Annotated in this window: 187 protein-coding genes, 23 tRNA genes, 3 rRNA genes, 18 pseudogenes, 2 CRISPR repeat arrays and 2 riboswitches (1 of these 235 running past the window's edge); of the genes and pseudogenes, 75 read left to right on the forward strand and 156 right to left on the reverse strand. The window is 42.8% G+C overall.

The window, feature by feature from the left end; genetic code table 11:
* Positions 1 to 104 precede the first annotated feature (104 nt).
* Positions 105 to 1,283 (reverse strand): RNA-guided endonuclease InsQ/TnpB family protein, encoded by a 1,179-nt coding sequence (locus FNL97_RS14775; RefSeq protein WP_062678920.1) that lies wholly within the window; start codon positions 1,281 to 1,283, stop codon positions 105 to 107.
* A gap of 117 nt (positions 1,284 to 1,400) precedes the next feature.
* Positions 1,401 to 1,667, reverse strand: a pseudogene (locus FNL97_RS14780) (cation:dicarboxylate symporter family transporter); the annotation flags it as partial.
* Here FNL97_RS14780 and FNL97_RS14785 point away from each other — a divergent pair.
* Positions 1,656 to 2,060: pseudogene (locus tag FNL97_RS14785) on the forward strand (sensor histidine kinase); the annotation flags it as partial. The pseudogenes FNL97_RS14780 and FNL97_RS14785 sit on opposite strands and share 12 nt — an antisense overlap.
* A gap of 377 nt (positions 2,061 to 2,437) precedes the next feature.
* Positions 2,438 to 3,226: a DUF8580 domain-containing lipoprotein gene (locus tag FNL97_RS14790; RefSeq protein WP_143416059.1), complete on the forward strand. Its 789-nt coding sequence runs from the start codon at positions 2,438 to 2,440 to the stop codon at positions 3,224 to 3,226.
* A 297-nt stretch (positions 3,227 to 3,523) separates the two neighbouring features.
* Here the strand turns inward: FNL97_RS14790 and yhbH are convergent, their stop codons facing one another.
* Positions 3,524 to 4,681 (reverse strand): sporulation protein YhbH, encoded by a 1,158-nt coding sequence (gene yhbH, locus FNL97_RS14795; protein WP_012749229.1) that lies wholly within the window; start codon positions 4,679 to 4,681, stop codon positions 3,524 to 3,526.
* 169 nt (positions 4,682 to 4,850) lie between these two features.
* Here yhbH and FNL97_RS14800 point away from each other — a divergent pair, with 169 nt between their 5' ends.
* A complete protein-coding gene (locus tag FNL97_RS14800) occupies positions 4,851 to 6,287 on the forward strand; it encodes a DDE-type integrase/transposase/recombinase (RefSeq protein WP_143415142.1) in 1,437 nt (478 codons plus the stop codon).
* Positions 6,288 to 6,811: 524 nt separating this feature from the next.
* Here the strand turns inward: FNL97_RS14800 and FNL97_RS14805 are convergent.
* From FNL97_RS14805 to queG, 4 genes are all read right to left on the reverse strand, one after another.
* Positions 6,812 to 8,707 (reverse strand): PrkA family serine protein kinase, encoded by a 1,896-nt coding sequence (locus tag FNL97_RS14805; protein ID WP_062756314.1) that lies wholly within the window; start codon positions 8,705 to 8,707, stop codon positions 6,812 to 6,814.
* Positions 8,708 to 9,028: 321 nt separating this feature from the next.
* A complete protein-coding gene (trmL, locus tag FNL97_RS14810; RefSeq protein WP_012749226.1) occupies positions 9,029 to 9,502 on the reverse strand; it encodes a tRNA (uridine(34)/cytosine(34)/5-carboxymethylaminomethyluridine(34)-2'-O)-methyltransferase TrmL in 474 nt (157 codons plus the stop codon).
* Positions 9,503 to 9,525: 23 nt separating this feature from the next.
* Positions 9,526 to 10,389, reverse strand: coding sequence for an amidase domain-containing protein (locus FNL97_RS14815; protein WP_143416060.1), 864 nt, complete (start codon positions 10,387 to 10,389; stop codon positions 9,526 to 9,528).
* 31 nt (positions 10,390 to 10,420) lie between these two features.
* On the reverse strand, positions 10,421 to 11,590 hold the full coding sequence (queG, locus tag FNL97_RS14820; protein ID WP_012749224.1) for a tRNA epoxyqueuosine(34) reductase QueG: 1,170 nt from the start codon (positions 11,588 to 11,590) through the stop codon (positions 10,421 to 10,423).
* Between the two features lie 70 nt (positions 11,591 to 11,660).
* Between queG and FNL97_RS14825 the strand changes: the two genes are divergently transcribed.
* Positions 11,661 to 12,323: a B3/B4 domain-containing protein gene (locus FNL97_RS14825; protein ID WP_143416061.1), complete on the forward strand. Its 663-nt coding sequence runs from the start codon at positions 11,661 to 11,663 to the stop codon at positions 12,321 to 12,323.
* A gap of 91 nt (positions 12,324 to 12,414) precedes the next feature.
* Here FNL97_RS14825 and FNL97_RS14830 read toward each other — a convergent pair.
* The 28 genes from FNL97_RS14830 to FNL97_RS14960 all read right to left on the reverse strand — a co-directional run bounded on the left by FNL97_RS14830 (position 12,415) and on the right by FNL97_RS14960 (position 23,134).
* A tRNA-Gly gene (locus FNL97_RS14830) sits at positions 12,415 to 12,488 on the reverse strand.
* Positions 12,489 to 12,882: 394 nt separating this feature from the next.
* Positions 12,883 to 12,954: transfer RNA gene (locus FNL97_RS14835), tRNA-Glu, on the reverse strand.
* An 8-nt stretch (positions 12,955 to 12,962) separates the two neighbouring features.
* Positions 12,963 to 13,055, reverse strand: a tRNA-Ser gene (locus FNL97_RS14840).
* Positions 13,056 to 13,058: 3 nt separating this feature from the next.
* A tRNA-Asn gene (locus FNL97_RS14845) sits at positions 13,059 to 13,133 on the reverse strand.
* Between the two features lie 199 nt (positions 13,134 to 13,332).
* Positions 13,333 to 13,409, reverse strand: a tRNA-Ile gene (locus FNL97_RS14850).
* 4 nt (positions 13,410 to 13,413) lie between these two features.
* Positions 13,414 to 13,484, reverse strand: a tRNA-Gly gene (locus tag FNL97_RS14855).
* A 6-nt stretch (positions 13,485 to 13,490) separates the two neighbouring features.
* Positions 13,491 to 13,566, reverse strand: a tRNA-His gene (locus FNL97_RS14860).
* Positions 13,567 to 13,576: 10 nt separating this feature from the next.
* Positions 13,577 to 13,649 (reverse strand) — tRNA-Thr (locus tag FNL97_RS14865).
* 163 nt (positions 13,650 to 13,812) lie between these two features.
* Positions 13,813 to 13,888, reverse strand: a tRNA-Phe gene (locus FNL97_RS14870).
* A 140-nt stretch (positions 13,889 to 14,028) separates the two neighbouring features.
* Positions 14,029 to 14,104, reverse strand: a tRNA-Asp gene (locus FNL97_RS14875).
* Positions 14,105 to 14,109: 5 nt separating this feature from the next.
* Positions 14,110 to 14,186 (reverse strand) — tRNA-Met (locus tag FNL97_RS14880).
* A gap of 188 nt (positions 14,187 to 14,374) precedes the next feature.
* A tRNA-Ser gene (locus FNL97_RS14885) sits at positions 14,375 to 14,467 on the reverse strand.
* 16 nt (positions 14,468 to 14,483) lie between these two features.
* Positions 14,484 to 14,560, reverse strand: a tRNA-Ile gene (locus tag FNL97_RS14890).
* Between the two features lie 7 nt (positions 14,561 to 14,567).
* Positions 14,568 to 14,641 (reverse strand) — tRNA-Met (locus tag FNL97_RS14895).
* A gap of 17 nt (positions 14,642 to 14,658) precedes the next feature.
* A tRNA-Ala gene (locus FNL97_RS14900) sits at positions 14,659 to 14,734 on the reverse strand.
* A 12-nt stretch (positions 14,735 to 14,746) separates the two neighbouring features.
* A tRNA-Pro gene (locus tag FNL97_RS14905) sits at positions 14,747 to 14,820 on the reverse strand.
* 27 nt (positions 14,821 to 14,847) lie between these two features.
* Positions 14,848 to 14,921: transfer RNA gene (locus tag FNL97_RS14910), tRNA-Arg, on the reverse strand.
* Positions 14,922 to 14,924: 3 nt separating this feature from the next.
* Positions 14,925 to 15,010, reverse strand: a tRNA-Leu gene (locus FNL97_RS14915).
* Positions 15,011 to 15,018: 8 nt separating this feature from the next.
* Positions 15,019 to 15,093 (reverse strand) — tRNA-Gly (locus FNL97_RS14920).
* A gap of 12 nt (positions 15,094 to 15,105) precedes the next feature.
* Positions 15,106 to 15,187 (reverse strand) — tRNA-Leu (locus FNL97_RS14925).
* Positions 15,188 to 15,192: 5 nt separating this feature from the next.
* Positions 15,193 to 15,265, reverse strand: a tRNA-Lys gene (locus FNL97_RS14930).
* 295 nt (positions 15,266 to 15,560) lie between these two features.
* A tRNA-Thr gene (locus FNL97_RS14935) sits at positions 15,561 to 15,633 on the reverse strand.
* A gap of 161 nt (positions 15,634 to 15,794) precedes the next feature.
* Positions 15,795 to 15,870, reverse strand: a tRNA-Val gene (locus FNL97_RS14940).
* Between the two features lie 9 nt (positions 15,871 to 15,879).
* Positions 15,880 to 15,996, reverse strand: a 5S ribosomal RNA gene (gene rrf / locus FNL97_RS14945).
* Between the two features lie 57 nt (positions 15,997 to 16,053).
* Positions 16,054 to 16,194 (reverse strand): hypothetical protein, encoded by a 141-nt coding sequence (locus FNL97_RS18080; RefSeq protein WP_172713583.1) that lies wholly within the window; start codon positions 16,192 to 16,194, stop codon positions 16,054 to 16,056.
* Positions 16,195 to 16,244: 50 nt separating this feature from the next.
* Positions 16,245 to 19,179 (reverse strand): 23S ribosomal RNA (locus FNL97_RS14950).
* Positions 19,180 to 19,816: 637 nt separating this feature from the next.
* Positions 19,817 to 21,373: ribosomal RNA gene (locus FNL97_RS14955) — 16S ribosomal RNA — on the reverse strand.
* The 16S, 23S and 5S rRNA genes sit together here with 23 tRNA genes alongside, the layout of an rRNA operon.
* Before the next feature lie 882 nt (positions 21,374 to 22,255).
* Positions 22,256 to 23,134: a nucleotidyltransferase-like protein gene (locus FNL97_RS14960; RefSeq protein ID WP_012749222.1), complete on the reverse strand. Its 879-nt coding sequence runs from the start codon at positions 23,132 to 23,134 to the stop codon at positions 22,256 to 22,258.
* Positions 23,135 to 23,279: 145 nt separating this feature from the next.
* Here FNL97_RS14960 and FNL97_RS14965 point away from each other — a divergent pair, with 145 nt between their 5' ends.
* The gene (locus FNL97_RS14965) at positions 23,280 to 23,636 is read left to right on the forward strand and encodes a YgzB family protein (RefSeq protein WP_012749220.1); all 357 of its coding nucleotides are present in this window, start codon (positions 23,280 to 23,282) and stop codon (positions 23,634 to 23,636) included.
* 27 nt (positions 23,637 to 23,663) lie between these two features.
* Here the strand turns inward: FNL97_RS14965 and perR are convergent, their stop codons facing one another.
* The 3 genes from perR to FNL97_RS14980 form a co-directional block, all read right to left on the reverse strand.
* Entirely contained in the window at positions 23,664 to 24,116 is a 453-nt protein-coding gene (gene perR / locus FNL97_RS14970) for a peroxide-responsive transcriptional repressor PerR (RefSeq protein ID WP_012749219.1), read from the reverse strand.
* Positions 24,117 to 24,358: 242 nt separating this feature from the next.
* Positions 24,359 to 24,829, reverse strand: coding sequence for a thioredoxin-dependent thiol peroxidase (gene bcp / locus FNL97_RS14975; RefSeq protein WP_012749218.1), 471 nt, complete (start codon positions 24,827 to 24,829; stop codon positions 24,359 to 24,361).
* A gap of 66 nt (positions 24,830 to 24,895) precedes the next feature.
* On the reverse strand, positions 24,896 to 25,300 hold the full coding sequence (locus FNL97_RS14980; RefSeq protein ID WP_143416062.1) for a potassium channel family protein: 405 nt from the start codon (positions 25,298 to 25,300) through the stop codon (positions 24,896 to 24,898).
* A 116-nt stretch (positions 25,301 to 25,416) separates the two neighbouring features.
* On the opposite strand from FNL97_RS14980, the gene FNL97_RS14985 reads away from it, so the two are divergent.
* The 4 genes from FNL97_RS14985 (at position 25,417) to FNL97_RS15000 (ending at position 29,901) form a co-directional block, all read left to right on the forward strand.
* Positions 25,417 to 26,115: a response regulator transcription factor gene (locus FNL97_RS14985; RefSeq protein WP_143416063.1), complete on the forward strand. Its 699-nt coding sequence runs from the start codon at positions 25,417 to 25,419 to the stop codon at positions 26,113 to 26,115.
* Positions 26,115 to 27,137, forward strand: coding sequence for a sensor histidine kinase (locus FNL97_RS14990; protein WP_012749215.1), 1,023 nt, complete (start codon positions 26,115 to 26,117; stop codon positions 27,135 to 27,137). The genes FNL97_RS14985 and FNL97_RS14990 overlap by 1 nt, the downstream gene beginning before the upstream one ends.
* 93 nt (positions 27,138 to 27,230) lie before the next feature.
* Positions 27,231 to 28,010 (forward strand): ABC transporter ATP-binding protein, encoded by a 780-nt coding sequence (locus FNL97_RS14995; RefSeq protein WP_012749214.1) that lies wholly within the window; start codon positions 27,231 to 27,233, stop codon positions 28,008 to 28,010.
* Positions 27,982 to 29,901 carry an FtsX-like permease family protein gene (locus FNL97_RS15000; RefSeq protein ID WP_143416064.1) on the forward strand — a complete coding sequence of 640 codons (1,920 nt, stop codon included), beginning with the start codon at positions 27,982 to 27,984 and terminating at the stop codon, positions 29,899 to 29,901. The genes FNL97_RS14995 and FNL97_RS15000 overlap by 29 nt, the downstream gene beginning before the upstream one ends.
* A 93-nt stretch (positions 29,902 to 29,994) precedes the next feature.
* Here FNL97_RS15000 and FNL97_RS15005 read toward each other — a convergent pair whose 3' ends face one another.
* From FNL97_RS15005 to FNL97_RS15025, 5 genes are all read right to left on the reverse strand, one after another.
* A complete protein-coding gene (locus FNL97_RS15005) occupies positions 29,995 to 31,620 on the reverse strand; it encodes an L-lactate permease (RefSeq protein WP_062678451.1) in 1,626 nt (541 codons plus the stop codon).
* Between the two features lie 37 nt (positions 31,621 to 31,657).
* Positions 31,658 to 32,617 (reverse strand): L-lactate dehydrogenase, encoded by a 960-nt coding sequence (locus FNL97_RS15010; protein WP_062678452.1) that lies wholly within the window; start codon positions 32,615 to 32,617, stop codon positions 31,658 to 31,660.
* Positions 32,618 to 32,916: 299 nt separating this feature from the next.
* Complete coding sequence (locus tag FNL97_RS15015; protein WP_062678453.1) at positions 32,917 to 33,702, reverse strand: ABC transporter permease; 786 nt, start codon at positions 33,700 to 33,702, stop codon at positions 32,917 to 32,919.
* A 3-nt stretch (positions 33,703 to 33,705) separates the two neighbouring features.
* A complete protein-coding gene (locus FNL97_RS15020; RefSeq protein WP_143416065.1) occupies positions 33,706 to 34,497 on the reverse strand; it encodes an ABC transporter permease in 792 nt (263 codons plus the stop codon).
* Positions 34,490 to 35,494: an ABC transporter ATP-binding protein gene (locus FNL97_RS15025; protein ID WP_062678455.1), complete on the reverse strand. Its 1,005-nt coding sequence runs from the start codon at positions 35,492 to 35,494 to the stop codon at positions 34,490 to 34,492. The genes FNL97_RS15020 and FNL97_RS15025 overlap by 8 nt, the downstream gene beginning before the upstream one ends.
* Positions 35,495 to 35,606: 112 nt before the next feature.
* Between FNL97_RS15025 and FNL97_RS15030 the strand changes: the two genes are divergently transcribed.
* Positions 35,607 to 36,902 (forward strand): glutamate-1-semialdehyde 2,1-aminomutase, encoded by a 1,296-nt coding sequence (locus tag FNL97_RS15030; protein WP_143416066.1) that lies wholly within the window; start codon positions 35,607 to 35,609, stop codon positions 36,900 to 36,902.
* A 252-nt stretch (positions 36,903 to 37,154) separates the two neighbouring features.
* Positions 37,155 to 41,624 carry a glutamate synthase-related protein gene (locus FNL97_RS15035; RefSeq protein WP_143416351.1) on the forward strand — a complete coding sequence of 1,490 codons (4,470 nt, stop codon included), beginning with the start codon at positions 37,155 to 37,157 and terminating at the stop codon, positions 41,622 to 41,624.
* Positions 41,625 to 41,697: 73 nt separating this feature from the next.
* Here FNL97_RS15035 and ltrA read toward each other — a convergent pair.
* A pseudogene (gene ltrA / locus FNL97_RS15040) lies at positions 41,698 to 42,738 on the reverse strand (group II intron reverse transcriptase/maturase); the annotation flags it as partial.
* A gap of 307 nt (positions 42,739 to 43,045) precedes the next feature.
* On the opposite strand from ltrA, the gene FNL97_RS15045 reads away from it, so the two are divergent.
* On the forward strand, positions 43,046 to 44,107 hold the full coding sequence (locus tag FNL97_RS15045) for an FUSC family protein (RefSeq protein ID WP_012749205.1): 1,062 nt from the start codon (positions 43,046 to 43,048) through the stop codon (positions 44,105 to 44,107).
* A gap of 37 nt (positions 44,108 to 44,144) precedes the next feature.
* Here the strand turns inward: FNL97_RS15045 and nikC are convergent, their stop codons facing one another.
* The 10 genes from nikC to fabL form a co-directional block, all read right to left on the reverse strand.
* Entirely contained in the window at positions 44,145 to 45,044 is a 900-nt protein-coding gene (nikC, locus tag FNL97_RS15050; RefSeq protein ID WP_012749204.1) for a nickel transporter permease, read from the reverse strand.
* Between the two features lie 19 nt (positions 45,045 to 45,063).
* Positions 45,064 to 46,068: an ABC transporter permease gene (locus tag FNL97_RS15055; RefSeq protein ID WP_062678468.1), complete on the reverse strand. Its 1,005-nt coding sequence runs from the start codon at positions 46,066 to 46,068 to the stop codon at positions 45,064 to 45,066.
* Between the two features lie 67 nt (positions 46,069 to 46,135).
* Positions 46,136 to 47,743: an ABC transporter substrate-binding protein gene (locus tag FNL97_RS15060; RefSeq protein ID WP_373467256.1), complete on the reverse strand. Its 1,608-nt coding sequence runs from the start codon at positions 47,741 to 47,743 to the stop codon at positions 46,136 to 46,138.
* 49 nt (positions 47,744 to 47,792) lie between these two features.
* On the reverse strand, positions 47,793 to 48,758 hold the full coding sequence (locus FNL97_RS15065) for an ABC transporter ATP-binding protein (RefSeq protein WP_143416067.1): 966 nt from the start codon (positions 48,756 to 48,758) through the stop codon (positions 47,793 to 47,795).
* Complete coding sequence (locus tag FNL97_RS15070) at positions 48,724 to 49,749, reverse strand: ABC transporter ATP-binding protein (RefSeq protein WP_143416068.1); 1,026 nt, start codon at positions 49,747 to 49,749, stop codon at positions 48,724 to 48,726. The genes FNL97_RS15065 and FNL97_RS15070 overlap by 35 nt, the downstream gene beginning before the upstream one ends.
* A 318-nt stretch (positions 49,750 to 50,067) precedes the next feature.
* On the reverse strand, positions 50,068 to 51,822 hold the full coding sequence (locus FNL97_RS15075) for an ABC transporter ATP-binding protein (protein ID WP_143416069.1): 1,755 nt from the start codon (positions 51,820 to 51,822) through the stop codon (positions 50,068 to 50,070).
* 73 nt (positions 51,823 to 51,895) lie between these two features.
* Positions 51,896 to 52,429 carry a nucleoside tri-diphosphate phosphatase gene (ntdP, locus tag FNL97_RS15080; protein WP_062678470.1) on the reverse strand — a complete coding sequence of 178 codons (534 nt, stop codon included), beginning with the start codon at positions 52,427 to 52,429 and terminating at the stop codon, positions 51,896 to 51,898.
* 81 nt (positions 52,430 to 52,510) lie between these two features.
* On the reverse strand, positions 52,511 to 52,783 hold the full coding sequence (locus tag FNL97_RS15085; protein ID WP_062678460.1) for a YgaB family protein: 273 nt from the start codon (positions 52,781 to 52,783) through the stop codon (positions 52,511 to 52,513).
* A gap of 384 nt (positions 52,784 to 53,167) precedes the next feature.
* Positions 53,168 to 53,353 (reverse strand): gamma-type small acid-soluble spore protein, encoded by a 186-nt coding sequence (locus tag FNL97_RS15090; RefSeq protein WP_012749194.1) that lies wholly within the window; start codon positions 53,351 to 53,353, stop codon positions 53,168 to 53,170.
* Between the two features lie 58 nt (positions 53,354 to 53,411).
* Positions 53,412 to 54,161, reverse strand: coding sequence for an enoyl-[acyl-carrier-protein] reductase FabL (fabL, locus tag FNL97_RS15095; RefSeq protein ID WP_062678461.1), 750 nt, complete (start codon positions 54,159 to 54,161; stop codon positions 53,412 to 53,414).
* A 68-nt stretch (positions 54,162 to 54,229) separates the two neighbouring features.
* Here fabL and yfhS point away from each other — a divergent pair, with 68 nt between their 5' ends.
* Positions 54,230 to 54,454 carry a mother cell protein YfhS gene (gene yfhS, locus FNL97_RS15100; RefSeq protein WP_012749192.1) on the forward strand — a complete coding sequence of 75 codons (225 nt, stop codon included), beginning with the start codon at positions 54,230 to 54,232 and terminating at the stop codon, positions 54,452 to 54,454.
* A gap of 10 nt (positions 54,455 to 54,464) precedes the next feature.
* Here yfhS and mutY read toward each other — a convergent pair whose 3' ends face one another.
* From mutY to FNL97_RS15120, 4 genes are all read right to left on the reverse strand, one after another.
* Positions 54,465 to 55,565 carry an A/G-specific adenine glycosylase gene (gene mutY / locus FNL97_RS15105; RefSeq protein WP_143416070.1) on the reverse strand — a complete coding sequence of 367 codons (1,101 nt, stop codon included), beginning with the start codon at positions 55,563 to 55,565 and terminating at the stop codon, positions 54,465 to 54,467.
* Positions 55,566 to 55,709: 144 nt separating this feature from the next.
* Positions 55,710 to 56,984: an L-lactate MFS transporter gene (locus FNL97_RS15110; protein ID WP_143416071.1), complete on the reverse strand. Its 1,275-nt coding sequence runs from the start codon at positions 56,982 to 56,984 to the stop codon at positions 55,710 to 55,712.
* Between the two features lie 16 nt (positions 56,985 to 57,000).
* Entirely contained in the window at positions 57,001 to 57,789 is a 789-nt protein-coding gene (fdhD, locus tag FNL97_RS15115) for a formate dehydrogenase accessory sulfurtransferase FdhD (RefSeq protein ID WP_012749189.1), read from the reverse strand.
* A gap of 279 nt (positions 57,790 to 58,068) precedes the next feature.
* On the reverse strand, positions 58,069 to 58,416 hold the full coding sequence (locus FNL97_RS15120; RefSeq protein WP_012749188.1) for a Na-translocating system protein MpsC family protein: 348 nt from the start codon (positions 58,414 to 58,416) through the stop codon (positions 58,069 to 58,071).
* Between the two features lie 274 nt (positions 58,417 to 58,690).
* On the opposite strand from FNL97_RS15120, the gene fdhF reads away from it, so the two are divergent.
* The 3 genes from fdhF to FNL97_RS15135 all read left to right on the forward strand — a co-directional run bounded on the left by fdhF (position 58,691) and on the right by FNL97_RS15135 (position 63,310).
* Positions 58,691 to 61,654, forward strand: coding sequence for a formate dehydrogenase subunit alpha (gene fdhF / locus FNL97_RS15125; RefSeq protein ID WP_062678464.1), 2,964 nt, complete (start codon positions 58,691 to 58,693; stop codon positions 61,652 to 61,654).
* Positions 61,647 to 62,138 (forward strand): helical membrane plugin domain-containing protein, encoded by a 492-nt coding sequence (locus FNL97_RS15130; protein WP_012749186.1) that lies wholly within the window; start codon positions 61,647 to 61,649, stop codon positions 62,136 to 62,138. Before fdhF ends, FNL97_RS15130 begins: the two co-directional genes overlap by 8 nt.
* Positions 62,139 to 62,329: 191 nt before the next feature.
* Positions 62,330 to 63,310 carry a metal-dependent hydrolase gene (locus tag FNL97_RS15135; protein WP_143416072.1) on the forward strand — a complete coding sequence of 327 codons (981 nt, stop codon included), beginning with the start codon at positions 62,330 to 62,332 and terminating at the stop codon, positions 63,308 to 63,310.
* A 37-nt stretch (positions 63,311 to 63,347) separates the two neighbouring features.
* Here FNL97_RS15135 and FNL97_RS15140 read toward each other — a convergent pair whose 3' ends face one another.
* Positions 63,348 to 63,617 (reverse strand): YfhJ family protein, encoded by a 270-nt coding sequence (locus FNL97_RS15140; RefSeq protein WP_041269804.1) that lies wholly within the window; start codon positions 63,615 to 63,617, stop codon positions 63,348 to 63,350.
* A 117-nt stretch (positions 63,618 to 63,734) separates the two neighbouring features.
* Between FNL97_RS15140 and FNL97_RS15145 the strand changes: the two genes are divergently transcribed.
* Positions 63,735 to 63,896, forward strand: coding sequence for a small, acid-soluble spore protein K (locus FNL97_RS15145; RefSeq protein ID WP_012749183.1), 162 nt, complete (start codon positions 63,735 to 63,737; stop codon positions 63,894 to 63,896).
* Between the two features lie 32 nt (positions 63,897 to 63,928).
* Positions 63,929 to 64,090 carry a YpzG family protein gene (locus FNL97_RS15150; protein WP_012749182.1) on the forward strand — a complete coding sequence of 54 codons (162 nt, stop codon included), beginning with the start codon at positions 63,929 to 63,931 and terminating at the stop codon, positions 64,088 to 64,090.
* A gap of 45 nt (positions 64,091 to 64,135) precedes the next feature.
* Here FNL97_RS15150 and FNL97_RS15155 read toward each other — a convergent pair whose 3' ends face one another.
* Positions 64,136 to 64,465: a YfhH family protein gene (locus FNL97_RS15155; RefSeq protein WP_012749181.1), complete on the reverse strand. Its 330-nt coding sequence runs from the start codon at positions 64,463 to 64,465 to the stop codon at positions 64,136 to 64,138.
* A complete protein-coding gene (gene recX / locus FNL97_RS15160; RefSeq protein WP_143416073.1) occupies positions 64,462 to 65,277 on the reverse strand; it encodes a recombination regulator RecX in 816 nt (271 codons plus the stop codon). Before recX ends, FNL97_RS15155 begins: the two co-directional genes overlap by 4 nt.
* Before the next feature lie 98 nt (positions 65,278 to 65,375).
* Between recX and FNL97_RS15165 the strand changes: the two genes are divergently transcribed.
* The 6 genes and pseudogenes from FNL97_RS15165 to FNL97_RS15190 all read left to right on the forward strand — a co-directional run bounded on the left by FNL97_RS15165 (position 65,376) and on the right by FNL97_RS15190 (position 68,736).
* Positions 65,376 to 66,089, forward strand: coding sequence for a TIGR01777 family oxidoreductase (locus FNL97_RS15165; RefSeq protein WP_286173399.1), 714 nt, complete (start codon positions 65,376 to 65,378; stop codon positions 66,087 to 66,089).
* 11 nt (positions 66,090 to 66,100) lie between these two features.
* A pseudogene (locus tag FNL97_RS18775) lies at positions 66,101 to 67,185 on the forward strand (RNA-guided endonuclease InsQ/TnpB family protein).
* 41 nt (positions 67,186 to 67,226) lie between these two features.
* Positions 67,227 to 67,397 (forward strand): annotated as a pseudogene (locus FNL97_RS15175) (DUF1731 domain-containing protein); the annotation flags it as partial.
* A gap of 281 nt (positions 67,398 to 67,678) precedes the next feature.
* Positions 67,679 to 68,230 (forward strand): GNAT family N-acetyltransferase, encoded by a 552-nt coding sequence (locus FNL97_RS15180; protein ID WP_012749178.1) that lies wholly within the window; start codon positions 67,679 to 67,681, stop codon positions 68,228 to 68,230.
* A 100-nt stretch (positions 68,231 to 68,330) separates the two neighbouring features.
* Positions 68,331 to 68,459 carry a YfhE family protein gene (locus FNL97_RS15185; protein WP_012749177.1) on the forward strand — a complete coding sequence of 43 codons (129 nt, stop codon included), beginning with the start codon at positions 68,331 to 68,333 and terminating at the stop codon, positions 68,457 to 68,459.
* Positions 68,460 to 68,547: 88 nt separating this feature from the next.
* Positions 68,548 to 68,736, forward strand: coding sequence for a YfhD family protein (locus FNL97_RS15190; protein WP_041269575.1), 189 nt, complete (start codon positions 68,548 to 68,550; stop codon positions 68,734 to 68,736).
* Positions 68,737 to 68,765: 29 nt separating this feature from the next.
* On the opposite strand, the gene FNL97_RS15195 is transcribed toward FNL97_RS15190, so the two are convergent.
* Positions 68,766 to 69,593, reverse strand: coding sequence for a glycosyltransferase family 8 protein (locus tag FNL97_RS15195; RefSeq protein ID WP_012749175.1), 828 nt, complete (start codon positions 69,591 to 69,593; stop codon positions 68,766 to 68,768).
* Between the two features lie 486 nt (positions 69,594 to 70,079).
* Here FNL97_RS15195 and FNL97_RS15200 point away from each other — a divergent pair.
* A pseudogene (locus tag FNL97_RS15200) lies at positions 70,080 to 70,487 on the forward strand (UPF0236 family transposase-like protein); the annotation flags it as partial.
* Positions 70,488 to 70,882: 395 nt separating this feature from the next.
* Here FNL97_RS15200 and ahpF read toward each other — a convergent pair.
* The 5 genes and pseudogenes from ahpF to FNL97_RS15225 form a co-directional block, all read right to left on the reverse strand.
* Positions 70,883 to 72,412 (reverse strand): alkyl hydroperoxide reductase subunit F, encoded by a 1,530-nt coding sequence (gene ahpF / locus FNL97_RS15205; protein WP_143416074.1) that lies wholly within the window; start codon positions 72,410 to 72,412, stop codon positions 70,883 to 70,885.
* A 12-nt stretch (positions 72,413 to 72,424) separates the two neighbouring features.
* Positions 72,425 to 72,988, reverse strand: a complete 564-nt coding sequence (gene ahpC / locus FNL97_RS15210; RefSeq protein WP_062677541.1) for an alkyl hydroperoxide reductase subunit C — start codon at positions 72,986 to 72,988, stop codon at positions 72,425 to 72,427.
* A gap of 207 nt (positions 72,989 to 73,195) precedes the next feature.
* Positions 73,196 to 73,746, reverse strand: a pseudogene (locus FNL97_RS15215) (glycosyltransferase family 8 protein); the annotation flags it as partial.
* Positions 73,747 to 73,993: 247 nt separating this feature from the next.
* Positions 73,994 to 74,251, reverse strand: a complete 258-nt coding sequence (locus tag FNL97_RS15220; protein WP_012749172.1) for a hypothetical protein — start codon at positions 74,249 to 74,251, stop codon at positions 73,994 to 73,996.
* A 100-nt stretch (positions 74,252 to 74,351) separates the two neighbouring features.
* A complete protein-coding gene (locus FNL97_RS15225) occupies positions 74,352 to 75,788 on the reverse strand; it encodes an NADP-dependent isocitrate dehydrogenase (protein ID WP_143416075.1) in 1,437 nt (478 codons plus the stop codon).
* 526 nt (positions 75,789 to 76,314) lie between these two features.
* Between FNL97_RS15225 and FNL97_RS15230 the strand changes: the two genes are divergently transcribed.
* The 3 genes from FNL97_RS15230 to FNL97_RS15240 all read left to right on the forward strand — a co-directional run bounded on the left by FNL97_RS15230 (position 76,315) and on the right by FNL97_RS15240 (position 81,010).
* Positions 76,315 to 78,342 carry a penicillin-binding transpeptidase domain-containing protein gene (locus FNL97_RS15230; protein ID WP_143416076.1) on the forward strand — a complete coding sequence of 676 codons (2,028 nt, stop codon included), beginning with the start codon at positions 76,315 to 76,317 and terminating at the stop codon, positions 78,340 to 78,342.
* Between the two features lie 299 nt (positions 78,343 to 78,641).
* Positions 78,642 to 79,805, forward strand: coding sequence for a CaiB/BaiF CoA transferase family protein (locus FNL97_RS15235; RefSeq protein ID WP_062677539.1), 1,164 nt, complete (start codon positions 78,642 to 78,644; stop codon positions 79,803 to 79,805).
* Positions 79,805 to 81,010 (forward strand): acyl-CoA dehydrogenase family protein, encoded by a 1,206-nt coding sequence (locus FNL97_RS15240; protein ID WP_205729501.1) that lies wholly within the window; start codon positions 79,805 to 79,807, stop codon positions 81,008 to 81,010. Before FNL97_RS15235 ends, FNL97_RS15240 begins: the two co-directional genes overlap by 1 nt.
* A 32-nt stretch (positions 81,011 to 81,042) precedes the next feature.
* On the opposite strand, the gene FNL97_RS15245 is transcribed toward FNL97_RS15240, so the two are convergent.
* Positions 81,043 to 81,360 carry a DUF3870 domain-containing protein gene (locus FNL97_RS15245; RefSeq protein ID WP_012749167.1) on the reverse strand — a complete coding sequence of 106 codons (318 nt, stop codon included), beginning with the start codon at positions 81,358 to 81,360 and terminating at the stop codon, positions 81,043 to 81,045.
* Between the two features lie 314 nt (positions 81,361 to 81,674).
* Between FNL97_RS15245 and FNL97_RS15250 the strand changes: the two genes are divergently transcribed.
* Both FNL97_RS15250 and scpC read left to right on the forward strand, forming a co-directional pair.
* A complete protein-coding gene (locus FNL97_RS15250) occupies positions 81,675 to 82,322 on the forward strand; it encodes a LytTR family DNA-binding domain-containing protein (RefSeq protein ID WP_012749166.1) in 648 nt (215 codons plus the stop codon).
* Between the two features lie 306 nt (positions 82,323 to 82,628).
* Positions 82,629 to 84,152, forward strand: a complete 1,524-nt coding sequence (gene scpC, locus FNL97_RS15255) for a succinyl-CoA:acetate CoA-transferase ScpC (RefSeq protein WP_143416078.1) — start codon at positions 82,629 to 82,631, stop codon at positions 84,150 to 84,152.
* Positions 84,153 to 84,217: 65 nt separating this feature from the next.
* On the opposite strand, the gene FNL97_RS15260 is transcribed toward scpC, so the two are convergent.
* Positions 84,218 to 84,406 (reverse strand): hypothetical protein, encoded by a 189-nt coding sequence (locus FNL97_RS15260; protein WP_062677535.1) that lies wholly within the window; start codon positions 84,404 to 84,406, stop codon positions 84,218 to 84,220.
* 176 nt (positions 84,407 to 84,582) lie between these two features.
* Entirely contained in the window at positions 84,583 to 85,059 is a 477-nt protein-coding gene (locus tag FNL97_RS18565; protein WP_240345831.1) for an RNA polymerase sigma factor, read from the reverse strand.
* Between FNL97_RS18565 and FNL97_RS15275 the strand changes: the two are divergent.
* The 4 genes and pseudogenes from FNL97_RS15275 to FNL97_RS15290 form a co-directional block, all read left to right on the forward strand.
* A pseudogene (locus tag FNL97_RS15275) lies at positions 84,987 to 85,367 on the forward strand (cation:dicarboxylate symporter family transporter); the annotation flags it as partial. The gene FNL97_RS18565 and the pseudogene FNL97_RS15275 sit on opposite strands and share 73 nt — an antisense overlap.
* A gap of 512 nt (positions 85,368 to 85,879) precedes the next feature.
* Positions 85,880 to 86,413, forward strand: a complete 534-nt coding sequence (locus FNL97_RS15280) for a rhomboid family intramembrane serine protease (RefSeq protein ID WP_133066513.1) — start codon at positions 85,880 to 85,882, stop codon at positions 86,411 to 86,413.
* 240 nt (positions 86,414 to 86,653) lie between these two features.
* Positions 86,654 to 87,994, forward strand: coding sequence for a TrkH family potassium uptake protein (locus FNL97_RS15285; RefSeq protein WP_062677533.1), 1,341 nt, complete (start codon positions 86,654 to 86,656; stop codon positions 87,992 to 87,994).
* Between the two features lie 31 nt (positions 87,995 to 88,025).
* Positions 88,026 to 88,679 (forward strand): potassium channel family protein, encoded by a 654-nt coding sequence (locus FNL97_RS15290; RefSeq protein ID WP_143416079.1) that lies wholly within the window; start codon positions 88,026 to 88,028, stop codon positions 88,677 to 88,679.
* Positions 88,680 to 89,036: 357 nt separating this feature from the next.
* Here the strand turns inward: FNL97_RS15290 and FNL97_RS18570 are convergent.
* From FNL97_RS18570 to FNL97_RS15315, 5 genes and pseudogenes are all read right to left on the reverse strand, one after another.
* A pseudogene (locus tag FNL97_RS18570) lies at positions 89,037 to 89,189 on the reverse strand (GNAT family N-acetyltransferase); the annotation flags it as partial.
* A gap of 15 nt (positions 89,190 to 89,204) precedes the next feature.
* A complete protein-coding gene (gene rlmD, locus FNL97_RS15300) occupies positions 89,205 to 90,587 on the reverse strand; it encodes a 23S rRNA (uracil(1939)-C(5))-methyltransferase RlmD (protein WP_012749161.1) in 1,383 nt (460 codons plus the stop codon).
* 13 nt (positions 90,588 to 90,600) lie between these two features.
* Positions 90,601 to 91,467, reverse strand: coding sequence for a DNA-3-methyladenine glycosylase family protein (locus FNL97_RS15305; RefSeq protein WP_062677531.1), 867 nt, complete (start codon positions 91,465 to 91,467; stop codon positions 90,601 to 90,603).
* A gap of 67 nt (positions 91,468 to 91,534) precedes the next feature.
* Positions 91,535 to 92,338 (reverse strand): delta-lactam-biosynthetic de-N-acetylase, encoded by an 804-nt coding sequence (gene pdaA / locus FNL97_RS15310; protein WP_012749159.1) that lies wholly within the window; start codon positions 92,336 to 92,338, stop codon positions 91,535 to 91,537.
* A 117-nt stretch (positions 92,339 to 92,455) separates the two neighbouring features.
* Positions 92,456 to 94,003: a fumarate hydratase gene (locus tag FNL97_RS15315; protein WP_041269570.1), complete on the reverse strand. Its 1,548-nt coding sequence runs from the start codon at positions 94,001 to 94,003 to the stop codon at positions 92,456 to 92,458.
* A 344-nt stretch (positions 94,004 to 94,347) separates the two neighbouring features.
* Between FNL97_RS15315 and yfkAB the strand changes: the two genes are divergently transcribed.
* Positions 94,348 to 95,472 (forward strand): radical SAM/CxCxxxxC motif protein YfkAB, encoded by a 1,125-nt coding sequence (gene yfkAB, locus FNL97_RS15320; RefSeq protein ID WP_062754851.1) that lies wholly within the window; start codon positions 94,348 to 94,350, stop codon positions 95,470 to 95,472.
* Between the two features lie 26 nt (positions 95,473 to 95,498).
* Here yfkAB and FNL97_RS15325 read toward each other — a convergent pair whose 3' ends face one another.
* A complete protein-coding gene (locus FNL97_RS15325) occupies positions 95,499 to 96,287 on the reverse strand; it encodes a YfkD famly protein (protein ID WP_062677529.1) in 789 nt (262 codons plus the stop codon).
* Between the two features lie 143 nt (positions 96,288 to 96,430).
* Positions 96,431 to 97,483 (reverse strand): calcium/proton exchanger, encoded by a 1,053-nt coding sequence (gene cax / locus FNL97_RS15330; protein WP_062677528.1) that lies wholly within the window; start codon positions 97,481 to 97,483, stop codon positions 96,431 to 96,433.
* 265 nt (positions 97,484 to 97,748) lie between these two features.
* On the opposite strand from cax, the gene FNL97_RS15335 reads away from it, so the two are divergent.
* Positions 97,749 to 98,894: an MFS transporter gene (locus FNL97_RS15335; protein ID WP_143416080.1), complete on the forward strand. Its 1,146-nt coding sequence runs from the start codon at positions 97,749 to 97,751 to the stop codon at positions 98,892 to 98,894.
* 122 nt (positions 98,895 to 99,016) lie between these two features.
* Entirely contained in the window at positions 99,017 to 99,163 is a 147-nt protein-coding gene (locus tag FNL97_RS15340) for a BH0509 family protein (protein ID WP_012749153.1), read from the forward strand.
* Between the two features lie 816 nt (positions 99,164 to 99,979).
* On the opposite strand, the gene FNL97_RS15345 is transcribed toward FNL97_RS15340, so the two are convergent.
* From FNL97_RS15345 to FNL97_RS15355, 3 genes are read right to left on the reverse strand one after another with little or no spacing between them, the layout of a single operon-like run.
* Entirely contained in the window at positions 99,980 to 100,813 is an 834-nt protein-coding gene (locus tag FNL97_RS15345; protein ID WP_062678584.1) for a YihY/virulence factor BrkB family protein, read from the reverse strand.
* Positions 100,814 to 100,830: 17 nt separating this feature from the next.
* Entirely contained in the window at positions 100,831 to 101,100 is a 270-nt protein-coding gene (locus tag FNL97_RS15350) for a YtxH domain-containing protein (RefSeq protein ID WP_201030670.1), read from the reverse strand.
* Positions 101,101 to 101,116: 16 nt separating this feature from the next.
* A complete protein-coding gene (locus FNL97_RS15355) occupies positions 101,117 to 101,587 on the reverse strand; it encodes a low molecular weight protein-tyrosine-phosphatase (protein WP_062754859.1) in 471 nt (156 codons plus the stop codon).
* A gap of 104 nt (positions 101,588 to 101,691) precedes the next feature.
* Here FNL97_RS15355 and FNL97_RS15360 point away from each other — a divergent pair, with 104 nt between their 5' ends.
* The 11 genes from FNL97_RS15360 (at position 101,692) to FNL97_RS15410 (ending at position 111,713) form a co-directional block, all read left to right on the forward strand.
* Positions 101,692 to 101,916 carry a DUF1128 domain-containing protein gene (locus FNL97_RS15360; RefSeq protein ID WP_012749148.1) on the forward strand — a complete coding sequence of 75 codons (225 nt, stop codon included), beginning with the start codon at positions 101,692 to 101,694 and terminating at the stop codon, positions 101,914 to 101,916.
* A 198-nt stretch (positions 101,917 to 102,114) separates the two neighbouring features.
* A complete protein-coding gene (locus FNL97_RS15365) occupies positions 102,115 to 103,860 on the forward strand; it encodes a PAS domain-containing sensor histidine kinase (RefSeq protein WP_143416081.1) in 1,746 nt (581 codons plus the stop codon).
* Positions 103,861 to 104,012: 152 nt separating this feature from the next.
* Positions 104,013 to 104,123, forward strand: a riboswitch (SAM riboswitch).
* Between the two features lie 147 nt (positions 104,124 to 104,270).
* Positions 104,271 to 104,975: a phosphoadenylyl-sulfate reductase gene (locus FNL97_RS15370; RefSeq protein ID WP_143416082.1), complete on the forward strand. Its 705-nt coding sequence runs from the start codon at positions 104,271 to 104,273 to the stop codon at positions 104,973 to 104,975.
* Between the two features lie 14 nt (positions 104,976 to 104,989).
* Entirely contained in the window at positions 104,990 to 106,063 is a 1,074-nt protein-coding gene (cysP, locus tag FNL97_RS15375; protein ID WP_143416352.1) for a sulfate permease, read from the forward strand.
* Positions 106,064 to 106,116: 53 nt separating this feature from the next.
* A complete protein-coding gene (gene sat, locus FNL97_RS15380; protein WP_143416083.1) occupies positions 106,117 to 107,277 on the forward strand; it encodes a sulfate adenylyltransferase in 1,161 nt (386 codons plus the stop codon).
* A 13-nt stretch (positions 107,278 to 107,290) separates the two neighbouring features.
* Positions 107,291 to 107,896, forward strand: a complete 606-nt coding sequence (gene cysC / locus FNL97_RS15385) for an adenylyl-sulfate kinase (protein WP_143416084.1) — start codon at positions 107,291 to 107,293, stop codon at positions 107,894 to 107,896.
* Positions 107,897 to 109,522 (forward strand): nitrite/sulfite reductase, encoded by a 1,626-nt coding sequence (locus tag FNL97_RS15390; RefSeq protein WP_143416085.1) that lies wholly within the window; start codon positions 107,897 to 107,899, stop codon positions 109,520 to 109,522.
* Between the two features lie 12 nt (positions 109,523 to 109,534).
* Positions 109,535 to 109,753 carry a DUF3906 family protein gene (locus tag FNL97_RS15395; RefSeq protein WP_143416086.1) on the forward strand — a complete coding sequence of 73 codons (219 nt, stop codon included), beginning with the start codon at positions 109,535 to 109,537 and terminating at the stop codon, positions 109,751 to 109,753.
* A 32-nt stretch (positions 109,754 to 109,785) separates the two neighbouring features.
* A complete protein-coding gene (gene cobA, locus FNL97_RS15400; protein ID WP_143416087.1) occupies positions 109,786 to 110,565 on the forward strand; it encodes a uroporphyrinogen-III C-methyltransferase in 780 nt (259 codons plus the stop codon).
* Between the two features lie 11 nt (positions 110,566 to 110,576).
* Positions 110,577 to 111,323: a sirohydrochlorin chelatase gene (locus tag FNL97_RS15405; RefSeq protein WP_143416088.1), complete on the forward strand. Its 747-nt coding sequence runs from the start codon at positions 110,577 to 110,579 to the stop codon at positions 111,321 to 111,323.
* A 117-nt stretch (positions 111,324 to 111,440) separates the two neighbouring features.
* Positions 111,441 to 111,713, forward strand: coding sequence for an acylphosphatase (locus FNL97_RS15410; RefSeq protein WP_143416089.1), 273 nt, complete (start codon positions 111,441 to 111,443; stop codon positions 111,711 to 111,713).
* Positions 111,714 to 111,772: 59 nt separating this feature from the next.
* Here the strand turns inward: FNL97_RS15410 and FNL97_RS15415 are convergent, their stop codons facing one another.
* Positions 111,773 to 112,543, reverse strand: a complete 771-nt coding sequence (locus FNL97_RS15415; protein WP_143416090.1) for an arginase family protein — start codon at positions 112,541 to 112,543, stop codon at positions 111,773 to 111,775.
* A 162-nt stretch (positions 112,544 to 112,705) separates the two neighbouring features.
* On the opposite strand from FNL97_RS15415, the gene FNL97_RS15420 reads away from it, so the two are divergent.
* Positions 112,706 to 113,050 (forward strand): YojF family protein, encoded by a 345-nt coding sequence (locus FNL97_RS15420; RefSeq protein ID WP_143416091.1) that lies wholly within the window; start codon positions 112,706 to 112,708, stop codon positions 113,048 to 113,050.
* Positions 113,051 to 113,068: 18 nt separating this feature from the next.
* Positions 113,069 to 113,722, forward strand: coding sequence for a bacillithiol biosynthesis deacetylase BshB2 (bshB2, locus tag FNL97_RS15425; RefSeq protein ID WP_143416092.1), 654 nt, complete (start codon positions 113,069 to 113,071; stop codon positions 113,720 to 113,722).
* Positions 113,723 to 113,810: 88 nt separating this feature from the next.
* Here bshB2 and FNL97_RS15430 read toward each other — a convergent pair whose 3' ends face one another.
* From FNL97_RS15430 to FNL97_RS15460, 7 genes are all read right to left on the reverse strand, one after another.
* Positions 113,811 to 114,458, reverse strand: a complete 648-nt coding sequence (locus FNL97_RS15430; protein WP_143416093.1) for an ABC-2 transporter permease — start codon at positions 114,456 to 114,458, stop codon at positions 113,811 to 113,813.
* 2 nt (positions 114,459 to 114,460) lie between these two features.
* The gene (locus tag FNL97_RS15435; protein WP_143416094.1) at positions 114,461 to 115,318 is read right to left on the reverse strand and encodes an ABC transporter ATP-binding protein; all 858 of its coding nucleotides are present in this window, start codon (positions 115,316 to 115,318) and stop codon (positions 114,461 to 114,463) included.
* Between the two features lies 1 nt (position 115,319).
* Positions 115,320 to 115,694, reverse strand: a complete 375-nt coding sequence (locus tag FNL97_RS15440) for a GntR family transcriptional regulator (protein WP_143416095.1) — start codon at positions 115,692 to 115,694, stop codon at positions 115,320 to 115,322.
* 85 nt (positions 115,695 to 115,779) lie between these two features.
* Positions 115,780 to 116,394 carry an NAD(P)-binding protein gene (locus tag FNL97_RS15445; RefSeq protein ID WP_143416096.1) on the reverse strand — a complete coding sequence of 205 codons (615 nt, stop codon included), beginning with the start codon at positions 116,392 to 116,394 and terminating at the stop codon, positions 115,780 to 115,782.
* Between the two features lie 63 nt (positions 116,395 to 116,457).
* On the reverse strand, positions 116,458 to 117,048 hold the full coding sequence (locus FNL97_RS15450) for a hypothetical protein (protein ID WP_143416097.1): 591 nt from the start codon (positions 117,046 to 117,048) through the stop codon (positions 116,458 to 116,460).
* A gap of 185 nt (positions 117,049 to 117,233) precedes the next feature.
* On the reverse strand, positions 117,234 to 117,605 hold the full coding sequence (locus FNL97_RS15455; RefSeq protein WP_143416353.1) for a DnaJ family domain-containing protein: 372 nt from the start codon (positions 117,603 to 117,605) through the stop codon (positions 117,234 to 117,236).
* Between the two features lie 11 nt (positions 117,606 to 117,616).
* Positions 117,617 to 120,076 (reverse strand): putative bifunctional diguanylate cyclase/phosphodiesterase, encoded by a 2,460-nt coding sequence (locus FNL97_RS15460; RefSeq protein WP_143416098.1) that lies wholly within the window; start codon positions 120,074 to 120,076, stop codon positions 117,617 to 117,619.
* Positions 120,077 to 120,436: 360 nt separating this feature from the next.
* Here FNL97_RS15460 and FNL97_RS15465 point away from each other — a divergent pair, with 360 nt between their 5' ends.
* Together FNL97_RS15465 and mreBH are read left to right on the forward strand one after the other, a co-directional pair.
* Positions 120,437 to 120,889, forward strand: coding sequence for a C40 family peptidase (locus tag FNL97_RS15465; protein ID WP_143416099.1), 453 nt, complete (start codon positions 120,437 to 120,439; stop codon positions 120,887 to 120,889).
* Between the two features lie 439 nt (positions 120,890 to 121,328).
* Positions 121,329 to 122,336, forward strand: a complete 1,008-nt coding sequence (gene mreBH / locus FNL97_RS15470; RefSeq protein ID WP_143416100.1) for a rod-share determining protein MreBH — start codon at positions 121,329 to 121,331, stop codon at positions 122,334 to 122,336.
* A 93-nt stretch (positions 122,337 to 122,429) separates the two neighbouring features.
* On the opposite strand, the gene FNL97_RS15475 is transcribed toward mreBH, so the two are convergent.
* From FNL97_RS15475 to FNL97_RS15485, 3 genes are all read right to left on the reverse strand, one after another.
* Positions 122,430 to 123,794 (reverse strand): (Fe-S)-binding protein, encoded by a 1,365-nt coding sequence (locus FNL97_RS15475; protein ID WP_143416101.1) that lies wholly within the window; start codon positions 123,792 to 123,794, stop codon positions 122,430 to 122,432.
* A complete protein-coding gene (gene glcD / locus FNL97_RS15480; protein WP_143416102.1) occupies positions 123,791 to 125,203 on the reverse strand; it encodes a glycolate oxidase subunit GlcD in 1,413 nt (470 codons plus the stop codon). The genes FNL97_RS15475 and glcD overlap by 4 nt, the downstream gene beginning before the upstream one ends.
* Before the next feature lie 136 nt (positions 125,204 to 125,339).
* A complete protein-coding gene (locus FNL97_RS15485; RefSeq protein ID WP_143416103.1) occupies positions 125,340 to 127,016 on the reverse strand; it encodes an L-lactate permease in 1,677 nt (558 codons plus the stop codon).
* A 373-nt stretch (positions 127,017 to 127,389) separates the two neighbouring features.
* Here FNL97_RS15485 and FNL97_RS15490 point away from each other — a divergent pair, with 373 nt between their 5' ends.
* The 4 genes from FNL97_RS15490 to FNL97_RS15505 all read left to right on the forward strand — a co-directional run bounded on the left by FNL97_RS15490 (position 127,390) and on the right by FNL97_RS15505 (position 131,166).
* Positions 127,390 to 128,106, forward strand: coding sequence for a FadR/GntR family transcriptional regulator (locus tag FNL97_RS15490; RefSeq protein ID WP_143416104.1), 717 nt, complete (start codon positions 127,390 to 127,392; stop codon positions 128,104 to 128,106).
* 177 nt (positions 128,107 to 128,283) lie between these two features.
* Positions 128,284 to 129,000: a lactate utilization iron-sulfur protein LutA gene (gene lutA / locus FNL97_RS15495; RefSeq protein ID WP_143416105.1), complete on the forward strand. Its 717-nt coding sequence runs from the start codon at positions 128,284 to 128,286 to the stop codon at positions 128,998 to 129,000.
* A gap of 16 nt (positions 129,001 to 129,016) precedes the next feature.
* Positions 129,017 to 130,444: a LutB/LldF family L-lactate oxidation iron-sulfur protein gene (locus FNL97_RS15500; protein ID WP_143416106.1), complete on the forward strand. Its 1,428-nt coding sequence runs from the start codon at positions 129,017 to 129,019 to the stop codon at positions 130,442 to 130,444.
* On the forward strand, positions 130,444 to 131,166 hold the full coding sequence (locus FNL97_RS15505; RefSeq protein WP_143416354.1) for a LutC/YkgG family protein: 723 nt from the start codon (positions 130,444 to 130,446) through the stop codon (positions 131,164 to 131,166). The genes FNL97_RS15500 and FNL97_RS15505 overlap by 1 nt, the downstream gene beginning before the upstream one ends.
* Positions 131,167 to 131,303: 137 nt before the next feature.
* On the opposite strand, the gene FNL97_RS15510 is transcribed toward FNL97_RS15505, so the two are convergent.
* Both FNL97_RS15510 and FNL97_RS15515 read right to left on the reverse strand, forming a co-directional pair.
* Positions 131,304 to 132,236, reverse strand: coding sequence for a D-2-hydroxyacid dehydrogenase (locus tag FNL97_RS15510; protein WP_143416107.1), 933 nt, complete (start codon positions 132,234 to 132,236; stop codon positions 131,304 to 131,306).
* A 72-nt stretch (positions 132,237 to 132,308) separates the two neighbouring features.
* Complete coding sequence (locus tag FNL97_RS15515; RefSeq protein ID WP_143416108.1) at positions 132,309 to 132,995, reverse strand: TerC family protein; 687 nt, start codon at positions 132,993 to 132,995, stop codon at positions 132,309 to 132,311.
* A gap of 274 nt (positions 132,996 to 133,269) precedes the next feature.
* On the opposite strand from FNL97_RS15515, the gene FNL97_RS15520 reads away from it, so the two are divergent.
* The 3 genes and pseudogenes from FNL97_RS15520 to FNL97_RS15530 all read left to right on the forward strand — a co-directional run.
* On the forward strand, positions 133,270 to 134,115 hold the full coding sequence (locus tag FNL97_RS15520; RefSeq protein WP_143416109.1) for an SPFH domain-containing protein: 846 nt from the start codon (positions 133,270 to 133,272) through the stop codon (positions 134,113 to 134,115).
* A gap of 15 nt (positions 134,116 to 134,130) precedes the next feature.
* On the forward strand, positions 134,131 to 134,322 hold the full coding sequence (locus FNL97_RS15525) for a type II toxin-antitoxin system antitoxin (protein ID WP_143416110.1): 192 nt from the start codon (positions 134,131 to 134,133) through the stop codon (positions 134,320 to 134,322).
* Positions 134,323 to 134,366: 44 nt separating this feature from the next.
* Positions 134,367 to 134,903: pseudogene (locus FNL97_RS15530) on the forward strand (molybdopterin cofactor-binding domain-containing protein); the annotation flags it as partial.
* Between the two features lie 188 nt (positions 134,904 to 135,091).
* On the opposite strand, the gene FNL97_RS15535 reads toward FNL97_RS15530, so the two are convergent.
* From FNL97_RS15535 to FNL97_RS15560, 6 genes are all read right to left on the reverse strand, one after another.
* The gene (locus tag FNL97_RS15535) at positions 135,092 to 136,246 is read right to left on the reverse strand and encodes a saccharopine dehydrogenase family protein (protein WP_143416111.1); all 1,155 of its coding nucleotides are present in this window, start codon (positions 136,244 to 136,246) and stop codon (positions 135,092 to 135,094) included.
* 85 nt (positions 136,247 to 136,331) lie between these two features.
* Positions 136,332 to 137,813: an aldehyde dehydrogenase family protein gene (locus FNL97_RS15540; protein ID WP_143416112.1), complete on the reverse strand. Its 1,482-nt coding sequence runs from the start codon at positions 137,811 to 137,813 to the stop codon at positions 136,332 to 136,334.
* Between the two features lie 80 nt (positions 137,814 to 137,893).
* On the reverse strand, positions 137,894 to 139,552 hold the full coding sequence (locus FNL97_RS15545; RefSeq protein WP_143416113.1) for a thiamine pyrophosphate-binding protein: 1,659 nt from the start codon (positions 139,550 to 139,552) through the stop codon (positions 137,894 to 137,896).
* 5 nt (positions 139,553 to 139,557) lie between these two features.
* Entirely contained in the window at positions 139,558 to 140,727 is a 1,170-nt protein-coding gene (locus FNL97_RS15550) for an aminotransferase class I/II-fold pyridoxal phosphate-dependent enzyme (RefSeq protein ID WP_143416114.1), read from the reverse strand.
* A 295-nt stretch (positions 140,728 to 141,022) separates the two neighbouring features.
* Complete coding sequence (locus FNL97_RS15555) at positions 141,023 to 142,480, reverse strand: NAD-dependent succinate-semialdehyde dehydrogenase (protein ID WP_143416355.1); 1,458 nt, start codon at positions 142,478 to 142,480, stop codon at positions 141,023 to 141,025.
* An 87-nt stretch (positions 142,481 to 142,567) separates the two neighbouring features.
* A complete protein-coding gene (locus FNL97_RS15560) occupies positions 142,568 to 143,899 on the reverse strand; it encodes an aminotransferase family protein (RefSeq protein ID WP_143416115.1) in 1,332 nt (443 codons plus the stop codon).
* A gap of 805 nt (positions 143,900 to 144,704) precedes the next feature.
* On the opposite strand from FNL97_RS15560, the gene FNL97_RS15570 reads away from it, so the two are divergent.
* Both FNL97_RS15570 and FNL97_RS15575 read left to right on the forward strand, forming a co-directional pair.
* Complete coding sequence (locus FNL97_RS15570; RefSeq protein WP_012749114.1) at positions 144,705 to 146,735, forward strand: hydantoinase/oxoprolinase family protein; 2,031 nt, start codon at positions 144,705 to 144,707, stop codon at positions 146,733 to 146,735.
* A 109-nt stretch (positions 146,736 to 146,844) separates the two neighbouring features.
* Positions 146,845 to 148,724, forward strand: a pseudogene (locus tag FNL97_RS15575) (hydantoinase B/oxoprolinase family protein).
* A gap of 234 nt (positions 148,725 to 148,958) precedes the next feature.
* Here FNL97_RS15575 and FNL97_RS15580 read toward each other — a convergent pair.
* From FNL97_RS15580 to FNL97_RS15635, 11 genes and pseudogenes are all read right to left on the reverse strand, one after another.
* Positions 148,959 to 150,179, reverse strand: a complete 1,221-nt coding sequence (locus FNL97_RS15580; RefSeq protein WP_015865166.1) for an IS110 family RNA-guided transposase — start codon at positions 150,177 to 150,179, stop codon at positions 148,959 to 148,961.
* A gap of 394 nt (positions 150,180 to 150,573) precedes the next feature.
* On the reverse strand, positions 150,574 to 152,295 hold the full coding sequence (thiC, locus tag FNL97_RS15590) for a phosphomethylpyrimidine synthase ThiC (protein ID WP_143416117.1): 1,722 nt from the start codon (positions 152,293 to 152,295) through the stop codon (positions 150,574 to 150,576).
* Positions 152,296 to 152,660: 365 nt separating this feature from the next.
* A riboswitch (TPP riboswitch) is annotated at positions 152,661 to 152,775 on the reverse strand.
* A gap of 63 nt (positions 152,776 to 152,838) precedes the next feature.
* Positions 152,839 to 153,303 (reverse strand): annotated as a pseudogene (locus tag FNL97_RS15595) (methyl-accepting chemotaxis protein); the annotation flags it as partial.
* 116 nt (positions 153,304 to 153,419) lie between these two features.
* The gene (locus tag FNL97_RS15600) at positions 153,420 to 153,845 is read right to left on the reverse strand and encodes a DUF2935 domain-containing protein (RefSeq protein ID WP_062679323.1); all 426 of its coding nucleotides are present in this window, start codon (positions 153,843 to 153,845) and stop codon (positions 153,420 to 153,422) included.
* Between the two features lie 134 nt (positions 153,846 to 153,979).
* Positions 153,980 to 154,387, reverse strand: coding sequence for an RDD family protein (locus FNL97_RS15605; RefSeq protein ID WP_143416118.1), 408 nt, complete (start codon positions 154,385 to 154,387; stop codon positions 153,980 to 153,982).
* A 174-nt stretch (positions 154,388 to 154,561) separates the two neighbouring features.
* Positions 154,562 to 156,091, reverse strand: a complete 1,530-nt coding sequence (locus FNL97_RS15610; RefSeq protein ID WP_062679322.1) for a SpoIIE family protein phosphatase — start codon at positions 156,089 to 156,091, stop codon at positions 154,562 to 154,564.
* Entirely contained in the window at positions 156,088 to 156,426 is a 339-nt protein-coding gene (locus FNL97_RS15615; RefSeq protein ID WP_012749106.1) for an STAS domain-containing protein, read from the reverse strand. Before FNL97_RS15615 ends, FNL97_RS15610 begins: the two co-directional genes overlap by 4 nt.
* Positions 156,427 to 156,447: 21 nt before the next feature.
* Positions 156,448 to 156,849 (reverse strand): ATP-binding protein, encoded by a 402-nt coding sequence (locus tag FNL97_RS15620; RefSeq protein ID WP_062679321.1) that lies wholly within the window; start codon positions 156,847 to 156,849, stop codon positions 156,448 to 156,450.
* A gap of 281 nt (positions 156,850 to 157,130) precedes the next feature.
* Complete coding sequence (locus FNL97_RS15625; RefSeq protein ID WP_143416119.1) at positions 157,131 to 158,801, reverse strand: response regulator transcription factor; 1,671 nt, start codon at positions 158,799 to 158,801, stop codon at positions 157,131 to 157,133.
* A gap of 351 nt (positions 158,802 to 159,152) precedes the next feature.
* A complete protein-coding gene (locus FNL97_RS15630) occupies positions 159,153 to 159,536 on the reverse strand; it encodes a DUF3147 family protein (protein ID WP_062679319.1) in 384 nt (127 codons plus the stop codon).
* Between the two features lie 14 nt (positions 159,537 to 159,550).
* Positions 159,551 to 159,913, reverse strand: a complete 363-nt coding sequence (locus tag FNL97_RS15635) for a DUF3147 family protein (protein WP_205729475.1) — start codon at positions 159,911 to 159,913, stop codon at positions 159,551 to 159,553.
* Positions 159,914 to 160,858: 945 nt separating this feature from the next.
* On the opposite strand from FNL97_RS15635, the gene FNL97_RS15645 reads away from it, so the two are divergent.
* The gene (locus FNL97_RS15645) at positions 160,859 to 161,941 is read left to right on the forward strand and encodes an RNA-guided endonuclease InsQ/TnpB family protein (protein ID WP_015863580.1); all 1,083 of its coding nucleotides are present in this window, start codon (positions 160,859 to 160,861) and stop codon (positions 161,939 to 161,941) included.
* Positions 161,942 to 162,104: 163 nt separating this feature from the next.
* Here the strand turns inward: FNL97_RS15645 and FNL97_RS15650 are convergent, their stop codons facing one another.
* Genes FNL97_RS15650 through FNL97_RS15665 form a run of 4 tightly spaced genes read right to left on the reverse strand, consistent with a single transcriptional unit; the run spans position 162,105 to position 166,854 of the window.
* Entirely contained in the window at positions 162,105 to 163,529 is a 1,425-nt protein-coding gene (locus FNL97_RS15650) for a phosphomannomutase/phosphoglucomutase (protein ID WP_143416120.1), read from the reverse strand.
* Entirely contained in the window at positions 163,480 to 164,616 is a 1,137-nt protein-coding gene (locus tag FNL97_RS15655; protein WP_143416121.1) for a glycoside hydrolase family protein, read from the reverse strand. Before FNL97_RS15655 ends, FNL97_RS15650 begins: the two co-directional genes overlap by 50 nt.
* A complete protein-coding gene (locus FNL97_RS15660; protein ID WP_143416122.1) occupies positions 164,597 to 165,814 on the reverse strand; it encodes a glycosyltransferase family 4 protein in 1,218 nt (405 codons plus the stop codon). The genes FNL97_RS15655 and FNL97_RS15660 overlap by 20 nt, the downstream gene beginning before the upstream one ends.
* Entirely contained in the window at positions 165,811 to 166,854 is a 1,044-nt protein-coding gene (locus tag FNL97_RS15665) for a nucleotidyltransferase family protein (RefSeq protein ID WP_143416123.1), read from the reverse strand. The genes FNL97_RS15660 and FNL97_RS15665 overlap by 4 nt, the downstream gene beginning before the upstream one ends.
* Positions 166,855 to 167,234: 380 nt before the next feature.
* On the opposite strand from FNL97_RS15665, the gene FNL97_RS15670 reads away from it, so the two are divergent.
* Positions 167,235 to 168,518 (forward strand): Gfo/Idh/MocA family protein, encoded by a 1,284-nt coding sequence (locus FNL97_RS15670; RefSeq protein WP_143416124.1) that lies wholly within the window; start codon positions 167,235 to 167,237, stop codon positions 168,516 to 168,518.
* Between the two features lie 433 nt (positions 168,519 to 168,951).
* Positions 168,952 to 172,113: a DUF3427 domain-containing protein gene (locus tag FNL97_RS15675; protein WP_143416125.1), complete on the forward strand. Its 3,162-nt coding sequence runs from the start codon at positions 168,952 to 168,954 to the stop codon at positions 172,111 to 172,113.
* 33 nt (positions 172,114 to 172,146) lie between these two features.
* On the opposite strand, the gene mutT is transcribed toward FNL97_RS15675, so the two are convergent.
* Positions 172,147 to 172,557: an 8-oxo-dGTP diphosphatase MutT gene (gene mutT, locus FNL97_RS15680; RefSeq protein ID WP_062679315.1), complete on the reverse strand. Its 411-nt coding sequence runs from the start codon at positions 172,555 to 172,557 to the stop codon at positions 172,147 to 172,149.
* A gap of 240 nt (positions 172,558 to 172,797) precedes the next feature.
* Here mutT and FNL97_RS15685 point away from each other — a divergent pair, with 240 nt between their 5' ends.
* Both FNL97_RS15685 and FNL97_RS15690 read left to right on the forward strand, forming a co-directional pair.
* On the forward strand, positions 172,798 to 173,850 hold the full coding sequence (locus FNL97_RS15685) for a 2,3-butanediol dehydrogenase (protein ID WP_012749095.1): 1,053 nt from the start codon (positions 172,798 to 172,800) through the stop codon (positions 173,848 to 173,850).
* Between the two features lie 229 nt (positions 173,851 to 174,079).
* Positions 174,080 to 174,175: a YjcZ family sporulation protein gene (locus FNL97_RS15690; protein ID WP_073967986.1), complete on the forward strand. Its 96-nt coding sequence runs from the start codon at positions 174,080 to 174,082 to the stop codon at positions 174,173 to 174,175.
* Positions 174,176 to 174,345: 170 nt separating this feature from the next.
* On the opposite strand, the gene FNL97_RS15695 is transcribed toward FNL97_RS15690, so the two are convergent.
* The 6 genes from FNL97_RS15695 to FNL97_RS15720 form a co-directional block, all read right to left on the reverse strand.
* Positions 174,346 to 175,926, reverse strand: a complete 1,581-nt coding sequence (locus FNL97_RS15695; protein WP_143416126.1) for a SagB family peptide dehydrogenase — start codon at positions 175,924 to 175,926, stop codon at positions 174,346 to 174,348.
* Between the two features lie 11 nt (positions 175,927 to 175,937).
* Complete coding sequence (locus tag FNL97_RS15700) at positions 175,938 to 177,881, reverse strand: TOMM precursor leader peptide-binding protein (RefSeq protein ID WP_143416127.1); 1,944 nt, start codon at positions 177,879 to 177,881, stop codon at positions 175,938 to 175,940.
* Entirely contained in the window at positions 177,881 to 179,833 is a 1,953-nt protein-coding gene (locus FNL97_RS15705; RefSeq protein ID WP_143416128.1) for a putative thiazole-containing bacteriocin maturation protein, read from the reverse strand. Before FNL97_RS15705 ends, FNL97_RS15700 begins: the two co-directional genes overlap by 1 nt.
* A gap of 125 nt (positions 179,834 to 179,958) precedes the next feature.
* Entirely contained in the window at positions 179,959 to 180,243 is a 285-nt protein-coding gene (locus FNL97_RS15710; RefSeq protein WP_081189853.1) for a heterocycloanthracin/sonorensin family bacteriocin, read from the reverse strand.
* Positions 180,244 to 181,076: 833 nt separating this feature from the next.
* Positions 181,077 to 181,286, reverse strand: a complete 210-nt coding sequence (locus FNL97_RS15715) for a hypothetical protein (protein ID WP_097354107.1) — start codon at positions 181,284 to 181,286, stop codon at positions 181,077 to 181,079.
* A 44-nt stretch (positions 181,287 to 181,330) separates the two neighbouring features.
* Positions 181,331 to 183,373, reverse strand: a complete 2,043-nt coding sequence (locus tag FNL97_RS15720; RefSeq protein ID WP_244319639.1) for a hypothetical protein — start codon at positions 183,371 to 183,373, stop codon at positions 181,331 to 181,333.
* A 423-nt stretch (positions 183,374 to 183,796) separates the two neighbouring features.
* Between FNL97_RS15720 and FNL97_RS15725 the strand changes: the two genes are divergently transcribed.
* Positions 183,797 to 185,182 carry an L-cystine transporter gene (locus tag FNL97_RS15725; RefSeq protein ID WP_143416129.1) on the forward strand — a complete coding sequence of 462 codons (1,386 nt, stop codon included), beginning with the start codon at positions 183,797 to 183,799 and terminating at the stop codon, positions 185,180 to 185,182.
* A 262-nt stretch (positions 185,183 to 185,444) separates the two neighbouring features.
* Here the strand turns inward: FNL97_RS15725 and FNL97_RS18575 are convergent, their stop codons facing one another.
* The 6 genes from FNL97_RS18575 to FNL97_RS15750 all read right to left on the reverse strand — a co-directional run bounded on the left by FNL97_RS18575 (position 185,445) and on the right by FNL97_RS15750 (position 194,863).
* Positions 185,445 to 185,753, reverse strand: coding sequence for a hypothetical protein (locus tag FNL97_RS18575; RefSeq protein ID WP_286173576.1), 309 nt, complete (start codon positions 185,751 to 185,753; stop codon positions 185,445 to 185,447).
* On the reverse strand, positions 185,672 to 185,998 hold the full coding sequence (locus FNL97_RS18580) for a CBO0543 family protein (RefSeq protein ID WP_353652912.1): 327 nt from the start codon (positions 185,996 to 185,998) through the stop codon (positions 185,672 to 185,674). The genes FNL97_RS18575 and FNL97_RS18580 overlap by 82 nt, the downstream gene beginning before the upstream one ends.
* Positions 185,999 to 187,017: 1,019 nt before the next feature.
* On the reverse strand, positions 187,018 to 188,673 hold the full coding sequence (locus tag FNL97_RS15735; protein WP_143416130.1) for a hypothetical protein: 1,656 nt from the start codon (positions 188,671 to 188,673) through the stop codon (positions 187,018 to 187,020).
* 151 nt (positions 188,674 to 188,824) lie between these two features.
* Positions 188,825 to 192,166, reverse strand: coding sequence for a DEAD/DEAH box helicase family protein (locus tag FNL97_RS15740; protein ID WP_143416131.1), 3,342 nt, complete (start codon positions 192,164 to 192,166; stop codon positions 188,825 to 188,827).
* 43 nt (positions 192,167 to 192,209) lie between these two features.
* Positions 192,210 to 193,394, reverse strand: coding sequence for a restriction endonuclease subunit S (locus tag FNL97_RS15745; RefSeq protein ID WP_143416132.1), 1,185 nt, complete (start codon positions 193,392 to 193,394; stop codon positions 192,210 to 192,212).
* Between the two features lie 11 nt (positions 193,395 to 193,405).
* Entirely contained in the window at positions 193,406 to 194,863 is a 1,458-nt protein-coding gene (locus FNL97_RS15750; protein ID WP_143416133.1) for a type I restriction-modification system subunit M, read from the reverse strand.
* Between the two features lie 400 nt (positions 194,864 to 195,263).
* On the opposite strand from FNL97_RS15750, the gene FNL97_RS18085 reads away from it, so the two are divergent.
* Entirely contained in the window at positions 195,264 to 195,407 is a 144-nt protein-coding gene (locus FNL97_RS18085) for a hypothetical protein (protein WP_171699403.1), read from the forward strand.
* 25 nt (positions 195,408 to 195,432) lie between these two features.
* Here the strand turns inward: FNL97_RS18085 and rlmD (FNL97_RS15755) are convergent, their stop codons facing one another.
* The 13 genes and pseudogenes from rlmD (FNL97_RS15755) to FNL97_RS15815 all read right to left on the reverse strand — a co-directional run bounded on the left by rlmD (FNL97_RS15755) (position 195,433) and on the right by FNL97_RS15815 (position 207,074).
* The gene (rlmD, locus tag FNL97_RS15755; RefSeq protein WP_143416134.1) at positions 195,433 to 196,812 is read right to left on the reverse strand and encodes a 23S rRNA (uracil(1939)-C(5))-methyltransferase RlmD; all 1,380 of its coding nucleotides are present in this window, start codon (positions 196,810 to 196,812) and stop codon (positions 195,433 to 195,435) included.
* 212 nt (positions 196,813 to 197,024) lie between these two features.
* Positions 197,025 to 197,936, reverse strand: a pseudogene (locus tag FNL97_RS15760) (diacylglycerol kinase).
* Between the two features lie 202 nt (positions 197,937 to 198,138).
* Positions 198,139 to 199,050, reverse strand: coding sequence for a hypothetical protein (locus FNL97_RS15765; protein ID WP_143416135.1), 912 nt, complete (start codon positions 199,048 to 199,050; stop codon positions 198,139 to 198,141).
* Positions 199,047 to 200,120 (reverse strand): hypothetical protein, encoded by a 1,074-nt coding sequence (locus FNL97_RS15770; protein ID WP_143416136.1) that lies wholly within the window; start codon positions 200,118 to 200,120, stop codon positions 199,047 to 199,049. Before FNL97_RS15770 ends, FNL97_RS15765 begins: the two co-directional genes overlap by 4 nt.
* On the reverse strand, positions 200,117 to 200,569 hold the full coding sequence (locus tag FNL97_RS15775) for an anti-sigma factor (RefSeq protein ID WP_062679307.1): 453 nt from the start codon (positions 200,567 to 200,569) through the stop codon (positions 200,117 to 200,119). The genes FNL97_RS15770 and FNL97_RS15775 overlap by 4 nt, the downstream gene beginning before the upstream one ends.
* Positions 200,566 to 201,129, reverse strand: a complete 564-nt coding sequence (locus FNL97_RS15780) for a sigma-70 family RNA polymerase sigma factor (protein WP_062679306.1) — start codon at positions 201,127 to 201,129, stop codon at positions 200,566 to 200,568. The genes FNL97_RS15775 and FNL97_RS15780 overlap by 4 nt, the downstream gene beginning before the upstream one ends.
* Before the next feature lie 438 nt (positions 201,130 to 201,567).
* A pseudogene (locus FNL97_RS15785) lies at positions 201,568 to 201,789 on the reverse strand (S1C family serine protease); the annotation flags it as partial.
* Positions 201,788 to 201,946 (reverse strand): annotated as a pseudogene (locus FNL97_RS15790) (TRAM domain-containing protein); the annotation flags it as partial. The pseudogenes FNL97_RS15790 and FNL97_RS15785, both read right to left, overlap by 2 nt.
* Positions 201,947 to 202,010: 64 nt before the next feature.
* Complete coding sequence (locus FNL97_RS15795) at positions 202,011 to 202,937, reverse strand: diacylglycerol kinase (protein WP_143416137.1); 927 nt, start codon at positions 202,935 to 202,937, stop codon at positions 202,011 to 202,013.
* 121 nt (positions 202,938 to 203,058) lie between these two features.
* Positions 203,059 to 204,582: a flotillin lipid rafts scaffold protein FloT gene (gene floT, locus FNL97_RS15800; protein WP_143416138.1), complete on the reverse strand. Its 1,524-nt coding sequence runs from the start codon at positions 204,580 to 204,582 to the stop codon at positions 203,059 to 203,061.
* Positions 204,582 to 205,139, reverse strand: a complete 558-nt coding sequence (locus FNL97_RS15805) for an NfeD family membrane protein (protein ID WP_143416139.1) — start codon at positions 205,137 to 205,139, stop codon at positions 204,582 to 204,584. The genes floT and FNL97_RS15805 overlap by 1 nt, the downstream gene beginning before the upstream one ends.
* 226 nt (positions 205,140 to 205,365) lie before the next feature.
* The gene (locus tag FNL97_RS15810; RefSeq protein WP_205729503.1) at positions 205,366 to 206,589 is read right to left on the reverse strand and encodes a S1C family serine protease; all 1,224 of its coding nucleotides are present in this window, start codon (positions 206,587 to 206,589) and stop codon (positions 205,366 to 205,368) included.
* A 41-nt stretch (positions 206,590 to 206,630) separates the two neighbouring features.
* Positions 206,631 to 207,074, reverse strand: a complete 444-nt coding sequence (locus tag FNL97_RS15815; protein WP_143416140.1) for a PepSY domain-containing protein — start codon at positions 207,072 to 207,074, stop codon at positions 206,631 to 206,633.
* A 151-nt stretch (positions 207,075 to 207,225) separates the two neighbouring features.
* On the opposite strand from FNL97_RS15815, the gene FNL97_RS15820 reads away from it, so the two are divergent.
* The 4 genes and pseudogenes from FNL97_RS15820 to FNL97_RS15830 form a co-directional block, all read left to right on the forward strand.
* Positions 207,226 to 207,888 (forward strand): response regulator transcription factor, encoded by a 663-nt coding sequence (locus tag FNL97_RS15820; RefSeq protein WP_143416141.1) that lies wholly within the window; start codon positions 207,226 to 207,228, stop codon positions 207,886 to 207,888.
* On the forward strand, positions 207,878 to 209,254 hold the full coding sequence (locus FNL97_RS15825) for a sensor histidine kinase (RefSeq protein WP_143416142.1): 1,377 nt from the start codon (positions 207,878 to 207,880) through the stop codon (positions 209,252 to 209,254). The genes FNL97_RS15820 and FNL97_RS15825 overlap by 11 nt, the downstream gene beginning before the upstream one ends.
* A gap of 204 nt (positions 209,255 to 209,458) precedes the next feature.
* Positions 209,459 to 209,611 carry a hypothetical protein gene (locus tag FNL97_RS18585; protein ID WP_286173406.1) on the forward strand — a complete coding sequence of 51 codons (153 nt, stop codon included), beginning with the start codon at positions 209,459 to 209,461 and terminating at the stop codon, positions 209,609 to 209,611.
* Between the two features lie 15 nt (positions 209,612 to 209,626).
* Positions 209,627 to 210,241: pseudogene (locus FNL97_RS15830) on the forward strand (MFS transporter); the annotation flags it as partial.
* Positions 210,242 to 210,333: 92 nt separating this feature from the next.
* Here the strand turns inward: FNL97_RS15830 and FNL97_RS15835 are convergent.
* The 7 genes and pseudogenes from FNL97_RS15835 to FNL97_RS15865 all read right to left on the reverse strand — a co-directional run bounded on the left by FNL97_RS15835 (position 210,334) and on the right by FNL97_RS15865 (position 216,146).
* Positions 210,334 to 210,717: a hypothetical protein gene (locus FNL97_RS15835; RefSeq protein WP_205729476.1), complete on the reverse strand. Its 384-nt coding sequence runs from the start codon at positions 210,715 to 210,717 to the stop codon at positions 210,334 to 210,336.
* Positions 210,718 to 210,805: 88 nt separating this feature from the next.
* Complete coding sequence (locus FNL97_RS15840; protein WP_143416143.1) at positions 210,806 to 212,053, reverse strand: RNA-guided endonuclease InsQ/TnpB family protein; 1,248 nt, start codon at positions 212,051 to 212,053, stop codon at positions 210,806 to 210,808.
* Positions 212,054 to 212,186: 133 nt separating this feature from the next.
* Positions 212,187 to 212,384 (reverse strand): annotated as a pseudogene (locus FNL97_RS15845) (site-2 protease family protein); the annotation flags it as partial.
* A gap of 20 nt (positions 212,385 to 212,404) precedes the next feature.
* Complete coding sequence (locus FNL97_RS15850; RefSeq protein ID WP_143416145.1) at positions 212,405 to 213,478, reverse strand: ABC transporter substrate-binding protein; 1,074 nt, start codon at positions 213,476 to 213,478, stop codon at positions 212,405 to 212,407.
* Positions 213,475 to 214,281 (reverse strand): ABC transporter permease, encoded by an 807-nt coding sequence (locus FNL97_RS15855; protein WP_143416146.1) that lies wholly within the window; start codon positions 214,279 to 214,281, stop codon positions 213,475 to 213,477. Before FNL97_RS15855 ends, FNL97_RS15850 begins: the two co-directional genes overlap by 4 nt.
* A 10-nt stretch (positions 214,282 to 214,291) precedes the next feature.
* The gene (locus tag FNL97_RS15860; RefSeq protein WP_012749068.1) at positions 214,292 to 215,083 is read right to left on the reverse strand and encodes an ABC transporter permease; all 792 of its coding nucleotides are present in this window, start codon (positions 215,081 to 215,083) and stop codon (positions 214,292 to 214,294) included.
* Positions 215,073 to 216,146, reverse strand: a complete 1,074-nt coding sequence (locus FNL97_RS15865; RefSeq protein ID WP_143416147.1) for an ABC transporter ATP-binding protein — start codon at positions 216,144 to 216,146, stop codon at positions 215,073 to 215,075. The genes FNL97_RS15860 and FNL97_RS15865 overlap by 11 nt, the downstream gene beginning before the upstream one ends.
* A 678-nt stretch (positions 216,147 to 216,824) precedes the next feature.
* A CRISPR array of direct repeats spans positions 216,825 to 218,053; the repeat unit is 30 nt; unit sequence GTTTCAATTCCTCATAGGTAAGATAAAAAC.
* 31 nt (positions 218,054 to 218,084) lie between these two features.
* Between FNL97_RS15865 and FNL97_RS15870 the strand changes: the two genes are divergently transcribed.
* Complete coding sequence (locus FNL97_RS15870; RefSeq protein WP_062678683.1) at positions 218,085 to 218,360, forward strand: hypothetical protein; 276 nt, start codon at positions 218,085 to 218,087, stop codon at positions 218,358 to 218,360.
* A 171-nt stretch (positions 218,361 to 218,531) separates the two neighbouring features.
* On the opposite strand, the pseudogene FNL97_RS15875 reads toward FNL97_RS15870, so the two are convergent.
* Positions 218,532 to 219,277, reverse strand: a pseudogene (locus tag FNL97_RS15875) (transposase); the annotation flags it as partial.
* 147 nt (positions 219,278 to 219,424) lie between these two features.
* Here FNL97_RS15875 and FNL97_RS15880 point away from each other — a divergent pair.
* Positions 219,425 to 219,883 carry a YqxI family protein gene (locus FNL97_RS15880; protein ID WP_172713584.1) on the forward strand — a complete coding sequence of 153 codons (459 nt, stop codon included), beginning with the start codon at positions 219,425 to 219,427 and terminating at the stop codon, positions 219,881 to 219,883.
* Between the two features lie 91 nt (positions 219,884 to 219,974).
* Positions 219,975 to 220,181: a hypothetical protein gene (locus FNL97_RS15885; protein ID WP_055358920.1), complete on the forward strand. Its 207-nt coding sequence runs from the start codon at positions 219,975 to 219,977 to the stop codon at positions 220,179 to 220,181.
* Positions 220,182 to 220,306: 125 nt separating this feature from the next.
* Positions 220,307 to 222,055: a CRISPR direct-repeat array (repeat unit 30 nt; unit sequence GTTTCAATTCCTCATAGGTAAGATAAAAAC).
* Positions 222,056 to 222,237: 182 nt separating this feature from the next.
* Here the strand turns inward: FNL97_RS15885 and cas6 are convergent.
* From cas6 to FNL97_RS15925, 8 genes are all read right to left on the reverse strand, one after another.
* The gene (cas6, locus tag FNL97_RS15890; protein WP_143416149.1) at positions 222,238 to 222,984 is read right to left on the reverse strand and encodes a CRISPR-associated endoribonuclease Cas6; all 747 of its coding nucleotides are present in this window, start codon (positions 222,982 to 222,984) and stop codon (positions 222,238 to 222,240) included.
* Positions 222,985 to 223,228: 244 nt separating this feature from the next.
* Positions 223,229 to 223,492 (reverse strand): CRISPR-associated endonuclease Cas2, encoded by a 264-nt coding sequence (cas2, locus tag FNL97_RS15895; RefSeq protein WP_062677354.1) that lies wholly within the window; start codon positions 223,490 to 223,492, stop codon positions 223,229 to 223,231.
* An 8-nt stretch (positions 223,493 to 223,500) separates the two neighbouring features.
* Complete coding sequence (cas1b, locus tag FNL97_RS15900) at positions 223,501 to 224,508, reverse strand: type I-B CRISPR-associated endonuclease Cas1b (protein ID WP_143416150.1); 1,008 nt, start codon at positions 224,506 to 224,508, stop codon at positions 223,501 to 223,503.
* On the reverse strand, positions 224,508 to 225,020 hold the full coding sequence (gene cas4 / locus FNL97_RS15905; protein ID WP_235603535.1) for a CRISPR-associated protein Cas4: 513 nt from the start codon (positions 225,018 to 225,020) through the stop codon (positions 224,508 to 224,510). The genes cas1b and cas4 overlap by 1 nt, the downstream gene beginning before the upstream one ends.
* Complete coding sequence (gene cas3, locus FNL97_RS15910; RefSeq protein ID WP_143416151.1) at positions 225,008 to 227,491, reverse strand: CRISPR-associated helicase Cas3'; 2,484 nt, start codon at positions 227,489 to 227,491, stop codon at positions 225,008 to 225,010. The genes cas4 and cas3 overlap by 13 nt, the downstream gene beginning before the upstream one ends.
* A gap of 44 nt (positions 227,492 to 227,535) precedes the next feature.
* The gene (gene cas5b / locus FNL97_RS15915; protein ID WP_143416152.1) at positions 227,536 to 228,270 is read right to left on the reverse strand and encodes a type I-B CRISPR-associated protein Cas5b; all 735 of its coding nucleotides are present in this window, start codon (positions 228,268 to 228,270) and stop codon (positions 227,536 to 227,538) included.
* A gap of 14 nt (positions 228,271 to 228,284) precedes the next feature.
* Positions 228,285 to 229,220, reverse strand: a complete 936-nt coding sequence (cas7b, locus tag FNL97_RS15920) for a type I-B CRISPR-associated protein Cas7/Csh2 (RefSeq protein ID WP_143416153.1) — start codon at positions 229,218 to 229,220, stop codon at positions 228,285 to 228,287.
* A gap of 162 nt (positions 229,221 to 229,382) precedes the next feature.
* Positions 229,383 to 230,686, reverse strand: partial view of a TIGR02556 family CRISPR-associated protein gene (locus FNL97_RS15925; RefSeq protein ID WP_143416154.1) — the 3' portion only. The gene runs 667 nt beyond the window's last position; 1,304 of the gene's 1,971 nt are visible here — the last part of the coding sequence; its start codon lies beyond the right edge, outside the window; the stop codon is at positions 229,383 to 229,385.

A 230,686-nucleotide genomic window follows, 5' to 3' on the forward strand; every position in this document is an offset into this window, starting at 1 on the left:
GCCTATCTGCAGGCAACGCCTGGCACCCGTCCCGTTGGGAACCACAGGCAACATGAGTATCCATGATACTCAAGGGCGGGAACTCGCCATCTACGACTTCTTGCTTATGCAATCCGTCGATACGTAAACGGTTTGACCGTAAATTCCAATGGTCGGATTTCACCATAATACACTTTAGTAAATAAATTCATCGCTCCGTGGATGTCACGGTGTTGACGATAACCACAAGAGCAACTATAATTTCTAGAAGAAGATTTGTTCTTCTTCCCGCAAACAGGGCATGTTTGCGAGGTATAACTTTCGTCTTTTTTCTCCAATTGGATGCCTTCGGCATTCAACTTATATTCCAAATAATCATATAACTTTCCAAAAGACCAATTGGATAACTTCTGATTGGTCTTTTTGTTTCGTTTCTTTTTCGTGTTCCGTTGTACTCCTTCGACATCCCCAATAACCACTTCTTTCACTTGGTTTTCCAAACACCAACGAACAAATTGTCTCGTGGTTTTGTGCAGTGCATCCTTTAGTTGTGCCTCTGATTTCGAAAGCACATATTGCTTGGCACGATTATACTTTTTCCATTGCTTCGAACCTTTTTTACAACGAGACATCAACTTTTGCAGCTCTTTTAATTTTTTGTTTCTCAACCGATGGATGCTTCTTATTTTTCTTCCCGTGATAATGAGGCTTTCCCCATTTTCACAAACGGCTGCGATGGTGTGAATTTCCCCTGGGTCAATAGCGACACGGTTTTGATTTTTATTCTCTTTTGGTTCTTTTCCATCTTCATACGATAAACAAAGCCACAAACCACGGTCATAGACCAACTCGATTTCTTTTACTTGTCCGTTTGGAATTTGTTCTTTATCGATTTGGACTACGAGCGGTTGTTGCCTTTTCCGTTTCCAAATTCCTAGCGACAGTTCCAACGTTCCCTCTTCATGCAAAACAAACCCATCTTTTGCCCATTTCGTGTTGAAATGTTTTTTCTTTTTGTATGGATATTTGATTTTTTCGCCTTTTTTCCGTGCTTCTCTCACTCCGTCTCTAGCAAAAATATACTTATGCACAACTGCTTGGATGCTTTGGCTGTGGATAGGAAAACGACCTTTTGTTGCTTTTTGCAGTTCCGTTTTGGTTATCCATTTTCCTGTTTCCAAATGATGTTCTTTCGCCAAACGAAGGCATTCGTTCCAAACTTCTGCGGAGATGCGATTGCATTCAAAAAGTTTGTCCATCACTTCTTTTTTCGCTCGAAAACGGGTTTTCAGCGTTCGATACATATTCTCACCCCCTATGTTTATTGTATTCTATCGAAAATCAAAAAAGAAGGGAGAAACAAAAAAGAAGCCATTCATCCCCCACCTGTAGAGGTGGGGGACTTCTGGCTAATTTATGTTAAAAATATTAAACCCGTAAAACTTCGCGATAAGTCCGAGTACGACAATAATAAATAGCGCCATCGTAATATACACAGAAGCCATTAATTTTCCAAGCGAAAGCAATGAACCGATTCCAAATGTGCCAATCGTATACGCCATCGCGCCGAACGCTGCAATTGGCGATACTTTCATGATCATATTAACAACACCGAAGAAAATGTCCGCCAAACGCTCAAATAAGGTAATAACCGGTTTGGCTTTTTCTCCTAATCCCGCCGCGGCAAGGAATTAGGCATTCGCGTCATCATCGACCGCCATAGCCGTCTGCATGCTTTTCCACCTGCACTAGACCATCATGATTTTGTCATTATTCTTGGAAACTTGATTGAAAACGCGTTTGATTCCTTTCAAGGCATTACGGACCGGGAAAAAGAAATATATGTAAGCATTGAACAAAATGAGGAAATTTGTTCTCTCTCGGTGGAAGATAACGGCCAAGGTATTGATGAAAAACATCTCGACCGTATTTTCGAGGAAGGATTTTCAACCAAAAGCGAAAACGGGCGCGGCATCGGTTTATATTTAGTGAAACATATTGTCGAAAAAGGGAAAGGGCATATTGATGTGCAGTCAGAAAAAGGAAAAGGAACGATATTTACAATTACCTTTGACATGTAAGGAGGAAGAATCGATGATAAGCGGAATATTGTTGATTTTGTTTCTATGTGCGATGGAATGGCTTGGAGCCCATATAGTTTTAGAAGCCAATCCCCAAGCAAAGCGAGAATATTATAATAATAACGATCCATTCAAAACATTATTCATGTGACGGTGGAACTTCGCGAAAAACGATGGCGGACCGATGAAATAAAAACAGGAATGATGGAGGCTTTTGCAATATGCTTATGCAACGGTTGCAAAAAATGATTGCATGCCAAAAACGTACGTACGCTACTAATTATAATTATTGTAACAAAAATACTTCCATCGTAACATTCCTCCTTCATGTTTCGACTGATATAATAAGTGATAGATAAATTAAGGAGGAATGATGGATGCAATTCACTTGGAAACCGTTTATAACTGCCATCATGGCGATCGCGCTTGTTTCAGGTTGTGGAACGAAAGAAACAAATGAAGTAAAACAACCGAATCCTTCTAATAAGGACACAACCCAAACGGAAACGACGCAATCGGACAACACAGGGAAATCAGAGACATCACAATCTTCTTCTAAAAACGAAAACAGCGCCTCTGAAAATGGCGGTGCCACTAATGAAGAAAACAAACAACAAACTAATGCAGAAGAAAACAAACAACAAGAAGAAGCGCGCCCTTCCGAAATGCAATTATCTTATATGGTCGATGGAAAAGAAGTGAAAGAAACTGCTTCTTTAAAAACAAGCGACAACCAAGGTTTTTCCTTATATGTACTAAAAGGATGGGAGCTTGAAGCTGAAGAGCCGCATTCCGACTTGTTGCTGCGAGATAACAGCTTTGTCAGAATCCGCCTTCTTCATGAAGAAGGGAATAAAATAGATTATGCGAAACTAGCGGAAGAACACGCACAAGCAGTGTCTTCCGATGCCGCTCGCCAGGACAGCGCAAATCTGCCAGAATCATTGAAAGGAGCCGCTTGGTATACCGCACAATCGGAAAATATGACGGTTCATGTCATCGCTACAAGCAGCCCTGTTCCTATGCTTGTAATGATTCAAACGCCAAAAGATAAGGAAGAACTTGCTCCTGCTTTAGCAATGATAGAAACAATACGAAAAACAGATTCAGCCAAGCAAGACAAAGAAGCGGCGAACCCAAATGAATCTGTCAGCTCGTCACAATAAGTCTCTCCCACCTATATTTAGAGGTGGGAGTTTCTTGCCATCTCCAGCGAAGAAGCTTCTGCGTAGAAGAAACTTTTACAAACAAACATACGTTCTTATTATTTGTCAAAAAAACTCCTAATTCAACTCCCTGCTTCCCTACATTTAGAGGAGGGAGACTTCTTTGGAAAAAGGTTAAAATACTTTCTTCATCATTCACCCATATCAAAAAGAAATTGGTCCTGTTTCTGCATGCAAACGGGGCCTTTTCTTATATCAGCAAACGAAAGGAAAAAACCCCCTATTCGAAACAGAGGGTTATACGAACGCCTTATTTTCTTCTTTCCGGAAAAATGTTTTCATCGCATGGAATACATCTGATTTTTGTTTGAGGATATAATAACGGAATTTTTCATCTTTGATGTTTTTGTAAGCAGACATTAGCGTCGAGTGGCGGTTATACTGATTTACTTCTCCATATCCAAACATGTTGGACACTTTCATTAGTTCTTGAACAAGTTTGACACAACGGGCGTTATCTGATGTCAAGTTATCTCCATCCGAAAAGTGGAACGGATAAATATTATAACGCGATGGCGAGTATTTCGTTTCAATGAGCTCCAACGCTTTTCGATAGGCGGAAGAACAGATCGTGCCTCCGCTTTCTCCTTTTGTGAAAAATTCATCTTCGGTAACCACTTTTGCTTCTGTATGATGGGCGATAAATGCGATTTCCACCGTTTCATATTTTGTACGTAAAAAGCGGGTCATCCAAAAGAAGAAACTGCGTGCCATATATTTTTCCCACAATCCCATTGAGCCGCTTGTATCCATCATCGCAAGAACAACTGCTTTCGAATCTGGCTTTACCACTTCATTCCATGTTCTATATCTTAAATCTTCACGATAAATCGGATAAAAACTTGGATTGCCATTCATCGCATTTCTCTTAAATGCCGCGAGCATCGTTCTTTTTTTATCGATATTCCCCGTTAAACCAGTACGGCGAATATCATTAAATTCAATATGTTCTACAACGTTTTGGTCCGCTTCTTTTCTTTGTAAATTCGGCAGCTCCAATTGGCTGAATAACGCTTCTTCCAATTCCATTAGCGAAACTTCCGCTTCATAATAATCTTGCCCGGGCAAGTCGCCGGCTCCTTGCCCTGTTCCAGGCCCTTGTCCCTCCCCTGATCCATCTCTTGCAACAACATCGCCAACTTGACTGTCTCCGTTCCCTTGACCAACATGTTTGTTTTTCTCATAATTATAACGAATTTTATATTCATCCAAAGAACGGATCGGAATTTTAATGACGTCACGTCCGTTTGACATAATGATGCTTTCTTCTGTAATTAAATCTGGCAAATTGTTTTTAATTGCTTCTTTTACTTTTTCTTCATGTCGTTTTTGATCGTCATGTCCTTTCCGATGGAGGGACCAGTCTTCTTTCGATATAACAAAGTTTCCTTTCATTTTTTCCCCTCCTCATTTAAAATGGGTATTGTCAAAAGTTTATCCTCCACACTCACTGTTTTTCATTGAGTTTCAACGGTTAGAATAAAAAAAGCTTGCCACCCCCGTTGTTTTAGGCCATCATTGAGGTAACCCCACACCCAACACCCAAAACAAAGGAGTGACAAGCTTGTTACCTCAATTATTAGCCTATTTGCTCGAAATAATCAAGTCCCAACATCAAATCATTGTCTATTTAATTGGTGCCTTATTAGGAAAATCCTTAAGCCGCAAAGACATGGACGAACCGGTTCGAAAACCGTACCGAAAACTTCAAGTCGATGACCTTCCCATCATCGATGTCCCAGAAACACTTGACTACCGGCAGCTTTTAGCCGACTACGAAGCCCGGCACGGCCGTCCGTTGCCGCCGATCCAACGCCGGGACAACGCTAAACACCGTGTTCCGGATTCGTTGACGTGTCCCCGTTGCCAGGCGCCGTCATCCTACCTGTACGCCAACAACGGCGGAAAAGGGCAGTACCAATGCAAAGTGTGCCAATGCCGGTTCAACCATCGAAATCGGTTCAAAAAGCAAGCGGTCTTTCGTTGCCCGCACTGCTTCCAAACGCTTGAGAAAATCAAAGAACGCAAGGACTACTACATCTACAAGTGCAAGAACAACGACTGCCCGTTTTACCAAAAGAACCTTCGCCGGATGAGCCAAAAGGAACGCCAACAATTCCAGCAGAACCCTCAAGCCTTCAAGGTGCGGTATCTGTTCCGTGAGTTTTTGTTTGACTTTCAACCATTGGCCCCATCGTCGCCGAAAAAGCCAAAGGTCGATTTGTCCCGTCTGGCGGTGTCGTCGCACACCCTCGGACTCGTGTTGACGTACTACGTTAACTATGGGATGTCCTCCAGACAGACAGCCGGAATCATGAAGGATGTGCATGGCGTGTCGATCTCCCATCAGACGGTGCTCAACTATGCCAATAGCGTCGCGCTCATGATTCAGCCATTTGTCGACCAGTTCCCGTACGAGCTGTCCGGCTCGTTCTGTGGGGACGAGACGTATATTCGCGTGAAAGGACGCTGGCATTACCTGTTTTTTATGTTTGATGCCGTGAAAAAAGTGGTGTTGTCGTATCGCGTCTCGCCCCACCGGGATGCGTTGTCGGCCATCCGGGCCATCGATGACGTCCTGCGAAAGCTGCCGTCCATCCCGGACGATTTGTCGTTCGTCGTCGACGGCAATCCCATTTACCTGCTGGCGCAGCACTTTTTTGCCCAGCACGGGATTCCGTTTGACGTCCGCCAAGTGATCGGACTGACCAATGAGGATCCGGTGTCCGAAGAGTTCCGCGCGCTCAAACAAATCATCGAGCGATTCAACCGGACGTTTAAAGGCAACTATCGGCCGACTCACGGATTTGGCGCGGAAGAAGGCTCGGTCTCCTTTGTCACGCTGTTTGTGGCGTATTTCAACTTCCTGCGCCCGCACGGTGCACTCGAAGGCCGGGTTCCTGTCGTCATCCCGGAGCTCGCCGACCTGCCCCATATGCCGGCCCGGTGGACGAAGCTGATCGCCATGGCTCAAGATTTCCTCCAACAAGAGGCAGCCTAACTTTTTTGTCCGCCGGAGCCCATGGATCAGAAGAACAGCCGGATTCGGCGAAGCGAACCCTTGACCAACCGAACCTCGTCAAAGGTAAAATTCGGTAAGGGCAAGGGCGGCTTTCCTATGCCCTCTTTTTTGTCCCCGTCGCCCTTGACGTCCCTTTCACACCTTTGGCGGGTGTTGGTCAAGGGCGAATCCGGCTCCAAGGATGCCTTACGATGCTCCATGGGATGGCGGATGTGGAGTTTTCATAAAACTTTTGACGCTACCTTTAAAATGTTTTCACACTTTTTTATCTTGAAGCATATATTTATGTTGGCGTCATAACAAACATAATGAATAAATGACGGTTTGTTTACTCTATCCTATGCAAAAAAACGAAATAATTGACAAATTATTACGAAAATGAACATGTAAATTTTTGTTGGACAAGCCTAAAAAAGTACAAAACAAAGAATATAAGCTTTTTCTTTTTTGATACATCATCAGACTGCTATTTGAGTAAAAAAGCATGCCTAACATTAGGCATGCTAACGATTTAATAAGCTGCCGACATAGCGAAGCAATTCGTTTGCTGACGTAGAATTATAGCCATATTCATCGATCAAGCGTGCCACTACTTCATTAATTTTCTTTAATTGCTGCTCATCCGGCGTTTTCGATGAAGTGGTGATTTTTACAATGTCTTTCAAGTCAGCGAATAGTTTCTTCTGAATCGCCTCCCGCAACCGCTCATGTGAGTTGTAATCAAACCTCTGTCCTTTTCGGGCATAGGCGGAAATACGAATTAAAATTTCTTCACGAAATGCCTTTTTCGCGTTTTCCGAAATGCCGATTTGCTCTTCGATCGAGCGCATGAGTTTTTCGTCTGGATTCATTTCCTCTCCTGTCAACGGATCGCGCAGCTTCGTTTTATTGCAGTATGCTTCTACATTGTCTAAATAATTGTCCATCAACGTTTTCGCCGACTCCTCATAGGAGTAGACAAACGCCTTTTGTACTTCTTGCTTGGCGATTTCATCGTATTCTTTCCGGACAAGCGAAATAAAGTTTAAATACCGCTCTTTATCTTCTTTGGAAATAGACGGATGCTGATCAAGCCCCTCTTTTAAGGATCGCAATACATCTAGCGCGTTAATCGATGGAACTTCTTTGCGAATAATGCACGAAGAAATTCGGTTAATGACGTAACGAGGATCGATGCCGCTCATTCCTTCATCCGGATGTTCTTTTTTCAATTCCTCTACATCTACTTCATTAAATCCTTCGACCATTTCGCCATCGTAGAGTCGCATTTTTTTAATTAAATCGACATCCGGCCGTTTCGATTCTTTCAATCTCGTTAAAATCGTAAACATTGCGGCAATTCGAAGCGTATGCGGAGCAATATGAACATCAGCTACATCACTTTCCCGAATCATTTTTTCATAAATACGCTCCTCTTCCGACACACGCAAATTGTATGGAATTGGCATGACGATAATCCGCGAGTGGAGCGCTTCATTCTTTTTGTTCGCGATAAATGAACGATATTCCGTTTCGTTCGTATGGGCGATAATTAGCTCATCAGCGCTAATGAGCGCGAATCGCCCCGCTTTGAAATTTCCTTCTTGCGTTAAAGAAAGCAAATGCCATAGAAACTTTTCATCACATTTTAACATTTCCTGGAATTCCATAATTCCTCGGTTCGCCTTGTTTAACTCACCATCAAATCGATAGGCGCGTGGATCTGATTCTGAACCATATTCAGCGATGGTTGAAAAGTCGATACTTCCCGTGAGATCAGCAATATCCTGAGATTTCGGATCAGACGGACTGAACGTTCCAATGCCGACCCGTTTATTTTCCGAGAAGAAAATTCTCTCTACCATTACATCTTCAATACGCCCGCCATATTCTTTTTCCAATCTCATCATGTTCAGCGGCGAAAGTTCTCCTTCAATGCGGATGCCATACTCTTTATAAAAATCATCGCGCAAATGAGGTGGGATTAAATGAAGCGGATCTTCATGCATCGGGCATCCTTTAATCGCATACACTGCGCCGCGTTCTGTCTTCGAATACTCCTCTAACCCCCGTTTTAGCAATGTAACAAGTGTTGATTTTCCGCCACCGACAGGACCCATCAACAACAAAATACGTTTGCGCACATCAAGCCGCTTTGCCGCTGGATGAAAATATTCTTCTACTAGACGTTCTAGCGCCTCCTCTAATCCAAATAGCTGATGGCTGAAAAACTTATATCGTTTTCTTCCATTTACTACTTCGACTCCAGCATCTTTAATCATATTATAAACGCGTGAATGAGCGGACTGAGCAACCCATGGCTTTTCTTTTAAAATCTCTAAATACTCTGCAAACGTACCTTCCCATTTTAACCGTTCCTCTTCTTCCCGATATTGTTCGATTTTCTTTAAAATATCCATAAAGGACCTCCTTATCCTTGATGTCTTAACAACAAGATTATTACAATGTATGCAAGGATGTCCCGAATCATTCATCGCAAAAAAAATTTTGTCTGACTGCCACGGCCCATACTTGCCATTCACAACGCTTGTCATATTCGCTATAATGAAGGAGATGAAGCAACCATTTCGTGAAGGAGGAATCGCGATGCGTACATTGCTTGTATTAGGCGTGATCATCGCTTTTTTAACCGCGATCTTTACAGCTGGCTACGAAGATAAACCAGGTGTAAAAAATTAATGCATAAAAAACGACCTCCTTTTCAGAAGGTCGTTTTTTATTTAAAATAAACCGTTAAATTTTTGCTGACGCAACGCTTCATAGACTAAAATAGCTGCAGTATTGGATAAATTTAAGGAACGGACTTTATCGTTCATCGGAATGCGCAGACAGCGATCCATATTTGCTTCAAGCAAATCTTTTGGCAATCCCGTCGTTTCACGTCCAAACACAAAAAAATGATCTTTTTCCATATCACTAAAGTCGAAAGAATCATAGTATTTTTTTCCAAATTTAGTGATAAAGTAAAATTCTCCGTTTGGATACCGCTCAAATAACTCTTCCAATGAATCATAATAAGAAATATTTACATATGGCCAATAGTCAAGACCGGCGCGTTTTAACATTTTATCATCGGTCGAAAAACCGAGCGGACGAATCAAATGAAGCGCTGTATCTGTTGCTGCACACGTACGTGCAATATTCCCCGTATTTGCTGGAATTTCCGGTTGATATAGTACTACATGTAGTGGCATATCGATCACCTCAAACTATATTGTTATTTTCGATCAATGATATGAAAAAACTTATAGCGAATATTAGGTGTATACGCCGTGGAATCTTCATATGACCAATAGCGCATGCGGCTATTTGTTGTATGAGCGTTCACTAACGGCATTCCGTTCGCATCCTTCGCTACAACAATCGTTGAGTGATTAAAACGACCGTCCCCTTCAAAGTCGTAACAAATCACATCTCCAGCCATCAATTGTTCTGGCGATGATACTTCAACCGCTTGTAATCCAACACGCGCTCCGCTCAAGTACCAACGGAAAGAATGTGCCACCGCCCAACTATAGCTCCAATTGTTGTTTTTGCACCACCATCCCTTTGCGCGATTCGGATACCCTGTCATCGGGGCTCCACCTGCGTATAAACATTGGGAGACAAAGTTCGTGCAATCTACTTCAAACCGTGGAAAAGCTGGATTGTAGCTGTTCCACCACGTTTCAGCATAACGCACCGCCTTTGCTCGATCATATTTATATGAAATTCTTTCATCCACTAACATCTCACGTTCTAAACGAGGCGGGACCATTTCCTCGCTCACAATTATTTTTTCATCTTTCACTAACTCTCCACGTTCAAAATACGCTCTTCTTTCCTCCACTTGTTCCTCAACGTACATCTTGCTGCCATGCTTTATTAAAAATTGATAATGAGCTAAATAAGCAAGCTTCCCCCCAGTTTCCATTACATGCTTGCTTACAATTTGGCTATTAATGGAACAGCGGACAATTTCTGCGCCGCGTTTCTCGAATAGCCGCTGCTTCCTTTCCACTGCTTCTTCTACATTGCGTTCGTCTTTAGACACAAAAAGTTGAGCTCTTTTTTCTAATAAATATTGCAGCTGTTTTTTCACATCGCTCACCGCTTTCTTTTTTGCTATTAACTTATGTGACAGGTGAGCGATTTTTTCCCTTTTCCTCATTTGACCGCAATAATTGTAGTCCCTTTTCGATTTCCGCAAGAACTTCCGGGTCTTTTTCCGTTTTGCTTGCTTCCTCTAAATCGGAAATAACGCGTGTATCACCAATTTTTCCAAGCGCCCACGCCGCTGTTCCGCGAATAACCGGACGGCTATCTTCTTTTAATAGTTTTAGTAAATCCGGAATGGCTGTTTGATCTTTATAATGCGCTAAAGCCAAAATGGCATTTCGCTGAATCGGCTTTTTCCCTCGCCAAGACCCAGCAATCGAACCGAATTTTTCCTTAAATTCTCGATTGCTTATATGCAAAAGCGGAATTAATTTTGGTTTTACCACTTCAGGGTCCGGCTCCATCTCTGGATGGAGATGAAAGTCTTTTCCTTTATTTTCAGGGCAAACCATTTGGCACGTATCACATCCATATAATCGATTTCCAATTTTATCACGAAATTCATCAGCTAAAAAACCTTTCGTTTGTGTCAGAAATGAAAGGCATCGCTGTGCATTCAATTGTCCTCCCTGCACGAGCGCTCCCGTCGGGCAAGCATCGATACACTTCGTACACGTTCCACAGCGGCTTTCAATCGGTTCATCAGGGGGAAACGGAATATTGGTAATCATCTCTCCTAAATAAACATAAGAACCAAACTCTGGAGTAATAATAGAACAATTTTTTCCGCTCCAACCAATTCCAGCCCGTTCCGCAACAGCACGGTCAGCCAGTTCTCCTGTGTCTACCATCGATTTTACTCTAGCCTGAGGAACTCTCTCTAAAATAAATGCTTCTAATTTTTCAAGACGTTCCCGCAAAATGTAATGATAATCCTTTCCCCATGATGCCCTGCAAAAAATTCCTCGTCTTTCTGTTTTTGTACCACGCGGAGCATTTTTCATTTTGGACGGATATGCTAAGGCAATCGCAATAATAGACTTTGCTTCTGGCAAAAGCAGGGAAGGATTGGTTCTCTTTTCAATATCCGGCTCTTCGAATCCGGATTGATATCCTAACTCTTGTTGGCGACGAAGCCGCTCTTTTAACTCGACAAACGGATCAGCACTAGCAAATCCAATTTTATCAATACCAATCGTTTTGCTATATTCAATAATCTCTTGTTTTAGAGCCGCCACATCCATCGTTATCCCTCCTTTCGCTAAAATTCGGAATCTATGTTACAATAAAGAAAAAGTTTCGAGGTGAAAGCAGATGGACGTAGTTGTCGCGGAAACAATAAAACAAATGATACCTGAATTTAAAGTAGGGATTATACTTTATAATCATATCGTTGTTGATGATTCTCCGCAAATGTTAAAAGGAAGACTCCAATTATTTCAAGAATCCATTTACTTTGATTTGCAGGAAACAGCGATTGCAGATATTCCTGAACTGGCGGAATGGCGCAGGGCATTTAAAACGATCGGAACAGACCCGAGCAGATATCGTCCTTCGTCGGAAAGCTTATATCGACGTATTCAAAAGAAAAACTTTATCCCAACTATCCACTCCGCAGCCGATGTGAACAATTTCTTTTCACTTTATTATAAAATTCCAATTGGCATTTATGATTTAGATAAATTGGAAGGACCGATTACCATTGATATTGGAACAGACCAAGACGAGTATATCGCTATCAACGGGCGCACTGTCAACTTTTCTCGCAAAATCGTATCAAGGGATATTCATGGGCCATTTGGCAGTCCGATTGTCGATTCCCAACGAACAGCTGTTACAAAAGAAACGAAAAACGCCGTCCAAATTATTTATTTATTGCCATCTATGAAAGAAGAACAATGTGAAAAACTGTTGCAGTCCATGCAAAACATGTTCATACAAATTCATGGCGGAGATGCAACCCTTCAACTTGTATAAAATAATCACATAAAAATAAAAATAAAAAACGCAATGCCTCGTTCTTTGAAGAAACGAAACACTGCGTTGTCCCCATAACCATTATTTGCGATGGAGCGGGTGATGGGAATCGAACCCACGACATCAGCTTGGAAGGCTGAGGTTTTACCACTAAACTACACCCGCATATTATTTTTTGTTCTTTAAATCTGTATACAACGCGCAGTTGTCATGCCTCTTCCTCTGCTAGCAAACTCAAAGATGATGGATGCATCGAGGCAACCCGCAATCAACTCTTCTTTTCGTTGTCCCTTCCTCTTCTAGCCGATTCAAGGTGTTTAATGCGTTGGGACAACTCGAAGCAAATTCGATGATGCATTGCTCGTGACTGAGGTTTTACCACTAAACTACACCCGCGTATACATTCTCCGAATACAAAACCGCATTGATCATGAACAACATTAAGTTAACGGTATTGATTATAACAGAGGATGTATTAGATTGCAACTATAAAACGAAAAAATTCGACAAATTTCGTTTTATGGAAAAAACAAAAGCACCAGCGTAACTGGTGCTTTTATGACCCGTACGGGATTCGAACCCGTGTTACCGCCGTGAAAGGGCGGTGTCTTAACCACTTGACCAACGGGCCACATTGAATGGCGGAGAAGGCGGGATTTGAACCCGCGCGCCGCAAAATTGCGACCTAACGGTTTAGCAAACCGTCCCCTTCAGCCACTTGGGTACTTCTCCGTATGGCTCCGCAAGTAGGATTCGAACCTACGACCTACCGGTTAACAGCCGGTTGCTCTACCGCTGAGCTATTGCGGAATAAAGAAACATGTAGCTATTTTTTTACAGAACATGCATTCAAAATTTCACTCTGCCTCTTCCTCTACTAGCGAACTCAAAGGTGTTGGATGTGTCGAGGCAACTCGTAGCAAATTCATAGAAGTATCGCTCGTCGCTGAGCCATTGCAGAACAAGCATGCTCCAAAGCAGATAAAATTCTTAAGTCTATTAATTATAATGGTGGGCCTAAGTGGACTTGAACCACCGACCTCACGCTTATCAGGCGTGCGCTCTAACCAGCTGAGCTATAGGCCCAAGAAGCGGGTGATGGGAATCGAACCCACGACATCAGCTTGGAAGGCTGAGGTTTTACCACTAAACTACACCCGCATAACATGGGGCGACTAGTGGGAATCGAACCCACGCATGCCAGAGCCACAATCTGGTGCGTTAACCACTTCGCCATAGTCGCCACAATCTGATGCCGGCTGCAGGACTTGAACCCGCAACCTACTGATTACAAGTCAGTTGCTCTACCAATTGAGCTAAGCCGGCATATGAAATTTGTCTAAATTATTTTCATTGCCTCTTCCTCTACTAGCGAACTCAAAGATGATGGATGCGTCGAGGCAACTCGGAGCGAGTTCATGGAAGCTTAGGCTCGTTGCTCCCCAATTGAGCTAAGCCGGCACATCAGACAGAAAAACTTAAGAGTGAGTGGTGGCTCGGGACGGAATCGAACCGCCGACACAAGGATTTTCAGTCCTTTGCTCTACCGACTGAGCTACCGAGCCATTTTATTATCTTAATATTCTGTGTTGTCTTGTCCTTTCCTCTTCTAGATTATTCAGCAATGTTAGATGCGTCAGGACAACTCGCAGCATATTCATGGAAGTATCATTCATCGTTACCGATCTATATACTTAGTTCATTGTGGCGGTCCCGACGGGACTCGAACCCGCGATCTCCTGCGTGACAGGCAGGCATGTTAACCACTACACTACGGGACCAATATTGGTTGCGGGGGCAGGATTTGAACCTGCGACCTTCGGGTTATGAGCCCGACGAGCTACCGGACTGCTCCACCCCGCGATGATAGAAAGTAATGATTGAATTACGAATAAATAATTTAGAAAGGTTTAATTCAAATCTTTGCCTCTTCCTCTGCCCGCGAATTCAAAGATGTCAAATGCGTCGAGGCAACTCGTAGCTTATTCGATGGAGCTTAAGCTCGTTGCTCCACCCCGCGGCGATATACTATAGTAACGAGTAACGATGTATGGCGGAGGAGGAGGGATTCGAACCCCCGCGCGCCTTGCGGCGCCTCTCGGTTTTCAAGACCGACCCCTTCAGCCAGACTTGGGTACTCCTCCATCATATTAAAGAACATGGTGGACCTTGTAGGATTCGAACCTACGACCGGACGGTTATGAGCCGTCTGCTCTAACCAGCTGAGCTAAAGGTCCATTTCAATGGCGGCGGAGGGGATCGAACCCCCGACCTCACGGGTATGAACCGTACGCTCTAGCCAGCTGAGCTACGCCGCCAAATTCTTTATTATTACTGGTGGAGCCTATCGGGATCGAACCGATGACCTCCTGCGTGCAAAGCAGGCGCTCTCCCAGCTGAGCTAAGGCCCCATATTTTCTAAATCGGGAAGACAGGATTCGAACCTGCGACCCCATGGTCCCAAACCATGTGCTCTACCAAGCTGAGCTACTTCCCGCTTCCTACATATTCATTAAAAGATTAACGCGCTCGAGAGGATTCGAACCCCTAACCTTCTGATCCGTAGTCAGATGCTCTATCCAATTGAGCTACGAGCGCATATGCCGAGGGCCGGACTCGAACCGGCACGGTAGTTACCTACCCCAGGATTTTAAGTCCTGTGCGTCTGCCAATTCCGCCACCCCGGCGGCATTAATGGAGCGGAAGACGGGGTTCGAACCCGCGACCCCCACCTTGGCAAGGTGGTGTTCTACCACTGAACTACTTCCGCACGCTTATAAGATGCGGGTGGAGGGACTTGAACCCCCACGCCGTAAGGCGCCAGATCCTAAGTCTGGTGCGTCTGCCAATTCCGCCACACCCGCAAAAGTGAGCCATGGAGGATTCGAACCTCCGACCCTCTGATTAAAAGTCAGATGCTCTACCTACTGAGCTAATGGCTCATGTAGTTAAAGGGAGACACTCGTTGTTTTTTCGATGCCTCTTCCTCTGCCAGCGAACCCAACGATGTTAGATGCGTCGAGGCAACTCGTAGCGGATTCATAGGAGCTTAGGCTAGTTGCTCTACCTACTGAGCTAATGGCTCGTGTGGTAAATAAAGACACTCGTTGTTTCTCGTTGCCTCTTCCTCTACTAGTGAATTCAAAGAAGCAGGATTCGTCGAGGCAACTCGTAGCGGATTCATAGGAGCTTAGGCTTGTTGCTCCCCTACTGAGCTAATGGCTCATACTATTACAGTGCCGGCTGCAGGACTTGAACCCGCAACCTACTGATTACAAGTCAGTTGCTCTACCAATTGAGCTAAGCCGGCATAAGAAAGAAGTATTGACATATACGTTTAATTTTTTGTGTCCCTTCCTCTTCTCGCTTATTCAGCGAAGTGATATGCGTCGGGACAACTCGCAGTGAATTCACGGAAGCTTAGGCTCGTCTCTACCAATTGAGCTAAGCCGGCATAAATATGTATTATCATGGTGGAGGATGACGGGATCGAACCGCCGACCCCTTGCTTGTAAGGCAAGTGCTCTCCCAGCTGAGCTAATCCTCCGTATGAATTGCCTAGCGACGACCTACTCTTGCAGGGGCGCTGGCCCCAACTACCATCGGCGCTGGAGAGCTTAACTTCCGTGTTCGGGATGGGAACGGGTGTTTCCTCTCCGCTATTGTCACTAGGCAAGTAATGGACAAGTTTTATTATATATAAATAGATAGTCTTGTCAAGATGGGGAATTCATTCCTTCAAAACTAGATAACCGTCTGTTTGGAAGAAAGCCGTTTTGCGCAGGCGGCTTCCGCTTTTCGCTTTGTCTAGCTCCGGACGCCATCGGCTCGCGACGCTTCGGTCCCGTTGCGGCGGCAACAGCCTCCTCACGGGCCCTCCAGCGCGTGTCGCCGATAGGCGGGCGTCCTCTGCTTTTCGCTTTGGTTAAGTCCTCGATCGATTAGTATCCGTCAGCTCCACGTGTCGCCACGCTTCCACCTCGGACCTATCGACCTCGTCATCTTCGAGGGATCTTACTCGCTTGACGCGATGGGAAATCTCATCTTGAGGGGGGCTTCACGCTTAGATGCTTTCAGCGCTTATCCCTTCCGCACATAGCTACCCAGCGGTGCCCCTGGCGGGACAACTGGTACACCAGCGGTGCGTCCATCCCGGTCCTCTCGTACTAAGGACAGCTCCTCTCAAATTTCCTGCGCCCGCGACGGATAGGGACCGAACTGTCTCACGACGTTCTGAACCCAGCTCGCGTACCGCTTTAATGGGCGAACAGCCCAACCCTTGGGACCGACTACAGCCCCAGGATGCGATGAGCCGACATCGAGGTGCCAAACCTCCCCGTCGATGTGGACTCTTGGGGGAGATCAGCCTGTTATCCCCGGGGTAGCTTTTATCCGTTGAGCGATGGCCCTTCCATACGGAACCACCGGATCACTAAGCCCGACTTTCGTCCCTGCTCGACCTGTCCGTCTCGCAGTCAAGCTCCCTTGTGCCTTTGCACTCTACGAATGATTTCCAACCATTCTGAGGGAACCTTTGGGCGCCTCCGTTACCTTTTGGGAGGCGACCGCCCCAGTCAAACTGCCCACCTGACACTGTCTCCCACCCCGGTAAGGGGTGCGGGTTAGAATTTCAATACCGCCAGGGTGGTATCCCACCGGCGCCTCCACCGAAGCTGGCGCTCCGGCTTCTCAGGCTCCCACCTATCCTGTACAAGCGATACCAAAATTCCATATCAGGCTGCAGTAAAGCTCCACGGGGTCTTTCCGTCCTGTCGCGGGTAACCTGCATCTTCACAGGTAGTATGATTTCACCGGGTCTCTCGTTGAGACAGTGCCCAAGTCGTTACACCTTTCGTGCGGGTCGGAACTTACCCGACAAGGAATTTCGCTACCTTAGGACCGTTATAGTTACGGCCGCCGTTTACTGGGGCTTCGGTTCGCACCTTCAGCCTTGCGGCTTAAGCGCTCCCCTTAACCTTCCAGCACCGGGCAGGTGTCAGCCCCTATACTTCGCCTTTCGGCTTCGCAGAGACCTGTGTTTTTGATAAACAGTCGCTTGGGCCTTTTCACTGCGGCTCTCTCGGGCTCATCACCCAAGAGAGCACCCCTTCTCCCGAAGTTACGGGGTCATTTTGCCGAGTTCCTTAACGAGAGTTCTCCCGCGCACCTTAGGATTCTCTCCTCGCCTACCTGTGTCGGTTTGCGGTACGGGCACCTCTCACCTCGCTAGAGGCTTTTCTTGGCAGTGTAGGATCGGGGACTTCGGGACCGATGGTCCCTTCGCCATCACGGCTCAGCCTTTGCGCCAGACGGATTTGCCTATCTGGCAGCCTAACCGCTTGGACAGGCTATTCCAGCAGCCTGCTCGCCCTACCTTCCTGCGTCCCCCCATTGCTCAAACGGTGAGGAGGTGGTACAGGAATCTCAACCTGTTGCCCATCACCTACGCCTTTCGGCCTCGGCTTAGGTCCCGACTAACCCTGAGCGGACGAACCTTCCTCAGGAAACCTTAGGCTTTCGGTGCAGAGGATTCTCACCTCTGTTTTCGCTACTCACACCGGCATTCTCACTTCTAAGCGCTCCACGAGTCCTTCCGGTCCCGCTTCGGCGCGCTTAGAACGCTCCCCTACCGATGACCAATGGTCATCCCACAGCTTCGGTGGCACGTTTAGCCCCGGTACATTTTCGGCGCAGAGTCACTCGACCAGTGAGCTATTACGCACTCTTTAAATGATGGCTGCTTCTAAGCCAACATCCTGGTTGTCTGGGCAACTCCACATCCTTTTCCACTTAACGTGCACTTTGGGACCTTAGCTGGTGGTCTGGGCTGTTTCCCTCTCGACCACGGATCTTATCACTCGTAGTCTGACTCCCAAGGATAAGTCGTTGGCATTCGGAGTTTGACTGAGTTCGGTAACCCGATGAGGGCCCCTAGCTCAATCAGTGCTCTACCTCCAAGACTCTTCCCTTGAGGCTAGCCCTAAAGCTATTTCGGGGAGAACCAGCTATCTCCAGGTTCGATTGGCATTTCACCCCTACCCACACCTCATCCCCGCACTTTTCAACGTACGTGGGTTCGGGCCTCCAGTAGGTGTTACCCTACCTTCACCCTGGACATGGGTAGATCACCTGGTTTCGGGTCTACGACGACGTACTTAACGCCCTATTCAGACTCGCTTTCGCTGCGGCTCCGTCTCTTCGACTTAACCTCGCACGTCATCGTAACTCGCCGGTTCATTCTACAAAAGGCACGCCATCACCCATGAACGGGCTCTGACTACTTGTAGGCACACGGTTTCAGGTTCTCTTTCACTCCCCTTCCGGGGTGCTTTTCACCTTTCCCTCACGGTACTGGTTCACTATCGGTCACTAGGGAGTATTTAGCCTTGGGAGATGGTCCTCCCTGCTTCCGACGGGATTCCCCGTGTCCCGCCGTACTCAGGATCCACTCGGGAGGGAACGAAGTTTCGACTACAGGGCTGTCACCTTCTCTGGCGGGCCTTTCCAGACCGCTTCGTCTACCCCGTTCCTTTGTAACTCCCATGTGAGTGGTCCTACAACCCCAAGAGGCAAGCCTCTTGGTTTGGGCTGTTCCCGTTTCGCTCGCCGCTACTCAGGGAATCGCGGTTGCTTTCTTCTCCTCCGGGTACTTAGATGTTTCAGTTCCCCGGGTGTGCCCTCCATACCCTATGGATTCAGGTATGGATACTGCCCCATTACGGGCAGTGGGTTTCCCCATTCGGACATCTCCGGATCAACGCTTGCTTACAGCTCCCCGAAGCGTTTCGGCGTTTGCCCCGTCCTTCATCGGCTCCTAGTGCCAAGGCATCCACCGTGCGCCCTTTCTAACTTAACCATGCGAAAACAGCTTCACGCTTGCCGCCTTCGCTTCTCGGCTTCTTCCACTGTCTAGCTTCGGCGCCTAGCTCTCTTGTGCCAAATAACCTTCCTCCCTCGAAGTGCAAGCACTTCTGCAGGTGAAGAACATTTAGCTTCGAGAGCTAATCGCGGCGCCTCCGCTTTTCTTCTCGGTTATCTAGTTTTCAAGGAACGAAGCTACTACTTTGAGTTCGCTTCTCTGCAGCTTTGTGCCGAGGAACCTAACTCCCTCGAACCTGCTTGTAGACGCAGGCACAAGACTGCTTCTGACACAAAGCCTCTGTTTTGAAAGAACATTAAACATGTTCCCTCAAAACTGAACAAGGCTACTGCCTTGAATCTGCTTCTCTGCTGCCTTGTGTCGAGGAATCCTGCTTCCTCGAATTCACTAGCAGACGCAGACACAAAACGTTTGAAGGAATGGGTAATGTTCCTTCAAAACTGAACAAGGCTACTGCCTTGAATCAACTTCTCTGCTGCCTTGCGTCGAGGAATCTAGCTTCTCTGAATCCACTCGTAGACGCAGACGCAAAGCACTTGAAGGAGTAGAATGCTCCCTCAAAACTGAACAAACCCGAAGCGCCCACCTTATTTCACACACATACAGTCCTTAGAAAGGAGGTGATCCAGCCGCACCTTCCGGTACGGCTACCTTGTTACGACTTCACCCCAATCACTTGCCCCACCTTCGGCGGCTGGCTCCCTTACGGGTTACCTCACCGACTTCGGGTGTTGCAAGCTCTCGTGGTGTGACGGGCGGTGTGTACAAGGCCCGGGAACGTATTCACCGCGGCATGCTGATCCGCGATTACTAGCGATTCCGGCTTCATGCAGGCGAGTTGCAGCCTGCAATCCGAACTGAGAGCGGCTTTTTGGGATTCGCTCCCCCTCGCGGGTTCGCAGCCCTTTGTACCGCCCATTGTAGCACGTGTGTAGCCCAGGTCATAAGGGGCATGATGATTTGACGTCATCCCCACCTTCCTCCGGTTTGTCACCGGCAGTCCCCCTAGAGTGCCCAACTGAATGCTGGCAACTAGGGGCGAGGGTTGCGCTCGTTGCGGGACTTAACCCAACATCTCACGACACGAGCTGACGACAACCATGCACCACCTGTCACCCTGTCCCCCCGAAGGGGGAACGCCCTGTCTCCAGGGTTGTCAGGGGATGTCAAGACCTGGTAAGGTTCTTCGCGTTGCTTCGAATTAAACCACATGCTCCACCGCTTGTGCGGGCCCCCGTCAATTCCTTTGAGTTTCAGCCTTGCGGCCGTACTCCCCAGGCGGAGTGCTTAACGCGTTAGCTACAGCACTAAAGGGTTTAACCCCTCTAACACTTAGCACTCATCGTTTACGGCGTGGACTACCAGGGTATCTAATCCTGTTTGCTCCCCACGCTTTCGCGCCTCAGCGTCAGTTACAGACCAGAGAGCCGCCTTCGCCACTGGTGTTCCTCCACATCTCTACGCATTTCACCGCTACACGTGGAATTCCGCTCTCCTCTTCTGCACTCAAGTCCCCCAGTTTCCAATGACCCTCCACGGTTGAGCCGTGGGCTTTCACATCAGACTTAAGGGACCGCCTGCGCGCGCTTTACGCCCAATAATTCCGGACAACGCTCGCCCCCTACGTATTACCGCGGCTGCTGGCACGTAGTTAGCCGGGGCTTTCTCGTTAGGTACCGTCACCGTACCGCCCTATTCGAACGGTACTTCTTCTTCCCTAACAACAGAGCTTTACGATCCGAAGACCTTCTTCGCTCACGCGGCGTCGCTCCGTCAGACTTTCGTCCATTGCGGAAGATTCCCTACTGCTGCCTCCCGTAGGAGTCTGGGCCGTGTCTCAGTCCCAGTGTGGCCGGTCACCCTCTCAGGCCGGCTACGCATCGTCGCCTTGGTGAGCCGTTACCTCACCAACTAGCTAATGCGCCGCGGGCCCATCCGTAAGTGGTAGCAAAAGCCACCTTTCAACCGAAGACCATGCGGTCTTCGGTGTTATCCGGTATTAGCCCCGGTTTCCCGGAGTTATCCCGGTCTTACGGGCAGGTTACCCACGTGTTACTCACCCGTCCGCCGCTAACCGAACAGAAGCAAGCTTCCGTTCGGTCCGCTCGACTTGCATGTATTAGGCACGCCGCCAGCGTTCGTCCTGAGCCAGGATCAAACTCTCCAAAAAGAAAGTTGATTGGCTTATTTAATTCGGCACTGACACCGAAGGTGTCAAGCCGCCTTCGCTTTTCGTATTGTCCAGCTTCAGCGCCTAGCTCTCTTGTGCCAAATAACCTTCCCCCTCGAAGTGCAAGCACTTCAGCGGGTGAAGAACATTTGGCTTCGAGAGCTGATCGCGGCGCTTCAGCTTTTCTTATTGTCTAGCTCCGGCTCACAACGCCTTGCGGAAAATAACCTTCCTTCGTCGACATGCAAGCATGTCTCGTCGGAAGAACATTTTCCTTTCGGCGTTAGGCGCTCGCCTTCGCTTTTCGTTGTGGACGCTTCGTTTTGTTCAGTTTTCAAAGAACATTTGTTTTCTTAAAGCGACTTTTTTATATTAACACTTTCATTTTTTATTGTCAAGTGTTTTTTTGCTAACATCATTTCGCAACTTTCTTGGTTGCGACAACGTTTCATAATATATCATCACTTTTTTAACAAGTCAATAACATTTTTGTATTTTTTTTAGGAAATAAACTCCATGAAGACCTCTCCCACCTTCACTCCATGAAGAGATGGGAGTTTTTATCGCCTCCATCGACAAAGCTTCTGCATAGAAGAAGGCAATCTCCTTCCACCTACATTGGAAGCCTTCTCGATAGATTCTGTAAGCAACGTCGACACCACACCGATGGGGCGGTCGAACCGTTCTACTACTTCTTGCTTACACAAGTAGATATTTTTAGGAATTAAAAAACTCCCGATCCCTCACCTTCCTTTACTTCAAGAGGAAAGGAGAATTCTCGGGAAAATGTTACAAACAGAATTGCTATATTCTAAAAAATAAAAGCGCAGCTCGAACAAACAGACAAAATAAAATCGCAGGTGCGATAAAACAAAAATTCTACTACTGTTCTTTATTTTGCAATGAATAGTAACGATGATATATATGGCGACTTTTTGTTGGCACTTCTTCTACAAACAAGACCTTTTTCTCTACTAAATATTCCAGCATGATGATAAGATCTACGGAATACGATGAAAGCTCTGGATGCTGCATAATTTCCGCAATGCTCCATGCTCCCTCTTTTTCCCTTAAAACTTTAAACAAATGGGCAGCTCCTGATGGGATTCGCGAATGGATTAAAAATTCACTTGCCAAAAATAAAAGCTCCAGCCGTTTCTGCAACGGCTCCTCACTGCTGACAAGTTCTTCATACAACTTATAAATTTGCGCATCCATTTGTTTTATTTGGTTCCATACAGTGACTTCGGGATAAAATCCTTGTTCGATGACAGCTAATCGCGCTAGATGATGCAATGCATGAATAACATGATTATACGCATCCAACAGTTGATCTGCCTCAAAAAATGCCTTTCCGTCCATATATCTGCGAATTAATTTGGCAAATTCTATTCCCATTTTTAATTGCCGCATCTCTTCCGGGAATTCTTTCATACGATTTCGGAGCTGATATATATAATCATTACGGTCAAATAAAATTTTCCCATAGAATATCCAATCAATAATCTTTCGATGGGAACCAAGAAGAAGCCATTCATTTAATTTTGTTTCATCGACCACATATAACGCCGCTTTTTCTTCTCCTGATACATAATGTTTCACAAATATAGGCGGGGCCATATTAGTAGTAACTACCAATAAAACGATATGAAAGGTGTCTGTCACAGCAGAATTGTTCGCTTTCTTTTCAATCATCAAAATCCCTAATGTATTACGATGACTGGCCCATTCTTGGTAGATGGGACGAATTAAATCCTCCATTATCGTTTCCTCCATCTCCTTCATGATGTCATGGTTATTCGACAAAAAAACAAAAAATCCTCTTTGTCGTTTCTAAACTTCCCGAAGATAGCGACACATTTTTCACCACTTTATGATATAGTGTTATGTATAGGAGGGACAATAAATGGGTATCAAATATTCGAGCAAAATCAACAAAATTCGCACATTTGCCTTGAGCTTAATTTTTGTCGGCTTTATTGTTATGTATATAGGGATATTTTTCCGTACATCTCCTTTTGTTATGACACTGTTTATGATTTTAGGCCTTCTTTTCATCATCGCAAGCACCGTTGTTTATTTTTGGATTGGAACATTATCAACAAGAGCAGTGAAAGTCGTATGTCCATCTTGTGGCAAAATAACAAAAATGCTTGGCAAGGTAGATTTATGTATGTTTTGCAATGAGCCGTTGACATTAGATCCAGAGTTAGAAGGAAAAGAGTTTGACGAAAAATATAACCGAAAAAAGAGAAAAAGCTGATAGCATTCCCACCCCGCTATCAGCTTTTTAATGTTGTTGGCGTGTCTTTTCTTGACAGTCAGGACATGTTCCGTAAATTTCCATACGGTGATGATCTACTTTAAACCCTGTTATATGAGCAGCAAGCTCTTCTACCTCATCTAATGCTGGATAGTGAAAATCGACAATCTTGCCACATTGTTCGCAAATAACGTGGTAATGATTGGATGTAACAAAATCAAAGCGGCTTGATGCATCACCATATGTTAACTCTTTCACTAATCCGACCTCTTTAAAAACGCGCAAATTGTTATAGACGGTTGCTACGCTCATGTTTGGAAATTTTCCTTCCAGCGCTTTATATATTTCATCTGCTGTCGGATGTGACATCGAATTAATTAAATATTCCAATATCGCATGACGTTGCGGAGTGATGCGTATTCCCGTCTGCTTTAACGTATCAAGCGCTTCTTTTAACTGCTGATTATCAGACACCGTCATGCACCTCGCTTCCTTTATAAAAATTATTATTTTATAATTTTTATAATTAGTCTACAAGTATTTTATGCTATTTGTCAATATTCGTATCATTAATATATGAACTTACCACATTTTTTAGCAAAAAAAATGTGCGGAAGGTTGTTCCGCACCAATATCGCTCTTTCATTCATTTGAGGAGGTTACTATCCATCGTACGTATTATCGGCTTTTTCGCATGGACTTTTACCTAGATATAAGGAAAATTACGTTAAATTTTCTAAAATATATTCTAACGCTTCTTCTACATGTCCTTTTACTTTAACTCCTCTCCATTCCTTTACCAATCTTCCGTCCCGATCAATCACAAACGTCGAGCGCTCGATCCCCATATATTCTTTCCCAAAATTTTTCTTTAACTTCCAAACACCATACATTTCTGCTACTTTATGTTCTTCATCGGAGAGCAATAAAAAAGGCAATTGATATTTCTCAATAAATTTTTTATGGCGCTCTACAGAATCCGTACTTACTCCTAAAATAACTGTATTTGTCTCTGTAAACTTTTCATAATGATCGCGAAAATCACACGCTTCTGTCGTACATCCTGGCGTCATATCTTTCGGATAAAAATATAATACGACATGTTTCCCGCGAAAATCAGAAAGGGAAACTATTTCCCCATTGCTTGCCGGCAATGTGAAATCCGGTGCTAGTTGCCCGATTTGCAAAGACATCGTTTTCCCTCCACTGTCTTATTCTTTCGTTTTTAGGGTAGCGAAAGATACAATAAATTGCAACGATTACCGCTCATCCCAGTCAAGCATTGTTCGAGCAACAAGTACAGCAGGCATAATATAACCCAATAAAGCTTCAATGATGGCAATCCATCTTCCAATCCCCTTTGGTGTAACATCTCCATATCCAACTGACAATAACGTCATCCCGCTTAAATAAAGGCTATCTTGAAGTATAGAAAAACATTCATTAGCCGTTCTATTCGCAGACGGGGTAAACACGTGATGCCCATTCATCTGAAGCACCATATATATAAGCCCAAAACCTAACATCATCGTGATGTACCATTGAATAAGAACAAATAAATTTTCTAAGGAAATACGACGGGTCGTTTTTATACTTGTCGTCCAAATAGACGCAATGCTTGCAAGCAACACCGTCGCTACAATTCCAATGAACGCATACTCCATCGCTCTCACCTCGTACTTGTCCATAACCATATATATGAAAACAGAAAGTCGATTATTCATATATAAGTGGATTCGATATAATAAAACCTAGAAAGAGAATGAAAGGGAGAAAACAAATGCATACGATTTTGATTGTCGAAGATGATGTTAAAATCGCCTTCATGCTTAAGGAGCATATTGAAAAATATGAATATCGCGCACATATTGCAGAACAGTTTGACGATATTAAAAAGGAGTTTATAAAGTATCATCCTCATCTTGTATTGCTCGACATTAATCTTCCTCGATTTGACGGTTTTTATTGGTGCCGGCAAATCCGCACGATTTCCCTTTGCCCCATTATTTTCATCTCTGCGCGCAGTCATGAAATGAACCAAATTATGGCGATCGAAAATGGTGGGGATGATTATATTACAAAGCCGTTTAATTTAGATCTAGTCATGGCAAAAATCAAAAGTTTACTGCGGCGAACATACGGTCCCTATGCCGCTCTTGCGCAGCCCCATGTATATGAAGTATCAGGGTTGTACCTGTTATATGATCGACATATGGTTCAATGGAAAGAGAAAACGATCGAGCTTACAAAAAAGGAGTTTACTTTATTAGAACGATTGGCGAAAAAATCTGGAAAAATTGTATCTCGCGAAGAACTACTCGAGTCATTGTGGGATGATACGGAATTTGTCGACGATAATACACTATCCGTCAATATTACACGCGTTCGCAAAAAACTGCAGCAAATTGGAATCGAACAGGCAATTGAAACGGTTCGCGGTGTCGGTTATAAATTGGTCGAGACATGGAGGGATTCATAATGAAATTGTTTTTGCGCGAGCATATCCCGCTGACCGTCTTTCATCTTCTTCATGCTGTACTTTTGTTATCGATTGTGTATTTATATATGCTCGAACAATCTTTCCATCCATCTTTTGGCATGTTTGTTTATCTTTTTGTTATCAGCCTTGTGTGCATCGTGATGTTTTTAACATGGCGTTATTGGCGTCAATCCCATGCATATCGTTTTTTATCGTCCAACTTGCGGCAGTTAGACATGAGCACTCACCCTTTTAGCGGGTCTCCGTTACTGCATGCTTTTCAAAAACTCCTCCACTCGCAGTATCGTTATTACACAAAAGAACTGCAAGCATTGCATAAAGAAATGGACGATGCATCATTATTTATGAACCAATGGGTACATCAGATGAAAACACCGGTTTCTGTCATGGATTTACTTTTGCAAAACTTTGACATTCAAGACCAATTCGACCGAGAATTTGTGAATAGCATGCGCGAAGAACTCGAACGACTGCAACATGGATTGGAGCTGGCCCTGTATTCAGAACGAATAAAACGTTTTTCTCATGATTTTCATGTAAAGCGGCTGCCGCTAAAAACAATGGTCAACCATGTCATTCAACATTACAAACGCTCTTTTATTCGCAATCGCATTCACCCCATCGTGGAAATTCCCGAAACGATTTTCGTAGAAACGGATCAAAAATGGTTTCAGTTCGCTCTTAGCCAAATCGTCATCAATGCCATCAAATATTCAAAAAACGTCAGCAACCAAATCGTGCTTTCTGCTGTTCAACGTGAAAACGAAGTGTTTTTGTCCGTTCAAGATTTTGGAGTCGGCATTCCAAAACAAGATATCGGACGCGTATTTGAACCTTTTTTCACTGGTATGAATGGGCGTAGGTTTCGCGAATCCACTGGAATGGGGTTATACCTTGTCAAACAAATTGTTGACCATCTTGGCCACGGAATTACCATTTCTGCTGAAGAAGGAAAAGGAACAACCGTCACGATCACTTTTTACAATGTGACAAAAATGTAAGAAAACAAGCAGACATTGTAAGAAAAATCGATATGTTCACATGTTCTCCCTCCGTATAATCGACAGTAGAAGAACATAAGGGAGGATTTTTTTATGACGATCCTGCAAGCAAACTCGATTACGAAAATATATCGTTCTAGCCAATCGGCCGCACACCGGGCGTTAGATAATTTCAGTTTATCGATTGAAAAAGGGGAATTTGTCGGAGTCATGGGGCCATCCGGAAGCGGAAAAACAACCTTGCTTAATATTTTGGCAACCATCGACCAGCCGACTACGGGAGAAGTGTTGGTAGAGGGGAAAAATCTATCGCAGCTTTCGAAAAAAGAGCTTGCTTTGTTTCGCAGACGAAAACTCGGCTTTGTATTCCAAGACTTCAACTTGCTAGACACGTTAACCATCGGAGAAAATATCATTCTTCCACTCACATTGGACAAAATTCCCGTTAAAGAAATGGAACAACGATTGCAAACAGTGGCTTCCACTTTAGGTATTGAAGGGATTCTCGATAAGCGGACATATGAGGTCTCAGGCGGACAGCAGCAGCGCGCTGCAATTGCACGGGCGATTATTCATGAACCGCTGCTCATTTTTGCCGATGAGCCGACCGGGAATCTGGACTCGAAATCTTCAAAAGATGTGATGGAAACATTAACAGCATTGCATCAGGAAAAGAACGTTTCCATCATGATGGTTACGCATGATCCTTTTGCAGCGAGCTATTGTGAGCGCATTATTTTCATCAAAGACGGCAAATGGTTCACAGAGATACGCAGAGGACATAACCGTCAGGCGTTTTTTCAAGATATTCTGGACATGCTGTCACTATTAGGAGGGAACGTCAATGACATTTCGACAATTCGCCCTTCATAATGTGAGACGTAACTTTAGCCGATATGCCGCCTACTTTTTGAGCAGCACTTTCGCCGTCACTGTCTTTTTTATGTACGCTGCATTTATTTTTCATCCTGATGTAGTGAATGGAACGATTCGTCCCTCAGTAAGAAGAGGAATCTTTGCCGCTGAGGTCATCGTCTTTCTTTTTTCTGTATTTTTCATTTTTTATTCGACAAGCTCGTTTTTAAAATTGCGTAAAAAAGATTTTGGCTTGCTGACGTTGCTCGGTATTACGCGCGGCCAGCTGAATAAATTAATCATAATCGAAAACTCAATTATCGCCCTTCTTTCGATTGCAACAGGAATGGTGTTTGGCGCCTTATTGACAAAAATCTTTTTCATGATGTTTTCTATTATGTTAGACTTGCCATCGCCGCTATCTTACTATATTGCTTGGAAAGCGGTCGCTTCTACCGCGATCTTGTTTCTAGTGACATTTGAGGCGATTACGATTATGACGCTCATCACGATCCGTTCTTCACAAATTATTGAGTTGTTAACAGCAGCGAAAAAGCCAAAAAAACCGCCTGTCTACTCGCTCTGGCTTTCGCTGCTTGCGGTTATCTGTCTGGCGATTGGATACTATTTAGCCTATACCTCCAACATCATGCAAGCGGGAAAACGCGTCCTGCCAATTTTACTGCTTGTCATTATTGGAACGTACTTTCTATATACGCAAGCGAGCATCGGGCTTTTGCGATACTATAAAAAGCAAAAGCACTCCTATTATCGCGGCACAAACTTAATTACCACCGCGGAACTGACATATAAACTGAAAGATAACGCAAGAATTTTAAGCATGGTGACTATTCTAACGGCGGTGACCTTTACTTCTACCGGGGTGCTTGCCAACCTTTATTTTGGCAAAAAAGCAGAAGCAGAAGCACGGTTCCCGCATGCGATTGCCCTTATATCAAAAAAAGAACCGAAAGCCTTTGAAAACAAATTGCAAATACTGAAAAATACTTTACGTGATGAGCATATTCCTTTCAAAAGTCATAAGGCCGCTTTCATCCGGGCATATAATCCTAAGAAATCTGAGGATTATGCAATGCAAAACCTTGTTCTTATGCGTGTAACAGATTACAATCGATTCGCGGATTTGGCTGGTCAGCCGCACATATCGCTGCCAGCAAATACAGCTGCCTATATGCAACCTACCCCTGACCAAGGGTACGAACCTATTAAAGGAAAACAAATTGCGATTGCCATAAAAAATAGTAATGAGACGATGGTGGTTCCATTGGCTAAATCGATTCCCCAGCCAGTCATCAATCCTTCAGGGGTTATCGGATATATGCTAGTTGTTCCTGATCATTTATATGATAAATTTCATCGTCTCGCGGCAGAAGAAACGATTCAATATTATGCTGGTATATCATATAAAAATTGGGAAGTAAAAACATCAGTAATCAAAAAACTGAACCGCTTGATTCAAAAAGATGATGTCGATTTCATCAATCGTTTAGAATTATTTAACCAAATGAAACAAGTTTTCTCCTTAATGCTCTTTATTGGTTTTTTCGTCAGTGTCCTCTTCTTTTTAGCTGCTGACAGCATTTTATATTTTAAGCTTTATAACGATTTGGAACAGGACAGCAAGCAATACGAAGCGCTATCCAAACTCGGTTTGACATGGAAAGAAATGAAGCAAATTGCGGCAAAGCAAGTAGCGATTCTCTTTTTCATTCCGTTTGTCGTTGCCACCGTCCATGCCGGCTTTGCCTTTAAAATGCTGCAAAACATGGTGTCCGGTTCTGTCGTGAAAACAAGCTCGCTTGTCATTATCATCTTTTTCGTTGTTCAACTTTGTTACTATTTCTTGATTCGTTCGCTTTACACGAAAAAGGTGGGGCAAGTAATGTAATTAAATGCGGCCTTTTTCCGGTACATAAATCGGAGAAAAAGGCCGCAGAATATATCCGCCTATACACAGTGCTTAACTTAATAACAAACTATACTAAATTCCAATGATCGAAAGAACATATGTCCATACTCCCACAAACAACAGCAGGATCAAGCTATAATAAATCGTCATTTTAAACAAGTTAGATTCTTTGCCTGTCTCTCGCACTGCAGCAGTTGCAATGGCGATGGATTGCGGAGAGATGAGTTTTCCCATCACTCCCCCGCTAGTATTGGCAGCAAGCAATAACGAAGAGCTTGTCCCTATTTGAGCCCCTGTAACCACTTGTAAATGGCCAAATAAAGCATTGTTGCTTACGACAGATCCTGTAATAAACACACCGAGCCATCCTAATAACGGGGAAACGAACGGAAATACATCCCCTGTCTTCGCTAATGCCAAACCAATCGTAGAGGATAAACCCGCATAGTTGGCTAAGTTGGCAAACCCCATGATAAAACAAATAGTCAATACAGGAATCGAAAGTTCTTTACATGTTTCTTTTAAACTTTGTATTCCCTCAGCGAACGTAATATTTTTGCTGAACATCACTGCCAACAGCACCGCTAATAAAATCGCTGTACCTGTTGCGGATACAAGATCCAGCTTAAATATAGCATCTAATGCCGTCTGTGCCGGTGCCACCGGAGGAGTTTTTACGACTTCTCCATGCAAAAATGGCACTTTAAACAAAAGCGTAGTTTTATGAAGCGCTCCACCTTCAGCAAACAGTGCTTTAAAACCCGGCAGACTCCAGATAATAACGATTAACGTTAAAATATAAAAAGGAGACCACGCACTGATGATTTCTTTCAAGCTGTATTTAGATTTTTCTACAGCTTCTTCATCCTGATTTACTCGATATATATGTGACGGCTGCCATTTTCTTAAGAAAATAGTTAATGCCCCCATACTGACAAGCGCCGCTAAAATGTTGGCCAATTCCGGACCGAGCACAATGATTGTCAATGTCTGTACAATGGTATAACTTCCGCTTACGACTAAAAGAGCAGGCAATGTTTCTTTAACGCCTTTCCATTTATCTAAAATAAACACTAATAAGAACGGAATGAGAAACGTGATAAATGGCAAAATCCAAGCAAGTGTACGAGATAACTCAATCGGAGTTAAATCTCCCATTTGTGCTCCGACAATAACCGGAATCCCAATCGCTCCAAACGCGCCAGATGCAGCATTGGCAATTAAACAAAGAGCGGCGGCTTTTAATGGATGAAATCCTAATTCCGAAAGTAAAGCAGCCGAAATGGCAATCGGAACGCCGAATCCCGCAGCACCTTCTAAAAATGCGTTAAAACTAAAACCGATGAGCAAGAGTTGAAGCCGCTGATCCTCAGAAATGTTTGCGATACTCCCACGGATAATATCAAACTTCCCTGTTTTAACAGCAATTTTATATAGCCAGACAGCCATGATCACAATATAGCCAATAGGCCATAAACCGTTCGCGATTCCATAGATGGAAGCAGCAATCGCCTTTGAAATCGGCATATGAAAAAACAAAACAGCTGTCACTAATCCAAAACAAAGAGTGAGAAAAGCGGCTTTTATTCCCTTCATTTTAAACACGGTTAAACATGATAAAAATAAAACAATTGGAAGCGCCGCAATGAGTGCAGAAAGATACGTATTATCGAAAGGATTGTAATGTTGTATCCACATGTTGCTCACCTTGTTATTATTCTAAGTCAGTATTTTATTACTTTACATCATCAAAATAACGTGAAAGAATGTCTTTTAATACAGTTACGCTATGATGAAATTGCTGTTGTTCTGTTTCATTTAACTTCAATTCCATTACCTCGCGAATACCGTTTCGGTTGATAATAGCAGGTACACCAATATAAACGTTTTGCTCATTATATTGACCATCTAGATAAGCAGAAACGGTTAAAATAGCATTTTCATTGTGCAAAATAGCACGTGTAATGCGGACGAGTCCCATCGCAATGCCGTAATAAGTTGCGCCTTTTTTCTCAATAACTTGATATGCCGCATCACGAACATTGACGAAGATATTTTCTAAATCCTCTTTTCTATAGCGATCGTTTTGCGACAATATTTGTTCGATTGGAACACTTCCAATTTCCGCATGGCTCCAAACAGGCAATTCTGTATCCCCATGCTCTCCGATAATATACGCGTGTACATTAGTCGGAGCTACTTGAAAGTATTCGCTTAGCAAAAAGCGGAATCTTGCCGTATCCAGAATCGTTCCCGAGCCAATCACTCGTTCTTTCGGCAACCCGCTAAATTTCCAAGTGGCATACGTTAAAATATCTACTGGATTCGTCGCGACAAGAAAGATTCCATCAAAACCTGATTTCATGACAGAATCGACAATCGTTTTAAAGATATTCATGTTTTTGTCAACGAGATCGAGTCTTGTTTCCCCTGGCTTTTGGTTAGCACCTGCACAAATTACCACCAAATCGGCATCTTGACAATCTTGATAATCTCCATGCCATATATTCATTGGCTTCGGCGCAAATACTTTTCCGTGATTTAAGTCCATCACGTCGCCCTCCGCCTTCTCTTTATTCACATCAATCAACACTAATTCATCCGCGATTCCTTGATTCATAAGGGCAAATGCATAGCTGGCCCCAACGAATCCTGTTCCTATAAGTGCCACTCGATTCATGCATTGTCTTTTCATAGTTGTCTGTCATCCTTTCCTAAAATTAGTTTGTGAAATTATTCACAAATATATTGTGCATTATTTCACAAACTTTATCAAGTATCAACTATAAGAGAAATTTGTCTTTTTTGTTAACATTTTGGCCGCACAACAGTATTTTTGTATCACTACATTCAGTTCCAGCAAGCAACCCAATAAACGAAAAAAAATGGTCTGTCATTATATTCACCATAATACATACTACATATACTCATTTTCATAAAAAATAAGAGGGCAATCCCTTTAAGGAATTTTTACCTTTCGGATTCTCCCTCTTTTTAATTCCCTGCACCTCGATATCGTTTTACCCCTGCGTTCCACAAAAACACGGAAATCGCAAAAAAGATGATGCCCATGACTGGAGTAAAAAACGCATATCCGTACCATTCTTTTTTGCCGAGAAAATAGGACGCCGGATACACGCCGACGAACGCAAACGGCAAAATCCACGTTAAAATATAGCGGATGACGCGATGATAAATATCAATTGGATAGCGCCCGTAGTTGCTGATGTTGTACATCATCGGCATGATGGATGTACGAGCATCTGCCCAAAAACTAATAGTCGCTAATGATACAAATACTCCCGCGTAAATAAGCGCTCCACCTAGTACAAGCAAAATAAACACAAAAACATCATACCAATGCAGCGAAAGATGCAAGCGTGCACCCGCATACGCCATAATGATTATGCCTGTTACTCCACCAAGAAGCGACTCTAACTCCATACGCTCAAGAATAATTTGAAACAAGCTGTGCACTGGGCGTGTCAATACACGGTCCATTTCTCCGCGCACAATATAACGCTCATTAAAATCCCATAAGTTAAAAAATGCCCCGAACACCGCATATGGCACTAAAAAAAAGCCGTAAATAAATAAAATTTCATCACGCGTCCAGCCGTGCAGCAGCGGCGTATGCCCAAATACAACGAGAAGAAACACAAGATTGACCGCCTGCGACATCAAATCAGAGATAAACTCGACAAGCAAATCAGCGCGATATTGCAGCTTTGTTTTCATATATTGCGCCATATATTGAAAAAAGATCGATACGTAAAACACCACTCACCCTCCTTGAATGACAAGCTGTTTTTTCGCCGCTCGCCACAACAGCTGAATCGGGATGAGCAACAGCACACACCATACAAGCTGAAACAAAAGGCCATCGATGATTGCTTGACCTTGAAAGCTTTCTGTCACAATCATGCTTGGAATATAGCTAATTCCTTGAAATGGAAAATATTTCATTACCTCTTGCGCCCAATCCGGATAAAAGCTGATTGGCAGAATAAGCCCGGAAAACAAGTCGATCACAAATCGCTTTGCGCGCAATAATCCTTCATTGTTAAGGGTAAAAAATGTGATGATGCCTGCAAGCAAATTCAACTCCGAATTAATAATAAAACTAAAGACAATCGACAATGTGAAAAACATCCATGTATGAACATCCGTTGGAAAACGGAGAGGCAAAAATAAAGCAACAAAAAAAATTCCTGGAAGCGAAAGAAACAACAAACGAAAGATTCCTTCCCCTAATCCTTGCATCGTTTTCATTCCGAGATAACTGTAAGGACGAATAAGCTCTGTCGCCACTCTTCCTTCTTTAATCTCCATGGCGATTTCACGGTCGATATTATTAAAATAAAACGCCCGCGCCATCCACGAAATGGCGACATACGTTGTCATTTGCTCCATCGACATGCCTTGCATCGTCGGTTTGCCGCCATAAATCGCCGACCAAAGAAAATAATACGCCGCGATGTTAATAGCATAAATGAGAATACCTGTGTAATAATTCGTCCGGTAAGCAAGCATCATTAAAAAGCGGATGCGAATCATTTCGATATATTTATCCATGCACAACACCTTCTTCATAGATGTTGCGGATAATTTCTTCCGTAGAAATTTCATTAATATTCATATCTTGAATCGAATAGCGGGAAACAACGCGGCTAATGACTTCAGGCAGAAGCGATGGCGCTATATTTGCTGTCCAGACGTTTGCTTGCTCCCCTTTTTTCCATGTTACTTGTAAATCGTCTGTCAGTTCCTTTAAAGCATCTAACGTAATTTCGCTTGCGAATGTAAATTGAATTTGTTTCCCTTCTCCCCAATTCTCTTTTAGCTTTTGCAGTGAGCCATCGTAAATGATTTTTCCTTCATCCAACATAATGACGCGTTCGCACAACGCTTCGATATCGGAAATATCATGGGTCGTCAATAAAATGGTTGTGTTGTATTTCTCATTAATTTCTTTTAAAAACTGACGGATTTTCAGTTTTACAAGCACATCCAAGCCAATCGTCGGTTCATCTAAAAATAAAAGCGGCGGGTTATGAATAAGCGCAGCGGCCAGCTCACAGCGCATCCGCTGTCCAAGCGACAGCTTGCGAACCGGCTTGTCCAACAGAGGACCGATATCGAGCGTTTCAATGACATGTTCCATATGTTCTTTGTAGTCTTGATCCGATACACGGTACACTTTTTTCAACAGTCGAAACGACTCTTGGACGGCGATATCCCACCAAAGCTGCGAGCGCTGCCCGAACACAACGCCGATGGTTCGAACGAACGCTTCCCTCTCTTTATGCGGATTCATGCCGTTGACAATCACTTTTCCGGATGTCGGCGTCAAAATTCCCGTCAGCATTTTAATCGTTGTCGATTTCCCTGCCCCATTTTCGCCGATATAGCCAACCATTTCTCCTTGCTTTACGGTGAACGAAATATCATTGACAGCGCGGATGATTTTATAATTTCGGGTAAATAAATCGCGAAACGCTCCGACTAAGCCAGAGCGGCTTGAATACGATTTAAATTCTTTTCTTAAGTTTTCTACTTCAATGACGTTCATGTTACACTCCCTCCACATAGGCAATAGTTTATCTGAAGTCACATCCCGAAACAAATGGTATGCTTTATGTTAAAATAAAAATCGGCAATGAAATAATAGGAGGATTTGAACGATGCAATTTACGAAATCAGAACAGCTTTATCAAGAAGCATTGCAGCATATCGTCGGCGGCGTCAACAGCCCGTCCCGCTCATATAAAGCGGTCGGCGGCGGAGCGCCGGTCGTCATGGAACGCGCGCAAGGCGCTTATTTTTGGGACGTTGACGGCAATAAATATATCGACTATTTGGCGGCATACGGACCAATTATAGCTGGCCATGCCCATCCACACATTACAAAAGCGATTCAGCGCGCCGCAGAAACTGGCGTCCTTTACGGCACACCCACGCCGCATGAAATTACCTTTGCAAAAATGTTAAAAGAAGCGATTCCGTCTTTAGAAAAAGTGCGTTTTGTCAATTCAGGAACGGAAGCGGTCATGACCACGATTCGCGTGGCGCGCGCTTATACGGGCCGTGATAAAATTGTCAAATTTGCCGGCTGTTATCACGGACATTCCGATCTTGTCCTTGTCGCTGCCGGCTCCGGTCCATCAACGTTAGGAACTCCAGATTCCGCAGGTGTGCCAAAAAGCATCGCCCAAGAAGTAATCACTGTGCCGTACAACGATATCGACTCGTTTAAACAAGCGATGGACGTATGGGGAGACCAAGTTGCCGCTGTGCTTGTGGAACCAATCGTCGGAAACTTCGGGATCGTTACACCAAAACCAGGCTTTTTAGAGGCAATCAATGAAATTGCCCATCAAGCGGGAGCCCTCGTCATTTACGATGAAGTGATTACCGCATTCCGCTTTATGTACGGCGGGGCGCAAAATTTATTAGGGATCGAACCGGATTTAACCGCGCTTGGAAAAATTATTGGCGGCGGTCTGCCAATCGGTGCATATGGTGGCCGCCAAGACATTATGGAACAAGTCGCGCCGCTCGGTCCGGCATACCAAGCAGGAACGATGGCAGGAAACCCAGCGTCGATTCTTGCCGGTATCGCCTGTCTTGAAGTGCTCAAGCAAGACGGCGTGTACGAATATCTTGACAAGCTCGGCGCGATGCTGGAAGAAGGCATACTTCTTCACGCAAACAAATACGGCATTCCTATAACAATCAATCGTTTGAAAGGTGCATTCACCGTCTACTTCACAACAGAAAAAGTCGAAAACTATGAACAAGCCCAACGAAGCGATGGAGAAATGTTTGCGAAGTTCTTTAAGCTTATGTTAAAGCAAGGCATCAACCTCGCTCCTTCCAAATATGAAGCATGGTTTGTTACGCTTGCTCATACCGAAGAAGACGTGGAATATACGCTCAAAGCGGTGGAAAATGCATTTAAACAATTAAAAAATGAATAATTATGCAATAATCCCAGGAGGAATCCCCTCCTGGGATTATTGTTAAGTTGTTGAAAACGTTTGCAAAAAACATAAAATATGATGAATATAATTATCCAAGAAAATGAATAAATAATTGATTTGGATATGCAATCATGATATTATAGGTTATAAATTCTGAAAATTAAGATCAAAATTGCCGCTTATGTTTATTCAACACGGGAGGTGAATGGCGAAAAGCAGGAACGTTCCCGCTTTGGCGCCGCTTACGTTATGAGACAACGTTGGAACCCTAACCATTTTAAAAACTTTCATCAAGTAGAACATGATGCTTGCGGCATTGTCGCCGCTATCGAAAAACGATGTATTCCAACCCGAGAAAACATTATGACATGTATTGACGCGCTTGTCAAAATGAATCACCGCGCCGGATTTATTAATGGCGAGGGAGACGGCGTCGGCATTCATATGGATATTCCAAGAAAACTTTGGATGGAAAAACTCGCAAACGTTGGTCAAAATCCAGAAATAGCAAACGACGAAAGTTTTACCGTCGGCCATCTTTTCATCGATCGGTCTGCTGATGTAGACCATATAAAAACGAAGATCAAACAGTTATTCAAAAAAACAGGTTTTTCATTGATTTTTGAATCTGACCGTGTGACCTCCTCCAGTGCGTTAGGCCCAATCGCGCTTCGGCAAGAACCGGTATTTTGGCAAGTCGCCTTATTGCCAAGCGACAATGCGCAGCTTACAAAACGATTGTTTGATCTAATGATTGAAATCGAGAAAGATGAAAATGTTCATGTTGCCTCTTTAAGCAATTTTCACGTTGTGTATAAAGTGATGGGAGCCGGAGATATTTTGCCAAAATACTATCATGACTTAGCCCATCCGTTTATCGCATCGACCATGACATTAGGACATAACCGCTACTCGACCAATACGCTGTCTAACTTTTTCCGCGTTCAGCCGTTTAGCGTATTAGCTCATAACGGCGAAATTAACACAATTGCAAAGCTGCGTGACGAAGCAGTGATGATTGGTGTCCCATTGACAAATGACGGCAGTGACTCCCAAGATTTAAACCGGACGATGGAAACGCTTATCTGCCGTTATGATTATAGCTTATTTGAAGCGATGGATATATTGTTCCCGCCTATTGTGAATGAAATTAAAGCGTATCCAGAGCACCTCCAAGACTTGTATACGTACATCCGCGAATCATGGGGGCATTTCGCCCAAGGGCCGGCAGCAATTATCTCCCGCTACGGGGACGAAGCGGTCTTCAGCGTCGACGCGCTCGGATTACGCCCACTTTGGAAATTAGAAACGGAAAAACGATTTGTTTTTGCGTCAGAACCAGGAATCATTCCGGCAAGCGAATATACGGGAGAACCAAAGCCGCTCGCACCAGGGGAAAAAATCGGCTTAACATGGTTCGGCGGCGTCATTCAAGTGTTGGAATACGAACAGTTTCAGGAAGAAGTATATGCCCGTTTTTCGAAACGGTTTGACATTACTAACCTCCGAAAACGTCTCGATGTTCCGAAACTGGAAAATCACGTATTTACTTTTGCCCCGACAAAAGTGCATAACGGTCAATATGCCGCGTTCGGCTGGGACAGAGAACATATTCAACTTTTAGAACAAATGGCGGAAAAAGGTGCGGAGCCGATTCGCTCGTTAGGTCATGACGCGCCGCTTGCGGCTATTAATCCGAATCGGAAAAATCTCGCAGATTTCATTAAAGAAAGCGTCGCCGTCGTCACCAATCCAGCCATTGACCGCGACCGTGAAATGGAACATTTTTCAACAAGAACTATCATTGGAAAACGGCCATCTCTCGTAGATAAAACAGAAACGTCATATGTTATCGAGCTAAGCTCGCCGATTCTCATCGAAGGAAAAATCGGAAACGACTGCGCGACAGAATTACATCATCCTTCGTACGACCAAATTGTTCATTCGTTCCGAGAAAAACAATTAGCGTACGTCCTGTCGGCGACGTTTACGGCGGAAGAAAACATTCCGCAGGCGCTAGAGCGTCTTTCTAACGAAGCATGTGAAGCGGTTCGTTCCGGCAAGACCTTGCTCGTCATTGATGATGCAGAAGCACATCAAAACGGAAACTTATGGATTGACCCGCTGCTCATCACATCGGCCATCGATCAATCGTTAACAAAACAAGACTTGCGCCGCGATTGTTCCATTTTGCTTCGTTCCGGCGCGATTCGCTCCCTTCATGATTTTGTCGTCGCCTATGGATTAGGAGCAAACGCGATCAGCCCTTATCTCATGTTTGCGACGGTTGCGTCGGAAGAGTCGACTGCACCTGTTGCCAACCTATTTAAAGCGCTCAATAAAGGATTAGAAAAAGTGATTTCAACGATTGGCATTCACGAATTGCGCGGATACAGCCGCCTCTTCTCATCGATTGGTCTGCATGATGAAATCGCCGATGTATTAAACATTGTCAACTTCTTTGGCTCTGACTCGTTGAAATACGATTTCGAAGCACTGAAACAAGACGCAATCTCCCGTGCCGAAGACTACGCCAACGAAAACGCCAAGCCGGGAAAAACGTTCCACCTCTTCCCTCGCATTTGGAAGGCGATTGGAGAGGTCGCCCAAACAGGATCATATGATAACTATCGAGAAAAAATGAACGAGCTCGAAACCGAAACACCGACAACGATTCGCCATTTGTTAGATATAAAGAAAACGGAAAAACAAGTTCCTGTCGAAAAAGTCGATATTAGTATCGGCGAACATAGCCTGCCGTTCGTCATTGCTTCGATGTCGTTCGGTTCGCAAAACGAAGTGGCGTTCCGCGCTTATGCGGAAGCGGCAGACCGCTTGAACATGGTCAGCTTAAACGGCGAAGGCGGCGAAATTAAAGATATGCTCGGCAAATACCCGCGTACTCGCGGCCAGCAGATTGCATCAGGCCGTTTCGGAGTGAACGCGGAACTGTTAAACTCTTCGAATCTATTGGAAATTAAAATCGGCCAAGGAGCAAAACCAGGTGAAGGAGGCCACTTGCCGGGGTCAAAAGTAACGGCAAAAATCGCCGAAGCGCGTAACGCAACCATCGGTTCGGACTTAATTTCTCCATCGAATAACCATGATATTTATTCGATTGAAGACTTGGCACAAATGATCGCTGAATTAAAAACGGCAAACGACAAAGCAAAAGTCGCCGTCAAAGTGCCGGTCGTGCCAAACATCGGGACGATTGCGGTCGGCATCGCCAAAGCGGGAGCGGACATTATTACACTAAGCGGTTTCGATGGCGGAACCGGAGCGGCGCGCATCCATGCGCTGCAACATGTCGGCCTTCCGGTGGAAATCGGGGTAAAGGCCGCTCATAACGCCCTTCTTGAAGCCGGTTTGCGAAACAAAGTCGAAATTTGGGCGGACGGCGGCATTAAAAGCGCACTTGACGTTCTCAAAGTGATGTTGCTGGGGGCCAACCGCATCGGCTTTGGTACGCTATCGATGATTGCGATCGGCTGTACGACGTGCCGCGGCTGTCATTTAGATACGTGCCATGTCGGAATCGCCACTCAAATCGAATCGGTTGCGCAAGCAAAAGAACACGGATTGCGCCGTTTTGTTCCGCGGCAATTCGAGACGGCAGTGCAAGGATTAGTCAACTTATTCACCGCGTTTGGAAACGAATTAAAAGCATTAACAGCTTCTCTTGGATTTACTCGCCTGCAAGATATCGTCGGCCGCTCTGACTTATTAGAGCAAACAAGAGGACTAGAGCAAATGAATCTATCAAACTTGCTTGAAGTGCTTGAAGTGGAGCAAATGGCGCAAAAAGAAGCAGCTGCAAGCGCAGAGGAACCATCATTGCTCGTTGCTGCTGGGGCGGAATATCTCGATTACCATGTGGAAGATTTGCATCGTTCCCGTGAATTTACGACCGTCACATCTGAACAGCGCGTTCTCGGCAGCCGTGTTTCTTGCCACCGCGTGCGCGGTCGTCTCGACGGATCGTACAAAAAATTGCCAGATGTCACATTGCGCTACAAAAACGGCTCGATTCCTGGAAACGGGCTCGGCGCTTACAACACTCACGGCATCCATATCCATGTCGACGGCGGCGGACAGGACGGCGTTGGAAAAACCGCGTTTGGCGGCAGCATTTTCATTTTGAAAGCAAAGGGAAAAGACGGAAAATTTTATAACGGCTCCGTTGGCAAAGGCTTCGGATACGGGGCGCAAAAAGGTTTGCTCATCGCGCAAGGAAACGCGGACGCACGCGCTGGCATTCGTCTGTCTGGTGCGGATATGATCATCGGCGGCCAAGTGACAACACCGATTCCGGAAAAAGAACATGGAAATATCGGCACACGTGCGAACATTAAAGGATTTGCCTTCGAATATATGACAAATGGACGCGGCATTGTTCTTGGCGACCCAGGTCCATGGATTTGCGCCGGAATGACAGGTGGAGTCGTCTACTTGCGCCACCAACCGGAAATGGGGTTAACGAAGGCGGCATTGGAACGCCGCATCGCAAAAGGAGCGCAAGTACGCCTCGAGCCACTGAACGAACGTGGAAAATCGGATGTACAAGAATTGTTATCGAAATACATTGAACTATTAAAAGAACACGGTCAGCACGAAGAAGTGCAATCATTACAGCCGCTTCTTGAAAAACCGGAAAACCATTTCTTCCAGGTGATTCCGACAAAAGAACAAGCCGATCCTTCCGTTTCAACAGAATGATCGAGTAGGAGAGGGTGATTAACCCTCGTCCTCTCACACCACCGTACGTACCGTTCGGTATACGGCGGTTCCATTAAGTCTGACGCAGAGATTCATATCGTTGATAAAGACTCTTCAGCCCTTGGCTCTCCCAATAGGAGTTGCCAAGGGCTTTATGCAAGATGGGACTAGCGGCCACTCTCCAATATTTCTTCCGAGTGTTTCCCCATTCATATGCTTTCTGCTTGGGCACTCCTAAACTTTGCAGTTTTCGGACTCTGGTTCTCGGAAGTTTCCACTCTTTCCATTGGCACATGCGCAGCCTTCGTTGAATCCATCCATCTAGTTCTTTGAACACACTTGGAGTCTCTGCTAACGAGAAGTATCCACACCATCCCAGAATGTACTGGTTGAGCTGTTCGATTCGCTCGAGCATGGGAATCGGTTTCGATCGACTCGTCATGGTGCGCATCCTTTGCTTCATGCGCCGAATACTTTCCTTTGCGATCCGGATTTTTGGCTCCTTATTTGGGGTGAAGCTAAAACCGAGGAATTTTCTCCTCCACGGTCGATCCACTGCCGATTTGGTTTCGTTGACTTTCAGCCGGAGTTTCTTTTCAATGAATGCCGTGATCGATTTCATCACCCGTTCCCCGGCCTTCTTCGTCCTTACGTAGATATTGCAGTCATCCGCATACCGTACAAATTTGTGCCCTCGTTTTTCCAATTCTTTGTCCAGCTCATCCAAGAGAATGTTGGACAAAAGTGGACTGAGCGGCCCTCCTTGTGGAGTCCCCTCTTGTGTTTCCATGACCACCCCGTTGATCATGACCCCTGCCTGTAAATACTTCCGTATCAACTTTAGGAGGATTTTGTCTGGAATTCGTTTCGCTAATATCCCCATCAGTTTGTCATGGTTGACTCGATCAAAGAACTTTTCCAAGTCGATATCTACCACCCATGTATATCCTTCCTGAATATACTGCTTCGCCTTTTTCACCGCGTCGTGTCCTCTTCGACCGGGACGAAACCCGTAGCTGTGTTCCGAAAAGGATGGGTCAAAGATCGGCGTGAGCACTTGGGCGATGGCCTGTTGGATGAACCGGTCTGTCACGGTCGGGATTCCTAGTAACTTTTTGAACAGGAATTTTGTTATTAACCGCCTCATATAATCACCTAGACCGAAAATCGTCATATCTATTTTTTTACCACCTGTGTTTATACATGCTAAACTGTATATGTAGCCTTTTATCTTTTCATTTGTTTTTTCGCACCTCTATTTGCACAGAGGAGATTTTAAACACCCAGTTAGCAAGCATCATACGTTTCCCTTCGTCATTTAAAAAACATTTCATGTATATTTTCCACTTGATATCATATATAAAAGCGTGTATAGTACTAAATTGTTTATAAGAACTAAGGAGGAAAGGTTTGAACATACAATGAAGCTCGGTGCCCGCATTTTCAAAACAGGAATCGCCGTTACATTAGCGCTTTTTCTAGCATCCCTATTACACTTTCCCTCTCCTGTATTTGCGGGAATTTCCGCAGTTTTTGCAATGCAGCCGACGATTTACCGTTCCTATTTATCATTGATTGAACAAGTCCAAGCCAATATCATTGGCGCTGCATTTGCCATTATTGCTGTTCTTTTGTTCGGACGTGACCCGTTCATTATCGGCCTTACGCTCATGATCGTTATCGCTCTTTGCTTAAAAATGCGCCTCGAGTCAACGATATCGGTAGCATTAGTTACCGTTATCGCGATTATGGAATATACTGACAGAGAGTTTATCAAATTTGCCGTTATCCGGTTTTCCACCATTATGCTCGGGGTATTCGCTGCCTTTATCGTCAACTTAATTTTTCTTCCTCCAAAATATGAAAAAAGGCTATATGCACAAATTAATGAAAACACGGAAAATATTTTAAAATGGATTCGCATCCATATAAGGCATGCGTCCGAGCACCATATTTTAAAAGAAGACATTGAAAAAATGAAAGAAGATATGACAAAACTCGAGCATCTTTACTTAATGTATAAAGAAGAGCGCACGTACTCGCGAAAAAATCGTTTTCAAAAATCACGAAAACTTGTGCTATATCGGCAAATGATCGTAGTCGCAAACAGAGCGCTCGATACATTAAAAATTCTTCATCGTTTTGAAAACGAGTTGTACCACATGCCGCTTGAGTTGCAGCAAGCCATCCGCTCACAACTAGACAGTCTGCTTCATTACCATGAACAAATATTGCTAAAGTTTATTGGTAAAACAAAATGTCATCCTCGTACAGAAACAGCGATGGAAACCCATCAAGAAAGAACACGTTTAATCGAAGCATTTTACGCACATCACCAGCAAAAAAACGAATATTACCTCTTTTCATTAATAGGAGCGATTATCGATTATAGCGAACAATTAGAACATCTTGATAAATTGATTGACAGCTTCCAACATTATCATCATGATGCTGCCTTAGTAAAAAATTTAGCTAGTCACTAAAAAGGCTATCTCCGCTAAAAGAGATAGCCTTCTTTTATTAGTTTTTCATGCGCGGATCCAACGCATCGCGCAATCCGTCGCCCATCAAGTTAAAACCAAGCACGGTTAACATAATCGCAAGCCCTGGAAAAATCATCGTCCATGGTGCTTGTGTCAAAAAGTCTTTCGAATCCGCTAACATTTTCCCCCATTCTGGATTCGGAGGCTGTGCCCCCAATCCGAGAAATCCGAGGGCGGCCGCTTCGATGATGGCCGTTGCAATCGCCAGTGTGCCTTGCACGATAATCGGTGCCATACTGTTTGGCAAAATATGATGGAACAAAATGCGCATATCGCTCATCCCAATTGCTTTTGCCGCCATCACGTATTCTTCTTGTTTAATGCTTAATACACGCGAGCGAATCAATCGTCCGAAGTTCGGGATATTAATCACCGCAATTGCAATCAGCGCATTTTGCAAGGAAGGTCCAAGCACCGCGACAATCCCAATGGCAAGCAAAATACTTGGAAACGCAAGCATAATATCAAACAAGCGCGAAATAATTCCATCAATCCAGCGCCCGTAATATCCTGCAATAATGCCAAGCATCGAGCCGACAATAACGGAGCCGAGCACGGAGAAAAATCCGACCCATAGCGAGATTCTTGCCCCGTAAATGACACGTGAGAAAATATCTCTGCCAAAATCGTCTGTTCCAAATAAATGTTTGGATGAAGGCGGCTGCAGCCGCTCTGCTAAATTTTGTTCTTTAAAGTCATAAGGCGCAAGCAGTGGAGCAAAAATCGCCAGCAAGATAAAAAAGACAACAATTCCCAATCCGACAAGGGCCATTTTATTTTTCCGAAATCTGCGCCATCCTTCTTTCCACAGGGAAGCAGATTCTTCCTTTTCTTCCACAGCGTGAATCGGCGTTTGATTACGGGCTAGTTCCGCCATATCCGCTTTCCCCCTTTAATTAGTTATATTTAATGCGCGGATCAATCGCTGCATATAGAAGGTCTACAATTAAATTAATGAAAATAAAAATCGTTGCGATTACTAAAATCCCAGATTGAATAACCGGATAGTCACGGTATCCAATCGCATCGTAAATGTAGCGGCCGATGCCTGGCCAGCTGAAAATCGTTTCCGTTAAAATCGCGCCACCTAGCAATAAGCCTGTCTGTAAACCTATTACCGTCAATACAGGAATAATGGCATTTTTTAACGAATGCTTGTACACGACCCAAAACATGCTTAATCCTTTTGCTCTTGCCGTACGAATATAATCGGATTTCATCACTTCGAGCATGCTTGAACGCGTAATCCGGGCAATGATCGCCATCGGAATCGTCGCTAGCGCTACGCTTGGCAAAATTAAGTGCTGCACGACTTGCATAAATTGCTCAGTATTCCCTGCTAGGAGCGTATCAATTAAATATAAATGGGTAATCGGTTCAATTGGATTTCGTACTTCTTCGCGTCCCGATGTCGGCAGCCAATCTAATTGAATCGCAAACACCCATTGTTCCATCAGCCCAAGCCAGAAAATCGGCATGGAGACACCAATTAAAGCTAATACCATCGCGATGTAGTCAAACCACGAATTTTGAAACCAAGCACTAATGATTCCTGCATTCACCCCGATCACAACGGCGATGATCATTGCCGCTAATGAAAGTTCTAAGGTCGCCGCTAAATATGGCCAAATTTCTTCTGATATGGCCGCTCCTGTTCGAATGGATTCTCCTAAATCTCCTCTCAGCAATCCGCCTAAATATTTGATGTACTGAACATACCACGGCTGATCTAATCCGAGCTCATGGGTTAATGCGGCAACCGCTTCTTTCGTTGCCTTTTGCCCTAAAATGACTTGAGCAGGGTTGCCCGGAATCGCGCGAATCATGAAAAAAACGACAAGAGACATCCCTAATAATACAGGAATGACCATTAATATTCTTCTTACTGTATAAGAAAGCACTTCTGTCACTCCTTTCACCGATCATGAAAAAAGAGGGAAGGATGCACTCCTCCCCCTCCACACGTTGTTATTCGAATTCAACTTTTGTAAATTTATCCGAACCGGTCGGATGCGGGTTATAGCCTTTAATGTTTGCTTTCCCAGCAAGCAGTGGCGTCGAGTGGACGAGCGGAATCCATGGTGCATCCTCTTTGATAATTTCTTGCGCTTTTTTGTAAAGGTCATTCCGTTTATTTTCATCGCTGATCGTTTGCGCTTCGACTAGAATTTTATGAAGCTCGTCATTTGAGTAATACGTATAGTTGTTGCTGCCGATGCTGTCCTTGTCGAGCAGCGCGTACAAGAAGTTGTCCGCGTCACCGTTATCTCCTGTCCAACCAAGCAAGAACGCATCTGCTTCCCCTTTTGCTGCTTTTTCTAAATACGTTGCCCATTCATACGTAACAATTTTCGCTTTTACACCAATTTTCGCGAAATTTTCTTGAAGTGCTTCCGCTATTTTTTTGCCATCCGGCATATATGGACGAGGCACTGGCATTGCCCATAATTCCATTTCAAAACCGTTCGGATAGCCTGCTTTTGCAAGTAATTCTTTCGCCTTGTTCAAATCAAACGGATAATCTTGAATTTCATCGTTATATCCAGGAATGCTCGGCGGCATCGGGTTTTTCGCCGGTTCCGCCTGGCCGGCATAAAATGCGTCAATGATCGCTTTTTTGTCCACCGCATAGTTCAATGCTTGACGGACTAATTTGTTTTTCAACGGTCCTCTCGTCGTCGTCAATCCGACGTAACCAACATTCATCGATGGACGTTTAAAAACTTGCAAATCTTTATTTCCTTCAATTTGTTTCAAATCGTTCGGATTCAAATCTTCCATTAAATCAATTTCGCCTTTTAATAGCGCATTTAGGCGAGCAGAGTTATCCGGAATCGAAACAAAGATTAATTGATTAAGCTTTGGATAGCCTTTTTCCCAATAATCTTTATTTTTTTCAAGGACAATGCGCTCGTTTCGTTTCCATTCTTTAAAGACGAATGGACCAGTTCCAACCGGATTTTCGCCAAATTTGTCTCCAGATTTTTTAATCGCTGCCGGGCTGGCAATCGCAAACGGCGGCATTGCAATGTTTTTCAAAAACGGAGCCTGCGGACGTTTCAACACAAATTGAACCGTGTAATCGTCCACTGCTTTTACTTCTTTGATGACATGGCTTTCATCGTTTTTATAGCCGCCAAACATCGAGCCGTAATACGGGAATTTTTCGGCGTTGCCGTTCGCCCAACGCTCGAAGTTAAATACGACTGCTTCCGCGTTGAAATCCGTTCCATCATGGAACTTCACGCCTTTGCGGAGCTCAAATGTGTACGTCAATCCATCATCGGAAATCGTCCATTTTGTTGCTAACGCCGGTTTTACCGTTGTATCGCCATCGTTATAATCTAGCAGTGTATCGAAAATGTTTTTCGTCACTTTTAACGATTCGCCATCGGTGACCGTAGCTGGATCGAGCGAGACGGAATCACCGCCGCGTCCATATACGAGCGTGTCTTGAGATGATGATTTGCCTTTTTCACCGCTGCTTGTCTTTTCTGATTTTCCACAGCCAACTAGTGCCATGGACAATACAAGCATCAATGCAAGCAATGTTATCCATATTTTTTTCCTCACCATAAGTTCCCCCTTTAGATTTCATTTTTATCATTTCGTTGCTTGCCAATGACTAATAAAGATGGCAAGCAACGTAATGGCCTTTTTCTACTTCTTTCATCTCCGGCCGCTTTTGCTTGCAAATATCCATGCAAGCGCTGCAGCGCGTATGAAATGCACACCCTTGCGGCGGATTTGCGGGATTTGGCAAATCGCCTGATAACAGCTGGCTTTCCTTTTTATATTCGGGATCTGGAATCGGAACAGCGGAAAGCAGCGCTTTCGTATACGGATGTTTTGGCGATTCATATAACTGATCGCTATCAGCCAATTCGACTAGACGACCTAAATACATTACGCCGACGCGGTCGCTAATATGACGGACAACCCCTAAATCATGGGCAATAAAAATATAGGTAAGCCCAAATTCTTTTTGTAAGTCTTCTAGCAAATTCAACACTTGCGCTTGAATCGACACGTCAAGCGCCGATACTGGCTCATCGGCGATAATGAGCTTCGGGTTGGTCATTAACGTCCTTGCAATACCGATACGTTGCCGCTGTCCGCCGCTAAATTGATGAGGATACCGCTTCGCGTGATAACGCCCAAGCCCAACGACTTCGAGCATCTCTTGCACGCGCTTTTTTCTTTCCTCTTTCGATCCTATTCCATGGACCACGAGCGGCTCTTCCAATATTTTTTCAACCGTATGGCGCGGATTCAACGATGCAAAAGGATCTTGGAAAATCATTTGCATATCGCGCCGCATTTTCCGTAATTCCGATTTAGATAGCTTTGTCACTTCTTTTCCTTCGAATACAATCGAACCTTCTGTCGGCTCAATTAAGCGAAGAAGCATCCGGCCGGTCGTTGATTTGCCGCAGCCGCTTTCCCCGACGATGCCGAGCGTTTCTCCTTTGTAAACGGTAAATGTGACATCATCGACCGCTTTCACTTCACCGATTTTTTTTCCAAATACTCCTCCTGTAATCGGAAAATATTTTTTAAGACCTTTCACTTGCAACAGCGGTTCGCTCACGATTTCGTTCCTCCTCTCCGAGCGGCAAAAAACAGCGAACACGATGCCCTCGTTCTCCCGCTTCATATAATTCTGGATCTTCGTGGAAACAGCGGTCAAACGCATATTCGCACCTTGCGGCAAAACGGCATCCTTGCCGAACCGATCCTGGTTTTGGCACATTTCCCGGAATGGAATATAATCGTTCCTTTTTTGTCCGAATATCCGGCACCGATTGAATGAGACCGATCGTGTAAGGATGTTTTGGGTTTTTAAAAATCGTCCGTACATCGCCTTCTTCCACAATTTTTCCTGAATACATGACGATCACGCGTTCACATACCTCAGCGACTACCCCTAAATCGTGCGTAATCATCATAATCGATGTGCGAAAGTTTTTATTCAGTTCCTTCATTAACGCTAAAATTTGCGCCTGAATCGTCACATCGAGCGCCGTTGTTGGCTCATCAGCAATTAATAATGATGGATTGCATACCATCGCCATCGCAATCATCACACGCTGACGCATCCCGCCAGAGAGCTGATGCGGATATTCATCGACAATCTGTTCTGCTCGCGGCAAGCCAACCAGCTTTAACATCTCGACGGCTCTTGCTTTCGCTTCTTTCTTACTCATTTTCGTATGTATGCGAATCGCCTCAATTAGCTGGTCTCCAATCGTAAATAGCGGATTTAATGAGGTCATCGGTTCTTGGAAAATCATCGCGATTTCATTGCCGCGAATTTGCTTCATCCGCTTTTCCGTTGCATGAACGAGATTTTCACCTTTGAAGATAATATCGCCATCAACGATGCGCCCGACCCCTTTCGGCAATAAGCCCATAATCGACAGCGAGGTGACGCTTTTTCCACATCCTGATTCTCCGACGACTCCTAAAATTTCCCCTTCGTTTATGTAAAAATCAACGCCATCAACGGCGGGAATTTCTCCTTCATCCGTAAAAAAAGATGTTTTCAATCCTTTTACTTCCAGCACTCGTGCATCTGCCATTATTTCACCTCTCTTCTAACGGAATTGATAGAATATTTTATTTTTTAATTTTAATCAAAATTATGCCACGAAAATTTCGATAAGACAATATAATATTTACAAAAAATTAAAATTATCTAAATAGAAAAAATAATAGTAATAAAAAACAGTCTTACAGCGTGTAAAAATTCTCTTCCTCCTAATTCTAAAATAATAATATTTTTCCTACTAATAAACAAAGAAAAGGAGGGAGAGGTTCATATTATCTAAATAAAAAACGGCCTTAACAACTTTGCAAGACCGTTTCTAACTCTTATTTTTCGATAATATAAACATTTTTCACTCCGTGTAATTCAATTGTTGAATCGTAAATAAGTGATAATATTGTCCTTTTCTGGCCATTAATTCATCATGTGTGCCGCTTTCAACAATCTTTCCATCTTCGATAAGAAAAATCCGGTCCGCGTGGGTAATCGTTGACAGGCGATGGGCAACGATAAACGTAGTCCGATTCTTCGCGAGCCGTTCCATTGCCTCTTGAATGTAATGCTCGCTTTCTAGATCAAGCGCTGATGTTGCTTCGTCAAAAATAAGAAGCGGAGGATTTTTCAAAAAGACACGGGCGATGGCGATTCGCTGTTTTTGCCCGCCGGATAATTTAATGCCGCGTTCTCCGACCTTCGTATCATATCCCTCCGGCAAATTCATAATAAAATCGTGAGCATTGGCTGCCTTTGCGGCGGCAATCACTTCTTCGTCTGTCGCACCTGGTTTTCCGAGCAAAATATTTTCTTTCACCGAATCGCTAAATAAAAAACTATCTTGGAACACCATCCCGATTTGATCGCGAAGACTGCGGACGCGTATGTCGCGAATATCTATGCCGTCTAATAAGATGCGTCCTTTTGTGACGTCATAAAACCGTGGAATAAGGCTTACTAATGTAGATTTTCCTCCCCCGCTCATGCCGACAAGAGCGATCGTTTCACCCGCTTTTACGGAAAACGAAATATCTCGAAGTACAGGCGGCTCGTTTTTACTATAAGCAAAAGTTACGTTTTCAAATACGATGTCCCCTTTTACTTCCTTGCAGTCCATCGCATTTGGCGCATCCACAATATCATATGTCTCATCCAAAAACTCAAACATTCGATCCATCGAGGCGAACGACTGCGTTAATGTCGTTGACGAGTTCACAAGGCGGCGCAACGGGCTATAAAGCCGATCAATATAACCGACGAAAGCAACCAATGTTCCGACGGTAATATGACCAAGCAATACTTGATAGCCGGCATAGCCAATCACAATGATGGGGGCAATATCTGTCACTGTATTCACAACAGAGAACGATTTTGCATTCCAGCTCGTATGCATAAGCGCCTTTGTTAAAAAATTGTTGTTTTGTTCGGAAAAACGTTTCTGTTCCTCTTCTTCGATCGCAAGACTTTTAATCACCGGCATTCCTTGTACTCGTTCGTGCAAGTATGCTTGCAGTTCCGCCAGCGCTTGGGAACGCATTCTCGTCCGTTGCCGCAAACGCCCGAAAAAGTATTTTACGGAAAATGCATAAAGCGGCAGCGTACTGATGGAAACGAGCGTTAATTTAATATCCATCTTCATCATAATGATAAGTGCAATAATAATCGTGGTCATATCTAGCCAAAGATTCATCAGACCTGTAATAATAAAATCTTTCGTTTGCTCGACATCGTTAATCACACGCGAAATAATTTCCCCTGTGCGATGGTTAGAGTAATACGTAAAGCTTAATTTTTGCATATGTGTAAATAATCGATTGCGAATGTCATAGAGCACTTTGCTTGCCGTCCACTGCGCAAAATATTGCCGATAATATTCGACAATCGGGCGAATGAGGACAAAAAACACTAACATCACAGCGATAGCCCACCAAAGACGCTCTGTCTTGACGGACATCGGCAACTTCGTATTTGCGATAATTTCATCAACGACATATTTTAATAACAGCGGAATGAGAAGCGGAATCGCAAACTTAATAATTCCGATGATCATCGTTGCGATAATATACCATTTATATGGACGCACAAATTGCATATAGCGGCGAATAATTGCCAAAAACATATCCCCCTTTAAAAAGCAGAAAACCTGTTTGCGGCAACGAACAGGCTTTTTTGCTTTCCCCTTTCATTCACTTTCGATATGAACGAAACTTTTCATACCACGTGTCAATAAAATCTGGCGCAAACGGACCTTTTCGTTCATGAATCCAACTGATCAGCTTTTTCACATTATTTTTTAAAATTCGATCGATCACATCTGGATAATTCATTTCTTTGCGATGCCGTTCATATTCATCTTCGTCGAGAAGAATATATGTCATATCGGGAAATACTTTAATATCCAAATCATAATCGATATATTTTAGCGCTTCCTCATCCCATACAAACGGTGAACTCAAATTGCAATAATAATAAATTCCCTCTTCCCGAATCATGCCAATAATGTTAAACCAATGTTTCGCATGAAAAAAACAAATTGCCGGTTCGCGCGTCACCCATGTCCGGCCGTCTGCTTCCGTCACCATCGTTTTATCATTCGCTCCGATAATACACGTAGACGTTCCTTTTAGCACGATCGATTCTTCCCATACTCGATGAATCAAACCGTTATGTTTATAACTATGAATTTGAATAATTTCTCCTTCTGCAGGATATCCAGACATCATTCTCCCTACTTTCCTATGGGAACTTCTCTTTTTTATTATAACGATTGAAGATACAAATGAAAACAAAAGAGAGCCATCTTAACGCGTTGAAGATGGCTCGCACGTACGGCGATACTGGTTTTGATATGTGAGAATGACTTCTTCCGTTTGCTTTTCAAACGTTTGTTGAATCTCTCTTAACTGTCGTTTCATTTGTTGGATTTCCTCTTGAATGGATTGGAGTTTCGCTTCTTGTTGCAGCTCGATTAATTGTTTTTCAATTTCTTGGCAGCGCTCGATTTCCGACTGTAAAAATAAAAGCCGATCCATCGTTTTTAGTTGCTCATTCACTAAACGTTCAAACAGTTCCACGTTCGTTCTCTCCCTTCCCTTCCGGTTATGTTTATTACATTCGGGAAGAGAGGAAAATTTCCTTTGACTATATATGGAAAATTATGATAGCTTTTGTCGATAAAAAATGGAGGCAGCTAGCTCTTTTCTGAGAAATCATTTTCCCAATCGACCAATGGGAAACGATTCTCTAAGAACTGGCTATATCGCCCCCGCTTTTTTAGCTGTCTTGCTTCGGCTCGCAACCTGTCAGCTACTTGAATTTGCATCTTCGCTGACATGCGCCGAGTAACCGCAGGTGCAGCTAGCGGGACAAATAACCTTCTCCCTTGGAGTGACAAACACCCCTGCGGGCGAAGAACATTTGCCCGTCGCGGTTAAACGGCTTGCCTCCACTTTTCTATGTTATTTGCTTGAATTTTGCGCTTTGCGAGCTTCTGCTTGCGCGTTTTGTTGTTTTACTTGTTGCACATTAGTTTCTGCAGCAAATTCAGTGCCGAATTGACCTGCTTGTGCAGATTGTGCGTTTTGTTGTCTTACTTCTTGAATGTTAGTGCCTGCAGCTGTTTTGTTTGGTTGTTGTTTTGCCATTGTTATCACCTCCACGTCACTTAATGTGCCCAGGAGGTGATCGTTTTATCCATCCAAATTACAAAAGTAAAGATCTCCCACCATCAACGATAATCGTTTGACCGCGGATCATTTCTGCTTGGTCGGACAATAAAAACATTACCGCGTTGACAATATCTTCAGGTTTTACCATTCGACCGGCAGGAGTTTTTGCTACTGCATCGGCTAGCAGTTCTTCCCGATTTGGAAAATGTTTTAATGCGTCTGTGTCGACCGCACCACCTGATACGGCATTGACAGAAATATTTTTCGGCGCTAATTCGACAGCTAAATAGCGCGTTAATGATTCAACCGCAGCTTTGGAAACACCGACAGCCGTATAATTTTCTAAATAACGGATGGAGCCGAGCGAGCTAATGCTTACGATTTTTCCGCCGCCGACTTTTTCCATTCGTTTTGCCGCTTCTTGCGCGCAAAATAACAGCGCTTTGCTGTTAATATCCATCGTCCAATCCCAATGCGATTCCGCAAGCTCCATCGCCGGCCGCAGCACGCCTGAAGCAGCGTTGTTAATAAGGACATCCACACGTCCAAACGCTTCATCCACTTGCGCGAACATCGCTTTGATTTTTTCGACATCACCGACATTCGCTTTCACGACAAGCGCTTTTCGCCCCAGCGCTTCGATTTCCTGCGCCGTTTGTAACGCCGCTTCTTTACTGCGTGCGTAGTTAACGACAATATCGTATCCTTCTTTTGCAAGACGAAGGGCAATCGCTTTGCCGATTCCACGGCTGCTTCCTGTGACTACCGCAACTTTTTCACTCATGTTTTTCTCCCCTTTATGTATAAATGAATGAGTACTTTTTTAAACTAGAAAAAAAGGAGGCATCCATCATGTACGTTGGCCGCGATATGACCGAACTTTCGATGATCCCAAAATCGGAATGGAAAGACAGCGAACTCGCTTTTTTCCACCATTCGTTTCAGCAAATTGCTCCTTATTTAAACGCAGAAGGACAAACGATCCACCGCGAAATCATCGAAGAAATCGAAGCTCGCGGCGGACTCAGAAAAAGCGAAGCTACCTATACACAAGGAACTAGACAATCGTATGACTGAAACAGGTGGATTATCCACCTGTTTCTTTCTCTTTATACTCTCGCCAAATTCGTTGATGGGAAGCAGGAAAGGCGTATAAACTGATTTCTCGCTCATCAACAAGTTTCAGCTGTTCTGTTTCCGTAAAACCATTAACTAGTTTGCCGTCATAAACAGTAATATTCCAAACTAAGTGAGAAAACACATGTTCTAAAACCGCAAAAGGTTTCTCAAACTGGACTATTGCCCCGTATTCTTCCTTCAAAAACTTTTCCAACTGTCTTTCCGGATTTTCCCGTGAATGGGCTACTTCGCAGTTCGGAAATTCCCATAAATTCGCAAGCAATCCATCGCTGTCCCGCTTATGGATCAGTACTTTGCCATGTTCATCTTTCAGCACCGCAGCTGCAATCGCCACTTGTTTAACACTCGTTTTTTTCGTTTTTACCGGAAGCTCCGTCTGTACCCCTTCTTGCAGCGCCCGGCAATGCGCTTGTACAGGGCAAAGGAGACAAGCCGGATTACGCGGTGTACAAATAATCGCTCCTAACTCCATCAACGCCTGGTTGAAATACGAAGGGTTTTCGCGTGAAATAATTTGCCGGATAATCGCTTCGAATAACTTTCTCGTTCCTGTTTTGGCGATATCTTCCCAGACAAGAAAAATCCGTGATAATACCCGCATCACATTGCCGTCGACGGCAGGTTCCGGAATGCCATAGGCGATGCTTAATACTGCCCCTGTCGTATACGGCCCAACTCCCTTTAATTTGGAAAACTGTTCTGGATTGTCGGGAATTTTCCCGCCATATTGCTCTTTCACTTCTTTTACCGCCGCATGCAAATTACGGACGCGCGAGTAATAGCCGAGCCCTTCCCACGCTTTCAGCACCTCTTCTTCGTCCGCTTCCGCAAGCGCCTCCAGTGTCGGAAATTGCTCGATAAACTTATTAAAATATGGAATAACGGTGTCTACTTTTGTTTGCTGAAGCATAATTTCCGACACCCATACTTTATACGGGTCGTTATCTTTGCGCCACGGCAGGTCACGCTGCTCTTTTTCAAACCAGCCGATTAAATCTAACTGAAATTGTTCGATGTTAAAGCCATCCAGCAACGTTCGTGTCTTCACCTTGTCTCCTCCATGCTGCTTTTATTCCATCTAGCATGTTTATTATAACAAATGATGCTGCTTGCCGCAGTACAAGGAGGGCTTGAATGGTGCCTCTTCTTTTTTCGCTATTCTTAAACAATTCACCAGAAGAAGGCTTGTTTATTAGATTGTACTTTTTTCTTCTGTAATTGACGGATATATAGATTGAGCATTTTTCTCTTGTAATTGACGGATATCAATGCGCACCAGCAGAGAAGCAGCCAAAGCGATAACAAATAGCCCTGCGAAGAAGGTTAAGCTGTCTTCATAAGAACCGGTAGTATCCTTGATGTAAGCGGCAAATAGCGGGCCTACAAGTCCTGCGGCTGCCCAAGCGGTCAAAATGTAACCATGAATGGCACCTAATTGCTTTGTACCAAACAAGTCTCCGATATACGCAGGAATGCATGAAAATCCTCCGCCGTAGCAAGTGTACACGATAATCAACATTCCCATAAACAACCACTTGACCGAAACGTCCGGCAAGAAAAAGAAGATAATAATTTGTAAAACGAAGAACGCTGTATAGGTATTTGGTCTTCCGATGTAATCAGAGGCAGATGCCCAGCCGATACGTCCTAAGCCGTTAAATACTCCAATGGCGCCAACCAATGCCGCAGCCGCAGCTTGGTCAATACCGATACTTTCCATGGCAAGCGGCTTTGCCACAGCCAAGATAGCAATGCCGCATGTTACATTGATAAACAACATCATCCATAAATACCAAAAACGTCTTGTTTTAATTGCTTCATTTGCGGTCAATTGTGATAAATCCATCGATGTTTTTGCTTTTCCAGCCTTCACTTTTTCTTTAAAGCCTTCAGGCATCCAACCTTCAGGCGGCTTCTCTAAGTAAAGAGAAGAGAAAGCCATAATCAAAAAGTAAACAGCGCCTAAAATATAAAACGTGTTACTAACGCCAACCGAACCGATCAAACTGTTCATCACAGGACTTGAAATGGCGGCGGCAAATCCGAATCCCATAATCGCAAGCCCCGTAGCAAAACCACGACGATCTGGGAACCATTTCACCAGCGTAGAAACAGGTGTAATATATCCTACTCCAAGACCAATTCCGCCTAACACCCCATAGAATAGGTAAAGCAAATGCTTCGATTCCAAAACAACCGCAAATCCGGAACCAGCAATGCCGATCCCAAAGAACGTTGCAGCAAGTAATCCTGCTTTTCTAGGACCGTGTTTTTCGACAAAGTGACCAAGGAATGCCGCTGATAAACCTAAAAACAAAATGGCAATGCTAAATGTTAGCGCAACTTCTTGATCCGACCACCCAAACATTTGTTTTAATGGATTCGTAAAATTACTCCATGCATAAACAGAACCGATGCAAATATGAATTCCTACTGCTGATAAAGCGATGAACCAACGATTTTTCATTTGTTAGTCCCCCTTTTTATTCGGTTATTTGATCGACATGCGTGTACACATTAAACGTTTGTCCGCGAATAAACCCTACAACCGTAATGCCTAAATCGTTCGCTAATTCGAGCGCCAATGTCGTTGGCGCGGATTTCGATAAAATAATGCCTATTCCCATTTTGGAAACTTTCAGCAATACTTCCGATGATACTCTTCCGCTGAACGCGATTAATTTGTCCGATAACTGCAAATCGTGCTGCAAGCAATATCCGTAAATTTTGTCCAACGCATTATGCCTGCCAATATCAGAACGAACGATGACTAGTTCGTTCGGTGTACAAAGCGCTGCGTTATGAATGCCGCCAGTCGCTTGAAAATCGGTGGATCTCTCTTGCAACAGCCGCATAAGACGAAAACATTGGTCAACACGAACGTTCGTTCTGTGCACAACCGTTTTGGCAGTTTTCATATCGTTGTAAAAATAAAATTGTCTGCTTTTTCCACAGCATGAGCCGATAAACCGTCTTGCATAAAACTCTTTTTGAATAGACTGTTTCGTAACAAGCTCAACATAGGCAAATCCGCGATGTTCATCCACGGATATTTCCTTTATTTCCTTGCTGGAACGAATCAGTCCTTCCGAAGCTAAAAAACCGATGACCAATTCTTCCAAATGGGTCGGAGTGCATACCATTGTTGCGAATTCTTGCCCGTCAACGACAATCGTAAGCGGAAACTCCACCGCAACCTCATCATCTAGCTCTTCAAAATGATCATTATGATACTTTACAATTTTTTGCTTACGAGTCACGAATGACTCCATCGACCCCACCCCCCGTTTCCGAATTTCACAAAAAGAAAACCGCCACATTTTCTATGACGAAGGCATACTATCCTTCGCGCACATAGAAAAGTGGCGGTAGTTTCAGCACAGAGCTCCTGTGACAAAACCAACGCTCTCGTCACGCTACAAGCGGAAACTTAACTACCAATCGCTCTTTCGCCATTGTATAGCTAAGCTTCCTACCATACTCACCATGTTAATCTGCTTTTAGCATATCATGAAAACGCATTCAAAAACAATACAGAATATTTCGACATATTATTTTTCTATCGGCTTTTCAAATATAAATACAGAAACAGCAATATCGTCTTCTACTTTAATATCGCTAAATAAATATAAAAGTTTGGACCCCGCCAGTTCCTCAAGACCTTCCGGCACTTTTTGCGCATATACTTCTTGAATCATGCGAGTACGGGCTGCATGAACCATTTCCTTTCCTTCCGGTGACCTTGCGATAAATTTTTCTGTCGGCGTTAAATTTCCTTGCAAGATCGTGATGGCCAGATTGTCGATAAAATATGTTTTAATCCGTTCCGGCCCCTTTCCAAACAGTTGCTTGCGAACTTTCCGCACTAAATCGTTGAATGTCGCTTCCTTTTTGGACATTGAAAAGCCCCTTTCCAACCATAAATTTGCGAAAAACGATGTCTTTACAGGTTGTTTTACGAACAATTCAGTAATATAATTATAATAAAAAAAATCAAAATAGACATAAACATAGTGGAAAAATAATAAGGCTTCCCTTGTTATTTTTCTACTAGTCTATTTGGATATGGATTGGTTATTTTAGTATCGTCATGCTAAAAAACTACTCCACCATGACTGAAGACCATCTTCATTCATGGTGGAGTTTTTATTTTACTGTGGAGGAGGTTTAAGCATGAGCGAACAATTGATAACGATTACAATAAACGGAAGCGATTACAGCGCAAAACAAGGAACGACGATTTTGGAAGTCATTAATGAAAACAACATCCCACATCCGCAAGTTTGCTATACTCCTGAGCTTGGAGCCATTCAAACGTGCGACACATGCATTGTTGAAGTGGATGGGAAACTGATGCGCGCCTGTTCTACTCCCGTTAAGGACGGCATGAACATCGAGCTTTCTTCCGAACGGGCGAAAACGGCGCAAAAAGAAGCGATGGACCGCATCCTAGAAAACCACCTATTATATTGTACTGTCTGTGATAACAATAACGGAAACTGTAAATTGCACAATACGGTGGAACTGATGGGAATTGAGCATCAATCGTATCCATACCGCCCGAAAGTAGATCCATCGGAAGTCGACATGTCCCATCCATTCTACCGCTATGATCCAAATCAATGCATCGCCTGTGGGCAATGCGTAGAAGTATGTCAAAATTTACAAGTAAACGAAACATTATCTATTGACTGGGAAGCGGAACGCCCTCGTGTTATTTGGGATAACGGTGTTCCGATTAACGAATCTTCCTGTGTCAGTTGCGGACAATGCGTTACCGTTTGCCCATGTAATGCATTAATGGAAAAATCGATGTTAGGCGAGGCCGGCTTTATGACCGGTTTAGATAAAGAAATTTTAAATCCAATGATCGATTTTGTAAAGGAAGTCGAACCTGGCTACAGCAGTATTATTGCCATTTCGGAAATCGAAGCGGCGATGCGCAAACAGCGCATCAAAAAGACGAAAACGGTTTGTACGTTCTGCGGCGTCGGCTGTTCGTTTGAAGTATGGACAAAAGGACGTAAAATTTTAAAAATCCAGCCTGTCTCTGAAGCACCAGTCAACGCCATTTCCACATGTGTAAAAGGAAAATTCGGTTGGGATTTCGTCAACAGCGAAGAACGCCTGACCAAACCGCTTATCCGCAAAGGTGACGTGTTTGTCGAATCCACATGGGAAGAAGCGCTTTCGCTTGTTGCAGAAAAACTTGGCGAAATCAAACGGAAATACGGCGGCAACGCCATCGGCTTTATTTCATCGTCGAAAACATCCAATGAAGAAAATTATTTAATGCAAAAACTTGCGCGGCAAGTGTTTGAAACGAACAACGTCGACAACTGTTCGCGCTACTGCCAGTCGCCGGCAACAGACGGATTGTTCCGCACAGTAGGAATGGGCGGCGATTCCGGAACGATTCATGATATCGCATCCGCGGGATTAGTGATTATTATCGGCGCCAATCCGGCGGAAGGACATCCGGTTTTGGCGACTCGCGTCAAACGTGCCCATAAACTATTTGGTCAAAAATTAATTGTTGCTGACTTGCGCAAAAATGAAATGGCGGAACGCGCCGATTTATTTATCCGACCAAAACAGGGAACGGATCAAGTATGGTTGATGGCCGTCACGAAATATATCATTGACCAAGGCTGGCATGACGAAGCGTTCATTCGCGAACGCGTTCATTTCTTCGATGAATTCAAAGAAGTGCTCGAAAAATATACGCTCGATTACGCGGAAGAAGTAACAGGCATTGCGAAAGCAGACTTAATCCGCATCGCTGAAATGATCCACAAAGCAGATGGAACATGTATCCTCTGGGGAATGGGCGTTACGCAAAACACGGGAGGAAGCGATACATCAGCGGCCATCTCGAACTTATTGCTCGCAACAGGCAACTATGGACGCCCAGGCGCTGGAGCGTTCCCGCTCCGCGGCCATAACAACGTGCAAGGTGCTTGTGATATGGGGTCCCTTCCTTCCTGGCTTCCAGGATACCAGCATATTACGGATGATATCGCGCGGGCAAAATTTGAAAAAGCGTACGGCGTCCGCATCGATGGAAAACCTGGTCTTGATAACATCCAAATGATCGAAGCAGCCGAACAAGGAAAATTAAAGGCAATGTATATCGTCGGCGAAGATATGGCACTTGTGGACTGCAACGCCAATCATGTCCAAAAAGTGCTATCAGAGTTAGACTTCTTGGTAGTACAGGACATTTTCTTATCGAAAACAGCGCAATTTGCTGACGTTGTTTTGCCAGCAGCTCCAAGCTTAGAAAAAGAAGGAACGTTTACCAACACAGAGCGGCGCATTCAACGTTTTTACCAAGCGCTTGAACCGCTCGGCGATTCAAAACCGGACTGGTGGATCATTCAAGAAATCGCCAAACGGATGGGTGCTGATTGGAACTACGCCGGACCGAAAGAAATTATGGACGAAATCGCAAGTCTTGCTCCGCTTTTTTCACAAGCGCATTACGAAAACTTGGAAGGCTGGAAAAGCCTTTGCTGGGGCAGCTACGACGGTGCAGATACGCCGATTCTTTATAAAGAACGCTTCAACTTCCCGGATGGAAAAGCGCGCTTTGCACTCGCCGACTGGGTACAGCCGGCAGAATATCCGGAAGAATACGATTTGCTTGTGAACAACGGACGATTGCTCGAACATTTCCATGAAGGAAACTTAACATACAAATCAGAAGGCATTCAAAGAAAATTCCCTGAAATATTCGTTGAAGTATCTCCGGAATTAGCGAAAGAACGCGGCATCAAAGACGGCTCGCTCGTTCGTTTAGAATCACCATTCGGCAGAGTAAAAGTGCGCGTACTCGTCACTGACCGTGTCAAAGGAAAAGAATTATTCTTGCCAATGCACTCGGCAACAAACGAAAGCGCCATTAACATACTTACCGGTCCTGCCACTGACCATCGCACGAATACACCGGCGTTTAAACAAGCAAGAGTGCGCATGCAAGTGTTGGAAGTCGACGGAGAATCTCCGCTCCCGCGCACCAATCCGCGATTTAAAAAGCGGAATCCAAAAAGAGGCGTCGAAGTCGATCGAAAATGGAAGCGTCCGGATTACGTTCCTTTAACGGATGAATGGAAGGAGGCACAGCCGCGTGGCTAAACCAATTACAACCATTCAAAAACAAAACATTACCGAAGAAGAAAAACGTGAGAAAACAATAGAAGAACTAAAAACTTCATTGACGGAAAAAGAAGAAGCGGTCACTGAACTGCTTTCTATTATAGAAGAACTGCATAAAAGCGGCATACTCGAAGCGGCAAATGCGATGCTTAAAGCAAAGGAAGATATCGTGAAAATCGTCATCGGCCAAGCAAATCGCAAACCGGTGACAACAGCGATTAATCATGTGATCGGGATGGCACAGCTGCTTGCCAATCTAGATCCGCAATTAACCACTAAATTATTGGAAAGCACCGCTTCCGGCATTGCCGAAGCATATAAGCAAACAAAAGAAAAAGATAAAAAAATCGGCATTTTCGATCTTTTAAAAGCAGTGAATGATCCTGACATTAACCGCGCCATCCGCTTTATTCTTTCCTCTTTAAAAGAATTTGGAAAACGTCTGGATGATGATAAAAGCTAAACATTCGCCTTTTTCAGCCATCTTTCCTAAACAGGAAAGATGGCTTTAGTATTCCCTTCCCTCGCCAATGCATTCGAAATGTGCTACACTGGCAATAAATACATCCTTGTTTTTATGTGCTTACTCGTCCAATGATCGAAAACGGACTGGATATACTAATGAACGAAACTAGCAAAGGAGGCTTATTTCGCTTGGATACAGGCACACACATTCTTATGGGGGTAGCGCTAGGCAGTATTGCCACATTGGACCCCACTGTCGCTCAAGACCCTTTTTTGTCTCATGCTGTGCTGATCGGAACATTAGCCGGCTCCCAAGCGCCGGATATTGATACGATTTTAAAATTACAAAACAACGCAAAATATATCCGCAATCATCGCGGAATTACCCATTCGATTCCTGCCGTATGGCTATGGTCGTTATTCATTACAGGCATTATCGTTTGCTTTTATTCATACGTCAATGTATTTCACTTATGGCTATGGACGTTCATTTCTGTCGCAGTTCACGTATTTGTCGATATTTTTAACGCTTACGGCACGCAAGCGCTGCGGCCGTTTACAAAAAAGTGGATTGCGCTTGGTGTGATCAATACATTCGATCCAATTATTTTTGCCCTGCATATCATCGGGGTTGGCCTGTTGTTTCTTGACCTTCATCCCGGCTATACGTTTCTAGCGATTTACGGTGTCATCGCCGCTTATTATATAATACGATTACGCCAACAGGCAGCGATTAAACAAGCCATCCGTGCTGAAATTGCCGATGTCGAACAGATTATTACCGTTCCGACGTTCCGCTTCCGCGAGTGGCATTTGGCGATTACGGCAAAAGACTACTTTTATGTCGCGAGGGCCAAAAACGGGTGCATCTATATATTGGACCAATTTGAAAAATGTCCGCTTCCTGATGACCCTGTCATCGAAGCAGCGAAAAAGGATGAAAACGTTGCTGCTTTTTTGTCTTTTTCCCCCGTCTACCGATGGGAACTTCATGAATATAACGATCATTATGAAGTGAGATTTACGGACTTGCGCTACCGCAGCAAAGGCTATTATCCATTCGTCGCCGTAGTGCAATTAGATCGCAATTTAAATATTGTCAGTTCGTATACCGGCTGGATTTTCAGCGAAGGGAAATTGCGAAAAAAACTGGACCTCATTCCAAACTGATAAAAATAGGCGGTCGTTTTGAAACAACCGCCTATTTTCAATGTTTTAAATAATCATTGCGATTTAGCAAATGTTGATATTTCGGATTTGTCGTTTGAAATTCATGTAATGTCGCTCCATACCGGTCAATCCATTGACGCACTACTTTTTCTGTCAGCTCTTTTCCTCTATATTCGTATCCAGCGCGGGCATATGTCGTTTCGAAATCTTCCCATAGCAATTCGACCCACGTTCTTGCTTGGGCATAAGCAAGCGACGGATTTTTCTCCAACAAATAGTTCGTCAGCCGTTCAAAATATTCATTCATCGTCATTTTTTCCACCTCTTATCCCAACAATTTGAACACATAAGAGAGCAAAATATCCTCATAATAAAAATACGTGTTGGCCATCAACACGAGCAATTGCAAAGGAGGGAATGTGCGATGCGGAATAAAGAACGCAACTTCCCAAACCAAAACAATAATAAATTCGAAGGTGAACCACGAGCGAAAGCGGAATATGCTTCAAAACGGGCAAACGGCACGACTAACACCCATCCGCAAGAACGCATGCACGCTTCCGGTAAACGCGATGACAATTTTTAAAAACTTTCTCTTATTTTGAGAGGTGTGAGACAATGGGTCGCCATTCGCACAAAAAATTTTATGATAACTTATACTCCAATCCTTTCCAGCAGCCATGGGCAAATCCAAAACATGCCCATGCACAAGTCAACGGAGAAACTCAACAAACACTTAACTTAATTATCCTTGAGCGTCAAACGCGGAAACAATCGTAACAAAATCGAACCTAGAGAATCTTCTCTAGGTTCTCTTTACTATAATTACGGCTTTCGCAACAACGAAATCGGCAATGCTTCTTCCTCCCCGTTTCCCTTTAACCGATAGCCCCAAGCAAATACTCCTTTCAAATAACGCACTTTAAAATATTCCCCCGGATCTCCCTCGATCTCATATATTTCTCCCGGCTGAAAATCATTCGGGTCAAGCAAATACGCTTTTGCCATCGCGATTTTTCTTTCATATACGGCGTATTCATTTATCATGCCCATCCGTTCTGCTTTGCGCGCTTTTTCCGTTAATGCCGCGATTTCCTGATGCAACTCTTGTTCCGTCATTTCACTATAACGCTTTTGTTCTCCTTGCGCTTTCATCGTTTGTCTCCCTCCTTTAATTTGTCCAAAAATTGCTCGATCATCTCCAGTGGGAAGCCTTTCCGGTACAAAGCCTGCTTCATTTTTTGCTCGTACATCGGACTATTATATTTTTCATAGCGACGATGCGCTTTTCTTCCTTGATACTCCAAAGCTTCCCACTCCTGTTCCTCCTTTTCGTCCCGTTCTGACAACAGCACCCGATCGATGACTTCCTGCGGAAATCCTTTTCGATATAAAAGCTGCCCGATCTGATATTTCCATTGCCGCAAAGACTGTTTTGCCCGCTGTTTTTTTGCTTTTTCATAAAGCGATTTTGCCGTTTCCACTTGCTCATCAAAGGAGTAAATAGCCAAGCTTTGTTCAATCCATTCTTCCGCAACCCCGAGCTTTTCCAATTCTTTACGGATGACATATGGCCCTTTTGCCGTTGTTTGCTTTTGCGTGCGCACATAAGCGAAGACGAATTCACGGTCATCAACATACTTATTTTCCCTCAACTTATGCAGCACGTCATCGATAATGCTCTCAGACGCCCCTTTTTTCTTCAAATAATCGACTACTTCCTGTTCGGACCGCATTCGATATGATAAAAAATATAATGCTTGATGATACGTTTTTTTTACTTCATCTGCATATACTATTTGTTGGAAAGAGTGTTCATCTATTTTCATTCCTTTTTTCAAACGAAACTGAAGAAGCACGTCTTGATCAACACTAAAAACAAGTGTTTCTCCATTTTCCTTTTGGATGGACACGTTAAAACGCTCTGGATTTTTTGTCTGAACCGCAATATTCGTAATGATCCCCATCGGTTTTTCCCTCCATTTTTTATCGTACCATAGAAGGTATTTCGTACACAAAAAGCGAAATGAATAAACTACCATAAAATCAGGAGGGAATATAATATATGAATATCGCCATTGCCGGCGGAACTGGATTTATCGGGAAAGCGCTTTCGAACCACCTTGCGTCACAAGACCATACCATTTATATATTGACGCGGCATCCTAAATTATCTTCTTCTAATATCCGCTATGTTTTATTCACGCCTGAAAGCCGCCCCCAAGCAGACTTTCCTGCCTTTGACGCCGTGATTAATTTAGCCGGCGAACCGATTAACCGCAGAAGATGGACAAAAAAGCAGAAAGAACGCATTGTCCATAGCCGTGTCTCCACGACCCAATGGATGATTGAACTGATCAAAGCATTGCCATCCCCTCCTAACGTATTTATCAACGCGAGCGCCATCGGGATTTACGGCACTTCACTTACCGCTTCTTTTACAGAAGAAAGTTCAGTTATTGGCAACGATTTTCTGGCACAAACCGTAGCAAAATGGGAAAAAGAAGCGAAACAAGCAGAGTCGTTAGGGGTTCGTACAGTAATGGCACGATTTGGTGTCGTTCTTGGCAAAAACGGCGGGGCGTTGCCGAAAATCGTCTTACCGTACCGTTTCTGGATTGGCGGTCCAATCGGCTCGGGACAGCAATGGATCTCTTGGATTCACGAGAACATCCGCCGGAAGCCCACTGCTTTAGCTGTGGAAGGAAGGCGGGGTTTATATTTTCAGTATATATTGAATTTTTCGTTCAATATAAGTACACTGGATTTAGAAAGGTAGGTGAATCAAGAATGCTCTGCACTCTCAAGATTAAATTAATGCCAACTCTTGAACAGTTTCATGCGCTGCTGGAAACAATGAAACGGTTTAACCAAGCATGCAACTATATTAGCGAGATTGCTTTTCGCTCCAGAACCTTTTCCAAAACGAAAATCCAGCGGCTTTGCTACTATGACGTCAGGGAAAAATTTGGCCTCTCTGCCCAAATGACCGTTCGTGCCATCGGCAAAGTGTCGGAAAGCTATCGTTTGGATAAAAAAACCTTGCATAACTTTAAAGAAACCGGTGCCATCGTGTATGATGAAAGAATCCTGTCCTTTAAAGGGTTAGAGTATGCTTCCATCCTTACCTTGCAAGGAAGAATGGAAATCCCTATGGTCATTAGCCGCTACCATCAAGGTTTGCTGTGCGACAACCGTGTTCGGGGTCAAGCCGATTTAGTCCTTCAAAACGGTATTTTTTATTTACTGCTCGTGGTGGACGTTCCCGAAGGCCAGCCCAATTCCGAAAACGGATTTATCGGTGTGGACCTTGGCATCATTAATATCGCCGTCGATAGCACCGGTGAGGTATTTTCCGGCTCGAAGGTCAACGGGCTGCGCCGCCGCCATGCGAAACTTCGCGCCAAACTCCAAAAGAAAGAGGCACCAAGTCAGCGAAACGCCTGCTTAAAAAGCGTTCCAAGAAGGAAAAACTATTTGCCCGTGATGGGAACCACTGCATTAGCAAGAAGATTGTTGAAAAGGCAAAGGCACTCGGATGCGGCATTGCCCTTGAAGATTTAAAGGGCATCCGCCAACGCACCGAGAAAACGGTTAAAAAGCAACAGCGTCGTCAACACTCTTCTTGGTCTTTTTATCAGTTGAGAAAGTTTATTGAGTATAAAGCGGCGATCGCTGGCGTGCCGGTGGTATTGGTTCATCCAAAAAATACTTCCCGCACCTGTCCGGTTTGCGGACATGTGGCCAAAGAAAACAGACCGTCAAGGGATCAGTTTTGTTGTCGAGCTTGTGGGTACGCTGCCCCTGCCGACAACGTGGCTGCGGAAAACATCCGCAGGGCTGCTGTCAACCAGCCGAACGCGGCAGCCAATTAGGCTAGTTGCAAGCCCACGGCTTTAGCCGTTGGGGAGTTGACCGCCCTCATTGGCTTCGCGTGCCAAGTGCGATGCTGCGCGCCCTCCTTGGTGAAATGAGCATGCTTGTGACCGAAGGACAGCAAGTCATTCCGAAAAAACTGATGGAAGCTGGGTTTGTCTTTTCCTTCCCTACGCTGGAAAAAAGTTTAGCCGATTTACTAGCCACATGACATTCGTTATCGAAAAATCAACAAATATATAAAAAAAATTTAACAAAAACCTATTTCTTTTTTCTTGATCATCGTGTATGATGATAAAGACCTATGCTACTCATTGCCGACAATCAGATAACGACGCAACAAAAGGGAAGGCAAATGGTGCGCCACCAGCGGATATCGCTGGTTCTAGTGGGTTCGATTCCCACCCCGGAATTTTTTGATGAATATATTAAAAAATTTCGAGGGTGGTTTCGCCCACAAGTAAACTGCCCTCGATATAAGGAGGGAAAAGTATGTTAAAAAAACGGGAGCTGCAAGATTGTCATGCACTCTACGAGCTGATGGTGCACCCGGACGTCTTCCCTTTCGTGCGCCAAAAAGCAAGCTCGTACGAAGAATTTTTATTTATGACGAAACAAATGATCGAAGCGGAAGAACGCGGTGAACTCATTTCCCGCACGATTTTAGATGAATGGGGAAATCCAATCGGCACAATCAGCCTATTTGACATACAAAATAACGCTGGATTTTTGGGCACATGGCTTGGAAAGCCATATCATGGCCAAGGATATAACCAACGTGCGAAAGAAGCATTTTTCCACGAATTATTTTACGAGCTTTCCATTGAAACTGTATTTATGCGCATTCGCAAAGTGAACATCCGCTCCATCAAAGCGGCAGAAAAATTACCGTATGTTACCCCAGCGAATGAGACAAGAAAAAGTTTGCTGGAACAAATCGGAGCTGATGTATATAATTTATACGAAATTACAAAAGATAACTATACATTATATACCCTTCGCCATCCTTCTCAAATCGAACAAGAACAACGCAAAGAAGCGTAACAGGGCTGTGTATAACAGCCCTTTTTCTATTATTCATGCATAAAACGAACAAACAGTGGAAAAACTAAAAATAAATCTTGATAAAAGTGAGGGGCAATAAATGGTGGAAAAACGAAGACAAGAAAAAACGAAAAGGACGTTAACGCGTGCACAAGAAATAACGTATTCCCGCGACTTTAAATTAGCCGACCAAGCAGGCGGCTATACAGCAAAAAAAGCGAAACATTAGAAAACATTGTTATTTATACTTTATCGAGCAAATGCCATCCTAAGTAGTGAATCGTCCGATTCACATTATTGCTTAGGAGGAATTGATGATGGGTCGATCTCGCGGACAAAAAACGCGTGATAAAAACAAAGCAACTCTTCCACAAGTACCAAAACAACTGAAATCCGACGGACTAGATGTTGAATATTCTCGCGAATTTGCGGATTACGAAGACCTAGAAGCAGAAGCGCGCGCTCAAGCAGCTGGCATTCGCCAAAGCAAAGCACGCAAAAAATAGAGCCTAAAGGCAGCGCAAATAAGCTGCCTTTAGGCTTTTTCCTCTTCAAATTCTAGAATATCGCTGTACTGCTTATAAAAAAATCCAAGCTCCCCTTTATAATTTTCCTTCCACGGTTTATCTTTGCCACAATAATGAATAAACACTGTATTTTTCTGAATCCAATGTAAATCATGCTTTGGATTTGGCAATAACTGAATCATATCGTAATATCGCGCATCGTAATTATAACGATAACAATCCACTGGCTTAATTTTGTCCCAATATAAAGCGTTTAGCACATCTTGATCCGGAAGCACAAGCTTAAACCGATTATCACGAATAAACTGGTAAATATCCTCTAACCGCACTTCTTTTCTCATTAGCGGCAAGTTCATCAGCATGACACCAGTGTTAAAGTAGCCTCTTGCATTCGGGGTTTTCAGCCTCAGCTTGTTAAATAAATTCGCTACTTTTGTCGAATGGGTATGCTCCGCGGCAATAAACATATTTCCTTCAAAATCCATATTATAAAAATCATCGATCGGATTAATCGCAACAATATCTGGATCAAGATATAAAACACGGTCCAATTCTTGGGGCAAAAACTGATGAGCAGCAAGCCGATAATACATTTCCGAAGTATAATGACGAAATACAGGAGCATCGGCAAATAATTGAGGATCGACATAAATCGGAATCAGTCGATGGCCTTGTTGTTCTACAAACCGTTTCAATGACTCGATTTCCATCTCGGGAATACGCGAATATAATAGGTAGAACGAAAATGGTTTATGATTGTTGCAAAACAGCGAGTTCATTAATACTTTTAATGGCGGAATATAGTTCGAATTTAACGTCACCAGTACATGAAACATAAGCAATCACTTCCTTGTCCTTACCGTATAGTCATACTATTCCCTTACATTATATAGTATGACTGAACCTCCCGATGGCTAAAGCCACGGGGTTCTTGTGTACTATAGAGCTTCTTCCATACCTTCACATGGACACTGACTCTAGTTCCACAAGACTTTCATGGGCAAACACCTTACTGATGCTTAGCGCCCTGTGCGCCCGGTTCAAGACGCTTTTTGTTATTCAAATTCCCATACTGCTTAATAATCTATTTCCGCTGTTTCTTAATCGTTCAATTTCTTTATCATGAAGGTGTGAGTAAAATGTTTGTGGGAGAAATTCTTAGAATTCCCCGATGAGGGGGTTGGGAACGTAGGTTCGCAATCCCCCTCATCGGGGCCACCAAGCAAAGCGCGGTAGGATCCCAAGCAGGAAACATGAAAAAAGGACTCTCTCCCTGGTAAGATATTCATTGACCACACTATCAAACAGGAGGAGAGAGTCCCATGAATATTCAACAACATCTTACCACAAATTCGTTGTCATGGAAAGAGATCGAACTTGATTTGTTTCGAGCCTTGCAAAACGCCTTCGCCGAGCTGTTTACGGCTCTGTTGGAGGACATCGACCGGCAATTGGCAGAGAATCGAGACAAGCGCCGATACCACTTGAAAGACAAACGACGCACCACGATTCAAACCCTGTTTGGCGAAGTCACCTTTGAGCGGAACTACTATTTAGACCGGGAACAAAACCGTTACACGTTTTTGCTTGATTCCTTTTTAGCGTTTGATGGATCGCAGTCAATCAGCCCTTGTCTAGAAGAAACGGCGGTGGGATTGGCGGTGGAGTGCTCTTCCTATCGCAAAGCGGCTCGTACGCTTGCTCAGATGGTCGGGTATCCGGTGATGAGCCTGAAACGGGAAGCCAGCAGCTGAATTACGCAGGAATTCAATATCCCAACATTCATCAAAAGCACCAATTTATCAAGCACTACAAGCATTGAAAGGAATTTGAACAAGTAGGGAAGCACACACAAACAGGATAAGAGAATCAGAAAACGATTACAAAATATACCTAAAAAATCAAAACCTCAAAAAAATCTCCCACAAAATCTTGACTCAACCGTATCATCGTTTTAGACAATAAAACGATAGGTCGATTCCCAACCGCTGCATCGATAAACAGTTCTTCCGACAAATGCGATATGCTCGTCCACATGCGAAAAAAAGCATGCCAACCTCTTGAAAAACAAACAGAGAGCCACCCTACGGCTCTCTGTTTTACAAATTTCAGCGATCAAAGAAACTTAATTTCGAATAAGGTAATCAAATGCACTTAAGGCTGCGGTAGCGCCTGACCCCATTGAAATAATGATCTGCTTATACGCGCTATCCGTGCAGTCACCTGCAGCAAACACTCCAGGGATGTTCGTAGCGCCATGCTTATCGACGATAATTTCGCCGAAGCGATTGCGTTCAATCGTTCCATCTAACCAGTCCGTATTTGGCACTAAGCCGATCTGAACAAATACCCCTTGCAATTCAATATGATGTTCCTCTCCGGTCGCCCGGTCGATATAAGTGATGCCATTTACTTTGTCCGTACCGGTAATTTCTTTTGTTTGCACGTTCTTTAAAACCGTTACGTTAGGCAGGCTATAAAGGCGCTCTTGTAAAACAGCATCGGCTTTCAGCTCCGGCATAAACTCAAGAACGGTGACATGCTTTGCAATGCCTGCAAGATCAATGGCTGCCTCAATACCGGAATTGCCGCCACCAATGACCGCAACATGTTTTCCTTCAAACAACGGACCATCGCAATGTGGGCAGTATGCGACCCCTTTGTTCTTAAACTCCGCCTCGCCTGGTACGCCAAGGTTGCGCCAGCGAGCCCCCGTTGCGATAATAACCGTCTTGCTTTTTAACACGGCGCCATTTTCAAGTTCGATTTCAATAAGATCTTTCTTTTCCAAGCGTTTGGCACGCTGTAAATTCATAATATCAATATCGTACTGTTTGACATGCTCTTCAAGGCTTGCTGCAAGCTTAGGGCCTTCCGTATATTTCACACTGATAAAGTTTTCAATGCCTAATGTATCCAATATTTGACCGCCAAAACGTTCCGCAACAATGCCTGTACGAACGCCTTTACGCGCCGCATAAATCGCTGCAGCTGCTCCGGCTGGTCCCCCACCGACAACCAGTACATCAAATGGTTCTTTTTCAGCGAAATGTGATGCGTCCAAAGTATTCCCCATCTTCGCCAAAATTTCCTCCAACGACATCCGGCCGCTACCAAAGAGCTCTCCATTTAGGAATACTGTTGGAACTGCCATAATTCCTTTTCTTTCCGCTTCGTCCTTAAAGGCTGCGCCATCGATCATCGTATGCGAAATGCCCGTGTTCAGGACGCTCATCAAGTTCAACGCTTGAACCACCTCAGGACAATTATGGCATGTCAAACTCACGTAAGTTTCGAAGTGATAGGTGCCTTTTATGCTTTTAATTCGGTCAATCACGTTCTGATCAACCTTTGGCGGTCTTCCGCTTACTTGAAGCAGAGCAAGCACTAAGGAGGTAAACTCATGCCCTAAAGGAACACCAGCGAATGTTATACCAGTATCTTCGCCGATACGATTAACACTAAAGCTTGGCGTTCTTTGCAACTGCGTTTTCTCTACTTTAATTTTTGGTGACATTGCGGCCAATTCATCGACTAAAGCAAGCATATCGCGGGAAACTTGATCGTCTCCCGCGCTCACTTTTAGAACAATGTCATTTTCCATCAATTGTAGATATTGGGCTAATTGCGCTTTTATCTCGGCATCCAATATCATGGTGTTACCTCCTTAAATTTTCCCTACAAGATCAAGGCTCGGTTTAAGCGTTTCAGCCCCTTCTTGCCATTTCGCTGGACAAACTTCGCCTGGATGGTTGCGGACGTATTGTGCCGCTTTAATTTTGTTAATAAGCGTGCTTGCATCACGGCCGATACCGTCAGCATTAATTTCCACCGCTTGGATGACACCGTCTGGATCGATGATGAACGTACCGCGCTGTGCAAGACCTTCCTCTTCATCAAGCACATCAAACATGCGACATAACTTTTGAGAAGGGTCGCCGATCATAATGTACTCGATTTTGCTGATTGCTGGAGACGTATCGTGCCATGCTTTATGTGTAAAATGTGTATCTGTTGAAACAGAATACACTTCAACGCCAAGCTCTTTTAAAGTCGCGTAGTTATTTTGCAAATCTTCAAGCTCCGTAGGACATACGAATGTAAAGTCAGCTGGATAGAAGCAAACTACACTCCATTTGCCTTGAAAGTCTTGTTCCGTAACTTCAATAAACTTCCCATTATGATACGCTTTTGCACGGAATGGTTGTACTTTTTTTCCAATTAGAGACATCTTTCATCTACCTCCTGAAAATAGTGTTGGAATGATCAATAGCCTAATTAAATCATTAATTAAATTATAATAATTTTAATTCTATACTTATTATCATGTAGTAGTATCTATTTGTCAATAGATATGATTTAATTTTTTTATTTTGGTTGAGTGCAATCTCCATATGGAATGCTTCTTTGTGATCCGCGTCCCTTCTTAGTATGGCAGGCGCCTATCACGAATAAACTGGTAAATATCCTCTAACCGTACTTCTTTTCTCATTAGCGGCAAGTTCATCAGCATGACACCAGTGTTAAAGTATCCTTTTGCATTCGGGGTTTTCAGCCTCAGCTTATTAAATAAATTCGCTACTTTCGTGGAATGGGTATGCTCCGCGGCAATAAACATATTTCCTTCAAAATCCATATCATACAAATCATCGATTGGATTAATCGCAACAATGTCTGGATCAAGATATAAAGCGCGATCCAATTCTTGCGGCAAAAACTGATGAGCAGCAAGCCGATAATACATTTCTGAAGTATAATGACGAAATACAGGGGCATCGGCGAACAAAGCTGGATCTAAATAAATCGGCACAAGCTGATGCTCTTGCGCCTCTCTACAAACTGTTTTAATAATTCGCTTTCTATCTCAGGAATGCGGGAATACAATAAATAAAACGTAAATGGCCGATTGTTATTGCGAAACAAAGAATTCATCAACATTTTGAGCGGTGGAAGGTAATTGACGTCTAACGTCACGAGAACATGAAACATTCATTATCACATCCTTGCCCATCATCAGTAAAAATAGACCATTCCCTCCTTACAATGTATATATAAATATCGCTTGATGTTTCTTCTTTTTCATGGTTTCCGGTAAATTTTTTAGTAACGCAAAGGAAACGCGTTTGATGCTTATGTGCAAGACATCACTCAATAGGCTAAAATAGCTATCCGATGAAGAGGCAATTCCCTTATGGATAAAAAATAAAAAAGCAGCTATAGGCTGCCAGCTAGTACATTAGCCACGGTGCGGACGGGAAAATCGTCGAAATAGTTTCATAATCAACAAAGATATCACCGAAGCCAGCACGGCAGATATAAACAGCATGCCAAAGTTTGGTCCGACAAATTGCACTTCCGCTGGCGCCTGCGCGGCTTCTAACCATAGTTTTGCCGGATCAGGCGTATACAGCCACGTCAAGACAATTCCAGAACCTATTTGAATCGCCATAAAAATAAACAGAAAACTAAACAAAAATACAATATATTTTTTCATTCTGTCCCTCCTTCCTTTCATTACGTTTATACGAAGTTTGTTTTTAAAAGTTTCGTGTTTCTTCCAAAAAAGAAACAGCAGCTTTTCCGCTGCTGTTTTATCATCCGTGAACGGCCGCAAACCCTGGCTCACCGTCAAATAAGTAAAGATTTTCTGTTTTAATGCAATCAAATCCAGCCGCAACAAGCTGGTTGTATAATTCGACAATCTGCCGATGTTCGATTGTTTCGCCAGGTTCTGCGTGGAAACGGCAGCGCCAATGGTCGGTGCAGAACGTTTCCAGAAGCCCTCCTGGATATACCTTCACTCCGCGGTTTGTAATAACCCGAAGCTTGAGATGGCCAACTTTAAATTGCTCCAATGCTTTGCCGAGTTCTTCCGCCGTCCCTTTATCCCAGTCAAGGAAAATGTCCACGCCAAATAATTCTTTCTTTTGTTTTTGCCGCGGTTTTAGCACCGCGTGAAGCTTTGGCGCTTCTTTATAAGAAACTGGAGAAAGTTTTTCCGGAAGCTGGCCAAGACGGTCGATGACCGCTTGGGCAAACTCTTTTGTTCCCACTTGCTGTTTGCTAATTCCTTCGCGGTAAATGTCAAACGTATGGATGCCATCTTCAATGGTTTTTAGCCAAGCGTTATGCACGCGCGATGCTACTTCCGGCTGGCCGATATGCTGCAGCATCATCACCGCTGCTAAAAGCAATCCGGATGGATTGGCAAGGTTTTTCCCGGCAAGCGGCGGCGCCGATCCGTGAACCGCTTCAAACATCGCACATTGATCACCGATGTTCGCCGAACCTCCAAGCCCGACAGAACCAGAAATTTGCGCCGCAATATCGGACATAATATCGCCGTATAAGTTTGGCATGACAATGACATCAAATTCTTCTGGGCTATTCGCTAGTTTTGCCGCGCCGATATCGACAATCCATGTTTCTTTTTCAATATCCGGATACTCTTTGCCGATTTCGTCAAACATGCGGTGGAAAATGCCGTCTGTCAGTTTCATAATGTTGTCTTTCACAAAACAGGTCACTTTTTTGCGTCCGTAGCTGCGCGCATATTCGAACGCATAGCGGATCACTTTTTCCGAGCCAGGCTGGGTAATCAATTTCAAGCATTGATATACTTGTTCCGTTTGGCGATGCTCGATGCCGGCGTACAAGTCTTCTTCATTTTCGCGAATAATAACGACATCCATATTTGGATGTTTCGTTTCGACAAACGGATAATACGCTACAGCCGGCCGGACATTTGCGTAAAGACCAAGCGCCTTGCGAATCGTTACGTTTAAGCTTTTGTACCCTCCGCCTTGCGGTGTCGTAATCGGTGCTTTTAAAAATACTTTCGTTCTTCTTAACGAATCCCATGCACTCTCCTCTAGACCAGTCGTTCCGCCGCGAAGATACACTTTTTCGCCGATTTCAATCGTTTCAATATCTAATTGTGCACCAGCAGCATCTAAAATTTTTAGCGTCGCATCCATAATTTCAGGACCGATGCCATCTCCGTACGCAACTGTAATCGGTGTTTTGCTCATGCGAATCCTCCCTTTGTTGTCTTTGTCGTTATAAAGTGATCTATTATACAACCCACTACTATGTAGCAGCGGAAGACCACTCTCTATCCCGCAACCGTTTCGTCTCCATGTGTATGTACCCAACAGAAATGGCCGATGTCATAATCATCCATATATGATAATAACAAAATATTATTAAAATTTCCTTAAAAAATTTAAATTTTTCCCTATACACAAATATTGACCTATTAGCCATCTCATAAACAAAGCAACAGACCATCGCATTTTTACATAATAATGTGAAGATGTGGCCATGTATAACGATTCGCATTCAAGCAACCGGCATAATATCAGTAAATTTTTTATTGCATACAAATATAATTTTACCATTTTTCTAGTATCCATATTTTTTATTTCTCCACGATCATTTCTTTCCCATTCACTGTTATTCATTACCTTTTATGTTATAGTTAATATAAATACCGTTAACTTCCAACATGTAAACAGCAAATATTATATGATTTAAACACGATTGGGGGGAAAATGAATGATCAAAAGAGGAATGGTGTCATTTTTCGTCATCATGATTAGTTCCATTTTATTATCTTCCTGCAGTGAAAAGCCTTCACCGCATGATGCATTGCAAAAATATACGAAATTGTGGACAAACCAACAATTTGAAGACATGTATGCGATGCTATCTAAACAAGCAAAACAAAACATATCAAAGGAAAATTTTATAAATCGCTATAAAAAAATTTATAAAGATATCAAAGTAACTAATTTATCGGTAAAACCATTGCCAGCAGAAGAAAAAAAAGAGGACGATAAGAAAGAACAAATCAAACTCCCTTTTTCCGTAAAAATGAACACCATTGCCGGCCCGATCCAGTTTGAGCATGAAGCATTGCTTGTCAAAGAAAAACAACACGATGACGAGCAATGGTATGTTCAATGGGATACGACATATATTTTTCCGCAATTACAAAAGGGGGATAAAGTTCGTATTGCCATTACCGCCGGAAAACGCGGGGAAATATACGACCGCAACGGGCTGCCGCTCGCGATGAACGGAGCCGCCTACGAAATCGGCATTGTTCCTGGAAAAATGGGCGAAAACGAGGAATCCATTAAAAAACAGCTTGCCGAGCTGCTCCATATCCCTGTCGAATACATTAACGAAAAATTAAACGCCTCTTGGGTACAGCCTGATTATTTTGTTCCAATTCAAAAAGTGGCAAAATCGGAAACCGCGCTATTAGAAAGCGCCCTCAACATCCAAGCTGTAGCAGTAAAAGAGGTAGCAGAAAGGGAATATCCATTCGCGGAGGCCGCTGCCCATCTGGTTGGATATATCGGCAATATTACAGATGAAGAACTAAGCAAATTAAAAAACAAAGGATATTCCGCATCTGACCGGATTGGAAAACGCGGACTAGAAGAGTTGTTTGAAGAGCGGCTAAAAGGAAAAGACGGCGCAAAAATTTATATTGAAAAAAATAACGGTTCTACCGTCACTGTCGCAGAATCAAAAGCAGAAGACGGCGAAACGATTACATTAACGATTGATGCGAAGCTGCAAAAAACCATTTATGAACAAATGAAAGGAAGAGCTGGAACCGCCGCTGCCATTCACCCGTTGACCGGCGAAATTCTCGCCTTAGTCAGCTCCCCTTCGTTCAATCCAAACGAGTTTGTACTCGGAATTTCAGCAGAGGAATACAAAAAATTAGAAAATAATCCGCTAAAACCGTTAATTAATCGTTTTGCCGCCACCTATGCGCCTGGGTCAGCCATCAAACCTATTATCGGTGCAATCGGCCTTGAAAAAGGCATCATTACTCCTGAACAAACAAAAACGATTGTCGAAAAAAAATGGCAACCGAAAGACGGATCATGGGGAAATTACTTTGTGACAAGAGTAAGCGATCGTTTACAAAACGTCAACCTCCAAAATGCGCTCATTTATTCCGATAATATTTATTTCGCGATGGTCGGCACCGACCTTGGACCAGATCAATTGAAAGAAGGATTGCGTTCGTTTGGATTTGAAGAAGAGTTGCCATTTCCATATCCAATTCCAAAATCGCAAATATCGAATAACGGCGCTCTGAAAGCGGGACCACAGCTTGCTGATACATCTTACGGACAAGGGCAAATGCAGATGAGCATTCTACATCTCGCCGCCGCATACACCCCGTTTATCAACAATGGTGATTTATTACAGCCGATTTTAGAAAAAAGCCAACAAAAAACCGTTTGGAAACAACAGATCATTTCGGCAAAAACTGCGAACATCATCGCAGAAGCGCTAAAACAAATAGTGGCCAATCCAAATGGAACCGCACATGGCGCTTATATGAAAGATATTATATTAGCAGGAAAAACCGGGACCGCTGAATTGAAAGATAAAAAAGGAGAAAAAGGAAAAGAAAATGGGCTGTTTGTCGCATACAATGCCGATCATCCTGACCTTCTCATTGCCATGTTAATAGAGGATGTACAAAATGATCATGGCAGCAAATACGTTGTAAATATCGTGAAAAACATTTTTCAAACGGTAAAATCACATTAACGGAGTTCCATCACGAGCTCCTTTTATTCCGGATAATTTTTTGACTATTTACAATTATAAATTTATTATTTATAATAAAACTTAACAAGCCGTCTCCCGTTGGTTTCGCGGCTGACGCTACACAGGCGGTATTAGCACGACGAGGACTCGACAATTTTATACTGCTTCATAATAAAGAACTGTTTCGGTCTGACCAGCATTTCTTTGCCGAAATGCTCCCTCAGGTCGTGAAAGCCGGTTCCTTTCTTCACGAAGAAAAGGAGCCGGCTTTTTTATTCGCTCGTATAGGAGGTGGACGAATGCCAGGAGCGTTAGACGGCGTCCGCATTTTGGATATGACGCGTGTCCTCGCAGGACCCTACGCCACGATGATTTTAGGCGATCTTGGCGCTGATGTGATTAAAGTCGAAGCACCGGGCGGATCGGATGATACAAGATTTTGGGGCCCTCCCTTTCAAAACGGAATGAGCGCCTATTACACTGCGGTCAACCGCAACAAACGAAGCATTACTGTTAATTTGAAAGAAGAAAAAGGAAAAAACATCATTCGTCATCTTGCCAAAACAGCAGACGTTGTCATTCATAATTTCAAAACAGGAACAATGGAAAAATTAGGACTTGATTACGACCATCTCTCATCCATCAACTCGCGACTCATCTATTGCTCGATTACCGGATTTGGAGAGACAGGCCCGTACCGTCATTTACCTGGATATGATTATATTATCCAAGCGATGAGCGGATGGATGAGCATTAATGGCACCGCATCATCAGGACCGCTTAAAGTCGGAGTAGCCATTACCGATGTCTTTACCGGTTTGTATGCGGCAATCGCTATTCAAGCGGCTCTCCTCGCCCGTGAAAAAACAGGACGCGGGCAAAAAATTGACCTTTCGTTATTCGACTCGGCGATCAGCGCGCTCGTCAACGTTGCGGCTAACTATTTAATGTCTGGCAACGTACCAACGCCTTTAGGAAACGAACATCCGAACATTGTTCCGTATTCAACGTACGAAGCAAGCGACGGGCCGATTGTAATCGCCGTTGGGAACGATCGGCAATTTCAGGCGTTTTGCGGGCTTCTTTCCGACCCGACAATAGGAACAGATCCACGCTTTCAAACGAATCCAAGCCGTGTTGCCTTCCGCGAAGAACTCAACAGACGCATTAATGAAGAAGTGAAAAAACGGACGCGGGCAGAGTGGCAGCGCCTGCTTGCCGAAAAAGGTATACCGTGCGGCCCGGTGCAAAATCTTGAACAATTGTTCCAGCACCCACAGACGCTAGCCCGCGACATGATCATTACGATGAAGCATGAAAAGGTGGGGCCTCTGCAGCTTGTCGGAAGCCCGCTCAAACTATCCGATACAAAAATATCGTACCGTCTGCCGCCTCCGCTTGCCGGAGAGCATAACGACGAAATTATAAGAGAAATCATGAATGAAACGGGGGAGGATGTATGATGATGAATTTCGATTTTACTCCGGAACAAGAAATGCTTCGCAGCACCGTGCGAAAATTTGTCGACAAAGAAATTATGCCGTACATCAAAGAATGGGATGAACGCGGATATTTTGATCCAAATATTTGGAAGAGGCTTGCCGAATTGAATTTAATGGGCGTCTGCATCCCGGAAAAATATGGCGGAATGGGAATGGATTATAACTCTCTCGCAATCGTCTGCGAGGAGTTAGAACGCGGTGATACCGCGTTTCGCACTGCCGTCTCCGTACACACAGGATTAAATAGCTTAACCTTGTTGCAATGGGGCACAGAAGAACAAAAACAAAAATATCTCGTTCCGCAAGCAAAAGGCGAAAAAATTGGCGCTTTCGGCCTGACGGAGCCAAACGCTGGATCGGATGTTGCCAGCATTTCCACAACAGCTGTTCGCGATGGGGACTACTACATTTTAAACGGGCAAAAAACATGGATTTCCCTTTGTGACATCGCCGATCACTTTATCGTATTTGCCTACACCGATAAATCGAAAAAACACCGAGGCATCTCTGCTTTTATTGTCGAACGGACAATGCCTGGCTTTTCATCAAAAGCGATTAAAGGAAAACTAGGCATCCGCGCCGGCAACACAGGTGAGCTGTTCTTTGACAACGTCCGCGTCCCGAAAGAAAACCTACTTGGCGAAGAAGGAGAAGGATTTAAAATCGCCATGTCTGCGCTAGACAACGGAAGATTCACGGTTGCTGCCGGAGCGGTCGGGCTTATTATGGCGTGTCTCGAAGCGAGCGTGAAATATTGCCATGAGCGCAAAACGTTCGGCAAAGAAATCGGGAGACATCAGCTTGTGCAACAAATGATCGCCAGAATGGAAGCAGGATTGCAAATTAGCCGTTTGCTCGTCTATAAAGTAGGGTTTTTGAAAAATCAAGGCCGCCGTACAACAAAAGAAGCATCGCTCGCGAAGTGGATCGCATGCGACTTCGCTAATAAAGCAGCCGACGATGCCGTCCAAATTCACGGTGCGTACGGCTACTCCAACGAATACCCTGTCGAACGCTATCTTCGAAATTCAAAAGCGCCGGTCATCTATGAAGGAACAAGGGAAATCCATACGATTATGCAAGCGGAATATGTGCTTGGCTACCGTCAGGATAAACCGCTGCGCAAAATGCTTCCGCCTTGGAATCCGGATTCGGTGAAACTTTAACATAAAAAGGCCCTCGCTTGTACGAGGGCTTTTTACTGTGTATTTTCCTGCATTTTGCAATATTGCTTGTATAAATCTTTTAGCGCCGCACACAACGCCGAATTCGCCTTTCCTAAATACCCTTCATTCAGCTGCTCTAAAATGGAATCAATCCCGTCCCTTAGCGAATGTCCTTTAAGCAGGCGTGCAACATAATCGCGCCCATGTTCTGTTGCCAGCGTACACGAAGCGTCGACAATCACCCCGTACTTTTTATCAATTTCCGCCGTAATCGTCAGCGTATCATATACGCTTTTTGCCGCCATTCCCGCCGGCAGCCGTGCGTGTCCTGCAATAAATTGCGTGTTCATCTTCCTCTCCCCTTACGTAAAGATGTCTACTATAAGATTATAAAACAACATTAATCATAATTTTTTTAAATATATCGACAAACTTTTTTGATCATAAATTTGCTTGCACTGTTGTCATCATCTATCGATTTTCTTATCCGCTCTTTATGGACGTGCAACAATAATGCTATAATGTGCTCAAACGAACGCCTCGGATGGAAAGTAAACGCAACGGGGGGCTTGTATGTCTCCATCCTTTAGCAAAAACATACAAGTCGTCAGAAACCCCGCTTCAAACGAAGTAAAGTGGCAGATCGTTCACTAGGGGTGGTAACATGGACCGATTTACTGTTTCCTCGATTGTAAAAGTGATGAATGAATTATTTCCTAAAGAAGCTTCTTTCGTGATTTCGGATGATAAGCGCTATATTTATTACCAACCAAGCAAACAAATTGATTTAAAAATTCGTCCCGGAGACAAAATCAAACCGGAATCGGTCACTTACAAAGCCTTGACCGTTCAACGGAAAATCGCAGAGCAAAAAGATAGCCGTGTTTTTGGCGTACCTTATTTCGGGATATCGGTCCCAATTTTAGATGATGGCAACCCGAAAGGCTGCGTTACCGCCATATTGCCAAGAAAGCCGCTGCTTACAATGCCGTATTTAACGATCCGAGTGATGGATCGTTGGCTGCCTGTTCCTTTCGAGAACGTGATCTATTTAGAAGCCCAAAATCGTAAAACATTCGTAAAATCGACTTATGCGGAAGGCTACCATAAATACAACTTAACCGAACTGGAATTTTCCCTTCCTGATGATATATTTGTTCGGTGTCATCGATCCTATATCGTTAACATTCATCACATTATAGAAATTCATCCAGATTCGCATTCTACTTTTTTATTGGTGATGAAAGACGGCTCAAGAGTACCCGTGAGCCAAACATATGCAAGCCATTTTCGGAAGCTGCTCTGCTTTTAATGTGTGTAACTGCACATCAAAACAGTTTCTTCCACTATACAGCTCCCTTCCTTTTGCCAATCTCTCTAAAGAGCTCATGGAAAGTGAGCTCTTTATTTATGGAAACAGCACGTTTTTCCATTACTATTTGGTAATGATTTTCCTTTCTTATCCCCTTTCAATCCGGAGTGGTTTTCTATTTTTTCTCCTTTATGTATTAAAAATTCTTTTTTAGTTGCAAAGAAAGCCCTTTTATTCACTTTTGAATGATTTTTCGTAACTAAATAGCTAGAATATTTTAAAAAATAAAATAAGAGGTGAGCAGCATTGGATAAACAAATTTTCGAATTAATCGGTAATTCTCGTTTAAGGAGCCGAATTGTAACAGCAGAAACAGCAGCTTCATGGATTAAAGACGGCATGACGCTCGGTTTGAGCGGATTTACCCGCGCGGGCGATGCCAAGGCAGTTCCTTTTGCACTGATTGAAAAAGCAAAACAACAACCTTTAAAAGTAAATGTATATACAGGCGCCTCACTAGGCTCAGACATTGATAAAATGATGGCAGAAGCAGGAATTATCAATAAACGGCTTCCGTTTCAGGCTGATTCTGTTATGCGCAAAAAAATTAATCAAGGGGAAATCTTGTTTATTGATCAACATTTATCACATACAGCAGAATTAGTGCGTGCAGACGTATTAAATCCTATCGATTTCGCAATCGTGGAAGCGGTTTCGATAACTGAAGACGGAATGATTATCCCTACTACTTCCGTAGGAAATTCTTCGATCTTTGTGAAAAAAGCCCGACACGTTATTGTCGAATTGAACACAGCCCAACCAAAAGAACTAAAAGGACTTCATGACATTTACGAAGTCGGCAACCAAGGAAAACGCGAACCGATCCCTTTAACAAAAGTAGACGATCGAATCGGAACAATTGGTATTCCGGTAGATGAAGATAAAATTATTGGAATTGTTTTGACAAACCAACTTGATTCCCCATCCACGATTGTGCCTCCAGATGCGGAAACAGCTGCTATAGCGAATCATTTAATCAATTTTCTACGAAAGGAAGTCGCAGCAGGCCGACTTTCTGAAAATTTAGCGCCGATTCAGGCAGGCATTGGTTCTGTTGCGAACGCTGTCCTTTACGGTTTATTGGATTCGGAATTTTCTAATTTGGAAGTTTATTCAGAAGTTCTTCAAGATGCCATGTTTGACCTCATCGATGCTGGAAAAGTCCGGTTCGCTTCCGGCTGCTCTATTACTTTGTCTCAAAACAAAATGAAACAAGTGTATTCCAATTTAGATGCTTACCGAGACAAGCTGATCCTTCGTCCTCAAGAAATTTCTAATCATCCGGAAATCGTTCGCCGTCTCGGACTCATTTCCATCAATACAGCCTTGGAAGCAGATATATACGGAAATATTAATTCTACACATGTTCGCGGCACAAACATGATGAATGGCATCGGTGGTTCAGGCGACTTTGCCCGCAATGCACGCCTTACCATCTTCGTGACAAAATCCATTGCAAAAAATGGGGCTATTTCAAGCATCGTTCCATTCGTATCGCACGTTGACCATACCGAACATGACGTGGATGTGATTATCACGGAGTATGGTTATGCCGATCTTCGTGGGTTGGCGCCAATCGAACGCGCACCTCTTATCATTGAAAATTGCGCACACCCGGATTACCGTCCGCAGTTGCGCGAATACTTCAAGGAAGCGCTTAAGCGCGGAGGCCAAACACCGCACGTCTTGGAAAAAGCGTTCTCATGGCATATCAATTATGAAAAACACGGAACAATGTTAGAACCGAAATATCAACTGCAAACTCAATGACAAAATATTAAAAGAGGGGGGAATCTTCACGAAGATACCCCCTCTTTTATCAAACCGCGCATATCCTATAAAAAAGGATTGTTCTCATGATTCTGTTTAGTATTGTGCATATAAGTTTCTACATAAATTCTCTCCGAATCTGAAGCATTCTTTGCCCCCTCTTCAGGATCTATTTTCATATTTCTTTTTTTGGCGATAAAATCGATAATGCCTCCCAAGAGAAGCAGTCCACCGATTAGTATAATCCAACCCATTTTATCACCTCCTGCTTTTATTTTAACACTTATTGATAACAACTCCATTTACTGGATAAAAAAAGTGCGACTTAATGTAGGGGATAGTGGAACAAAAAAGCAATCTCTTTAAAAGCGGGGTAGCCTTCAAAAGGATACTCCTTCATCAAACATCAAATGCTATAGTAGTCTATTTGTTATTGTTGTTCATCGGGCTCTTTCGTCACCTGAAACTGCTTTAGCATGTTGTCAAATCTAGCTCCGTGTCCTTCGCTCGCCTCGACAAAGTAATGCTGCTCGATGACGAACGTTCCTCCCTGGCCGTTATCGACAAGATAATACTTTGCTACTTCATCATTCCATTGCCGACCGCTTTCCCCGTGAGCATGCTGATCTACATTAGCCATGCGCGCATGATCATCTATATAATCGCTCATTGCCACGATTTTTGCTTGCTTTTTCATCAGCCGATTGCATTCATTAAGCAAAATCCGGTAAAACCAAGGCTTATACGCTTTGGCCGGGTCGAAGCGGTCAATATGATCATACACACGGATAAACGTTTCTTGCACCGCATCCGCGGCGTTTGCCCTGCTTTTGCTCATTTGGGCTGTCAATTGGGCAAAATGGCTGTGCCGGCATTTATCCTGCCATGCTTGCAGTAATGATTGCACCAACCGTCAACATCGATCCAACTTCTCTTTCCTTTATTTTGACGCTTATTCTAGTCGTTACCATAAGTTCGTTTGGGGTTGCAGGCGTTGGCGGTGGGGCTACGTTTGCGGCGATTTTAGTGCTGTCGACTATGAATCTACCAGTAGCATTAGCAGGATTGCTCATTTCCGTAGAGCCGTTGATTGACATGGGAAGAACTGCCCTAAACGTCAGCGGAAGCATGACTGCCGGTGTAGTCACCAGCCGCATCACTAAAGAATTGAATTTAAATATCTATAACGGAGAAACGCAAAAACTAGAAGCATAAGGCTTGGATATGTTTCTCGCTTTCCCACCACGTCAAAACTGCCAGCTGCACTTGCTCGGTAAATGAAAGAAGAAGGCCGAAATATGGTGAACTGGCATCTGTCAAACAGATATGTGTAAAAGAATTACGGTATGGGTTCAGTATTCAGCAGAACTCATGCCGTTTTATAATAATAATGGCTTGTTGCACTTCTGTAACGGTTTGCAGCGAAACTGAAACATGTCATGGCACGACAGATTATAGGGAAGAATAGAATTTCTTACATAATCTGTGGTTCTGCAAAGTGAGGTATGAGTGGTTGACGAGTGGATTTAGTTTATGAAGGAAGTTAGGATCTTTTTGTTGTAGTAAAAGGCAGTTATATGTAGTATTGACATTTAAAAAAGGATTATAATTTATAACAAAGCATTCAGAAAGCTGGTGAGAGGTTGTTCAGAATAACAGAAGATTTTCCTACCTTTATAAGACGATATCCAGTTACCACCCTAATTGTGGGAATCTGCACCATTCTGATGATTATTACTACATTCATGGGAGGGTATAATATCAATACAATTGCTCAATTAGGGGGATATGATAAACAACTGATTAATAGAGGACAGATATGGCGGTTATTAACTTATGCATTTGGTCATATGAGTTATGCTCATTTCTTTTTAAACATGCCTTTTATTCTAATATTCTCTCGTCCTCTTGAACGTATTTTAGGTAGCATAAAATTTCTTTTGAATTATGTATATATGAGTGTTTTTGCATCTATAATAATTCATTTCTTTTCTGATTATCCTATTCCATTAGCAGGTTCTTCTGGGCCCGGCTATGGATTATTGGGAATGTATATATTTTTAGTTCTTAAACATCGTAATAAATTTCCTACATACGATAAGAGGTTTATTATTACGTTTACTGTAATGGGTTTTATCATGACTTTTTTGATTCCCGGAATAAGTATTTCTGGTCATATAGGTGGATTTGTTGGAGGAATTCTTTTATCTCCTTTTGTATTTAAGAAACAAAAGAATTTGGAATTTAGCATTAGTGGATAACGTTTATATTTCATTAAAAGAGAACACATGATTGGCTTGATTCTTTAGGAGGTTACTGAAGGATCGGGTCACAATTTTTGATATCGCAGCGCTTACTGCAATATAATAAAAAGATGTGGTAGTGAATTTATCAGAATATATCCAATCTTTATCAGACATACTACTATTAAATGAGTGATATTTGGTATGATAACCATTTATTTCAAAAAATAAAAAATTAATGGAGTAAGGAAGAAGAACATGAATAAGAAAAGAATGTTTTATTTAGATCCACCTAAAATATTGGTATTAGGGTTTAGTTTCATTATTCTTATTGGTGCATTTCTTTTAACTTTACCTGCAGCAACAGTAGATGGGAAGGGGCTTCCGTGGTTAGATGCTTTATTTACGGCTACTTCTGCTACTTGTGTAACTGGCTTGGTCGTTGTGGATACTGGTACGACGTTTACATTATTTGGGCAATTAGTCATTCTAGCACTGATTCAAATTGGCGGATTAGGATTTATGACCTTTGCCACCCTTTTTGCTTTGATCTTAGGTAAAAGAATTTCATTAAAAGAAAGGTTATTAATAAAAGAATCATTAAATAATTTGTCAATTGATGGCGTTGTTCGGCTAGTGAAAAGAATATTGATTTTTACTGCCGTTATCGAGCTGATTGGCGGTATTTTGCTTGCGATTCGTTTTTCCTTTGATATGCCGTTGCCTAAAGCAATTTATTTTGGCTTTTTCCATGCCATCTCAAACTTTAATAACGCGGGATTTGACTTAATGGGTGATTTCAGAAGCTTGACCGGCTACGTGGATGATCCGCTGGTGACTCTCGTCGTATGTACTCTCATTACACTGGGCGGCATTGGTTTTATTGTTATGAATGAAGTATATGAGTACCGTCAGACGCGCCGTTTTTCTTTACATACAAAAATCGTGTTTGTTATGAGTTCGATCTTGGTTGTTTTTGGAACTATTCTTATTTTTATTTTGGAATATCATAATCCGAAAACATTGCAGCCATTATCACCATTAGGAAAATTTTTAGCATCCTTATACCAAGCGGTTACACCGAGAACGGCTGGTTCGAATACACTGAATATCCCGGATTTAACGCAGCCGACTCTCTTTCTCATCATCTTTTTAATGTTTATAGGAGCATCTCCTGGATCAACAGGCGGGGGGATTAAAACGACGACCTTTGCTACTCTGTTAGGCGCGGTTTGGTCAAATATAAAGGGCAAAGAAGATGTAATTTTTTTCCGAAACCGTATATTGTATGACACTATTTATAAAGCTCTGACCGTAACAGTAAGCGGCTTATTTGTTGTCATGATGATAACGATGCTTCTAACGATAACCGAACCGAATAAAGACTTTTTGATGATTTTGTTTGAGGCAACGTCGGCATTTGCTACAGTAGGGTTATCGATGGGGTTAACGCCCGAATTATCTCCTGTCGGAAAAATTCTTATTATATTAACCATGTTTGCAGGAAGGGTAGGACCTTTAACGATCGCTTATGCCGTTACTTTACATCGAAAACCGGATCCATTTAAATTTCCAAAGGGAAAGATTATGATCGGATAGTAATTTATATCATAAAGGGGGACGAAAGAACATGAAAGGACAATATGCTGTGATCGGATTAGGAAGATTCGGTTCTAGTCTGGCTACGACCTTGCACCAGGCTGGAAATGAAGTTTTGGCCATTGATCGAAATGAAGAACGAATTGAAGAATATAAAGATCATGTTACATATGCGGTTGTCGCTGACTCAACAGATGAAGAAGCATTAAAGAGTGTCGGAATTCGAAATTTTGACGCTGTCATCGTAGCGATTGGTGATGATATTCAAGCAAGTATTTTAACGGTGTTAATCCTTAAAGAATTAGATGTCAAGAAAGTTGTGGCAAAAGCCATTAATAAACGGCACGGTCAAGTCTTATATAAAGTGGGGGCTGATTGGGTTGTATTTCCGGAACGGGATATGGGAGAGCGGGTTGCAACCCAGCTCATGTCACCGAACGTGCTTGACTATATTGAACTCGCGAAAGATTATAGTATAAAAGAAGTAAAAGTCCCCCCGTCAATGATCGAAAAAAATTTAAGAGAATTAAATCTCAGGGCAAGGTTTAATATAACGGTCATCGCTATTATCAGCGATGGAAAAGTAAGCATTTCCCCTTCGCCTGATCGAATCATTAAAGAAGGAGATATATTAGTCGTGATCGGGGAAAATAAAGATTTGGACCGGTTTGAAAAGTTTAACTAAAAACGGTTTTTAGTAAAGTGGTTGAAGGATCAAATGGCAGGCGTAAAAAAAATGGGTGGCTTGATGGATTTTTTCGGGGACTCGCTCTTGGATCAAAATACCAGAAAGTCGATCTATTTTATCGAATTCAACAAAGAAGGCAATACATCAGGGCTCCTTCCACAAGGAGCTCCGTTTTCTTTAAGCCGTTACCGAAATTAATGTGAAAAAACATTTCCCCATTTTTTATTCATATTTTCAATAGCTCTCTTGATAATCGATTGAATCGAGCAATCTTAGCCACCCTGCATCTCTTTGCGGTACTACAGATTATGGAATAAATCCCCATTCCTCCACAGGAGCTAAACAAGTTTATAATTAAATTAACTTCTTCACAAATAAAACTCTATCTTGATTTGGTCCATCATAATCAGTATATACTGAAACTCCGTCAATTTCTTTATCTCCGTTCTTTTCGATTTCCAATCCCATTTTCGTATGAAATGCAATGGAAACCTTGTTCACTGGTGAAAGGTAAAAACACGCTCAATCATTTTTTAACACTAGCCGTGAAACACACTCCACATGCGCCGTATGCGGAAACATATCGACCGGCTGGATGTAGTCGACCGTGTAGCGTTCGGACAGCACATCAACATCGCGTGCAAGGCTGGATGGATTGCACGAAACATAAACAACGGTTTTTGGTTTCACACGGAGAATCGTTTGTAATAATTGTTGATCACATCCCGTACGCGGAGGATCGACGACGATGACATCAGGCTTCCATCCTTCCTTCACCCATTTTGGAAGCAATGCCTCCGCTTTGCCAGTGACGTACATCGCGTTTGTAAATCCGTGTTTTTTCGCGTTTTTCTTCGCATCTTCAATTGCTTCCGGAATTGTATCCATCCCGCGAATTTCGCCGGCGTCTTTGGCAAGCCAAAGCCCGATCGTGCCGACGCCGCAGTAAGCATCAACGACTTTTTCCGTTCCCGTTAAAGCGGCGGCCTTTTTCACTTCGTCGTACAGTTTCACCGTTTGCACCGGATTCAGCTGAAAGAACGCGCGCGCCGACAGTTCAAACGATAAATCCCCTAACACTTCTTGAATGTATTCTTCTCCTTCTAAAAGGAACGATTCTTCCCCGAAAATAAGCGACGTTTTTTGTCCATTAATATTTTGCACGATCGACTTTACTTCAGGAAGACGGCGCTTTATCTCGTCGATGAGCAGCTCTTTGCGCGGAATTTCTTTTTTTGTGGTAATAAGCACGAGCTGAACATCCCCCGTATGGAAACCGACTCTTGCAACGATCGTGCGGACAAGCCCTGTTTGTGCCCGTTCATTGTAAATCGGAATGCGCAAGTCTTGTAAAATCATTTTCACGATATTGGTAACGCGGTTTGTTGCCGGATGTTGAATGACGCATTCGGGAATATCGATTAATCGATGAGAATTCAATCCGTACAACCCGGCAATAACCGCTCCTTTTTTTGTGCCGACTTGAAACTGGCTTTTATTGCGATAATGCCATGGGTCGTCCATCCCGATCGTCGGGCGGATCTCCAGCGTTTCAATCGGAAGACGGCAATGCCGCTCAAACGCTTGAATAACGATATCGCGCTTTTCGCGAAGTTGCGCTTGGTAATCAAGATGTTGCAGCTGGCAACCTCCGCATTGCTCGTAGACAGGGCATCTTGGTGTGACACGGTACGGGGAGCGCTTGCGAATTTTTTTAATTTTCGCCTCCGCGTATTTCGGGTGGATGTTTGTCGCCTCTACGACGACTTCTTCTCCCGGAAGCGCTCCTGGGACGAACACCACTTGCTTTTTAAAATAGCCGACTCCTTCCCCGTTAATGCCGAGCCGTTTAATTGTCAGAGGAAACTGTTGTCCTTTCTTGATGGTAATGGTCTGCTTCGTCATGCTCTCCACTCCTCTATTCGATGCTTCTCCATAAGTATAAGGACGCATAGCTTAAATACGGCTCCCAGCGCTTGCTCAGCTCTTCCATTTGTTTTATCGATGGCTTTTGTGAAAGACCGAGCAGCCGCTGGATCGCTCGCTGCAACCCTATGTCCGCCTTCGGAAACACATTTGGTTTTCCAAGCCCAAATAAAAGAAAATTTTGCACCGTCCATGGACCGATGCCGCGAATCGATAACAATTGTTCCATCACTTCTTCCTCGTTTTGGTGTGCAAGTTCCTCTAATGAAAGCTTCCCTTCGGCAATAAGCCGTGATGTATCAATGATATACTCCGCTTTTCGTCCGCTTAACTGCAGCTGCTTCAGTTCATCATAGGAAAGAGAAGCAATATCTTCCGGCCGCGGGTAGAACCAAACGCCATCGATTTGTGTTCCAAACGTTTTCACAAACCGCTCTGTCAGGCGGTAAGCAACTTTTAAATTTAATTGCTGGTGAATGAGGCATTTCGTTAAACAAAAATAAAGATCAAAATCTAAAATAAGCGGCATTCCTTGATATTCGGTAAAAAGCGGTTGTAATTCGGTCCGCTGAAAATGTTCGTGAATCGGGGCAAGCGGTGTATTCCATTGAAACAGATGGGAAATCCGCTCGATGATTTTCTTTTTTCGTTCAGGATATGGCGCTGTAACAAGAAAACGCGGCTCCTCCTTTGTCCCAATGCTTTCGACCGTAACAGCGATTGGGATCTGTTGAACATAAAGCGGCACAACCACCTTCTGTTCCGCTATATCCACCGATATAAGAGGATCGAGGGCAAGCCGCTTCAGCGCTTTGGAAAAATCGTACGGAGGGGCGACCTCAATTTGCTGTTGCCACATACCTAATCACCTTTTTTCATCGTTAATACCCACATTATAACGAAAAACACCCCTTTGAACCAAACGTTCAAGGGGTAAAAAGCCATGGATGCAAATTCATTTTTTCGACCATCAGATCATCGAGGCTTTTAAACGTGTAGCCTTGCTTGCGCAAATCGTCAATCGCTTTCGCAAGCGCATCCGCATTGTCTTTCGAGACGGTATGAAGCAATAAAACCGCGCCCGGGTGAATTTGTTTCATAATGTTATCATATGCGTACTTCCACCCTTTTTGATTGTTCGTCTGCCAATCAACAAACGCAAGCGACCAAAACACATGGTAATAACCAAGCTCGCGGGCGACCGCCATCGTCCTTTCACTGAAAATGCCGCGTGGCGGGCGAAGATACATCATTCCTTTTTGTCCCGTCAACTCTTCCGTTTTTTTACGAACGGATTCCAGCTCTTTCCGAAGCTGTTCATTGCTCACTTGCGTTAAATCAGGATGATGCCATGAATGGTTGCCGACAATATGCCCTTCTTTCACCATTCGTTTCACTAAATCAGGAGCGGTATCTAAATAGTGGCCCGTCACAAAAAACGTCGCTGGCACTTTTTTCTCTTTTAAGACATCTAAAATTTTCGCTGTATAACCGTTTTCATAGCCATTATCAAATGTTAAATAAATTTCTTTTTTGTTTGGATTCCCTAAATAAAATGCATCATATTTGGCAAGCAGTTGATCTAACTCTTTTCCCGCGGAAGGAGGCTTATGGTTCTCGCTTCGCTTAAACCCCCAATGAATCGCTTTATTGCTTACAGCTTCAGCGGAAGCAGGAACAAACGATAAGATGATGACACATACTAACAGCCATATCGCCCATTTTTTCATCGGTCTTTCCTCCTTGTCGTGCTGCTAACCATTAGTTTTTTCCACCATTGCCACTTTAACCGCGCCATTTTTTGCATAAAAAATCACCGCCAGCACTGAGCTGACGGTGATCAATCCTTATTTAAAAACAGGCTCTTTGAACTGTGCAAGTTTTTCTAGTGAGGATTTTTCCACATCTTCGTGCAAGCTGTTGCCGTGAGCGTCCATCGTAACAACAGCGGTAAAGTTTTCAACGCGTAAATGCCACATTGCTTCTGGAATGCCGAATTCCAATAAATCGACTCCTTCTACCGACTTAATACAGTCTGCATAATATTGCGCCGCGCCGCCGATCGCGTTCAAATAGACGCCGCCGTGTTCTTTTAGGGCTTGGAGCGTTTTTGCGCCCATTCCGCCTTTTCCGATGACCGCGCGAACACCGAATTTTTTCATAATGTCTCCTTGATAAGGCTCCTCGCGAATGCTTGTTGTCGGACCGGCCGCTTTGACTTGCCAATTGCCGTTTTCATCTTTTAACATGACCGGTCCGCAGTGGTAAATAATTTGTCCATTTAAATCAACAGGAGAATCATGATCCATTAAATATTTATGAATCGCGTCGCGGCCAGTATAAATGACTCCATTGATGCGGACAACATCCCCGACTTTCAACTGGCGAATTTGTTCTTCCGTAATCGGCGGCTCGAGGACGATTTCGCGCACTTCGCCAAGTTCTGCCGTTGCGGCTGTTTTCGCTTTTTCCAATTCTTTTTCAAAATCGACGTCTTCTCCTTCTTGATATAACCATTCCGTAATTTCGCCTGTTTCTGGATCGATCTTCACGCCGAGACGGCGGAACGCCCAGCAGTTATACGCAACGGAAACGAAGAAGCTTGCCGGAATGCGGTGCATCACTCCGATTTTACAGCCTAATAATGTCGATTCGCCGCCAAATCCCATCGTTCCGATGCCGAGTTTATTAGCATTTTCCATAATATATTCTTCTAGGCGGCGAAGATCTTCGTTTGGATTAACATCGTCCACAGAGCGGAAGAGCTGATCTTTCGCCAGTTCATAGCCAGAAGCGCGGTCGCCGCCGATGCCGACGCCGATAAATCCGGCGCTGCAGCCTTGCCCTTGCGCTTGGTATACCGCATGTAAAATACATTTGCGGATGCCGTCTAAATCGCGACCGGCTCGTCCAAGCCCTTCCAATTCACATGGCAAGCTGTATTGAATGTTTTTATTTTCACAGCCGCCCCCTTTTAAAATAAGGCGAACATCAATGTAATCGTTTTCCCATTGTTCAAATTTAATAACAGGAACACCAACGCCAAGATTATCGCCGCTATTTTTTCCTGTTAACGAATCAACGGAGTTTGGGCGAAGCTTTCCTTCTTTTGTCGCCTGAACGATTGCGGCATGAATCGCCTCTTTCATTTTTATTTGGTTTGCGCCAACAGGCACTTTAATTTTGAACGTTGGCAATCCTGTATCTTGACAAATCGGTGATACGTTTTCTTCCGCCATTTTAATGTTGCCGGTAATTGTCGCCAGCGCCATCGCCGCCCGCGTTCCCGCGTTTTCTCTCGCTTTTGCCCGAGCGATCGCTCGACGCACATCCTTTGGCAGCTTCGTGGACGTTTCCACGATAAGTTCATACATGCTTTGTTGGAATTTTTCCATGTTCAACGTTCAACGCCCCTTCCCCTTTGCTCATCCTATGTATTACTATTTAGAATTGTCTTCCTATTTATTATAACCTTTTTTCTACTTTCGTGTAAAAATAAAAAGTTGCCATCGTATTTTTATTTTCAATATCTACAGTTGTTTGCATCTTCAATCAACTTGCGGCATAATTGGACAATCGAATTGACTATTGTCTGAACATATTAACGTACTATAGCAAATATAATTATCGCAAAGGAAAAAACAGTATATTGCTTGCCATTACAAAGCAATTGACAAGCACAGCAATTGTTTTTCATAATGAACGATGGTTGTAATTTAGAAGAAAAGAGGAGAATTATATGAATTCATTAACACTGAAACCTATTGCGCCATCGTTTGATCCGTGGGAAGCGTATCTTGATATAGAAGAATATGGGGAATTGCAACTAACAAACATTGAGTTTACGACGACAACATTATGCAATATGCGCTGCGAACATTGCGCAGTCGGTTATACATTGCAAACGAAAGACCCAGAAGCGCTGCCGCTTGATTTATTAATTCAGCGTCTAGAAGAAATTCCGCATCTACGTTCATTAAGCATTACCGGCGGTGAGCCGATGTTATCATTAAAATCGGTAAATAACTATGTCGTTCCGTTATTGAAGTACGCCCATGAACGTGGAGTGCGGACACAACTAAACTCAAACTTAACATTAGAGTTAGATCGTTACGAAAAAATTATTCCATATCTAGATGTGTTGCATATTTCGCATAACTGGGGAACGATCGATGACTTTGTCGAAGGCGGATTTGCGATGATGGAGCGCAAACCAAGCGTTGCGCAGCGTGAAAAATATTTTGAACGAATGATTGAAAACGCGAAAGCTTTGGCTAAAGCGGGAGTCATCGTCTCCGCAGAAACAATGCTAAACAAGCGGACAGTTCCACATTTAGAAAAAATTCATCGCCAAGTCGTTAATGAGATGCATTGCAAACGCCATGAAGTGCATCCAATGTACCCTAGTGATTTTGCAAGTGCGTTGGAAACGTTGAGCTTGGACGAATTGCGGGAGGCAATTCATCATCTTCTTGATATTCGCGACGAAAATGTTTGGATGTTGTTTGGAACACTTCCATTTTACCCTTGCAGCGATAACGAAGAAGATTTAGCGCTATTGAAACGACTTTATTCGAGTAAAAACGTAACCGTCCGCAATGATCCAGACGGGCGCTCCCGACTAAACGTCAATATTTTTACAGGGGATATTATTGTGACTGATTTCGGCGATGAGCCGGTGCTTGGAAACATCCGTCATCATACGCTGTTAGAAGCATACGAAAAATGGAAAAATTCCCCTATCGCAAAACAGCTTCTTTGTCATTGTCCATCCGTTCAATGTCTTGGGCCGAACGTACTTGTTAAAAACACCTATTATTCTGATATCGATTTTACGAAACGAAAAGCGCGAATCAAAAAATAAAACGTCAAGGTTATCACCTTGACGTTTTATCGTGGCTGTTCGCTTACAACATATGAAAAATACAGACGGTCCTGAACAGGAATCCATGCGCCAATTCCTCGTGTTGTTACATTTTTCACGACAATTTTCTTTTTATTTCCTTTAAGTACAACATACACTTCTCCATAGGTAACTTTCCCTTTTTCATTCACGGCTGGCGCATAAGCATACAAATAACCAAGCTTTTTGGCAGGCACTTGATATGGATGGTCTTTTTTCGTCCCAATCCCGACAACCGTACTAAACGCTAACGGCAAGTTCGTCTTTTTCATCGCCGCATTTAACATCATTTTTTGCACCGCTTCTTCGCTTGGAATTGGTGCCGTTAAACCGCCGCGCACATGCTTTTGCGTTTCCTGTCTGTAATATAGTCTTTGTGGAGCATTGCCGCCACGATTATCGAGAAAATTGGTATTGACCTTTTGATACTCCCAATTCGTTGACGTTTCTAACGATTGATAATTAAGCGGCCATTGTCCTAAATAAATCGTTGCCCGGTACCCAATAGCAAACGGCGTACTGGAAACGGAAGATTCATTAAGAAGCCGGATCAGTTCTGGATTCTCAATCTTTACGTTTGCTGAATCAAGGAGCTGTTTTGTAAATTTGCTTGGTTCTAGATACGGCAAATCTTGCGTCGGATTTGGATACGTATTTTCTTTTGTAATATCTACTACGGAGCTCGGCTGTGCTTGTTTGGAAGCCGCATCAGCGGTGAAAGTAGTAGCATACATCATAAAAGCACTAATAAAAAGGCAGATACTCCATTTTTTCATCATGCTGACTCCTTTCCATTGCTACTCTCACCGTTATTTTCTTTCAAAAAAATACGGTTTATCCGTATAGAAAAAAATTTATTAACAAAAAGGCTCTGCCGATTAGCAGAGCCTTTTTGGATAAACGAAAATACTCATGAGGATCAAAGCAAGTAAAAGCCGATTCCCATAATCGTATAAGCCGCGAGCAATGTCGCCCCTTCAAACCAGTTTGTATCCCCATCATTAGAAATGACAATCGTCAATAATACAGATGTCGCCATTGCGATCAATTCCGGAAGCGAAAAAACAAGCGGCATCTTTTCTGGAAAGAGTAAAGAAACAAGAACAAGCACAGGCGCAACAAACATAGCGATTTGTAACGTTGAACCGATCGCGATTTCAACAGCGATATTCATTCTATTTTTGTATGCCATAATAACGGCAGAGGCGTGCTCCGCTGCGTTTCCAACGATGGCGACAATGATAATCCCGATAAACAATTCGCTCCATCCGAACGATTCCGCCACCGTTTCAAACGTATGGACAAGTCTCTCGGATATGTAGGCAACTGCCGCGGTTGCTAGCGCTAAAATCAAAATCGCCTTTCCTTTTGTCCATTCTGGTTCTTCATGTTCTTCCACTACATCAGACTTTTGTTGATATACCCCGCGATGTGTGACAAGCTTAAAGTATAAGGCCGCTAAATATAAAAGGATCATAATAATCGAAATACCGACACTAAGAGATAGCTTTTCTTGACTAGACATGTTCATCGCAAACACTTCAGGAATCACAAACGCCACTAAAATGGCAAACGTAAGCAGTCCGGCGTTATGGCGGGCATCATATACATTGAATTCCTGCCGCTTGTACTTAAGACCGCCAACAAAAAAAGACAAGCCAGCCACTAATAATAAGTTGCCAAGCACCGAACCTGTAAGTGAGGCGAGCACTACTTCTACGAGCCCCGCTTTTAAAGCAAAAATGGAAATAATGAGCTCTACTGCGTTGCCAAACGTAGCATTAAGCAATCCCCCTATGCGCGGTCCAGCTACAATAGCCAAACTTTCCGTAGCGCGTCCCATATAGCTTGCTAAAGCAATAATCGTTAAGCAATACACCGCAAACATCAAGACCACAGGCCAATGAAGAAAACTGCCGATTACTGATAATGGAACGCCGATCCATACCATCAGCGCAAATACTTTATTCATCCGTTATAATTCCACCTTTCTCGTTCAGTTTATCTAGAACGGCTCATTATATTCGTTCGACAATCAATCAGAAAATAGCGTCATTTTTTGAACCATATGTTATGTATGACAATGGGATAACGGTCGTCATTATTATTCAATATTCTCCCAAATATATGTATTTAACACTTTACGTAAAAATCCCTCCTTTATTTTTCTTGCCTTATACAATCCACTTATGTACCATATTAAACGAGTGTTATGTTTAGAAACGAGGTATCAAGCAATGCGCTTTTGGATTTTAATCAGCATTGTCGCTATTTCTGGTTTATCACAAGGGATGCTGCTGCCGCTTCTTTCTATATTGCTTGAAAAACATGGATTTTCCTCTTCTGCAAATGGCATACATGCCACAGCGTTGTATATCGGTGTCCTATTGATCTCTCCATTTTTAGAAAAACCGCTGCGTAAATATGGATACCGGCCTATGATTATCCTTGGTGGTTTTATTGTAATATTATCGCTCGCCTTATTTCCAGCTTTTCATTCATTTTTGATTTGGTTTTTCTTGCGCCTTTGCATCGGAATTGGTGACCATATGCTCCATTTCGCAACACAAACATGGATTACCGATTTTTCTCCCGCACAACGGCGAGGACGTAACTTGTCGCTATACGGGCTATTTTTCGGCATCGGTTTTTCAGCTGGTCCGCTGTTAGCGTCACTCATTCAATTCCATGAATCGTTGCCGTTTTTCTTATCATCGCTACTTAGTCTTATAGGCTGGTGTAGCGTCTTTTTCTTGCCAAACGAACGGCCGCAGGAAAGCGAACAATCTGGTTCGGCACACACATTTCAACGCTTCGTTCATGCATGGAAATACGCGTGGGTTGCTTTATTGCTTCCGTTTACTTACGGCTTTTTGGAAGCATCGATTCATGCCATTTTCCCTGTTTACGCTTTGCGGGAACATATTGGTATAGAACATGTAGCATTTATTTTACCAGCTTTTTCACTTGGAGGTATCATTTTTCAATTGCCTCTTGGAGCATTAAGTGATCGTTTTCAGCGAAAACGAGTCATTTCCGTTGCTTTATTGATCGGAAGTGCCAGCTTTTTTAGTGCTTATTTATTCCATCACTCCCTTGTCGGGCTTGCCGTTTGTTTCTTTATTGCCGGTATGTTTGTCGGTTCTTTGTTTTCACTCGGGATTACGTATATGGCAGATTTGCTGCCAAAACAGCTCTTCCCAGCCGGAAACTTACTATGTGGTATGCTATACAGCATCGGCAGCATGATCGGTCCGTTTATGACCGGCTTAATGATTCAATTCGGGGCGAATCACAACTTTTTCTTTACGATAAGCGCACTTCTCTTCCTTGTCTTTGTGCCGCTGTTATGGAATAAAACAAAGAAGGTCACTCATGGATGACCTTCTTTTTTGTGTTTATTTTCAAAAAATTGTTGACCTTTCTTTTTGTTCTGTTATATAATAATGACAAGAAATCAATATCCTGTTTTAAAACAGAATAACCTGGAGGGGAGCGATAATAAATGCTTAGAGCAGAACGAAAAAATATGATTGAATTTATCGAAAAAGTAAGAGGAATTACAAGAGACCAACTTGTTTATATGACAGACGCAGAAATCGAATATATTTATGAGTTGTACTATTACAATCATGAAGAAATCGCAGAATAAAAGGACCGCCATAGGACAGTCCTTTTCTTTTTTATAATCTCTTTGCGCCACCGATAAAAACACTTTGTTGAGGCGCTGCAGAGGCTTATTGTCTTCGCGTAGATCCCCTGCAGCGCTTTTCTTTGTTTTTGGAGCATTATCCTCGCGGGTCCTCCAGCGCGTGTCGCGGAGTCAGGATGGCGACATTTCGCCGTTGCCCCCAGGACGCGGGCAGCTTTTAGGCGAAATGGGGCGCCTTACGCTTTTCTTATTGTCTAGCTCGGCGGCTAGCTCTCTTGTGCGAAATAACCTTCTCCCTTGAAGTGCAAGCACTTCAGCAGTCGAAGAACATTTCGCTTCGAGAGCTGTTCGCGCCGCCTCCGCTTTTCTTATTGTCTAGCTCGGCGGCTAGCTCTCTTGTGCGAAATAACCTTCTCCCTTGAAGTGCAAGCACTTCAGCAGTCGAAGAACATTTCGCTTCGAGAGCTGTTCGCGCCGCCTCCGCTTTTCTTATTGTCTAGCTCCAGGCGCCATCGGCTCGCGACGCTTCGGCCCCGCTGTGGCGGCAACACATTGAGTTAACTTCTCTGAGTAACCCACGCAAGGCCAAACTTTGTTTGGTCTGAGCCTCCTCGCTACGCTTTTCTAATGATATCCGTTTTGGCCGTTGGCGCTTCCGCTTGTTTTATGTTTTGGTCTGTTTTTTCCTTTTTGTTTTGTACCGCCGTCTTTTTTCGTATGTTTCGTCATCACAATCCCCCTCTCATCTTCAACAAACCTCTTACAGTCGTTACTATTTCCCTGAATTTGTTGTTTATGAAAGGAAGTTTGTGCATATTAACGCGTGCGTTTTCTTCCTTCCCGTTCACAATCAAAAATCGCGTTCATTTCTCCTCCTAAAACAATAATCATCCCTGATAAATAAAACCACACCATTAAAATAATCATTCCACCGAGGCTTCCGTACATGGCGGTATAATTCGCAAAATTGTTGACATAGTAAGAAAAAGCAAGCGACGTCATAATCCAGCCAACCGTCGCAAAGATTGCGCCGCGGACAATATTCGCACAACGCAGCTTCTTATTTGGCGCGAAATAATATAATGCGGTAAACACAACAAACAAAATGAATGAACTAATAACCCAACGCAGCGCATTCCAAATCGTTAAAAACGTTTCGGAAAAGCCGAATGCAGAAAATAAAAACAGCCCTATCATTTTGCCGAATACGGGTAAAACTAAAGCGATGATAATCACAAAAATCATTCCGATTGTAAGCAATACCGACATTCCACGAGCGATAAAAAAGGGGCGATTTTCCTCGACATCATAAGCGCGGTTAAACGCCCGGACAATCGCATTCATTCCATTTGATGCTGACCAAATCGCAGCGATAATACTAAACGATAACAATTTCCAGTTTTGGTCGTCCATCACCCGACGAATGTTTGCCTCGACTAAATGAAGCGCTTCTTTTGGAGCATATTGACGTATTATGGAAAGAATATCTTCATGTGGAATTGGCAAATAAGCAAGTAACGTAAATAAAAAAATAAGAAATGGGAACAGGGAAAGAAGGAAATAATAAGCTAATTCCGCCGACAGACGGGGAATTTCATCCTTTTGAAAACGCCGCACCATTTCACGAATAAACGTTAAATTAATCATCATTTCTCGTTCCCCCTTCATTATTTTATTCGGGGACGATCATCCTCTTTCCAGCTATATGCTTCTTTTATAAATTCGATAACTTCCGGTGTTTTTTCTGCAATATCTTTTATTTTTTCCATAATAAACGCCATGTCTTCCGCCATCTCTTCTACAGATTGGCGCCATTGTTTCAGCTTTATCGGCAATGAAAGACGGTCTTGCTTTTCTTCCCTTTTGATCAGCAAGGAAAATGCGGCTCCTACTGCTGCCCCGATCATCACACCTTTCCATACATTTCTCTTCTTCACTTATTTTTCCCCCTTTTTAAAGTTTTTTCTCTTTTATAATTGCTTCTAATAAATGTTCACACCCTTTTCGGATAAGCTCATATACTTCTGAAAAGTTTCCTGTGTAATACGGATCTGGCACATCAGCAATTTCGCTATTTGGAACAAAATCAAGAAGCCGGCCGATAAATCCTGTTTTATTGTATCCGGCTAATCGTCGCAGATTCCCAACATTTTCCGCATCCATGGCAATAATATAATCAAACTCCTGCAAATCTTCTTTACAAATTTGCCGAGCGCAAATTCCTGAAAAATCGATCTTATTTTTCTTTAATATCGTCTGTGTACCTTCATGCGGCGGTTCTCCGACATGCCAATTCCCTGTTCCCGCTGAATCAACGATGATTTTTCCTTCCAATCCTCTCTCTTTTACTAAATGTCGAAAAATCGCTTCCGCCATCGGCGAGCGACAAATATTCCCTAAGCAAACAAATAATACTTTTACCATTGTTTCACATCTCCTTTCGACCCCATTATATACAAAAATATTAGCGCAATGTATTCCCTTGTATGTTAAAATACATGTAACCTTTACAAGGAAGGAGCAAAAAAATGGATTTATCCAAAAAGTCGGCAGAAAACGTAGCGTACATGGTAGAAAAAATAAAAGAAAAGCTAAAAGTATTAAATTTTGATGCGATTAAACCTTCCCACTTCTCCGAGGAATGGTATGATGAGCTAAAAGACATTTATGAAATGGTGATGAGAAAAAATACGTTTAGCCCAAGCGAGATGCAGGCCATCGCCGAGGAGTTAGGAAACTTACGCAAAAAGTAAAAAATGCTGAAGGAAACGTCGCTTTTCAATGATTCATTATGTACAATACCATACTTACGTATCCATGTAAGGCGGAAACATCTATCGCTGTCCTTTTCGCTTTGGGCAGCGTTTTTTATTGGTTCTACTCAAATTATCTTTATTTTCGTATAATTATGTCTAAGTTCTAATGTTTTAAGGCGGGAGAGGAGAATAAAAATGATCTCTGGCGGTATTCATTACGTGTTATTTATCATTCTATTATTCTTCATTACCGTAATCGTTTCTTACATATTATTGAAAATACTATTCGCCCACACATTTCCTATTTACATGCTCTCTACAGCAGCAATCATATGCATCATCAGCCTTGTGGTTTGGTCAATACATTTTCCCCATATGGCGGATTCTTTCACTCGATTTTTGTTCAGCTCCATCGTTGCTGTGCTCAGCGCCTTTTGTTTGGCAGCGTCCGCATTTATCATTAGCCGCTTATTAAAAGAAAATAAACAATGTCATAAATGTCTTTTTTTCGAATACCCTGATGTGATTCTTCTGCTAGACATAAATGGGCTACTTATATCCGGCAACCCTGAAGTAAGAAAAATGCTTGGATACAAACCACGCGAATATATTGGCAAACATTTTACTCAGTTTATCGCCCCAGACCAAATTGAAAAAGCAAAAAAAAAATTTGAACGAACATTAAAAGGAGAAAGTTGTGAATATGATTTACAAGTAAAGCATAAAAATGGAAAAATTATTGACATGCATTTTAAAACCATTCCAATAATTCATGGAAATCGCTTGAAAGGAATTTATGTGATTGGCCAAAATATGACGGAACTCAATCGCTACCGAAAAGAGCTGGAAAACTTATATCATAAACATACACTCATATTAAATTCTATTGCTGAAGGAGTTTGTGGGATTGATAAACATGGAAATATCGTTTTCTGGAATCCAGCTGCAGAACGAATGACGGGATATAAAGCGGAAGAAGCCATTGGAAAAGCATCGCATGATATCATTCACCATACGAAAAAAGATGGAACTCCTTACTCTATTGATGAATGCCCAATTGATCTCGCCATTCAAGATGGGAAAACATATCATATTAGTGAAGATATTTTTTGGAAAAAAGATGGTACCCATTTCCCCGTTTCCTATACGGTAACGCCTGTTTTGGAAAATGGAGCCGTCGTTGATGCGGTATTGACATTCACCGATATTACCGAACTGAAAAAAACAGAAGAATTCATTCGAACATCGGAAAAGCTCTCAGTTGCCGGCCAGCTAGCGGCTGGGATCGCCCATGAAATTCGCAATCCGCTTACAGCCATAAAAGGATTTATACAACTATTGCAATTCGAACTTGACGTGAAAAAACCTTACCTTCACATTATTGAATCAGAAATTCAGCGCATTGAACTTATTTTAGGCGAACTATTAGTGTTGGCAAAACCACAAGCAACCAAATTTACAAAAAGTGATATTGGCGTTTTGCTTCAACATGTCACCACTTTATTAGAAACACAAGGTATTTTGCATAACATCCAAATTATTACAAAAATTGATCCATCTCTTCCTCTCATTGAATGTGACGAAAACGGATTAAAGCAAGTATTTATTAATTTCTTAAAAAATGCAATGGAAGCGATGAAAAGCGGTGGACATATTTTTATTGAGGCACAAAAAAAGGATGAATATTCCGTTCTTATCCGCTTTATCGACGAAGGCTGCGGAATTCCAAAAGAACAGCTAGAAAAAATAGGAAAACCGTTCTTTACAACAAAAGAAAAAGGTACTGGCCTCGGAATAATGATCAGTAAAAAAATTATCGAAGACCACGGTGGAACGATGTCGATTATGAGTGAAGAGAATAAAGGAACAACCGTCGAAGTAACATTGCCGATCCGCGTTTCTGCATCCTCTGTTTTGCATAATTCCCTATTATCCGGTTGACATGCATGGAAAAGGTCGGACAACAAACCGCCCTTTTCTTTCCTGATTTCTTTATTCCTCTACTGTGTTATATCAGCAAAAAATTAATTCCTATCGAAAAACTAGGATTGACTTTTGTGTGAATTATGTTAAAATTTTAATCAATTACATCAAACTTATCGAGAGTGAGGGAGGGAACTGGCCCGATGAACTCCGGCAACCTGCTTCATGAAAAAGTAAGGTGCTAATTCCAGCAAAATGGGTGCCATTTTGGAAGATAGGGTGAGTGTGCGACCTTTTCGCTCTTTCCAAAATGGGGAGCGTTTTTTATGACTGGACATAGCGCCATTACAGAAAATAGTCGTTTATTTTTATAACTATATAGCCGATTAATCCGCTTTACTTTATAGGATTTTTAAAGGAGGAGCAATATGCTGACTTATCACACATGGGAGCAAGAAAAACCTTCATTCCCTCACGACAATGAAACAAAAGGAGCGCTTGATGTTCTTACTTGGGCATACGACGAATATAAAGATGATGTTGTTTATGCCTGCAGCTTTGGAATTGAAGGGATTGTTTTGATTGACTTAATTTCGAAAGTGAAACGAGATGCGGAAATCGTGTTTCTTGACACAGGGCTCCACTTTCGCGAAACGTATGAAACGATCGAAAAAGTAAAAGAAAAATATCCTTTCCTCCGCATCGTGATGAAAAAACCAAGTTTATCACTAGAAGAACAAGCGCAACAGTTCGGGAATGAATTATGGAAACACAACCCAAATAAATGTTGTGAATTGCGAAAAGTCATTCCGCTGCGCGAAGTATTAACAGGGGTAACCGCTTGGATTTCCGGATTGCGCCGCGAACAATCGCCAACACGCAGCCATGTCGAATATATCAATAAAGATGACAAATTCCAATCGATTAAAATATGCCCGCTTATTCATTGGACATGGAAAGATGTATGGAATTATGTATACAAACATCATCTTCCGTACAATGTACTTCACGATCGCGGCTATCCAAGCATTGGTTGTGAACCTTGTACGTCCCCTGCACTCGATCCAAATGATTTACGCTCCGGCAGATGGGTCGGTCACGGGAAAACAGAGTGCGGGCTTCACATCACATAAGGAGAGGCATGATGATGCTCCTAGCAGTTGCTTTTATTGTTTCCTTCTTCTTTGCGATGAATATCGGAGCAAGCGGAGCTGCCGCTGCGATGGGAGTTGCTTACGGATCAGGCGCTATCCAACGTAAATCAACAGCTCTTCTTCTTTGCGGGTTAGGAGTTTTTCTTGGCAGTCTAGGCGGCGGCGAAGTTGTCAAAACGATCGGATCAGGAATCGTGCCATCATCTATATTGACGATTCAAATTGTCGTCATCATTTTGACAGCAGCGGCCATTTCACTATTTGCTGCCAACATCATGGGCATTCCGCTATCCACAAGTGAAATTACAGTCGGGTCCGTTGTCGGCGTCGGCATCGCTTATCAAGCAGTATACTTTCATCAATTGGTGTTTATTGTTTCTATATGGATCATTATTCCGATTATTGCCTTTGTTTTCACGTTTTTTATCGGTAAGTGGTTTTTAACGCTAAAGCAAAAATATCCACAATTAGAACAAGGCACATGGCAAAAAACGTTTATGACGCTTCTCATTATTACTGGCTTTTTTGAAGCGTTCTCCGCCGGAATGAACAACGTTGCTAACGCAGTCGGACCGCTTGTCGGTGCCGGTTTGATTTCCGTTTCATACGCGACTGTTTTCGGCGGGCTGTTTGTTGCTCTTGGCGCGATTTTACTGGGAAGACGAGTCTTAGAAACAAACGGGAAAAAAATTACGAACTTTTCTCCGTTTGAAGGCAGTGCTATCTCCGGCACTGGAGCGATACTTGTCATTGTTTCGTCCATTTTCGGACTGCCGGTGCCATTAACGCAAATTACAACATCAGCAATTATCGGCATCGGGACGGCGAAAAACGGTTTTTACATTTGGCAAAAACGAATCGTTATTCAGCTTTTAAAAGTTTGGTTCGTATCGCCGATTTTTTCGCTAGTCATTTCCTACAGCCTTGTCAAGCTGCTTCTTGATAGCGATCTTTACACGATCATAGCTATTTGCAGCGTTTGTCTTGCCACCCTTGGCATCATTAGCCTGAAAAAAACCATAACGGAAGAAAAACGATCGTTGCATGAAAACGGCGGTGGCATTTAATCATAAATCATAGTTTTCCTATATGAAATACTAATTCCAGGGGGTTATGAACAATGAGCTTAAGCATTCCACACGGAGGTACATTAATCAATCGATGGAATCCTGACTACCCATTGGATGCACTGACAAAAGAAATTGAGCTGACAAATGCCGAATTAAGTGATTTAGAACTGATCGGAACGGGAGCTTACAGTCCGCTTACTGGATTTTTGACCAAAGACGATTATGACTCTGTCGTTGAAACGATGCGCTTAACCGACGGTACCGTATGGAGCATTCCCATTACACTTGCTGTAACAAAAGAAAAAGCAAAAGAGCTTTCCGTCGGCGAAACGGCCAAACTCGTTTACAACGGAGAAGTCTATGGAGTCATTGATATTCAAGAAATCTATCAACCTGATAAAACAAAAGAAGCACTTCTCGTTTATAAAACGGATGAACTCAAACATCCAGGCGTACGGAAACTATTTGAAAAGCCAAATGTATATGTAGGCGGCCCGATTACATTAGTAAAACGCACTGATAAAGGGCGTTTCGCTCCATTCTACTTCGATCCGGCCGAAACACGTAAGCGTTTTGCCGAGCTTGGCTGGAAAACCGTTGTCGGTTTTCAAACGAGAAACCCTGTCCATCGCGCCCATGAATACATCCAAAAATGCGCGCTCGAAATCGTCGACGGTCTCTTTTTAAACCCGCTTGTCGGTGAAACAAAAGAGGACGATATTCCAGCAGACATCCGCATGGAAAGCTATCAAGTATTGTTGGAAAACTACTATCCGCAAAATCGTGTCTTTCTAGGAGTGTTCCAAGCAGCGATGCGCTACGCCGGACCGCGTGAAGCGATTTTCCATGCGATGGTGCGCAAAAACTTCGGCTGCACCCACTTCATCGTCGGCCGCGACCATGCCGGCGTCGGCAATTACTATGGCACGTATGATGCGCAAAAAATCTTTTTAAATTTCACACCGGAAGAACTGGGCATTACGCCGCTGTTTTTCGAACATAGCTTTTATTGCACGAAATGCGAAGGCATGGCGTCGACGAAAACATGCCCGCATGATTCAAAATACCATGTTGTATTATCCGGCACAAAAGTGCGGGAAATGCTGCGCAACGGCCAAGTGCCGCCGAGCACGTTTAGCCGCCCGGAAGTAGTTGCAGTATTAATGAAAGGGTTGCAGCAGCGCGAAGCTGTATCCCAATCTACTCGTTAAAGGAGGAAGAAAATTGAGCACGAACATCGTTTGGCACCAAACCGCGATTACAAAAGAAGATCGTCGCAAACGAAATGGGCATCATAGCTGCATTTTATGGTTTACCGGGCTTTCCGGCTCCGGCAAATCGACGATCGCCAATGCCGTGTCAAAAAAATTATTTGATCTTGGCATTCAAAATTATGTGTTAGACGGCGATAACATACGCCACGGTTTAAATAAAGACCTTGGCTTCTCTGCAGAAGACCGCACCGAAAATATCCGCCGTATCGGCGAAGTCGCCAAGCTGTTTGTTGACAGCGGGCAATTCGTCTTAACGGCATTTATTTCTCCTTTTGCTCAAGATCGTGAACTTGTTCGGCATTTAGTAGAAAAAGATGAGTTTATCGAAATTTATGTGAAATGCCCGTTAGAAGAATGTGAAAGACGCGATCCAAAAGGATTGTATAAAAAAGCAAGAAACGGAGAAATTCGCGATTTTACCGGGATTGATTCTCCGTATGAAGCGCCTGTCTCTCCGGAATTAACGATTGAAACACATCGCTACACGATCGATGAATGCGCCAATCAAGTGCTTGCTTACTTGCGCGATCGAAATTTTATCAAGGGGGAATTTTAAATGGCATACGAAAAAGTATGGGCAAATAACCCGAATTTAAACAAAACGGAATTAAAAAAGCTCAAAAAAGACGGGCTAAAAATTTTTGAAGATATTCCTTATTATGCAAAGCATGGATTCTCTTCCATTCCGCAAGAAGAATGGGATTATTTCAAATGGGCAGGGCTTTACCTGCAACGCCCAAAAGAAGATGGCTATTTTATGATGCGCGTTTGTGTTCCTTCCGGAATTTTATCTAACGAGCAGCTCGAAACGTTAGCAGGCATCGCCCGTGATTACGGACGCGGTTTGTTTGACATTACAACCCGTCAATCTGTTCAATTCCATTGGCTGCGAATCGAACAAATTCCTGATATTTTTGATCGTTTAAAACGGGTTGGATTATCTACCGCTGGAGCTTGCGGCGATATCACCCGCAACATCGTCGGCAACCCGCTTGCTGGTATCGATCCGGACGAACTGTTTGACACGAGAGAAATCGTTCGTGAAGTATATGAGTTTTTCCAACGTAACGAAGACTTCTCCAACTTGCCGCGCAAATATAAAATATCGATCAGCGCAAACGTCTACAACACAGTTAACGCGGAAATCCATTGTTTATCGTTTACACCGGCGAAAAAAGTGATCGACGGCAAAGAAGTGCTTGGATTCCACGTGAAAGTCGGCGGCGGTTTATCGTCTGCTCCATATCTTGCCCAAACGTTGGATGTGTTCGTGACGCCAGATCGCGTCAAAGATGTCGCTGTCGCTGTTACAACGATTTTCCGTGATTACGGCTATCGCGAAAAACGCCACCGCGCCCGTCTCAAATTCCTTGTCGCTGACTGGGGCGTCGATAAATTTAAAGAAAAATTAATGGAGCTTACTGGGCCGCTCCCATCGAAAGGCGAAGACGTACAAAAAGGCTGGAACCCCGGCTACTTCTACGGCGTTCATCGCCAAAAACAAGAAGGATTAAACTACATTGGCTTTAATGTCCCAGTTGGCCGTTTAAGCGCAGATGAAGTATTCGAAATCGCAAGAATCGCTCGTCAGTACGGCAACGGCGAAGTCCGCACCTGCAATTCGCAAAACATAATTATTCCAAATATTCCAGATAAATATGTTGACGCTGTATTACAAGAAAAAGTGTTCGAGCGGATTTCGATCCGTCCGAAAACATTCACCGGCTATTCTGTCTCTTGTACCGGCACTGAATTTTGCAATTTGGCGCTCGTCGAGACGAAAGAACGGATGCGGCGCGTCGCTGCATATTTAGACGAACATTTGGAACTGGACGTTCCAGTACGGATTCATATGGTCGGCTGTCCTAACTCATGCGGTCAACGGCAAATTGGAGACATCGGCCTACAAGGGATCAAAACAAAAACAAAAGACAGAGGCATGATTGAAGCGTTTGAAATTTACGTCGGCGGCACGCTGCTCAACGGCGGCAAATACAATCAAAAATTAAAAGGAAAAGTAGACGCGGAACGAATTTCCGAAGTACTTTTGCAGCTATTAACTTATTTCAAAGAAACCAAATTGCCGGGCGAAACGTTCTTAGCTTACTTAGACCGCGTCGGAATAGAAGCGCTGCAAACAGAATTAGACCGTATTTTATCACAACTCAGTACAGTAGCATAAAAGGTGACAGCCATGTTTCTTTATCGATTTGAAGTAACAACAAAAACAGAAATCATCTATGTCGTAATTGCTGCAAACGACGATGAACAAGCATTTCGCCTCGTTGAAGTGGAATTAGAAAAACATTTTTTAAAAGTTCCTGATTATACGGATATCTCTCTACATGAAAAAAAACCGATTCGTCGCGGCGGCGGGTTCGTTGTATATAGCGAACCCCGCCATTCTTCATAAAAACAAGCAAACGAGAAAGGGCTGAAATAAAGATGGGAAAAGTATATCTAGTTGGCGCGGGTCCCGGCGACCCTGAACTGATTACCGTAAAAGGTCTTAAATGCATCCAGCAAGCCGATGTCATTTTATACGACCGCCTCATTAATGAAGAGCTGCTATCCTATGCGAAAAAAGATGCGGAACTCATCTTTTGCGGCAAATTGCCAGGTTATCATACCATGCAGCAGGAAACCATTAATCATTTTCTCGTTCGGCACGCCAAAAAAGGAAAAATGGTCGTTCGTTTGAAAGGCGGCGACCCATTCGTATTTGGCAGAGGCGGTGAGGAAGCAGAGGCGCTTGTAAAACATGGAATCGAGTTTGAAATCGTTCCTGGCATTACTTCTGGAATTGCCGCTGCTGCTTACGCCGGTATTCCTGTCACCCATCGAGATTTCAGCTCTAGCGTTGCTTTCGTCACCGGCCATAAACGCAAAGGAAGCGAAGAAGATTTAAAATGGGAAAGTCTCGCAAAAGGAATTGATACGTTGGCCATTTACATGGGCATTAGCAATCTGCCGTATATTTGCGATCAGCTCACCAAATACGGGAAAGCACCTTCCACCCCCGTTGCGGTCATACAATGGGGAACAACGTCCGAACAACGGACGGTAACCGCTACCTTATCTACGATCGTCAGTGTTGTCGCAAAAGAAAAGATCGAAAATCCAAGCATGATTATTGTCGGGGACGTCGTAAAACTCCGCGAAAACATTCAATGGTTTGAACAGCTGCTTCCAAATGAACAAACCGTTGCCAATGCAGCATTATAATGAGGTGGAATATGCAAGCAATATTGTACGTCTGTCACGGCAGCCGCGTTGCAAAAGCGCGTGCGGAAGCGGGCGACTTTGTAAAACGGTGCAAGGCAAATATCGATGTTCCCATTCAAGAACTTTGTTTTATTGAACTTGCCTATCCAGATATTATCACTGGAATCGATATTTGTGTTCAAAAAGGAGCAACTCGCATCGTTGTTCTGCCAATTCTTCTTTTATCAGCAGGACATGCCAAACACGATATTCCAGAAGCGATCCGGCAAGCAAAGCAGCGTCATCCCCACTTGGAAATCGTGCTTGGAAAACCGTTTGGCGTGCATGAGACAATGATCGACATTGTTGTAGACCGGATAAAAGAACAAGCAGTGCCGTTAGATCATGAATCCATGATTCTTCTCATCGGGCGCGGCAGCAGCGATCCGGATACAAAGCGTGATATCACCGCGATCGCTAATCTGCTTCAAGCAAAAACAAACGTCCCGCGCGTTGATATATGTTTTTTAGCCGCCATCCGGCCAACATTGGAAGACGGTTTATATGAAGCAAGCCGTTCTTTCTACAAAAAAATTTTCGTCGTTCCTTATTTATTATTTACTGGCGTATTAATGAAAACAATTGAAAAACAGCTCCGTTCTCTTTCTTCATCCAATAAACAGTGGATTTTATGCAACTATTTAGGATACCATCCTTTTTTGCAGAATATGATCAAAGAAAACGCACAAATATTGTTACGAGCGAATAAGGGAGCTTAACATCGCCAAGCTCCCTTTCGCTTTTCGTCCTCCCTCTTATCTTACATCCACATATACAAAATCCCCTATCTATTGTATGATGAGAATAGAAAAAAGATGGCGAGGGGCGGACAGAATATGAAACGGTTTCGCTTAATCATTCATGGGCGCGTTCAAGGCGTAGGATTCCGATATTTTACTCAATATGAAGCGCTAAAACGGCAATTAACCGGCTGGGTCAGAAACAATGACGATGGAACAGTAGAGCTTGAAGTGCAAGGAAATGAAGAAGCGATACAATTATTTATAGACACAATCCGCGAAGGAACATTGTTTGCGAAAGTAACAGATGTTTCTGTACAAGAAATTCCGTGTATCCATAACGAAAAACAATTTCGCATTATGTATTGAGGGGCTGCAAACAGACCACAGCCCCTTTTTTGTTCGTATCGTAAATCATGTGGATATCATTACGCAGGAAGCGGATGTGTAGATGCATAGTGTAAACATGTTTCAATAATGCATCGATTCGCATGTTCATTTTTCCGATTGGCTTCGCGGCAAACGGGGTTAAATACATCAATGGAAGCTTGTGGGTATTCGCCGCATACATCAACACCCATCACCTTTTTATAGAATAATAGGTAACGCAGACAGGAAAGCAAAAACGAAAGCGGCATCGTCCCTTGATCCCAGTTCGTTACGGCATCATCACGGCAAAGTACATCTTTATCAATACTAATATATACACCATGAGTAGGAATCATTGAAAAAAGCATGTTAGGAGAAATATCGTAATGATCATTTGGGAAGACAGTAATGTTAGGAGATAAACGAAGATGCTGTTGCGAAGGTCTTGGACCGATAATGACTACCTTTTTTAAATAAGGATGCTTTAGCGCATGAGATACCCATGAACCACACGAAATAACAGGGTCATCTCCAGTTCCAACGTCCGTATGATGGTCAAATAAAACGAGAGTAAATGGCTCCTTTATTTCTTGAATAAGCAGATAAGAAACATAGTGATAGTTTCCGTTTCCGATTAACACCGCTCCTTTTTGTTTGCGAAGACGGATACGTTTTTCGATTTCACACAATGATTCTCGTTCACAATATAAGTTTGTATGTGCTAAATCGGTAAAATCGATCCATTCGTGTGGGAAATGAAAAAGCTGTTTTTGCGAGGAATACGTATTGTCAAAGTTTAAAAACGTTACACCATTTCCTTGAAAACTCATCAATAACACCTCTTCTTCATGTTGGTGCAAATTTTAAACTTGATGAGTCTCCGATGTCTGCCTTCTTTTATTATAATCAAAAAGTTCGACAAACGAAATGTTTCCGTTTTTTTGCTTGTTTCATGTAAAATAGTAGAAAATGAATGAGCAGGAGGGATTCGCTTGCAGCCGATTGATGTTCACGCAGTGCAAACCGCATTAAACCGCTTTGCCAATCAAGATGTATATATACATTTAGAAACAACAAACGGTGCATACGCTTCTCATCACAATGAAGGTTTCTTTTCCGCTGGTGCCTATATTCGCAACGGTGTTATTCGTTTCAGTCACGGGAAAATCACTGGAAACGGACCGTATCGCATTGGCTTAAAGCTCGATTTCGGCTGGGTGTATGCGGAAGGGTTAACGGACTGGGAACTAACAGAGAAAGGGCAATTGTTGTTAGCGGGACATGATTATGAAGGAAAATTGGCCGTTGCGCTGCAGTTAAGCCACGAGCCATTTTAACAGAGGGAGGGATTGTTCATGGAAAGACATGTATTAGTCGTATTCCCCCATCCTGACGATGAAGCGTTTGGAGTGTCTGGAACGTTAGCGCAGTACGCCGAAAACGGCATACCGATTACATACGCCTGCTTAACGCTTGGGGAAATGGGGAGAAACATGGGAGTGCCACCGTTTGCCAACCGTGAAACGCTTCCTCTCATTCGCAAAAAAGAACTCGAAGAAGCATGTAAAATAATCGGCATCCACGATTTGCGCTTGCTCGGCTACCGCGATAAAACGGTAGAATTTGAGGATGAAGAGTTGCTTGCCGATCGGATTGGCGAAATTATCGCTGAAACAAATCCATCGCTTGTCATTACGTTTTACCCTGGTTATAGCGTCCATCCAGACCATAATGCATGCGGCGCCGCTGTGATTCGCGCCCTTGGGCGTCTTCCGAAAGATCAGCGTCCTACCGTTTATTGCGTCGCATTTTCCAAAAACTGCGAACAAGATTTAGGGCAGCCTGATGTGGTTCGCGACGTCAGCGCAGTTATCGATAAAAAACTTGCTGCTATCCAAGCGCACCGCTCGCAAACAGAAGGATTGATGAAAGCGGCGAAAAAACGCGGCGGCGACGTGTTAGAATGGCTGAAAACAGAGCGGTTTTGGACGTATAAATGGGATGATTGAGAAGAAACAAGCAGGTCGATCTTTATTGAAGCAGACCTGCTTGTGAAATATACTTCTTCCCCCACATTCTGATAAAACAAGTTTTATGTTAAAATTCACGTTTGCGGTAAAACTGTAACGAAAGGAAAAAGGAAATCGTCAACAATGAAATCATCGCCACTATGACGATTGCCATCACTTCGACATCAGAAAGACGTTCAAGATAATGAACCACATTTTGAATAAATGGATGATTAGCTTGTTCAAAAAATTTTGGAACAAGCGCAAATGTGCCAAAGAATAAAGCAAAAATCACCAATCTAGAGTGAATAAATCCAACTTTAAAAAGCACCGGAAAGTAAATGCTGTTAATAAAAATGACAGCACATAACGCAACTATTATACTTTCGAGTGAAACACTGTGAACTTGGATAGAAGGACCTATCATTTGCAATATGTACGCAATCACTAGGTAATACGCAATAGCAATGATGGTAAAAACAAATATAGAACAATATCTTGCCATGACAATAGTCCGTCTTGTTAAAGGAAAACTATTTAACAAAATGTCAGCTTTGTTTTTATCGTCATGCGCACATGCTGATAGTATTAGCATGTAATTCACTGCAATAATACTAACAAGAAAAACGACTGTGCTATCTTGTTTTAAAAATATCATCATCGCGACAATATAAATTGCAGCAAATAAAAATATTTTTTTCAGAAGTAGTATATCTTTCAATATAAGTTGAAACATTGTTACATCCCCCTTTGAAAATACATGATAATATCTTCAAGAGAAGGTTTATCCACTATAATTTTGTCTCCTAACATTCTTTTTACTTGTTGCTTATCTTTCACTAATGCCTCAAATCCAAATTGATTTTCTTTAACACCAATGAAAAGCGGCTGTATATTACTATGCAACAGTTCCTTTGGCCCTTTAACAAGTCCGTAATTTTCAAATATTTCGTCTTTTGTGCAAGAAAATATAACTTCCCCATCATTGATAAATGTAATGTAATCCGCTATCTTATCTAAATCAGAAGTAATATGCGTAGAAAAAAACACGCCCTTGTTTTCGTCTTGTATAAAAGAGGATAGTATATCAAGCAGTTCGCCTCGAATAATTGGATCAAGCCCTGAAGTAGGTTCATCCATTATTAATAATTCGGCATGATGGGATAATGCTATTGCAAGGGAAAGTTTCATTTTCATTCCTTTTGATAGATGTTTAATTTTCTTTTTTAAAGGCAATGAAAATTCCTTTACATATTTATTAAATAGCTCGTTATCCCATTTTCTATAAAGAGATGCAACTACTCGTTTCACTTCTGATATGGTTAGTTCATCATAAAAATAGTTTTCGTCGAACACAAATCCGATCCGTTCTTTTATTTCTTTCTCATATTTCACATTATCCAGGCCAAAAACTTGAATTTCTCCCCCATCTTTATGAATAAGGTTCATAATAAGCTTAATCGTTGTGCTTTTTCCTGCTCCATTTGGACCGATAAATCCCATAATATATCCTTTTTCCAAAGCAAAACTAACGTTTTTTAATGAAAATCCTTGGAACTCTTTTCGCAAATTTCTGACCTCTAAAATAGGTTCCATATTATACCTCCTCATAAATGACTTTTAATATTTCCTGCATTTCTTCCATGGTTAAATTAATCGATTTTCCTGCTTCGACTGCTTCTGTTAACTTTTCCTCAATCATCTTTAGCTGATTTTCTTTTAATAACTCTTTGTTTTGAGCCGCCACAAAGGTTCCTTTTCCTTGCACCGTAACAATATAGCCTTCATTCTCCAATTCTTGATATGCCCTTTTCGTCGTAATAACACTTATTTGCAGTTCCTTTGCCAGAGTCCTTATAGAAGGCAGCATTTCATTTTCCGCCAACTCGCCTTTTATAATCAAGTTTTTTATCTGTTTGACAATTTGTTGATAAATTGGTTCATCTGATGAGTTAGATATAATAATATTCATTGTTATCACTCATTTCTTCTAAATAAAAACAAGCAATACTGTATATATACAGTATATACAGTATTGCTTGTTATGTCAATATTTTCTATTTATCTATTTGCCTAAGTAGATGTTTTAAATCTTCCTCCCAATCCCCCCTCTTCCGAAATGATTCATCAGCGATGGCTTTAAATAGCTCTTTTCTTTTTTGCTCATCGTGCACATTTCGTAAAATCCATTGCCGGCATTGGTAAAGAAAATCGATATACCGTCCGTAGTCATCATCGTACAGTTCCTCAAGCTGGCGGCGGATTTGTTGCGCGACGGTCGGGCTTGCGCCGCCTGTCGAAACCGCAATCGTCAGTCTGCCGCGTCTTACTACCGCAGGAACATGAAAATTGGACCGTTCCGGATCATCGGCAATGTTGATAAGCTGATAAGGCTTCGCCGCCTTGGCCACGGCTTCGTTGACGTCCCGATTGTTCGTTGCGGCAATCACAACCCACGCTTCGTCCAAATCGTCAGGTGAAAACGTTTTTTGTCGCCAAACGAGCGCTCCAGCAGCTACTAGCTGCTGAATCCCTGCTGTAACCGCAGGAGCCACGACAGTAATTTTTGCCTTTGCTTCTAGCAATCCATGAATTTTCCGTTCCGCTACCTTTCCGCCGCCAATGACAACAACGTGTTGGTTGGCGACATTCAGCATAATCGGATATCCCATAACTATTTTCCCCTTTATAAAAAACGACCGTGCATCAACACACGGTCTTTTTTCTACATTATATTATTTTTGCGTCGCTTCTTGAATCCATTTTGCCAACCGTTCATTTTCTTTTTTCATATGCTCTAGCCATTGCGGCAGAATTGCAGCAAGCGCCTCTTTATCGTTTTCTTTCATCGCTTCATATGTTTTGTGATGAAGCTCGCGTATTTTTTGCTTTTCTTCTTTTGACATCCACTTTTTCTTTTTATGTAATTTTTTCCATTCCTGCTTAAATTGCTCTTTCGTTATTTCTTTGTTAGCCAAACGGTCGATTAATTGGTCAAACGCTGCTTCTCTCTTCTTTTTCATTTCCTCGCATTTTGCCTTTAATGCCCGCTTTACTTGTTCATCTTGCATTTGTTTTCTTAGCGCTTTCCGCTCGTCAAGCACCTTTTGCCATTCATTCGCTTGGTCTGGCGTGTATTTTCTAACTATCTCCATCCATTTTTGTTCATCTAATTCCCCGTGTTTGAACATATGCCCAGCGAATGCCTGCACCATCACTTCTTCTGCATTTCCCTGTTCGAAAGTTGTTTTCTCATGCGCCGCAAATGCTCCTGTCGGGATGATGAACATCATCACTACAGCAAAGGAAATCCACATTCTTTTCATTCCATTTCCACTCTCCTTCAAGCATCATATGTTTCAATGAAATCAATTTCCCACAAGCCCATTTGTTCGCTTCATCAGACTCGGAAACGAATTCACAAACCTAACGATATTTTCCCCTTTTTTCTAAAAACTTTTCATAAAAAACAAAAAGCTTACTGTTTTTCCACAGCAAGCTTTTTCATCAATTAGCGAAATTTCTCATCAATTCGCCGCTGGTAGTCGCGCAGCGCCTGAGAATTTGTTTGCTGGCGCTTTTTCATGAGCGCATTCCACCGCAACAATTTCTCATTTAGCTTTTTCTTCAATTTCTCTTTTTCCTCTTCATCTTCACAGCAGCGCAGCAAATCTTCTAACGTCATTAAATCTTTTTTTATCTCGGCTTCCTCAGAAACGTAGCCTGCGTTTTTTAACATCAAATAACCGATCCGCAAGTCTTCTGGAATATGGGACAAATCTTCGAGTTCAAGCGGTTTTCCAAAACCAGGAAGATTATCAAATTCGCCATTTTTCATCGCTTCACGAATTTTATCTTCAGCAACTCTCCAAATAATATCCATCATTTCATCTCCTATGCGTGCAGCTCCCTATAGCGATGCTCATGAAGAAATATTATTAACTCCTCATATGATAACGGCTGCGCAAAATAATATCCTTGTGCTTCATCACAATGCTTATCCTTTAAGTATGCGACTTCCGCTTCCGTCTCTACTCCTTCGGCAAGCACCTTCACGCCAATATTATGCCCGAGGCGAATAATAGATGGCAAAATCGCCTCTTTTTTTCCTTGAATGTTTCGTACAAATGAACGGTCAATTTTTAAGCGGTCAATTGGAAGGTCGGTTAAATAGCTTAACGAGCTGTATCCCGTTCCAAAGTCGTCCATGCTAATCGTAACGCCGATCGATTTTAGCCGGTTTAAAATCGTAATCGCTCTTTCTGTATCCATCGTCATTCGTTCCGTAATTTCTAAATCTAAATGGTGTGGCGGAAGTCCTGTCTCCTCCAATATTTTCGTCAGCTTATGGACAAAACGGCGATTTTCAAATTCATACGGAGATAGGTTTACAGACACCGATAAATTTGGAAAGTCCTTTAACAATTGTTTCGTTTGCCGGCATGCCATGCGGATTACCCATTCGTTAATCGGAATAATCATTCCCGTCTGTTCCGCAACAGAGATAAACGCATAAGGTGATATCAGCCCTTTTTCTGGATGATTCCAGCGGATCAGCGCCTCCATTCCTGTCACCATACCGGTGTCTAATTGAATTTGCGGTTGATAATAAAGCACAAATTCTCCTTTTTCCAACGCACGGCGCAATTCTCTCTCCATCGCAATTTTTTCTTGAATCACTCGAGTCATTGGTTCTTCAAAGAACAAAAATTGACTTGCCGATTTTTGACGCAGTTTGTACCGTGCAATATCAGCTTTTCGAATTAATGTTTTTGGATCCACTCCATCTTTCGGATATATGCTAATTCCGATTTTTATTGTAACATACAGTTCACGTCCTTCAACCACCACTGGCTCATCAGCAATTTCGATAAACTGATTTGCTACATTTTTCGCCTTTTCTTTCGTACTTCCTGACAAAATGGCAACAAATTCATTTCCGCTCCATCTTCCTAACAAGATGTCTTCATTACTTCGTTTTTTCCATTCTTCTACGATTTGCAGTAAAACTTGATCGCCAACGGAATATCCGTAAAAGTCGTTAATCGTTTTCATACCGCTAATCTCAAGAAACATAATCGCCACTTCTTCCTGGCGATAGAACGCTTCTTGAATTTTTTCCGCAATGGCGTGATGCAGTGCTTCTTTGTTCAACAGCCCTGTCAAATCGTCGTGATTAACAATATAATCTATTCTTTCTTCATGTCTCTTTCGTTCCGTAATATCACGAATCGCAGTGACGTTTACCTTTCTGCCATCATAGTCATACTCACGTTGAACCACTTCCGCTGGAAAAACGGTCCCATCTTTTCTCCGTAATTGAATTTCGTATATTCCTTCTTGACGATCGTCATGTTCTATCTTTTTCAACGATTTAGAAATCATTAAATCTTGAATCGGCATATGGATAAGCTCGTTTTCTACATATCCGAGCAACCGGCATGCTGCCGTGTTAGCTTCAATTACTTTCCCGTCCGAATGTATGATAATCCCTTCTGTTGTAATTTCTGAGAATCGTTTGAAGCGATTTTCGCTGACTTCTAGTTCTTGCTTATGTCTTTCAAACAGCTTCCGCTCGATTTGCATATATATACCTAATAAATAAATCGCTTCCCAAACGAGAAAAACAAGAAAACTAATCAACATCCCTTTTTGCCGCTCTTTTTCTAATCTTTCTAAATACATCCTTGCATCATAATCAATCCCTAAAACCGCATCTACTGTTCCATTCTGTCTGAATACTGGCATAAACGCGCTGATGCTTTCTCCCCATTCATCCTTTGCAGGGGATTTTTCCATAGCAAATTTTCCTTGAAAAGCTTGTTCAAGCTCAGGAATATACGCGCGATAAACCGTACCAATCGGCACACGCTGTCCTCTCTTTTCATCGATCTTCCCATCGCGGTGATCATCCGCTGTAGAGACAACAACAAAGCAATGTTCCCCACGTTCATTCTTTTTTAACGTGTATATACTCAATATTTCTGGATGATCGTTTTGCCAGCGTTCCATCATTTGTAAAATACGCACATAAGTTTCATCATTTTCGTTTGTCCGCTCATTCAATCGCTCATGATGCATACTCGTCAAATCGGCAGCCAACACCCTCGCTAAACTGCTGGCAGCTCCTTCATATTCCTTATATTCTTCTTTTTCTAAATAATTGATATATATCATTCCGCCAAAAAGCAGAACTACAACAATGATATAAAAACTCACTGTTAACCGAGGCGCAGTTTGAAAAAGCGATAATGATAGCTTCTTTTTCACGAAACGATGAATCCAGAGCTGTATCACAATAACAATGAATACAGTAAACAATGCAAATAATGTATATTCGATTCCTTTCGACATAAACGATCACCATAAATTTAAATTCGACTTCCTCTTATGAATCATTATAGAGGCATTATTTCTGCCCTTCCTCCCCACCCCATTCCTATTTTTTCGACATTTTACGACATTATCGACATTCATTTGGTACATAAGTATTGTGCTAAACGTAGTTATATAGAAACATTTTTATTTTTTGTTCATGACAAAAACACTGCCTATAACAAGAAAGTTATACGAGAATTTAGTACCAAATCATATATTTGTAACTTTTCTGTAATATTATTTAATTCAACTGTAAAAAAAAAACGACAATTCCTCTGTTATACTATAGCCAGAGCAAGTCGAAACGGAAAATTTGTTGTCGGGGGTTTAGCGAAAATGAAAAAATTCGTTACACTGGTTTCACTATCTTTTCTAGTTATGTTTTCCTCATTATTTACAACCTCTTCCAACACAGAAGCAGCTGGAAACTCAAGATTACTGATCGCTGAAGCAAAAAAACTGATTGGCACTCCATATAAATATGGCGGAACCACACCAAAAGGATTTGATTGTTCAGGATTTGTTTATTATACACATAAAAAGATCGGAAACATTTTGCCGCGCACTTCCAAACAAATGTATCAAAAAGGAAAAACGGTACATAAATCAAACTTACGTGCAGGCGACCTAGTGTTCTTTAATACATCTAAAACCAAAACAGGCGTTTCTCATGTAGCAATTTACATCGGGAACAACCAAATTATTCATGCTACATCCAAAGGAGTAAAAATTGACAGTTTAAACAATTCTTATTGGAAATCAAAATATGTTGGAGCAAAACGGTTATAAGGGAAGCATGAAAAAACTCTCTGGCATATTAAGTAGACATACTTGATATGGTAGAGAGTTTTTTTATTTTTTACAAAAAAAGCGCCCTCCTTCATTTGGAGGGCATTCTATATATTCATAGGGGATCGGGGGAATACTTGGAAAACTTTACGCTACTATTCATTTCCCCTTTTTTGTTATTTTATACATGGAAATAAAAAATTTTTTCTGCGTTCATCAAAAATTCTCTTATAAAAGAACAGCCTCCCCGTTTTTTTCGCTGCGGAAACCTTCTCCACGACACATCTCGTTCCGTTTCTCCATGTATAGTCATAAAAGAGAGAAATACATCGAAAATTATATATGTACGAACTTATGCGTTATGCCTATTTCGTTCAAACTACTGTTGCTTCTTGTATAGAGTTTGAACAAATCCGTGTTTAAAGGCAGGTGTTGACAAATGTTCGGTTCGTCGGAGATTGGAATCGACCTAGGAACGATGAATATACTACTATATAGTAAAAATAAAGGAATTGTCTTTAACGAACCAGCGGTGATCGCTTTCGACGTCCAAACAAATGAAGTGCTTGCCGTTGGAACAGAAGCGAAAATGATGATCGGTAAAACACCGAATAATGTTGAAACGATATATCCATTAAAACATGGTGTTATTGCAGATTTTGACAAAACAGCCACAATGCTAAAACAAGTGCTTAAACTCGCTGGCAAACGCATCGGTTTTTCCATCAAAAAACCAAATGTCGTCATTACCACTCCATTTCATTCCACTTCCGTAGAACGCCGCTCTTTTTATGAATTAGCAAAACATTGCGGTGCCAAACAAGTATATTTGCTCGAGGAGCCAATTGCTGCGGCGATCGGTGCCGACTTGCCGGTAGATGAGCCAGTGGCAAATGTCGTTGTCAATTTAGGAGCTGGAAAAACAGAGGCAGCAATCATTTCACTAGGCGGAGTTGTCGCATGCCAGTCGCTTCGCATCGGCGGCAATCAACTCGACGAGGATATTATTCAATACGTAAGACAACATTATAATTTACTAATTGGCGAACGGACGGCGGAACGAATTAAAATCGAAATTGGCTATGCACCGGTTGCCCATGAAGAACAAACAATGGTCATTCATGGTCGCGATTTAGTGACCGGCTTTCTTAAAGCCGTTCCATTGCGCTCTACAGAAGTGCAAAAAGCGATGGAAGAATCGCTTTTGCAAATTCTTAGTGCAATTCGAACCGTGCTGGAAGAATGTCCTGCGGAACTTAGCGGCGATATTATTGACCGCGGCATTGTCTTAACCGGCGGCGTCGCCCTTCTTCACGGAATCGAAAATTGGCTAAGTTCAGAACTGCATGTTCCAGTCCATACTGCTCCAAACCCGCTTGAAGCAGCAGCAATCGGAACGGGGAAAGCACTCAGTACGGTTCAAAAGCTTATCAGCACCGTTCCGTAAAGCATCTTTCCAATACCCCCCTGCATTACGTCAGCTGTAATGCAGGGATTTTTTATGCATCAGACAGGGCATGTCCCCTCTTTGTCATAACCGTTATGACGTTTTGTGAATGCGCTCTTCATGTTCCGACGCCTGAATTCCCTCAGCTGCTTCAAGCAGAAAATCAACAATATGAACGGCGCGGACACGATCGGACAATCCCTCGCGCTCAATTCCAAGCCTCATTTGTAGCAGGCAGCCCGGGTTTGCCGTCACAATCGTTTTCGCCTTTGTCTGCTTTGCCATTTCCATTTTGTAATCAAGAATTTGCATCGCCATTTCCGGCTCAACGATATTATAAATGCCCGCGGATCCGCAGCAGCGATCCGCATCTTTCATTTCGCGAAATTCCACCCCTTGAATCGACCGAAGCAGCATTCTTGGCGATGCGGCCGTCTTCATGACGTTCCGCAAATGGCATGAATCCTGATATGTAACGACTTGCGGCTCTACTTCCAAGTGTTTTTTATGGAAATCCAATTCGACAAGCACTTCGGAAATATCTTTTATTTTTGCAACGAAGGCTTTTGCCCGTTCTCTCCACTCCGCCTCGTCTTTCAGCAAATGGTCATACTCCATTAAGAACGCGCCGCATCCGCCGGCGTTCGTCACAATATAGTCCACCTGCAATTGTTCAAACGCTTCGATGTTTCGTTTCGCCAGCTCTTTCGCTTTTTGCTTCTCCCCGCCATGCCCATGCAGTGCGCCGCAGCACGTTTGCGACGACGGAATAATAATTTCGCATCCCGCTAACTGCAATAAGCGCATCGTCGCATCATTCGTCGCCATAAACATTGTATCCATTAAACATCCTGAGAAAAAGGCGACCCGCCGTTTCGGCATCCCATCAGGTGCTAGATGCTGCGGCCGCTTTTTCATCTCTTTTAGCGGCGGTACAGGAGGCAGCACTTTTTCCATTTGTCGTAACGAAGAAGGCAAGAGGGTTAATAGGCCTGTTTTCCGCACGAATGCCTGCAGGCCGGAACGCTGGTAAAAACCGATCAGTCCTGTCAGCATTCTCATCCGCTCCGGATATGGAAACAGCTCATAAAATACAAGTTTGCGAACAAAGCGGACTAGGAAAGAATGTTTTTTATGCTGCTGAATAATGTCGCGCGCTTCCTCCAGCAAATGACCGTAGCGAACGCCGGAAGGACAAACAGGTTCACATGCCCGGCATCCTAAACACATATTTAACGAGCGCTCGACATCTTCATCCGGTTCGATAAGCCCATCAACGACTGCCTTCATTAAAGCGATGCGTCCTCTCGGAGAATGGGATTCCTGAAATCCCGATTCAATATACGTCGGGCATGTCGGCAGACAAAATCCGCAACGCATACAGTTCATAAGCTCGTCTTCGTCCATCCGTTCCTGAAACTTCTCCTGTATGATCGCACGTTCTTTTTCCGTCGTCATCGTGTCACCACCACTCGTTTTCTTGTGCTTTTCGCAAATACTTTACCAGGGTTCATAATATTATTTGGATCGAGCGCCTGCTTAATTGCCTTCATCGCGGCAATTCCCGCTTCGCCAAGTTTCCATTCCAAATACGGCGCTTTCATTGCCCCGACTCCGTGTTCTCCTGTAATCGTTCCGCCAAGTTCAATTGCTTTCGCGAAAATTTCCTCAAACGCTTTTTCAACTCTTTGCATCTCATCGCGGTCGCGCGCATCCGTTGGACACGTCGGATGCAAGTTGCCGTCTCCTGCATGTCCAAAAGTACATATTTTCACATTGTATTTTTCGGCGATCTCATTAATCGCTTTGACCATTTTCGCGATCTCGGAACGCGGCACCGTCGCATCTTCTAAAATGGTTGTCGGCTTGAGACGGGCAAGTGCGGATAATGCTGAGCGTCTCGCTGTTCGCAAGGCGTCCGCCTCTTCTTCGGAACGAGCGAGCTGCACCGAAACGGCTTGCTCATTTTTGCAAATTTCCGCCATTTTCTTCATATCGCGCTCCACGATTTCCTTCGGTCCGTCCTGCTCGATTAAAAGTACGGCTTTTACGTCGGTTGGCAGTCCAATTTGCGCGTATGCTTCAACTACTTCTAACGTCGGCTGATCGAGAAATTCGAGCGTCGCCGGAATAATTTTATTGGCGATAATTTTGGAAACGGAACGCGCAGCCGCTTCTAAATCTTGATACAGCGCAAGCATCGTTTTCTTTGTTTCCGGCATTGGAATCAGTTTCAGTGTTGCTTCTGTAATAATGCCGAGTGTTCCCTCAGAACCGACAAATAAACGGGTTAAATCATATCCAGCTACATCTTTCGCTAATTTTCCTCCGGTTCGGATGACCTCGCCGTTCGCCAGCACGACTTCCAACGCCAGCACATAATCGCGGGTAACTCCATATTTTAACCCGCGCAATCCTCCTGAATTTTCATTAATGTTTCCGCCAATCGTAGAAATTTTCATGGAACTTGGGTCCGGCGGATAAAACAATCCTTTCGCTTCCACCGCGTTGATTAAATCAAGCGTAATTACCCCTGGCTGGACAGTTACTGTTAAATTTTCTTCGTCAATTTCTAAAATTTTGTTCATATGTTTGAAAACAAGAACAATCCCGCCTTCAATCGGGCATGTACCGGCGCAAAGATTTGTCCCTGACCCGCGCGGAACGATGGGAATGCGGTGTTCATTGCAAATTTTTACAATTTGCGAAACTTCCTGTGTATTTCTCGGTGCAATCACCGCATCCGGAAGAGATTGAAATTGCGGTGTCGCATCGTACGAGTATACAAGTCTTCCCGCTTTTGAATCGTCATAATTTTCCGCCCCGACAATGCGGATGAATTGCTGTTTTACATCATTAGAAATCAATTTTCCCACCCTTTCGCATATTGTTTTTAAATTTCCGTCTATGAACATCCAAGTCTTTAATGCAAGCGGAAAAGGGACTGAGCCTAGCCGGCAATTCTTTTCGCCAGCTAGTCACCGTCCCTCCCTATAAACGTCATTATGGAATCATCCAAGATAAAATATTAGATTGCAAGAATACGAGTATACCAATCAAAATAATTAGGAAAATACTATGCTTTACCGTAAATCGGAATAAATCGGATTCTTTTCCGGTTAATCCGACGGCCGCGCAGGCTACCGCAATCGATTGCGGTGAAATCATTTTTCCGACAACCCCGCCGGAAGAGTTCGCTGCTAGCGCTAAAACAGGATCCATGCCAATGGAAGTCGCCGTCACTTTTTGTAAATTGGCAAACAGTAAGTTCGAGGACGTATCGGAACCAGTAATAAATACGCCGAGCCATCCTAAAAACGGGGAGAAAAACGGGAATAAGAAATTTGTCTTCGCTAAGGCCATCCCAAGCGTCGTGCTCATACCAGAAGAGTTTGTTACATATGCAAAACCGACAACCGAAGCAATCGTAACAATTGGAAACTTTAATTCATTTAATGTTTCGATAAACGTACTTCCCCAATCTTTCCAAGACATTCTTATAATAAATTTGGTTACCACCGCAGCCAGCAAAATGGCTGTACCGGCCGCACCAAGCAGTTCTAGTTTATATACTGCCGCAATCGGCTGGCCGCTCGCATTAATGATTTTATTGTTCAATCCTGGCACTTCCGGCATAAATGTCAGCTGATAACCAATTGCGTTGACTAGCTTTAACAGCCCATTCGTTCCCTCGTAATGTCCTGTCAAAGCCGCTTTCACTTGCGGAATTCCCCAGAGAGAAATGAATGCGGTTAGCACTAAAAATGGAGACCATGCCTTAAATACTTCCCCGCTTGTATAGGCAGCTTTATTTGCTTGGGCTGCTGCTGCCACTTCGGATTCCGTTGAAAAACGATACGTGCTTTTTGGCTTCCAATACCTTAAAAAGACGGCGAGTGCAAACATCGAAACTAAAGCCGATAAAATGTCCGGAAGCTCAGGACCTAAAAAGTTAGAGCTAACATATTGCGTAATCGCAAAGGAGGCCCCTGACACAATGATCGCCGGCAATACCTCCACTGTTTTTTTCCATCCAGCCATAATAAGGACAAGATAAAACGGAATAAATACCGATAAGAAAGGCAATTGCCGCCCTACCATTTTCGAAATTTCCATCGCCGGAATACCGGTTGGCCCTTCCATCGCAATAATCGGAATTCCGATTGCCCCAAAGGCAACTGGAGCTGTGTTGGCAATTAAGCAAATTCCCGCTGCATACAACGGATTGAATCCTAAGCCGACAAGCAGTGCTGCAGAAATAGCTACCGGCGCCCCAAATCCAGCTGCTCCCTCAAGAAACGCCCCAAATGAGAACGCTATCAATAATGCTTGTAGACGACGGTCTTCCGTGATCGACAACACGGAGTTGCGAATAATATCAAACTGACCGGATTTAACTGTCAGTTTATACAAAAAGACGGAAGTGATAATAATCCATCCAATTGGCAATAATCCATAAACTGCTCCTTGTGTTATCGACATCACTGCCATTCCGGCCGGCATCCTGTAAGCGATTACAGAAATTGCTAAAGCAAGAAGCAAGGTGGTAACTCCAGCTATATGGCCCTTCATCCGCTTGATAGCCAGCGCCCAGAAAAAATATAAAATTGGAATAAGTGCTACAATGGCTGATAACCAAAGCTGATCAGCAATTGGCGTAAAATCTTGCTTCCACTGCATGAACAAACCTCCTATATCTTCATTCATTTTTACTAATTTATTCTCGTGTTCTCACATTGCTGTAGTTGGAGATTCATTGACCAAGTCATCAGATGACCAGATAATAAAATGATGTTCGAGTTAAATTATAGAAGATAATGAACCAAAAAGGCAATATTGTTTTTTTAAATTTTTTAAATTTTTGTCTGTTTAGAAATAAATTTTATTCTAGTATTCTTTTTTAAAGAAAAAAGAAAAGTTCTTATTACTGCCCCATTATGTGTATAATAAAAACAACGTTAGTTCCTTTTTCTTTTACTTGTTCATTGAACATCCTAGCTAAATGACCTCTCCGCCAGCGAAAAAAGCTAGAGTTTATATCGAGGTGAATACATTGGAATTTAAACAAATTAAAACGAAAAAGATTTACGAGGAAGTAGCGGAAGCAATTTTTCATATGATCAAGACCGGTGTATTAAAACCTGGAGATAAATTGGACTCTGTTCAACAGCTGGCTGAGAAGTTTCAAGTGGGACGTGCCGCCATCCGCGAAGCGCTAACTGCTTTAAAAGCCATGGGGCTCATCGAATTAAAACAAGGAGAAGGCACTTATGTACGCGAATTTGATCCCACGATGCTCACCTTTCCGATTTCCATTGCTGTGCTTATGAACAAAGAAGATGTTTGGCATTTGCTCGAAGTTCGAAAGCTTCTTGAAGTCGGCGCTGCCTCTTTAGCTGCAGAAAAACGGACAGATGACGATTTAGCAGCGATGGAACAAGCTCTTCATGAAATGAGGGAAGGAATCGGAAACGATGAGCTTGGGGAAAAAGCGGATCTTGCTTTTCATATGGCCGTTGCGGCCGCCTCCCACAATCCGATTTTAGTCAGCTTAATGAACAGTGTATCGGAAATGATGATCGAAACGATGCGGGAAACCCGGCGTATTTGGCTGTTCTCTAAGCAAACAACCACGGAAAAACTGCTGCAAGAACATACCGAAATTTTTAAAGCAATAAAAGAAAAAAACGCCGATGCCGCGCAAGAGCGAATGCTTCAGCATTTAACCAACGTGGAAAATGTACTGCGCAAATATATATATTCTCGATAATCGCCCGGCAAAACAGCCGGGCATTTATTTTTTTTATAAATTAAAAAAAGTGCTTGATTTTTCAAATTTCAAATTTTCATAAAAGAATACCTTTCATCACTGAAAATGGTATATAATTATATACAAAGTCATCAGATGACCTGCTCACCTAATATGCTACTGGGAAGGGGATTCATAATGAAAGTTTCGTTATTCGTCACCTGCCTCATCGATTTATTCTATACTAATGCTGGAAAAGCAACGGTAGAACTATTGGAGCGATTAGGGTGCGAAATTGACTTTCCGGAGGCGCAAACATGCTGTGGTCAGCCAGCCTATAACAGCGGTTATGTAAAAGAAGCAAAAGAAGCAATGAAACATATGATTCGCACGTTTGAACATGCCGATTATGTCGTCACTCCTTCCGGCTCATGCGCAACCATGTTGAAAGAATATCCCCGCGTTTTTCAAGGAGATCGCGAATGGGAACCAAAAGCGAAAGCACTTGCTGATAAAACGTATGAACTCACCCAATTCATCGTAGACGTGTTGAAGATGGAGGACGTTGGCGCTAAACTTCAAGGACGCGCCACTTATCATACCTCGTGCCATATGACACGTTTGCTCGGCGTCAAAGAAGCGCCTTTTAAACTATTAAAAAATGTTAAAGGATTGGAGCTTGTTCCATTGCCGAATGCCCATCAATGCTGCGGGTTTGGCGGAACGTTTTCCGTGAAAATGGGACCGATTTCCGAACAAATGGTCGATGAAAAAATCGAACATATCGAAGAAGTAAATGCAGATTATCTAATCGGAGCCGACTGCGGCTGCTTAATGAACATTGGCGGACGCATAGAGCGGCAAGGAAAGCCAATCAAAGTAATGCACATCGCTGAAGTGCTAAACAGCCGATAAAAGGAGGGACCCCCACATGCCGATGAAAATTGGCGATGCAAATTTCCGCGAACGAGTCGAAACAAATCTTCACAACATGTTTATGCGCGGCGCTGTTGCAGGAGCGCAAGAGCGGCTGCATACAAGACGTCTCGAAGCGGCCGAAGAGCTTGGGAACTGGGAAGAGTGGCGCTCGCTCGGGGAAGAAATTCGTCAGCATACACTAGAAAACTTAGATTATTATTTAATGCAATTAAGTGAAAACGTTGCCAAACGCGGAGGACACGTCTTTTTCGCGCAAACCGCGGAAGAAGCAAACAACTACATTCGCAATGTCGTCATCCAAAAAAACGCGAAAAAAATTGTCAAATCGAAATCGATGGTGACGGAGGAAATCAACTTAAATGCTGTGTTGGAAGCAGCGGGCTGTGAAGTCATCGAAACGGATCTTGGCGAATACATTTTGCAAGTGGACGATCACGATCCTCCTTCTCACATCGTCGCTCCAGCACTTCATAAAAATAAAGAACAAATTCGTGACGTCTTTCGCCAAAAACTCGGCTACAAGCAAACAGAAAAACCGGAAGAGCTTGCGCTTCATGCCCGCAAAATGCTCCGTCATGAATACTTAACCGCCGATATCGGCATCACCGGCTGTAACTTTGCCATTGCTGAATCCGGCTCCATTACGCTCGTCACCAATGAAGGAAACGCCGATTTAGTTACTGCTCTTCCGAAAACGCAAATCACCGTCATGGGGATGGAGCGCATCGTCCCGACGTTTGAAGAAATGGAAGTGCTTGTCAGCCTTTTAACGCGGAGTGCCGTCGGGCAAAAATTAACGAGCTATATTACCGTATTAACGGGACCGCGCGATGAAGGCGACGTGGACGGCCCGGAAGAATTTCATTTAGTCATCGTTGATAACGGCCGCTCCAACATTCTTGGCACAGAGTTCCAGCCGGTATTGCAATGCATTCGCTGTGCTGCCTGTGTCAACGTATGCCCGGTTTACCGCCATATTGGAGGACATTCGTATGGCTCCATTTATTCCGGCCCGATTGGCGCTGTTCTTTCCCCGTTATTAGGCGGGTATGACGACTATAAAGAGCTGCCGTACGCCTCTTCCCTTTGCGCGGCCTGCACGGAAGCTTGCCCAGTTAAAATTCCGCTCCATGAATTATTGCTAAAACACCGTCAAGTGATCGTCGAGCGTGAAGGAAAAGCGCCGATTTCAGAAAAATTGGCGATGAAAGCGTTCGGTTTAGGCGCATCTTCATCCTTTCTTTACAAGCTCGGTTCTAAAGTTGCCCCAAGCGCCTTGACGCCGTTTACAAACGACGACCGCATTTCCAAAGGGCCAGGACCGCTGAAAGCGTGGACAGAAATTCGCGAGTTTCCTGCACCAAATAAAGAGCGATTCCGCGACTGGTTTCGCGAACATCAAAAAGGAGGAGAAAAATGATGCAAGCTGGCACGATTCATAATCGTGACAAATTTTTGCAAACCGTTGCCAATCGGCTCGGGCGCCATCAGCGCACATCGGGAGTATCCCGGCCGCATTGGCGCCATCAGCCGCAATGGACCGTATTTCAAGGCTATAGTCAAGATGAATTATTGGAAGCATTGAAAGCGCAATGTCCGCGCATTCACACCCAATGCGTCGAAACAACAGCTGTTGAACTAAAAGAAACGTTAAAGGAAGTGGTCGCCAAGCACGGGGGCGGCCCGATTGTGACATGGGACGATCCCCGTTTTGATGAATACGGATTAACCCGCTTACTGCGCAACGAATGGCCGAATGAAAACGTCGATGTCCACATTTGGGACGCTTCTGCCGGCAGAAAAAATATTGACTATGCCGAACAGGCAAACGTCGGTATTACATTCAGTGATATCACGCTTGCCGAATCAGGAACGGTCGTGCTATTTAGCGGAAATGGAAAAGGGCGCACCGTCAGCTTCCTGCCAAAAACGTATATTGCCATCATCGCGAAAAGCACGATCGTACCGCGCATGACCCAAGCTGCCGCTTACATTCATCAACAAATCGAAAAAGGGCATCTCATTCCTTCATGCATCAATTTTATCACCGGACCAAGCAACTCTGCCGATATTGAAATGAACTTAGTCGTTGGAGTGCACGGCCCGATGAAAGCAACTTACATTGTCGTTACCGACCGATAAACCTCTCCTATCTGCATTCCATTTAGAAGCAGATGGGAGCCTTCTCTTTTGCACTTTTTGATGCCAGCCTTATACGTTTTCATGTCACATCCATTATAAACGTATAAACGGGCACGTCCTTTTGGACTTGCCCGTTTTCAATATCCTTTCTGCACATCCACTTTGTTGCAAAGCGGTTCATCTGCTTCAATTCGCTGTAATGTTTGTAAAAAGCAGTCCACTGCCTCTTCAGCAGATGTTAATGCAGAAATATGCGGAGTGATGATGACGTTCGGATGCTGCCATAACGGTGATTCAGGCGGCAACGGCTCGTTTTCGAAGACATCTAAAACCGCAAGGCGGACATTTCGGTTTTCCAATGCGTCCCATAATGCTGCTTCATCAACAGTTGCTCCCCTGCCCACGTTAATAAAACTAGCATTATTTAAAAGAGCAAAAAACTGCTCATCAAATAAATGATACGTTTCGTTTGTCAATGGAAGCGCGGCAATGACCCAATCGGCTTTCGGCAGCACTTCGCTTGCTTGATCGACTGGAAATACTTTCACAAAATGTGGTTTCATCTGCCCGCTTCGTGAAATTCCAATCGGCTCAACACCAAACATGCACAAATAACTGGCAAGCTGCTGTCCAATATGTCCTGTTCCGTAAATAACCACACATTGACTTTGCAATGGCTGCGGGGAAATTGGCTTCCATTGCCGCTGTGATTGGTACCATCCATAAACATCATGACATTGTAAATCGCGAAGCATATAACTAAGGCAATATTCGCTAATTTGTTTACCGAACGAGCCGATCGTCCTTGTCAGCAGTACATCTTCTTTCCACTCTCTATTCCATAAAAATGAATCGACTCCTGCTCCGAGTGAATGCACCCAGCGAATGTTGCCAAATTCAAAACGAGGCGATGGACGAAATCCAACATACGCGTCCGCCCAAAAAAAATCGTCGCGGCATATTTCATTTTCAGCAACAAAGCGAAAATTTTTATTGACCCCCTTTTCTTGCAATAGTTTTGCCATCTCCGAATACAACCGCCCCGTTACTAAAATATTATGAACCTGCATAAACCTTCCCCCCTTACCATCAATCAGTTATGAAAGAAAAAGGGATATCCCCCGATGGAGAAATCCCTCCGTTTACATAATTGTTCCTTGTTCGCTTTCTGCTCTTTTATTTGTGATATATCCAGCAGCTAACACGAAAATCGTTAATCCAGCGCTAACAGCATACATTAACGGTCCTTCGCGGAAATGGAGAAGCTGCATAAATCCTTTGTCTTCCATCATCATTTTTCCGCCGGTCCATGCCAAAATTCCAGAGCCGACGTAAGCGATCCAGCGGTATTTCTCCATGATTTTCATAATCGCCTTTGCCCCAAAAATCATAATCGGAATGCTGATCGCCACTCCAAACGTAATTATGCCGATATGCCCTTCCGATGCCCCTGCTATTGCAACGACATTGTCCAAACTCATCACCGCATCGGCGGCAATAATAGTGGTGATCGCCTTCAAAAGGCGGTCAGACGATTGAACCGCTGTTTCTTCTTCATGCTCAATAAGCACTTTGTAGGCAATCCAAAGCAATAACAAGCCGCCTGCTAAATGGACAAACGGAATTTTTAATAAAAATACTATGATTGCCGCAAATAAAATACGCAAGAAAACAGCCCCGCCTGTCCCCCAAAAAACCGCTTTATTCTGCTGATGCTTCGGTAACTTGCGCGTCGCCATCGCAATGACAACAGCATTGTCACCAGATAAAATAATATCAATCGCTATAATCTTCAATAATGCCAACAGCGCTTCCGAAGATATTGCCAAATAAACGCACCTCTTCTTCCTTTGCAGCAAACTTTTCTACCCTTTTCTTTCATCTTATCGTAAATATGCTTTATCATCAACTTATCTATTATTGTTCCTTTCCACAAACCTTTATAAAAAGATTTCCATTTCTAAAATAAATCCGTTAACTAACACTGTACTATTAAAATCAATCATTCATAATATACATTACTCAAAGGTATAACAATATTTACATTTATTTCAAAAAGTGATATCATTTTAATATAAAATTGATGTTAAAGGGGGGCAGTTCATGAAAGAAATAAAGGCGTGGTATACGAACGGATTTGTTGGGATTGTTGGTATTGCCATACTGCTGATAGCAGCATTCATTAGTTTCCTTCTGCAGCAAATGATTTTTGCTGTTTTATTCCTTCTGGTTGCTGTTGTTTTTGCCAGCGGCATTACGATCGTTCAGCCCAATCAGGCGAAAGTATTGATCTTCTTTGGGCGTTATCTAGGCACTATTCGCGATAGCGGACTGTTTCTTACCATCCCGTTTACGATTCGGCAAAACGTTTCTTTGCGCGTCCGTAATTTTACCAGCAACAAACTAAAAGTAAACGATGTTCAAGGCAACCCCATTGAAATTGCCGCTGTTATTGTATTTCGGGTCATCGATTCCGCAAAAGCGACTTTTGATGTGGATGACTATGAAGAGTTTGTAGAGATTCAAAGCGAAGCAGCCATTCGCCATGTCGCAACTAAATATCCTTATGATACCTTTACCGATGATGATGAAATCACATTGCGAGGTAATGCAGATATTATTTCCGATGTCCTTGCAAATGAGCTGCAAGAGCGCCTAAAAGTAGCTGGAGTAGAAGTCATCGAAGCGCGCCTTACTCATCTTGCTTACTCTCCAGAAATTGCGAGTGCAATGTTGCAACGCCAGCAAGCAGCCGCAATTTTAGCGGCAAGGAAGAAAATCGTTGAAGGTGCGGTTTCCATGGCACAAATGGCGATTGAGCAACTTGACAAGGAAGGAATTTTAGAGTTAGATGATGAACGAAAAGCAAACATGGTTAACAACTTAATGGTCGCCATTGTATCTGAGCGTGCGACCCAGCCGGTGATCAACACCGGAAGTCTATACTAACGGTTGTGGAGTGCTATGGCAAAAAAGAAAAGTTTCCCCTTGCGAATCGATCCAGCCTTATACGAAGTCATTGAGCGGTGGGCACACGATGAATTTCGCAGCGTCAATGCACATATCGAATTTCTATTGCGCGAAGCCGCTAAACGAGCCGGACGACTTACGCAACGAAAAATAAATACAGACAATCCTCCAAATGAAAGAAGCTAGCATTTCCGATTTAGACGGAATTGCTAGCCTTTTTATTTTTGTCAATTTTGTTTTTGTTTGACGGCGGCGTCTATTCCGATAAAGCAATTGACGTCAGCCGCGCCGCCGCTGTGGATTGCACAGGACCGTACCATATCGAAAATGTGTGGTGTGATTCATTATGCGTGTATACGAATCATCCGTATGCCACCCCATTTCGCGGCTTCGGCCATAGCGAACAAGCTTTTGCCATCGAACGGGCCATCGACTTGCTTGCCGAAAAGCTAGGTATGGACAAATGGGAATTACGGCGAAAAAACGCGATTCGCCCCGGCCACACGACCCCGACACAAGTGCGATTAAACCGAAGCAATGTCGGCAATTTGCCGGCCTGCCTCGATCGTTTGCGCGAGCTAATGAAATGGGACGAATGGCAGCGCATCGAAATCGACGCTTATACCGTACGAGCAAAAGGCATCAGCTGCGCATGGAAAACGTCAACGATTGACACGGATGCGAGCTCCGGAGCCATTTTAACATTCAATCCGGATGGAAGTGTGAATGTAATCTCCGGTGTGGTGGAAATCGGAACAGGAACGAAAAATTTTTATTTGACCGCTACGAACGGGTGCTAAATCCGCAATTGCGCACTTATCGGCCAATTCGCTTTGGCGAACATCCGGAATATATTGTGGAGTTTATCGAAACGCCACAAATCGATGCGCCATACGGGTCACAATGAAGACTGCTTTTAGTTGAGATTTTTCCACCTAAAAGCAGCCTTTTTTTATCACTTTACATATCGTTTCTCTTTGATAACGACGCCGCGCTTTGCCATTTCCTTGATGTAGATGTCACCCGGAACGATTTGTTCTGGCGGGTAAACGCCTCGTTTTTCGATTGTTCCGTTTCCAATCATTTGTGCAACGACCGAAATAGTATTCGCTGTTGTCCGCGCCATTGCGGTAATATTCTTTTTGCGATCTTTAAATGTAACCATTTCATACTCAAAAATCGTTTCTTTATCGTTTTTTATTCCGCCAACAATCACCCTTAACAAGACGACATCCTCTTTATCTCTTAAGTCTAAAAGCGGGGATAATGTGGCTAAAAGCACGTCGCGCGGCTTCACTTTTTGCCCTTTCACTTCCACCTCGTAGTCATTTCTTGTTAAATTTAAATCGACGAGCAGCTTAAATTTTTCCGCATGGCCTGGATAGCGGATCGTCTTATATTCTAAACATTCTAATTGCGGATAGGAATAAGATAACGTGGATGTTCCGCCTGATGTATGAAATGCTTCTAGCGGTCCGAACTTATCAAAGTAGATTGTTTCAATCTCTGATAAAGATGGAATTTCTTGCTTCCGTCCATCCCGGATGATGAGAGACGGGTCTGTATAATGATCCAACAATCCTTCCAGTGAAAAGACATGGTTGTATTCCAACGGGGGCTCTGGACGCACAGGAATCCCGCCGACGTATAGTTTAATGGATTTCAATTCATCTAGTTTGCTAGCTCCGTAGCCAGATAAAATGTTAATCATTCCTGGAGCAACTCCTAAGTCAGGAATGATCGTCACACCAGCTTGTTTTGCTTTCTCATGCAATTGTAAAACGCGATCGGTAATATGTCCGATATGCCCGCCTAAATCAACAGAATGGGCACCGACTTGAATCGCTGTTTTCGCCACCATTTCGTTAAAAATATAAAATAACGCGTTGATGACAACATCATGTTCGCTCATTAATGCCGCTAGCTTTCTTTCATTCGATGCATCGACTTGTTTCGCCTCGATTTTACTAGAATATAACTGCCGGCAAACTCGCTCCGCCTTTTTGATATCGACATCCGCTAATGTGACGGAAGAAACCTCTTCACTTTGCACTAAATCGCGCGCCGCTTCTTTTCCCATCAATCCACATCCGAGTACTAACGCTCTCATTGTACGTGGCCTCCTTATCCTTGTATCCCATTTCGTACGCAGCCTTCTTGTCCTCCATTCCAAACCTTTTATAGATAATGCCCCCTTATTCATCAATATCGATTTGCGCCCGCTGCAATTTACCGCTAAAATCAATGTAAATGCTTTTCCATTCCGTAAATACGTCTAACGCCGCCACCCCGGAATCGCGATGGCCGTTTCCCGTTCCTTTCGTTCCGCCAAACGGCAAATGAATTTCCGCCCCTGTCGTACCTGCGTTCACATATACAATTCCTGTATCCAAATCACGCATTGCGGTAAACACTTTATTCACGTCGCGAGTGAAAATAGAACTAGATAATCCGTAGTCAACGCTATTGTTCACTTCAATCGCTTCTTCTAAGCTTTTCACAGGAATAATAGAAGCGACTGGACCGAAAATTTCTTCCCGCGCGATCCGCATATTTGGCATTACATCCGTAAAGAGCGTCGGAGCGTAATAGTATCCTTTGTTATATTCTCCTTCTTGCAAAATATACCCACCTGTCAATAGTTTTGCTCCTTCTTCTTTACCGATTTGCACATATCGGTCAATTTTTTGTAACGCTTTTTCATTGATGACTGGTCCAACTTTTACATTTTCATCTAAGCCATTCCCGATTGTTAGAGTTCGCATCGCCTCTAGCAGTCTATTTTCTAATTCTTTTTTTATATTTTCATGGGCAATAATTCGGCTGCACGCGGTACATCTTTGTCCAGAAGTGCCAAAAGCGCTCCATAAAATTCCTTCTACCGCTAAAGATAAGTCTGCATCGTCCATCACGATCACCGCATTTTTTCCGCCCATTTCGAGTGACACTTTTTTCAAGCTTCGGCCGCATTTTTCCGCAATTTTTCTGCCTACTTCATTGGATCCGGTAAAGGAAATCACCCGTACATCAGGATGTTCGACAAGCGCGTTCCCCGTTGTCGGACCGTCACCATTGACGACATTAAATACTCCTTTTGGCAATCCAGCTTCTTCAAAAATTTTTGCTAATTCCTGCGCCATAAACGGCGTTTCCAACGCTGGCTTCCAAACGACCGCATTACCGGCTACAATGGCAGGGAACGATTTCCATGTCGCGATCGCAATCGGAAAGTTCCATGGAGTAATAATGCCAACAACCCCTACAGGGGCACGGACACTCATCGCAAATTTATCTTTTAATTCGGAAGGAGTTGTATCTCCGAATAATCTTCTTCCCTCTCCCGCCATATAAAACGCCATATCAATTCCTTCCTGTACTTCTCCGCGAGCTTCTTCAATGACTTTTCCCATTTCCATGGTTAACATTCTTGCTAATTGCTCTTTTCGCTCCTTCAACAAATACCCTACTTTATATAACACTTCGGCGCGTTTCGGCGCGGGGACAAGCGCCCACTTTTTTTGCGCAGCCTTTGCCGCTTTTACCGCCGCGCCCACATCCGCTTCAATCGAAACCGTCACTTCTCCAATCGCATCTCCTGTCGCCGGATTAATGACCGGAGCGAATTGTTTGCTGCTCGATTCTTTCCACTCGCCATTAATAAAATTCAATACTTTCATCAGCGGAGTTCCTCCTTGCTCTTTATTTTCTATTAAAAATTTATGCATCCATGATGGTTGCTATTAATCAAATGAAATGATTATATAGAATCCACCCGCTTCCGCAATTGTTCAATTGTAGAAGTGACCGAAATTTGATTTGGATCCGTCATTATTTCAATAACAGTCGGTTTCGCTTCTTGCAGCGCCTGAATGAGGGCATCAGTAAATTCCCCTTCCGTTTCGACCCGAATGCCATTTGCATTGAAACATTTGGCTAATTCGGCAAAGGAAACCGTTCCTAAATCTGTGCCGATCACTCGTTTTGGGAAATGGAGCTCTTGGTGCATGCGAATCGTCCCGTACATGCTGTTATTAAACACAATGCTAATGATAGGAACATGATATCTAGCAGCTGTTTCTAACTCTTGAACGGTCATCATAAAACCGCCATCTCCTGATAGTGAAACTGCCACACGGTCGGGATATGCTAGTTTGGCACCGATGGCGGCCGGCATGCCATATCCCATCGCTCCGGATGTCGGGCCGATATACGTATGCTCTTCGGTAAACTGGAAAAAGGCATGGAGCCAGCCGGCGAAATTGCCAGCATCATTCGTAATGATCGAATTGTTTGGCAAATGTTCTTGCAGGCTGGCGATAATCGCTTCATTTAAATTCCGTTTTTCCACCGGAAGTATCGATACTTGTTCATATTGTTTCCTCCTTGCTGCTACCCAATCGCGCCAAGACGGCTGCACAACGATTTTTAGCAATTTTAAGAGCGTTTCTTTGCAATCTGCTAGGATGGAAATGTCCGGTGGATATACTTTTCCTAATACATCGCTGTCGATATCGATATGAACGAGCGTCTGATCCGGAGACAGCAAGCGATAATCTTGTGTCGTCACTTCCGATAATCTCGTCCCGAGCGCGATCACGACATCGGCCTGCTTCACTGTTTCGATAATGGATTTCGGCGTTCCTAATCCAAGATGGCCAACATAAAGCGGATGGTCATTCGGGAACACATCATGGCGGCGGAAAGCAGCCGCCACAGGAATGGAATATTTTTCAGCAAATAACCGCAACAGCTGTTCCGCCTTAGCCAGCTTTACTCCTCCACCGGCGATGACAATCGGCCGTTTCGCCCTTTGCAATATTTCCTGCACGCTCCGCACATCCTCTGCGCTTGGAGCAGGTCTCGGTATATCTACATTCGAAACGACCGCTTCGGCAATATCTTGGAGAAATATATCTTCTGGAAGCGAAATGACGACAGGTCCTGGCCTTCCCGTTTTGGCGATGCGAAACGCCCGCTGCACCAGCTCCGGTATTCGCTCCGCCTCGCGAATTTCCACCGTCCATTTTGCAATCGGCTGGAAAAACCGGTCTAAATCGACTTCCTGAAATCCTTCCCTGCCGCGGAAATGGCTGTGTACTTGCCCTAAAAATACGACCATCGGTGTGGAATCTTGTCTCGCCGTATGGACACCAATCGCTAAGTTAGCCCCGCCGACCCCCCGCGTCGCCAGCACGACTCCGGGTTTTCCCGATGCTTTTGCATAACCTTCCGCCATAAACGAAGCTCCTCCTTCATGGCGGGCCGAAATCAGTTGAAGCGAAGGTTCATCGAAAATGGCATCCATCAGCGGCAAATAGCTTTCTCCCGGCACGCAAAACACTTGGGAAATTCCCTCACGTTTTAAGCAATGAACGATTGCTTTCGCCGCGGTGGTGTTTCGGATCGTCTGTTTCACCGTTTCTATACCTCCCAATCAATTTGTTTCCATCGTTCAACCGCTTGCTGTAATCTCTCTATTGGTGCCGATAAGGATAACCGGACATATCCTTCTCCTGAAGGGCCAAATGCCGTCCCCGGCGTCACAATCACACCTGCTTCTTCGAGTAGCTTCGCGGCAAATTGTTCGGAGGAATACCCTTCGAAAACAGGAATCCATAGGAAAAAGGTCGCTTTCGGGCGCTGCACTTGCATGCCCAGCGCCTGCAGTTCCCCGGCCATCATATTCATCCGTTGCTCATAGATTCGGTTATTTTCTTGCACGGACTGATGGCTGCTCGCCAGCGCTGCCGCTGCAGCTTTTTGAATCGGAAGAAACTGGCACGTATCGGTGTTGCTTTTAATAATCGAAAGCGCTTTAATCATATCTTTATTTCCGACGACATAACCGATGCGGCAGCCCGCCATGTTGTAGCTTTTCGATAAGGAACCGAATTCGACCGCCACTTCCTTTGCCCCGCTTACTTGTAGAATGCTTGGCGCTTTAAACCCTTGGAAAGTCACAAACGAATAAGCGGAGTCATGGGCGATGAAGATGCGGTGCTTTTTTGCCAGCGAAACCGCCGCGGCGAATGTATCCATGCCAACAGTGGCCGCCGTTGGATTGCTCGGATAATTTAAAAACATGATTTTGGCTTTTTCATAAATGGCCGAAGAAAGCTTAGAAAAAAGAGGAACATAGCCATTTTCCGCATCGAGCGGCAAATAAACGCTTTTCCCCCGCGCGAAATGCACGGCCGTGCGGTAAACCGGATATCCAGGATCGGGAATCAACACCATGTCTCCCGGATTGAGCATAGCCTGCAACAAATGGACAATTCCTTCTTTTGATCCAATTAACGCTAAAACCTCGGCATCGGGATCCAACTGCACTCCATATTCCCGCTCGTAAAAAAGCGCCACCGCTTCCCGATATTCTTTGCATCCCGCATACGGCGAATACGTATAATTGGTTGGCTCGTTCAGCTCTTCTTTTAATTTTTCCACCACAAAAGAAGGAGGCGGCAAATCAGGAGCGCCGATGCCTAAATCAATGACATCGACCCCCTTCTTGATCAACTCTTCTTTTTTCTTTTGAAACTGCGAAAATAAATAAGGCGGCATCGTTTGGACGATATCGGAAAACACATTCATCCCTATCCCCTCGCATAAAATAAATACCTTCCCTCTTAATCTATGCTTTTGCTCGCTTATTTAGCTCACGGCATCCTAAGTTGACGAACCTAGAACCAAATTAACAGAAGCCGTTTCGTCCAAATAAAAAATAAGCGGCCAGCATCATCACGCAATGGTGAAACTGGCCGCTGTCTACGCATGCAGATCGCCGGCAAAGGCGCCGCAATAGACTACGCAGTTTTTCTACTATCATACTTATGCAACGAAGAGATCAGTCATGAAGATTTTTTATATCGCTGCTCTTTACGTCATGCTACAAGGATTGGATCCCCATCGATACATACTTCAATTCAACGAATTCGAAAATCCCTTCTTTGCCGCCTTCTTTCCCCAGCCCTGATTGCTTCACGCCGCCAAACGGCGCTTCGGCCACGGCTGGGAATACATCATTAATGCCGACGATGCCATATTCCAGTTTCTCCATTACGCGATAAGCGCGGTGAAGGGAGTCGGTAAAAATATAGGCCGCCAGACCGTATGGCGTATCATTCGCTTCGCGAATTACTTCCGCCTCCTCGGCAAACGGCCGCAGCGGCAGAAGCGGACCGAACGTCTCCTCGTTCATCACTTTCATCTCTTTCGTTACGTTCGACAACAACGTTGGTTCAAAAAAGTAGCCTCGGTACGGTCCTTCCCACCGTTTTCCGCCGTAAAGAACGGAGGCCCCTTTTTGCACGGCATCATCTAAATGGTCTTGCACTTTCTTTACCGCTTCCTCATTAATCAATGGCCCGATATCGGTTGTTTCATCCAAGCCGCTGCCAATGGAAAGCTGTTGTACTTTCGCTGTTAGTTTTTCCACAAAAGCGTCCCAGATCGTCTGCTGCACATAGACGCGGTTGGTGCAAATACACGTTTGCCCGCAGTTTCGGAACTTGCTTGCCAGCGTCAGTTCCGCCGCCAAGTCCAAATCGGCGTCCTCAAATACGATGACCGGCGCGTGGCCGCCGAGTTCCAGCGACAGTTTTTTTACTTGATCCGCGCTTCCTTTCATCAACAGACGCCCTACTTCCGTCGAACCGGTAAACGTAATCAGCCGCACATCGGGATGGTTCATCCAGCACTGCCCAATCGAAACGGCATCACCGGTGACAAGGTTGACCACGCCAGGAGGAAGCCCCACTTCTTCGAGGATCTTCACAATTCGATACGCGGTCAACGGCGTCTCCGGCGCTGGCTTTAACACAACCGTACATCCGGCGGCAAGAGCCGGCGCAAGCTTTCGCGCAATCATCGAAGCTGGAAAATTCCACGGGGTGATTGCGGCGACAACGCCAATTGGCTGCGGAATGACCATCAGCCGTTTATGCTTGTTCGAGGAAGGGATAATTTCCCCATAAAGGCGGTTTGCTTCTTCCGCGTACCAAAGGAAATAGCTAGCGGCGGAATCGATTTCGGCGCGCGCCTCTTTCAGCGGCTTTCCTTGTTCGGACGTCAAAATAGCGGCAAGTTCTTCTTTATGTTCCTTCATTTTTCCATAGGCTGCATATAATAGCTCGGATCGTTCTCTAGCTGTTTTCCCCGGCCAGACAGCAAACGCCTGACGGGCGGCACGCACCGCTTGTTCCGCGTCTCTTTCATCCCCATGAGGAACTTCTGTAATCGCTTCCAATGTGGCAGGGTTTTGTACTATCAATCTTTGGCCGCTATATGCGTCCATCCATTGACCATTAATAAAAATGGTTTTGGTATAATTGATTGTTTTCTCCATCATTTGGCCTCCTCAACTATAAAACTCAAAAATGGGAGCTGACTCAAAATATCATTGAGTCAGCTTCTTTACATTTAATTACGATTTTTAGATTTGTAAATTATTCATTACGGATATCATAGAATCCCGTAAAATCTGAAACATCTTTTGAATCTCTTGTTTATTAATAACTAACGGTGGAGAAAATACAATTGTATCTGCATCGCCAAATGTGACCGTCCGCAAAATTAATCCTCGTTGACGAGCCTCATTGATAATAATAGGCGCTAATTTTTTTTCAAACCGTTCGTTTGTTTGTTTGTCTTTTACAATTTCCAACGCCCCAATTAGCCCTAAAGAACGAACCTCTCCTACAATGGGCAATTCACTTTGAAGCATTTTTAATTGTTTGTGAAGTTCTTCTCCCATTAATCGTGAATTTTCCACCAAATTTTCTTCTTCAATAATTTGGATATTTCTTAATGCAACTGCACATGCGGTAGGATGTCCGCTATAAGTGAATCCGTGAAGCAGTGTTCCTTCAGATAACTCAATTAAATCTTTATGCAGCTTTTCATGAATAATAACTGCACCTAACGGAATATATCCGCTTGTGATTCCTTTTGCAATTAACATTACGTCCGGAACCACATTCCAGTGTTCGCACGCAAACATTTTCCCAGTACGGCCAAATCCCGTGATTACTTCGTCAGCGATAAATAAAATATTGTTTTCATCACAGATTTTTCGAATTTCTTGAAAATAGCTATCTGGTGGAATATTTACTCCTCCTGCCCCCTGAATCGGCTCAGCTAGAAAAGCTGCAATGTTTTCTGCGCCTTCTCGCTCAATAATTTCTCGAACAGAGTCAACAGAAAAAGTATCCGCATGGATAAACTCTGGAGCAAGCGCCGTCGTCATATTCTGGAAGTCTTGAATTCCCGTAGCGCTTGTCGCACCAATAGCTACTCCATGATAAGCTTTTTTCCGTGAAATGATTTTTGTTTTGTTTGGATAACCTTTTAATTTCCAATAATGTCTTACTAATTTGTAAGCAGTATCATTCGATTCCGAACCGCCGGATGTGAAGAAAACGGCACTTAAGTCTCCAGGGGTAATCTCAGCAAGTTTTGCGGCCAGTCTAATAGCAGGTTCGTTGCTAAAAGTAGCAAAACAAGAAGAAAAAGCGAGTTTTTCCATTTGTTCCTTAGCGGCTTCCGCAAGTTCTTTTCTTCCATATCCAACATTCACATTCCATAATGATGCCATTCCCTCTATATATGTTTTCCCATTGATATCTGTCACATAGACGCCATGTCCTTCTTTAAATATTGCAGCAGGTCCATTTTCTTGTTGTTCTTTAATCGAGGAAGTTGGATGAATAAAGTGTTTTTTGTCCAGTTCAACTAGATCAACAGTTAGAAGTGGTTGATTGTTCATTATGAATCTCTCCCTTTATATTTATTGGATATTTTGAATGTAAGAAATAGAACCCTACAATTAGCGAACATCGGAAAAACGAAAATAACTGTCATTGCGTCGGCGGCAGCTAATTTTTTGTTTTCTAACTGATCTGAACTGAGGCCTAATGATACACTAGGTATGATAAGGATGTACCACACGATGCAAACCAGACAAATAAGATCAGTATTTTGCCAATCGCTTTCATGGGAATATTCATCTCTTTGGCTGCTTGGGAAATAACACCGAATCCAACGAATTTTACAGACAATAAAAAGCCAATATTTTCAATTTCACTACAAATTGGTGAAATGAAAATACTGGCTTCTATCTGCTGGTACTAATCTTGCGGGATTAGTGAGCAGATTGAACAGTATTCGATATATATTTTTTTGTGGAGAATTGAAAACAGATTCGTTTAATTTCATTTAATAATTATTAAAACCTGCTTTGCTCATACTCGTTGAAACAAATTCGGTCAGAATTTGCACCCAATTTTAATATTGATGATAATAAATTCTAAATAATTTGTAAATAACATTTACAATTTAAATATTAAAAAATACAAAATATTACGAATAAAAATAATTGTTTGACTAGTCTATAAAAATGATGTAAAATTTAAAATTGAAAAATAAATAATGAAAACTGTGTAGTCTATTTAAGTCGTCTTTGCCGACGACCTTACAATAGACATCGGCCAGTTTAATCATTTTTACACAATGATTATGCTGGCTTTTTATGTTTTTCACCCAGAGGATTATAAGATTAGGAGGAGATGAAAATGAAAAAATATAGGGTAGCAGTAGATGTTGGAGGCACATTTACAGATGTTTTCGTCTTTGATGATCAAACAAAAAATATGTATGTCACAAAAACTTCTTCCGTCCCTGCTAGTCCCGAAAAAGGAATATTAGAGGGATTAGAAAAAGCAGGAATAAGGGGAAAAGATATTTTAATATTTTCCCACGGAACGACAGTCGGAACGAATGCATTGATTGAAAGAAAACTTCCTAAAACAGCTCTGGTAACAACAAAAGGATTTCGCGATGTAATAGAGATCCGTAGAGGAACAAAGCTGAATCTATGGGATGCATACGATGATGTAGCCCCACCATATATTAGACGGCGTGATCGGTTTGAATTAAAAGAACGTGTAGATTATTCGGGAAGGATAATAGAGAAAGTGGATGAAAAAGAGGCTAGAGAGTTAGCTAGAAAGTTGAAAAGACGTGGGGTTGAAGCGGTTGCGATATGTTTTATAAATGCATACATGAATAATGAGAATGAGTTAACAGTGAAGAAAATTTTTGAAGAAGAGCTTGAAGGGGTTTATATTTGCACTTCTAGTGAAACATTGCCGGAAATTTTTGAACATGAACGTATGAGTACGACTGTTGTGAATGCTGTGCTTGGTCCTATTGTTAGTAACTATATCAAAAAATTAGAAAATGAAATGCGTAGCCGTGAATATGAAGGTGATATTTTGGTCATCCATTCGGGCGGAGGAGTCATGACTAGCGAAACTGTTCCAAAATATGCGGCCCGTCTTGCTAGTTCCGGCATTGCTGCAGGTGCTATTGCAAGTAGATATATTGCTAATCTTTGTGGGTATAAAAACGCAATCGGGTTAGATATGGGAGGAACAAGCACAGATATTTCCCTTATGTATGACGGCAACTTAAGAATTACGAAAGATTGGTATATTGAGTATGGTTATCCGATTAGGTTTCCATCCATTGAAATTCTAACGATTGGAGCTGGTGGAGGAAGTATTGCTTGGATTGACAAAGGAGGATCTTTACGAAATGGTCCTCGGAGCGCTGGTGCTGATCCGGGCCCTGCGTGTTATGGAAAAGGTGGAGAGAATTGTACGAATACAGACGCTAATCTCATTTTGGGACGCCTAAGCGAAAATTTATTAAATGGTCAGATGAAATTGGATAAGCAAAAAGCTATTCAATCGATTCAGAGGATTGCAAGCGTTTACAACTACACTATTGAAGAAGCAGCCAATGCTATCTTAAAGGTTGCGAATGCGAATATGTGTGATGCATTGCGATTAATTTCGGTACGCCGTGGATACGACCCAAGAGAATTTGCTTTGGTTGCTTTTGGTGGCGCTGGCCCATTGCACGGTGCATATCTAGCAAAAGAGATGGAAATTCCAGTTGTAATTGTTCCACCGCATCCAGGTGTAGCAGCTGCGATGGGTTGCCTTTTAGTTGATGTCCAACACGATATCACTAAGACTTATTTAGCAGATTGTAGCAATGTTTCTGTTACGGATTTAGAAGAAGAATTTAGAAAAATGGAACAAGAGGCAAATCAGTTACTTGAAGAAGAAGGTATAGAACCGGATAATAGACAATTTATACGTTTTATAGAAATGAGATATGCAGGACAGTGGCGTTCTCTAGCTATTACTGCATCTAGACCATTACAGTCAATTGAAGAAGAATTAGAAAAGTTTCATAGAGAGCATGAACGGGAATTTGCATTTTCAAACAGAGAACAGAAAGTGGAAATATTCGGTTTACGTGTTTCTGCGATTGGAATGGTACCAAAACCAAGTATTCCTGTATTTAAATCGACTGGCCAACTTAAAGACGCATTAAAAGAGACTCGCCCTGTTTACTTCGAGGAAACAAATGGATACGTAGAAACACCAATTTATTTCCGACCAGATATACCAGTTGATTCATTAATTGAAGGACCGGCTATTATAGAGCAATTAGATTCAACAGTCGTTATTCCACCGGGATTTCATGCAAAAATAGACCAATACAAAAATATTTTAATTTATACAAGATAAAAGGGAGGAGAATTTGATGGATACAAAAGTTCATCAAAAGTTTAAAAGCAAGCTGGATCCAGTTACTTTTGAAGTGTTAAAAAACGCTTTTATCAATATTGTGGATCAAATGTCCGAGCAAATTTTGAGAACTTGTTATTCCTTTGTCATTTACAATCGAGATTTTAGTTCTTGTCTTTGTGATGCAGAAGGAAATACGGTTATGCAAGGAACACAAGATATTTCCGTGCACGTTGGAACCTTACATTTAACCGCGAAAGCAATTATCGAAGACTTTGGTGATGATATTCATCCTGGAGATGTGTTTATTATTAATGATCCCTATAGAGGAGGAACACATTTCAACGATACACGTATAATACGTCCAGTTTTCTATGATGGAAAACTTATAGCGTTTATGCAATGTAATGGACACTGGGCAGACGTGGGAGGATCAGTGCCCGGATCGTTTGATATAAAGTCTAAGGATCATTACGGTGAAGGAATTCGAATTCCTCCACTTCGCATTTATTCTAAAGGAGTATATTTAAAAGATGTTGGCAATATGCTTGTAGCGAATATGCGTGTTCCTGAAGAAAGACTTGGTGATTTAAGAGCACAGGCTGAAGCTACAAAAGTAGGTGAAAAACAATTATTAGAACTTGTAAACAAGTATGGTATTGATACGATACTTACTGCATTTTCGGAAGTACAAGATTATGTAGAACGGCTTACAAGAGCACAAATTCAGGAACTTCCAGATGGGACGTGGGAGACTGTTGATTATATTGATATGGACCCTGAAGCAGGAGACGGTTTAATTCCGATCAGAGTAAAAATGAAAATTGTAGGAGATCAAATAGAGTACGATTTAAGTGGTAGTCATCCGTATATTGGTTGTTTCCTGAATTCAGGGTTCGGTTCCTCCCTTTCAGCCGTGTATGCTGGAACGAAAACATTTTTCCCAGACATTCCACTTAATTCAGGATTTTATAGAGTTGTAAAAGTCCATTTGCCGGAAAACTCAGTTGTTAATGCACCATGGCCTGTTGCTGTAACTGGATTTTGTTCAGGAGCTTATGAAAAAATTCTAAACTCTTGTTTTGAAATTTGGTCTCACATCATTCCAAAGAAATCTTTAGCCTGCTCGTTTAATTTAGAGTACCTATTAATTGGTGGATGGGATAAAAGAGAAGGTGGAAACCGATATTTTATGTGGTATGATTGGATGGCTGGCGGACATGGAGGGCGATCCGACCGAGATGGTGCAAATGCTATGTCCCCTGTTTTTGGTGTGGGATTAAGTATTCAACCGTGTGAAGGCCAAGAAAGACTTTCGCCGGTTATTACAACTAAACACGAGATTATCCCTGATTCGGGGGACCTGGTAAATTTAGAGGAGGGTGCGGTGTAGAAAAAGGAGGAATTATAGCAGAAGCGCAAGATGCGGTTATGTCTTACTGTTGTGACCGCGCTAGATCGGTTACATGGGGAATTTTTGGAGGTCTCCCTTCTATTCCACATGGAGCGATTTTAAACCCTAATACAGAAAAAGAACGATATTTAGGTACTATTTTTTCAAATGTAAAAATACAAAAAGGAGATGTATTTACTCGTCCATCTGCAGGAGGCGGAGGGCTTGGCGATCCACTTGAAAGGGATCCAAAAGCGGTTTTAGAAGATGTAATCGATGGATATGTAACAATTGAACGTGCAGAGAAGGATTACGGAGTTGTTATTAAAGAAATTGATAAAGATATAGATCTTTATGAAATAGATGAAATAAAGACATATGAAACACGTGAATTCATTCGGAAAAATAGAAAAAGTTGGTTGGAAGAAGATCCGCAAAAAGTTTTAGATTTATATAATAAGGGTGAAATCGACAAGCTTGATTTAATTCGACGTTATGGAGTTATCATTGATTATGCTACAAATCAATTGCTTCCAAAGTCAACTTCTCAATTTAGAGAGATGCTAAAAAAGAGGGCCGTTAAATATTGGAGTTAATTTAATTTCTAAAATTTTTAATGAAGTTTTAAGTGTAAATTGATCGTAAGTAAAAATACTCCCGCTTTAGAACTATGTTCTTTCATAAGCGGGAGATTTTTTATCTCGAATCTGATATTAATAATATAAAATCTATCCTGAAAACACCATTTAAGACAAAAAAACGGACCCCACCTAGCCTTCGGAATCGGATTCCAAAGGAAGGTATTTCAGTATATATATGGTTAATAAGTGCTATGCACTCGTTTTTTCCAGTTTCACTTCGTACCCTAACCCCTCTAATCGTTTCACCGTTTGACGCACGATGCGCGCTTCTCGCTGCCGATCCCAGTAGTCGGCTCCCAACTCTCTATACGGTTCCTTTCGAGTTAAGATATAATAGATCATTTCTAAAATCGTTCTCCCGACCGCGACACTCGCTCGATTCGCTCCTCTTCGTTTGGCGATCCGATGATACTTGGCCGATAGGTACGTGTTCTTCGTTCGGGCGGCGGCACGGGCGCATTCCACGAGGCACGACCTCAGCTTCTTGTTCCCTTTCCTCGTTCGACCTGACAACCGTTTCCCTGCACTCTCATGATTCCCGGGAGCCATTCCGGCCCATGAGGCCAAGTGCGCGGCGGTAGGGAACCGGCTCATGTCCGTCCCGATTTCCGCTACAATTTGTTCCGCGCTTTGCCGCCCCACTCCCGGGATCGTATCGATGAGCTCCAGCGCTTCATGAAAAGGGCTCGTTCGTTCCTCGATTTCCCGATCCAACCGGGCAATCGCTTCATCTAAATACTCCACATGACGCCATTGCTCGGCCAGCATCATGCGTTGATGCGGCCCCATCACTCCTTTCAATGCGCGCCGGAGCTCTTCCGTTTTTTGTTTCAGCCGCCCTTTGGCGAGCTGGGCGAGGGCCGCCGGATCGTCCTTTCCTTCGATAAGGGCGCGAATGATGAGCCGGGCCGACATCCCGTTGATGTCGGATACGACCGAAGAAAGCTTGATATTGGCTCCTTCCAGCACTTTTTGGATGCGGTTGAGCTCCCGTGCCCGTTCCTCGATCAAACTGCGCCGATAACGGACCAGTTCCCGGAGCTCCCGCTGAGCCCGATGAGGGATGTAACTCCCTTTTAGCAATCCATGGCGAAGCAAGTCCGCGATCCATTCGGCATCTTTGACATCGGTCTTTCGCCCGGGAACCGCTTTGATGTGTTGGGCATTGACGACAAGCACTTCGATCGGCTCTGCTTCGAGGAGATTATACACTGGCTTCCAATATACGCCCGTCGACTCCATGGCAACGTGCGTCACCTTTTTTTCTTTCAGCCAATCCACCAACTCCTCGAGATCGTCGGTCAGCGTACCAAACGTGCGAATCTCTTTTCCTTCAGGGGTAAGGGCGCAAGCCGTAATCGATTGCTTATGCACGTCCAATCCGCAACAGCGTTCATACAAGACGCGCATCGGTCTCCCTCCCTGCTTCGTTCTCAAAAACAGCTGGTGCAGCAGTCTTTGTTCAAGCATTCTATCCTGCGTGCTTCCCTCAAGGGAGCGACATTCCGTGGTGCACCAGACTACTGGGGTCCGTCTATATATCGGACTTTTACGTACCATAGATACAACGACCTCATGACCCCAGCTGCAAGGAGACCATTCGACAGAAGGTTGTTTTCATCCTTCCGATGGTGACGAAATTTTTTTGTCATGGGAGTCTATATAATGACATTTGACACATTTTCGCATGAACGACGTCTCGCAAAACGAATGCTGACAATTTTTTCGGATATGGGCAATTTGCTGTTCCAATTTAAGAATTTTCTCCTTCAGTTCGGCAATTTCCTTTTGCAACTCTTGAACATTATCGATAGAGAGATGAGCCATTTTCGACAAACTCCTTCGCTTTTTGTTTCATCCCTTCTTCCCTCACCGTTTTTTGCAGCTCATGTGAAATTTTCATCGAGCAAAACTTCGGTCCGCACATTGAACAAAAATGCGCGACTTTCGCCCCTTCCGCCGGCAATGTTTCATCATGATATTCCCGAGCTCGATCTGGATCAAGCGAAAGGTTGAACTGATCGTTCCAACGAAACTCAAAGCGCGCTTTTGATAACGCGTCATCCCGCCGTTGCGCTCCCGGGTGCCCTTTTGCTAAATCGGCCGCGTGTGCTGCGATTTTATAAGCGATCACTCCTTCGCGCACATCATCTTTATTCGGCAGCCCTAAATGCTCTTTCGGCGTCACGTAACAAAGCATCGCCGTTCCGTACGCGCCAATGATCGCCGCTCCAATCGCGGATGTAATGTGGTCATATCCCGGCGCGATATCGGTCGTAAGCGGTCCTAATGTGTAAAATGGCGCACCTTTGCAAATTTCGATTTGCTTATCGACATTTTCTTTAATTTTATGCATCGGCACATGCCCTGGTCCTTCGATCATCACTTGCACATCATGTTTCCACGCGATTTCTGTTAATTCTCCGAGCGTCTCCAATTCAGCAAACTGTGCTTCGTCATTCGCATCGGCAATCGAGCCTGGACGCAGCCCGTCTCCAAGCGATACTGCAATATCGTACGTTTTCAAAATCTCGCATATTTCTTCAAAATGCGTGTATAAGAAGTTTTCTTCATGGTGGGCTAAACACCATTGCGCCATAATCGAGCCGCCGCGTGAAACAATGCCAGTCGTTCGGTTTACCGTCATCGGTATGTAACGAAGCAGCACCCCCGCGTGAATCGTAAAATAGTCCACCCCTTGTTCCGCTTGTTCGATGAGCGTATCACGGTAAATTTCCCACGTTAAGTCTTCCACGACGCCATTCACTTTTTCAAGCGCTTGATAAATCGGAACCGTCCCGACAGGCACAGGGGAGTTGCGAATAATATACTCCCTTGTCGCATGAATATGTTTTCCTGTCGATAAGTCCATAATCGTGTCTGCTCCCCAGCGCACCGCCCAAAGCATTTTTTCGACTTCTTCTTCAATGGATGATGTGACTGCGGAATTGCCAATATTCGCGTTAATTTTTACATGAAAACGACTCCCAATAATCATCGGTTCACTTTCCGGATGGTTAATATTCGAAGGAATAATCGCTCTGCCTGCGGCAACTTCTTGACGCACGATTTCCGGATCTATATTTTCGCGAATTGCAACAAATTCCATCTCCGGCGTAATAATCCCTCGTTTTGCGTAATGCATTTGCGTAACGGTTTTTCCTTTTTTTGCGCGCAGCGGTTTTCGCGCAAAAGGCAGAATAATCTCTGATTGCTTCCCATTACGGAATCCGTTATCTTCCGGTTTCACTGGACGCCCCTCGTATTCTTCAACGTCCCCTCTTTCTAAAATCCAGCGTTTTCTTAGCGGCGGCAATCCTTTTTGAATGTCCGGCTGAAAATCAGGATCGGTGTAAGGACCGCTTGTGTCATAAACACGAACAGGTTCATTTTCGATGATTCCTGTTTCTGTCTTTGTTGGACTTAACGTAATTTCTCTCATCGGAACACGAATATCCGGTCTTGAACCTTCGACATACACCTTTTTACTCGCAGGAAATTGCATGAAAGATTTGATGTTTTGCATGTAACTCCTCCTAGTTACTAAAATCTATAAAAATCGACTCATCGCGATGGAACCAGCCAAACAGCTTGCCGCTCAGGAAACACCTGAGTTCCATCAGGAAGGGAATCCTAATGTCTCACCGGCTGTGAAAGACAACCCGTGGTTCGCTGTCAGCGGCGGCTCCTGTCATGCACCATTTCTTCCATCGGTCAGTACACGACAGCGATTTTAGCAACCAGGTCTACACCTCCTTAAAATAATGGTTAGGACCTGAAGTTACACCAAAACGCGGGGCAAGATAGGAGACCATATGCGGAAATAAAAAATCGGGTCCTTTTCGGAACCCGATGGAATGCAAATAGCGAAACGTACGCAGCAAACGCATACACTCCCGCTATCTACTTCCCTACGCTGGTATAACCCAGATCAGGTTCAAAGGGTCAAAGAACTTAAGCGCGTTCTTTTCTCAGTCCAAGCTATTGGACTCCCCTAGTAGATAAGCGACAAATTTATTTAATTTTTCTTAATATTAACATATTTATATAACCATGTAAATACACTTTTTTACACGGTAAATCGTTTTAACATTGTTTGCATATTTTCCACCATTTTGCTTAATGATGATGCCGATGAAGCAATTTCCTCCATCGATGCCATTTGTTCTTGTGTTGCCGCCGAAACATTCGCTGATCCAGAAGAAGTTTGTTCCACAATCTCCGTCATATGTCCAATGGAAGCGGCCACCCGTTGCACGTTTTCTGTCATTTGCTCGATCGCTGTGGATACTTGTTCGATTTGGGCATTGACTTCGCCGATGGATTGGCGGATTTGTTCAAACGACTGTCCAGCCGTTTGCACAACATCAAGCCCTTGCGATACTTCGCTAACTACGGTTCCCATCGATTCGATCGCTTTTTCCGTTTCTTCTTGGATATAGCCGATCAGCTGCGAAATTTGCTGTGCGGATTGAGCAGACTGTTCCGCCAATTTGCGAACTTCATCCGCCACAACGGCGAACCCTTTTCCTTTTTATATTTCTAGTATATTACAAAACATAAAACAAACCGTTACCCTTTTTCATTACTACTTACTCTGCTCTTTTTCAAACACATAAAATGCCTATCCGAAACGAATAGGCATTTTCCTTATTTTCCGTATAACAACAATTGAGCAATGCCAATAAAATATTCTGACTCACGAATAATATGGTTCAGCACTACTTTTGCCGTTGGATTTTTGCTCACTGCTTTGCTTTCCGTTTTTATTTGTTGACACAGCTTAATAAAATCAAGACTTTGCTGCAAGCAATGAGACACTAGCTGCAACACTTGCTGGTAAAGCTGATAAGGAACGTAATATCCCGCGCGAACGACCGATTCAATAAAACGCACTACTTGCTGATGTGTTGCAGAAAGCGCCTCTTCCCATTTTTTCAACGCTTCGACATAAGCCGGCTCTAAACCGCTAACAAGCTCCCGAATAACGACCGTATGCTCCTCTTCTTGATGTTTCCAAAATTCCGCTTCGTCTAAAATACGCAGCGGCATTTGCTGGCCATAGTAAAATTGCATGAACATCCCCCCCATATTGCATGATATGGGGGAAAATGAAAAAGTATGAATATACAAACAAGCGTTCCTGTAATTCACCATAAAAAAACGGGCATCTCCTTCTTAGACACCCGTTCTTTATGATCAATATCCAATTATGCTGGTTTCTCTGTCGTCACATACGTTCCGGCAATAAAATCATGAATCGAACGTTTATCTTCGCGCGCCGCCACCATAATGGCGCTAATAATGAGAGCGATGCCAAGCGTTAACCCATAAACAAGTCCGCCGACAGCGAACCGTAAAAACATCGTCCCGATTCCGACTTTTTCGCCATTTACTTTTGCGATGCGAATGCCCAACAACTTTTTCCCCACTGTATATCCAGACCAAACCGCCGGCACAACTAGACCGTAAACGATGTTTGCTGCCGTAGTGAACCAATTCTCCTCCCAGCTTCCCGTAATAAGGTAGCCAATAAACACTAGCGGCAAACCGACAATAAGACCGTCTAATAAACCAGCCGCTAACCGTTTCCAAAATCCCGCTGGATTCCTCACCATGATACAATCCCCTTTCTTTCCCTTCGTCACTACAATGTATTCATCACCATTGCATCCGATTCATGGAAGATTATTATTTATCATACCGATTATTATTTATCATACCGGTTTATCTCTTTATTGACAATGCATGACATTATTTTTTCATTATCGAACTTTGAAAAACAGTTCAATTTAATGCAATTTCGCCACAACGACAGAAATATCATCGAGAAACGGATACTCTTCCTTAAACATTTTATTTATATGTACTATCATATTTTTGTTGTCTAAATGAATATATGGTTTTAGTTTTTCCCGGAACATTTCGATATTGGTTCTAACAGAACCATGGGCCCCTTCGACTACTCCATCCGAGTACAGCACTAACGTTGCTCCTGGAGCGTAATTTAGTTTTCCCGTTTCCACATGGAGATACGATAACAACCCGATCGGGGCACATCCTTGGTCCAGCTCCTCGACTAAACCGTTTGGATGAAATAAAAAGCCAGGAGGATGACCTGCCGAAGCATATTCAATGAACTTTTCTTTTGTGTTTACCATCGCATAAACGGCAGTAAAATAATACGTATTCATTGGCCCATCTTCATGGTACAACAACTGCATATGTTTATTTAACTCATGAAATACTTCTTGCGGATAAATGCATTTTCGAATAACCCCATTTAATAATGAACGAACGGACATACAAATGAGTGAAGCAGCTACTCCGTTCCCCATCACATCCATCAAAAAGATTCCGTATCGGTCGCTATCAATCCGATACCATGCATACATATCTCCCCCTAATTCTCCTGAAGGGACGTACATACCATATATATCAATCGCTTCCGTTTTAAGCGGCTTGCTCAATACACGTTTTTGCACTTCCTGCGCTAATTTTAAATCATCTTTTAAGCTTGTTGCGGTCTTTTCGTTTTTGATCATATCTGAAAATAGAAAAAGATAAAAAATCAGATGCCCTTCTTTATCATGAATCGCTGTAATCATCGTCTGTTGAGCATACACTTCCCCATTTTTCCGGCGCCCACGCAGACTCCCTCTCCACTGTCCTTTTTCAGCGACAGTTTTCTTAATGGTTTGATAAAAATGTTCATTGTAGTAACCAGAATACAAAAAGTCTAATGATAAACCGATTGCTTCTGACCCGTACCCCGTAATTTCTGTAAAAGCGGGATTAATAAATTGAATAACTCCATTTTCATCTGTAATCAATATAGCCTGTTGTACATGTTCGCACACTTTTTCCGCTAGTAAAAGCTTTTCATTCATTTTTTTTATCTCCGTAATATCCGTAATCACTCCACTTAACATTACTAGCTTTCCATTTTCATCAAATGCAGGAACCGTTTGATCCAAAACCCAACGAACCGTCCCATCCTGTTGATGAATAATGCGATATTCATGTTCAAGACAGCTTCCCTTCCAAAGAGCAGATTGCTTTTTCTCTACCTTTTCTCGATCTTCCGGGTGAATAACTTTTTTCCATAGCTCTACATCTTGATAAAAGGCTTCAGGCTGTATTCCGTAAATCTTCTCGCAAGACGGAGAAACAAAAATAACCCGCCTTTCCGCTAAGTTGGCTAGCCAATAAACTTGGTCCGCTTTATTACAGAGTGTGTTCCATTCGTCAAAAAGTTCCAATAATTCTTTTAACGAAACATTTTTGTCTTTCCTGATTTTTTGCAAATGCGTATGAATCATATCCCATTCTCCATAAAAAAATTAATCGCATCTTTTTCCGTATCGAAAAGTTTAATAAACGAAGCAAACTTAACAATATGGAAAATTTCTTGAAGTGAATCTCGAACCCCTGCGATCACCAGCTCTTTTTGCTGCTTTCTTGCCGTCATGACACTATTGGCAATAATGCCAAGACCAGCGCTATTAATATATTTCACTTGTTCCATATTTAATATGAGATACTCAGCTGGATTTTGAATAAACTTAGCCATCGCTTTTCGAAATTGTTCGGTATTGTTCAAAGTAATATCTTCATTCCATACGAAAACATCAATTAGTTCATGCTGTGCACCCATATTCCGTTCCTCCAACAGTCGTCAATGAGCTTTATATTTACACATATAAAACAATACGTTATTCCCTTTTTGTTCAATATAAACATCGTCTACAATATGAGTGATAAGCTGCAACCCCCTGCCGCGCAAGCCTTTGTTGACCTCATCCTTTCTTGTAATGTCAAATTTCTTTCCATGTTGCTTTACACCAATAATCAAATTCTCTTTTCCACATTTCCAAAATACTTCAAAAGGCAGCTGGTTTGTTTTTTGACAATATTCATACGCGTTCGTACACGCTTCCTCCGTTGCTAATCGAAGAAAGAGACAATCACGTGGCAAAAATCCCATTTCACTTGCGATTTGCTCGGTTATATCCATCGCTTTCATAATATCAGAACCTGCCATTACTGTGATATTTCTCCTTATACTTATACTTTCCATCAATATTCCCCCTATTTCTTCTATTAATATGTGTGCTAAATAGTACTTTTGTAAGTACGATAACACTTTCTATTCATAGGGGATGAGCATCTTTATAACAACACAGCAACATTGCACTATGTTCGCTTCTATATGTTTATTATAACTAAATACCTAGTTCTTATATACTATTAATGATTATAATACAAATTTATTTTGCTTCCTATTTCCTATATACCAAAACATTTCCATGTTAAACAAGCAGAAAATAAAAAAGGAACATCATCGATCCATAATTTTGTCTAATGATGTTCCTCATTGATAACTTTACGATTGTTTAACTGATATACAAGAGCAATTAGCTGAGAACGGTCGTTTACCCCTATTTTTTGAAAAATATTTGTAATATGGTTTTTCACCGTATGAATGCTAATAAATAATCGATCCGCAATTTCGCGGTTGCTGCATCCTTGGACTAATAAGTTTAACACATCCATCTCCCGGGTCGTTAAGCGTTCCGATAGCATATCGATATTCAATTCTTGCTTTGGCGTCTGATAAGTATTTTGCTTCATGACCATTGTGCCGATCCCTATTAATGCCGCAACATATACTTCCGCTTCTTTTGCAGCCTCGATATCTTTCAAATGAACAGCCATCACGCCGTGCACATGTTCATGAACCGAAAATGAAATTTCCATTACAGTCCCAAACTTTGTTTCACGCAGCTTCGGTATATTTTCTAGCAGTCTTTTTTCAGTAGAAAAGTAGCGTTGGCAAACATCTTCATAATATTCTGTTACTTGTTGTTCTGAAATGGCGCCACAATGAACCTTTACTTTCCTTTTATGATCGGCTAACACTGTAAATGCGAAATCACCGTACGCCAGTTCCGCAACAAAATCCGTCATCATCCGTATAATTTCATCGGTATCTTTTACAACATTCATTGCCTGGCCAATTTCTATTAACATCGATAATCTCATGAAATGTCGATCCATTTTTATGTAAGCTAATTCATATTTGGAATGTAATTGCCAATATTTCATGAGAATAGCGCCGATTTGGACTGCCTCTTTCGGTAATGAACGTTTTGTTTGACTGCCGATCACAATCCATCCTTCTACTTCATCGTTGTGCAAAATCGGATATACCACAACAGTACTCGGTTTTATTCCATTTTTCACGAAAAAAGCAAAACGTGGGTCAAGCGCGGCATTTTCAACACAAACAACATTGTGCGAATGAAATAGGGAGTTTGATAGTGGAGGAAAAGCGGTTTTTATCTGCTGATTCCAAAGCTGTTCTGCCTTTTCTCCCACAGCGTGTGCAACAACCCATTCGCGATTTTGCCGTTTTATATACAATGAAAAATCTATATCAGAGTCTATCTTTTGAAACATATGTAAAAAATCGTCCATATGTAAAGAAAACTGTTGCGCACGATCCACTGCCGTATCTAATAAATAGAAGTACTGTTCGTAATGTTGTTTTTGTCTATTATTGCTAATAAACTCGCCACATATTGTTGCCATTTTTTCAATATCATTTAACTTTTTTTCCACCGACGATATCGTTTGCTCTTTTGTTTGTTCAATGGCTTGAAGCCATATTTGTGAGTCAGGGAAACGAAAACACTGCTCCTTGATCATCAGTTTTGTCTCTTCTTCAATAAACGCACCTGCCCAAATCCAATACTCGACTTTTTGTTCCACTAGTACAGGTGCGACAATTGCCTTTACTCCCCAATACCCTGTCTGAACAACCATCGGACGTTGCCATTCGGTATAGTCATTCGGAAAACATGAAGGAGGAAACGGCTTATCTGGAGAAAAAAGTACAAGCTCCGCTAATTCCGTTATATTTGAGACTTTTGTAACAGGTTGATGCTGTAAATCAAGCATAATAATGCTTAACTCCGTGAGTGCTGCATATGCATCTTGAACATGCTGCAAAAAATCTTTAATATTCAATTCCTCCTCAACTCACTTACTTGTAATATTGTCATCCTTATCTATTATTTACGTATAAGTAAAGCGAAGTCAAGTTTAGGAAAATAAGGATAGATAATTCAACTATATAGTCCTATTTTCATATGTTCAATATCATAAGTCGATCTCTTAATAATCTTTTAGTCTTGAAATGCCGATGGATCAAAACCATCAGTTAACAGGCAAACAACCTCTACCATTTTCCATCTATTGTTTACGATTCTATTAATTCAATCTTTCATAACATATAAAAGGCCCGGCACGTTCGTATCATGCCAGGCTTCTGTATTCGTTACTCATGGCTCCATTGTTTTTCGGTCTGCCACCTCTTTATCAATGTTCCAATTTGATATTTGATGCTCTATTTTCTTTTTTATGATCCCGCATGTATACAAGGAATAACGAACTTGCAAACCATGTAATCAAACCAGAGATAAAACTTCCCCACCAATTTTGTGTAAGTTGTAGAGAAAATAAAACCGTTAACACACAAATGAAACCACCAATCATCCCATAAACAGATCCTTGTGCAGTTTTCGCTGCATCTTTAGAACCTTTCTTCATGCCAACCATCATCACAGCAATAACCATAACGGCTGGAAATGCGGCAAAAATTCCCCCGATAACTTTCCATGGTAATAGTTTTGCCGTTACATAACTTAACACAACAGCTGATCCTCCGAATAAAAAACGGAAAAATAAATCACGTCTATCCATACAATCACCTTTAATTAAAAATATCCTGAAATGACAGCAAAAATGATGGAAATGAGAAACCATCCAGCTATTGATTGTGTAAGTCCACGTTTCCAACCTTGCTTAGTACAAAAGTAAACGACCCCTATTGCACACATAATATTGATGAACATCCCAACAACGGCTCCTTGGGATAGAACAATCGACTTTTCCACTAATTCACTGCCCTTTGCATCGAGCCGAAGTGTCAGTAATGCTGCTAAAAATACAGCGGGAAAGGCAGCAAAAATTCCTCCTATTTTCGGCCCTAATTTTCTCGAGATAATGGTAGAAGCGACGACCGCGCCTCCCCCTAATAAAAATCGAATAACTATTCCACTAATTGATAATGACTCCAAGATAGATTCATCCTTTCTTTGGTGACCAATCTAGTGAGGTAAATATTATTTTTATATATTTATTTGTGATTATTTTCACGTATATATTGTAAACGATAATAAAACAAACGCTTGTGAACTTTTATTTAATTTTTTTCTTGTAACGCTTACACTTCTAAATTGTGACAAATATTTGAATAAAACTTATTTTTTTCTTACTCCCAACCATGGCGGCAAATATTTTTATAGTAAATCGATTTAATCATCATATGAACAACGTAAATGCAAACATTCAAAAACAGCATGGCTAGCTGGAACATCAATGAACATTCTGAACTGAAAAAATCTACAAGAGAAAGAGGGAATGCCTCCTTTTGGCTATCTTATCTCCGAATATTCAATATCCTAATTTTGGAAATACAAACGCTTAACCTACAACTTGTCTAATCAAACTTATTATTCTGCTCATATATTAATATCGAATCTTAATTAAATTAAAAGAGGGGAAACATATGTCAAAAGATTGAGGAGAAAAATGTAAAGATCACCATAAGCCAAAGATAAGATGTGGTTGTATTAATGGGCAAGCGGTGACAGTGAATGGACCTGCAACACCAGGACCTCCAGGAGCCGGTGCTATTATTCCGTATGCATCTGGAACAACTCCTGTTGCACTGTCTACAACTGATGTTGCAGGTGTAATAGTTAGTACTGGAGCTATCCTTGGATTCGGAAGTTCTGCGCCAACTGTTGACCTTAGTGCAGGAACACTAAATCTAGGCACCGCCGCCATAAACATTCCTGACTTCGCATTTGTGGTTCCTCGTGCCGGAACAGTCACGAGAACATCCGCCGGAAGCCCACTGCTTTAGCTGTGGAAGGAAGGCGGGGTTTATATTTTCAGTATATATTGAATTTTTCGTTCAATATAAGTACACTGGATTTAGAAAGGTAGGTGAATCAAGAATGCTCTGCACTCTCAAGATTAAATTAATGCCAACTCTTGAACAGTTTCATGCGCTGCTGGAAACAATGAAACGGTTTAACCAAGCATGCAACTATATTAGCGAGATTGCTTTTCGCTCCAGAACCTTTTCCAAAACGAAAATCCAGCGGCTTTGCTACTATGACGTCAGGGAAAAATTTGGCCTCTCTGCCCAAATGACCGTTCGTGCCATCGGCAAAGTGTCGGAAAGCTATCGTTTGGATAAAAAAACCTTGCATAACTTTAAAGAAACCGGTGCCATCGTGTATGATGAAAGAATCCTGTCCTTTAAAGGGTTAGAGTATGCTTCCATCCTTACCTTGCAAGGAAGAATGGAAATCCCTATGGTTATTAGCCGCTACCATCAAGGTTTGCTGTGCGGCAACCGTGTTCGGGGTCAAGCCGATTTAGTCCTTCAAAACGGTATTTTTTATTTACTGCTCGTGGTGGACGTTCCCGAAGGCCAGCCCAATTCCGAAAACGGATTTATCGGTGTGGACCTTGGCATCATTAATATCGCCGTCGATAGCACCGGTGAGGTATTTTCCGGCTCGAAGGTCAACGGGCTGCGCCGCCGCCATGCGAAACTTCGCGCCAAACTCCAAAAGAAAGGCACCAAGTCAGCGAAACGCCTGCTTAAAAAGCGTTCCAAGAAGGAAAAACTATTTGCCCGTGATGTGAACCACTGCATTAGTAAGAAGATTGTTGAAAAGGCAAAGGCACTCGGATGCGGCATTGCCCTTGAAGATTTAAAGGGCATCCGCCAACGCACCGAGAAAACGGTTAAAAAGCAACAGCGTCGTCAACACTCTTCTTGGTCTTTTTATCAGTTGAGAAAGTTTATTGAGTATAAAGCGGCGATCGCTGGCGTGCCGGTGGTATTGGTTCATCCAAAAAATACTTCCCGCACCTGTCCGGTTTGCGGACATGTGGCCAAAGAAAACAGACCGTCAAGGGATCAGTTTTGTTGTCGAGCTTGTGGGTACGCTGCCCCTGCCGACAACGTGGCTGCGGAAAACATCCGCAGGGCTGCTGTCAACCAGCCGAACGCGGCAGCCAATTAGGCTAGCTGCAAGTCCACGGCTTTAGCCGTTGGGTAGTTGACTTTTTATGGTCAATAAGTGACACGACATAACTGCAAAAAAGGAAAACGGCACCGTCCCGAACAGTCTACGCTGTTCGGGCCAGCGCCGATAATCGGTGATCCGATTTCAATCGTGCCCTGCATCACCATGTGATGGTCAAGTTAAGCGGCGGGTTGCTGAGTACGTCAGCCAGCTGCTGTTTGATATCGGCCAATGTCTCCGGCGACTTGGCTTCGGCGCGCAGAACAAGGATAGGCTGCGTATTCGACGGACGCACCAATCCCCAACCATCCTTGAACTGAATGCGGGCGCCGTCCACGTCCACGACCTTATGGCTGCTTGCAAACCGCTGTTTGACCGCGGCGATGGCTTCCGCCTTCTTCTCTTCCGGACAAGGCACGCGCGTCTCCGGAGTGGCTTGATATCGCGGCACGTCGGCAAATAGCTGCGACAGCTTGCGGTTATCATTGGAGAGTATGCGCAACAGCCGCCCCGCCGCGTACAAGGCGTCATCATAGCCGTAGAACTCGTCATTGAAGAACAGATGTCCGGACATTTCACCTGCAAACGGAATCTCTGGCCGGCTGCGCAGTGTCGCCTTAATATGTGAATGGCCAGTGCGATGGAAGAACGGTTTGCCGCCAAGCCGTTCGATTTCCTCGACCAACGCCTGCGAACACTTGACCTCAACCGGCGCTTCGGCTCCTGGATAGCTGCGGAGAATCTCACGCCAGAATAAAATCATCAATTGGTCGCCCCAGAGGATGTTTCCTTCCTCGTCGACGACGCCCAATCGGTCACCGTCGCCATCGAATGCCACACCGAGATCCGCCTTTTCCCGTCGCACCACGTCAATTAAATCCTTCAGATTCTCCGGCACTACCGGATCTGGATGGTGATTAGGGAATGTCGGGTCGGATTCGCAATACAAAGGTATGACCTCGCAGCCCCATGCCTCCAAGGCTTTCGGCGCAATCGCCGAAGGGGTCCCGTTGCCGCAATCGACCACTACCTTGAGCTTGCGCGATCCCAGCTGGATCTTGTCTTGCAGCATTTTCAGATAGGCTGGTTCGATGTCAAGCGTCTCCACATATCCTTCCTTCCACGTGTCGATGCGGTTGATCCCTTGTGAGTGGAGAATCCGCTCCATCGTCCGCCGCAGTTCCTGAATGCGCTCGCCATAAATGGTAGTCTTATTCATTGCAATCTTAAAACCGTTTTCGTCGCCTGGATTGTGGCTTGCGGTGATGATCATGCCGCACGGCACATTAGTGTACTCGAGGCTGTAGTAGAACATCGGGGTCGTCACCTGACCGATGTCAATCACCCGACACGACGCCTGGCTAAGCCCCGCAATCAGCGCACGGTGTAATGCAGGTGAAGAGATGCGGTTGTCGTGGCCAACCACCACTTTCTCCTCACCGGCTTGCCGTACCATTTCTGCAAACGCCAATCCTAACAAATAGGCAAAATTCTCGTCGAGCTCCTCTCCTGCGCGTCCGCGAATATCGTACTCTTTAAACACGTGCTTCGGTAGAACGGATCGTTGTTCCATCGAAAGACTCATTGAAAACCACCTCCAATTGCAAGGAATTTGCCATAGCTTCCGTCAATAAATAGGAAAGTGTCGACTCAGCCCCTCGATTCGGATTCGGCCCATCCGAATTTAGGCCGTCACAGCAGCTCCCATCGCTCAGATCGGCGAGGGGAACACCGAGGTCGTTATCGCCATAAAACCAATCGCGGCAGCGGCGAACGACTTCTCGGTACGTGTCGTCTCCCAATACCCGATAGGCCTCGCGGGCGGCCAAGGCCAGTTTCATCACATCAACGGGTTGCTGATCCCAGTCAGCGCGTCCGTTGCGGCTGCACCAACCGCGATTGCCGATAGGACGGATGACGCCTCCCTGGCCGCTCATCTTATCCAGCAGGAAGTCGAGGCTTTCTTTAGCTGCCTGCAGCGTCTCGACGCGGCCGTGATACCGATAGGCCACAAACAACGCCCACGGCAACAGCCCATTGGCGTAGGTGATTTGCGGCTCATACCAACGCCAGTCAGCCGTTCTGTTCATGTGGTAAGCGTCGAGCAAACTCCGCTCGAATACGTCCGCCAGATTGATGAGATCAGCCTCGGTCACACCAGAAGGCAAATCCAAACCGTCTCTCCGCTTAGACAATAGCAGACAGCAAGTCGCAAGAGCCCATGCCTGACCGCGCAAAAACCGCAACCCGCGGCTGGCCGAAAGCGCCCGGCCCAGGATCTCGGCGGCCACACATCTCCGGGCCTCATCATCGAGATTTACGTACGCCACTGCCGCAGCCCAGAGGGATCGGCCTAGGCAGTCGTCTGAGCGTGATTCTGATTCCGGCGTCCGGTCAAAATGAAAGTTATTCTGGAACCAGCCGTCCTCCCTCTGCGCCCAGAGCAAGAAGGCCAAGTATCGATCCAACAGCCGATATAGCCTGTTTTGCTCCTTGGACTCATCGTCTCCAAGTAAATCAAGCCACTCCATGCACACCCAGATGGCACGCGCATTGTCATCGGTTGAGTATCCCTCGCGTCGGCGCGGGATGCGCCCCAAGCTATGCTCAAGCAGCCCCGTGTCGTCAGTCATGCGTTCTAAATGATCGAACTTAACGACTGACAGAGGCAACGGGATTCACCTCTCCTTCCAATCGCTCTTTGGCTTTTTCATCACCGTCCGTTCCACTGCAGAGCTTTGCAAACAGCTGCAGGTGTTGCTCGCCTACACGAGGCCAGTGCGTCGTTTCACCAATCTTCCGAATCCGCTCTTCCCACTGCCGCAAAGCCGCATCATCCGCCAACAGCCGCCGCAACTGCCGCTCCCAGGCTTCAGTGTCGCCGTACGGCAGCAACAGTTCCTCGCATCCGCGCAACAGGTCGCGGGCATGTTCATATGGCGTCGAGAGAACCGGACGGCCCACGCCAACCGCATAGGCCAAGGTGCCGCTGGTAATTTGCTGCATCCCCGGATACGGAGTGACGTAAAGATCACACGCCGTCAAATAGGCGATGAGTTCCTCCTCGCTAAAATAGCGGTCGATCATTCGTACGTTCTCCTCCAGTCCGAGGCGACGGATCATCTCCTGAAGCTCCTCGCGGTACGCTTCCCCTTCGCGTTTTTTCACTTCAGGGTGTGTCTGTCCGGCGATGACATATAGCGTCTCCGGCACTTCGCGAACGACTCCCGGCAAGGCGGAGATCACTGACTCGATGCCCTTGCCGCGATTGAGCAATCCAAAAGTGAACATAACCTTGCGTCCTTCGAAGCCCAAGCGGCGGCGAAGGCGAACCCGTTCCTCACTGAGCGGCTTTGGTGAACCGTGCGGAATGTAGAAGATTTTACTCTCCGGCAAGTTAAACGCTCGTGTCAGGTACGAAATCGCCTGACGATTCATAACCACGATAGCGTCGCTCGCATCGGCAATTTCTTGCTGAATACGGCGATAAGGCGGTTGAGGATCAGCAAAGATGGTATGAAACGTCGTGACAAGCGGCTTTTTCAGGGCTCGGACGAAGTCCAGTATGTATTCACCCGCTTCGCCTCCGAAAATACCGAACTCGTGCTGCAAGACCACTACTGAGACATCGCTAAGATTAACCCGTTCCGCCATTCGCGTGTAAGCCGCTCGGTCCTGTGCTGCCAGCGGCCAAAACTTCGGATTGTTCCGGTACACTGAATCGTCATCGCTTTCGTTATAGAGCACAATCACCAGATCGACATCTCGTCGTTTGCCGGCGGCGCTCACGCTCTCAAGAAGATGCTCGGTGAACGTGGCAATGCCGCAACGACGCGGTGGATATGTGCTGACGTATGCGATCCGCTTCATGCCTGCATCACCTCTTGAGGTTGGTTGATAATGGAATTTTTGAACTCCTCGCCGGCAGGCGCCACGGTCCGATACCCGAAAATGCTGTTGCTGAGACGGCTACCATCGCGCACGACTGAACAATCCCAAAGGATGGAGTTCGAACAATGCACGCGAGCACCGATGTAGCAGTTATCACCAATCACCGCGTATGGACCAATCACCGCTTGGTCGCCTACTTTCACATTATTTCCAATTAATACTGGTGGCACCAAGAGGACGCCGGAACCTAATTCGACGCCTTCCCCTGTCCAAACACCTGGCTGAACCTGACGCCCTTGCATGGAAAGAGGAAAACGTCGGTCGAGCGCATCCCAATGGACTTGGCGATAACGTGCCGGAGTTCCCATGTCGCGCCAGTAGCCACTGCTTACCATACCGTAGACGCCAGCGTTTTCCTGAATCAAGCGCGGGAACGTTTCGCGTTCAATCGAGACCTCGCGTTGCGCCGGAATATAACGCATAACCTCCGGTTCGAGGATGTACAAGCCGGCGTTGATTCGATTTGACGGTGCCTCTTCAGGGCGCGGTTTCTCAATAAAACGCAAGATCCGTCCGGTATCATCCTGTTCAACTACTCCGTATGAAGAAGGATCATCTACTTCTGTCAGTGCAATGGTGGCAATTCCACCGTGCTGGCGGTGAAACTCAAGAAGAGGAATCAACTGTGGCAAGTGGACGATGTCGGCGTTGAAAACCAAGAACCGCTCATCGAGTAGTCGCTCCGCGTTTTTGATGGCTCCTGCCGTCCCCATCGGAAACGGTTCGAGAGCATACTCAATCTTCACTCCCCAGCGCCGTCCGTCGCCGAAGTAACGACGAATCACATCTGAGCAGTGGTGAGCGGCTATGACAAACTGATCGACGCCTTGTTCACGCAGATGAGTGATGAGGTGTTCCAACCATGGGCGATTTGCAATGGGTGCCATTGGTTTCGGTAGGTTTTCAGTTAGCGGACGTAAACGTGTGCCCAAACCTCCAGCTAGCAGCAATGCTTTCATTTTGCCATCCCTCCATTAGTTTCGAAATTCATAGGGTTTACTAAATTACTATGAAGACCGAAACAGATGGATGAATGAAAAAATGAAAGATGAGAGGTTGATTGTTAGCACTCAATATCACCGGTTGCTAATAATTAGTATACATAATATCCCCTGTGATGGCAAGTAAAACGCTCGTACTTTTGGTTGGACCACATTGAGTTTGCTCAGCGATCTCCATGCTGCTAAAGAGAAAGCCTGAGGATTTGGGACTTTGCGTCCCTCTGTGCTAAGAAGAACGCAAAACAGGAGCGCCAAAAGCTGCCTTTTCGGTATAATACAATTGTTGACATAATATAAGATAATAAGGATTCATACGAGATGAAGGAGGTAAAGATGCCATGCCTTATCCGCTCCCACCATATCGCGTAGGAATTGCCGGCGCAGGCGCTTTTGCTGAGTTCTTGGCCGGCGCTCTTGCTCCGTTGCCGGAATTTCAGTTGACAGCCGTTGCTGGCCATACTGACGAAAAGCGCCAGCGCGTGCTGGACGCCTATCGCCACCATCGATCCGATGCCGCTCCCCCGCGCGAATATCGGGAAGCGTCCGAGCTTATCCACGATCCGGACATCGACGTGGTGATCCTGACAACACCGCCTCACCTCCACGCACCGCTCGGCGAACTTGCGTTGACGAAAGGAAAGCATCTGTTGCTGGAAAAACCAGGGGCGCTGACTTCAGCGGCGCTGAAAAGCAATGCCCAGCTCGCAGCGAAACAACGGCGAGCGTTCGCCGTCAATCTGGTCTTGCGCTACAACCCGTTGGTGGAAGCGGTCGAATGGATGCTCCGTCACCATCTATTGGGTCGTGCGCACCACGCCAGTCTCCACAACGCCGCACACCGCGTCACATCTGGGCATTGGTTCTGGAACCGCGAATTGAGTGGAGGCATCTTCATCGAACATGGGGTTCACTTCTTCGAAGTCGGTCGCCACTGGTTTGGCGAACCTGTGGATGCGCGCGGTTTTGCCGCAACCGAAGCAAACGGCGAGCAGTCGCGCGTGTGGGCGAGTGTGATTCACCGCAGCTGCACACGTCAGGGCCATGTACAGAAAGCGCAATTGCCGACAAAAGAGGCAGGCGCCGAATCTCCGAACGAGTACGTACCGGTTCAGTACTACCACGGATTCACAATGGAGGCGGACGCTCCCGAATCGACACAATGGGAAGTCCACTGTGCCCAAGGGCGGATTGTGCTCGAAGGCTGGATTCCTCAACGTCTGTACGTCGAGGGCGTACTCACAGCAGAACAGGCAGAACTAATCGACGCTCTTCTCGACACCATACCTACGCAACCTGCGGCAAACGCTGGCGAACAGGTACGGACATGGGCCGCATCGCGGTTCCCGTCGTCCGATCGTACATCCTCTTCTTCCGTTTCCCGCCTACCATATCGGCGGACGTTATCATTAGTTGATCGACAAGGATGGTATGAGGCGATGGCTCAAGCCCGCTTCCTAGACTTTTGCCGGATGATCCAAGACCCGAACTGGAGCGGACTGGTAACGCCCGACGACGCCGCATCCGACCTAGCCCTCGCCGAAGCTTGCACGGTTTCGGAAGCTTGGCAGGAAGGCTTGAGTCGGGACTTTTCATCCAATCAGACGAGACCGCTTTCACCTTGATTCGCACCCAACCATCTCCTTTCTGGACATCATTAAATAATTCCATCTGTTGGGCGTACGAAAAAAAACCGCCAACCAGGGAAACGCCTGGTTGGCGGTTTCAAATTTTTATAGTTCTGTCGTTGGAAATCAAAACTACCCTATCGTCGTGAACCTTTCTCACCTATGCCACTGAGCCGAATATCATATTTGACAAATGATGCACAACAGGGATTAAGAGTAACCATTCTTCCCAAAATAACAACTGCCCGCTAATTTATCCGGCATCCACGTCGCCTCCCTTTCGCCAATACAATACAGAAAACTAAGACAGGCACAAATCAAAAGAAAAGATCCCTTCATCCATCTTAATAGAAAATAGATAACAAATAATAACATTAACAAACTTAATTTGCTAAAATAATAGAAAAAAATAAATTTTCAGGTGAGCAACTTGGAAAAGAAAGGTTTCTTTGAAGAACTATATCTCGCAAACAAAACATATCCCGAATCAAATATCATTCAACGTCTTTCTCCAAAAGAATATATAGAAGTCCTTATTCTTCATGCAGCAAAGCAGCTTGGAGATAAATTTAAGCGCCTTGCCGACGAAAATCGTTTTGATGAGATTATCCAGCTGACAGAACACATTTCCAATTTAGCATCCGATCATCAACAAGAATTTTCTTTACCGCTTTCGATGATTACATATAACTATTCCAACAGGGAATTACCTGTTATTGAAGATTTGTTTTTATCAAGATTGAACTTGCTGCATAATGACAAACACTCAATGAAAAACTTTTTTAAAACTCTTAAATATGAAATGTTGACGGCCGACTCTGTTGATTTTATGGTCAGTTTTATTCGTATGTCGGGATTACAGCTCATCATCCGGCCGCTATTAGAGCTTGAAAAACGAAACATACCGGTTCGCATTATTACCTCTACCTACTTAGGAATTACAGAAGTCAAAGCGCTCAAAAAACTCATGCAATTTTCCAACGTTCAAGTCAAGATGATCGATACGCAAACAGAATCATTTCATACAAAAGCGTATATGTTTCATAGAAATTCAGGATTGAATACGGTCATTATCGGCTCTTCCAATCTTTCTCATTCCGCTTTAATTAATGGGCATGAGTTGAACGTTAAACTCCCTGATACGAGTTTTCTGCCTATTTATGAACAAACAAAATGGATATTTGATCAAATCTGGAACAGCGAAGAAGCAGTTACGCTTGATAGCGAGTTTATTCGTTATTACAGTGAATTTATTGAAGCAAAACGAAAGCTCGAAAACTTCAGGAAAAAAGAAATGATAGCAGCCGAAACAAAAGAACACTATCAAACCAAACACAGCATTAAACCAAATGCCATGCAGGAAAAAGCATTAAGAAATCTTCAACATACAAGAAAAAATGGCAATAACAAAGGCGTCATCATAGCGGCAACTGGAACGGGAAAAACGTACTTGTCCGCATTTGATGTGAAAGCATTTAATCCGAAAAAACTTCTCTTTATCGCTCATCGGGAAGAGCTTTTAGATAATGCGATTAAGACATTTCAGCAAGTGATCCCGAAGAAAGAAATTTTCGGAAAAATTACTGGAACGGTCAAAGAATTTGATAAACCTTATCTGTTCAGCACGGTCCAATCCCTGCATAAAGACGAGATTTTAAAACGATTTAAGCGAGACGAATTTGACTATATAATTATCGATGAATTTCATCATGCCGAAGCACCGACGTATCGAAAAGTGATCGACTATTTTCAACCGAAGTTTTTACTAGGCTTGACCGCTACGCCGGAACGAATGGATGGACGAGATGTTTTAGCGCTTTGTGACCATAACATTGTCTACGAAATTCGCTTGAGAGAAGCACTAGAGGCCAATTTACTAGCACCGTTTCACTATTTCGGTGTATCAGACCATACCGTTGACTACAGTAAAATCCCTCTTAAAAATGGCTTCTTTGATGAAGATGCTCTTGTAAAAGCATTAAAAACCAATGAACGGACAGATTTTATTATCGAAATGATTAAGACCTACGGCTACCACGGTGACCGGATGATCGGGCTAGGATTTTGCACAAACATTGAACATGCGAAATATATGAGTGAGGAATTTAACAAACGTGGATATCATACAACCTATTTAACCGGTGAGCACAGCATCGATTATCGAGAAAAAGTCATTAAACAGCTAGAAGATGAAAACCATCCTTTAGAGTTAATTTTTACTGTCAATATTTTTAACGAGGGAATCGATATTCCAAAGTTAAATTTAATTCTTTTCCTTAGACCAACGGAATCTTCTACTGTTTTTATCCAGCAGCTTGGAAGAGGATTACGGAAAGTAGAGGGAAAAGAATTTGTCACAATACTAGATTTCATTGGCAACTACCAAAAGTCGTTCGTCGTGCCGCTCGCTTTATCAGGGCAAATCAATCATAAAGCCTTTGACAAAGATTCGCTCCGAGTCGCGGTCACACATGAATTTGCCGATTTGCCGGCTGGTTCTTACGTTGATTTAGATCCAATTACGCAAAAAGAAATTTTAGATCGTATTGATTCGATCAAAATGAATTCAACGGACATGTTGAAGTCCCTGTATCAGCAATTTAAAAATGAACTTGGACGAGCTCCAGAAATTTTGGATTTCTTATATTATGAACAATCCCCAAGTCTGACGTTTTTCATTTATAAATATCAATCATGGGTAAAAACAAAAGAAAAAATGAATGATGTAAATGAATTAGATAGAAAAATTTTGGGCCACCAGTTAATGAGTGAAATAGTAGAACGGCTCGAAAACCAGTTTCCAATAAAGTGGCCTTACGATTTCATTATTTTAGAATTAGCCTTTTTACAAAAAAATGTTTCGTATGCAGATGTCGTCAAACAGTTAGAAAAGAGATTTGCAACAAAAATTGACTTAGAAAAACATCAAACGCTTATTAGGCAGTCAATGGCCCGACTAGCAACCCCATATAAAAAACAAAAATGGTCGTTTGGCAAAGTCGTTGATGACAAATTTGTATTGAATGATGATATTCTTGCGGTAACAGAAGATCCAGAGTTTTATCAATACTTAAAGGATCGAATTGATTATGGAATTATTGAATTTAGACGAACGTATCATCCAGAAAGATTTCTCGCAAAAGGCGAAAAGCTTGTTCTTTATCAAAATTACACGAGAAATGACCTAATCTTCTTATTTGAAGCAGGAGTAAAAGAAGGTTCTTGGAGAGAAGGAGTAAGCCGAGTAGGCAACCATTATTTCTTGTTCGTAAACTTGAACAAATCAGAAAAAGTAGAAGAGCATTTGCAATATAAGGATTACTTTATCGATCAGCAGCATTTTCATTGGCAAAGTCAAAATCAAACGTCCCACGAGTCTTCTGTCGGGCAAAATTATATTTATCACAAAGAAAGAGGCATTCATATTCATTTGTTTGTGCGCAAGTTTGATCAAATGCACGGGATGACCTTGCCATTTATGTATCTTGGTGAGGTAGACTATGTATCCAGTTATGGCGATAAGCCAATGAACATTAAATGGCGGCTGCACCACCCCGTACCAGAAGACTTATACATTGACCTGATTCGTTAACAACATGGGGGCTTCCCCCACTGTGTTAAAACATTAAGGTGATGAGGGACAGCCCCCTTTTAATAAAGCTTGTACGGTTGGAATATCAGCGGGTGCCCATTCAAGAGAGTGTAATTCTTGAAGCGGCATCCATTTTAATTCCGCATGCTCTTTTGCGTTTGGCTCTCCTTCAATGATTTTTGCTTTATATGTAAGCAAATTAACAATCACATTCGGATATTCATGATGTACTTCTTCAATTTTTTCATACACTTCAATCGTGCATCCTAATTCTTCACGAATTTCTCTTACTAATGTCTCTTCAGGATTTTCTCCTTCTTCGATCTTTCCACCTGGAAACTCCCATAGATTCGGAAGTGACATTTCCGGAGAGCGTAGCGCGCACAAAATCTCATTTTGTTCATTATAAATGACCGCACCAACCACACGAACTGTTTTCTTCATCACAACCCGCCCCTTTTTCATGGTATTTTCTAGTTTATTTTAGCAAACAATTAGATTATGCAAAAACAAAAATTGGGTAGTGACAGGAGCATAATGATTTGAAAAGGACAAATCACACTCAAACAAAGACAAAGATCATCTCTTATTTTTGAAATATTTTCGAACTTTTTTCTATTAGAAAAAATAATATAAATTTTAATGATATAATAATAATGAATATAGAATGGAGAGGGGATATCTATGAAAGCAGCAAGATGGCATAACGCTAGAGACATTCGAGTAGAAGAAGTGGAAGAACCTAAAGCAGGAAAAGGAAAAGTAAAAATTAAAGTCGAATGGGCAGGAATCTGCGGAAGCGATTTACACGAATACGCGGCTGGCCCAATTTTTGTTCCTGTGAAAGATCCTCATCCCGTCAGTAAAGATGTGGCTCCTATTATCATGGGTCACGAATTTTCTGGACGAGTCGTTGAAGTCGGGGAAGGAGTTACGAAAGTCAAGGTTGGAGATCCTGTCGTTGTTGAACCTATTCTTCGCTGTGGAGAATGCCCAGCTTGCAAAAAAGGAAAATACAATCTTTGCGAACATTTAGGATTCCACGGTTTATCCGGAGGAGGCGGCGGATTCTCTGAATATACCGTGGTTGATGAATATATGGTTCACAAAATGCCTGAGGGCCTTTCTTTTGAACAAGGAGCACTGGTGGAACCAGCGGCCGTAGCTTTGCACGCTGTTCGATCAAGCAAAATCAAACCTGGTGATAAAGCGGCTGTCTTTGGAACAGGTCCTATAGGCCTTCTTGTTATTGAAGCATTAAAAGCAGCTGGCGCGTCAGAAATTTATGCAGTAGAAGTTTCCAAAGAACGTCTGCAAAAAGCGAAAGAACTTGGCGCCACATCTGTCATCAATCCAAAAGAAGAAGATCCGGTTCAAAAACTCCGCGAATTGACCGATGGCGGTGTCGATGTTGCGTTTGAAGTAACAGGAGTACCGGCTGTTTTACAACAAGCTATTGACAGCACTACATTCGAAGGAGAAACGATTATCGTTAGTATATGGGAAAAAGAAGCAAACCTTCAGCCGAATAATATCGTATTAAAAGAAAGAAATGTAAAGGGAGTTATTGCATACCGCGATATTTTCCCTGCTGTAATGGAATTGATGAAACGAGGCTACTTCCAAGCTGAAAAGCTCGTTACGAAACGAATTAAGCTAGATGATATTGTAACAGAAGGATTTGAAACGCTCATCAAAGAAAAAAACCAAGTGAAAATTCTAGTCAAACCAGAATAAAGACAGCTAAAAAATCACTTCAGGGATTAGTCCATGATGGATTAATCCCTTTTTTGTTTCAGAAGTCAAGCCGGATTCATTTTTGTTTCTTGAGCATATTTGCCAAAACATCGAATTGCGTTTTTTTCATTATCTGTATTAATTCCTCCAAATTAAATGTTTGTCTTATACAGACTCGCTATGTTTTGCATAGGATGTACTATCCTATGTAAAGCAGGAGGTGTACTAAATGTCAGGTGGCTTTCGATCCAACTTTGCTTTAATTGTGGTGCTGTTTATCCTTTTAATTATTGTTGGGTGCAGTTGTTTTTTTGGTCGTTACTAATCTAGAATCGGCTGAAAAGTTTTACAGGACGGGTCGTATAGATCTGTCCTTTTTTATTCAAGGCAACCCAATTACTCTTTTGTTTCTCTCCCTAATCCAAAAACTCATAAATATCTGTTAATTATCATATGTCTGCTTATAACAAAACCAAAGCGGTACTCTTGTCTCTTCTAGCTGCGCAAACTCCCTTTTAACCAGGCGCGGGGACGATAGGGTCCGATCGGGATTTGGATTAAGCTTGTTTTCCCTTGCGAATCGATCTTGTAAAGTTTATCGCATAAGTTTACATCAAATCCGAGAAGCGGGTGCCCACCCATCCCCATGGCAGACGCCACCAAGAGCAGTCGTTGCACGAGCATCCCCGCCTCCATCTGTTGAATGCGATATCCTCTGTACCCTAATTCCATTTGGAGGTGATCCCTGTCTCCTGCCACATGTAGACAGAGCGGTACTTGGAATAGATTTACATTGTCCATTGACATTCCGTATTGCAGGTAGTGTCGATAATCTCCGGAACGTATCCGACCTAGCGCATGAGCAGCACTGTCATAGTAGTAAGCTCCATCTGGAACGCCTTCAACGTTATAAAAACAGCCATACAGGGAGACACGGGACGGCGGCTTCTCGTGTTCTCCATCCAAATCATTTCGATACGAGAAAGAAAGCGTCGCCTCTTTTAGCAAAGCTGCCAATTGTTCTTGGCTTACCTTTCCCAAAACAAAATCCATATCTGGTGAATGCCGCTTCTGGCAGACTGACGCCAGATCATACGATAACCGCTTCACACAAGGCAGAACTACTGCTTGCATCCCACAGGCATCTCTCTTATCTCCCTTAATCTGCCGAAATGATCGCGGCGATTCCAACATCGATGCCTCATTCATTTTTCTCAGCATCGGATAGTCAATAATCCTCCGTGATCGAATATAGTAATGATGCTGAACTGCTGGCAATTCTCTGCACAATTCAGTGGCAGAGGCACTTTCTTTTGAGTTATTATCGTTATCAAACCAAGTGATCGAAGACTCCGTAGCTAATGGAATAACCGCATACACACTCTCCTCCTGTTCAGACAGTCCAAGCAGATGGTTGACGGCCCTGTCAAGAAATTGGAAATACACTGCCGATGCGAAGCCGAACCGTTTCGCCGCTTCCAACAGCTGTCCGATTAGCACGCCAGCATCCAGCCCTTGCAGACGGTAAGCAAAATTATTGTATTTAAAGAAATTCTTCCAAAACATTGTCGATACAAAAACAACACCGAAACAAGCCGATACGTCACAGCGATTGCCCAGCGCCCTAGTTAAATAGGAATCGAAATCGCCTTCCCGCAACAACACCAAGCGATGGTGTGCCACATCGTAATGGTACACTCCATCTGGAATATCCTTTATTTTCAAATACACGTATAATTCGTTTGGATACAACGCCCCGCCGGAGGGAACAAACCGCCGGTACAAGTGCATTAGGTTTACCGTTTGTTCTGTGGGACCCATGGAAAAGGCTAGCTGAGAAAATTGAGTAAGGCCGAAAACGTACCAGAGAAAATGACCTATTTCTTCTAGGCCGAGCTTTCCAGACGCTTCTCTTCCCTCGAGTGTTAACGGCACTTCTGGAGAAAGCGGAATCACTGGCAAGTTACGGTACAGCTTATACGCAAGCGGCGCATCTTCCCAATCTACCTCCCAATTTGGCGGCATAATCTTATCGATGTCAAAATGAAGATGGTGTAAAAATGTCTCTAGCTCCATCCTACTACCTCCTATGGGAACGGATGGGGATGTGGATTAAGCTGTTCAAGCGTGAGCGGTTGTTTTGTATACCCGAGTTCCATTGGTACCCGAAGCACCCTCTCCAGGCCTGTCACGCGGGTAAGATGATGCCCAAATGTCATCGGTAACATTCCCGGAATCAGTACTTTCACGCAATATAATCCGTTTCGTTTGATGACAGGTGTTGTCTGGTCCACGACAATTACCTCAAGGTTCAATCGTCGGAACTTCTGAAGAATAACCCGCAGGTCATCCGTCAAGTCTGCATTCTTCGTTTGCTGCTTGAATTCCTCTTCAAACGTTCGCAACGGACGATGATCATCCAACAAAAATTGCAGGCGCTCCTCTGCTTCCGGCAAACCGTACAGCATGCCATGGTCTTCCATCTGCCGTACTAATAGCGGATCATGCAACATTTTTTCATATTTCTTTCGGTTTGCCTCAAATTTCTCGTCAAGCACAAGCATCATGCCTGCTAACTCGTGAATCGAGCTTTTCACCGCCCGTATAGGGTCCGGATGAGCTCCAGCGGCACAGATTAGATTCAATCCCTTTTGTTTTCTGTTTTTCGCCACTGCCCAGACGCTTGGAATTCCGTGCTCCATCGTCGAGTTGAAAAAATACAGATCATATTCCGCCACCGCACGTACACGATCGACCATCAACTGTAATTCTTTATCGTTAGCCGAACGAAGATCAAGACGCGGAAGAGGCAGCTGCGCATACCAAGCCATCAAGAATGAATCGCGCTCCACCACCTCCAAAATGGCATGGAAAATCGCTTCTTCTAAACTCCCGCCTAATGCACATCCGTTGGAAGTTTCATAGACAAAGCCATCCCCACCTCCCAAACTGTAATATGCGAGCAACTCTGGAACCAAAATCGGACGCTCTTGTAAAAACGAATAGCCCCATACCCAATTCATTGGACGGTCAGGATCAAACGGTTTGAACGGAAAATCAGGCCGCGCATATTGTTCCTTCGCATGCACTCCTACCTTTACTGGGTTGAGTGCTTGATCTTTCAGGTTTCGGTAGCTGTCATGAATCACTGTCCGTTTGCCACGAGGTTCGATGCCACAATATCTCTCTAACCCCTCCAAAATGGCGGTTAACTCGCTAACCTCATAGGAATGAGTCCGGCCTGCTACTCCCTCGTCCCCTATAAACATTGGCATATTTACAACAACATCCGCAAACGGCAACGCGAAATTATGCATTTTACCATTCAATAATCCAGTTCGATAATCTAGATAATCTTTGATCAGAACTTCTTTCAGCTCCTCGATCGGACGGCAGCGGTAACTGTCAGCGCTGATCTTCGGACTTGGTTGCAGCGATATGCGGGCTGCTGCCGGCGAATCGTCAGGTAATTGGCTGCATACCGTACATAACGGGTCGGGCAGAAAGAAGTGACATGAGTTCTTTAATGTTTTCAGGTTGATTAGGAACAACCTTTCTTCTAAACGGGTATGACTGCCTTCCAACACCCTCTGCGTCTCCGCGACAATCAGGTGAGCCATCTGCAAAAGTCCTATTCGTGATGCCCATGCATCATGCTGTATTCCCCCTTGCACCGCCATCACCTGTTGCAGCTCCCACATTTCCTTGCGGTCGTATCCCGCTATAAGGCGCCGCATGTCAGCACACTGAGAACATCCTGGGGTATTAGGGCGAACTAGCGGACCGATCACGCCCTCCCCAAATGAAACAAAGCCCCGGAGCCATGGAATGCCTGACGATCGTAATGCCTCTTCCGCCTTGTGGTGAACGGAGGGATGCCAAGCATCGTGCAACACCAGAGCCAAACCTGTTTCTTCCGGAATTCCTTCCTCGAAATCGATTTGCCGAACTACCTGATATTGGACGGACAATTTTTCATACACAAAATCCGCCAACACTCCTTCTCCAACCATCAATACGCGAGCACCCATCAGAAATCCTCCTTTCTCAACAGCACGCCAAACACCCCTGCCAGTTCCTCTTTCAAAAAAGGTTCTATCGCTAAATCAAAGACGAAGAGCCGCATACGGTTTTGTTCCAAAACCTGCATGGCGGACTGCAAGAGCTCTGATTGCATCGTCTCTTCACAAGCGGGGATCTCCATTCTTAGTGGCTTCTCTTCATTTAGAAAAATGGATGATTCCTCCATCGCTTGTATTTGGAAAGAAGTCGCCTGATTTTGAGCGTCCATAATCGACTGCTCTAGCGCTTTCCGCAACGCCATTGTGATATTCAAACCTGCGCTGCCATACCAACGGCCGCCCGTGCCGACCCATACTACAGGAAAGCCTGACACCTTTTCTCCCAAGCCGATCGTCGGTGACCCATGCATCGTTGCCAGTGACTGCAAATAAAATCTGCAGTGTTCATCCTCCACCGCACCCAATCGTACCTGAAAAATAGGTTCTCTTCGGTTAACCTGCCGTTTGCTCAGCTCCTCATCCAAGCACTTTTGCAATCCCCGGCAAACGCCTTCCGCCATCGTTTCTCCTGCTCCGACACCGATAAATTCCTGTGGTGTGACCACACCAACCTCTTTTTCGGTGTTAACGAGTAAATCTATCATTCCCGATACATACGATTCAATCCCAGATAGCCCTGCTTCCCGCCGCGCCTCCTCATGTGTTAGACCTGCACAGACAACTTCTGGCAATAGCTCAGCCGGTCCCTCCGATAATGGGTTAACCGCTTGAACGCAGCACTGGGACAACGGAAGCTGATTCAAGTTCCTTTCCTCCCATATATGGAAAATTCCCGATTCTGCGGATGTCAATTGACTGAAATAATGAAATAATCTGCTCGAATCATCGCGGCTCGAATTTTGTTTAAGCCTCGAATCAAGATCTTGAATCAATTCAGCCGTCACACGTTCCGTCGTTGCCAGCGGATGTGGTATGAACGAATGCCAGTCACCTTCCAATGTTTCTAAGTCAAGAAGGAAAAATTGATTTCTCTGTTCTGATTTCGTCACTCCTGTAACTTTTTTAAATAATTCAAATACAATCACATTCGCCAACATTGCTCCCGCTGTTGCAGAAAAAGCTTGCACCAGCCGGTCTTCACGAAGCGCGGATCGGTGTATGCGGCGCCATGCGGACTCCCAGCATCCCTCAGAGTCCGGATGCACTAATGGACCAGCTAAACCCACTTGCTGCAAAGATATGGCAGGGAGAAACCCCTTCTTCTCCTCCCTGCAAACGGCATGAAGGGCCCGTAGTTCCTCTACATTGCCTTCCTGAGAGACATATAAAATCCACTCAAACGGTTGTACCACTTCTCGCCAAGAACTCTCCCCTGCTCCCCTGTGTAGAGATATTTCCTCTATTGCTACTTCGGAGTCCATTTTGCGGGCATGCTCCGCCAGTTCCTTCAACCGCTGTCGATTAGTAGGCATCGAGTCTGTAATCAGAACATGGAACTTAGGCAATCCAGATTCGATCAACGCCGAAACCAATGAGACCAAAAAAGGTCCAGAGCCGACTGCCAATACTTTAGATTGGCGATATACTTGAAAACGGAACGCACCGGAATCAACGAAACTTTCTATAAATTCAATTTGTGAAGCATACTTTTTGAGAATCTTGCTGTCCAATTGATGCGGACGATCTTGGTTCACATCCCGAACAAAGCCGTTTCGGTACAGAATTTCTGCGATTTCATACACCCTGTTCCGATATGGGGCCGATAATCCTTTTGTCAATTCTCCCAATGTGTGCTCTCCATTGAACATTGGCATTAGTTTTTCAATCCACTGATAGATTGTTTTGCCTTTCATACGAAATGAGCTGGAGTTATTCCTAAAATACACGCCGCCATTTGGATCAGGGAGAAAAAACGTGTCTCTTTTCACCTTCAGACGCGCGGAATCGTTCAGTTTTGACATCCTGCTCCCTCCTTATCCGTAGTTGTTCCTAAATGCGTAGTATCATTTTATGTATTTGTATTTGTCCTTTATGTTCATTTCATAGAAAGGGCCCCTGCAGAGGATTATGCAGGGGCAGTTCCTTCTTAAATTCCTCCAAAACAATGGCCAAAGCAATTGTGGCATCTAAAGCAATTGAAGCATCTAAAGCAGTTAAAACAACGTCCAAAACACTGTCCTCCACAACGTCCAAAACACTGTCCTCCGCAACGTCCAAAACACTGTCCTCCGCAACGTCCACCACAATGTCCACCGAATTGACGAGCATCATCGACAACATAGGTCTGGGTTTGAGGATCCCAAACCATCACCTCGTCCGCTACGAAATCATCCATACCTAACATTTGAAGTTCATTTTGGAAATTATACATTTCATACCATCTCCTTATTGTTACAAATTTGTTGTTTCCGTCGACGCAACCAAGAGTGGAGAGTAGAACGAAAGCAATCAGAAAGATATCTGTGAAGCAGATAATTCCACCGACTACTTCGAGTACTCTCTTCAACAAGCTATGTGCTCTGTTGGGTGGTTGTTACTGATTGAAGTGCCTATTTTGCTGATTGAAACGCCTATTTTCATTGAGACTTCGTAAAACCATACGAACCTCCCCACCTTCATTCCATTTAGATGATCGAGCAGCTGTATTGGAGAAAATCGCCTTTCGCCAATCAAAGACATTCATTCCAAACGCGTGCGGACTACCGATTGCAGGCGTACAATCGGTCCAAATCCGCTTTGAATGCCCGAAAGAACACTTTTTAGACAAGAATCATGTGAATTTCCCTTTTTCCTTGCCTGATGGATGGTTTTTATAGAACGTATGTTCGTTTATAGAGATTAAAAGGTCCTATCAATTTTCCTAGGTCGGTACCTACATAGTAAAATTTCGCGTCAGGCACCATCCAGAAAACTGGTTAATCTCATCAACTAAAAAAGCTCACTCTAATATTAATTAGAATGAGCTTTTATTCTATTTCCAAAATGTAGTTGTGCTACACACTCCACATGCCTTGAGTGGTAATCGCAAACAATTTTGATGTAGCAGTGTTTGCCTTTAACTATCAGCATGGCTTATCTTTATAAGCCATTTTCCCTTCTTATTTTCTCTATAAAATTTTCAGTAACCCACTCATTTTAGTATTTTATCGAAACTAGCAATATAAATTTGATTATTGCTTTTCATTTCATTAAGTTGTTTTTCAATTATAGGAAGTAATTTTCAAGCGCTAAATCTAACTCCTCTACACTCTCAAGGCCTTCCAACTTAAAAAATATTTCATTATTGTTAATACGTGTTACGATACTTATAGTTCGGTCGCGTTCTTCAACTTTCTTAGATGTCACTTTATAAAATTTTTTACCTTTTGTTTTTAAAACAACATATTTAACCATTGTCTTAAATCCATCCCACACCGCACTCGCACCTATTTACACACATATAATTTATCCATCACATTTCACTCTTTACTACAAGCATGAAAATAAAAACTAAATTTTTGTGCTGCATCTGCTAACGAGCCGATTGCATAATACCCTTCTTTGGTCTGACCTACACATCCAATTAAAGGAGAAGATAGAAACTCTAACATAGCATTTATCTCCTCTAATGATGGTGGACTAGAAAATTCCTTTTTATTTTTTAATATTTGATATATTTCTCGTGGTTGAATAATCCCTTCTGTAACTGGATCGTTGCTTTCTTCCGATAAACACTCTATTATCGCCCGAAGCAACTTCCCGTCCCTTAATAAACTTTCTCGATCTTCCTCAATTAAGGTTAAATCGGCAATTCCAGCCTTCATAAAAATCTTTTTGTAAGAATCCGCCTTTAATGGCACTTCCATATGAAAACGTATTAATTTTTCAAAACTATCTACATCAAGTAATACAACTTGGTGTTTCTCAGCTCTTTCTATTAATCTTTCCCCATGGAACTCAGGTCCTACAATTAAGGAGAAATTTGCATTGTGTAAATTTCTATGATCTGTTATAGTATCGAAATTAATATGTCCTTCTGTTATACCACCACTATAGGTTGATTTGGCATCAACAGCAACTGTATAAGCATATTTGGATACTGTTGGAGCTTGTATAAGAATATCTGTTTTGCCTGCCCCACCAAGCAATTCGGTTTTAAAACCTAGCAATTTGAAACCTTCTTCAACAGCCTTTTCAAAACGATTAGGATTTGATGAATCTCTAGAAGACAATCTTATTTCTTTTAAACATTCATCTACCTTTGATTTGTTATATTTTACAGGAGAAGCTTTTTGCGAAACATTAGTAGCCTGTTTATTTTCTTTCTCAGATAAATAAACATTTATTTCTTGCAAAAACTTTTCACCGCGTTTTGTTAAACTAAATGAATTCCCCCCTGCTTCTTGAATAAGTTGGGCATTTAATAAAATATGTAATCGTTTATGAATTTCACTAATATTTTCGGCTGGGAATTCATAAGATACTTTGGCAGTAACCGCAAGACTCTTAGCATCCAAACTTTTTTCTTTAAGCTCGTTTAATATTTCAAAAACAAATGCAAACTTGTTATGAATACAACAAGCAAAGTCAAGTGTTGAATTAGTTGAAAGAAATCTATTACCCAATTCTGTTATTTGAAATAATGTCCTTGTCTTCCTTTCTACAAAACCCATATTAACTAAAGCCGAAATAAATGATCTGGTTGAGGATTCTGAAATTTGATAATTTTTTCTTGAATATTCAATAATTATAGACAATTCGGTTGGTGAATTCATCAATAATAAGTAATCTGAAATGGTATTATGCATAGTTTCTATACTTCCCGGTATATATCCAATACTAATTTTTCGTGAAGAAAGTTCCGATTTTTCCATTTCACATAATTTATAAGCCCATTTTGAAATTGGAATGGTTTCTTCTTCTAAAGTCGGATCGATATTCTTAACTAATTCATCTGGTTTTACATACCCCGCTATTTCAAGAAACTTTTTTCCTAATTCTGTAATGGAATAGTTCATTGAAAAATCCTTATAAACAATTAAACCTAAATCTAGCAACCATTTTAACCTAGCATTCACTTCATTTTTAGTTTTCCAACTTAATTTATAATCTTCATTTGCGATATTTAAAATTTCACTCGCTGTATGTGGAACTTGTAGTATTGCAAGTACTTCGGAGAAAAAACGTATATTTGCATTAAGAAGTGCTGCTAGATACAAATCATCTCTCAATTCTAGCCAAGTTTTGGCTTCTGATGAAATTCCCCATCCATTTTTGTTTTTATACACAATCCCACTTGGTCTCAGAGCAATACAAAGTTTATCTAATGTCATTTGTCTATTACTACCAGGAATTGTAATAATAGTGTTGTAAGACATATTATTCTCTAAAGATTTTAAAATTATTTCTAATGATTCTTGATAACCATTTTTACCTCTAGGTATATTGGGCATTGCGAAGGCCTTCGTATTCCAGTCTCTGGGCTTTGGATATTCAATCTTTAGCATTACTTGCTCCTCCATTCTAATCTCCTGTTGATGTTAAGTTAACTATTTTTATGAATATATTATATACTTTTACAACATTTTAAATCGAATAAAAAAACGATTTTATTCATTTTTTACATTAAATCAAATTTATTTCCAAATAAGTTTTGTGTTTTCCCAAATATATTTTAATTTGAATAAGTAAGCAACATCCTAACAATATGAAGATAACTCTTCGTTTGTTAGATCTCTTAAACATAATAAAAAACCCGAAATTCGGAAATGATTTCAAGAAATCCGGATTAGGTAAATGATGTCATTTACTTTTTACTTAAGTATAAAAGCATGAAATTTTCCATCGGTATATTTTATGGCTATTCAGCAAATGATAAATAAAGCTCACTTGACATATCGTTTTTTAATCATTAGAGTAATTTTACGTGTCAGGAGGGATTGACGATGAATGTTTACCTAATCATTTTCAACGTTGCTATATTGCTATTATTGATTGGTGTTCTGGCCTATATGCAAAAGAAACACGTTTCCTTCTCCAAACGGGTATTTACTGCTCTTGGACTCGGAATCGCCTTTGGGTTCGCATTGCAGGCAGTGTATGGGGCTGGTTCCGCTATCGTCCAGCAGTCCACCCAATGGTTTGACATTGTCGGCACAGGCTATGTAAAACTGTTGCAAATGATTGTTATGCCATTAGTTTTCATTTCTATCGTTATGGCGTTTACCAAACTTTCTATATCTAATAATTTAGGAAAAATCGCCACGCTCATTATTGGGCTATTATTGGGCACTACGGCGATATCTGCTTCTATCGGCATCATGGCCTCATTAGGCTTTCAATTAGAGGCGGTGGACATTCCTTCGGGAGAGGCGGAACAGATACGTGGGCAGGAGTTAGAACAAAAATATGAACAAATTCAAAACCTGTCTTTCCCACAAAAAATAATCGAGCTGCTTCCGGCAAATCCATTTTTAGATTTCACGGGACAACGCAGCACATCCACCATAGCGGTTGTTATTTTCGCCGCCTTTGTCGGCATTGCTTATTTAGGAGTTGCCAAAAAACAGCCTGAACAGGCGGAAATGTTCAAAAAAATAGTGGATTCCCTGTACACGATCGTCATGCGCATCGTCACGCTAGTGCTGCGTCTAACGCCTTACGGAATTTTAGCCATTATGTCCCGAGTGACTGCGACAAGCGATATCAACTCTATTGCAAAACTAGGAAAATTCGTCGTGGCTTCCTATATTGCACTTTTCGTTATGTTTGCCGTTCATTTGCTAATTTTAGCGTTGTCCGGACTAAACCCTATTACTTACGTAAAAAAAGTGCTGCCGGTACTGTCGTTTGCATTCACTTCTCGTTCAAGCGCGGCCACTCTTCCATTGAATGTTAAAGCACAAACAACCGCGCTTGGCGTTCCCGAAGGCATCGCCAACTTTGCCGGCTCATTTGGGCTGTCAATTGGGCAAAATGGCTGTGCCGGCATTTATCCTGCCATGCTTGCAGTGATGATCGCGCCAACCGTTAACATCGATCCAACTTCTCTTTCCTTTATTTTGACGCTTATTCTAGTCGTCACCATCAGTTCGTTTGGGGTTGCAGGCGTTGGCGGCGGTGCTACGTTTGCGGCGATTCTAGTGTTATCGACCATGAATCTGCCAGTAGCATTAGCAGGATTGCTCATTTCCGTAGAGCCGCTGATTGACATGGGAAGAACTGCCTTGAATGTCAGCGGAAGCATGACCGCCGGTGTCGTCACCAGCCGCATCACTAAAGAATTGGATTTAAATATCTATAACGGAGAAACGCAAAAACTAGAATCATAGGGCTTGGATATGTCTTGCACTTTCCCGCCCACGCCAAAACATCCGGCTGCACTTGTGCGGTAAATGAAAGAAGAGAGCCTAAACATTATGAGCACCTGTCAAGCAGACACGCATAAAAAAATTACGGCATGGGTTCAGTATCCAACAGAACCCATGCCGTATTCATTTGTGCTTCTTCAACAATTTGCAGCGAAACGGAAACATGTCATGGCACCACAGATTATAGAAAAAATTCTGTTCTTCGACGGGAGTAAGAAATCGTTCACATTTTTAAATTCCATCCTGTATAAACACCTGCTAAAAATATTGTCGTAATCACAATAAAATGGAAGACAACCCATCCCCATCTTCTATAGCGAAAAGATTTAGATTGTATCGGTTTTCTTGAATGAGTTGGAACAATTTTTCCACCAATCCACTCAAAAAGAAGCAAATAAATCCACCACCATGTATAAGAGTCCCAAGCATCCCAGTTTTCTTTGTAATCCATTATCTTAACTGGGGGAATAACACGAAAATTTCTAAAAGCATCGCGATATGAACCATCCCCCAGTAAAAGGGGATCTTCCATCCCCATTTAGACGGACTATATCTCACTCCGAAAAGAACATAAAAAGGAATGACCGTAAACATTTCAATGATAGGTATCGGTGACATAGGGATAAGTCTAGCCGGAAAAGAGTAAAATCCGATAGAAACAAATACAAAACAAAGGAAAGCTCCCGTCAAACCGCTTATAAAATAGAGTAACCCATATCGTTTAAAATTGTTTCTTAATATAAAAAACTTCCAATAAGTAATATAAAAAACTTCCAATAAGACTAAGGATCACTGCTGTTATTTCCATCATTTGTGTCGCTTTTAACCCATATATCATCAGTACTTCCCCCTTTGCAATGACCTCATTTGTATAACATCCCCAATTATCAGCTATTTAATGAAACTGCTTAGAGTTGAGCATTCAACGTGAACCAGTCTATCTTAGTATTTCTAATGAATGCTTCTTCCCCTTCCCCATTATTCCCTAACAAAAAAAGAGAAACAGGAGCCCATCCCGTTTCTCTTGAAAAATTGTTTATTTTTCATCCTAACCAGTTCAGTCAACTGGATGGAGAAGGATTTTCCTTTTTCCTGTTATATTATCAAAACTTTACTTCGGTTTTGGCAAGAAGAGTTTTTTATTTTTAGCAAGAGTTTATTTATGCTCTTATCTTTAACACTAATCGAGCTACACTTTCTACATGCCTTGAGTGGTGATCGCAGATATTCAAGATAGTAGCAGTGTTCACCTAATCCGCTTTTGATAAGGAAAGAATAGCGGGAAACAAGACAAATCAGCCATGATAGAAGCATGATTCCAAAAACGAGGTAGTTCTTTTGGGATGTTTAGTGCAAAATAAAAGTGCAGAGATGCGCAAAACAAACGTTATACATAGGGTCTTTACATGGAGTAGTAGCCATGATGACCTGCTTAGGTTTGCCAAATCTGCTACAGCTGGCTGCTTAGCAAAAGAATCATGGCTGCAGAGGCTCCATATTAAGCCTTTAATAGCGAGAATTTGGTTGAATTTTTATTCAATATGACAGAATTTATATACTGAAATACTCTGCACTTTTTTCTTACAAAAAACAACAAAAGCTGAGCGATTGGTTGGCGATAACTTGTTCCTCTGTTGATGAAAACTCAATTATTTGTAAAACTCATTTAGAAAACTGCTCAGGAGGCATCATACGCTCCCCGTAGGAATTTCCCGCTTTGATACCTCAATTTGTTATTCGTAATTGTTAGCCGCTACAAAATTCACATCAGTACCCCTTTATAGTTTGCCTAATCCTTAACCGTTATTTATCAGATTCACGAAAATTGAATTAATTGTCGAGAGAGTTAGCCAAACAATTTTCATAAAAACCGGGAGTGTTATTTCACCGACACTTATATCTATTGAATGAGCCAATCTATTACGATAATTAAGGCCTACATCTCTATCCTCATGTAAAAAATAATATCTAGTCCAGCGATGATGGTGTTCACCAATTATATTGTCTAATACACCCACATTATTACTTGAAGTCCCTAGGATTGTACCAAGTGTTATCCTTGACCTTTCAAAAAAGGCATTCTCTTCAATACATATATAAATAAGTCTAAGCACTTTCTCTAGAAATGTGATCACAAACATTGCTTTCATATGGTAAAACACAGCTTTTCCAGTATCTCTATTATCACAAAGGATTGCTATTAACGCATCTATATCTTTATCCAAGTCATCATATTTTGTATCGTAACTCAGCACCTCGAGAATAGAGTCAATAACCATTTTCAGAGAATCCCTAAATTCGTTTACTCTATTCGGGTTCCTAAACCAGTAAAACAATGACATTGAATGGCTGGTGATCAGTAAATCCATTGCCCTGAACTTCCCATATGTAAAATACTGGTTGGAGTTAAAAGGTGTTCTTACCAAATCAACTAATGAAGGTTCATATCTCTTTGCCTCTTCCTCCAATATTGAACACCAGAGGTTATGAGCATTTTGCCGATGTGTTATTGTCATATATTTTGTAAAATAGTCTGATCCCATTTTATCTAATTCTTCCATTAAATTATCATATGAAGCTGTTGATAATTCAAAGTGGAATTCTTGGCCATTCTCTAACAAGAATTTCTCTGCCTCTTCGTTAATTCTTCTAAGATAATTCTCTATTTGTCTTGAATGTTCGGAACGTATAAAATACAGTGTTTTATTCGCTCTGTGAATGATGGTTTGCAAATAATAAACATGCTGTGTCCCGCTATTGAACTGATTCTCAATATACCTATATATTTTGTCGCCCAATTCACATGCAATGTCCCTAAAATTGCTTTGATATAATCTTTCAACCGTTTCACAAATATTTTCAAATCTATAGGCACAGAGTTTTTCAAAATTGTCATCATCCAGCAACAAACATCTCATTAATTCCCCATTATTATCCTTTAATATATTTGACAATGCACTAAACTTATCGTAAACAAAAATAGGCATTTCCCGTATCATATATTCCAAAATACCTGAGTTCTTAAGTACATTGTAAAATTTTATAATTAGCTGTATTGTCAAGTCTTTAACTCCACTTTTGAAATACTTATTATTATATCTAAAAATATCTTTATAAGATGACGCAATAAATTTTACTAAACTTGAGTTATTGACTTGATTCAATTTGCTTGCTGAATATTTAATAACCTGTTTTAACTGCCCCTTATAAGGCTCAAGCAAATAGTCAGAATCTTCGTTGTATAGGGTTACGAACTTCAAAAACAAAACATCAATGTAATCATTTATATCATCAATACATCCAAAGCTCTTCTTTTCATAATAACTTTTCATTTCCTCAAAATTATCAATTATTGTTCTAATCGTATGGGGAGTACTTAGGTCAGAGATATCATACTTTTCTAAAGTTATTAATACCTTTTTCTCATCGTATAAACTTGAAATAAAATTCATTAATTTAACCACCCTGTTACTTACTTGCGATCTCCGTACAAATCTAAAGAGCATGTTGCCACTTAATATATTTATTCGGCTAGTTGAACAATTAAGGCCCAACTAACCGAATATTCTTTAATAAGTTTAGATACCAGCAAAATGTTTTCAGCTAAGCCCCCACAATATCTTCTGAATTTCTGTTAATCTCATCGATAATGCTAATAATCCTCCGCGCGTCGTCCATGTTGTCTTTAAAGAGTTCAACAATGCTGCCGACGGTTTTAAATGGTTCTTCCTGCAGCACCCGCTTGTCCATGACCCCGTTTTTCACAAAGTAATCGACGATCAATTTGACAAAACGGCTTTGTTGGATGTTCAACCGTTCGCTTGATAAAAATTCGGAAAACGCCTCGTTGGCGGCCTGCGGGTCAAGGCCGACAATTTGGCGGACAAGCTTTGTAATCGGTGTGTCTCCGAATTCTCTTTTATAATCTTCCTGTGTGCCAAGCTCATTCCAAAGAATATGCTCCAACGTTTTTAAGTCTTGGACGGTTAGCTTTTTATTATTTCGCAACTTGTAAATGGCCATCTGATCGCGGTGTTCGTGCAGATAATGTTCCACCTTTTTCCGATAATTTTTCAGATCATTGACATTAAACATCGGGCCGTTTTCTTTGACCTCTAAAACTTGGTCTTTAAAGTTCGTATAGTAAATTTTTTGCGTTTCTTTTTCAAGGAATTTCACTAAATCACGCAACGCTTCGCGAACGGCTTCCAATTCGAAAATATCGGCTTCGCTCCAAAACTCTTCCGTCTGCACCTTTTCGATGATATATTTTTGTTCCACCACTTGAGGAATCGAACCGAGCTTAGATAACGCCTCTGCGGTGCGAATCACACTCCGAATCGGCTTTGTGGCATTTTTCGTTTGCAGCTTCGCCAATTCGATCGTGTACATGAGTAAATCAAAACGTTTCGCCAATTCATCATCGTTTAGCGGAACAATCAGTGGCGAAATATGTTCTTTGATTTCATTGACATCTATCGCTGTTAAGGAGTCCCATTTAGTCCGGTTTTTAAACTTGTGTACGTATTGAATATGTTGGCGTACGCGGAAGTTTTCTTCGTTTAACTTATTGATTTCCGCTAGCACCTCGTCAATCAATTCATTGCGATAGGCAATATACTCTTCTTCTTGGTACTGTAAATGCTGCAGTTCTTTAATGATTTCGATTTTGGCATTAAATAGACGCTCCGTTAAGCTTTCCACCGCTTTTCCTTCGATTCCTTTCGGATTTTCCCGGAAAAACTCAAAGTTGCCGCAATAGTCAAAAATAAGGAAATGCGTTTTATCTTGTCCGACTCCGAATAAGTCTTTGCATAAACGGGTTCCGCGCCCGATCATTTGCCAAAACTTTGATTTGGAGCGTACCTTTTTAAAGAACACAAGGTTGACGACTTCCGGAATATCCACTCCAGTATCGAGCATATCGACCGATACCGCAATCTGCGGCCATTTGTTGCGGTCGGAAAAATCATCGATTAATGTTTGGTAGTAGTTCACGCTGTAATCAATAACTCGTGCAAAGCCGCCCTTGTATTCAGGGAACAATTGATCAAAGCGCTCCACAATCCGTTCCGCATGACGATGATTTTTCGCAAAAATAATCGTTTTGCCGAGTTTGTCCCCGCCTTCGACGCGAATTCCTTTTTCCATTAAATCTCTGAGTACCGTATCAATCGTATCGTCATTAAACAGCCATTCATTTAACGCGGCACTGTCAATATCCTCGCCTACTTCATCATCAAATGTTTCTTCATATCGTTCTTTTTCTTCATCAGATAACTCATCGTAATGAATGCCCTCTTCCAAAAATTTGAGCTTTGTTTCAATGGTACGATAATCCACTAAATAGCCATCTTGAACCGCTTGATCTAACTCATAGGCATAGGTCGGCACACCGTTTTCCAGATCAAACACTTCATACGTATTGCGGTCAATTTCGTCTTTTGGTGTGGCGGTAAGCCCAAGCAATATCGCGTCAAAATAGTCAAAAATAGCCCGATATTTCTTATAAATACTGCGATGGGATTCATCGACGATAATTAAATCAAAATGCCCGACGGTAAAGAGACGTTTGCCGTCTTTTCGCTTCGCTTCGTCAATCGCGTTCATCATTGTCGGGTACGTCGAAAACACCATGCGGCTTTCCTCTGGATTGTCTTTGTTATCGAGCAAATTGCAAAGCGTCAAGTTCGGCAACAAATGGCTAAAGCTGTTTTTGGCTTGCGTTACCAGAGTTTTGCGGTCCGCTAAAAACAAAATATTTTTTACCCAATTATGACGGGTAAGAACATCGACAATCGAAATCGCCGTCCGGGTTTTGCCGCTCCCCGTCGCCATGACAATCAACGCTTTGCGCCGTTTGTTCTCGAGCGCGTCGCATACGGCTAAAACCGCTTCTTTTTGGTAATAGCGATTCGTTATGTTGTCATTGATTTGCACATTTTTTAGCGGCTTCTTCATCGTCCGACGATCAATAAGCAAGCTTAATTCTTCCTTATTGTAAAAGCCGGAAACTCTCCGCGCCGGATAGTTAAGGTCGTCCCAAATATACGTTTCAAAACCGTTTGTGTAAAAAATAATCGGACGTTGGCCATGCATTTTCTCAATGCAGTCGGCGTATAGCTTGGCTTGTTGCTTTCCTTTGTTCGGGTCAGCGGTTGTCCGTTTCGCTTCGATGACCGCCAGCGGCTTTCCGTTGTCGCCAAAAAGAACGTAATCGACATAGCCGACTCCTTCCTCATTCGGCATGCCAACGACAGGGTATTCCACAATAACGTCCTTTTTAAATTCCCAACCCGCCAACTTCAAATCTAAATCAATATATTTCTTTCTTGTTTCCCATTCGCTTAGTTCATCCACTTGGAAGTGATATTCTTTTGTATTCGCTTCCCGTTTGGCGGTGAGAAGAGCGCGAAGCTGTTCGTTTTCTTTCATCATTTCTTCGAGACGTTTATCTTTGGAGCTTAACCGTTCGTATAAATCTTTCAATTCTTCCGGACGCTCGCGCTTTTCCTCTCCGATTGGCAGCAATGATTCGTCAAAGTCCGTAGCCGTATATTCATCCGAATAACAATAATCAATCCAAGAGACGAACTGATGAAGATTATGCAGGGAAAGAATCGCTTCCTCTCTCGTAATCATCGAGTTCGTATGAACCGCGACATTTCCTAGTTTGACAATGTAACGCAACAACGGCAACAAGTCTTCATCAATAATGGACAAAAAGACGTTGTCATGAATCAAACTGGAAAGATTATCTTGATACGGAACTTTCAAAGCGCTGTCAAAGCTGTACACCCACTTCACCGCAAGCTCCAGCGCGCGGCGCGTCAAAATCGCGCACGTCGCCGGACTCACAACCAAACTTTTCTCCGCCTCTAAACACGCATTTGTAAAGCTCTCATAATGAGGTTTTCCTATTAAAAAATGAAAGTTAGATAACAACAAACACCCCTCCCTTGACCAGCACGAATTCCTTTTACATTTACTAATCGTTGAACAACTCTCCCTTAAACGCCCGTTGCATGAGGGAGTTGAAGTTATTCTCTAATTCATTTAATTGTTGTAAACATTTATTTTTCTCTGCTAGAACTTTATAAAAGATGTTGCTAAACTCCTTCTGCTTATTTATTGGGGGAACTGGTACTAATATTTCTTTAATTTGTTGAAAATCGAGATTATCAGCTGTAACTGATCTAACTCGGTTTAATAAAACTTTCTGGTAAAATTCAAAGAAATAAAGTAAATATTCAACAGTTATCTTATTTTTATCTACTACAAAAGCCTTCATATCCTGATTTACTGTCACTTCTCTAGTATTTATTGCTATAGGAAGCTTTTTCTTTAGAATCCCACTTCTGATAACCATCAAAAGTGAATTAGGTGGGATTAACTTAGCTGAACTATTTGCTATTGCATCCTCATTAATATGATCAATACTATCATTTATAACAATATCCTTCATATCCTTTGGGGTTACCCAAGGTATATTTCCTATATAGTATTCCGGATTACTTTTTGATGGTGTACCCCCTCCAAAAATATGAACACATAATTCATGAAGTGGTTCTGTTTTAAACCCTAAAGAATTTTTCACTGGATCCCCAAACATCTCCAAAAACACACTTTGCGTTAACTGGTCTAACGCTTCGATTTGGGCTTTTCGTTTGTCGATAAGTTCTTGGGCTTTGTCTAAAACGTCAACAACTTTGAGTTGATAATCTATCGGAGGTATCTCAATTTGGAAGTCTGAAAATTGCCTTTTATTAATAATTGGAACTACAGGTGCATTTGCTATACGCTGAAGTTTTTTCCTATCATTCCATATTTTATAAGCTAAGTACTTTTCATTGACTATATTTTTATTAGGGACAATAGCATTTATTTGTTGATTAAATGCAGCCATTTCTTGTTTTAGTATACCAACTTTACCTATAATTCCAATACATGTAACTAACACGCTACCTTGTGGCAAAATGCGAGCATGTTCAGCACCTTTATTAGATAAGTACTCTTTCGATTCGTTTAACATTGTTATTCTATCTATATACAAATCATCGGGTTTGATAAACATAACATCCTTTGAATCATAAAACTCACTATTACTTTTACTAGGTGTATTTCCTGTAATTACTTCACCTATATCTTTTAACTTATATGTTCTAAAATTCATAGAACTTCACACTACCCTCTAATCATCTTTTTCAACTCTTGTAATCCTTGCATAATCTCTTTTTCCAATGTTTCCACTCTTTCAAGTATCACACTTGGCGCTTCATACTGTACCTCTTCATACTCAATCTCTTTATATTTGTTAATCGAAAGGTCATAGTCGTTTTCACGAATTTCTTCCACCGGCACAAAGAACGACTGCTCCGTGCGTTTCCGTTCTTTCTCTGCTTCACGGTTATGGAAGCGGGCAATGATGTCCGGGATGTCGTTTTCTTCAATCGGGGTGCGCTTGTCGTCCAATGAATAGCCGTCCGCTTTCATATCATAGAACCATACTTGATCCGTACCGCCGACTCCCGTTTTCGTAAAAATCATAATCGCTGTCGATACGCCCGCGTATGGTTTAAATACGCCGCTTGGCATGGAAATAATTGCTTCTAATTTATGATTTTCCACAATTTCTTTGCGGATGTCTTTATGCGCCTTCGAGCTGCCGAACAATACCCCGTCCGGCACAATGCACGCGCAACGTCCGCCCGTTTTTAAAATGCGTAAGAATAATGCCAAAAATAAAAGTTCGGTTTTCTTTGTCTTTACAACTTTTAACAAATCATTTGAAACTGCATCATAATCTAATGAACCTTTAAAAGGCGGATTGGCAAGGACAAGAGTGTATTTGTCCTTATCTTTGTTTTGTTCCGACAAGGAGTCGCGATATTCGATATTCGGATTTTCAATGCCGTGAAGCATCATGTTCATCGCACCGATGCGCAACATCGTGCGGTCCATGTCAAAACCGTAGAACATATGGTTATTAAAATGCTCTTTTAAACTTTGCACTAAAAATAAGTCACTGCGATGTTTGCGCAAATATTCGCCCGCCGCGACTAAAAAACCTGCGGAACCTGCGGCTGGGTCGACAATAATATCTTCCGGTGTTGGTTTGACTAACTCTACCATCATATTGATAATATGACGCGGTGTACGGAATTGCCCGTTCGTGCCTGCGGTCGCGATTTTGGATAGCAAATATTCATATAAATCCCCTTGTAAATCGCGGTCTTTCAGCGGGAGCTTATCAATGCCGTCCACAATTTTGGAAAGCATTTGCGGCGTAGGAATCATAAAAATCGCATCGCTCATATACTTGGCATATGCGGAATTTTTATTACCATGCAAGCTTTTAATAAAAGGAAATACTTCCTTAGATACGATTTCATACATTTGTGAAGCTTCTAGATTTTTAAACTTGCTCCAACGCAAGTGTTGTTTATCTTCAGGAAAGATTCGTTCAAACCCAATTCCTAATAAAGCAGCCTCTTGTTCTCTTTGAGTTTCTGCTTCATCGAGTCCTTTAATAAATAAAAGGTATGTAAATTGTTCAATGACCGTCAGCGGGTTCGTAATTCCGCCCGTCCAAAACGTTTCCCATATTTTATCGACTTTGTTCTTTAATTCTCCAGTAATCATATAGCTGCCTCCTTATTATTTCCAAACTTAATTATACATAGTTTTATCGGCGTTAGAAACTTTGATTTCGCTGGATTCAATTAACTATCAAAAAAGGAAAATAATGATACCTAGACAGGCAATTAACCGAATAATGAATTTGCTCGATGGGTAAAAAACTGAAAAATGAAACCACCAATTTTTTTAGAAAAACCCTTAAAATATAAAAAAACAAAGATATAATGTATTCAAAATTAATCCTTAGAAAGATCTCCAAACAAAAAATTAAATACTGACTCCGTAACTCGACAAAAAGCGAAAACCGCAGAGGTTACTAAGCCACTTAATGTATGTGGATGTGGCTGGGTACTCTGCGGTTTTTATTTTTAGACTTACCTTTAAATGAAAGGAGCCAACTATCATGAAGAAACAATTAAATTCTATAGAACGCATTTATAGTGACCCTAAAGTAACCTTTTCTGAACTTATTAAATCCATTATTGAAATTAAAGCGGATAGAACTCCAAAAATTTTTTACCGATTCTCCGCTCCAAAAATTGAATAAAGCAGGAAACAAAAGCGTTTCCTGCTTAATTTTCTCTCAAAACGATCTGCGAGACACACTCAACGTGCGCAGTATGCGGAAACATATCGACCGGCTGCACTTCGATCGTTTGATAGCCGCCGTCTTCTAATATACGCAAATCGCGGGCGAGTGTGGCAGGGTTGCAGGACACATACACAACGCGCTTTGGTTTCATGGCGATGATCGTTTGCAAAAGCGTTTCATCGCAGCCTTTGCGAGGCGGGTCGACAACGATACAGTCCGCGCGGATGCCTTGTTCGTACCATTTCGGAATGACTGCTTCCGCCTCGCCGACGGCAAATTCGACATTGGTGATGCCGTTTAATTCAGCATTGCGTTTTGCATCTTCAATCGCTTCCGGCACCACTTCGACGCCGTATACTTTTTTCGCTTTTTTTGCTAAAAACAACGAAATCGTGCCGATGCCGCAGTAGGCGTCAATGACCGTTTCTTCTCCCGTTAATTGCGCGTATTCCAACGCTTTTTCATACAGCACTTTCGTCTGTTCGGGATTGACTTGATAGAAAGAACGTGCCGAGATCGCGAATTTAATGTCACCGATGTAATCGTAAATGTATTCGGCTCCCCACAATACTTTCGTCTCGTCACCCATAATGACATTCGTCTTTTTCGGGTTAATGTTTTGAATAATCGACTTTACATTTGGCACGGAGTCAATAATTTCCTGCACAATTTTCTTTTTGTGCGGCAACTCTTCCGTGCGGGTAATAAGGACGACCATCACTTCTTTTGTCACTGCCCCGTAACGCGCCATAATATGGCGGAGAACGCCTTTATGCGCCACCTCATTATAGGCAGGCACCTTATATTTTTCACAAATCTTTTTCACTGTCTGCACGACGACATCATTCATCTCTTGCTGGATGAGACAGGCATCCATATCGATAATTTCATGGCTGCGCTCTTGGTAAAAGCCAGCGACAAGCCCGCCTTCGCGCTCGCCGACAGGCACTTGTGCCTTATTGCGATAGCGCCACGGGTCTTTCATGCCGATGACAGGATGAACGATGACATTTTCCAATTTCCCGATGCGTGCCATCACTTCTTTGACATGTTTCTGTTTTGCCCGAAGCTGCCCTTCGTAGCTTAAGTGCTGCAGCTGGCAGCCGCCGCATTGCTTGTAAATCGGACACAGAGGCGCGACGCGGTCCGGGCTTTGCTCATACAACTCGATGAGGCGTCCGTATCCATATCCTTTTTTCACTTTAATGACTTTGATTTTCGCTTTTTCCCCCGGAAGGCCGTTTTTGACAAAAATCGGGAATCCATCGATTTTCGCAACGCCTAACCCGTCATGCGTCAAATCTTCAAAAGTGACGTCATAGTATTCATTTTTCGCAACTGGAGCTTCTACTTTTGTCATCGTTCCTACTTCCTTTTCGTGAAAATGCTGCAATGATTGTATCATACAATCGCTTCGGACACAAAAAGAGAACAGGTCACAGCACTGTTACCATATAGGGTGCCCGAGGCTGACCAAAAGCAAAGTGTCAGACCCCGCAACATCATATATCGTGAAATGGATGTGAGGTCAGACACTTATCAGGCAGCTCCAGCACCACTATGTGCTCCGCGCTAATATCCTGCTCTCATTTGTTCTGCTTTTTCCTTTGGTACAAATACTTCAAGATGTTGATACAAGTTGACGAACTCGCCAGGCAACAGTCCGCCGTACTCGCCATCTAAATTAAGCTGGATTTTGTTTGGCGAGGTGACTTTAATGCGGTTCGCCTTCGTACAAATTAAATGCGGATCGTTAATGTGCGCACCTCTTGCGGCAAGCGTGGCAATACGGATAAATTCCGCAAGATTTGTTTTCTTTAAAATAATTAAATCAAACATGCCGTCATTCAACGAGGAGTCTGGCGCCAACTTTTCAAAACCGCCGACAGAATTCGTCAGCGAAGCTAAAAACAGCATAATTTCGCCTTCATACACCTTGCCGTCATACTCAATGCGCGCCTCTGTCGCTTTAATCGATGGCAGCATTTCAATTCCTTTTAAATAATACGCCAGCTGACCGAGCATCGTTTTTAATTTGCTCGGCACTTCATACGTTAACTCGGTTAAACGGCCGCCTCCGGCAATGTTAATAAAGTAACGCGTCTTTCCTTCATTCGTCACACAGCCGATATCAATCGGCACCGCTTCACCGTTAATAATGATATCGCATGCTCCTTCAATTGTGCGCAGAACACCAACCGCCCGGGCAAAATCGTTCGTCATGCCAACCGGGATAATGCCAAGCTTCGGACGATATGTTTGATTGGCAATTCCATTCACTACTTCGTTAATCGTCCCATCTCCGCCGGCAGCGATAACAAGGTCAAATTTGCGCTCGACCACTGCCCGTTCCGCCTTTGTCGCATCCCCCGCTCCCGTTGTCGCATGACAAGACGTTTCATAACCGGCTTGTTCCAGCTGAATTAATACATCGGGCTAATGCTTTTTAAACAACTCACGTCCTGATGTTGGATTGTAAATAATTCTTCGCTCTTTTCATATCCCCATCATCCTATTTGCCCAAAGATTAAATAAATACATATTTTCCACTATTTAACATTATAAAAAAGGCTGTTGCAATTTTTTCGTCTTTAAAAAGGAAAGATGTTATAGCTGAAATATTATATCAAAAACGGACAAAAGCTTTCATTAAAAATACGCTGACACCTCGGTGGTTCTTAGTTACTTAATTTGACACATGCACCGCTGCATGCTGTGAATCAAAAACATAAATATGATGAGTTCCGTCCCCTAATTGAACCTTGCCTTTAAACGTTTGCTCCGGCAACGTTTTTTCTGTCTCTCTGCTTTCTCTTTGCCACGCGATATTTCCGTCTTCTAAACTCTCACGCGTCACAGCTGTTACGAGAATATCTGTATTTTTATCAAGGCTAATCTGAACATCCTCCGCTTTTGAAACAGTCCAATTGGCGGCAAGCTTCCGCGGATAAAGAAGCACTGAATTATAGTTCCCGCGTACTTCGAGCGAAAGATGCTGCGGAATAACGACAGTCGGGGTCATCGCGTTCACCGTATGAAACAGTCCTTCCTTCCGCGGCATTTCTTTTATAGTAATATACATCGTATCCCCGACAATATTCATCGCAACATAATCTTCCTGCTTTTTGATGTCGTTGGCTGAAAGAGATTGGTATGTTCCAAAGATTTGAATTTCACTGTTGCTGCCTCCTTCAATCACAATCGGTTGGCTCCCTGTTTGTAAGACAATTCTCTTCATCTCAGGCGAAACAGACTGCCGGACATTCGGCAGGTGAAAGACTTTCGTTTCTGCACTAACGACCGTGCGAATTTCTTGCCATATTCCTGTTGATGAAAGCAATACAAATAAAATGGCTACCGAACCGAGCACCCCGATAAAGATGATGCTCAAAAAATCATATTTGATCAATGTATTTTCCTGCTTCGAAAAATAAAGATACACAAGAATTTCAGCGCCAAGCAACACTAAGAGAAACGGCCACCAGCTCGCAAAAATGTCTGCAGCTCCCATTCCTTCCCATTGAGAAATAAACAACACGATGCCAAGCAAAATAAGGGAGGCGCCCATTGACACCGTCCCAACGCGCCATTTTCTCATTTCCTCTCCTCTCCTTTCTTCTCTTTACTGCCTAAAAGCAGCTTGAAGCCGCCGCCAATTAACAAAATGCAAACGATCGTTGTTTGGAAAAATTGATTGTACCAGTAATAAATATCGATTTGTAATAGCTTTGATAGATGCGAAGCAAATGCTGGAAGCAGGATGCTGTCAAGCAAATAATAAAGACCTAACAACAATAATCCGAATCCAACCCATCTTTGATGATTGATAAAGTAGGAAACGATCGGCTGATCCTCAAGCTCTTCTTCGCCATACTTCGACGCCTTCTGCAATGCGTCAAAAAAGCTGTAAAACCAAATGAGCGGAATAAGGAAGAAAAAGGCAGACAGTCTTAACACATCCATCACATAAATCGCCAGCAAAAAGGCGGCCATTAACTGCAAGCCTCTGCGCTGTAATCCTAAGTACATATGACCCGCACCCGGAAAAATCGAAAGGAGAGTCGCAAGTGTTTTGCTTTTCCTTCCATCCTCGCGTTTCGCTTCAAAATCTTCGAAAATCGTTCGATCGACCAGTGACTCGCCGTTTTGTTTTCGATTGAGCTGTTGAACAATATCAAACATGTTGTAAATCCAAACGATCGGCAAAATTCCTAAAAAAACTAAGAAGCTGCCTTCATGCAGCAATACCGTTACAAAAAATATCATGATCATAAGCCCAAAGAAGCTGATTAATAACGTTAACCCTCGGTTCATCAAGCCGAGCTGGAAATGCCCGAGCCCGGGAATGAAGGAAAGAAGAATAGTGTAAAACTTCTCGTTGTCCTGATTTGCCTGTAAACCCTCTCCTTGGACAAGTGTATGCTCCGGCTGTCTTTTGATGAGTGTAAGAATCATATCTAAAATACTGATCAACCAAATCAATAAAGAAAAGAGGACGATCGCCAGCGGTTCACTATTATATGTCAAAAAGACAAGACCGACCGCGAGCACAATCGGCGCAAAAAAGGAAAAGCTATAAAACACTCCCCTTGCTTTTTTATTTAAATAAAAATGCCCAGCACCAGGGATAAATGATAAAAAGAACGCAACTAACGAATTTTTGTTCATCGATTATTCACTTCCTCCTTTTGATTTACCTTTAGCCAATCGAGAAATGATAATGTTTTATCCATCCATTGTTCCGTATAGGCCGGCCTGTTTCCTGATAAATCTGTTCCAACAACGCCGGCATTTGTGACTAATTGAAAAATTCCCGAAGACATAAACCCAATCGTAATCGCAGCGGCAATTCCGTAATGAAGCAATTTTTGCTTCGTCTGTGTCTGCTTCGTACGCTTTGGCTTTTTATATTGTTCAACTTGTGCAAGGATGACATCGGCTGAAACAGCTTCATCGGAAGGATTCGGCAAGTCGGAAGCATTTTCTTCAATGAGCTCCATATATACCGCTAAGCATTGATCACAACTATAAAGGTGGCTCTCCATTTCCTCTCTTTTTTCCTCTGGCAGTACATCACAAATGAACTGCCGCCATTCTTCGTTCGTGTAATGACTCATTGAAAATCCTCCTCCCTCCAATGCTTTCTTAGCCAGCTGCGTGCTCTGTAAAGCTTTGTCTCGACCGTTTTCACTTCGACATTTTGTTCTTTCGCAATTTGTTGATACGATTTTTCATCTATGTAATAAGCGTAAATAACATCTCGATAGTTAAGCGGAATTTCCTCAAGACGTTGGCGGATTCGCTCTCGCTCCTCTTTTTTCATAACCGAAACTTCAACCCTTTCATCGGCTTCGGCCTCAATGGACTCCATTACTTCTTCACGCTGCCGCTGCATTTTCCGCTTGACATCAATCGCGTAGTTCACAGCAATGCGCGTCATCCATGTTTTAAAGCCTTGTGACTGATATCGGGGGAGTGAAAAATAAATCCGCACAAATACTTCCTGCGTAACATCCTCGGCATCTTTTTCGTTGCGAATAATCGAGTACACCGTTTTAAATAAATAATTGCGGTATTTCTCGATTAACAGGCGAAATGCATGCTCGTCTCCTTTCCTTGCTTTCGCGATTAATGCTTCGTCCTGAATCTCACTCTCCCCCTTTCTATCTGTCTTCACTTATATAGACGAAATCATTAGCCGTTTGCCCTACACTTTTTTGTAATTTTTTCTGTGAAAATAATGAATCCATGAGCGGTTATTTTCATGCTTGGGTGGCGAGTAAAAGCTTACTCATGGATGTTTTTTGTGTCAATTTTTGTGAAATAAAAAAACGCCTAGGAAACAGGCGCCCCATCTTTTTCTCCTTAAAACCAAACCAATCGTTCGTTCAGTAAATTTCTACCTTTTGGGTAACAACATAAACGCAAAATAAGTAAAAATAGCGAATAAGAGACTGAATCCAAATAGTATGCTTCCAGCAATGAGAAAGCTATGAATATAACTTTCTAATATGATATGATAACGCTCCGTACTCGCTCCGCCTTGCTTTGCTACCCATGAGTCTGCCATGTTTTAAGAGAAAAACATGATTCACCAATAGTCGAGAATCGCTGCTGAAAAATCGCTTACATTCCGCAATCCTACCCCAAGATAGGTCCGTTTCACTTCTCCGTATTGCAATAAATCTTCCACAATAGGCTTCACATCTTCACTCGGAATCGCAAAACCTAATCCCTCTACACCATCTTCTGAAATTTTGAGACTATTAATTCCAACAACTTGTCCAGCGCTATTAATCAATGCTCCGCCACTGTTTCCCAGGTTAATCGCTACATCGATTTACTTTGATAACTTTCACTTTCGCTTTTTCACCGGGCAAACCGTTTGGAACGAAAATTGGAAAACCATCGATTTTCGCCACCCCTGCCCCGTCGTGCGTTAAATCTTCAAATACGACGTCATAATATTCGTTTTTTGCTACTGGTGTTTCCATTTGTCTTTCCCCTTCCGCGAAATGCTGTCAAGATTGTAGCATAGTCGAACAAAAAAGAACAGGTTCACTCCCCTGTTCTCATTTGCTCAGCTTTTTCTTTCGGAACAAATACGTTCATATGGCGATATAAGTTAACAAATTCGCCCGGAAGCATGCCGCCATACTCGCCGTCTAAATTTAACTGCATGTTGTTTGGCGAAGTGACTTTAATGCGGTTTGCTTTCGTGTAAATGAGGTGCGGATCGTTAATATGCTCCCCGCGCGCCGCGAGCGTCACTAATCGGATAAATTCCGCCAAATTCGTTTTCTTTAAAATAATTAAATCAAACATGCCATCATTCAATGAAGAATCAGGCGCTAACTTTTCAAAGCCTCCGACAGAGTTGGTGAGCGATACTAAAAAGAGCATAATTTCTCCTTCAAACACTTTTCCGTCATATTCAATGCGCGCCTCTGTCGCTTTAATCGATGGCAGCATCTCAATACCTTTTAAATAGTAGGCAAGCTGACCGAGCATTGTTTTTAATTTGCTTGGCACCTCATAGGTTAGTTCTGTTAAACGGCCGCCGCCCGCAATATTAATAAAATAGCGGGTTTTTCCTTCATTTGTTACGGAGCCGATATCGATCGGAACGGCTTCTCCATTGGCGATAATGTCGCATGCCCTTTCAATCGAACGCGGCACGCCGATGGCGCGGGCGAAATCGTTCGTCGTCCCGACCGGAATAATGCCAAGCTTTGGACGATAATCTTGATCGGCAATCCCGTTGACGACTTCGTTGATTGTTCCGTCCCCGCCGGCAGCTACCACTAAATCAAATTCGCGCTCAACCGCTTTGCGGGCCGCTTCGGTCGCGTCTCCCGCTCCTTCCGTCGCATGGCAAGATGTTTCATAACCTGCTTTTTCTAATTTTACTAACACATCTGGCAAATGTTTTTTAAATATTTCTCGACCTGACGTTGGATTGTAAATGATCCTTGCACGCTTCATCGTTTCATCATCCTACTTTATTAATGTCAATTCCACTATTTAACATAATAGCGGAATTGCCCAGCAGTTGCAACGATGACGTCTTTCCATCAAGAAAGGGCTGATCTCTCAGCCCTTTTCATTATTGCCCTGCTGTTTTCCGTTGCTCCACCGCGTCTTCACTCTCTTGGATACTTGGCGGTTCCACATTTCCTTTTGCCGCAAAGTTTTCTAGCAATTGTTTCACATCGATCCCCGTGGAAGCTTTCAATGTTTCCTGCAGGCTGGCCATTAAATTGGTCGCATAGCCGGTAATGCGGTTCGCACCGCCGTTTGTGCTATTAGAACCCGTATCGACAATCGTAATTTTATCGATATTCGCAAGCGGACTTGCCACTTGTTTCGCGTATTCTGGAAGCATTTTGATAATCATATCGAGAATCGCCGCTTGACCATACCGTTCGAACGCTTCGGCGATTTTTTGTTTCGCTTCCGCTTCGGCCAATCCTTTCAAGCGGATAATTTCTGCTTCTGCTTCCCCTTTTGCTTTTTCCGCTTCTGCCTTAGCAAGCCCGTCAAGCCGGATTCGTTCTGCCTCCGCTTTTGCCATCGCTTCGACGCGGTATTTTTGAGCGTCCGCTTCCGCCATTAACTTCGCCTTTTCCGCCGCTGCGGCCTGCTCAATCGCATAACGTTCGGCGTCCGCTTTTTTCTTCACTTCCGAATCATATTGCCGTTCACGGCGCAAAATTTCTTTTTCTTCGAGCTCGATTTGTTTTTGCCGCTCGATAATTTTAATTTGCATTTGTTGTTCCGTAACTTCTTGTTTTGCTTTCGCTTCTTCTAAATGATAAGCCTGATCGGCTCGCGCTTTCGCGATATCTTGTTCACGACGGAATTCCGCTAATTTCAACTGATTAATTTTTTCTGCTTCCGCGATTTCCGTCAAGCGCTCTAGCTCCGCTTTGCGCGCTTCTTTATCCGCTTCCGCGCGTTTAATGCGCGTTTCTTTTTCCGCTTCAGCTGTCGCGATGTCGGCGTCGCGTTTCACTTGAGCAATGCGAGGTTTTCCTAATGCATCTAAATAACCGTTTTTATCGCGCACATCTTTAATGGTAAACGATACGATGACAAGGCCCATTTTCGCTAAATCTTGTGAAGCGACACGCTGCACTTCTTGTGAAAACTTGTCGCGGTTTTTATAAATTTCCTCGACCGTCATCGAACCGAGAATCGAGCGAAGATGGCCTTCCAATACTTCTTTCGCTTCATTTTCCATATCCTGGCGAGTTTTTCCTAAAAATTGCTCCGCCGCTGTAGCAATCTCGCCAATGGAACTGCCTACTTTAATGATCGCCACGCCATCCGCCATGACGGGAACGCCTTGTTCCGTATAAACTTCCGGCGTCTGTACATCTAGTTTAATAGAAAGAAGGCTAAGCGGCTCCGCCTGCTGGAAAATCGGCAGTACAAACGTCCCGCCGCCGCGGACAATTTTAATTTTATTTCCTGATTCATCGACATGCACATTTTTGCTTCCTAAATAACTTCCTGTCACAATGAGTGCTTCATCTGGTCCGACAGTGCGATAACGAAGCATAAAAATAGCTACTAATCCGATAAGAAGCAGTACGACAACGCCGATAACAATTAACATTGGCGTCATTAAGCATATCCCCCTTTATATAATGATGAAATATAATATGGATCGTGCTTCGCCACAACAGCGATGCCGTTTTCCATTTTCACGATAATCACTTCCGTCCCTGAGGCGATTTCTTCGTTGTCCATGCTTTTTGCTGGTTTCGAAATCGCTCCGCTCTTCCGCTGCAACAAAATCTCTCCAAACCCATCGGACGGTACAGTTACAATCACTTTCGCAAGCGACCCTTCCAAGTCCGTTTCCGAATAATTCAGTGATGTTTCCGCAGAACGGAGCGGAATAAATACGAAAAAGTGCAAAAGCAAGACGACAATGACAGCAATTCCTGCGCTAATCAAAACGATGAGCGCGCTAGACATCCCTGTATATCGTTCGAACAAAAAACCGGACGCACTTCCAACGGTAAAAAATGATAAAATAAGCTGTGGGCTGAACCATGGATGGTCCGGCATCTCAAAGATGCCGTCGATCATATCGCTTAGCAAAATATATAATAACGTCAAACTGCCGCTTACAATAAGCACACCCAAATACACTGTTTCTAGTGGATATCCGAACAATCCCCGCACCCTCTTTCCGCCATCGTCTATTTAATTATACGAAATGACGCGCGTTTCCGTTTCATTACTTTTCAGATGGATATTATATTTTTTCGACATTTCCCTACATATTTCCTTCTTTTTTCCAAAACAAAGGCACCGTTTCACAGCGTGAATCAGATCAGCCTCCTTTTCCAATATAAACAACTAGCCCTTCTGAATGGATCATTCAGAAGGGCTAGTTATCTCATTGACTCCGCTCGCTCAGTTGCAATGACACGGTCTTCTTTCTTCCATCCCTCCAAAGCTCTATTTGCACACGCTCTCCGATTTTCGTTTTCGTGTACAAATATTTCCGCAGTGCAGCGACACTATCCACTTTTTCTCCATTGACTGCCACAATGACATCTTTCGTCTGAATTCCTGCATCCGCCGCCGGAGAGAACGGTTCTACTGCTGTTACAGCCGCTCCTGTGGCAACACCGCTTGGCAAGTGCAGCTGTTCTTTTCGCACCGAATCAGAAAGATCGGCCACATCAACTAATTGTACACCGATATATGGGCGTTTTATTTTTCCGTATTGCATCAACTGCTCGACAATCGGTTTTACATCTTCGCTTGGAATCGCAAATCCTAATCCTTCCACTCCGGTTTGAGAAATTTTTAAGCTATTAATTCCCACCACTTGTCCGGCGCTATTAATTAATGCACCACCGCTGTTTCCCGGGTTAATCGCGGCATCTGTTTGAATAACGTTTAGCTCCCATTCCCCGGCAGAAGTAGAAACGGACATCGTGCGTTTTCCGCTGACAATTCCTTCTGTCACCGTTCTCGATAAATCTAAGCCGAGCGGATTGCCGATTGCCGCGACTTGTTCCCCTATGCGCAGCTTCGAAGAATCACCAAAGACTGCTACTTTTTTGACATGACTGCCATCAATTTTTAATACCGCTAAATCGGTTAACGGATCGACGCCGACGATTTCCGCTTTTACTCTTTTCCCATCGGCAAGCGACACTTCTACTTTATTCGCTCCTTCAATGACATGGTTGTTTGTTACGATGTATGCTGTATTTCCGTCTTTTTTGAAAATGACTCCCGAACCAGTTCCTGCTTCTTGATCTTGGACACTATCGGAGAAAAAGTCCGCCTGTTTTTGAATGTTGACCACTCCAACGACCGCGTCCGTGACATTTTCAATTGCCGCAACCATGTCATTATTAGACGTACTTTTCGTCGGTTGAAGAGGAAGCGCCTCCTTAGAAGTGTTTGTTTCTTTCATTTCTTTCGTATCTTTCGTTTCCTCCGTTGACGGTGAATGAGAATGAAGCCCAATCATTGGAGCTGCATACAACGTAATCCCGCTTCCAATGACTGCCCCTATGATCGAAGCGGCAACCCATGAAAAAAAGCGGCTTTTTTTACGTGGCTGTTCAGGTGGAAGTAGTTGTTCATATGGCGGTATGTTCATATGATCCATCATCCATTTCCCCTTTCTTTCATTTTTTATCGTCATTCTTGTTCGATTACCATACGCAATGCACGTTTTTTTCTGCTGTTTTTCTGTGCTATAAGCAGACGAATAGATAAATAAATTCCTGATAACGTCAACAAAATGATGCCAATAGCAGCGATCTCAATCGCCCACCTTACATCCAATTCCCCAATCCTTCCCTCATGCAGGCCTCGAATGATGCCAGCTAATGACTGGAATGACCCTCCTGCTTCCCGTCCTTTTTCTTCCATCCACCTGCTTTCAGGAAGTCCCTGCATATTTTCTGATGACGATGATGGGACAGAATTCCCACCTGGAAGAATCAGCGCGTGATGTTCGCCTCTTTCTTGTTGACCAATAAGCCAAGGCTCTGCCAGCAAAAGCCCTGTTACTGCCTCCACCAGTAAGAAAATAGATGTAATCAATCCGATCCATAAATGTGCTTGTCTTACTCGTTTCACTATTCATTCCTCCTTCTGTCTTGTCAAAAAACAGTGTAAAAAGCAAAGGTGAAAATAGGGTGAAAAATTACCCATTTTCATTTATTTTTCACGGTCATTTGTTATGATTGTTCATAAGAGAGACGGGGAAAATAGAAAGGAAGGAAACGAGATGAAAATTCTTCTCGCAGAAGATGATCTCTATTTAGGCGAATTAATCGTGCATATGTTAAAGAAAAAAGGCGTGGATCAAATCGATTGGGTGCAAGAAGGGGAAGACGCGTACGACTATGCTCTCTCCTCCTTTTACGATGTGCTGATTCTTGACTGGATGTTGCCGAACGGAGATGGAGTGGAAATTTGCAAACGGCTGCGGAAAAACGGTTACGCTGGCGCCATTCTCATGTTAACCGCAAAAGATGCCGTCCAAGACCGTGTTGAAGGATTAGAAGCCGGTGCGGACGATTATCTCGTCAAACCGTTTGAAATTGATGAATTAATGGCCCGCCTAAAAGCGCTCGCACGGCGCACGTTTGTCCCGCTTCAGGAAGAAACCGTACACTTTCATGACTTTGTTTTAAATCGAACAAGCCATACCCTTTACCACGGTAATGAAGAAATCTATTTAACCCCACGCGAATTTCAAGTATTGGACCTTCTTCTGCAAAACCAAGGGCATGTCGTGCCGCGCGAAACGATCCTTGACCGCGTATGGGGATGGGATGCAGATGTTTCCATGAAAACGATCGATGCGACGATTAAATTGCTGCGGAAAAAATTAAAAGGGGAGATCATTCAAACCGTGCGCGGGGTGGGATATAAAATTGACAAGTAAATGGAACGCTTTCTTATTGAAGATAAAAAACACCGATATGTTTCACCGAACGCAATGGCGCCTGACGGCATTATATAGCGGTATTTTAATGGTGTTTCTGACATTATTCATCGCGATCGCCTGCTTCCTGTTTTATATGATTGTCACAAACGACCAAGAGCGGCGGATTGCCAGTCTCGCCAATCAGGAAAGAAAAGCGATTGAACAATTTTTGATCAAACAAAGCGATTTCGATTTGATGAATGAGGAAAACGTTGTGTTTTTAAGCGAAGACCAATTCTTTTTTTATGTCGTCGGCACCGACGGCGAGCTTCTCATGGGCGATGAAGTGAACAAAAGAATGCGGCCGTTTCTATTAGAAGCGCTGCAAAATGCCGCGCTAAACGAAAATGAACTAACCTATATTAAAGTAAATTTTCCTGCCCATATGCATCCATTTTCCCGTTTTCATTCCCATGAGTTAAAGCTATTAACTGCCGCTCGTCCAATCGTCGTTCGCGGCCATTTGATCGGCATGTTATATATCGGCATGGATGTGACTTCGTTTTCTAACGTATTTCAATGGTTATTAATCGTTTTGGTCGGTCTTGCCATTTTATTTATCGGCGTTGCTTTGTTGTTAAGCTACTTCATGTCAAAACGGGCGCTCGTTCCTATTCAGGAAGCGTATCATCGCCAGCGGCAATTTGTTGCTGATGCCTCCCATGAACTGCGGACGCCGCTTAGCGTCATTTTTTCTTCTGTCGAAGCATTAGAGATGGAAGAAGAACTAACTAAAAATGAATTTACGCAAAAACTGCTGAATCGGCTTCGGGAAGAAATAAAACGAATGACAAAATTAATGAACGATTTATTGACGCTCGCCCGTGCTGATTCGGAACATGCCTCGCTGCAATTAGTTAAAGAAACGTTTGATTTTCGACCACATGCGGAACGAACATTGCATTTACTGGGAGAATTAGCGTCGAAAAAAAATATTCGCATGGACTTTCATTCTCCTGAATCTGTCATCATTACCGCCGACGCCGATAAGCTGACGCAGCTGTTATACATCTTGCTGGATAATGCGATCAAATACACTCCGAACGGCGGAGAAGTAACGTTAAGTCTTCGTGTCGAACCGTTCAAACAACAACGAATGCTCACCATCTCCGTCAAAGATACCGGAATCGGCATTCCCCCTGAATCACTTGACCGCATTTTCGACCGCTTCTATCGCGTCGATAAAGCACGTTCACGCCAGCAAGGCGGTCACGGACTCGGTTTGTCCATCGCCAAATGGATTGTCGACGCTCATGGCGGAAACATTCACGTACAAAGCGAAGTCGGCAAAGGATCGGAATTTATCGTAAAAATCCCTTGCTAAAATGCTTTCCATTACGGAAAGCATTTTTTATACTTTTTCACCTAATTTTCTCTTTTCTTTTTTACAATGCAAACTGTACAGAGGAAGGAACAAAGGCGATGTTCACTTGTTCGTCTCTTTGCCATCCTCCCTTGTAAGCGGCCCAAATGCCACCATACAAGCGCATGTTTACTTTATGACGGAAAGGAGGGGGCTTTCTTTAAAATGAATAACGATCATTCTTCTTCAACTACATTGACATCGCGGCGTATTTACTGGATTGTAGCTGGAATTACCTTCTTAACATTATTAGTTTCAGCAGGCGTACGTTCTACTCCCGGTGTTCTCATCGTTCCTTTTGAGCTATCGTTTGGATAAACCCGTGCAGAAGTTACGTTTCCTTTGGCTATCAATATAGCACTATATGGTCTTTGCGGACCATTTGCAGCAGCGTTTATGGAACGATATGGCGTAAAACGAATGATGCTCATTGCCCTATCGTTGTTAGTGATAGGTACGGGGCTTTCTGTATGGATGAAAACGACATGGCAGATGACATTGTTATGGGGATTTTTAGTAGGATTCGGGGCAGGGTTAACTTCCTCTGTTTTAGGATCTGTAATAGCAAATCATTGGTTCAAAGAGAAGCGCGGATTGATTGTAGGCGTGTTTTCCGCCAGTGGAGCAGCAGGACAACTTGTTTTTTTACCTTTATTCGCAAAAATTATCTCATCTTACAACTGGCAAACAGTTGTCCTCGTTACATCCTTGGCAGCGCTGATTACGATATTGTTTGTAGGATTGTTTATGCATGATCAACCTAGTGATGTAGGGCTTCTTCCGTATGGTGCAACAGAGCCGGTTGAAACGGCAGCTACTCCCCATGCGAATCCTTTCCTTTCTGCACTAAATGGATTGAAAATAGGAGTTCGCTCCAAAGATTTTTATATTTATTGTCGCGGGTATCCTTTGTGTAACAGCAGCCGGGTTTGTTCTTCAAATACATAGTAGAGAGAAGAACTCGACTGCCCAATCCGTATAATGTTGTAAGCAAAAATGAGGGTGACCCAAAAAGAACTAAAGGGCCACCCTTGATTTTATTACGAAATGAGCGACTGATTGGCATCCATAATCTGTTGTCCATACGCCGTTAACACGGCAAGAACGACCGCAAGCGCAAGGTATAAACATAGCCATATCCATTTCGTTTTCGCCTCGGCGCGATAGTAAACGGTTTTCTTTTCTATTTCCTTTTCGCTCTCTTTGATTTCTTTTTCGGCCGCATCAATGAAATCAAAAACAGCTTGTTCCTGAATCGCGCTCCGCTGTATTGTTTCTAGGAACTGACTATATTTTTCCACATATCGCTCCAAGCGGTACTTTTGCAGTTTTTGCTCATCTTGGAAAATGGGGATGTACCATGTTTTTCCTCGCCGCAGCTCCATCTCTTTGCGTTCGATCTCATCTTCCCAATGCCAATACATTTCTTGCCGTTCCTCTTCTGGTGAACTACCCCCACTTAATTTTCTAGCGAAAATTTGAAGTGGGGGCTTCCAAAGAAGTTTGACTGCTTCAAGCAATCCTTATTCTTTGAGGCGTGTCCACTTCGCCGCTAGAGCATAAGACACTCAGGTCTACAGCTTTACTTTTCTTTAAGATGTTTAATGCACCATTGACATCAGCATTAATTAGTTTGCCAGACTTTGTTCGATACAAGCCGCGCTTAATACGTTTGCCGCTGAACTTATATTCTTTTGGATTGTCGGCATTATATTCAGGAATCTCATCGCCGTCAAAAAAGCTGGCTTGAGACGTATATGATTCTTCCTGTTTCAAGAATTCAATGCCGTAAAATTTACAAAGATATTCTAGTTTTTCTTTTATGTTACCGAGAGGAATATTGACAAAGTTTTGATTTGTCTTTTTTCCTAGATTAATATTGCGTTGCCATGTTTCCGCATAGCCAATGACAAGTTTGCCAATTTGATTTTCAATACAGTAGTTAATGATGTAACGGCAAGTCTTGTTGATATAATCATTCACTTTATTATTGCGATTCATAGCAAGCAAAGCCTGTTTACGAGTGGTGCCTTTGATTTTTTGCTTATCTTTTATGCTTTGAAGTCTGGCATTTTCTTTGTTAAACCATTGATTAATACTTTTTAATCTCCGCCCATCAATGATGAATGATCTGCCGTCTGATGTGACACAAGTGGCAAGATTATTCACTCCTAAATCAATCGCCAGTGCTTTTTGGTCATTTAATTCTCTTTGATCTTCAGGCATTTCATATTTGTACTGAATCTCAAAGAACCTGGCATGATGTTTAGGAATGATTTCAATCTGCTTAATCTTTTTGTCCAGTAACACAGGCGGAATCGTTATCGTGATAGGCTTATGAGTCTTTTTATACAGATTCGAATACGGTATCGTGAATTTGTTGCCGTCTATACGAATTTGACCAATGATTAGTGAATGAAAGCCATCTTTTTTAAGATATTTTGGGATACTGATAGCCTTGTAGTCATATTTGCCTTGTTTGGCTAGTTTTACTAAGCCAAAGAAAGATTTAAAAGCCTCATTAACCTTTTTTAAAATTTGCTGTGCCATGTTGCTGTTCAACAGCTTATAGTTTTCGTTCGTTTTTGCAAGATGATAGTTTTTCTCATAATTAAGAAATTCCTTGTGTTCAAAATAGTATTGTCTGACATTGTACAATCCGACGTTGTACATGTTCTTGGCAATATGGCACAGTTCTCGAAGAGTCAAGTATTCTTCTTTGGTCAAACCATTTAGCTGTTGTTTGATACAAAAATACATTTTTTCACCTCCCATCTAACTATATGATACTATATTTTACTGAATCTATCCTATTTTCAGCAAAATATAATTAAGGCGATTCCTCTCCCACTTACTCCGCTTCGCTTCGTTGAAGTGGGAGTCTTCTCGCCTAATTAAGATAAAGCAAATACACGAGCGCCACCGCAAACTTCCATCCGTATACAAGCGCATATGCGCCGATCGAAATAAATAAGGAAATGAGAGAACTGAATTTTAAAAACTTAAAAATCGCCAGCACCCACTTCAGTTTTCCTGCCAGAAACAAAACAACAGTCAAAAACGCAAGCCACGCCTTTTTAAACTGCTTCAATTCTCTCAGTCTCCCTTTCCTTATTTCCGATGCATTTTAAACTGCAAAAACAGTTCATTATAATACGCCAACATCCGCTTGCCTAAATTCTCGTACACTTCCAAATTCCCGATCGAGTGAAAGTCCGGATAAAACCGTTTATCTTCCGTAATCTCTTTTGGCATATAATCCAGCGCCTTCTCATTTGGCGTCGAATAGCCGACATACTCCGCGTTTTGCGCAGCGTTTTTCGGATCAAGCATAAAGTTAATAAATTGATGTGCTCCTTCGATATTTTTCGCGGTTTTCGGAATCACCATATTATCGAACCATAAATTTGATCCTTCTTTCGGCACAACATAATCGAGCTTGTCATTTTCCGCAATGATCTCCGCCGCATCACCTGACCAAACAACCCCGATTGCCGCTTCTTCATTCACCAAAAGCATTTTAATCTCATCACCGACAATCGCTTTGACGTTCGGGGTGAGGCGGTCCAGCTTTTCCTTCGCTTCCTGCAAGTGTTTCTTATTCGTGTCATTTAGCGAATAATGCAGACTGTTGAGCCCCATGCCAATCACTTCACGCGCGCCGTCAACCAACAAAATTTGATTGCGCAGATCCTTGTCCCATAAATCGTTCCAGCTCGTGATTTTTTTTCCGCCAAGCATTTCCGGATTATAGACGATGCCGACCGTCCCCCAAAAATACGGGACGGAATACTTGTTGCCTGGATCAAATGATAAATTCAAAAAGCGCGGATTGATATATTTTAAATTCGGCAGTTTTGAATGGTCGAGCGGAATAAGCAATCCATCTTCTTTCATTTTACTGATCGCATATTCAGAAGGAACGGCAACATCAAACGTCGTACCGCCTTGGGCAATTTTCGCCATCATCGCTTCATTGGAATCAAACGTTTGGTAGATGACTTTTATGCCCGTCTGCTTTTCGAACTTTTTAATAAGCTCAGGATCGATGTAATCGCCCCAGTTATACACTGTCAACGTATTTTCTCCAGAATATCCTTCCGCTTTATTCAGCTGGGAAGATACGTAAAGCAGTACAAACGAGGCGAAAAAAACGGCCGCAAACAATGATATAAGCTTTCTCATTTTCGTCGCCCCCTCATTCCGTATAAGGAGCTGCTTTTCTGGCTAATAAAGTAGTAGCCAATCACCAGCACAACCGTAAACAAAAATAACAATGTCGATAATGCGTTAATCGACAGCGAAATACCTTGGCGCGCCCGTGAGTAAATTTCCACCGATAGTGTCGAAAAACCGTTGCCTGTCACAAAAAACGTCACTGCGAAGTCATCAAGCGAATACGTCAATGCCATGAAAAAACCAGCGAAAATACCAGGGGTAATAAACGGCAATATTACTTTCGTCAGCACATCCCATTGATTCGCCCCTAAATCGCGAGCCGCATCAATTAGTGTCGGACTCATTTCCTGCAATTTTGGAAGCACCATCAACACGACGATCGGAACGCTAAACGCGATATGCGACAGCAGCACCGATGTAAAACCGAGCTGAATGCCGATAATCGTAAACAAAATGAGAAATGAGGCGCCGATAATGACATCGGGGCTGACGATCAAGACGTTATTCAACGTTAAAAGCAGCTGTTTTATTTGCCGCTTTTTCACATAATAAATCGCGAGCGCTCCCAACACGCCAAGAATGGTGGAAACCGCCGCAGACAAAAGGGCAATCGTCAGTGTATTTAACACGATAATCCATAAACGGGTATCACCGATCACCTCTTTATACCATTCCAGCGTAAACCCTTCGAAATTATGCATCGTTCCGCCGCTATTAAACGAATAGTAAATTAAATAAATAATCGGGGCGTACAAAATGAGAAACACGAACACTAAATACGCGTTCGCCCACTTTTTATTGCCTCGCATCGCCTCACCCTCACTTCCGATTTCCTGTCGCAATGACGACAATAGCCATCGCGATAATTAAAAACACCGCAATCGTTGAGCCCATGCCCCAGTTTTGTGTGACAAGAAAATGTTGCTCAATCGCCGTACCGAGCGTAATAACGCGGTTCCCCGCAACTAAACGCGTAATCATAAAGAGCGATAACGACGGAATAAATACCGCTTGACATCCTGCTTTCACCCCGTCTAACGTCAGCGGAAAAACAACGCGACGAAACGTCGTCCAAGCCGAAGCGCCAAGATCGCGCGCCGCGTCAACGAGCGTTGGGTTCAGCTCCTCCAGCGAGTTAAAAATCGGCAGGATCATAAACGGGATAAAAATGTATACCGACACGAACACAAAACTAAAATCGGTAAACAAAATTTGTTTCTTGCCGATTCCAACCGTTTCTAAAATCGCGTTTGCCAATCCGTACGTGCCAAAAATGCCGAGAAACGCGTACACTTTTAAAAGCAAATTCACCCATGTCGGCAAAATAATAAGCAAAAGCCAAAGCTGTTTATGCTTCGTCTTCGTCAACAAGTACGCGGTCGGATACGCGACAAGCAACGAAAATAGCGTAATCAAAAACGCGTACCAAACCGAACTTGCCGCCATTTTTAAATAAATCGGCGTAAAAAACGTTTTATAATTGGCAAACGTCCAATTCCCGTCAATGTCAAAAAATGAATAATACAAAATTAATAAAATCGGCGCAACGACAAATAGCCCAATCCATATTACATATGGAAATAAGTAAACATTACGTACACTATTTTTCATCGGATCTCTCACCATCATCTTCGCTGATGCGCATGACATGAATGTCCTCTGGGTCAAAATAAAGCCCGATTTCTTCTCCTACTTCCGCTTTTTTCGTCGAATGGACGAGCCATTCATTCCCATCTTCGTCATAGCAGCACAACTCGTAATGTACACCTCGGAACAATAGCGAATCGACGCGCACTTGGAGCTTTCCTTGATCTTTTGTCGTAATGTCCAAATCTTCCGGACGGATGACAATATCGACTGGCTCGTTCGGGCGAAATCCTTTGTCCACGCACGTAAACCGCTTCCCAGCGAATTCGACAAGGTAATCTTCAATCATCGTGCCTCGCAAGATGTTCGATTCACCGATAAAATCAGCGACAAACCGATTAATCGGCTCATCGTAAATGTCTTTCGGTGTGCCGCTTTGCTGGATTTTCCCCTTATTGAGCACAAAAATTTGGTCCGACATCGCCAGCGCCTCTTCTTGGTCATGTGTGACAAAAATAAACGTAATCCCTAAGCTTCGCTGCAGTTCGCGAAGCTCATATTGCATTTCCGTGCGCAGCTTTAAATCAAGCGCCGACAGCGGCTCATCAAGCAGAAGCACTTCTGGTTCGTTGACAATCGCGCGCGCAATCGCCACTCGCTGCCGCTGGCCTCCGGACATTTCTTGAATACTGCGATTCTCGTATCCTTCTAAATTCACAAACCGAAGCGCCTGCTTTACTTTTTCCTCAATTTCCGAGCGCTTTTTCTTTTTAATCCGCAAACCAAACGCCACGTTTTCAAACACGTTCAAATGCGGAAACAAAGCATAATCCTGAAACACCGTATTCACTTGCCGCTTATTCGCAGGTACATGATTTACCGGCTTTCCGTGAAAATAAATCGTTCCTTCCGTCGGCTCCGTAAACCCCGCGATCAAACGCAGAATCGTTGTCTTCCCGCATCCCGACGGCCCGAGTAAGGTATAAAACTTCCCGCGCTCAATCTCAAAACTGACATCATCGAGCACGACTAACCCATCGTATTCCTTCGTCACCCGCTCAAAGCAGATGATCGCCTCTTTCTCCATCAGCCCCCACTCCTTGCTTCGAATATATCCTCTGCCAATGAAATCAATCTCTTCCTAATTCCCATCAATCACTATTAGAACATGCACACAATAAAAGTGCAATAAAAAAAACTCGTTTCTCCACTAGCATTATGCTAGAGAAAAACGAGAATGCGCCTATCGGTTAGAACGTGATATTGACATGGTGCAGGGAAAGCTGCCGGAACACTACGCAATTACTCGTAGGTGCGATAAAAACTTAATCTGTCCATAATGTTCACGATTTGATGTCATACATCTTCTGGATGTATGAACACAATGTTGCTTCACCCATCTGCATCATTTCGACGGCCGCTTTCTTGACTTCTTCTTTCACATTCGTCGTGATCACTCACGTTTGAAAGTACCATCGACAAAAAATTTCGTCCAGTTTGTCTATGTTGTCTTTGTTTTGAATCAGATGGAACACTTCATAAATGTTCATCTTTTCACCTCCAGTGTTTATTCATCGCTAGCGGTAAGCACAAGCGAATTTCCCGGTTCATCCGGCCAAGTTTGATCCCTTCTTCCAGGCCTTCTTGGATCATTTGCCGGATGATCACTTCCATTCATGAATTTGTCCGACTGTGACAAGCATTCAAATATCAAATTCGCATATCGATCCACACGACTGGTCAGGAATCGCCAGCCATCGTGGCAGTTTCAATTCCTCATAGGTAAGATAAAAACTGTCTGGTATAATCCAGACAATCCAAAGCCGCTAGAGTTTCAATTCCTCATAGGTAAGATAAAAACTTTAACTCGGAACGCTCAACCCTTAACAACCAACCAGGTTTCAATTCCTCATAGGTAAGATAAAAACGTTATCGAAAACAATGGAAAAGAAATTAGAAAACGGGTTTCAATTCCTCATAGGTAAGATAAAAACGGCCACGGCCCAGACAGTGATTGGATTGTTGAAAGCATGTTTCAATTCCTCATAGGTAAGATAAAAACACTGATGAAACATTCTCCAGACGGAAGCTCAACATTGTTTCAATTCCTCATAGGTAAGATAAAAACAATTCCGGAACAATCATTTCCTCTTGCGCCGGCTGGTTTCAATTCCTCATAGGTAAGATAAAAACATGAATAGAAAATTATCGAAACCGTATTGCGTAACCAGTTTCAATTCCTCATAGGTAAGATAAAAACAATGGTAGTGCCACAACCGTTGCTCGTTCAGACCAGTTTCAATTCCTCATAGGTAAGATAAAAACGCTGAAAGGCGCGACATTGAATGGTGTGACAGCCAAGTTTCAATTCCTCATAGGTAAGATAAAAACTTGCTGTTGCGCTTGTTTTTGCTGCGCTTGTTGTCGTTTCAATTCCTCATAGGTAAGATAAAAACTGTTCTTTCCGTTCTTGGTGTAGGGAGCTATCAAGTTGTTTCAATTCCTCATAGGTAAGATAAAAACGCTACACCCACAGCTTCAGCAACATCTTCAACTTTGTTTCAATTCCTCATAGGTAAGATAAAAACGGGGTGTGCAGAATGTGTACACCCTTTTCGTCTTGGTCGTTTCAATTCCTCATAGGTAAGATAAAAACGCCTTCTTCAATTCATCCATATAAAAATACTTGTCATTGTTTCAATTCCTCATAGGTAAGATAAAAACTAGCGTCTTGTGAGTGTCAAGGGGAAACGTTCCAGCGTTTCAATTCCTCATAGGTAAGATAAAAACTCGTTTCAACGCTAGGCCTTGTCAAATCGGCGGTGTAGTTTCAATTCCTCATAGGTAAGATAAAAACGGGTTTTCCTTTTCTTGGGTATTTGTCACCCACACGGGTTTCAATTCCTCATAGGTAAGATAAAAACGCAGCAGACTATGTGTTTGGGAACTTTGAAGAAGGGAATAGTTTCAATTCCTCATAGGTAAGATAAAAACGCACCTTGAAGATGAATGGCTGGAATTTGCGTTGCAACTAATTGTGGAGTTTTTCAGAAACGAAACGTATTTGATTAAAAACCCTAACTTCTCGATCGTTAGAGACTCCCAGGACTATTACACCCAAAGTGATTTTGCACGTTATCTGGAGGATAAAGGAATTCATTTTCCACAAAACAAGATTGCTGTTTACCGCAAAAGAGGAAAGTTTCCAAAGGAAGACTTAGTAGTAGCCGGAACGCCATACTGGTCAAAATATACCGTTGAAAGCTTTGCCAAGCATTTATTGGAGCAACAGAAGAAATGATCAGGGAAAAAATATAGCAAAATTTTGATTGAACAAAAGGGGATACGTTTTAAAAAGCCATAAATGCCCTATAGAGACGCTTTTTCTCTTCCGTATATAAAATTGAAGACGCGTTATACGCCAATCTGAGAAGCCGTTTTTTTAAAGGGGGGCTGAAAAATTCAGGATACCTCCTCCTTTGCCCAAATATTTGCGACAACGTTCTAACGCATCGGTAAACAGCTGAATGACATGGAAATAGTCGACGACATGTGTCGCCTCTGGGCAAACCCGTTGAATCGCTTTTTTCATCGCTGGAGCCAAGTCACTCACGACATACTGAACGGAACGAGATACATGAGCCAATGCACGCCCAATGGCTTCCTCGTTCTTTCCTGCTTCCATGGCATACACTTCTCCCGTTTCGGCATCCATGATCGCCACTCCATAGTCGTGCCCTTTTCGAAAAGCAAACTCATCGACACAAACCGCCTTTGGTTGGACGTCATTCGATAGGAAGGAAGGGGCATGGGTATAAAACCATCGTTCAACGGTCGTGTAAGGAAGCTTGAGCATACGAGCCACCGCCTGAATGGATGTTCCGATGCAAGATTGCGCGACCCATCGCTGAAACGCATCCGTCGCCACACTTCGAGGAGAGATGGCTGGATACGACGTGCTGAACGTCACGCCACACGTGCTACAACGTCTGCGCTCGACAGGAAGTTCGATCCAAAAATTCCGATTCGCTGAGCATAGCCATGCATCCATTGCTTCTTTTTGTCTGTCATTTTGATCGTGCGCTTCAAGCAGACAGGACATAACGGGCATTGTTCGGGTAGAGAAAGTTCGAAAATCCAACGTTCCCCTTCTTTTCGCACCTTTTGAATCAAAACATCTGGTAAATCGATGAGTTCTTTGATAAACTGAGAGTACATGCCAATTTCCCTCCATGGTTTGGTTTGGTCACCTTTACCATACAGGAAAATTCGCATTTTTTGTACCCTCTATGCACACCTACCTTAAATGATCAAGTACAACTTGTGGTGAAGAGCCAAAAATATGTAATAAAAGGAGATGTTTGTATGTTGAAAAAACTATTTTGTGGAGTTCTAGCAGGGGTTATTGCCTTTTCATCTTTCTCCATGTTGGGGAATACTTCAGCAAAAGCAGCGTCTAATCTACCTCCTTCGCCAGTTGTTCAAAAAGAAAAATCTGAAACTACATATTCACCAAGTTCACTAAGCGCACAAAGTTCAATTGAATCTGAGGTTCAACCATATGGAGCTAAAGGGTTCATGGTTAAACTTGCTATTCAAACTATAAAAGTTGCCATCGATAAGGGCGGTAGTGTTTTAAACTATATAATAAAATGGTTTGATAAAGATACAGCATCATACTTCACTAAAAATAAATCTAAAGTTATAAAAGCTTTAAATCAGTTAGAAGATTGGATTGATGATGCAAGTGATTTAACTCAAAGTACAATTAAAACTAAATTAAATTCCTTATTACGATCAGCAGGCGTACCGTCTACTTACTAACTATCTATTGCTGACGCAATTGCAAGAACTATTACTTGGTTAATACTTTAACTCTAATCAATTCTTCAGGGAGAAAGGAGAGTAGTATTTCATGAGAAAAATTTACGAATATATATCTATCGACGAAAAAAAAGAAGTAGTTGAAAAATTAAAAGCGGATCTAAAAGAGTTAGAGCAAGAGATAAATCAAAATAAAGATTCCTTTTCAAAATTTGTGTGTGAAATTTTGTATAGTACACGAGATAAATGGCGTTTAGAAATTGAAGAGTTAGAAAATGAAATAAAAGCTAATAGTTAAACCAAAAAAAGAGCACTCCTTCTGGAATGCTCTTTTTCACTCTATCACATAATTTTTTAACCCCACATGCCATCTTGCAATCACGTCAAATGTGCCATTGGCGACCTCATCCTCACCCGTCACATGTTTCAATTCCTCATAGGTAAGATAAAAACCCGGACCGCAGCCATGACCGTTCTGGAATCTTGAGTTTCAATTCCTCATAGGTAAGATAAAAACGGGCGAGATCTTTTCAATGATGACATTTCGTATAAGTTTCAATTCCTCATAGGTAAGATAAAAACAACTTTTCACCCGCGAACAAATCGCCCAAGCGAAGCGGTTTCAATTCCTCATAGGTAAGATAAAAACAGAAGGTGGAGCAGTTACAGCAAGAAAATGAACGATGTTTCAATTCCTCATAGGTAAGATAAAAACTTGCAGTGATTCCGGCTCCGGTTTTACATGGTCGGGTTTCAATTCCTCATAGGTAAGATAAAAACCCAATCTTGCTTTAGTCGCTTTATAACCTTCTTTTGGAGTTTCAATTCCTCATAGGTAAGATAAAAACGGATTGAAACGGTGATCGTTGGACGCTTCACCTTCTGGTTTCAATTCCTCATAGGTAAGATAAAAACAGCTTGGTGGGGTGAGAAGAAAATGAGTGAATGGCGTTTCAATTCCTCATAGGTAAGATAAAAACCCCTTTTTCGACTGGATACGATGTGGTCTGTACGCCAGTTTCAATTCCTCATAGGTAAGATAAAAACGCCGGAAGGCGGTGAGACAGAATGAATTTGCGAAACCGTTTCAATTCCTCATAGGTAAGATAAAAACGATTGAAAGTCCAGAACCGTTTGAAGAAGAAAATAGTTTCAATTCCTCATAGGTAAGATAAAAACATAACGGACATTGATGTCTGTGCTAATGTTTCCGATGTTTCAATTCCTCATAGGTAAGATAAAAACGTTTCTCTATGCGGCAAAACTTCTGTTCCTCTTGGCAAAGTTTCAATTCCTCATAGGTAAGATAAAAACGTCAAACTTGGAGATTTCAGCTATACTGTTGGTAGGTTTCAATTCCTCATAGGTAAGATAAAAACGTGTAACAGAAGGGTAGGTGTTGATTGTGATCGAATGTTTCAATTCCTCATAGGTAAGATAAAAACAGTCAACGGTCTGCATCAAAGCGGCAAGGCGTTCTTGGTTTCAATTCCTCATAGGTAAGATAAAAACCGCCTTGTGGTGGGGATTTATTTTACTGCTTCCGTTGTTTCAATTCCTCATAGGTAAGATAAAAACTCTTTGCCCGTCTTGTTAATGTAGTTCTGACGGCGGTTTCAATTCCTCATAGGTAAGATAAAAACCACTAGCACGGATTCCATTCGAGCAGAACTCCTAAAACTGTTTCAATTCCTCATAGGTAAGATAAAAACGCCACCGCGTTGTGTACCGGATTCCAGATGTCGTTGTTTCAATTCCTCATAGGTAAGATAAAAACTTCTGGCGCGTTGTACATAATCAAACAAAACTGATGTTTCAATTCCTCATAGGTAAGATAAAAACGGCTTAGGTGGTCTTGGCGTTTGTGGTGTAGATTTGTTTCAATTCCTCATAGGTAAGATAAAAACTAGATAAGCCGCTTGCAATGCTGCTGACGCTGCTTTGTTTCAATTCCTCATAGGTAAGATAAAAACAGTAGCGGCTCCTTTGATCGCTTCCCAAACCGTTAGGTTTCAATTCCTCATAGGTAAGATAAAAACAATGTGATCTTACCTGTTTGGTCGGCGCTTTCCGCAGTTTCAATTCCTCATAGGTAAGATAAAAACGCCGCGATTTCTTTTAAATTGATCTTTTTACTTTGTAGTTTCAATTCCTCATAGGTAAGATAAAAACCCCAACAAATACTAATATATCAAGGATGGAGAATAATGGATACATACAGTATACGTCAGTTTGAAAATTGCGTCAATATCGAAAAAGTGCTGATGGCTGTAGGAAGAAATGAGAAAATAAACATGTCGTCGATCCCCTGGGGGTTGTGCGCTATTAGGGATCGACGACAAAAGTATATGCTGCTATTCCATGAATTCAAACATGCCGAATCCCTGCGAATTTTTCGATCCGATGCCGACGTCATACATAAATTTCACGTAAGGAAGCGGTGCTTGAATTTCATACGTGCCATTCCACGCGTTAATGCGGAATCCTTTGAAGATAGTAATCACCTTATCCCTTTTCGTTACATTGATTGGTTTTATCACCATCCTCTCTGTTGGTGATCGATGAAAATACGCTTGAAATTTGTTATAAAAGTTTTTTTCTATCATATCAGAAAATACAACGTCAAATGGCGAAAAGAAATGCGTCCGCTTTTCTCCATATTGATTTTCATAAGTGCTGTAAACCGTAAGCGGCGATAGCATTCGAATTTGATACGAACGTTTTTCGGAAATCTCTAATCGTTTTACAGCTGTCTCCTCAATATGAATCGGCTGCCCGTTTAACATAAATTGTTCTTTCAATAAATAATTTTGCGCTAAATTAACAATAAGCGAATCTAATATAGAAGAAACGTACCATGTTACTTGATCAAAAAATTCAATTTTTTTCTCATGACGATGAATATGGTATGTTCCATACAAACGGCTAAATGTAAACATTTTAAACCGCCGCTTTTCTTTTGTATATCCAACATCATGCAAAAAATGCGCCAGTTCAAAATCTTGAATCGAGTGGTATAAAAATCCCTGCAGCACTTCTTCATAATTGATCGGCAGAATAAGTGCACCGTTTTTCGGTCTGAACTGAATTGTAAGCCTCATATCTATTACGCTCTCCTAGTCTTGTTTCTATTCAAAATTCACTCATGAGGTAAGTCGATGTTGACTCAGAAACCGTCCATCGATACATTAGACGATCCCTAGTTCTATCCCTATATACCCTAAACGTAGCAAAACACTGACTTTTCATGCAACATGCACACGGCTGATATCCCAGCCAAGTACATGACCATATTTCAAGCAGGTAAAGATCGCACATCTAGTGATTTATTCCCTTTATGACTTCCTACAAAATGTTATCTTCCCCGCCTTTGCGCAATCCCATCTCTTCCCGCTTCGAATATTTTTGCGTTCGAAACGTATAGAAAACAACAGAATCTACATCCGGATCCATAATATTCGCCAGCTCCGTTTTTAACTTTACATAGTTTGCTTCAGAAATCTCTCCTTCAAACACTGAATTCTGCACCCAGTATAAATATTTCCTTGCGATCTTTAAGGCTTTTGCGACACGTTTTTTCTCAAAATCATAGACAAGTATAACAAACATAACGACACCTACCATAACGAGCGATATGGCTCATATTCTTTTTCTCCGAGAAGATGTTTTTGAATTTTATAAAGTTCGAGGCGAATGAGACGACGGTATGAAACGGACTTGCCAAGATGCCGATGGTTTACCGTTGTTTTCATACGCTTGTCCAATTCTTCGATAAATTTTTTCCTCCCCTCTTCTGATAACAAAATCCCTTCCATATGTTTATCAAAATCTTTTTTCGTAATCATCTTTTTATTTACAAGAGTAAAAATGAGGCGATCGACCATAATTGGTTTAAATATTTCCGCTACATCTAAGTTCAACGAGAAACGTCGAAAATTTGTCGCGTGCAAAAAACCGATGCGCGGGTCTAGATACGTTTTGTAAATTTCGCTCAACACCATCGTATAGCAAATCTGATTTCCAAAACTAATCATTGCATTTAGACGATTGAGGGGCGGCCGCTTTGAACGCTTTTCGAATAAAAAGTCTGGGTTATGGTTTAAAATGTCGTCAAACATACTGTAATATTTCTCGCGAACATGTCCTTCTGTCGACATCATTTCCTCAACGCTCGTCCACTGCTCCAGTTTCGCCCGGCTTGATTGGAAATCCAAAATCATTTCCTTAAACTTATTGTTATTGGTCTTTACGCGGTTTTGATAATATTTCAACACTTGTATCATTTGCCCGATCGAACCATCGATGAACTTCCGCGCTAAAGCAAGGCGTTTTTCCGGATTTAAATACGCTTCTGCCTGCTTTAAAATGACATGGCCTGCATTTAAATGCTCGCGAGGGTAAAACGTTCCTGTATAATAGCCATAATGATTGAAATAGTGAATACAAATATGTTTTTGCGCCATAAGCTCCAAAAACTTCTTTGTGACATTTACTTCGCCGAAAATGTAAATATCATTAACATCTTCAACAGGCAATACCCGTTTTCGTTCGGCTGTCTCAAAACAAATGCTGTTGTCTTGACGAATCAGTTCACCACTTTGAAAAATATAGAGCGTCTTTTTCATCAATATTCCTCCGCAAAGCAATATTCACGATATGCGCAGCTTCGGCAAAACCCGATTTTCTTCGGCTCTGGCGGGACAGGCAAGCGGGCGATGCGGCGGATGTCAGCAACCGCCTCTTCCAATACCCGTTTTCCTTCTTCTGTCCATTCCACTTTCGTTACTTTCTTTTCTTTTGGGAACAAAAGCTCCCCTTTTGCCTCAATGCCCATTTTCCGCAATGTATCAAGATAGAACAACAATTGATAATAAGCGCTTTTTTCATATGTTGATGATTTCTTCACTTCACCGACAACAAGCGTATCCCCTTCGCGACGAATTCGGTCCACTTTAATATTGCCGATAAGCAATTCTTTTTTCTGGCGCTGATAGCTTATTTCCGAAATAAAGCGGCCAATTTCAAGGTTATCGTCCTCTTGGTCGGCGGCGATCTGATGGGCAATCAGCCAAACTTCGCGCTTGCAGATGAAGTAGTACCAAATATGCGTTCCATTGACATCCATTACATAATCCATGCATCCACCATCTCACTTGTGCGAATAAGTCCATATTCGCTGTTGTAATATTGGTTTAGTATATCATTGGATAAATGAATCATTCTCGTTTTTTCGTATAAATCCCTATCCAGATTCTTTACAAGTTTAATCGGGGCGGAAATGACATATTGGCGCACGTCTTTTTTCAGGCGCAAATAGTTCTCGAACCGTGTTTCGAAATCTTTCTCCTCAATCACCTGCTGAATATATTGCTGCCAAATGTCCATCGCTTGATCATCTACTTCGACAAACACATCCACTGCTTGATGCGCGTTTTCAATCAATTGAAATTCCGATACATATTTGGGCTTATTTTTGCTTCCCGACTTATCTTTTGCATCAAATTTTAGTTCTTCCATCGCGCTTATAATCCCATCGGAAGCATCGAACGATTTTTTGCCGCGCACTTCAGTAAAATATTGCATAATGATATCAAAAAATTGATGCTCAGATACCGGTGTTTTCGGTAGCACTTCCTTCGCTATATTTGTATGAACACCCTTATACACATATTGTGATTCTAACTTTCCCTCTCGCTCTATTGGCGTTATATACACCTTACCAAGTTCATGTAACTTTCCGTTACGATTGCAGCGCCCCGCCGCTTGGACAATGGAATCAATAGGTCCTAAGTCGCGATATACCACATCAAAATCAACATCGACTCCTGCTTCGACAACTTGCGTTGAAATAACAACGACTTTCTTCTTCTCTTTTAAAAGCTGTCTGACTTGTTCAATGCGGCGTTTCCGCTCACAAGGCACAATATTTGTAGAAAGGTAGATTACGTCATAACCGCGTTCTTTTAGCCATTCTTTTATCCCTTCATAAATTTCAATCGATGTTTTAATTGTGTTAAAAATCGCCAAATAAGTTTTTCCATCTTCAAAACGGTTTTGAAACAGTTCCATCCATTCTTCGGGACTGTATGCGCCTTTATCCCCTCCTAGCCAATGAAGCTCGACCCGTTCCATTTCTTTAAAAAAGTCAATTGGCTTTACCATTTCCGACTCCAAAAGTTCCACCGTTTCACCTTCGGGGAAAATAAGCGGCTGCGTTGCTGTTAACAACAAAATTTTACAGGAAAACAATTCTGCCATTTTGTACAACACGGAACGCAACAAAGGCCAATACTCTATCGGTACGTTTTGGATTTCGTCGAGAATGATAATGCTTCCGGCAATTTGATGGAATTTTTTTAACGCGCGGTTTTCATAGCCAATCAGTGTATGAAACAATTGCACAAATGTCGTGACAATCAGCTCGGCCTCCCAGTTTTCCGTCAGCAACAATGCTTTGCGGAGAGGCAGTTCCTCGTTTTCAGTTTTGTATTGAAACGCAGATAAGTGGTGATGCTTAACTAAATACCGCTGCTCATTTGCATGAAAATCATCCAACTGGCTTAACAAATCACGGATTACTTTTTCATTTTGATCGATAACGCTTGTAAACGGCAGAGCGTAAATAATTTTTGGGGTATATCCATGCTGTCGTTCTGTTTGCTCGCGCCATTTTAATGCCACAGAAAGAGACAGCAGCGTTTTTCCCGCTCCAGTCGGCGCCGTTAATGTGAACAATCGCTGTTCTGGTTTTGTTTTAAAAAGTTCCTCTATTCGTTCCATCACTACGTTGTACATCCGGTTGCGCCACCCGTTCGTCCCTTCTGTCACGTTCACATCAAAATTCGCTTCGCGGTACTGGTCGACAAGATGTGCTGGAATGTGAACGCGCGGTTTCCGTTCGATGTTAGCCGCCGATAATTTGTCGGCATCAATAAGCACAGAATATAGCAATAGCACATAATAATAAAGTTCCCTCGTCAATTCTTGTTTTCTTCGTTTATCGATCAAATAATATTGGCGGTATACCTCATCGAACGCTTTTTCATAATTTTGAAGGAAGCTGTGCAGTTCTGCTGAAAGAGACAATGGAATGGACAGTTCATCCCATAAAGGAGATAAATCTTCCACAATCGCAGAAGCATGGTTCTTTATATCATCGATTTGCTGTTTTAATGTATTGACTCGGTAATATAGTGAATCTTGTACGGTATTTTCCGCAATATGGCGCGATTTTGTTACATCTAAGGAAATATCGCGCAAATTCCCATGATGATGCATAACGACGAAATAGCCTAGTAACGGGGCAAATTCAGACCACGAAGCATTTAAATTCGCCGGATGGCGCAAAAGATGGGCGGCAAATACGGCGGAAATAAAAGAGTGATGATGCAAGTCGCCATTTGTCTCTCCAGTCCGTAAATAATCCTGAAAGTATGATAAATATTTACCGAAATCGTGCGCCACCGCAACAATTTTGCTTATATATTCGAGCATATCCCGGTTTTCCTCAGACAGCGGCACATGCTTAAGCATATCTTGCGAGTATTCGTATACTTCCTTTAAATGTACAGTCAATTTCTTGTCTGGATTATTATGAGACAAATACATACTACTTCACCCCCTAAAAAAAGCAGCGGTAAAACCGCCGCTGCCTACATCCATAAAATGTTTTCTTTTGCTTCACCATAAGCAACGGCTACATATGGTACAGCCGGACCAGCGATTAATTGCCGCGATTGTTCAAACAAGTAATAGTCTGTTTCTTGAATCATTCGCTCATTTGTAAACTGGCGTGTCATAAATTCTTTTAAAAAGCGGGTGTCTCTTGAAAATTGGATCGATCGCTCGCGTAAATCAGGGATTCGCACAACAGAATGAATCGACACCAAATCATTGCTTTCTTTTAACATTCCCTCTGCTTCGGCGACCCATTGTAACTGCCCGAGTAATTCAGAAAGCCCTAAATACGGCGGATAAACGTACCGTCCCGATTGTATTCGCTCTTTCACGCTTTCATAAACAGAGCGATCGGAGTGGGAAAAATAAATGCGATACCGCAAATTGGCTTCTTCTCCCCCGGAAAGCACAAATTCAAGCGGAATTTGCGTATGTCCTCCGCTATTGTTTAAATGGGCTTTGGATTTAACAAACATATAATTGACCGTTTGCATCACTTTGCGAATCGGCGTGCGCACAGATATCGCAATTTGGCATTGGTCCGGCGAAAATACTTCATAATAACTGTCGCGCTCCATTCCTAAAATACCAGCGATCATTCCAACAATCGTCGTTCTCGGGGGAAAAGCATATGACAAGGAAGAGGAGTTCGTATCGATTTTCCGGAAATGCCCCATCTTCCCGATAAGATCAAAAATAAGCATCTTCATAAACGTCACCCTTTTTACAATACAGAAACGAGTTTATCCGCCAACTCGGATGGAAGAAGATCTGCCAACAAGCCTTTTTGCCCTTCATAGTTCAGCGTTAAATTAGAATCTTGCCAATAATGGATGCGGGCAATTTTACCATTTACTTCCAAAAGTTTATTCACAAGTGCATCAACATGCAAAGTAACTTCGGAAATGCTGCGCAGCCCTTCTGTTTCTTCTAAATGCACTAAATCCCGCAAATCGCCGGCAATAAATTCAGGAGAGTGATATTCGACACGCACATACAAACGCGGATATTGCCCGACTTTGCTGCGGGTTGCGCTCAACGGAATTGCTTTCACAACCGCCTGATCAAACAAGTGGATATCTTCTTCCGTCAACCTCGTATGTGCCGCACGATGGCCACTTATAACGCCATGAAACGCCAAAAATGAATAATAGACGCGATAATCTTTACCGATATTGCCTCCGTCATTTTTATCATCGGAACCGAAATGCGACGTAATGCTTGCCGACTCAACAAGCGTCACTTTATTTAACGAATAACCCCAGTTAAACTGAATCGGACCAGTAAACGTCATGGAGCTTCCTTTATCCTCTGACTTAATCGGCATTGTCGCGCCGAACATACGGACATCAATAAATTGATCAAGCATCCAGTTTTGTTGTTCTTTTGATAACTTATTAATGTTCACCTTGCCGTCGTACTTCTCGAACAAACGTTTAATTCGTTCCGTTGCGTTAACCGTTTCCCCATCGACTTTGCCGACAAAAATTTCGTGACCGATCTGTTCTAAGTAGTCACGGATATACCGTTTCAAACGGACATCGCTCACTAAGTTTAACGAGCGTTCATAATCCATGCGCGGGCGGTTTTCTTCATCAATATCGCCGTTTGGGTTTGTTAACTTTGCATCATAAAGGAATAAAATATCGCTATTATTCATTTTCATTCCTCCTCATATATTAGTAAATTTTGCAGTTTATTGATCACGCCTTGACCATTTATTTGGAAGGAAGAGTTTCCCTCACTTTATACGGGATTGGGCTTTTTGATATTCCTCCAAATAAATTGAGGGAACCTCTTCTTCTTTGCCATTCGCAATGCTTTACTCTTCATTTTCAAAATCAGGGTCAGGATTATCCTTTTTGCTGCTGTTTAAAATCCGCTTTGTGCCATATGCGTAGCCGGATAACAAATAAAAAACGCTTTCACGATCGGATAAATTCCATTTTTCCTGCAACGCTAAATCAAAAAGACGTTTATGTTCTATATAAACAGTCTCATTTTGCAAAGAAGCGATTTTCAGTTGTCTCAGCTTGTCAAATACCTCGTGTGAAAGTAACATCAGCCTTTGCTTATTCATGCCATGATAATTAATTTTTGATAAAATCGGCTTATTTACCGTTTTGCCCCCCCAGGCTTGTCCAAGCGCTTCTGCACGTGCTTTTGTTCTCCGAACTTGTTCAGCGCCAATCTTCGCAATTAAATATCCAAGCAAAAATAGAGAGCTTTGCGCGACGTTATAATTCATGGTTTCCATATATTCGACCATGTGGGCATCAGGCAAGTCATATGTTACCTTTGTCATCTCCCTTTCCTCCTTAATTAAGTTAAGGTTTTGCAACATTTTTAAGAACAATTGTGCCCGCACCATCGCATTCACTAATCGAAAATCATTGGGTTCTTCCTTGTCGCTACTATATTGATAAAGGTTATAGTTAGCATACATATGCACTTTGGCAAGCTGCACAAATTGCGTGATCAGCCATTGGTATGAAAGCGGTTTATTTGTCAAAAGCGACTCGTATACTTGCAAAATTTTGCGTTTTTCAAAGTTTTCCCCGCGTTGAACGCGCATCGGAATTAAGTAGTAGATCGGTTCCAAGCCGAGATTAAATTTTTCGCTGCCAAAAAAGCGTTGCCCGATTTCTCCCGTTTTTCGCATTTCGAAACTTAGCCGGCGCAAATGAGTGAGCGGAACATCGGATAACAGCTTGTTCACCTTTAAAGCCGACTGCGCTTTTGTGTAAAAAAGAAAATGCAACGAAATATGGTTGTCCATTTGTTCGTCGAATTCTTTGTAATCTTCTATTTCCCTATGCAAATCTTCCGCTGTTTCAACCGTTTTGACAGTGCGGACAAACTGATGAATGTGCTCACTAATATCTTGAAACGGGACATTTGCAAACGGCACATCGTATAGAAAGTCTGGGATGATATAACAAGGAAGGCCGCTGAAACGAGTATTGAAGTTGCGGAGAATGTATGCTTCTCCTGCCATAATCGCTTGATAGGCATCTTTGCTGATAGATAAGTTTTTAACGAATGATTTTTTCTCAAGATCGCTTGCAAAGCTGATTTTATCATTGATATAATAATTGAACTTCAATTTTGTCGTTTCTCCGGTAA

Origin of the sequence: Geobacillus sp. E263, assembly GCF_007197795.1 — a bacterium.
Classification (GTDB): domain Bacteria; phylum Bacillota; class Bacilli; order Bacillales; family Anoxybacillaceae; genus Parageobacillus_B; species Parageobacillus_B toebii.

What these genes read in the sequence shown, in the direction of transcription:
- FNL97_RS14775 (WP_062678920.1), bottom strand. Translation starts at nt 1,283, where the DNA reads ATGTATCGAACGCTGAAAACCCGTTTTCGAGCGAAAAAAGAAGTGATG.
- FNL97_RS14790 (WP_143416059.1), top strand. Translation starts at nt 2,438, where the DNA reads ATGCAATTCACTTGGAAACCGTTTATAACTGCCATCATGGCGATCGCG.
- yhbH (WP_012749229.1), bottom strand. Translation starts at nt 4,681, where the DNA reads ATGAAAGGAAACTTTGTTATATCGAAAGAAGACTGGTCCCTCCATCGG.
- FNL97_RS14805 (WP_062756314.1), bottom strand. Translation starts at nt 8,707, where the DNA reads ATGGATATTTTAAAGAAAATCGAACAATATCGGGAAGAAGAGGAACGG.
- trmL (WP_012749226.1), bottom strand. Translation starts at nt 9,502, where the DNA reads ATGCCACTACATGTAGTACTATATCAACCGGAAATTCCAGCAAATACG.
- queG (WP_012749224.1), bottom strand. Translation starts at nt 11,590, where the DNA reads ATGGATGTGGCGGCTCTAAAACAAGAGATTATTGAATATAGCAAAACG.
- FNL97_RS14825 (WP_143416061.1), top strand. Translation starts at nt 11,661, where the DNA reads ATGGACGTAGTTGTCGCGGAAACAATAAAACAAATGATACCTGAATTT.
- FNL97_RS14960 (WP_012749222.1), bottom strand. Translation starts at nt 23,134, where the DNA reads ATGGAGGATTTAATTCGTCCCATCTACCAAGAATGGGCCAGTCATCGT.
- FNL97_RS14965 (WP_012749220.1), top strand. Translation starts at nt 23,280, where the DNA reads ATGGGTATCAAATATTCGAGCAAAATCAACAAAATTCGCACATTTGCC.
- perR (WP_012749219.1), bottom strand. Translation starts at nt 24,116, where the DNA reads ATGACGGTGTCTGATAATCAGCAGTTAAAAGAAGCGCTTGATACGTTA.
- bcp (WP_012749218.1), bottom strand. Translation starts at nt 24,829, where the DNA reads ATGTCTTTGCAAATCGGGCAACTAGCACCGGATTTCACATTGCCGGCA.
- FNL97_RS14980 (WP_143416062.1), bottom strand. Translation starts at nt 25,300, where the DNA reads ATGGAGTATGCGTTCATTGGAATTGTAGCGACGGTGTTGCTTGCAAGC.
- FNL97_RS14985 (WP_143416063.1), top strand. Translation starts at nt 25,417, where the DNA reads ATGCATACGATTTTGATTGTCGAAGATGATGTTAAAATCGCCTTCATG.
- FNL97_RS14990 (WP_012749215.1), top strand. Translation starts at nt 26,115, where the DNA reads ATGAAATTGTTTTTGCGCGAGCATATCCCGCTGACCGTCTTTCATCTT.
- FNL97_RS14995 (WP_012749214.1), top strand. Translation starts at nt 27,231, where the DNA reads ATGACGATCCTGCAAGCAAACTCGATTACGAAAATATATCGTTCTAGC.
- FNL97_RS15000 (WP_143416064.1), top strand. Translation starts at nt 27,982, where the DNA reads ATGACATTTCGACAATTCGCCCTTCATAATGTGAGACGTAACTTTAGC.
- FNL97_RS15005 (WP_062678451.1), bottom strand. Translation starts at nt 31,620, where the DNA reads ATGTGGATACAACATTACAATCCTTTCGATAATACGTATCTTTCTGCA.
- FNL97_RS15010 (WP_062678452.1), bottom strand. Translation starts at nt 32,617, where the DNA reads ATGAAAAGACAATGCATGAATCGAGTGGCACTTATAGGAACAGGATTC.
- FNL97_RS15020 (WP_143416065.1), bottom strand. Translation starts at nt 34,497, where the DNA reads ATGGATAAATATATCGAAATGATTCGCATCCGCTTTTTAATGATGCTT.
- FNL97_RS15025 (WP_062678455.1), bottom strand. Translation starts at nt 35,494, where the DNA reads ATGAACGTCATTGAAGTAGAAAACTTAAGAAAAGAATTTAAATCGTAT.
- FNL97_RS15030 (WP_143416066.1), top strand. Translation starts at nt 35,607, where the DNA reads ATGCAATTTACGAAATCAGAACAGCTTTATCAAGAAGCATTGCAGCAT.
- FNL97_RS15035 (WP_143416351.1), top strand. Translation starts at nt 37,155, where the DNA reads ATGAGACAACGTTGGAACCCTAACCATTTTAAAAACTTTCATCAAGTA.
- FNL97_RS15045 (WP_012749205.1), top strand. Translation starts at nt 43,046, where the DNA reads ATGAAGCTCGGTGCCCGCATTTTCAAAACAGGAATCGCCGTTACATTA.
- nikC (WP_012749204.1), bottom strand. Translation starts at nt 45,044, where the DNA reads ATGGCGGAACTAGCCCGTAATCAAACGCCGATTCACGCTGTGGAAGAA.
- FNL97_RS15060 (WP_373467256.1), bottom strand. Translation starts at nt 47,743, where the DNA reads ATGGTGAGGAAAAAAATATGGATAACATTGCTTGCATTGATGCTTGTA.
- FNL97_RS15070 (WP_143416068.1), bottom strand. Translation starts at nt 49,749, where the DNA reads ATGGCAGATGCACGAGTGCTGGAAGTAAAAGGATTGAAAACATCTTTT.
- ntdP (WP_062678470.1), bottom strand. Translation starts at nt 52,429, where the DNA reads ATGTCTGGATATCCTGCAGAAGGAGAAATTATTCAAATTCATAGTTAT.
- FNL97_RS15090 (WP_012749194.1), bottom strand. Translation starts at nt 53,353, where the DNA reads ATGGCAAAACAACAACCAAACAAAACAGCTGCAGGCACTAACATTCAA.
- fabL (WP_062678461.1), bottom strand. Translation starts at nt 54,161, where the DNA reads ATGAGTGAAAAAGTTGCGGTAGTCACAGGAAGCAGCCGTGGAATCGGC.
- yfhS (WP_012749192.1), top strand. Translation starts at nt 54,230, where the DNA reads ATGTACGTTGGCCGCGATATGACCGAACTTTCGATGATCCCAAAATCG.
- FNL97_RS15110 (WP_143416071.1), bottom strand. Translation starts at nt 56,984, where the DNA reads ATGAAAAATCGTTGGTTCATCGCTTTATCAGCAGTAGGAATTCATATT.
- fdhD (WP_012749189.1), bottom strand. Translation starts at nt 57,789, where the DNA reads ATGGAGTCATTCGTGACTCGTAAGCAAAAAATTGTAAAGTATCATAAT.
- FNL97_RS15120 (WP_012749188.1), bottom strand. Translation starts at nt 58,416, where the DNA reads ATGTCCAAAAAGGAAGCGACATTCAACGATTTAGTGCGGAAAGTTCGC.
- fdhF (WP_062678464.1), top strand. Translation starts at nt 58,691, where the DNA reads ATGAGCGAACAATTGATAACGATTACAATAAACGGAAGCGATTACAGC.
- FNL97_RS15140 (WP_041269804.1), bottom strand. Translation starts at nt 63,617, where the DNA reads ATGAATGAATATTTTGAACGGCTGACGAACTATTTGTTGGAGAAAAAT.
- FNL97_RS15145 (WP_012749183.1), top strand. Translation starts at nt 63,735, where the DNA reads ATGCGGAATAAAGAACGCAACTTCCCAAACCAAAACAATAATAAATTC.
- FNL97_RS15150 (WP_012749182.1), top strand. Translation starts at nt 63,929, where the DNA reads ATGGGTCGCCATTCGCACAAAAAATTTTATGATAACTTATACTCCAAT.
- FNL97_RS15155 (WP_012749181.1), bottom strand. Translation starts at nt 64,465, where the DNA reads ATGAAAGCGCAAGGAGAACAAAAGCGTTATAGTGAAATGACGGAACAA.
- recX (WP_143416073.1), bottom strand. Translation starts at nt 65,277, where the DNA reads ATGGGGATCATTACGAATATTGCGGTTCAGACAAAAAATCCAGAGCGT.
- FNL97_RS15165 (WP_286173399.1), top strand. Translation starts at nt 65,376, where the DNA reads ATGAATATCGCCATTGCCGGCGGAACTGGATTTATCGGGAAAGCGCTT.
- FNL97_RS15180 (WP_012749178.1), top strand. Translation starts at nt 67,679, where the DNA reads ATGTTAAAAAAACGGGAGCTGCAAGATTGTCATGCACTCTACGAGCTG.
- FNL97_RS15185 (WP_012749177.1), top strand. Translation starts at nt 68,331, where the DNA reads ATGGTGGAAAAACGAAGACAAGAAAAAACGAAAAGGACGTTAACGCGT.
- FNL97_RS15190 (WP_041269575.1), top strand. Translation starts at nt 68,548, where the DNA reads ATGGGTCGATCTCGCGGACAAAAAACGCGTGATAAAAACAAAGCAACT.
- FNL97_RS15195 (WP_012749175.1), bottom strand. Translation starts at nt 69,593, where the DNA reads ATGTTTCATGTACTGGTGACGTTAAATTCGAACTATATTCCGCCATTA.
- ahpF (WP_143416074.1), bottom strand. Translation starts at nt 72,412, where the DNA reads ATGATATTGGATGCCGAGATAAAAGCGCAATTAGCCCAATATCTACAA.
- ahpC (WP_062677541.1), bottom strand. Translation starts at nt 72,988, where the DNA reads ATGTCTCTAATTGGAAAAAAAGTACAACCATTCCGTGCAAAAGCGTAT.
- FNL97_RS15220 (WP_012749172.1), bottom strand. Translation starts at nt 74,251, where the DNA reads ATGAAAAAATATATTGTATTTTTGTTTAGTTTTCTGTTTATTTTTATG.
- FNL97_RS15225 (WP_143416075.1), bottom strand. Translation starts at nt 75,788, where the DNA reads ATGAGCAAAACACCGATTACAGTTGCGTACGGAGATGGCATCGGTCCT.
- FNL97_RS15230 (WP_143416076.1), top strand. Translation starts at nt 76,315, where the DNA reads ATGATCAAAAGAGGAATGGTGTCATTTTTCGTCATCATGATTAGTTCC.
- FNL97_RS15235 (WP_062677539.1), top strand. Translation starts at nt 78,642, where the DNA reads ATGCCAGGAGCGTTAGACGGCGTCCGCATTTTGGATATGACGCGTGTC.
- FNL97_RS15240 (WP_205729501.1), top strand. Translation starts at nt 79,805, where the DNA reads ATGATGAATTTCGATTTTACTCCGGAACAAGAAATGCTTCGCAGCACC.
- FNL97_RS15245 (WP_012749167.1), bottom strand. Translation starts at nt 81,360, where the DNA reads ATGAACACGCAATTTATTGCAGGACACGCACGGCTGCCGGCGGGAATG.
- FNL97_RS15250 (WP_012749166.1), top strand. Translation starts at nt 81,675, where the DNA reads ATGGACCGATTTACTGTTTCCTCGATTGTAAAAGTGATGAATGAATTA.
- FNL97_RS15260 (WP_062677535.1), bottom strand. Translation starts at nt 84,406, where the DNA reads ATGGGTTGGATTATACTAATCGGTGGACTGCTTCTCTTGGGAGGCATT.
- FNL97_RS15280 (WP_133066513.1), top strand. Translation starts at nt 85,880, where the DNA reads ATGATTATTACTACATTCATGGGAGGGTATAATATCAATACAATTGCT.
- FNL97_RS15285 (WP_062677533.1), top strand. Translation starts at nt 86,654, where the DNA reads ATGAATAAGAAAAGAATGTTTTATTTAGATCCACCTAAAATATTGGTA.
- FNL97_RS15290 (WP_143416079.1), top strand. Translation starts at nt 88,026, where the DNA reads ATGAAAGGACAATATGCTGTGATCGGATTAGGAAGATTCGGTTCTAGT.
- rlmD (WP_012749161.1), bottom strand. Translation starts at nt 90,587, where the DNA reads ATGACGAAGCAGACCATTACCATCAAGAAAGGACAACAGTTTCCTCTG.
- FNL97_RS15305 (WP_062677531.1), bottom strand. Translation starts at nt 91,467, where the DNA reads ATGTGGCAACAGCAAATTGAGGTCGCCCCTCCGTACGATTTTTCCAAA.
- pdaA (WP_012749159.1), bottom strand. Translation starts at nt 92,338, where the DNA reads ATGAAAAAATGGGCGATATGGCTGTTAGTATGTGTCATCATCTTATCG.
- FNL97_RS15315 (WP_041269570.1), bottom strand. Translation starts at nt 94,003, where the DNA reads ATGGAAAAATTCCAACAAAGCATGTATGAACTTATCGTGGAAACGTCC.
- yfkAB (WP_062754851.1), top strand. Translation starts at nt 94,348, where the DNA reads ATGAATTCATTAACACTGAAACCTATTGCGCCATCGTTTGATCCGTGG.
- FNL97_RS15325 (WP_062677529.1), bottom strand. Translation starts at nt 96,287, where the DNA reads ATGAAAAAATGGAGTATCTGCCTTTTTATTAGTGCTTTTATGATGTAT.
- cax (WP_062677528.1), bottom strand. Translation starts at nt 97,483, where the DNA reads ATGAATAAAGTATTTGCGCTGATGGTATGGATCGGCGTTCCATTATCA.
- FNL97_RS15335 (WP_143416080.1), top strand. Translation starts at nt 97,749, where the DNA reads ATGCGCTTTTGGATTTTAATCAGCATTGTCGCTATTTCTGGTTTATCA.
- FNL97_RS15340 (WP_012749153.1), top strand. Translation starts at nt 99,017, where the DNA reads ATGCTTAGAGCAGAACGAAAAAATATGATTGAATTTATCGAAAAAGTA.
- FNL97_RS15345 (WP_062678584.1), bottom strand. Translation starts at nt 100,813, where the DNA reads ATGATGATTAATTTAACGTTTATTCGTGAAATGGTGCGGCGTTTTCAA.
- FNL97_RS15355 (WP_062754859.1), bottom strand. Translation starts at nt 101,587, where the DNA reads ATGGTAAAAGTATTATTTGTTTGCTTAGGGAATATTTGTCGCTCGCCG.
- FNL97_RS15360 (WP_012749148.1), top strand. Translation starts at nt 101,692, where the DNA reads ATGGATTTATCCAAAAAGTCGGCAGAAAACGTAGCGTACATGGTAGAA.
- FNL97_RS15365 (WP_143416081.1), top strand. Translation starts at nt 102,115, where the DNA reads ATGATCTCTGGCGGTATTCATTACGTGTTATTTATCATTCTATTATTC.
- FNL97_RS15370 (WP_143416082.1), top strand. Translation starts at nt 104,271, where the DNA reads ATGCTGACTTATCACACATGGGAGCAAGAAAAACCTTCATTCCCTCAC.
- cysP (WP_143416352.1), top strand. Translation starts at nt 104,990, where the DNA reads ATGCTCCTAGCAGTTGCTTTTATTGTTTCCTTCTTCTTTGCGATGAAT.
- sat (WP_143416083.1), top strand. Translation starts at nt 106,117, where the DNA reads ATGAGCTTAAGCATTCCACACGGAGGTACATTAATCAATCGATGGAAT.
- FNL97_RS15390 (WP_143416085.1), top strand. Translation starts at nt 107,897, where the DNA reads ATGGCATACGAAAAAGTATGGGCAAATAACCCGAATTTAAACAAAACG.
- FNL97_RS15395 (WP_143416086.1), top strand. Translation starts at nt 109,535, where the DNA reads ATGTTTCTTTATCGATTTGAAGTAACAACAAAAACAGAAATCATCTAT.
- cobA (WP_143416087.1), top strand. Translation starts at nt 109,786, where the DNA reads ATGGGAAAAGTATATCTAGTTGGCGCGGGTCCCGGCGACCCTGAACTG.
- FNL97_RS15405 (WP_143416088.1), top strand. Translation starts at nt 110,577, where the DNA reads ATGCAAGCAATATTGTACGTCTGTCACGGCAGCCGCGTTGCAAAAGCG.
- FNL97_RS15410 (WP_143416089.1), top strand. Translation starts at nt 111,441, where the DNA reads ATGAAACGGTTTCGCTTAATCATTCATGGGCGCGTTCAAGGCGTAGGA.
- FNL97_RS15415 (WP_143416090.1), bottom strand. Translation starts at nt 112,543, where the DNA reads ATGAGTTTTCAAGGAAATGGTGTAACGTTTTTAAACTTTGACAATACG.
- bshB2 (WP_143416092.1), top strand. Translation starts at nt 113,069, where the DNA reads ATGGAAAGACATGTATTAGTCGTATTCCCCCATCCTGACGATGAAGCG.
- FNL97_RS15430 (WP_143416093.1), bottom strand. Translation starts at nt 114,458, where the DNA reads ATGTTTCAACTTATATTGAAAGATATACTACTTCTGAAAAAAATATTT.
- FNL97_RS15435 (WP_143416094.1), bottom strand. Translation starts at nt 115,318, where the DNA reads ATGGAACCTATTTTAGAGGTCAGAAATTTGCGAAAAGAGTTCCAAGGA.
- FNL97_RS15440 (WP_143416095.1), bottom strand. Translation starts at nt 115,694, where the DNA reads ATGAATATTATTATATCTAACTCATCAGATGAACCAATTTATCAACAA.
- FNL97_RS15445 (WP_143416096.1), bottom strand. Translation starts at nt 116,394, where the DNA reads ATGGGATATCCGATTATGCTGAATGTCGCCAACCAACACGTTGTTGTC.
- FNL97_RS15450 (WP_143416097.1), bottom strand. Translation starts at nt 117,048, where the DNA reads ATGAAAAGAATGTGGATTTCCTTTGCTGTAGTGATGATGTTCATCATC.
- FNL97_RS15455 (WP_143416353.1), bottom strand. Translation starts at nt 117,605, where the DNA reads ATGGATATTATTTGGAGAGTTGCTGAAGATAAAATTCGTGAAGCGATG.
- FNL97_RS15460 (WP_143416098.1), bottom strand. Translation starts at nt 120,076, where the DNA reads ATGTCGAAAGGAATCGAATATACATTATTTGCATTGTTTACTGTATTC.
- FNL97_RS15465 (WP_143416099.1), top strand. Translation starts at nt 120,437, where the DNA reads ATGAAAAAATTCGTTACACTGGTTTCACTATCTTTTCTAGTTATGTTT.
- mreBH (WP_143416100.1), top strand. Translation starts at nt 121,329, where the DNA reads ATGTTCGGTTCGTCGGAGATTGGAATCGACCTAGGAACGATGAATATA.
- FNL97_RS15475 (WP_143416101.1), bottom strand. Translation starts at nt 123,794, where the DNA reads ATGACGACGGAAAAAGAACGTGCGATCATACAGGAGAAGTTTCAGGAA.
- FNL97_RS15485 (WP_143416103.1), bottom strand. Translation starts at nt 127,016, where the DNA reads ATGCAGTGGAAGCAAGATTTTACGCCAATTGCTGATCAGCTTTGGTTA.
- lutA (WP_143416105.1), top strand. Translation starts at nt 128,284, where the DNA reads ATGAAAGTTTCGTTATTCGTCACCTGCCTCATCGATTTATTCTATACT.
- FNL97_RS15500 (WP_143416106.1), top strand. Translation starts at nt 129,017, where the DNA reads ATGCCGATGAAAATTGGCGATGCAAATTTCCGCGAACGAGTCGAAACA.
- FNL97_RS15505 (WP_143416354.1), top strand. Translation starts at nt 130,444, where the DNA reads ATGCAAGCTGGCACGATTCATAATCGTGACAAATTTTTGCAAACCGTT.
- FNL97_RS15510 (WP_143416107.1), bottom strand. Translation starts at nt 132,236, where the DNA reads ATGCAGGTTCATAATATTTTAGTAACGGGGCGGTTGTATTCGGAGATG.
- FNL97_RS15520 (WP_143416109.1), top strand. Translation starts at nt 133,270, where the DNA reads ATGAAAGAAATAAAGGCGTGGTATACGAACGGATTTGTTGGGATTGTT.
- FNL97_RS15525 (WP_143416110.1), top strand. Translation starts at nt 134,131, where the DNA reads ATGGCAAAAAAGAAAAGTTTCCCCTTGCGAATCGATCCAGCCTTATAC.
- FNL97_RS15535 (WP_143416111.1), bottom strand. Translation starts at nt 136,246, where the DNA reads ATGAGAGCGTTAGTACTCGGATGTGGATTGATGGGAAAAGAAGCGGCG.
- FNL97_RS15540 (WP_143416112.1), bottom strand. Translation starts at nt 137,813, where the DNA reads ATGAAAGTATTGAATTTTATTAATGGCGAGTGGAAAGAATCGAGCAGC.
- FNL97_RS15550 (WP_143416114.1), bottom strand. Translation starts at nt 140,727, where the DNA reads ATGAATGTGTTTTCCGATATCGTCCAAACGATGCCGCCTTATTTATTT.
- FNL97_RS15555 (WP_143416355.1), bottom strand. Translation starts at nt 142,480, where the DNA reads ATGGAGAAAACAATCAATTATACCAAAACCATTTTTATTAATGGTCAA.
- FNL97_RS15560 (WP_143416115.1), bottom strand. Translation starts at nt 143,899, where the DNA reads ATGAACAATCAACCACTTCTAACTGTTGATCTAGTTGAACTGGACAAA.
- FNL97_RS15570 (WP_012749114.1), top strand. Translation starts at nt 144,705, where the DNA reads ATGAAAAAATATAGGGTAGCAGTAGATGTTGGAGGCACATTTACAGAT.
- FNL97_RS15580 (WP_015865166.1), bottom strand. Translation starts at nt 150,179, where the DNA reads ATGCGCGTCTTGTATGAACGCTGTTGCGGATTGGACGTGCATAAGCAA.
- thiC (WP_143416117.1), bottom strand. Translation starts at nt 152,295, where the DNA reads ATGCAAAACATCAAATCTTTCATGCAATTTCCTGCGAGTAAAAAGGTG.
- FNL97_RS15600 (WP_062679323.1), bottom strand. Translation starts at nt 153,845, where the DNA reads ATGCAATTTTACTATGGCCAGCAAATGCCGCTGCGTATTTTAGACGAA.
- FNL97_RS15605 (WP_143416118.1), bottom strand. Translation starts at nt 154,387, where the DNA reads ATGGTGAGGAATCCAGCGGGATTTTGGAAACGGTTAGCGGCTGGTTTA.
- FNL97_RS15610 (WP_062679322.1), bottom strand. Translation starts at nt 156,091, where the DNA reads ATGATTCATACGCATTTGCAAAAAATCAGGAAAGACAAAAATGTTTCG.
- FNL97_RS15615 (WP_012749106.1), bottom strand. Translation starts at nt 156,426, where the DNA reads ATGGGTGCACAGCATGAACTAATTGATGTTTTCGTATGGAATGAAGAT.
- FNL97_RS15620 (WP_062679321.1), bottom strand. Translation starts at nt 156,849, where the DNA reads ATGGAAAGTATAAGTATAAGGAGAAATATCACAGTAATGGCAGGTTCT.
- FNL97_RS15630 (WP_062679319.1), bottom strand. Translation starts at nt 159,536, where the DNA reads ATGGATAGACGTGATTTATTTTTCCGTTTTTTATTCGGAGGATCAGCT.
- FNL97_RS15645 (WP_015863580.1), top strand. Translation starts at nt 160,859, where the DNA reads ATGCTCTGCACTCTCAAGATTAAATTAATGCCAACTCTTGAACAGTTT.
- FNL97_RS15650 (WP_143416120.1), bottom strand. Translation starts at nt 163,529, where the DNA reads ATGAGTCTTTCGATGGAACAACGATCCGTTCTACCGAAGCACGTGTTT.
- FNL97_RS15660 (WP_143416122.1), bottom strand. Translation starts at nt 165,814, where the DNA reads ATGAAGCGGATCGCATACGTCAGCACATATCCACCGCGTCGTTGCGGC.
- FNL97_RS15665 (WP_143416123.1), bottom strand. Translation starts at nt 166,854, where the DNA reads ATGAAAGCATTGCTGCTAGCTGGAGGTTTGGGCACACGTTTACGTCCG.
- FNL97_RS15670 (WP_143416124.1), top strand. Translation starts at nt 167,235, where the DNA reads ATGCCTTATCCGCTCCCACCATATCGCGTAGGAATTGCCGGCGCAGGC.
- mutT (WP_062679315.1), bottom strand. Translation starts at nt 172,557, where the DNA reads ATGAAGAAAACAGTTCGTGTGGTTGGTGCGGTCATTTATAATGAACAA.
- FNL97_RS15685 (WP_012749095.1), top strand. Translation starts at nt 172,798, where the DNA reads ATGAAAGCAGCAAGATGGCATAACGCTAGAGACATTCGAGTAGAAGAA.
- FNL97_RS15690 (WP_073967986.1), top strand. Translation starts at nt 174,080, where the DNA reads ATGTCAGGTGGCTTTCGATCCAACTTTGCTTTAATTGTGGTGCTGTTT.
- FNL97_RS15695 (WP_143416126.1), bottom strand. Translation starts at nt 175,926, where the DNA reads ATGGAGCTAGAGACATTTTTACACCATCTTCATTTTGACATCGATAAG.
- FNL97_RS15700 (WP_143416127.1), bottom strand. Translation starts at nt 177,881, where the DNA reads ATGGGTGCTCGCGTATTGATGGTTGGAGAAGGAGTGTTGGCGGATTTT.
- FNL97_RS15705 (WP_143416128.1), bottom strand. Translation starts at nt 179,833, where the DNA reads ATGTCAAAACTGAACGATTCCGCGCGTCTGAAGGTGAAAAGAGACACG.
- FNL97_RS15710 (WP_081189853.1), bottom strand. Translation starts at nt 180,243, where the DNA reads ATGTATAATTTCCAAAATGAACTTCAAATGTTAGGTATGGATGATTTC.
- FNL97_RS15720 (WP_244319639.1), bottom strand. Translation starts at nt 183,373, where the DNA reads ATGGAGGAGCAAGTAATGCTAAAGATTGAATATCCAAAGCCCAGAGAC.
- FNL97_RS15725 (WP_143416129.1), top strand. Translation starts at nt 183,797, where the DNA reads ATGAATGTTTACCTAATCATTTTCAACGTTGCTATATTGCTATTATTG.
- FNL97_RS18575 (WP_286173576.1), bottom strand. Translation starts at nt 185,753, where the DNA reads ATGGAAGATCCCCTTTTACTGGGGGATGGTTCATATCGCGATGCTTTT.
- FNL97_RS15735 (WP_143416130.1), bottom strand. Translation starts at nt 188,673, where the DNA reads ATGAATTTTATTTCAAGTTTATACGATGAGAAAAAGGTATTAATAACT.
- FNL97_RS15745 (WP_143416132.1), bottom strand. Translation starts at nt 193,394, where the DNA reads ATGAATTTTAGAACATATAAGTTAAAAGATATAGGTGAAGTAATTACA.
- FNL97_RS15750 (WP_143416133.1), bottom strand. Translation starts at nt 194,863, where the DNA reads ATGATTACTGGAGAATTAAAGAACAAAGTCGATAAAATATGGGAAACG.
- FNL97_RS18085 (WP_171699403.1), top strand. Translation starts at nt 195,264, where the DNA reads ATGAAGAAACAATTAAATTCTATAGAACGCATTTATAGTGACCCTAAA.
- rlmD (WP_143416134.1), bottom strand. Translation starts at nt 196,812, where the DNA reads ATGACAAAAGTAGAAGCTCCAGTTGCGAAAAATGAATACTATGACGTC.
- FNL97_RS15765 (WP_143416135.1), bottom strand. Translation starts at nt 199,050, where the DNA reads ATGAGAAAATGGCGCGTTGGGACGGTGTCAATGGGCGCCTCCCTTATT.
- FNL97_RS15770 (WP_143416136.1), bottom strand. Translation starts at nt 200,120, where the DNA reads ATGAACAAAAATTCGTTAGTTGCGTTCTTTTTATCATTTATCCCTGGT.
- FNL97_RS15775 (WP_062679307.1), bottom strand. Translation starts at nt 200,569, where the DNA reads ATGAGTCATTACACGAACGAAGAATGGCGGCAGTTCATTTGTGATGTA.
- FNL97_RS15795 (WP_143416137.1), bottom strand. Translation starts at nt 202,937, where the DNA reads ATGAAGCGTGCAAGGATCATTTACAATCCAACGTCAGGTCGAGAAATA.
- floT (WP_143416138.1), bottom strand. Translation starts at nt 204,582, where the DNA reads ATGACGCCAATGTTAATTGTTATCGGCGTTGTCGTACTGCTTCTTATC.
- FNL97_RS15810 (WP_205729503.1), bottom strand. Translation starts at nt 206,589, where the DNA reads ATGAACATACCGCCATATGAACAACTACTTCCACCTGAACAGCCACGT.
- FNL97_RS15820 (WP_143416141.1), top strand. Translation starts at nt 207,226, where the DNA reads ATGAAAATTCTTCTCGCAGAAGATGATCTCTATTTAGGCGAATTAATC.
- FNL97_RS18585 (WP_286173406.1), top strand. Translation starts at nt 209,459, where the DNA reads ATGAATAACGATCATTCTTCTTCAACTACATTGACATCGCGGCGTATT.
- FNL97_RS15835 (WP_205729476.1), bottom strand. Translation starts at nt 210,717, where the DNA reads ATGTATTGGCATTGGGAAGATGAGATCGAACGCAAAGAGATGGAGCTG.
- FNL97_RS15840 (WP_143416143.1), bottom strand. Translation starts at nt 212,053, where the DNA reads ATGTATTTTTGTATCAAACAACAGCTAAATGGTTTGACCAAAGAAGAA.
- FNL97_RS15850 (WP_143416145.1), bottom strand. Translation starts at nt 213,478, where the DNA reads ATGAGAAAGCTTATATCATTGTTTGCGGCCGTTTTTTTCGCCTCGTTT.
- FNL97_RS15855 (WP_143416146.1), bottom strand. Translation starts at nt 214,281, where the DNA reads ATGCGAGGCAATAAAAAGTGGGCGAACGCGTATTTAGTGTTCGTGTTT.
- FNL97_RS15860 (WP_012749068.1), bottom strand. Translation starts at nt 215,083, where the DNA reads ATGAAAAATAGTGTACGTAATGTTTACTTATTTCCATATGTAATATGG.
- FNL97_RS15865 (WP_143416147.1), bottom strand. Translation starts at nt 216,146, where the DNA reads ATGGAGAAAGAGGCGATCATCTGCTTTGAGCGGGTGACGAAGGAATAC.
- FNL97_RS15880 (WP_172713584.1), top strand. Translation starts at nt 219,425, where the DNA reads ATGTTGAAAAAACTATTTTGTGGAGTTCTAGCAGGGGTTATTGCCTTT.
- FNL97_RS15885 (WP_055358920.1), top strand. Translation starts at nt 219,975, where the DNA reads ATGAGAAAAATTTACGAATATATATCTATCGACGAAAAAAAAGAAGTA.
- cas6 (WP_143416149.1), bottom strand. Translation starts at nt 222,984, where the DNA reads ATGAGGCTTACAATTCAGTTCAGACCGAAAAACGGTGCACTTATTCTG.
- cas2 (WP_062677354.1), bottom strand. Translation starts at nt 223,492, where the DNA reads ATGTTTGTTATACTTGTCTATGATTTTGAGAAAAAACGTGTCGCAAAA.
- cas1b (WP_143416150.1), bottom strand. Translation starts at nt 224,508, where the DNA reads ATGAAAAAGACGCTCTATATTTTTCAAAGTGGTGAACTGATTCGTCAA.
- cas4 (WP_235603535.1), bottom strand. Translation starts at nt 225,020, where the DNA reads ATGGATTATGTAATGGATGTCAATGGAACGCATATTTGGTACTACTTC.
- cas3 (WP_143416151.1), bottom strand. Translation starts at nt 227,491, where the DNA reads ATGTATTTGTCTCATAATAATCCAGACAAGAAATTGACTGTACATTTA.
- cas5b (WP_143416152.1), bottom strand. Translation starts at nt 228,270, where the DNA reads ATGAAGATGCTTATTTTTGATCTTATCGGGAAGATGGGGCATTTCCGG.
- cas7b (WP_143416153.1), bottom strand. Translation starts at nt 229,220, where the DNA reads ATGAATAATAGCGATATTTTATTCCTTTATGATGCAAAGTTAACAAAC.